Source organism: Bacillus cereus group sp. MYBK30-2, assembly GCF_051915945.1.
GTDB lineage: Bacteria > Bacillota > Bacilli > Bacillales > Bacillaceae_G > Bacillus_A > Bacillus_A paramycoides.
Genome location: NZ_JBQAFR010000001.1, coordinates 1 through 230,686 on the forward strand (window position 1 = coordinate 1; position 230,686 = coordinate 230,686).

Below are 230,686 nucleotides of genomic sequence, written 5' to 3' on the forward strand. Positions count from 1 at the left end.
AAACTAACCGATGAATAGTAACTGTTTCTTATTCAACTAACCTGTTTTACATTAAGGGTGAAAATTGTAAAAATAGGATTCCTCATTAATCTTTATTTTAAATAATTGAACTTTGTTTTAATTTATCAATTGACCTTTAAGGGGGAGCACGCCATGACCATCAAGCTAAGATTATGTAAAATCAATTTCAGGTGAGAAGGTTTCTATTTTCTAAAGACTAATTGTACATTATTTAAAGAATTGCATACGAAATAAACCCTAACGGGTTTTGTTTTTTTAAAATTAAGCTGCATGATTATGAGACATGGAATAATTGTATACGATGCCTAAAATATCAAAGACTGTTTTCTTCTCATACCTATGGGATTTTCGCCCGTTTTGCTGTAGAAGGTTGAACAAGCGAAGTAGCACCTTTGATAAATTTTGGGTGTCTTTTTGTATTGTTTGGAAAAGAAGAAGAAAATAGATGCAGGAGTAGATGAATAAATAAAAGTTGCACTAATACTACTTGAACTAAAGGTTGCAATAGTTTAAGATCTAGCTGTCATTATGGCAGCTTTTCTTATTGTACAACGTGAAGGATAGTGAAAATTGCAAAGTTATAAGGACAGATTTAAACTTCGCATAAATCTGTCCTTATAGGGGAAAATATGTAAGGTATTGTGCTGGAAAGCACTTGCCTATTCTAAATAAGGAGTGAGATGAGTGGCTGATAAAAACGAACGTAACCGTGTCGATAATGATGCTGGCGAAGCGGTAGGAACTGGTGTCGGTGCTGTCGCTGGAGCTGCTGTGGGTTCTGTTCTTGGTCCACTTGGTACCGTTGCAGGAGCTGTTGCAGGAGGAGCGATGGGTAACAAAGTCGGCGAAGGTGCCGATGAGGCTAATGACAGTGTTGCGAACCGAGAAGATTAGACTTTAACCAAAGTGACACTGAATGAATTGGATTCCCAAAAAGGGAGTCCTTTTTTTTTATTAAGTTAATTCAGCTTTTTTAGGTAAATTCCCAGTAAGATTGTGAATCAATTCACTTAAAGTAACGGGTGCATTAGTTCAACAAGCTATAAGCAGCAATCATAATCATTTTCTTGATCTTCCGCAATCGGGCGCTTTAATGGAGGAAAGATCACAAAAATGATCAAACTTTTTTATGAAAGATAAATAGTCAATCTCAAAAGTGGAGCATATCACCTTTTTCAAAATGGATTCTTTTTCTTTATCGTAAAATATGGGTTTGTGAGGTATTTTTAATCAAACTTTATTTCAAAGCTACAATTATCCTCGAGACAATCTTCATAAATTTCCGTAAGTAAGATAGACCTTAAAAAAATAGATAGTAAATAAGTCTAGATTCACTGATAAAAAGGATCAAAAGGAGAGGGGATTATTTTTATGGAACGATAGAGCATTTCAGATACTGTCACACATTCATAATCGTTTCTGTATAAATATCTCATGATACTTTCTAATGCTTCAACTGTCTGAGATGTCAGAGAAAATTCGCTGCCATTCCAATCATGGAGTAGAATGATATTGCCAGGCTTCATACCTTTTGTTATATATTTAGAAATTTTGCGAGCTGCTGGATTTCTCCAATCTTGAGGATCTTGATGCCATGACCATAGAATAACAAGTTTTCCATTCTGTATAGCTGTATTAATAATTAAATCATTGTGAAGGCCTCCAACTGGACGATAGAGAGTTGGTTTATAGCCAGTGATTTGCTTGATAATTTTATCCGTTTGATCTAATTCTGCTGTTAATTTAGCGGTAGTAATATTTCTGTCATATATATGATTATAAGTATGATTAGCAATTTCGTGTCCTTCTTTTACTTGCCTTTTTAAAATAGCAGGAAATCTTTTAACTTTATTACCTGCTACGAAAAAGGTTGCTTTCGCATTGTATTTAGCTAAAATATCAAGTATTTGAGGGGTGAAAACAGGATGAGGCCCATCATCAAATGTTATTGCAACTATTTTTTCCTTTGTATTTACTTCCCAAATTACCTTCCCTGTTTTTTCATACGCCTTACGACTATCTGTAAAAGCATATATGGATATTGGTGTGGAACAAAAAGAAATGATTAGAAAAATGAGGAATATCCAAATTTTTTTCACGAATAATACACTCCTATGAGATACAAGTAAGTTTAGTTTATGGAGTTATTATCAAATTATTTAATAAGAAATAAAAAAGTAGAAAGAAGAGCAACTCAGAGGGAAATTAAAAGTAGCTTACGCAGATGTTTACAAAAAGTTATGAGGGAGAACAACGTTCTCAATTTCTTCTTGAACTAACAAAGTAGAGTATTAAAAGAGTCTTTAAATGATGAAGCAAGAATTGATTATGAACAGCTCAAACCTAATTTAGCAAAGTCGAATAAAAATAAATACGTAGAAGAGAAAACTGCTTTCGTTAAATCAATTTTAGAAAAGATTTAATATTTTTTTATTAAGTTAACAAGGAGATAAGCTGAAAAAGAAAGGACATAACATATTTTATACGACCAATATGTTATGTCTTTTATCAATCTTTTTTAATTTAGGATTGTTGATTTTCTTTTTTTGATATGGTGAGGCATAAAAGATTTATTTTAATCGTTTGGGGGGCAACCTGTTCTGTTAGGTTGATAGGGATGTGGCGGTACCCCATCACAATCAAGCTGTGTAATGATAATAAAGTTATTTAATTTTGATATAAAAATATAAGAGCCTTTCTACAATAAAATGTAGAAAGGCTCTTTAAAGTTGTTTAATTCTTACTAAAGATACTACTTATGGTAAGGTTCTCCGTTATTAGTGTAAGTGATTTTTAATTTTCCTGTACAACTTACATTAATAAATTGTTCATTATTTAACTTGAACTCAATACCTTCTATCTATTGTTAATAAGAAGTTAGTAATGATTTATTATGTGATATGAACCATAAGTTTTCCGAAACGGCAAGCTTATGGTTCTTTTTGTTTGCGGCAAACTTATGAGTAAAGTGATATATTAGTCCTCATGTTTTTCATACATCTCTATTTTTTTATTTAGTAAATCTTTACCCCAAACTTGCATTGCTTCTAACACAGGTATAAACTTTTGCCCCTGCTCTGTTAATGAATATTCTACTTTTGGTGGAACAACTTTATAAACTTCTCTGTGTACTAGCTCGTCCTCTTCAAGCTCTCTTAATTGTCTAGTTAAGATTCCTTTTGAGATACCAGGTAACATCCTCAATAATTCATTAAACCTAATAATTTCATTTTTGCTTAAATGCCACAAAATCACGATTTTCCATCTGCCTGCAATTGCATTTTGGGTAACTGTTAATGGACAAATTTCTTGCTGTATTTCTTCAGAAATTGATTCATTTTGATAACTAAAACGTGCCATAATAAAACCTCCTTTTTCTCTAGGTACTATTTTTATGACTATGTTATTAAATTGTGCCTACTTACATAAATCCTTCTTAAGAAATAGTATATGTATTGTATACAAAAATCAAAAATAACGCTGTAATGGAGGAGATTGTATGAAAGTTTTAGTAACAGGTGCAAACGGAAATTTAGGTTCTAAAATTGTTGAGTATTTACTTACCAAATTATCAGTAGAAGAAATAATTGTTGGTGTACGTGATGACAAGTCTAAAAAAGCACTTAGCTATAAGGAACAAGACTTAGAAGTACGTGTAACAGATTTTGAAAATCAAGAAACCTTGTTTTCAGCATTCAAAGATGTTGATCGCTTATTCATCATGTCAACATATGGCGACTTTGATACAGTTATACGTCAGCATACAAATGCAGTAGAAGCTGCCAAAGCAACAGGGGTAAAACAAATTATTTATCCAAGTGTTACGAGAGCAGAAGGAAATGGCTTCTTCCTAGCAGGCATGCATAGAGCACGTGAAGTAGCAATTATTGAGTCAGGTATTCCTTATGTGATTCTGCGTAACAACTGGTATGTAGAAAATGAGCTTGGGACAATTCAAGGCTGTATGGCTGGTGCCCCTTGGGTAACTTCTGCAGGGGAAGGAAAAATTGGTTGGGTATATCGCCCAGATTTAGCTGAAGCAGCAGCGAATGTTTTGGTAGCTGATGGTCACAAAAATAAAATTTATGAACTTTCTGGTGAAAATTTAACACAACAGCAATTTGTTGATACATTAAGTGAAGTATTAGGAAAAGAATTTCCTTTATTAGAAGTAGACGATTCTTCTTATGAAGAAATGTTAAAAGGTGCTGGAGTACCTGAAGCTTACCTTCCAATGTTAGTAATGACTCAAAAAGGGATTCGTGAAGGAGGATTAGAATCAACACATACCGATTTAAATTTCTTATTAGAACGTCAGGCTACACCATTAAAACAAGCATTAACACATTTATTAGTAAATACAAAATAGATTAATCAAATTCCTCAGCCGAAATCAAATAATGAATTTTGTATCTTACAAAGTGCCAGTCCACATTAGGAATGGCACTTCTTTATTACTGCCTTTTCTTCGATCTTCTATCACTTTGGTTAAATCATAAAACAAACATCGTATTAAAACTAACCTGCCATTTAGTTAAAGAAGGATTTTCAAACAACTTTATTATTTTTTAAAGGACTTTATTGTAAATTAAATAACTTTATTGTTACTTAACACAAGCTAAGAAAAGCAAATACCCTAAAACGAGAAAATGTACATTTTTTGTTTTAGGGGTGTGAAAAAATTCTTAAGTTGATGGATGTGTGGCGGTACCCCATCGCTATCAAGCTAAGAAAACAAAATACCCCCTAAAATGAAAAAACACGCTATTCTTTCTGTAAAATCATAGGAAAGGATAGTATTTTTTATAGTTATTTCAGATTTGTATCAAATACACAAATGAATGTAAAGACTGTTTTTTTCTTTTTGTTAGGAATATAATCAAGGGAATTTATGGGAAAGGAATGTTATCACGTATGAATAAACAAAAAGAATACTGGAATGGAGTAGCAAATGAAAAAGAATTCACGACACCTTTTCAACTTGACTTATTCTCAAAGTATGTAAATAAGGATTCAATCTTATTGGACTATGGATGCGGGTACGGAAGAACATTACTTGAACTAAAAGAACAACAATTTACGAATTTATATGGTGTAGATTTTTCAGAAGAAATGATTAAACGGGCTAAATCAAATGATATGGCTATTGATTTTAATATTGTTAAAAGCGGTAAACTTCCCTTCTCGGATAATTTTTTTGATTCAGTTTTATTATTTGCAGTTCTAACCTGTGTATACCAAAATCAAGAACAGGATTCTATTTTAAATGAAATTAAACGGGTATTAAAACCAGAAGGTATTATTTATATTAATGATTTTTTACTAAATGAGGATGAAAGAAATAAAACACGCTATGAACAGTATGTTGATAAGTATGGCACTTATGGCGTGTTTGAATTATCTGATGGAGCTATTTTGCGCCATCATAGTGAAAAGCGTGTAAAGGAATGGACAAATACTTTTGAGAAATTAGAGTATGAAACAGTAGAGTACGTAACAATGAATGGTAACCGTTCTAATGGATTAGTATATATAGGTAGGGTGAAAAGGTAAAATAACTTGTAATATACTAATAGCGAAACAAAATTACAATAAAGTCTATTTACATGTAATCTAAAATGTCCAAGAAATAAAAAATACATTATTCTTTCTGTAGAATCATAGGAAAGGATGGCGTTTTTTATGTCTGTTTCTGTGTCTGACGAATTACAACTATTTGCTCAAGAATTTTAAAGATTCTTATCTCCAAATACCTTACAAGATTTTGCTAGAAATGTTGGTTTGGTACAATGAACCGGTAGGTACCAAGCAAAAGATTTAGTTGCCTTATGTGTTTGAATGAGTCAAAATTTCGCTAAAACCTCTTTCACATGTATGGAATATACAGGGATTTATAACTTGATATAGAACATAAAAAGGAGGAGTTTATACTGTAAATAAGGGGACATACATATGGAATTAGAATCCGAGGTTAAAGCAATCGTTTTAGATTTGGATGGTACTTTATTAAATTCACAAAAGAAAGTGTCAGAAAGAAATAGAAAGGCTATATTGGAGTGTCTGAGGAAAGGAATAAAGGTTATTTTTGCTACAGCAAGGGCGCCACGATCAGTTAAAGTTTTTCTTCCTCACGAACTTCAAGACATTGCAACTATGATTTACTACAATGGAGCTTTGGTAGTAGATAACGCATTAGGTTACAAACGACATTACCCGATTGAATCAGCTATCACAAATGAAATTATAGAATTTGTTATTACTCACCAGGCTGATGCATGCCTTTCAGTTGAATCGGAAGATACATGGTACAGTAATAAAACATTGGATTACAACAAAACCATGAATGCAGTTGTAAACCCAATTGTAGTTCCATTAAATGAATTAAAAAAAGTTAGTGCTTCGAAATTATTAATCTCACAATATCCTCACTATGAAAAACTACAAAAACAGTTTGCGCATAAAGTAAGTACGCTATGTACCGATGCAGGAACTTTAACTCAAATCATGGCAAAAGGTGTTTCTAAAGAACGAGCTGTAAGGGATATCTGCACTCAAAATAATATATCTATGGGTAACATAATGGTCTTTGGAGACGATTGGAATGATTTAGAGCTATTCTATACGTGTGGTTTTCCAATTGCTATGGGAAATGCAATACCTAAATTGAAGGATGCTGCATATTTTATTACCGATACCAATGATAAAGATGGTGTAGCTCAAGTATTAGAAAAGTTAATTTGTACTGTTAACAACAGTTAAAAGGATAAAATGGTTACTTCCTATATCGAAAATTATGTAAATTTGTAATGTTATCAAACGACTGTATGATTGTACCGTTACATTGCCATAAAGCTAAGGTTTCACACTATTCATTAAACAAAAAAGACGTTATTCTTTCTGTAGAATCATAGGAAAGGATAGCGTTTTTGTATGTCTATTTCTGTATCTGATGAATTACAACTCTTCGCTCAGGAAATTCAAAGCTTCTTATCTCCAAATATCTTACGAGATTTTGCTTCGTCTGTTTAACCTCCTACAGCGCAACGGACGAAAATCCCACAGATATGAGAAAAAATCAGTCTTTGATATATTAGGTGTCGTTTACAATTGTACCGTGTCTGATAATCAAGCGGCTTAATTCAAAAAACTGAAACCCGATAGGATTTATTTCGTATGCAAATCTTTAAATTCCCTACATGTATCCTCTAGAAAAAAAGAAACAACCTCCACTATAATTGACGTTCTATGAGCTTAACTTGATAGCGATGTGGTGGTACCCCATCAACTACAAATACACAAATAATAATAGAATTTCAATGTTAAGGCTATCTCTGCATTTTATCTTTATCAGCATGCATTAACATCTTCATCAGAAACTGACTTAAAAGCTGATAAGAAGATTGTTAAAATGAAAAAAAGAGCGATATTGCTTTTGTTTATTATATTAATAATGGGCACAGGCGTTAGTTTAATACATGCTAAGGGACATAAAAATATATCAAAAGATGATTTACGCTTAAGAGGAAAAACAATTGTAATTGATCCAGGTCATGGTGGAGGAGATAGAGGGACGAAAGGAAAGAACTTTGGAACGATTGAAAAAGATCTTAATTTAAAAGTAGCACAAAATATAAAGAAAGAATTAGAAGAAAGAACTGATGCAAAAGTTATATTGACACGTGAAAAAGATACTAGCTTACTTCCAGAAACAAAGCAAAAGGAAGAATTACAAGCGCGTGTCAAAGTAGCTAAAGACCATTTAGCGGATCTTTATATCAGCATTCATCATGATGCTTTTGAGGATACAAATGTAAAAGGAATAACGACTCATTATGGAGCTAATAAAAGAAAAGATAAAAAGTTAGCTAAGATCGTACAAGAAGCTATTTTTGATCAAAATATAGAGAATCGAGATAGGGGCATTCATGGAAGTGATTTTCTTGTCTTAAGAGAAAATCCTTTTCCGGCTATATTAATTGAATTAGGGTTTACATCTAATGCGAGTGATGAAAAAAGAATGAATTCAGAAGAATTCCAAGCAAAATCGAAAAAAGGTATTGTGGATGGCATTATTAATTATTTTACTATGTAATAAAATAGGCAAATAGAAAAATACTATTCTTTCTAAATCTTAATTAGGAAGAGTAGTATTTTTTATTTTGAGTGTATAACCAATTTTCTAATTGAAGAACTAACTTAACTGTATTAGAGTGACAAATATTTTTCTAAAGAGTGAATACAATACATTATTCTTTAACCGATTTCGACATTATCTGCATTTTATATTTATCTGTCTCTATTAATCTATTTATTATAAATACCGATTGAAACTAATGCTTCAGTCGAGTAAAGGCTCAGCTTTATAAATAATGAATATGAAAATCAATAGGGAAAGGATCGGAAAATAATGAAAGAATCAAAAAATAAGAATAAAACAAGTGTATTAACTAAGGCAATACTATCTCTAGGAGTTGTTTTAGCAACGAGCTTTTTCATGTTCTTTTTAATTGGGAATTGGAACTCTACCCCAGCGAAGGGAGTAGCTAATGAAAGTATTAAACAAGTTAATACGCAACAACAAGAAAAGAAAAATGAAACATCACCGACGAAACAAAAAAGACCTGATGGAAAGCCGGTAGGAAAAGTTGTTTATTTAACATTTGATGACGGTCCTAGCGAATTAACTGGGAAATTTTTAGATGTACTAAAAGAGCAAAATGTCGTTTCGACATTTTTTATGCAAGGTAGCAATTTACAAAATACAGGTTTTCAGGAAAATGTAAAACGAGCAGTAAAAGAAGGACATTATATTGGTGCACATAGTATGACACATAATAGTGATAAGCTATACAAAAAAGGACAATTTGTACCAGAGATGAAAGAAACGTTAGATCTTATCCATAATATTACGGGTACAACTCCTAAACTAGTGCGTCCGCCATATGGATCTGCACCAGGATTAAAGAGCGAGGAAATTCGTAATCAAATTGTAGAAGCAGGAATAAAAGTTTGGGATTGGACAATAGATTCAAATGATTGGAGATTAAAAGATAACCCACAGCAAATTATAGAGGATGTAAAGCGTACAACAACAGAAGATGTGGAAGTAGTTCTAATGCATGAAAAACCGCAGACATTACAAGCGCTTCCGGAAATTATTAAATTTTATAAGAAAAAAGGATATGAATTCGGGGTATATAATGAAGCGGATCATTTTCAACTAAACTTCCAGAAAGATCAACGTCTATAGTATCAACATGGTTATTTTTAAAAATTGTTCTTTATTAGTAAAATGGTATCTAATTTTACTAATAAAGAAGCCGATGGTGCTCAGAGCAACTTCTTTTAGAATTGATTCATGCAATTTAGCTTATGGGAAAAGTAACATTTAAAACAAACTAAAAGAGCCAGCTCATACGAGTAGGCTCTTTTAGTTATCTACTATTTCCAATTGTCCTCTTATTTTCTCTGGTATGTCCTTTTCAGAAATGACATCGTAAGAATAGACATACTTGCCTTTTACATGAATTTTTAAGTGAGTTTTTCTTATAAAATCATTAGGAGTGCTAGTTCCTACTGTATATTCTTTCTCGTTCCCAGATTCATCAACACCTTTTAGTGAGTACATAGCTCGTCCTTTATGATTATAATCCGGAACACCATATCCTTTCGCAACGGCATATACATTTTTTTCTTCAGCAATCGGATTAAATCTATCCAAGTCTCCGCGTAACATGAAAGGTAGTAAGTATATAGGGAGGCCTATTCCTATTATGCAAATTACAAATTTCTTCATGATCGTTTCTCCTTTTTTTCATTTACATGATTCAGTATAGAAAAAAATTCTTATGAATAAAGGGAGATTTTCTTAAGTTTTTCTTAGGAAATTTTTCAACAAATACTTTTATGGGAATCCCTTCAAAAAGAAAGATAGTTCTGTTTGAAGGGATTGATTACTTTGTATAATTATTCTCTTTTATCAAATCGTATGATATTATCATTTTTCAACAGAAAACAATAGAAATCCCTATATTTGTATGCTTTTCCTTTAAGGTGTCGAATAGTCCTTGCACGTAGAGGTATCGCTCAATATAACAAAAATGTAATGTTAATGAAATGTAATTCAACCGAAACTATGAATGAAATTATATAAAATAAAATAAATTACATAAATGATTGGGAGTTAAAGCATTCTTATAATGAAAAAGGGGAAGTATAAATGAGAAATATATTAAGTGTGGAAAAAATCGAGAAATATTACGGTAATAAAGATAATGTAACAAAGGCTATAGATAATATTAGCTTTAAGATAGATGAGGCAGAGTTTGTTGGGATAATGGGTCCTTCAGGAAGTGGAAAAACTACATTGCTTAACTGTATATCAACAATTGATAATGTTACTACTGGAAAAATAATAATAAATAATAGTGATATTACTCGGTTAAAATCAAAGTCACTAGATAAATTTAGACGAAATGAATTAGGGTTTATATTTCAGGACTTTAATTTATTAGATACTCTTACCGCTTATGAAAATATTGCTTTAGCGCTAACGATAAAAGGTGAGGAAAGTTCAACAATTGATGGGAAAGTAAAGTCAGTAGCAAAATATTTAGACATTGAACAAGTATTAAGCAAATACCCGTATCAAATGTCAGGAGGACAAAAACAAAGGGTTGCTTCGGCAAGAGCTATCGTAACAGAGCCATCTTTAGTACTTGCAGATGAACCGACAGGAGCATTAGATTCTAAATCAGCTAGGTTATTACTTGAAAGATTTGAAAGTCTAAATAAGGATTTGAAAGCTACAATACTTATGGTTACGCATGATGCATTTACAGCAAGCTATGCTCGTAGAATTCTTTTTATTAAAGATGGGAAAATATTTAGCGAATTAGTAAGAGGGAATGATTCTAGAAAAGAATTCTTTACTAAAATTATCGAAGTTATAACCCTTCTCGGAGGTGACGATAATAATGTATTCTAAGGTTGCTGCCCGTAATGTAAAGAAAAGTTTTAAGGATTATGCGATATATTTCTTAACATTAACACTGGCTGTTTGTATATTCTATAGCTTTAATTCATTAGAATCACAAAAGGCACTTATGGAAGTTGAGACTTCAGGTAGATCGTTTGTGGCTACTTTAATGAGTATTATCTCAAGTGTTTCCGTATTTGTATCTGTAATATTAGGCAGTTTAATCTTGTATGCAAATAATTTCTTAATCAAAAAACGTAAAAAAGAATTAGGACTATACATGACTTTGGGTATGGGGAGAAATACCATATCTAGAATATTGGTAACAGAGACATTTCTAGTTGGCATTATATCTTTAGTGAGTGGGATTATACTAGGTATTGGAGTGTCACAGGGGTTATCTACATTTGCATTAAAGCTATTTGATTTGCCTATGAATAAATATAAATTTGCAATTTCAACAGGTGCTATAGGTAAAACAGTATTATACTTTGGAATTACGTTTGTACTTGTTATGTTATTTAATGTATATGTTGTTTCTAAATACAAAATAATTGATTTGTTGACAGCAGGTAGAAAAAACGAAGAGATAAAATTTAAAAATCCTGTTATATATTTAATAACATGTATTTTATGTGTAGTATCACTTGGACTTGCATATGGTACTGTACTAAAGATTGGATTAGATTTTGAAAATCGTATGCTCATTATAGCAATCATTCTTGGAATACTAGGTACATTGTTGTTTTTCTTCAGCTTATCTGGATTTATTTTATTTGTTGTAAAGAAAAATAAAAAAGTTTATTTTAAAGGGTTAAATATCTTTATATTAAAGCAAATGAGTAGTAAAGTGAATACAAACTTTATATCAATGGCTGTAATCTGTTTGATGTTATTTATTACAATGGTGGTTTTATCTACAGGAATAAGCTTTAAAAGAAATATGGAGGCAAGAATTATAGAAGCAGCACCATTTGATGCTAGTGTAATGTTGGTAAATAAAGGTGAAAATTACAACATAGAAGACATATTAAAGACATTAAATTTTAAAATAAGTAATAACGAAAAATATGTATCTTATAATCAATATCAAACAGGGATGAAAGTGGCTGACTTTATACCAGAAGTACCTAAAGATTATAAGAATAGCGATGTAGATTTTATTAAAGTATCTGATTATAATAAAATTTTAGTATTTAAAGGTGAAAAAGAAATACATTTAAAAGATAATGAAGTTTTACTTTTATCTAACAGGTTGAATAATCCCATAAATGAAAAGTTGAAAAATAGTAATAAAATAACTATAAAAGGAAAAGAGTATGTAGTAAAAAATTCTAAAGCTATACAAGAAAACCTTCAAACTATGAGTAGGTTAACTACTATATTTACAATCGTTACCAATGGTGAGGTTTTATCAGGACATAAAATTTCCACGTCCGTACTTAATGTGAATTATTTAGATGGAAATAGAGAAAATTATAATAAAAAATATGATCAAATTGAAGCGGGATTTAATTATTATAAGAAAAATCAACATATGAATATTGGATTTGTATATGGCGTATCAAAGGATAGTGTTTTTGAAAAAAATAAGGGAATATCAACCATCATACTGTTTATTGGCTTATATTTAGGTATTGTATTTTTAATAACGAGTATGGCTGTGTTAGCTCTTCAACAATTATCAGAAGCCAGTGATAGTATAGAGAGATATAAATCTTTAAAGAGAATTGGGGCAACTAAAAAAATGATTGACAAAACAATTTTCATTCAGACTTTAGTTTACTTTAGTCTTCCAGTTATTCTTGCCTTAATTCATTCAGTAACTGGAATTTATGTAGTCAATAATTTTATAAATTTGTATGAAAATGCAGATATTAGTTTTTCAGCGTTCATGACTGCGTTAATCTTTATCGTAATTTATGCAGGATATTTCTACACAACATATATCGGGTATAAAAATATTGTAAAAAGCAATATTTGATTTTATAATGCTCAATAAGGCTATTACATCTTGTTTCTCAAGATGTAATAGCCTTATATTCTATATAGGGAGGAAACAGTCATGAAAAAAATCATTCTTATTGAAGATGATGAAATTATAAGAGAAGAATTACAAATTTTTTTAAATAAGTATGGATATGAAGTAAAGGCTCCCGTAGATTTTAATCATATTATTGAATATGTAGAAAATGAAAATGCGAGCCTTATATTGCTAGACATAAATCTTCCTGTGTTCGATGGTTATTATATATGCAGAGAAATACGTAAAACTTCAGATGTTCCAATTATAATGGTTACAAGCAGAGATAGTGATGTTGATGAACTAATGAGTATGAATTTAGGAGCAGACGATTTTATAACAAAGCCTTATAATACAGAAATATTATTAGCAAGAGTAACAAGTATTTTAAGAAGAGCACATGGAGGCGTAAAGACGAATAACCTCTTGCATTATAAAGATTTTAATTTGAACCTTTCGAATGCAACGGTTACTTATCAAGACAAGTCCGTAGAGTTAACGAAAAATGAAGTGAAGATACTCTCATGTTTAATAAATAATCGCGGTAATATTGTAAAAAGAGATTCACTTATGGAATCCTTATGGAAATCTGATTATTTTGTGGATGATAGCACCTTAACTGTTAATATAAATAGACTAAGAAAGAAGCTTGAAGAGATAGGTATAGAAAATCCAATTGAAACAAGAAGAAGGTTAGGGTATATAATGCCATGAATATAGGTGAATTTATTAAAGATAAAATGGTAGTAATAGTATCTAATGTACTGATATTTATTATACTGGCTAGTATATTGCTGATGGCGGATGTTCAGTTCATTATAATATTTTTTGCTTTTTGTATTTGGTTTTTTCCATTGATTTCATATATGGCTATAGAATTTATAAAATGTAAAAATTATTATAATGAGATTAACGGTATATTAGAAAACTTAGATAAAAAATACCTACTTCCAGAGGTAGTAAAGGAAACAAATTTTATACATGGGGAAAAAATTAATTCTATACTTAGAGAAATTAGTAGGGATATGCATGAAAATGTAAAAAAATACAGAGATATGCAAATGGATTACAGAGAATATATAGAGACATGGGTGCATGAAATTAAGACACCAATTGCTTCTACAAAGCTAATAATTGAAAATAATCAAAATGAAGTAACTAATAAAATTGACTCTCAAATGGATCGAATCGAGGGATTTGTAGAACAGGTTCTGTATTATTCTCGAAGCAATAACGTTAATAAAGACTATATTATAAAGCCAATCAACCTTGATAATGTAGTAAGGAATGTAATTAAAAGAAACTATAGGGATTTTATTCATAAGAGAATAAAATTAGATATACAGGATATTGATGAAATCGTATATAGTGATGGAAAATGGGTTGAATTTATTATTAATCAAATAATAGGAAATTCTATAAAGTACTCAAATAACAAAGAAGCAATGATACGTATATATTCAATTAAGAAAGCTAACTCAGTAATACTAACTATAGAGGATAATGGAGTCGGGATACTACCTAAAGATATAAATAGAGTTTTCGAAAAAGGATTTACTGGAGAGAATGGAAGGAGATTTAGCAAAAGTACAGGAATGGGCTTGTATCTATGCGAAAAACTGTGTTCAAAATTAGGATTGAAAATTGGCATTGAATCTGAAGTGAATAAAGGAACTAGAGTTACATTAATATTTCCTTTATCAGGTATGGTAACTTTTGAGCCTTATTTATAAAAGAGATTCTGCCATCTTTACACGTATTTCGTATGAAACTTATAAACAAATTTAAAAAAGTATGAAAAGAATAGAAATTCTATTCATACCGTTTGTATTACTTAGCTATTTAACATATTGGCATATTTAATTGTGAATCGGATGGATGTTAATCTGGATTAGTCATTACTATTTTTGATGTCCAATAATACTTAACGTAAGATTTGGTTCGGTTGCTACACAGACCTCGTAAGCGAGAAATTGTACGCTATATAAAACAGTCAAATGAATATCCGATCCCTGAGCGTACAAGGAATCGGATGTTTTGTGTCCAAATTGTGTCTAAACGTACAATTTTCTTTTTTTGATATGGTGATGGGGGTATCGCCATCATTTTGGAAATAAACCACGTTAAGATTATATAAGTTTAATTTCACATGAGCTTTTTTCTTTTTTTGATTACGTTACAGCTCCATCATAAAATATACGAGGTAATTTATTAAAATCATACTGAATTACTTTATCAAAGCTATCCAAATATGCATGTAAAGATTGTGTAATCATAAGATTAACAACTTTTTCTGTAGTATTAAAAATAATAATAGGTTTTTTAAGTGACCAAGTATACCCAACTTCCCACATTGTTCCGGAATCTTGATCATTATATATTGCAAAGGTAATATCACTATGTTGAATTGCATTTACATCAGTAACAAAGTTTTGAAATTGCCATTCATAAGATCCAAAGGGAAATTTACTCATATATTTTCGTGGAGAAAATACATTTAATCCTTTCTTAGATAAAATTATCTCTAATTTCTCTAATAGTGCAATTTGTTCAGGATTGAAAAATGGCCCAGCTAAATATATATTCATTTATCTGCCCCCTAATGGTTATAAAAATAATTACTTTTTATTCACTTATATATGATTTGTATGTATTTAAAAAAGTTTTAATAAGAGTTTTTTGTTTTGAGAGAATAAAAGGTATAATTACAAAGTAATTATGCTGTGAAAGTTAAAAATTTTATAATGCTTCCAAAACAAAATTATTGTGTCTTTTATAGCAACGAAGTCCATTTTTATCGTTCTGGGGATAGTATTAAATTTTAACTTGATAGCGATGGGGTAGCACCAGCATTTCGGAAAAAAACCACGCTAAGAGCATGCAAGATTTCATACAGTTTTTCGGCTAATCCCTTATGAGAGTAAGGGGACGCATTTTTCTTTGCTACCGATAATGATACGTTATGTTAACTCTCTATAAATATAATATACATAGATCCCATTCCTAAAAGATTCCCTATGCCTTGCTACATTTTTTATATATAGTGTTTTTGAATTTGACATGCTATTACCTTCTGAAATCCACTTATCAATGGTGAAGCGTAGCGGAAAAGGTGAAAATTTTTGAGAGATTTTTTCTTAAAAAATACTACCTAACTTTTTACCGCTTTTTCTTCATGAAACTAACATCACCTAAACTTGTTATATAGCCTTCAAACACTCCAAACTCATTTCTAACCCCTTTGTGTTTTTCTATCCATATAAAATCTAAAAACAAAAAAATCCCCCAGATAATCTGGGAGATCCCTTAAAATATATTTAATTATTTGTTACTGCTAATTTTCAAATTAATAATTAGCCATACAGCCTGATAGAGATAGAACATTATTTTGCTGATGTTATACTCTAATACATTTTACATAAGGGTTAATGCTGGACTAGTTTTAGTAAAATATTTAATCCTTTTTTTAATTCTTCCAATGATGCATAAGAATAAGAAAGACGAATATGACGTAAATCGCTTGGTTCATATATATAACCTGGATTGATCAGAACATTTTGTTTAAGTAACTTTAGAAATAACGCCTTATTTACAATGGGCTCATGAAACCTGAGCCATATATAGAAACCACCCTCAGACTTTTTCCATGTAGCGATTTTTTGAAATTGCTGTTCTAATATTTCTTCTACAAATGTAGCTCTTCTTTTCAGTTGTTCACGAAGTTTAATCAGGTTCTTTTCATATAATCCCGATGATATCCAGTGTGAGACGATTTCTTGAGAAAAGGCGCTGGAACCATAATCCGTTTGCATTTTAATGTCAGCTAATTGCTTAATTACAGGTGAAGGTGCAACAATCCAACCAATCCGTAACCCTGGACTTAACGTTTTGGATACACTACCGATATAGAGCACTTGCCCTGATGTATCAAATGATTTCATGGCAGGGGAAGATGATTCAAATAATAGTTCGTGATACACATCATCCTCAATAATCGGGATTTGTAGATCATTGCACGCATTGTATAGTTTTTTCTTCTCTTCCATCGACCAATTATATCCTGTCGGATTGTTTAATGTTGGTACACAATAAAATAAAGATTGTTTTTTTCTTTTAAGTGCGCGAAGATTAGCTGTTAAATGTCCATTCCTTGAAACTGTGATCATACGCATTCCGGCTGATTGAAAAGGGTGCACAGAATTCAAATAAGAAGATTGTTCTTGAAAAACAATGGATCCTTCTTCTAATAATCCAAATGCAATTAATTGAAGTGCTTGAAGTGCCCCTGAAACAATTAAAATGTTTTCTGGTCTGGTTTGAATACCACGTTTTTTTAAATAGCTACATAAAATTCCTCGAAGCTTTTCACTTCCTTGTGGTGATGAGTAGCCAATTGCCTTTGATTCAAGTGAAATCTGTTTTAGAGACTGTTCAATTTGTTTCGTTGGGAGTAAATCAGGGGATAATTCGCCTGTTCCAAGACGGATAATATGATCCTTTTGCTCGTATTCATTGATGAGTTGAATCGTATGATAGTTTGGTTTATGAATACTTGATTCAATGTGTTGCTGCCAATTCGGTTGAGCTTTATTCAAAAGTACACTCCACGAATTATTGGCTACAAATATCCCTGATCCCATTTTTGATTCAAGCAAACCATCTGCCTTTAATTCATCAAGTGCAAGCTGCACAGTACTTCTGTTCACATTAAATTGCGTTGCTAGCTGGCGTTGTGTTGGAATCTTTGTTCCAACAGTCCAATCTCCTCGTTCAATATGAGATTTTATCCAATCTACAATTTGCTCTTGAACGGTCAAATGAGAATGACGATTTGGTTTCCAGTTCATATAATCCTCCCTTGAATTGGGTGGATAAAAAACCATCCAATTGGTTGTTTTCTTTTAGTTGTATCATAGTACGATAGTAATTGAAAGGGAGTTGATTATATGGAAGCCATTATTCATGGAATCATTTTAGCATTCGGACTTATTTTACCTTTAGGAGTACAGAATGTATTTGTATTTTCACAAGGAGCTACACAACCAAGACTCATTCGGGCACTTCCAGCAACTATTACAGCTGCACTATGTGACACATTTTTAATTCTTATAGCTGTCTTCGGACTATCTGTTATTGTTTTACAATTTGAATGGCTACGACTTAGTCTAATGACTGCTGGAATTTTATTTTTACTTTACATGGGCTATGTTATTTGGAAGTCTAAACCCAACAATAGTGAGACAAATAAAGCATTACAAATCCGTCAACAAGTCATCTTTGCTTTATCAGTTTCTTTGTTAAATCCTCATGCTCTCTTAGATACAGTGGGTGTTATTGGGACAAGTGCATTAAAATATGTTGGAACGGAACAAGTCTTGTTTACAATCACATGTATTACAGTATCTTGGATTTGGTTCTTTGGATTAACGATTGCTGGTACAATTATGAAAAAGCTAGATAGTACAGGAAATGTAATGAATATATTTAATAAATGCTCCGCCATATTTATCTGGGGAACTGCTATTTATCTTTTAGTTGGATTAATATAAATTTTTTATATTCAAAGGCAATTATTTAATGGGCTTTCTTCATTTCTAATCAAATAAAAAAGAAACTGCTCAAATCCAATTTCAAGATTTATCATCTAAAATAAGAGTCCCTAACATATTAAGGGTCACCATATCAAAAAAAAGAAAATTGTTCGTTTGGACACAATTTAGACATGAAATATCCTGTTCCTTGTAGGCTAAGGGACAGGATATTTTTTATATCGTCTTTTGAGATGCATTAACATAACAAAAATGTAAGGTTAATGTTATGTTAATCCGTGGCAGATTCCGTCGAAAAGGCGCAGAATAAGAAAAGTAAAAACAAGCTTAGGAGGACAACGATGAACAAACCAGTTGTAGACGTAAAAAACGTCCAAAAAGTGTACGGTAAAAAAGGTGAGAACCAATCACATGCGTTAAAAGGTGTTTCATTCTCAATTCAAGAGGGTGAGTTTGTTGGAATTATGGGGCCATCTGGTTCTGGTAAAACGACATTGTTAAATGTAATTTCAACGCTTGATAAAGTAACGGGCGGCGTTGTTGAAATTGCGGGTACGGACATTACGAAAATGAAACAAGGTGAGCTTTCAGATTTCCGCTCTCAAAAATTAGGATTCATCTTCCAAGATTTTAACTTGTTAGAAAACCTATCTATTTATGAAAATATCGCACTTCCACTATCTCTTCAAGGTGTTCCATCACGTAATATTGGACCAAAAGTCGAGAAAGTAGCGGGTATGTTAGGAATTACAGAAATTCTTCAAAAGTATCCATCTGAAGTATCTGGTGGACAAAAGCAACGTTCGGCAGCAGCGCGTGCACTTGTGCATGAGCCAGCGATCATTTTAGGAGATGAGCCGACAGGAGCACTTGATTCTAAAAACGCAGCAAGTTTACTCGATGCGATGACAAACTTAAATGAAGAACAAGGCGTATCAATCATGATGGTTACACATGATCCATATAGTGCAAGTTACTGCCGACGTATTCTATTTATTCAAGACGGAGAGTTATATAAAGAAATTCACCGCACTGGTACGCGTGAAGCGTTCTATAAAGAGATTTTAGATGTACTTGCAGACTTAGGTACACAAAAAGCATAAGAAAGAAGGTTCAGGCATGTTATTTAAGCTTTCTATGTCAGGACTAAAAAGTAAGCTAAAGGACTATATCGTCTTACTTGTTGGTCTTGTCATGTCCATTTCAATTTTTTATATGTTCCAAACATTAGCCACAAACAAAGCCTTTCTTAAGGCAAACTCTAGTATGGCCGACCTTGGAATAGTATTCCAAGCTGGTTCAATTTTATTAGCGATTATTACATTCTTCTATATTCTATATGCAAACTCATTCTTATTATCGCTTCGTCAAAAAGAATTCGGTATGTATATGATGCTAGGAGCAAAAAAACAGAAGATTACGCTGCTTATGTTCATGGAAACAATCATTATTGGAGTAGCATCTCTAGTAATCGGTATTGCAGTAGGTGTAGGGCTTGCACAAGGAATTGGTCAATTACTTATGAAGCAGCTTGAGTTTACTGCAGGCGGTTATCAAGCGTTTTATGTTCCATCAATGAATACTACTTGCATCTTCTTCTTTGCACTATTTGTGTTATCTGCAATTATGAATAGTATCAAATTATCACGTATTACAGTTCTACAACTTGTACATGCAGATTCAAACACAGATCGTGTTTCTGTAAAAGGTGCGAAGCCTGTTATCTTTGCGGTATTGGGAATTATCTTATTAGCAATTGGCTATGTTTCTATGATTTACATGAATAAGTTAAGAACAAATGGGATTTATATTGCGTTATTTACTGTAACGCCCGGAACTTACCTGTTATTTGGAACGTTCCTACCTCTTATTATTAAAAAGCTGAAAAGTAATAAAAAACGTACTGAAAAAGGACTGAATGCTTTTACATTTGCGCAGTTAAACTTCCGTATTAACAGCTTGACAAAGGTACTAGCGACAGTAGCGATGTTAGTTGCGCTTGGAGCCGGAGCAATTTCAGGTGGTATGGCTTTTAAAAATAATGTTGTGAAAACTGTTGATTTTTTGGAAATATATGATTCAGTGGTTCATAACCCAACAGCAGAAGAAAAGAAAATCTTAGATGGTATTACATTTAAAGAGAAAAGCGAATACCGCTATAAGACAGATGATAAATACGTTTATTATGTAAAAGAAGATTTAGAGAAAAATCGTCCTTTCGTAAAAGATATGGAAAAGCTGAAAGCAGGAATAAAAGATCCTGCTAAGGTGAAAAAAAGAGCTTCTGAAGAACTATCACTGGGGGATATTTCCAAAAAAACACCAGAGTGGGAGGATGCTTTCAGAACGCTGGAACCACCTTATGTTCATCCTAATCGAACAATTAAAATTGTCGATCAAAAAATGTATGATGGCTTGAAAGGTACAGAGGGCACAGTATTCATTGGAAAAACAGATGATTTCTTAACATACAAAAAAGAATGGAAAAAAATTGACGAGTTGCAGTTAGTCAAATATAAAAATGTAAAAAAAGAATTCTTGAACTTGGACAGTAAAAATCAAGCATATACTGAGTTTTACGGCATTTCGAGCGGGACAGTATTTATGGGCTTCTTCTTAGGAATTGCTTTCTTAGCCATGATGGCAAGCTGTTTAATGTTTAAAATTCTATCTGGTGCATCAAGCGATATTACGCGTTATCAAATGCTTCGTAAAATTGGTGTGCGCCGTGAATTATTAACAAAATCAATTTATAAAGAATTATTCTTAGTATTCTTATTCCCAGCGATTGTCGGGATTGTACACGTACTAGTTGGTATGAACATCTTCTCGACCTTCCTAGTCGATCCGTACTTCCGTATTTGGCTTCCAATTCTAATTTTCGTATTCATTTACGCAATTTACTATTTCATTACAGTTCAATTGTATAAAGGCATTGTTCTTCCGAAAGAGGACTAAGAATTAGAAAACAACAAAAACATATGTGAAAGAATTAGAATTCGATGCTCCAAAAACCCTTCGTAAAGAAGCATTCCTACGCGTCTACTACTCTGATAAAAAAGGTGTATCATCTTGGGAAGAAGTGAAGAAGGACGAGCTTCCTGCGAAAGTAAAAGGAAAATTAGCAGTAAAATAATGAAAATAAAAAAGACTTCTAATATAGAAGTCTTACAATACCATTATACGTTTAGATATTACAAAAATGTAATATTAATGTAAGAAAAATGTATCCCTCAATTGAAGGATACATGATAAATCCATTATGTAATCAAGTGAAAGCGGAGGAATGTTACTATGAAAAAATATTTAGGCATTTTTGTATTATTTTTAATTCTTTTGGCAGTATGGCAAAAAGACAAACTAGTCAGTTTATATAAAAATGAGACAGTAAAAGAATATTATGTACAGATTCAAGGTAATGAAGATAAACAACAGCATCCAACAACAAATGAGTATAAATTAAATGCATATAATAAAGATGGCGAAAAAGAAAAGGTTACTTTTTCTGTATTTGATAAGAAGTCTGAAACGCCCGTACTTCTTCGTGTAAATGTATTAGAATCAACAGATTCTGAAGGAAATCACTTCGTTAAGAATTACGAAGAAGTAAAGGAAACAGAACTACCTGCGAAAGTGAAAGACAAACTAGCTGCGAAATAATAGATATAAAAAGGATTTGGCCCTAAAGGTCAAATCCTTTTCTATTTTCAAAATCTTCTTCTGAAAATACCAGTTAGTGTAACGGTAAGAGGTGTATCTACACCATTATTAGATGCAGATCCAAGTGAATGGTGGAAAAGTTACACGTCTTTCATATCGTCTTTTGAGATACGTTAAAATAACAAAAATGTAAGGTTAATGTAATGTTAATCCATGGCAGATTCCGTCGAAAAGGCGCAGAATAGGGAAAGAAAAAAGTGTAGGAGGATATATATGAACAAACCAGTTGTAGACGTAAAAAACGTTCAAAAAGTGTACGGTAAAAAAGGTGAAAGTCAGTCACATGCGTTAAAAGGAGTGTCATTCTCGATTGAAGAGGGAGAATTCGTTGGAATTATGGGGCCATCTGGTTCAGGAAAAACAACGTTACTAAATGTAATTTCAACATTAGATAAAGCAACAAGTGGTGTTGTTGAAATTGCCGGTACGGATATTACAAAGATGAAACAAGGTGAGCTTTCAGATTTCCGCTCTCAAAAATTAGGATTCATCTTCCAAGACTTCAACTTAATGGAAAACCTATCCGTTTACGAAAATATTGCACTGCCACTTTCGCTTCAAGGTGTTCCATCTCGTAAAATTGGTCCGAAAGTAGAAAAAGTAGCAGAAATGTTAGGAATCTCAGAGATACTTCAAAAGTATCCATCTGAAGTATCTGGTGGACAAAAACAGCGTTCAGCAGCAGCGCGTGCACTTGTGCATGAGCCAGCGATCATTTTAGGAGATGAGCCGACAGGAGCACTTGATTCTAAAAACGCAGCAAGTTTACTCGATGCGATGACAAACTTAAATGAAGAACAAGGCGTATCAATCATGATGGTTACACATGATTCATATAGTGCAAGTTACTGCCGACGCATTCTATTTATTCAAGACGGAGAGTTATATAAAGAAATTCACCGCACTGGTACGCGTGAAGCGTTCTATAAAGAGATTTTAGATGTACTTGCAGACTTAGGTACACAAAAAGCATAAGAAAGGAGGTTCAGGCATGTTATTTAAGCTTTCTATGTCAGGACTAAAAAGTAAGCTGAAGGACTATATCGTCTTACTTGTTGGTCTTGTTATATCTATTTCAATTTTTTATATGTTTCAAACGCTGGGACTTAATGAAGCGTTTCTTAAATCGAATGCTACTATTAGTCATATTGTATTCGTCTTCCATGCTGGTACAGTACTACTAGCCATCATCACATTCTTCTACGTTTTGTATGCGAATTCTTTCTTGCTATCACTTCGTCAAAAAGAATTTGGTATGTATATGATGTTAGGAGCAAAAAAACATAAGATTACACTGCTTATGTTCATGGAAACAATCATTATTGGGATAGCATCTCTTGTTATTGGAATCGTAGTTGGTGTAGGACTTGCCAGTGGAATTGGGCAGTTACTTATGAAGCAACTTGAGTTTACTGGAGGCGGTTATCAAGCATTTTATGTTCCATCAATGGCTGTTACTTGTATTTTCTTCTTTGTACTATTTGTGTTATCTGCAATTATGAATAGCATTAAATTATCACGTATTTCAGTATTACAACTTGTACATGCGGATGCGCAAACAGAACGTGTTGTGTTTAAAGGAAAAACGAAGGTAATAGTTGCAGTTCTTGGAATTATTTTATTAGCAATTGGTTATGCTTCGATGATTTATATGAATGAATTAGAATTTAACGGAATTAAAATTGCGTTAATTACCGTTACATCAGGAACTTACCTGTTATTTGGAACGTTTCTACCACTTATCATTAACAAACTAAAAAGTAATAAAAAGCGTAGTGAAAAAGGACTGAATGCTTTTACATTTGCGCAGTTAAATTTCCGCATTAATAGCTTAACAAAGGTACTAGCGACAGCAACGATGTTAATTGCACTTGGAGCAGGTGCAATTTCAGGTGGTATGGCTTTTAAAAATGATGCTATGAAAACTGCTGATCTTATGGAAATATATGATTCAGTGGTTCATAACCCAACAGCAGAAGAAAAGAAAATCTTAGATGGTATTACATTTAAAGAGAAAAGCGAATACCGCTATAAGACAGATGATAAATACGTTTATTATGTAAAAGAAGATTTAGAGAAAAATCGTCCTTTCGTAAAAGATATGGAAAAGATTAAAGCAGGAATAAAAGATCCTGCTAAGGTGAAAAAAAGAGTTTCTGGAGAACTACCAGTAGGCGCGATTTCAAATTTCAGACAAAAAAAGTCTGACAATGTAATTCCGGCAGAGTGGCAGGACGCTTTCAGAACACTGGAGCCACGTTATGTTCATCCTGATCGAACAATTAAAATTGTCGATCAAAAAATGTATGGTGGCTTGAAAGGTACAGAGGGTACTGTATTCATTGGAAAAACAGATGATTTCTTAACATACACAAAAGAATGGAAAAAAATTGACGAGTTGCAACTAGCTAAATATAAAAATATAAAAGATGACATGCTTGATAGTAAATATGCATATTATAGTATGGGTTACGCATTTGCCAGCGGAACTGTATTCATGGGCTTCTTCCTAGGAATTGCTTTTTTAGCGATGATGGCAAGTTGTTTAATGTTTAAAATTCTCTCTGGTGCATCAAAAGATATTACACGTTACCAAATGCTTCGAAAAATAGGTGTTCGCCGTGAATTATTAACGAAGTCTATTTATAAAGAGTTATTTTTAGTGTTCTTATTCCCAGCAATTGTGGGTATCGTTCACGTATTAGTAGGTATGAACATCTTTGAACGTTTTGTCATTGATCCGTACTTCCGTATTTGGCTTCCAATTGTTATTTTTGTAGTCATTTACGCAATTTACTATTTCATTACAGTTCAATTGTATAAAGGTATTGTTCTTCCGAAAGAGGACTAAGAATTAGAAAACAACAAAAACATATGTGAAGGCATTGATAAGATATATCGCACTTTTTAGTATTTTAGTCGTATTTGCAAGCCTATTAGTGGGTTGTGATTTAAATCGTTTGGGTAAAGACGAATATTATGTGCAAATTACAACGGATGGAATTGAAAAAACTTATGACGGCGACACATCAAAATACATTGGATATAAGCTAACTGGAGTTGATAAAAAAGTGTATCAGCTTTGGAAGAAGTGAAGAAGGACGAGCTTCCTGCGAAAGTGAAAGATAAATTAGCAGTAAAATAATGAAAATAAAAAAGGATTCGGCCTTATAGGTCAAATCCTTTTCTATTTTCAAAATCTTCTTCTGAAATGACTGTGAATCTGTGTCTTTTAAATAGCGCTGTTGTTACGCTATAACCAGTTTCTTTCCACTCTTAAGTTGATGGGCATGTGGTGCTACCCCATCGCTATCAAGCTAAGAGTTCAGAATATCCCCCAAATGCAAATTCTATCTCTTCATAATTGTTCATGAAAATTCCACCTCCACAGGTTCATTTTTCAAGGGTGATGAAGCATTATAGATTCTTTATCTTAATGTCTCATAAAAAAATGTTTTAGACTACAGAAAAAAATTGTAGATTGAAAAGATATTTTCTGTGTAGTGTAAAATCTTAAAAAATCCTTCCAGGAAACCTGAAAGGATTTTTTATTTATATAAGTGGGATTATTGGATTATTAATTGTTACTTATTTTTTTGAAATGGATTGGTGTTCCTTTTTCTGATGAAATGACCCCTTGCTCAGTCTGTGACTTTTCTAAGATTTCTTGCTGTTCTCTTGTTATAACAACATAGGGGTCTCCATTAATACCTTCAGGAGGCCTTGATTTTATCTCAAACTGATACTGTCCATTGGCAGCTAATACCTCTCCATTATTATAATTGATAATAATATCATCAATTGGATATTTATTAATTTTATACGTTGCAGATTTTCCATTTCTTTGTTCTTTTGTAATTTGTTTTGGTTCTTCTGCATGTGCATTTAGTAAAGTTAGTACTGAAATAGCAGCTATGGTAACAAATCCAATTGCAGACCAACGATAAGATTTCTTTTGGAATTTTTTAATCATAAGAATTCTCCGTTTCAACGTTTTTTTATTTCTACTTAAGTTCGCTAAGCTGGGCACTTGATAATAACCTGAATAGTGTTCTAAAAGGCTAATAATAGTATGACCATATGCAAGTTGTTCCTTTGAATCTATATATATAAGAGCAAATGCATCACACGCCAGTTCCTGATCTTCCCGCATGCATGAGTAGGCATACCAAAGAATTGGGTTAAACCAATTTAGAATCAATAAGCCATGCATAAGCCAATTCACACCAACATCTCTTCGCTTGATGTGAGCCAACTCATGATGAAAAATATATCGTAACTGTTGCTCATCTAGTACTTTCATATGTACACTTGACAATAACACTTTTGGTTGAATGAATCCGAACACAGTTGGACTTGAAATCTTCCCAGCTAACAGTAGTGGGATATCTTGTTGAACGGACATAGACTTTTTACAGTCCTCAAAGATTTCGACAACCCTTTGATCTATAATAACGGGTTGTTTTTTTATATAGAGTAATAAACGTCTATTCATAATGAGAGTAGCAAAGCTCAGTATGATAACTCCAGCAAGCCAAATATATAAAATGATGGTATAAATTGAAAATTCCTTATCATTTTGCTTTTCATTATTCTGTGTTTGTTTCTTACTTTCCTCAGCTATTTGTGATGAACCAGATGCATAGGTATTCTCCTTTGCGGCAACCTTTGTATCGCCTATATCTGTCTTTGCTTGTATATGTTCTTTTGAAGGAGAAACAGTTATAGGATCTTGATGAAAGCTAACTGAAGTTCCCGTACTGTAAGAAAGGATAGAATAGATACTATAGGAACTATTCGGTGACCATGGCAATAAAAGCCTTACAATTAATATCAACCATAGCATGTACTGCCAGCGTGGGGTCAGCTTGTTTTTTAGCAGGATTTTGACACATAAGATTAAACCAACTACTATACTTGCCATGATGGATGTTTCTATTACCCAATCAAAAAATTGAGGTAGATAGACATTTACAAACATATCTATCATTACTATTTATCCTTCCCTTGATTTTCCTCAGTCTTCTCATCCAGAATGCGCTTGAGTTCATTAATATCTTCTGAAGAAAGTTTTTCTTCTTTTAAGAAATTCACAAGTAAAGGCTTAAATGCTGCACCATAGAACCGTTTGAGCAGAGATTTTGTTTCTACTTGTAGATAACTATCTTGTGATACTAAAGGATAATACGCATACATACATCCTTTTTCTTGATGATAAGAAACAGCTTCTTTTTGAACTAATCGAGTAATAAGCGTTCGAATCGTTTTGGGTTTCCAATCCATTGTTACCTCCAACGCTTCGATTACTTCATTCGCCGTTTGAGGAGATTTTGACCAAAGAACTTTCATAATTTCCAATTCAGCTTCCGATATTTTAGGTAATTCTTTCATTTTATAACCCTCCTTGATTACATTTGTAATCTGTAAATACATATTACAAATGTAATCCTCAATTGTCAATCATATATTGTATACATATATTTTCATGAAACTTAAGAATTCAAAATTACTTTTTATAAAAAGTGGGGGATAGGTTTGTTAGATCAATTGCTCATTGTAGGTATATATCTTGTGATTATTCTTATGTGTACATATGTTACGCTCGAATATCAGAAAAATAAAATTAGTAAGCAGCATTTTCTGATATGGTTAATATTTATCTTTTTAACAGGACCTATAGGATTTATCATTTATATCTTTTGGGATAAGAAAAAGAGTACAAATATTAAATAAGGAAATTCAATGTAAAGATTCTGTAAAGGTGAGAGTTTTTAGTTGAACATATAAGTAAATAGTTATACACTTATTTCGAAAGTGAGAATAAAGTAATTTGAAGGAATAATACATTTTATTTTTACACAACATATAAGCATATGCTTATGTAATTATAATGAGGTAGGTGTAGATATGGAAAAAACAGTTGTAGAGATAACAAGAGCATCCCAATTACTGAAACTATTAGGAGATAAAACAAGATTAACAATTGTATCAATCCTTAAACAACGTGAATGCTGTGTCTGTGAACTTCTCGAAGTATTTGATATGAGCCAACCTTCTATCAGTCAGCATCTTCGAAAGTTAAAGGATTTAGGCTTAGTGCAAGAAGAGCGTAGAGGTCAGTGGATTTATTATTCTTTAAATCAAGCAAGTGATTTATACACGCTTTTAGAAGATATTTTAGCACATGTACCAGACCAAACAGAGAAAATTAAACAAATTGTGAAGATCAATCCTACACTCCGGTGTGGTTGTTAATAAATAGTTAGAAAGGGAAGTGAGAAGGATGAGCAACATGGGGAAAAAACGTCTATCTTTCCTAGATCGATATCTAACCCTTTGGATTTTTCTCGCAATGGCAGTAGGGATTGGAGTTGGATATCTATCACCTGGATTCGTTGATGGAATGAATAGTCTACAGGTAGGAACAACTTCTATACCACTTGCGATTGGGTTAATTTTAATGATGTATCCTCCATTAGCAAAAGTTCGTTATGAAGAGATGGGGCGCGTTTTTAAAGATGTAAAAGTATTGGTATTATCACTTGTACAAAACTGGATTATTGGTCCTATTCTTATGTTTGCCTTAGCAATTATATTTTTACAGGATAAGCCAGAATATATGGTGGGCTTAATCATGATAGGTTTAGCGCGTTGCATTGCGATGGTTATCGTTTGGAATGACTTAGCAAAAGGTGATACAGAATATGCAGCAGGGTTAGTTGCTTTTAACTCTGTATTCCAAATGTTATTTTTCTCAGTATACGCGTATGTGTTTGTAACAGTCATTCCAGAATGGTTAGGAATTGAAGGAGCTGTTGTAGATATAACAATGGCAGAGGTTGCAAAATCAGTGTTTATATATTTAGGGATCCCATTCATCGCAGGAATGCTAACACGCTTGATTTTTGTAAAAACGAAAGGACGAGAATGGTATGAAAAAGTATTCATTCCAAAGATTAGTCCAATTACTTTAATCGCATTACTATTTACAATCATTGTGATGTTCTCTCTAAAAGGAGAAGTGATTGTTAGCGTACCATTTGATGTTGTACGTATTGCAATTCCATTGCTCATTTATTTTGTAATCATGTTCTTTGTCTCTTTCTTTATGGGCAAAAAAATCGGTGCAAGTTATGGGGTATCAACAACATTAGCATTTACAGCTGGAAGTAACAACTTTGAATTAGCGATTGCTGTAGCTGTAGGTGTATTTGGAATCCAGTCTGGTGCAGCGTTTGCAGCAGTTATCGGACCTTTAGTTGAAGTTCCCGTTATGATTGCACTTGTAAATGTTGCGCTTTGGTTCCAGCGTAAATACTTTCAAACACAACCAAAATAACTATTCGTAAAAAGGTGGAATTATCATGGAAAACAAAAAAACAATTTATTTCTTATGCACAGGAAACTCTTGTCGTAGCCAAATGGCAGAAGCTTGGGGTAAAAAATATTTAGGTGACAAATGGAATGTACTTTCTGCTGGTATTGAGGCACACGGAGTAAATCCGAATGCAATTAAAGCAATGAAAGAAGTAGACGTTGATATTACGGATCAAACATCTGATATTATTGATCGTGACATTTTAGACAAAGCTGATCTTGTTGTAACACTTTGTGGTCACGCAAATGATGTATGTCCGACAACACCACCGCATGTAAAACGAGTTCACTGGGGATTTGATGATCCAGCTGGTCAAGAGTGGTCTGTATTCCAAAGAGTTCGTGATGAAATTGGCGTACGCATTAAAAAGTATGCTGAAACAGGAGAATAATTGAAAACAAAATAGGCCGAGAATTCTTTCTCGGCTTTTTTATAAAGAAGGGGAGAAATCAGAGATGAAAAAAATTGAAATTTTTGATCCTGCAATGTGTTGTTCTACAGGAGTTTGTGGACCGAGTGTTGACCCGGAGTTAATTCGTGTTTCAGTAGCAATTAACAATTTGAAGAATAAAGGTATGAATGTTACTCGTTATAATCTTGCGAGTGAACCAGACGCTTTTGCTAATAACAGTGTCATTAGTCAGTTATTAATGGATAAAGGACCAGATGTGTTACCAGTAACTTTAGTAGATGGAATAGTAGTAAAAGAAAGAGTTCATTTAACAAATGAAGAATTAGCACAATTAACGAATATGACGGAAGAAGAGTTAAGTCAGAAGCCAAAGATACGTTTAAATTTAAACGTTAAAAAATAGAGAAAGAAGTGAAAGGCAATGACAAACCTATTTAATCCAAGCACAATGACATTTACACCATTTTTATTCTTTACTGGAAAAGGTGGCGTAGGTAAAACATCCACCGCATGTGCAACAGCTATTACATTAGCTGATATGGGGAAACAAGTTTTATTAATAAGTACTGACCCAGCTTCTAATTTACAAGATGTGTTCGAAATAGAACTTACGAATAAACCGAAAGAAATTCCAAGTGTTCCGAATCTACAAGTAGCTAACTTAGATCCTGAAACAGCAGCACATGAATATAAAGAACGTGTTGTTGGTCCATACCGTGGAAAGCTCCCTGATACAGTTATTGCAACGATGGAAGAGCAATTATCTGGAGCTTGCACAGTAGAAATGGCCGCATTTGATGAATTCTCCACGTTACTTACAAATAAAGAATTAACATCGAAATTCGATCACATTATATTTGATACAGCGCCAACAGGGCATACGTTACGTCTTCTTCAACTTCCTACGGCTTGGAGTGGTTTCCTAGAAGAAAGTACTCATGGAGCTTCTTGTTTAGGCCCATTAGCAGGGCTTGGTGATAAAAAAGAGTTATATAGTCAAACGGTTCAGGCGCTATCTAATCCGAACCAAACAATGTTATTGCTTGTTACACGACCAGATAGTTCTCCATTGCAAGAAGCGGAACGAGCAGCTCATGAATTAAAAGAAATTGGTGTTAGTAATCAATTTCTACTAGTAAATGGGATCTTGAAAGACTATATGCAAAATGATGATGTCTCAAATGCATTGTTTAAGAGACAATCACGTGCGTTAGAAAACATGGCAGAAGAATTAAAAAGCCTTCCTACTTATGAAATTCCATTAGTGCCGTTTAATGTTACTGGAATAGAGAATATGAGAAAGCTGGTTCAACCAATGGAAAATCTTTCGATTTCACATGAAGAAGCACATGCTGTCTCTATTCCTTCACTTCAGACATTGATTACGAATCTTTCAGAGACAGGAAAACGAGTGATTTTTACAATGGGAAAAGGTGGTGTCGGAAAGACTACGGTAGCTTCTGCAATTGCAGTTGGTCTGGCTGAAAAAGGACACCATGTACACTTAACTACAACTGATCCCGCAGCACATATTGATTATGTTATGCATGGGGAACAAGGGAATATTACGATAAGTCGAATTGATCCAAAAGTAGAAGTTGAAAACTATCGTAAGGAAGTTATAGAGCAAGCAAAAGATACGGTTGACGAAGAAGGTTTAGCGTATTTAGAAGAAGATTTACGTTCTCCTTGTACAGAAGAAATCGCAGTTTTCCGAGCTTTAGCGGATATTGTTGAAAGAGCAAATGATGAAATTGTAGTTATTGATACAGCGCCAACGGGTCATACGTTATTGTTGTTGGATGCGGCACAAACGTATCATAAGGAGATTGCACGATCTTCTGGTGAAGTACCACAGTCTGTGAAGAACTTATTACCGCGTCTTCGTAATCCAGAGGAAACAAGTGTTGTCATCGTAACATTAGCGGAGGCTACGCCAGTACATGAAACAAGCCGTCTACAAGAAGACTTAAAACGTGCAGATATTAATCCGAAATGGTGGGTTATCAACCAAAGTTTTTATGCAACACATACAAGTGACTCCGTGTTAAGAGGAAGAGCGCAGTCTGAAGTACAATGGATTCGAGCGGTTCAAAAGGAATCACAAAATAACTGTGTTATCATCCCTTGGCAATCGGATGATATTGTGGGATATGAGAAGCTTAAAGCTTTAGTGAAATAAAACATTTTTAATCAGTTACTATGAAGGGGAGAAATGAAAATGAATATTACAGATAAAGCAAAAGAGTTTATTGAAACTGCTATGAAAGAAAACGGTGTTTCAACACTACGTTTTACATTTGAGGGTGCTGGATGCTGTGGACCAAGTTACGGTATTAATTTAGGAGAAGCACAAGAAAATGATGTGACAGAGACAGTAAATGGTATTGAAGTTGCTATGGATCCAAAGGTTGTTGAATTAGTAAATACATTGACACTAGACTATGTAGAAGATCAACAAGGTGCAGGCCTTGTTATCAGTGGCGGATCTAACTGCTGCTAAATAATAATTAAGGAGATTAACAAACATGACTAACCATCACGAACTCGTAAAAGGAAAAGTATATATCGGTGGAGTGGACGAGATACAAGAAGCAGTAAAAAAGCACGGGATTACAGAGGTATTTGACTTACGTGCTGGAGAAGAAGAGCCAGAAGGTTTTCCAGCTAAGACTACACGTCATGCATATCCAATTGTAGAAGGCGCAGAAGGACAAGATGAATCAGTGAGAAATGCAATTGGAGCAGTTAAAGAAGCTGTAGAGCAAGGGAAAAAAGTATTCTTCCATTGTTCAGGTGGACGTAACCGCACTGGTACAGTTGCGACAGGGCTATTATTGGAACTAGGTCATGCTTCTACAGTAGAAGAGGCTGAACAAAAAGCAAAAGAAATTCGTTCCTGTATTAATATTAAACCAGAAATGAAACAAGTATTGAAACGTCTATACTAAACAATTATCCAAGCCTCAAAAAACAAAGTTTTTTGAGGCTTTTTATATAGTTAGGATGGATATATATAAAGGGGATTTTTTAGTAGACGTTCTTATTAAAGAAATGAGGAAAAATATGTGCCAATTTTTCGGAAAGACTGATTATATAAAAGTTACATAACAGTAGCTGATATAAATCCATTAAATGAGACGATTACTTGTACGGATGCTTTTCGTAATAAAAGAATTTTTAAGTTTGTTGATGTAATTGAAGTGAATTAGAGGGAGGGGAAATAAAAATAATTATCTCTTCCTAACTTAATTATATCATGTAATTAACGGTCAAAATAGACTGTTTATTCTCATTTACTCTTGCTACAATCAATAGCACATGAATAGTAAGGAGAGGTGCCAAATGAGTTCTTTCGTTCTCGATTTTCAGGAAATAGAAAAAACGCAGCTTTCGCTCGTTGGCGGAAAAGGATTGAATTTAGGGGAATTATCAAACATTCAAGGTATACAAGTGCCAGAAGGATTTTGTGTTACAACGGTAGGATATGAAAAAGCCATCGAACAAAATGAAGCCTTTCAAGCTTTGTTGAATCAATTAACAAGGCTAAAAATTGAGGACCGAGATCAAATTGGTGAAATCAGTAAGAAGATTAGAGAAACCATTATGGAAGTAGAAATTCCTTCTAATGTAGCGGAAGTGGTAGCTCGTCATCTCTCTCGTTTTGGAAATGAACATGCTTATGCAGTGCGTTCTAGTGCTACTGCTGAAGATTTACCATATGCCTCGTTTGCAGGTCAACAAGATACGTATTTAAATATCATCGGAAAAGAAGCAATTTTGCAGCATGTAAGAAAGTGTTGGGCTTCTTTATTTACAGATCGAGCGGTCATTTACCGAATGCAAAATGGTTTTGAACAGAGTCAAGTTTCTATATGTGTTGTCGTTCAAAGGATGGTTTTCCCGCAGGCTTCAGGAATTTTATTTACTGCTGATCCGATTACTTCTAACCGAAAGGTGCTATCAATTGATGCCAGTTTTGGACTTGGTGAGGCATTAGTATCAGGACTGGTCTCTGCTGATAATTATAAAGTAAAAGAAGGCGAAATCGTCGATAAGATGATCGCAACTAAAAAATTGGCTATCTATGCATTAAATGAGGGCGGAACAGAGACAAAACAGATTAATCCCACTCAGCAAAAGATTCAAACATTGTCTGAACAACAAATATTACAACTAGCACAGATCGGCAGACAGATTGAAGCTTATTTTGGTTGTCCGCAAGATATTGAATGGTGTTTAGTTGATGATATATTTTATATTGTCCAAAGTCGACCAATCACGACTTTATATCCAATTCCAGAAGCAAATGATCAAGAAAATCATGTATATATATCGGTTGGTCACCAACAAATGATGACCGATGCAATGAAACCACTAGGTTTGTCTTTTTTCCTGTTAACGACTCGTGCGCCTATGCGTAAAGCGGGGGGAAGGCTGTTTGTTGATGCTACACAAAGATTAGCTTCACCTGCTAGCAGAGATTTCTTAATAAACACTTTAGGAAAATCGGATCCGCTTATAAAAGATGCATTAACGACTGTAATAGAGCGAGATGATTTTATCAAATTGTTACGGGATGATGAAAAAGAAAAGAGTCTTGGTAAAAATATGCCACCTACAAGTTCGCAACCACAAATCGAAAACGATCCGGCAATCGTTACGGATTTAATAAAGAATAGTCAAGCATCGATCGAAGAGTTAAAACAAAATATTCAAATGAAATCAGGGTTGGATGTACTTGATTTTATTATGGAAGACATCCAACAATTAAGGGAAGTATTATTTAACCCGCAAAGTATAGCTGTAATTATGGCAGGTATGGATGCTTCATCATGGATCAATGAAAAGATGGAGCAATGGCTAGGTGAAAAAAATGTAGCAGACATACTTTCACAATCTGTACAAAACAATATTACGTCAGAAATGGGGCTAGCATTATTGGATGTTGCAGATGTGATTCGACCGTATCCAGAAGTCATTGCGTATTTACAGCGTATAGAAGATGACAGCTTTTTAGATGAACTAGTTAAGTTTAGAGGTGGGGGAAAAGCTCGGGATGCAATCTATGCTTTTCTGAATAAATACGGAATGAGATGTAGCGGAGAAATCGACATTACGAAAACACGCTGGAGTGAAAAGCCAACTACAATTATCCAAATGATTTTAAATAATATGAGAGACTTTGAGGTTGGTGCTAGTAAGCGGAAATTTGAAGAAGGGCTGCAAGAGGCTTTGAAAAAAGAAGAAGAGTTATTAAATCGATTGCAGCATGTTCCAGATGGCGTACAGAAAGTAGAAGAGACGAAGCGAATGATCAGTCTAATCCGGAATTTCACTGGTTATCGTGAATATCCAAAATACGGAATGATTAATCGTTATTTCATATATAAGCAGGCATTACTGAAAGAAGCCGAGCAACTCATGCAAAATAGCGCTATTCATGAAATAGAAGATATATACTATCTGACTTTTGAAGAACTTCACGAAGTCGTCCGCACGAATAAACTGGATTACGAGGTCATCAATAAACGAAAAAATGAGTACAAATTATATGAAAAACTAACGCCCCCGCGTGTTATCACGTCTGATGGTGAAATTATTATAGGTAAATATAAACGAGAAAATCTACCAGCCGAAGCAATAGTAGGTTTGCCTGTTTCTTCTGGAGTGATTGAGGGGAGAGCGCGCGTTATTTTAAACATGGAAGATGCGAATTTAGAAGATGGAGATATATTAGTTACTTCCTTTACTGACCCTGGCTGGACACCATTGTTTGTGTCTATAAAAGGGTTAATCACCGAAGTTGGCGGACTCATGACACATGGAGCAGTTATCGCACGTGAATATGGATTACCAGCAGTAGTCGGGGTAGAGCATGCTACGAAACTAATAAAAGATGGGCAACGAATTCGGGTACATGGAACAGAAGGGTATATTGAGATACTGTAGTTGTGCCTTAGATAAATAAAGAGATCATCCACTAAATATAGTGGATGATCTCTTTATTTTTTTAAGCCAGCTGCTATCACCTGAAACTGAAAATAAAAAGGAGCATGTGAATTGGATTTCTTTGAATGTCTCTGTCGTAGAAGGAAACATACATGCCGCGATTCTAATTCACATGCAAGAAGCAACCATTGAATTAGATGTGCCTTTTACTCCGCAAGTGCTCTTACAAGTCATGCAGACGGTGAAACAACAATGATATCAGAAATCGCAATTGAAAAAGTATATCTTGCAATTATATACAGAAATTTTAATAGTTTTATCAACTTTCATCAATATATTCCCAAGACATCGATTAATCATAATGTATAGAAATCTGAAATAAAGGATATTTTCAAAAATATTACAAATTAAGACAATATCTTGTAAATTTATAGAATTTTCTTTATTATCAAAATATTGTTACGTATTTAAGATTGGGGAGGAATAGGGATGAAGAAAAAGCCTTTTAAAGTGCTGTCTACGCTTGCGGCGGCAGCTGTGCTTAGTTGCACATTTGGGTTTGGTAGTCAATCTGTTTATGCGGCAACGCCGTCTAATGTAGGATCTTTAAGTCCAATTGATGAAAATTTAATTCCGGAGGATCGTCTAGCAGACGCGTTGAAGCAGCGTGGTGTAATTAGTGAATCTGCGTCGAAAGAAGACACATTAAAAGCTGTTGAAAAATACGTAGAGAAGAAAAAAGGCAAGAATGCTGGAAAAGAACCAGCAGCGGGGGACAGTGTCTCGAGAGAAGCTTCTGACTTTTTGAAAAAAGTGAAAGATGCAAAAGCAGATATGAAAGAAAAAGCTGAACAACCTGCTGGTGGTCCGGTAGCTGGGCAAGAGCAGGTTAAAGGTGGATTAAACGGAAAAGTACCAACTAGTTCAGCGAAGCAAAAAGAATATAATGGGCCTGTTCGTAAAGATAAAGTACTTGTATTGCTAGTAGAGTTTGCTGACTTTAAGCATAACAATATTGATCAAGTACCAGGTTATATGTATTCAAATGATTTTAATCCAGAACATTATCAAAAAATGTTATTTGGTGATGAGCCATTTACACTCTTTGATGGTTCAAAAATCCCAACATTTAAACAATATTATGAACAGCAATCAGGCGGCAGTTATACCGTCGATGGAACAGTAACAAAGTGGTTAACAGTTCCTGGTAAAGCAGCGGATTATGGTGCAGATGCTGGCGATGGCGGTCATGATAATAAAGGACCAAAAGGACCTCGTGATCTTGTAAAAGAGGCATTAGATGCAGCTGTAGCAAGCGGTATGGATTTATCAGAATTTGACCAATACGATCAATATGACAGTAATGGAGACGGAAATAAAAACGAACCAGATGGTCTTATTGATCACTTAATGGTCATTCACGCTGGAGTTGGTCAAGATGGAGGCGGTGGTAGATTAGGTGACGACGCAATTTGGTCACATCGCTGGAACCTTGGAAACCCATATCCAATTGATGGAACAAAATCAAAAGTTGATAACTATGGCGGTAAAATGGCTGCATACGATTATACAATTGAGCCAGAAGACGGAGCAGTTGGTGTATTCGCACATGAGTTTGGTCATGATTTAGGTCTTCCAGATGAGTATGATACGCAATACTCTGGATCAGGTGAGCCGATTAACTCTTGGTCTGTTATGAGCGGCGGCAGCTGGGCGGGTAAAATTGCAGGTTCAACGCCACCAAGTTTCTCTCCGCAAAACAAAGAGTTCTTTCAAAAGAACATTGGCGGAAACTGGGCGAATATTGTAGAGGCGGACTATGATAAATTAAATCGCGGTATCGGTTTTGCGACATACTTAGATCAAAGTGTAACGAAATCAGCTCGTCCTGGTCTGGTTCGTGTTAACTTACCAGATAAAGATGTAAAAGGTATTGAGCCTGCATTTGGTAAGAAATATTACTTTAGTACAAAAGGCGATGATCTTCATACGACACTAGAAACGCCAGTGTTTGATTTAACAAATGCAACAAATGCGAAGTTTGATTACAAATCATTGTATGAAATTGAAACTGGTTGGGACTTCCTTGAAGTACATGCAGTGACAGAAGATGGTACGAAAACGTTAGTGGATCGAATTGGTGAAAAGAATGTTAAAAATGGTCTAGACACAACAGAAGGAAAATGGATAGATAAATCATATGACTTAAGCAAATTTAAAGGTCAAAAAGTAAAATTAGTATTTGAATACATTACAGATGGTGCTACGGCACCAAGTGGTTTTACTCTTGATAATGCAACATTAACTGTCGATGGAAAAGTTGTGTTCTCTGATGATGCAGAAGGTGAACCACAATTTAAATTAAACGGTTTCGTTGTATCAGACGGCTTTTCTAAGAAGAAACATAACTACTATTTAGAGTGGAGAAACTATGCTGGTGCTGATGAAGCGTTAAAATATAGCAGCGGTGTACCGTACAATACAGGTCTTGTTGTATGGTATGCAGACTCTAGCTTTACAGATAACTGGGTTGGTATTCATCCAGGCGAAGGTTTCTTAGGAGTTGTTGACTCTCACCCAGAGGCAATTGTTGGAACGTTAAACGGTAAACCAACTGTTAAAAATAGTACACGATATCAAATTGCAGATGCTGCGTTCTCCTTTAACCAAACACCAGCGTGGAAAGTTGTATCTCCATCACGCGGAACATTTGAGTCTAAAGGATTACCAGGTGTAACGAAGTTTGATGATTCGAAATCTTATATGAACAACGTAATCCCAGATGCAGGGCGTAATGTACCGAAACTTGGATTGAAATTTGAAGTCGTTGGACAAGCAGATGATAATTCTGCGGGTGCAGTTCGTTTATATCGTTAATAATGGAGAAGCTGTTGAAGGGGATTCCTTTCAACAGCTTTTTTCATAGGAACATACATTTCAAGTTATTAATAAAATAATAGTAACTACTCAGCCTAGAAGTTTGGTAAAGGGTATTATTCCAATGAAAATACGCTTACATTTATATGAAAATTACATAACAGTAGTTGATATAAATCCATTAAATGAGACGATTACTTGTACGGATGTTTTTCGTAATAAAAGAATTTTTAAGTTTATTGATGTAATTGAGATTGATTAAAACATGTTTCTATGCAGCAGGCTTATTTCTTTAAGCCTGCTGCATAGAAAGGACCATGAACTGCGATTGTTGATAAAATATGAGCAATTTCTTCGGGTGTTTCTTTTTGACCGCTATTTAACCATTGTTGAATGACACCTATATGAGCAGATGCCATATAAGAAGCTAAGTATTGGCTTGGAACAAGTAAATTCTCCTTATTAATGAGAGCACCATTCGTATCTTCAAATAGTGTTTTCCACATAAAGTCTTTCAATTTTGTTTGGAAAGATAAATCTCCTTTTGGACTTAATACAGCTTTCATAAAATCACTATTTTCATTTAGAAATTCAAGAATAGAAGCGATAAGTACAAACGGCGTCGTTGGGGAAGGATTTGATCCAAGGTCAGCAATAACTTCTGGAAATTTCCGTTTTGCAATGCTAGAAAACTCATGCATAATTTCTTCTTGGCATTTCGTCATTAAATCGAATTTATCTTGATAATGTGTATAAAAAGTACCTCGATTTATGTTCGCTTTCGTTGTAATATCTTTCACCGTAATTGCTTCAAAACCTTTTTCCTCAATTAACTCCACTAATGCATTTCGTATGGCAGTTTTTGTACGAATAACACGCAAATCTAAATTACTATCGCGCAAAGTATGTTCCTCCTTAATTTTTTTCAACACATTTATCAATTGTGTCTTATAACCGACACATTTACGATTTTTGATTATTGAATAAGATTTAGCTCAAACATATAATTCAAAATATAAATAAACAACACGTTGTTCATTTATTGTAACTAAAATTAAAGGAGGAGAACAGAAAATGTTTAAAAATAAACTTTTATATTTATCACCAGTCATTGCACTACTTGTTGTTTTTATTTTTTCATTAACGTTATTTCCAACAGTTCAACCTAAGCCGAAAAACTTGCCAATAGCAATTGTGAATGAGGATCAAGGAGTGGAAATTCCGAATCAAGCGAAAATGAATATGGGGCAAACGATTGTTGATATGATCAAAAAATCATCAAAAACGGATGAAGAACCTGCGGTGAAATGGGTGGAAGTGAAAAATAAGGAATTAGTTCAAAAAGGTTTAAATAATCAAGAGTATTACGCAGCATTAGTCATTCCGAAAGACTTTAGCGCAAAACAAGCATCGTTACGAACACCACAGCCATCTTCGCCAGAGGTAGAAATATATATTAATCAAGGAATGAATATGGCTGCTTCAACTATGGCAGGGCAAATGTTAAATGGCGTAGTTGATAATATGAACAATAATGTTCGTACACAACTATTAGAAGGATTTAAAGCAAAAGGAACTACATTAACAGCAGATCAAGTTTCAAATGTAGTAACACCAATTACGAAGAAAGTGACAAATGTAAATGAAATCGGAAAAAATAGTGCGAACGGTAACTCGCCAATTTCTTTATTCCAACCGTTATGGATTGCAAGTTTAGCGAGCGCAGCAATCATCTTTATTGCCATTAGTAAAATGCCGGTAGGTACAAGAAAAGAAAACTTTGTATTAAAAGTAAAACAAATAGTAACAGGAGCAGTTGCAGCGCTTGTAATTGGATTTGGTCTTACATGGATAGCGGATGGAATGGTAGGATTAAATATCCCGAATTTCTCGGATACGGCTTTATTTTTATCCATTACTTCTTTTAGCTTCTTCTTAATGATTTCTGCGGTACTTTCATTAGTCGGACTAAAGGGAATCGGGTTATTCGCTCTATTACTATTCTTTGGAGCACCGTTATTATCGTTAGCACCTGAAATGTTGTCGTCATTTTATCAAGATTGGGTGCACTCATGGTTGCCAATGCGGTTTATGATCGAAGGACTCAGGGAAATATTCTTCTTTGGAAAAGGGTTAAGCTGGAATACACCTGTTATTGTGCTCGTTTGGATTGGTGTGGTAAGTATGGTTATCATTTTAGCAACTGCTTTCAAACGTAGTGCAATAAAGGAGCATAAAACTGAATTAAACGCTTAAAAGATAAAGAACGTTTCACTAGTAGTGAAGCGTTTTTTGTGTGAAATCATTATAGAATGTTTAATCGATAGGAAACGAAAACAGTGATAATTAGGCTTTTTCAATATTTTTAAAGGGGGATTGGAGTAAAGGATTATAAGAATGGGTCCATTCTGTCCCTGTATATATACATGCTCCTACTATTTCAAATTGCATAAAATGTTATGCGAAATAATGGAGGGGATACAATGTATAATTCGAATTATCATGATTGGTATAGACAGAATGCTAAGCTGATTAGTGATATTGAAAAAGCAATTAATGGAGAGTATAGCGCTATAAATTGTTATGCTAAATTAGCTAACATGGCTCCAAATGAGGCAGAACGAAAACAAATTCTTGAAATTCGTAATGATGAAATAAGGCATTTCCAAAATTTTGTACAAATCTATACAAATTTAACTGGTCAGCAGCCTAAACCACAGATCACGGAAGACTGCCCTAATACGTACTTACAGGGATTAGAGTTCGCTATACAAGATGAGCAAAGAACCGTAGATTTTTACTTGGAAATTTCAGATGAAACGTCCGATGCATCTATGAAAGAGTTATTGCGCAGAATAGCTGCGGATGAACAAAATCATGCGGTGTGGTTTTTATATTTTTTTACGAAATCAAAATAAAAAACAAATCGAAAGGTTCGAGCCGGATTTTTTGATGGGAAATTTTAATATAATTTATATTAAAATGAGGAATTAAAACCGTTTCACTAGTAGTGGAGCGGTTTTTTGTGATGAAATACAAGTTATAAAGTTAAGATATAGTAGTTGATTTTGGTATATAATGTATAAAACAAAAATCAATAAAGGAAGAAGAAAAAATCTGAAAGGGGAACAGAAATATGGAGAGAAATACAGTTCAAGAATATACAATTCGAATTGCTTCTGAAGAGGAAAGTGATCGTATTATTAATTTGTTAAAAGAAGTAGCACAGTGGTTACAAGATAAAGAAGTGGATCAATGGCAGTATCTTTTAGGAGAAGAAGCTACAGCTGAAATACTAGAAGGTATAAGAGAGAAATATACGTATGTTGTTTTAAAAGAAGATGAAATTGTCGGTACGGTTACAGTCTCTCCTAAACAAAATGAATGGGATGAACGTATTTTTGGTAAGGAGGAAGTTTCTAATTCTTTATATATTCATAGATTTGCGGTGAAACGGAAGTATAAGGGGAATGGAATAGGAGAATGGATTTTGCAGTGGGTAGAAGAGAATGTACAAAGTGATAAAGAGTATTTGAAGTTAGACTGTGTTGGGCATAATCGTACATTGAATGATTTTTACAAGCGCTATGATTTTGAATATATCGGTAGTACGGATGGACTTAGTAAGTTTCAAAAGAGAAGGGGAAAGTGAATGAATCTAATTAACACAGAGTTAGTTAAAAGGTTAGTACAAGAACAGTTTCCTGAATGGGCACATTTAGAAATTAAGCCAGTGAAATTTAGCGGGCATGATAATAGAACGTTTCATTTAGGGAAACAGATGAGTGTAAGATTACCAAGTGATGCGGCATATGTACCGCAAGTAGAGAAAGAAAACAAGTGGCTTCCTATATTAAGTAAGGAAATCACTTTACCAATTTCTTCCCCAATTGCGAAAGGAAATCCGTCTGCAGAGTATCCGTGGCCCTGGTCTATTAATAAGTGGATAGAGGGAGAGACAGTTACGAAAGAAAATGTCCATAATTTAAATGAATTCGCAACGGACTTAGGGTCATTTCTAGTAGAATTGCAATCAATTGATGCGAGTAACGGCCCAAAAGCTGGAGCACATAATTTTTACCGAGGCGGGCTTATATCTGTATACGATGAAGAAGCGAGAGTAGCTATTGAAAATAATAAGGACGTTTTTGATGAAACATTATTAAAGCACCTTTGGGATTTAGCACTTCGGTCAACATGGGAACGCACACCAGTTTGGGTTCATGGAGATATAGCGCCGGGGAACTTACTCATTAAAGATGGAAAGCTTTGTGCTGTAATTGATTTTGGTATTTTAGGAGTAGGAGATCCTGCCTGTGATGCAGCGATGGCATGGACGTTTTTTGATAAAAATAGTAGAAACGTATTTAAAGAAGTATTGTGTATGGATGAAGAAACTTGGAATAGAGCGAGAGGATGGGCGCTTTGGAAGGCGTTAATTACATATGATGCGAATAGGGATAGTAATGAGAAAGTAGCTGAAGAAACGTATCGTGTAATTCAAGTAATTGTTGATGATTATGAGATATAATGTAAAAAGCCTATTTTGAATCATATGATCAAAATAGGCTTTTTACATTATTAATCGATACTTAAAGCTTTTTTACCCATTTGATTATAACTGTGCTCAAATCGGGATTTTACCATTGGTTGGTCTTTTTTACCTTCTAATGGGTCATTATAGTAAATGTTACGATCATCTACACCAGTTATGATAATAGTATGTGCATTTCTGTATCCATTTACGGTCTTTCCTTGAGGTGTTTGCCAAGTATGTTCTAGTTGCGGAGAAGTTATTTTGTTCCCTACCCACGCTACAACTGGTTTACCATTACGTACATAACTTTCTAATACAGAGAAATCCTGTCCTGTTAAATCTGTACCTCTTGCATGTTTATCAAGTAATTGTTTCAATGGTGCTGGATTAATAGAGTAACCATAGCTCTTTCCACTTACGTCACCAACGAATCCGATGTCTGGATCACCCCAAACTGTAACTTTTCCGTTTCCATCAGTCTTGCGTCGCGTTGTATCAAATGGCATTTGATTAGCAAATTCTACTTTATTTAATGAACGTCCTGTGTAGTATTCTAAAAGCATTTGTAGTGAAACAACTGTACTTCCTTTTTGTAGTTCCGGTAATTGATTAATGGCAGGAACATCTAAGAGAAGTTTTGGACGTAAGAGATAAGACATATTTACCCATTTTGGTCCTTTGTCTGTACGAATTTGTACCCATCCGTCATCTCTCTTAGCTAATTCTTCTATGCCACCTTGTGGAGCATACTTTCCAGATACTTTAGAAGAAAAATTAGGGCTATCATAAGCGAAAAATTCTTTTGGAATGTACGTTAATTCTTTTCCTTCACCCTCTTTTAAGTATGGATTCATCCATTGAAGACCTTCGCTAGTGCGAATTTTTAACCAAATGCTATTTTCTTCAACGACTGTTACAGTTTGAGGGGGATATTTACCAACCACATATCCTGTTCTTGACGGTCTATCAAAGGTAACAAAATTTATATCAATATAAACTTGTTTTTCTTGTAATGGTGTCCACTTTAAACCATGATCTGTAGCAATTTTAATCCATCCATTTTCAGATTCATCGAATACAGTAACGGTTTGTGGTGCATATTCAGCAATTATACCTGAATGAAGAGAGGATTCAGGGTATATAAAATAGCTTTGTTTCATAGTAACTTGCTTTAATTTAATTTCTTTATCTTTTGATTGATCTGTGCGAGCAACTAAACTTGCAGCTTCTGCACGGGTAATAGTGTTATCTGGATACCAATGACTACCACCATAACCAGCTGAAATACGAAGAGCAACAAGAAGATTGGCCGACTTCTCACTCCAATGTCCTTTTAAATCTTGAAATACAGTAGGTAATAGATCAGTAGATTTTTTGTCCAAGTTATATGAATGAACAAGCATAGAAGCCATAGCAGCTCTTGTTAGTTTTCCAGAAGGATTGAAATTCCCATTACCTACTCCTTTAATAATCCCAGCTTTTTCAACTGCAGCAATATAAGGAGTAGCCCAATGGTCTTGCGAGTCCTTAAATGATGGTTTAGCTGAAGTGTCTATTTGTAAGTTTAATATTTTTGCCATAATAATTGCGGCAGAAGCTCTATCAATTTCAAGGTTAGGTCCAAATGTACCGTCTGGCAGACCGGATAAAACTTTTTTCTTTACTAAATAATCAACGGACGGCTTTGCCCATCCAAGCACATCGGGAAACTGATAATAGCTATCGTCTTCATTAATCTCCAACTGCGTATCACTTTGTTGTGTTACAGTTTCACTCACAGCTAAAGAACTAGATGGAGCGATGAGAGCACCAAATAGCAGTGCACTTGCCATAGTTAATTTTAATGTTTTCAATTTTACATTCTCCTTCTATTTTATATAGGTTAATTTAATGAGTAAATTGAAAAAAGGAAATGGAATGGTTACAAATGATGCGTTATAAATATGTATATGTAACATTTCTGAAGAACATTATATGATAATTTTTGGTGACTGACAATGAAAAAGTAAGATTATTACTCGTTTAATTTTCATTTAACAAAGAAGGAATTTGATGTTATTATACATAATATTTAGATAATAGGAGGTGTCGAATTTTGAGTGAAATTGAATTAAAAAGTAATGTAATTAAGACAGGGCGAGAAAGGGGGATTATTCTTCGGTTTATACTCGTTAGTCTAGTTGGTGTGTTTATGTTTTTCGTACCTGTTACGATTAACGGTGCTTCGTCTATTATGATTGATCATATCGTATCATGGATTAGAGCTACTGTTCCTTCTGTAGTACCTTATTATGCACTGCTTGTTATGGTAATTGGTGCGATTTGTCCATTTTATACGAAGAAATGGAGTGAATCTATTGTAGACATTTGTTTTTCTATTTTAAAAGTAGTCGGCGTTGTTTTTGGTGTATTATATTGTTTGAAAGTAGGACCAGCTTGGTTCTTTGCGCCAGATGTTGGGCCATTTTTGTATGAGAAGTTAGTGATATCGGTAAGTTTACTCGTTCCAATTGGCTCGGCGTTTTTAGCGCTATTAGTCGGATATGGATTGCTTGAATTTATCGGTACATTTTGCCGTCCGATTATGAGACCGTTATGGAATACACCAGGACGATCAGCAATTGATGCGGTTGCTTCCTTCGTTGGCCTTATTAATTACCAATCGCGTGTATAAAGAAGGGAAGTATACGACAAAAGAAGCAGCGATCATCGCCACAGGTTTTTCTACAGTGTCCGCCACATTTATGATCATCATCGCAAAAACATTAGACATTATGCATTTATGGAATATGTACTTTTGGACTACGCTTGTTGTAACATTCATCGTGACTGCTATCACTGTAAGAATCCCGCCACTTAGCAAAAAGCCAGATACATATATTACGAAAGAAGGGTTCCCAGAGCCCGTTTATAAAGAGAAAATGTTAGAGAGAGCTTGGGAGGATGCATTAGAAGTATCAAAATCTGCACCGAGTATTATGAAAAATATCGCAGTGAACTTAAAAGATGGATTTATTATGACGATGGGAATTTTACCATCGATTATGTCAGTAGGGTTAATTGGTATCGTCTTAGCAAAGTTTACGCCAATATTTGATTGGGTTAGTTATATTTTTTATCCATTTACTTGGTTACTACAGCTTCCAGAAGCGGAACTAGCTGCTAAAGCAGCATCAGTTGGTATTGCCGAAATGTTTTTACCATCATTGTTAGTTGTAAGTGCACCGCTCGTGACAAAGTTTGTAATTGCGGTTGTTTCAGTATCATCTATTTTATTTTTCTCCGCATCAATTCCTTGTATTTTATCGACAGATATCCCGTTAAAAGTATCTGAACTTATTGTTTTATATGTACAAAGAACGATTTTAACGTTGCTTATTATTACGCCGATTGCGTATATGTTGCTTTAATCGGTACGATATTAACGAGTATTGATGAACCTTCACACCCTATATAGGAAGATTATATTCGACAAGGAATTCGTATGTTTGGTCCTAAGGAAGAGATGCTGAGTAAAATTGTATTAAGCTAAATGAAATTAAAATAAAAGAGGGAACTCACTTTATATAAAAGTGGGTTTAAAAATAACATTTAATTATATCTATAATTAAATGTTATTTTGTATGATATAGTTACAAGAGAGGAGGGGTATAAATGGAAATTATTCATGAAAGAGCAAAGTTACGGTTAATGGATAGCAATGATGTCGAAAAAATGTTTTCAATCGTGGAAGGAAATCGAGATATTTGGGCGTATTTAATCTCTAAAATGAATACTGTTCAAGATATGCAGCAATATGTTCAAAAGGCGATAAAAGCTTATGGGGCAGGTAAGGATTTACCATTTGTAGTTGTTGATCAAAAGACAAATGAAATTGTAGGAAGTACACGCTTATATAACATTTCAGTTAAAAATAAGACAGTTGAGTTAGGACAAACGTGGTATGACCCGAGTGTGCAACGTACGAGTATAAATACAGAGTGTAAGTATATGTTACTTGAGTACGCTTTTGAAAAGTTACATATGCTGAGGGTTCAAATTAAGACTGATGTAAGAAATGAGAAAGCACAAAGAGCAATTGAAAGGCTAGGTGCAGTAAAAGAAGGCGTACTTAGAAATGAAAGAAGATTGCCAAACGGACATGTGAGAGATGCTGTTGTGTATAGTGTTATTGCAAGTGAATGGCCAGTTGTGAAAGAACGGTTATTAGAAAAGTTAGAGTCGTATAAAGAAAAATTATAATTCATAATAGGAAAGGTGTATGGATCGTGTAGATGAAAAATATGCCTTTTTTCTTACAAAACTGTTACTTCTTTTAGTTACTTTTGTTTCATCATTCCATTATGAGAAAAAATTCGTTACAATGTAGTTGTATGGTAATAAACTTATAAATTACATAAATGTAATGAAAACCGCAAACGAAAAATGAATTGATAATCCTCAATTTTAAATGAAAACCCTTTAATACATATATAACAAGAAAAGTTCCTTCTTTTAAACAAATTCAAACAAAATGATTTGATATATACGTTTTTATATAGAAGTATGGATGATGTACGGAGGCAGTTATTAATGAAAGAAAATAAGAAGAGTAAGAAAAGTAAGAAAAGAAGAATCTTGCAAGTGTTCTTGCTTATGATTTGTTCTATTATTTTATATGTAAGTTATGCAGCTTACGATATTTGGAGTTATCGCTTTAAAACAGAAGATGATGTGAAGACGGATGCTGGAATCGTACTAGGAGCAGCTTCATGGAACGGAAAACCATCTCCTGTATTTAAAGAAAGAATCAATCATGCGATTTCTTTATATAAGAACGGAAATATTAAAAAGATTATTTTTACAGGTGGTACAAAGTTTGAAGCAGAGCTTGAGGAAGCGCGTACTGCTAGAGTGTATGCATTGAAACAAGGTGTAAAAGAGGAGGATATTTTAATTGAAACAAAATCCCTTTTCACTGAAGAGAATTTAAAGAATGCGAAGGAAGTTGGCATAGAGAACGGAATACGCACATATACGATCGTGAGTGATCCACTTCATATGAAACGCGCAATGAGAATCGCAAAACATATTAATATTGAAGCATATGCATCACCGACTCCAACGTCAGCATATAAAACGTTAGATACAGAAATCCCATTCTTTTTTAAAGAATTATTCTCGTATATTGGATATGTAACCTCTTTGCCATTAAAGGCATTGAAAGGGGATTAATATAAGAAAAGAATCTATCTTTATATAGGAACTTTTCTTATTGTTCAAAAACATTGTATTTTTATCGGAATAGTGAAACAATAGAGAGGTAGCTTCATATAATCATAATGACAAAATGAACGGTTTATGAATCGAACATAAAGGAGATTATAGTATGGCACTCTCATTTGTTGAAACAGAAGAACAATCTTTAATTATTGAACAAATAAATAAATTGATTCCGAAGTTCATGGAAAGGGAGCATCAACTAAGTGAATTAGGGTCATTTCCGTATGAAAATATTAATAATTTGAAAGATATCGGATATACAAAATTAACGTTGCCAAAAGAATTGGGAGGCAATGCGATTTCCTTGTACGATTTTGTTTTATTTCAAGAGAAAATAGCAGAAGGCTGTGGTGCTACCGCATTGTCAATTGGATGGCATCTCGGTATTGTAAAGGAATTAGCGGAAAACCGTTCTTGGAACGAGGAGATGTTCATTTGGTTTTGTAATGAAGTGCGTAATGGTGCACTTTTTAATAGAGCTTCAACAGAACCGAAGACAGGTAGTCCTACGCGCGGCGGGAAACCAGAAACAGTAGCAACTCAAAAAGGTGATAAGTGGATTATAAATGGAAGAAAAACTTTTACGACGATGGCACCAGTGCTAGATTATTTTATTATTTCAGCAAGTATTGAAGGCCGGGAAGAAATCGGGGAGTTTGTCATTCCAAGAAATACGCTTGGCGTATCAATTGAAGAAACTTGGGATAGCGTTTCAATGCGAGGAACTGCTAGCCATGATCTTGTATTACAAAATGTAGAGATACCGGATCGTTTTTTCACTGATATAAAGGGTTCAAAGGTTAAAACGAAGGGAATTGGTTGGTTACTTCATATACCAGCATGTTATTTAGGAATCGCACAATCGGCAAGAAATTATGCAGTTCAGTTTGCGGAATCATACAAGCCAAATAGTTTAAATCATGCTATTAGTTTATTACCGAATGTTAGAAGATTAGTTGGAGAATTAGAACTTGAGCTTATGCAAGCTCGTGTCTTTTTATATCAAATTGCGAAAAAATACGATGAGGCAGAAGATAAACTTTCATTGCAAGCAGAACTAGCGGCAGTGAAATATGTTGTAACGAATGCGGCTATATCTATTGTGGATAAAGCGATGCGTATCGTCGGGGCGAAAAGTTTATCAGAAAAAAATCCGCTTCATCGTTATTATTTAAACGTCAGAGCCGGTTTGCATAATCCGCCGATGGATGATGCAACACTTTCCATACTGGCGGATGCGGCATTTCGGTCGTAGTTATAAAACATAGGGGCTGTCCACATCGCTATCAAGCTAACGAAATAAAATACCCAAAAACGAGAAAATTAACATCTCTGGGTGAAAATGTACAATTTTCTCGTTTTGGGTGCCTTATAAAATTTTGAAGTTGATGAATGTGGTGGTTTCCCTTTACTAATAAAATTTATTGTTTTTCTGTTCCTTGTTCTACTAACGTACTTGTGAATCTAATAAATAAGTTTTCGAATATCTGCAAATTCTTTATAAAATCACCATTAAATGTAGTGCTTATCTATTTGTTTGTAGTTAATGGTATCTGAATGTTTTGATTTAACGGCTTAATATACCTTTTAGCATTTTAAAATTTTGTTGATAGATTTCTGGAGAATCCCAGTTCTTGTATTTGATAGGAACCATAGTATCTTCGATATTAATGTTTTTTCGTGTGAGCACAGTTAAATCAATTATATAATCTATTAATTTCGAAATATGTACTTTTGTTCCAATTGAACCGTGTCCTGGAACCGCAATCTCTATATCCATATCCGAAATTTTTTCCAAAATATGAATCCAATTCTCTGGATTCGACTCTTCAAAAAATGTCGGATGACAATCAACAAATAATAAATCCCCCATAAATATGACTTTCTCTTCTGGAATATAAAGAATGGCATCACAGAATGAATGCCCATCACCTAATGTGAAAAGCTTTGCACTACGATTAATTCCATGAAAAGTTACTTCATCAAAAAATGTTTGTTGCGGTAACATTAATTTCAAAGTTGGTAATGAAACTTCTAATTCGCTTAAAAAGTTTATTTGATGTTCTAATTTGGCATTATCGGTTTGATTTACTTGTTCTTTTAAAGATTGAATATAATTTCTTAGACCTTGTATATCATTTTTCTGCTTATCGATTCTCGATGGATGAATGTCCTTCATTTTGTCGTATGTGATTTGACTTGAAATAATAGTACTATCCTTAAACACCTGATTTCCTCGAATATGATCTCCGTGCCAATGACTATTTATAACCCATGTAACTGGTCGATTTGTTATTTTTTCGGCAATATACTTTAAATCTTCGGCAGCTTGTTGTGTGTTGAATGCATCAAAAACTATTGTTTTATCCCCTAAATCAATAAAACCTGCATTTGCTACGGCGCCACCGCCTTCTTTCGCTATTGCAGCGTATATCCCGTCACTAACTTTTTCAAGACTAAAATGTTTGCTTGAAAAATCCGTATCCATTTTCCTCTCTCCTTGAGTTCCGATTTTACCTAATTTTTCGATATTAAAGGACAGATTCCTCTAAAAACTCAATATATATAATATGTGTTATCAACTCAAAAAATCTTTCTTTTCATTCTTCTTTTTATAGTTTTATAGGAGAAAGCTAGGTTTCTTATTTCTACTGCTGTATAATGAGAAAAAAGCACGAAAAGAGGTTATCTCATGCTAGAGGTTATTGCAACTTGTTTAGAAGATGTGAAGCGAATTGAAAAAGCTGGTGGAAATCGAATTGAACTCATTTCATCGTATACAGAAGGCGGTTTAACACCGAGTTATGCCTTTATAAAAAAAGCAGTAGAAGCAGTACAAATACCGGTTCATGTCATGATTCGTCCGCATGCGAAGTCTTTTATATATACGGAAGAAGAAATTGAAATGATGAAAGAAGATATTGAAGTTGCTCAAAATCTTGGGGCTGCTGGTGTTGTATTAGGTGTATTAAATGAACAAAATGAAGTTGATGCAGAGAAATTAGCAGATTTATTATCTGTTGTAGATGGAATAAATGTAACGTATCACCGTGCGATAGATGATACAGAAAATCCGGCAGAAGCGATGAAAGCTTTGAAGAAATTCAATAAAGTAACTCACGTGTTAACTTCAGGCGGACAAGGAAATGTAGTAGATAATATTCCGGTGCTTAGAGAGATGCAAAAGGAAAGTGAAGGGAATATACAGCTTGTTGTTGGAAGCGGAGTAACGAAAGAGAATGTAAAACAATTGCTAGATGAAACTGGAATCGCGCAGGCACATGTAGGTACAGCTGTGAGAGAAGGTAAATCATGTTTTTCTGAAATTGATCCAGGGTTAGTACAAGAGTTAGCAGTTTTAATAAAATAGTTGTCATGTTAGAGAAGAGGGGAAAAGATGGAGAAAAATACGAAAAAAGAAGTAATCTCATGGATTAAAACGATAGGGATTACACTTGGGATTGCTTTTATCGTTCGAGGGATATTATTTACGCCTTCACTAGTACAAGGTGAGTCGATGATGCCAACTTTAGAAAATAATGAGCGAGTTCTCGTTAATAAGATTGGTTATAGTATTAATGGATTAGATCGCTTTGACGTTATTATCTTCCACGGAAAAGAAGGGTATGATTTAGTAAAACGAGTAATTGGTTTACCAGGTGATACAGTTGAGTATAAAAATGATGTTTTATATGTAAACGGAAAAGCGATGGAAGAACCGTATTTAAAAGAATATAAAGAAAAAGCAGCTGGTCGTGTATTAACTCCTGATTTTACGTTAGAACAAATTACAGGGAAAACGAAAGTGCCAGAAGGCCAAGTGTTTGTTTTAGGAGATAATCGTGAAGTTTCTAAAGACGGTCGTATGTTTGGGTTTATTTCAGAAGATGAAATTGTCGGAAAAGGACAAGCTGTTTTCTGGCCATTGAAACAAGTAAGAGCGTTATAAAGTGTAGAGAAAGTATGGGAGAGGTATTCTTCCATACTTTTTTATTTGTTCAAAAATATATTGATAGAATTTAAAGAATATTTTATAATTTTTAATTATATATTTGTTTCGAAAAACGGAATTCAAGTTCCGAAATTCGGAACATAAAGGAGATAGGATGAGTATAAATAAAACGGCAGTTAAGACAATGGATATTTTGGAGTTGTTTTATGAGCATGAGAAGCTAAGTTTAACAGAGATGGTTCAGCTTACGAATATGCCGAAAACATCTGTTTATCGTTTAATTGGTTCGTTAGAAGAGATGGGGTTTTTACAAAAAACAGAAAAGAGTAAGTATCGTCTCGGAGTCGTTTTTTTACGATTTGGTCAACTTGTTTCACAAAGGTTATCGGTAAGAAATATTGCGATTCCATATATGAAAGAACTTAGAGATAGTTTAGGACAGGCAGTTAATTTAATTATCCAAGATGGTAATGATGCAATTTATGTTGAAAAGATGGAAGGAGTTCAGCCGGTACGTGTTTATACGGCGGTTGGAAGAAGAGCTCCACTGTATGCCGGCGCATGTCCGAGAATTTTACTATCGTATTTTTCTGAGGAAGAGAAAAGAAAATATGTAGAGGCAATAAATTTAAAGCAATTTGCAGATGGAACGATTGTTAATAAAGAGCATTTGCTAGAAGTATTACATATGGCGAAAACGGAAGGGTATACAATTAGTTATTCTGAATTAGAAAATCATACAGCGGCCATAGCAGCGCCAATTTTCGCTAATGATGGAACTGTTGTAGCGGGTATTAGTATTTCAGGATTAGCAATTGAATATAGCGAAAGTAACATTCCGTATTTTATTGCGAAAGTGAAAGAAACAGCGCACCGCATTTCGAAAGAACTCGGTTTTTGGGAGTAGAAAGAGGGAATGGGATGAAATTTTCTACGTTAGGAGATCAAGCAATTATTGTTACATTTGGTGAAGAAATCGGGATGGACATATATGAAAAAGTACAGCGATTATTTCAAGCACTGCAGCAACATCCATTTTCAGGGATGATAGAATGTGTTCCGTCATTTACTTCATTAGCGGTGTACTACAATTTGTTCGAAGTATGGAAGAAAAATGATAGAAATATAAGACCATATGATTACGTATGCCAGTACATAAATGGGCTATATGATACTTATAAGGAAGAGATGAAAAGGGATGTGAAACATATTTCCATACCAGTTTGCTACGGGGGAGAATATGGGCCAGATTTAGAAGAGGTCGCGTATTATCATGGGTTACAAGTAGAGGATGTTATTCGAATACATAGTGAAACGACGTATTTTGTGTATATGTTAGGTTTTACACCTGGTTTCCCTTATTTAGGAGGATTACAGAAAGAATTAGAAACACCTAGAAAAGAAACACCACGGTTACAAATCGCACCTGGTTCAGTAGGTATTGGCGGAAATCAAACAGGTATTTATCCGCTTGAAACGCCGGGCGGATGGAATATTATTGGCCGAACACCAATCCTTTTATTTAATCCGAAAGACGAAACACCTACCTATATTCAAAGTGGTATGTATTTACGTTTTATCCCGATAACAAAGGAAGAGTACGTATCGTTAGAGGGGGCTAAAGAATGGATGTAGAGGTTTTGCATGCTGGGATGTTTACAACAGTCCAAGATTTAGGACGTTATCATTATCAACAATATGGTGTACCTGTTGGAGGCGCTATGGATAAGAGCGCACTCAGGATGATTAATATGTTAGTTGGCAATGAAGAGAATGAAGCTGGACTCGAAATTACGATAATGGGGCCTAAATTGTTAATAAAGAAAACGACTTTATTAGCGATTGGCGGGGCAAATATGGAACCGTTATTAAATGGAGAACGTATTCCGTTATGGCGTCCCGTGTTAGCTGAAGAAGGAAGCATGCTTTGTTTCGGAAAAGCGAAAAGCGGGTGTAGGGCGTATGTGACCTTTGCGGGCGGTATCGATATTGATCGTACGATGGGAAGCAAAAGTACTTACATACGTGCTGCTATTGGCGGTATGGAAGGGAGAATGCTGAAAAAAGGAGACTATTTTCAAATTGGTACACGAGCAGAAGTAGCGAGTCGTTTCATACAAAACTTACAAGAAGAAAAGCGTATAAAAACGAAGTGGGCAATTTGTAACAAGGCGTTACCAAAATATAAGAAGCATCCTACTCTTCGCGTTATAACAGACTTTGAATATGATCAATTTACAGAAGAAAGTACAAAGTCGTTTTTTACGAAAGAGTATAAAGTGTCCAATTATGCTGATCGTATGGGGTATAGGATTGACGGAGAAGTTTTAAATAGAGTTGAAGAAGTAGAAATTTTATCGAGTCCAGTTACATTCGGAACAATTCAAGTACCGAATGGTGGACAGCCTATTATATTAATGGCAGATAGACAAACGACAGGTGGCTATCCGAGAATTGGAAATGTCATTTCAGTAGATTTACCTCTTCTAGCGCAGTTGAAACCAGGAGACTATGTAACTTTTGAAAAAATCTCTATGGAAGAAGCTGAACAATTATATATAAAGCAGGAAGAAAATATGAGTCTAGTAAAGAAATTCATCGCTTTACGAAGCTGAGATTAGGAGGAAAACATCGTGACTACAATTGATTTAAACTGTGATTTAGGAGAAAGTTTTGGAGCTTATAAAATGGGGAATGATGATGAAATTCTTCCGTTCGTTTCCTCAATAAATATTGCTTGTGGCTTTCATGCTGGTGATCCGACCGTTATGCGGCAAACAGTTGAAAAAGCATTACAACATAATGTAGCAATCGGGGCGCATCCCGGATTTCCTGATTTAATTGGATTTGGGAGAAGGAACATGCAAGTTTCACCAAGTGAAGTATACGATTATGTTTTATATCAAATTGGCGCATTGGACGGGTTTGTTAAAGCTGCTGGAGGAAATATGCATCATGTAAAGCCACACGGTGCCCTATATAATATGGCGGCAACTGATTCGGAAATTGCGGATGCAATCGCAAAGGCAATTTCTCATATAAACCCTGAACTATTACTTTACGGATTAGCGAATAGCGATGCATTTACGCGAGCGGCGGAAAAGTATAACGTAACTTTCGTACAAGAAGCTTTTGCTGATCGTACGTATAAGCAGGATGGAACTTTAACAAGCCGTACAGAAGAGAATGCTCTTATAAAAAATGAAGACGAAGCAATAAGCCAAGTACTTCAAATGGTGAAAGAAGGGTATGTAGAAGCAGTTACTGGAGGGAAAGTAGCACTTCAGGCGCAAACGATATGTTTACACGGAGATGGAGAGAAAGCAGTACAATTTGTGGGAAGAATATACAGAACATTCGAACTTAACGGTATTTCTATAAGTGCACCAAAATAAAAAATGAGGGGAAGTGTTACAAATGGTGAAATTAATTGGAATTTTACTTGTTGCGGTTGGTTTTTTATTTAGATTAAATACACTGTTAGTAGTTATGGTTGCAGGTATTGTTACTGGTATGGTTTCAGGCTTAAGCTTTTATGATGTGATCAGCATGTTCGGTAAATTTTTCGTAGAAAACAGATATATGTCTATGCCAATATTGTTAACTTTACCTGTAATCGGGATATTAGAGCGTTATGGGCTAAAGGAAAGAGCAGAGGCACTTATAACGAAGTCAAAAGGAGCTACAACTGGAAGAGTATTAATGTCATATTTTACGATAAGAGAATCCTCAGCGGCACTTGGACTTAATATTGGAGGTCATGCGCAAACAGTGAGACCACTTGTTGCACCAATGGCAGAGGGAGCTGCGCAAGGAAGGTATGGTAAACTTCCTGAAAAATTAAGAGAGAAGATTAAAGCAAACGCAGCAGCTGCGGAAAACACAGCTTGGTTTTTCGGAGAAGATATTTTTATCGCAACTGGTGCCATTTTATTAATGAAAGGGTTCTTCGATTCAGTAGGAATGCATGTCGGTGTATGGGATATGGCGCTTTGGGGAATGCCAACTGCGATATCTGCCCTTATTGTAAGCTGGATTAGGTTTAGAAGGTTTGATAAGTATATAGCGAAAACAATGAAAGCAGAAGAGAAACAAGAGAAGGAGGCTATATAAAATGAACGTAATAACAATGGATACAATTTATTATTTATTAGGTATAATCGTTGCATTTATCGCGGTTCGGATTGCATTTGATCGTGAGCATCCAAACCGATTTGGTTCTAGTTTATTTTGGGCATTGTTTGCAGTTACATTTATATTTGGAAATGTAATCCCTTCGTTTTATGTTGGCTGTATTGTACTTGTCATGGTCGTTTTAGCTTCATTAAATAAAGTAACAAAATCTCAGGAGAAAGAAGTACCAGTACAAGAACGTGTGAAACATGCTGAGAAATTAAAAAATAAAATTTTCATGCCTGCACTTTTAATACCTATTTTTACAATTATCGGAACGCTAACGTTAGGGAAAATCAAATGGGGAAATGTCGCACTTGTTGATCCTGATAAAGTGACATTAATTGCACTAGCATTAGGAGCGTTACTCGCTTTCGTAGCGGCGATGAGCATCACAAAGGCGAAAATAACAACGCCTGTTCAAGAAGGAAGTAGATTATTACAAGCTGTTGGCTGGGCTGTTATTTTACCACAAATGTTAGCGGCGCTTGGCGGTATTTTCGCGAAGTCTGGCGTTGGACAAGTTGTTTCTGATTTAGTCGGCCAAGTGTTACCGACAGAGTATCCATTCGTTGCTGTTATGGCGTATTGTTTAGGAATGATGCTATTTACTGTTGTAATGGGGAATGCATTCGCAGCGTTTGCAGTAATTACTGGCGGAATCGGGTTACCTCTAATTGTACAAATGCATGGAGGGAATCCAGCGATTATGGCAGCACTCGGCATGTTTGCCGGATATTGCGGAACATTGATTACGCCAATGGCGGCAAACTTTAATATCGTTCCGGCGATGCTTTTAGAACTGAAAGATAAAAATGCTGTCATTAAGGCACAAGTACCAATTGCTATTTCGATTTTCATTATAAATATGTTTATAATGTACGGTCTTGTATATCGTTTCTAATTAGGAGAGTGAAACTATGAAAACAGTATTACTAACGGGATTTGATCCGTTCGGCAGAGAAAGCATCAATCCAGCTTGGGAAGTCGCAAAAAGTTTGCATGAAAAAACAATCGGAGAGTACAAGATTATTAGTAAACAAGTTCCAACCGTATTTCATACATCAATACAAGTATTAAAAGAGTATATAGAAGAGCTGACTCCTGAAATTATTATATGTATTGGACAAGCTGGGGGCAGGGCAGATATTACGATAGAGCGTGTAGCAATTAACGTTGACGATGCAAGAATTGCTGATAATGAAGGGAACAGGCCGGTGGATATACCGGTTGTAGAAGAAGGCCCTATTGCGTATTGGTCCACACTTCCGATGAAAGCAATCGTAAAAAGACTTCGCGAAGAAGGTATACCAACTTCCGTTTCACAAACTGCAGGTACATTCGTTTGTAATCACTTATTCTATGGTCTCATGTATGAACTAGAGAAACATGATAAGAAAATAAAAGGTGGTTTTGTTCATATTCCGTTCCTACCAGAACAAGCGAGTAATTATCCAGGGCAACCGAGTATGTCACTTTCTACGATTCGTAAAGGGATACAATTAGCAGTTGAGGTAACAACAGAAGTGGAAATAGATATTGTTGAATGTGGGGGCGCGACGCATTAAGTAAAAAGTATGTTAATCAAAGAGGGCTGATGAAGCCCTCTTTGTTCAGTTTTATAATTCGCTAGTATCTTATACTGCCTTAAAGATTTTTTTGGTCTTCGGATTTACAGCATACCATCCTAATGTAGCAGTGTGGTCAGGGTGATCTTCATACACATGGATGACATAATTACCATTTTCATCGTCGTGGTCATATTCTACTACTACACTTATCGGGAAATTATATTGGCTACGTACGAGATCTGCGGCTTCATGTTCAGTTATTTCACCTGTATCTGCGACAGTATCTTGCTGTTTCTTAGTTTCTTCTTTTACTTTCTGCTGAGCTTTTTCTTGTTCTGCTTTTTTCTTTTCAAGCGCAGCTTGTTCTTTTTCTGCTTTCTCTTTTCTTAACTTTACTTGTTCATCTTCATGTTGTTTTTTTGCCGTTACAGCTTCATTCATTAAAATTGTTGCTTCTTTTACAAGTCCTTGTGGCTCTTTTCTTTCAGCGACTGTCTTGAAAGTTTCATAGGCTTCATCATATTTTTGTTGAGTTAACAAATCTTTCCCTGATTGCATCTCTTTCTTTGCTGATTCCATTTGTTCTTGTGAACCCTTAACGGTTTTGATGATTTTCTCTGCTTGTTTTTTTGCAGATTTGTATATTTTATCATCTGTTTTTTCTTCCGTAACTTTTTCAGCATTTGCAATTGCTACTTCGTATTTTTCATCCTTTAGTGCAGAAGCGCTATCCTGCATATGATTTGCTAAACGAATGTATTTCTGGATTTCATCTGTTGATTTTTCTTTTGCTGCTTTCTCGAAAGAATTCACAGCATCTGCATATTCACCTTTCTCTATTGCTTTTCTACCTGAATCAACTTGCTCGTCATATACTTTCGAGCTGCACCCACTTGCTACAATTAGCAAGCCTAAAGTCATTGCCAAAACTTTTTTCACAATTATTACCCCCTTCACAATCTATATTTTATTTTATTTGGATATTTATATCAACGAGGAAAACTTCAGCTCATCGGTGTTTTAAACCATGAATGAATTGGAATTTTTGATTTTTATGTTTAAGAGGCATTTTTAAAGGGTTTTTGAACTTTCGAATGGTTTTATGCTAGTTTGAGGAATTAAAATTAAATAACTTTATTGTAATTGAATAAGTAATGCGACGCATTAAATAAAGCGAATTGTACAACACCATCTGTAAACAACTGGTATAATATAGTGTATGAATATACATAGAGGTGATTTTTGTGCAGCAATATGAGGAAGTACATTCGATATTAGAAAAAGCAAAGAAAATTACAGTGTTAACAGGTGCTGGTGCAAGCACGGAAAGTGGAATCCCTGATTTTCGTTCAGCAAATGGATTATATGCTGATGCGAATGTAGAGATGTATTTATCAAGAGGCTATTATAATAGAAATCCGAAAGAATTTTGGAAGCATTATAAAGAAATCTTTCAAATTAATACGTTTCATCAATATGAAGCGAATCGTGGGCATCACTTTTTAGCAGAGCTAGAGGAACAAGGAAAAGACATAACGATTTTAACGCAAAATATTGATGGTTTGCATCAATTAGGTGGAAGTAAACATGTAATTGATTTACATGGAACACTTCAAACTGCGCATTGTCCGAAGTGTAAAGCGGGATATGATTTACAGTATATGATTGATCATGAAGTGCCGCGCTGTGAGAAATGTAATTTCATTCTAAATCCAGATGTTGTTTTATACGGAGATACGTTACCACAATATCAAAATGCGATAAAACGTTTATATGAAACAGATGTACTTCTCGTAATGGGAACGTCATTAAAAGTACAGCCTGTCGCTTCATTCCCAGAAATGGCAAAGAGAGAAGTAGGGGCAACAACAATTTTAGTAAATGAAGAGTTAACAGGACAAGAATATAATTTTGATTATGTTTTCCAAAATAAGATTGGTGAATTTGTAGAAAGCCTATCTTCAATGAAAGAATAATGATTTGATTAAAAAACTGAGGTGAATGGTGGCCACCTCAGTTTTTTTGTATGAAATATATTCATGTTATTGCTTAGTAAGGGGAATGGTAATAAATAGGGCATGAACATAGAAAACTGAAAATTAAATCTTTTCTTTCTTTTGTAATTAATATAAAATTCTATATATATCATATAAATAAATTTGATACATAATGATGTATTTGCGTGCAATGTAGGGAACGTATTTTTTTCATGCAGAGAAATGTTAATAGAATGAAGCGAGGGAGCAAAATGAGACAGAAAAAGGAGAAGCAGAAACAGTCGAAAAAGAAAAAGACTCATATTCCATTTCGATTAAATGTATTATTTTTTGTCGTATTTCTTTTATTTTCAGCTATTATTATTCAGCTAGGTAAAGTACAAATCATTGATGGAGAAACGTATCGAAATGAAGTGAATAAAAAGGAAGATGTAACGGTGAGTACTCCTGTACCTAGAGGGAAAATGTTTGACCGAGAAGGAAAACCTATTGTTAATAATAAACCGTTACGAACAGTTACATACACGAAAATGAAAGGGGTAGACTCGAAGGAAGTTTTAAAAGTAGCAAGAGGATTGGCACAGTTAATCGAAATGCCACAAGAAGATATGGACAAGTTAACAGAGACAGATAAAAAAGACTTTTGGATGCAGTTAAATGAAGAGCGTGCAGCAAAAAAAGTAACAAAAGATGATGAGAATACATTTAGAGAGCGGAAAATAGAAGGAAAAGACTTAGATAAAAAAGTGGAAGAATTGAGAAGGGAAAGAATTACACAAGAAGAATTAAATGAGCTTTCAAAAGAAGATATAGAAGTACTAGCAATTAAAAGTAAAATGAATGCGGGATATAAAATGACACCCCAAATTGTCAAAAAAGATGTTAGTCAAAATGAATACGCAGTAGTTAGTGAAAGGTTGTCGAGCTTGCCAGGCGTAGATACGACTGTAGATTGGGAGCGTGAATACCCAAATGACAAAATACTCCGTTCTGTACTTGGTAGTGTTTCTAGTGAGAATGAAGGATTACCGAGGGAGCAATTAGACTATTATTTAGTACGAGATTATAACCGAAATGATCGTATTGGTAAGAGTTACATCGAGAAACAATACGAAGATGCACTGCATGGGACGAAAGAACAGTCTAAAAATATTACTGATAAAGCGGGAAATATTATTCGGACTGAAAAAGTGACAAAAGGAAAAAGTGGAAACAATTTAATATTAACAGTTGATATGGATCTACAGAAGAAAGTGGAGGAAAGTCTTGAAAAAAATTTAAGGGCATTTCATTCTTCAGAACCGATGATGGACCGTGCGTTCGTCGTTATGATGAATCCAAAAAATGGCCAAATCTTATCATTGGCAGGGAAGAAAATTGTAAATAAAGACGGTGGAATCCAAATAGAAGACTACGCTTTAGGAACGATGATAAGCTCTTATGAGTTAGGATCAACGGTGAAAGGAGCTACGGTATTAACGGGATATCAAACAGAAGCGATTAAGCCATATACACATTTCTTTGATGCCCCAATGTTCTTTAAAGGAAGTTCGAAGCCGAAGAAATCGTGGAAAGACTTTGGAGATATTGATGATTTAAGGGCATTGCAAGTATCATCCAATGTCTACATGTTTAATACGGCCTTAAAAATTGCAGGGGTTGATTACGTACCAAACAATCCGTTAGATATTAAACAAGAAGCATTTAATAAAATGCGTTATTATTTTAGACAATTTGGTTTAGGCGTGCCAACTGGCATAGATTTACCGAATGAATCGATGGGTCAAATAGGTAGAACAGATAATATACCAGGTTTTTTACTTGATTATGCGATTGGACAATATGATACATATACGCCGCTGCAACTAGCGCAATATATGTCAACAATTGCAAATGGTGGTTACCGGATGAAACCACAAATTGTGCAGGAAATTAGAGAGCAACCAAATAGACCAGAGGAAGTAGGAAAAGTCATTCAATCGATAGAACCAGTCGTGTTAAATCGAGTGGATATGGATCTTACATATATTAATCATGTAAAAGAAGGGTTTAGAAGAGTTTTCCAGGAAGCTGATGGGACAGGTACTGGAACTTTTAAAGGTCTACCGTATAAACCGGCTGGAAAAACAGGAACAGCAGAGACGGTATATGGTGGGGAAAGTGATATTGGAAGAGATGAGAACAATAACCGGAAAAAATGTTATAATTTAACTCTCGCCGGTTATGCACCATATGACGCTGATCCGGAAGTAGCTTTTTCTGTTGTTGTACCGTGGGTGAATAATGATAAATCAGGTATTAATTCTGCAATTGGTAAAGAAATTTTGGATGCGTATTTTGATTTGAAAGCACAGAGATCAGGTGTAAGTGCAGTCCCGGTCGCACAACAGCCGAATAATGTACAGTAAAAAACGAAATTAAAATTGTAGTATATCACTGCACAGATGAAACCATATTGTGCAGTGATATATTTTTGAGCTGAAAAGTGTTTTGATAAGGTGGGAATACATATGAAAAAGGAGATCAAGGGCGGCTGGGGAAAGTACATACTATTTATATTTGTTTTGGTAGTAGTGTATCAGTCTTTTACCTTATGTAAAGTTGAAGGGAAATCAATGCAACCGACTTTACATGAAGAAGACTACGTATTTGTAAATAAAGCCGCTGTACATGTTTCTGACATACAGCACGGAGAAATCGTCATTATTAAAGAAGAAGATGGATCGAAATATTATGTAAAACGCGTAATAGGACTTCCTGGTGATGTCATTAACATAACGAATGGAAGTGTATATGTTAATGACAAAAAGCAAGATGAACCGTATATAAATAAAGACCTATATAACAATACACAAGTGTTTTACAACTTTCAAAAGACAAAGATTCCACCAAATAAGTTATTTGTAATGGGAGATAATCGTGAGTATAGTAGGGATAGTCGAAATGGCTTAGGATATATTGAAGAAGATAACGTTATTGGCAAGGTGGAATTTATATATTATCCTTTTTCGAAAATGAAAATACTAGACTAGTTTAGTCTAGTTATTTTATTTTCTTCAAAAAACAACGAATGAATTAGATGAACCTTTTCATCCTCAAGTGCTCCTGTTAGGGTGATGATAAGTAACGCTTTTATATTAAGTTAACGGTTAGGAAATAGAAAGGATATGATAGTATGTATAAGTACACAATATGCTTCATTAGAAAAGAGGATAACATACTCCTTTTGAATAGGAACAAAAAGCCGACAATGGGAATGTGGAATGGTGTTGGCGGTAAAATTGAGAATAATGAAACCCCATATGAAGGAGTAATTAGAGAAACGTTTGAGGAAACGGGAATTCAGCTTCAAAGTGTAACGTATAAGGGGAATGTTATCTTTAAAGATAAAGACGAGCCTCGGGATAGTGAGGGAATGTATGTATTCCTTGCTGATTTACCAGATGGAGTACATATGGACACACCATTAAGCACGGCTGAAGGAATATTAGAATGGAAGTCAATCGATTGGATATTAGATGGTGATAACAGAGGTGTAGTTAGCAATTTACAAAGATACTTACCAGTATTATTAACAGAGGATAACTATTTAGAACATACTTTTATTTATGAAAACCGGAATATTATTGATTACATAACTTCTATTTTGACAGAAGATGATACGAAAAAACGACATGTAAAACATCTCGTTTCTCAATAGGAGAAGCCCCGTTAAAATACTAAAAAAAGCCAAATCCTTTATTGGATTTGGCTTTTTGCAAGGAATTTTAATTTAAGCTTTACTCTACATAATTTGCTTTAATGATAAAGCGATGTTGCTTCACATCAAAATATCCTTTTTGCAAGATGATCTCATGTATGCGATATAATTCCTTGTTATATCTTTCTACTGTAAAATCAGGAATTTGCCACGGAATTGCTTTTAAATAATAGACGACAGCACCGATATCATAAAAACGTTGAAGAGGGAACTCTTTCTTCGCTTCTATAATTGTAAATCCACTTTGTTTTAATTCACTACATGCTGTTTCGAGTGACCAACTTGCAAATTCTGAATTAAGCGGTGCACCAAACAGCTCATTAAGATGGGCACAATCAAGACCACCGACTTGCTGTGTAAGAAATGTTCCATTGGAGGAAAGAATTCTTTTCACTTCAGAAACAGAATATGATTCATGTTGATTCACAATTAAATCAAACTGATCGTCTGGAAATGGCAAAGCGGTATCATCAGTCACTTCCACAACTGTAACTCCTAAAGGCTCTAATTTCTTTCGAGCAATTGGTACGTTTGGAGCATAGCCTTCAGTAGCATAAATACTGGACGGAAACGGTTGTAACATAGATAAAAACTCTCCGCCCCCAGTACCCATATCTAACATTGATTTTGCACGTTGCATAAGCTGGAAAGCGGTACTGCCGTATGACCACGATAAAGGTTCGCTCTTCATTCGACCAGTTTCTGAAATGAAAGAAAAGTCCCAGCCACTAAAATTTGTCTTTGCACTTTTTAATAGTGCTGAAAATAATGGATCACGTTTCATGTTATTGTCCTCCTAATTCGTTAATGAGTGATATAGTAAGAAATGAGAAAGGGAGGACCTCTTATTAAAATGAAGCGGTCTTACGTTTCGTGTTCGAATAGATTCATATTACATTCGCTCCTCGCGAGAATGGTTATTTATATATTCGGGATTGCCGAGTGGAAATCCTTTGAAATTATAAGGGAAGGCAGTTGTTTAATGAAAAATTGGATTGAGTTTACAGACAAAAAAGTGAATGCCATCCGGCGATTTGATGATAAAGAACAAAGATGGATGCAAGATAAAGATCACAAAATAAGTCGTGAAATCATTGATTTTGCGATTGATAATCGTATTTCTGTCATTCGATTAGAACAACTAACGAATATAAGACAGACGGTAAGAACAAGCCGTAAAAACGAAAAAAACCTACACACTTGGTCATTCTATCGTTTGTCACAATTTATTGAATACAAAGCAGCATTAGTTGGTATTCAGGTTGAATATGTGAATCCGGCTTATACAAGTCAAAGCTGTCCGAGATGTTCTGAAAAGAACAGGGCACGAGACAGAAAATACAAGTGTCAATGTGGGTTTGAGAAACACCGTGATATCGTTGGGGCGATGAATATTCGCTACGCAACTGTGATTGATGGTAAAAGTCAATCAGCCTAAGCACCCATATGGTCTGGTTTAGGAGGGGCAATGAGATGCCCTCATCTTGAAGGCTGTTCAAAACAGAAATGGACTGCGAACGTCTAGTCATTCAAGAATTCCACCCGTAACTCCGTAAGGATTCGGGCTTGCGACTTTAGTCGTGGGAGTCTCAATATTTCTTTATTCAGAATGATTATAAGTGGGGGGATTTAGGTCATCCTTGGGAGAAGAGTATAACGATATTTGGAAAGGAACTAATAGAGGGATTTGAACAAAATAAGCCAGAAATGTTTCAAAATGTTTTAAGGAAAGGATAATATTTTAAATAGAAAAAACGTTTATACTTTCAAATGAAGTATAAACGTTTTTTCTATTAGCTGTTTTCAAATAGGGTGTTGCTTTCTATACAAATAATTAAAAACAAAATTCTTTTGGTAAATAGCCATTTTTTTTCATCGTTCTTAATCCATGTTTGATAATCCAAGGATTTACAGGATGATTTTTATAGAGTAATTCTTGCAGCCATTGAAAAACGAGTTCTTTATCTTCTTTCGTAATATCATTGATATGATTGGCTACTGATTTTTGAACATATTTAGAAGGGTCATTCATTAATGGTTCAAGAAGCTTTAAATTGTTCCTAAAGTCACCTTTAAGAGCCCCTATTTTTTTGGCCCAAGGAAGTCTTGGTCTAGTACCTTCGGAAACTAATCTCCTAATGTGGCTGTTCTCATCATGTAGCCACTGTTGTAATATGTTCAATGTTTCTTCATGGTACTTTTCAAGATAAGGCCGAATTGCATATTCAGCAGTATTTCTTTTTGTTATTTCATACATTGCGTTGAACGAGGATTCAAAATCATTAATCCCATATTTTTCAACGTATTTTGCAATAGGCATATACATATAGCCGTTTGTAAATGTACCTACTTCTGTTGTATTTTCTGGTCCCAATGTTTTAAGTAATATACGTATTGCGTCATTAAAATCTTTTTGTAATGCATTCTGTAATTCATCTGCTATTACTTCTACACGTTGTTTTAACTCTAAATTTTCAACTTTACATGTTACAGAATCTACAAAGCTCCTTTTAGAGAAATTAGGATCGTGCTTAGAAATAGAATCAGCCATTTTTTCTGCTAATTCTTCATTAAATAAAAATTTTAATGGAACATATTTACCCATTTTTTCACCTCATTGGCCAGATAAAAAACTATTTTGATTGTTTAATCGACAATCCATACACCAAAGTCTCACTCGGAGTCGTAATACTAAAACCAGTCGTCTTATAATCAAGTTTTAAAGTATCACCAGTATAGTCTTTTGTGAATGAGTCCATTTGTACAATAAGTTGTGCATCTTCATATACAACATCATCCGCATTATATGTATCCCAAATTAAATCAACATCAACAAAAATGCTACAAGAATTTGTCATTGTTCCTCTAATACGAATGATCTTTTTGTCTTCACGTTCTAGTCTATGTATAGCAGCTTTTGCTTCATCAGTTATACGAATGTTCATGTAATCCCAACCTTTATTTATATTTCTTCTATTATTACAAAAACAAGAGAAATAGGGAAGGAAGAAGCATTGCATTTAAAAACGAGCAAACAAATTTGTTTGCTCGTTTCATGTTATTCCAGTTCACATTTATCAAGTGGAATCACTTTCGTTTTCTTAGTAAATTTATATCCTAACCATAGTACTAAGAAGAGTGGTAAACCGATGTAAGAAACAAGTACACCGTTCCAGTCGATAGATGCTCCCATAAATGCTCCGTAGTTTTGACCTAAAATAACGATCACACAAAGTGTAAAGGCGAAGATTGGGCCGAATGGGAACCATTTTGCTCTATACGGTAAATCTTTTAAATCTTTTCCTTGTGCGATGTATGCTTTACGGAAACGGTAATGACTAATAGCGATTCCTACCCAAGCAATAAATCCTGACATCCCAGAAGCATTTAATAACCAAATGTATACAACACCGTCACCGTATAAAGAAGCGATGAAAGCGACGCTACCAACTACTGATGTTGCGATTAATGCGTTAACAGGTACACCACGGCTATCTAATTTACCTAAAAACTTTGGTGCTTTTCCTTGGCGAGCTAAATCCCAAAGCATACGAGTTGATGCGTACATTCCAGAGTTACCAGCAGATAAAACAGCAGTTAAAATAACAGCGTTCATAACAGAAGCAGCAAAGGCAACGCCCGCTTTTTCGAATACAAGTGTAAATGGACTTACTGTAACATCACTTGCTGCAAGGCTATCGGTCGTATAAGGAATTAATAAACCGATAACGAGGATTGCTAAAATATAGAATAATAGAATACGCCAAAAGATAGAACGAATTGCTTTCGGAATATTGCGTTCTGGATCAGACGTTTCACCAGCAGCCACTCCTAATAATTCAGTTCCTTGGAATGAGAATCCAGCGGCCATAAATACACCGATAATTGCCATGATTCCGCCGTTAAATGGTGCATCTGCAACAGTGAAGTTTTTAAATCCAATGAATTCGCCGCCCATAATTCCAAAAATCATCATAAAACCGACAATTAAAAAGATAATAATAGTAACTACTTTAATAAGTGCGAACCAATATTCAGATTCACCAAATCCTTTAACAGATAAATAATTTAAGAGAAAAATAATAGCTAAACAAAGTCCACTCCAAATAAGAGAAGGTGTATTTGGGAACCAAAATTTCATAATTAATGTTACGGCCGCTAGTTCAGCTGCGATCGTAATAGCCCAGTTATACCAATAGTTCCATCCAAGTGCAAAACCAAGTGATGGATCAACAAATTTTGTTGCATAAGTACTAAAAGATCCAGTAACAGGCATGTAAGCTGCGAGTTCTGCTAAGCTTGTCATTAAAAAATAAACCATAATCCCAATTGCAGCGTATGCAACTAGTGCACCGCCGGGACCAGCTGTATGGATAACACCACCGCTGGCAAGAAATAGTCCGGTACCGATTGTACCACCGAGAGAAATCATCGTAAGGTGACGAGATTTTAATCCACGTTTTAATTCACCTTGTCCTTGTGTAGATTGTGTTTTAGAGGTAGCTTGATTCGTTGCGCTATTCATGTTCAACACTCCTTTTCTTGTAAGATAGGAAGGAGCGGGGGAGAAAAATACAAAAAACCGCCAAAAGAATTATTAGGCGGAACGTTTCACAAATAACCACCCCATCATACCCTTCCGTTAAGATAGCACCCCACGTATACACGGTAATTTGTAAACGTGACAGTTCTGTTCCTTTCGGAGACAGCCCCAGCCTATATTTCCAGAGAAGAAATATAAACTTCGGCAACTTTTCCTTTCAAACGGAGTCGATGACATTCTCTGTGTCTCGGCCGTTATACTCTTAAAAGTTGCAACCTCTACCTCATCGGACTGATGAGGATTTATTTATTGCTATGATTTTTAATATATGGCAATTGTAATGATTTTCTGAAAATATTGCAAGGAATTTTGTAGGGAAAAGTCAAAAATTATCGGTTATTGTATAGGAAACGCTTGCAAAACTCCACCCGAACCTACTTTTATGTAACAATAAGCAAAGAAAAAATTGTTATACAAATGTTTCGCAAAAAATAATGAAAAACCCTTTAAAATTAAGAGAAAATTCAGAAAATATTATTCGACATAACCATCAAAGGGGATCAGTTCTTTATTTTGTTTCAAGAATAAACATATGTGCGCATCAAAAAAGAATGAATATTCTTTATATTCATGATAAAATTGAAGTATTGTTTAATGGAAAAGGGGACATCGTTATGAAATTAGAAACGGAAAGATTACATATTATCCCGTGTACGGAAGAGTGGGTTCAAATTGCGAATAATCAAGGATACAATAGTGGTCCGCATATTTTAGGGCATGTAGAAAATGTGAAACAAGATGCGGCTTTATTACCGTGGGGCGCTTGGTATGTTATTCGAAAAGAAGATGACATCGTTTTAGGTGATATAGGATTTAAAGGGGCACCTAATGAGAATCATACAGTTGAAATTGGTTACGGATTTATTGAGAAATATTGGAATAAAGGGTATGCAACAGAAGCGGTTCGTGAATTAATGAAGTGGGCTTTTCAAACAGGAGAGGTGAAAACGGTTATAGCAGAGACACTCCTTGATAACTATAGCTCTATTCGTGTATTAGAGAAATTACATATGAATAAAGTAAATAGTACTGAAACGATGATTAATTGGAAAATTGAAAAATAAAAAATACCGCCCGAAGCAAATCGGGCGGTATTTTGCGCAATTATGGTAGCATTTGTTTTTGATCTGTCGGATAGCCTATCGTCGTTTGTTTCGAATGATTTGAATGATTACGGACAGAAATGAAAATAGAAATAATAACGACTAGACCAACTGCAACATAAGAAAGTGTAATAATAGTTGGATCAACTTTAAATGATGTAAGTAATGTACGTATATTCGTAAAGATAATAAGGCCACCGACGAGTACGCCGAGTAAATGTGGAGGAACGATGCGTACTAACCATGCTGCAATTGGTGCTGCAACAACACCACCGAGCATTAAGGCAAATACCCAAACCCAGCTTACTTGCTCCCAGCCAAGTGAGATGAAAAAGCCGATTGTTGCAGCGAGTGAAACAGGAAATTCGCTCGTATCTACAGATCCAATAACTTTTCTAGCATCATTTCCTCTTGCAAGAAGAACAGGTGTCGTAATAGGCCCCCAGCCACCGCCGCCAGTTGAATCAACAAATCCTGCAAATAAGCCAAGCGGCACAAGTTGTTTCGTAGACATACGCTTATTTGAAGCAACAATTTGTTTTTGGATGATGAATCGTAATAAAATATAAACCCCTAAAGTAAATAAAAATAAGGAAATGTATGGTTTAATTACATCGCCAGGTAAATTACTTAAAAAACATGCCCCGACAAAAGCACCGATCGCCCCTGGCAATGTAAGTCTAGAAACTGTATATTTATCAACGTTTCCGAATCGTATATGAGATGCACCGGAAGCGGCAGTAGTGACTACTTCAGCTAAATGAACTGATGCAGAAGCAACAGCTGGTGCGATACCAAACATTAATAATAAAGAGGAAGACGTTACCCCATACGCCATTCCAAGCGCTCCATCAATCAATTGAGCGAAAAACCCAATAATAGCAAAGACAATTAATTTCTGCATAAATAATCCCCCTATAATAATAAATAAAAAAGGCACTTTTCCCGTGTGAGAAAAGTGCCTTTGGTTTTTCCAATCAGCATTATATTAATTTGTTTCATTATAATGCATATTAATCTTATAAATCAACTAGGTTTTAAAGTTTTTTGAATTGAATGAAAGAAAGAGAGAATATACAATAAAAGGATGGAGAGAAAGGGGAGAAAGAATATGTTAGCATTTGATCATCTCGTTCACGCAGTTCATTGTACGCCTGAGGAAGCAGCAAAACAAATGCAGTCATTAGGTTTTCATATAGTACAAGGTGGACAGCATACAAACTGGGGTACTTGGAATAGTTTATGTTATTTTGATTTATCATATATAGAATTTTTAGCAGTCCAGCACGAAGAAAAAGCGAAAGAAGCAGAAAATCCATTAGTGCAGGAAACGGTTGTTAAATTGCAAAATGGAGTAGGTATGCTACAAATCGCAATTCGAACAGATGAAATTGAAGAATTAGCCGCTAATTTACAAAAACATGCTTTGCAAACGATAGGACCATTTGAAGGAAAACGAGTGAGAAAAGATGGTCGTCTTTTAGAATGGAAAATGTTATTTGTAAAGCAGGAAGAGGACGGACCAAAATTACCATTCTTTATACAGTGGAATGAAACGGATGAAGAAAGAAGAATCGATCTACGTAAAACAGGGACGATTACGGAACATAAAAACAAAGTGCAAGAAATAAAAACAATTCATTATGCGGTGAAAAATGTTCGAGAAACAGTGCGGAAATGGAAAGAAGTAATGGGATTAACAGCAAGTTCAATCATAAGAGATGAAGAGTGGAATGCAGAGTGTCAAAGTGTATTATTTGGTGGTATTAGTGTGCAGTTTTGTGAGCCGGTAGGGGTAGGGCTAGTGCAAGAACGCTTGAAGGAGCATGGTGAATATCCGTTTGCGGTGGAGTTTAAAGGGGAAAGAAAACGGAAGCATCAAGTACTAGGTAGTATGTACATATATTAATAGAGGTGAGTTTTGTGGAGACAATTTTAAAAGCGATAGAAAGAAAAATAGACTGGCCCCTTATTTTAAGAGCGATTGTTATTTCAAAAGGTTTTTCGTTCGATGAGAAATATAAAATTGAATTAGAGAGTGGAGAAACGTATTTTATAAAAGTATGTGATTCTTCATATTTTGAACGGAAGCAGGAAGAATATGAATATATGCAGCGGCTAGAGTCAGTACATATTCCCATGCCAAAATTAATTCATTTTATAAGCTTTACCGAATTAAAGAAATGTGTACAAGTTTTTGAGTGGATTGATGGATTAGATGGTGAAGATATATTAAAAACTTTATCTATCGAAGAGCAGTATAGGGCTGGAAAAAAGGCTGGAGAAGTGCTAAAAAAGATTCATTTAGTCGAAAAAGAGGATACTGGTAATTCATGGGAAATGTCTATATGGAGTAAATATGAGAGATACTTAGAATCATTGAAAGAATATGAGGTAGACTTTCTAAATTTAAATACAGTGTTAGACTTTGTAGGAAATCATAAAGATTTATTAGAAAATCGTCCAATTGTATTTTTACATGACGATTATCATCCAGCCAATATAATGATTGAACATAATGAATTTAGGGCTGTCATTGATTTTGCTAGATTCGATTTTGGTGATCCAATTCATGATTTTTATAAAGTAGCGTTATTTACGACTAATATAAGCGTACCATTCGCTGTAGGACAAGTTCACGGTTATTGCGGAGGTGAACCATCGCTGCATTTTTGGAAATTGTATTCGCTATACGCAGCAATGATTTTCCCATCCGATATAGCATGGACAAATCGAACTACACCACATTTAGTAGATGATATGAAAGAGAGATTGAACCGAATTTTAGAAGATCATAACGATTTTTCTTCTTATGTTCCGAGATGGTATCAATCATTTCATATGGATATAGTAAACAATAAATAACGGAGGGATTCATTTGGACAAAATAGCGGTAATTTCAGATATTCATGGTAATATTCCGGCATTAGAATCTGTACTGAAAGATATTAAATTACGAGGTATTGAGCGTATTATTTGTCTTGGAGATTTAGTAGGAAAAGGACCTCATTCTAGCGAAGTAATTGAAATTGTTCGTAAAGAATGTGAAGGGGTTGTAATGGGGAACTGGGATGATTTTATTACAAAACTGACTGAATTTGAAGCCTTAAAATGGCATCAAAAACAATTGTCAGAAGAACAAAATGAGTATTTAAGAAGCTTACCATTTTCAATCGAATTTTTTATGAGCGGCAAACTCATCCGTATGTTCCACGCTTCACCGAGAAGTTTGTATGAAAGAATTCAACCACACGCTTCAAGAGAAGAGCGTGTTAGTATGTTCGAAAATAGTGAGTTGACAGAGAATATAGAAGGGGAAAGAAAACCAGATGTTGTTTGCTACGGTGACGTTCATCAAGCATACGTTCAAAATTTTAGGGGGAAAACGTTATGTAATGCTGGTAGCGTAGGAAATCCACTTGAAATTACACAAGCTTCCTATTTAATTTTTGAAGGAACATACAATGAAAAAGAAGCAGCGAGCTTTTCCGTTCAACTCGTACGTGTACCGTATGATATTGAATTAGCAATTCGATTAGCGGAAGAGCTCGATATGCCAGAAATTGAGGAATATAAGCAGGAGTTACGTACTGCTTTGTATCGAGGGTTTAAGGCGAATTGAGGAATATGTAAATCAATAAAAATATATCAACGATTTTTCAAATATATCGACTTACCGACAAGTAGCGACAATTTTATTTATCATAATTTTGTTATGTAAACAAAATTGAGGAGGGAATATCATGCATCGCCAAAAACGAATGAATGAAATTGCTGATCATATTTTAAGGTTAAACTTAACTCATCCAATAAGAGTTGGAGTGAGTGGCATTACAGCCTCAGGAAAGACAACATTTGCAAATGAGCTGGCAGAGGAAATGAAAAAACGGGGAGTACAAGTAACACGTGCCAGCATTGACGATTTTCATAACCCGAGAGCGATTCGATATGTGCAAGGAAAAGAATCAGCGAGAGGGTATTATGAAGATGCACATAATTATACAGCTTTTAAAGAAAGACTATTAATGCCTTTAGGATCTAATGGAGATTTACATTATGAAACGATTTCTCATAACTTAATAACGGACATCCCTGTACATAACGCGCCTCTAGTGGCTCCGCCTAATATGGTGTTAGTAGTAGATGGAACATTCCTATTAAAAAAAGATATTGAGCATTTATTTGATTATAAAATTTTTGTAGATACAGACTTTGAGATTGCGAGAAAACGTGGTGCAGAGCGAGAGACTGAAGCTTTTGGAAGTTATGAAGAAGCGGAGAAGATGTTTTTGAACAGGTATCATGCAGCTTGTAAGATGTATATAGACGAGCATAACCCGAAAGAATGTGCGGATGCTATATTTCGGAATAGTGATTTTGGAAATCCAGATGTTATATTTCATGAACGAAAGTAATGCACAGTCAGAAATATATGTATAACATTTTATTTATTGTTATAATTAAATTAATTTTATGAAAAAAATTACAGGGGATAAGGCAAAAATAAGTTAAAAAACGTAAAAAAGGGGACAGGAAATATAATGACAGAAGTACTAGAACTAAAAGAAGAATTACAACAAATTAAAAATAATAATTATGCTGTACCAGAGGATGTGGATGCATATCCGTATGCACAGTGGATGCTAGATTATATCGGATCACCTGATTCTAAATTACGTGATGATTTGATTTATAGTACGCTTCACACATGGATTACAAATGATGTGTTTAGACAAAAAGAATTACGAGGACTAATGTTACAAGCAATTAGCCCTGATTATTTATTTTATAAAATTGGTGAAAAGGGAACAGACTCTGTTTTTAAACGTGCGTTCTCCGTATTAATTCCACCGCTTATTTTATCCGTTCACGAAAGAGAACCGCTATTAACTGAAGAACAACTGTACAGTGTGGCAGAACAAGTTCTGGAATATGTATATTTAGAAGAAGATGTAAGGGGTTACGTAGAAGGAAAAGGATGGGCGCATTCTACTGCACATGCTGCAGATGCGTTAGATGCTTTAGCACGTACAATACAAAATCGCGAGTTTTCATATGCAATACTAGCTGCTGTTCGTCAGAAGGTTCGTATGAATGACTACGTATACATAAACTTTGAGGATGAGAGATTAGTAAAACCAATTATGTCGTTACGGGACCAAAATCTTTTAACTGAAGAAGAATGGAGCAACTGGCTACATAGTATAGTAATTGTTGAAGACATTCGACATCCTCAGCATGCTATTTTAATACAAAATATTAGAGCTTTCTTAAGAAGCTTATATTTTACAGCTTTGGAGAAAGAGGGAGCTACTGTTTTTACAGATGATATATTGGAGACTTTGAAGAATTTACGTAGATATTAAAAGATGTCGAATTTATATACTCGTTGAAATTGAGGACTTGGAGGATACATTTTGAAGAAATATGAGTTTAAAAATAACATTCCAACATTGGAAGAATATAAATATTTGTGCGAGTCTGTCGGATGGACTGATTATATGAATTTTGAAGTGGTGGAAACATCACTGAAGAATTCAATTCACTGCATCACAGTCAATGATAATGAAAAAATTGTAGGCATGGGGAGAATTGTTGGTGATGGGGCTATCTATTTCTATATTCAAGATATAGTGGTTCATCCAGATTATCAGAAAAATGGTATTGGGAAAGAAATAATGAATATTTTGGTTGAATATTTAAATCGAAATGCCCCGGATAAGGCATTTGTCGGTTTGTTTGCATCACAAGGAAAAGAATCGTTCTATGAAAAATATGATTTTCAAGATTACTCACCAAACATGACGGGGATGTTTACTGTAATTTCGAAAAAGTAATTATTAACAGTTTTAATTCCCTAATATTGAGAGGTACTCTATAAAATTTAAAAATGAATTTGTAATAGATTGAAAAAATTATGATTTGGGTTATCTCTTTGGGGGAGTGTATTTTTGTTAATTTGATGGGTAGAATACATAAAACTAATAGCTTCCAAACATACTAATAAAATGTTTTGGAGGTGAGTTTTATGGATAAAAAAGATTTTCAAAAAGTTTATAATGATTACTTACATCAAGGAGAAGAGCAAGCTCAATTGGAAGTAGCTCGGGAAGTCGAATCAGGAGTAGAACAAATTGTTGCAGTTCGTAAAAATGATGAAGGTGATTTGATTGCTTTTAAAACAAGTAGTGGAAGAGAATTAGATTATATTACTGCTCTTGATGAAGCAAAATCAGGGAAGTTAGCTCATGTGGACGTATTCCATAAGTATGGCAGGGATATTATACGCAGTGAACCTGATGGTATGAAAGAAAATAACTTAGATAACTTACCTGATTTTTAAATGGATAAACCTAAAGAAGAGAATGTTAATTTTAATATTCTCTTCTTTTCTTTGCTAAGCTTTCCCTGCAAATAGACGGTTCATTTCAAAGTGAAATCACTTGTTTAAACAGCTCTCTAAATTTCTCTTTATCTTCAGCTGTAAATGGTTTGGGACCCTTTGTACGCTTTCCGCTTTTTCGAACCATTGCACTTAAATAACGTGTTTGTAATAATTGGTCAATGTTTTCATTTGTATACTTATACCCTTTATGATGAAGAACAACACAACCTTTTGCTAAAGCGAGCGAAGCAAGACCATAATCTTGCGTAACGATTAAATCTCCTTTTTGTGCTAACTGCATAATCCGATAATCCGCAGCATCTGCTCCAGAATCAACATAAATTGTTTCCACACCTGCTGGCTGTTCCGCATTAGAAAAATGAGAAAAGCTAGTAACGAGGGTAACAGGAATTTCCGCATTCGTAGCTTCAAAAATAATAATATCTTTTACAGGACAAGCATCTGCATCAACGTAAATTTTCATTTTTATCACTCCTATAAATAGGTTCGAGTTGATAATAATGGTAGATTTGGCTTTTGTCAAACAAGGATGCTTTATCTAAACTCATAAAAAAACATTTTTTTATTAAAGGGCGCGAATGTTGAACAAGAATTATAAGGGTGATACATGACTAATATGTATCACCTTTCATTTTTTATGATTTTTCACGTTTCATGTATTGATAATAAAAAAGATTGATCACGCATTTATATGAGGGGCTAAATATGGAGGATAATTAGTCTGCTATAGGGTTGATTAAGAGGTATAAATAGTGTATTCTGAAAATTACAAAAAGAACACAAGTTCCCTTGCGTGTCAACAGGAGATGGTTGATAAACGGAGATAAAAGTTACAGTAGTTCCAATGGTAATTAGTTTTGTTTAATGGCAATACCATTCTTTAATTATATAGAATTATTTCATTGGGAACTTGTATAAAGTCAAGAAACTGGTTGTGATTGCTCGTATTGTGGTCAACATACTTATAAGGAGTGAGACAAAATGGTGAATACGGAAAAAGGTACAAAACCATTCTTCACACACAGGAAGGTTATTGTTAAAGAGATACCTATCCATGTAGTCGAAGCAGGTTCAAAGTCAAAGCCAACAATCTTTTTTATTCATGGGTGGCCGGCATGTTGGTTAGAGTTTGAAACAGTTATGACAGTCCTATCTGAGGACTATCATGTTGTAGCCATCGACTTGCCCGGTATAGGAGACTCGGAAATCCCGCTACAGTCATACAGCAAACGGAATATAGCAAGATATGTTCGAGGCGTTATGGATGCTATGAATTTAACCGATGTCACCTTAGTTGGATGTGATGTTGGTGGACAAATAACTTATGCATTTTTAAAGGAATCTCCAAATAGGGTTACACGCGCGGTTATTATGAATGTCGTTATCCCAGGAGTTGATCCTTGGGACATAGTGAAAAGCAATCCTTACATCTGGCATTTTGCTTTTCATTCTATACCTGAAATACCTGAACAACTGGTTGCGGGTAATGAATCTCTATATTTTTCCTACTTTTATGATGTCCTTGCAGGAAAAGGTAAGAAGATGAGTGATGCCCTTAGAAAATCATATACCAATGCTTACACCCGTCCAGAAGCCCTGAAAGCAGGATTTGATTTTTATAGATATTTTGATCAGGATCAAAAAGATAATTTCGCGTCGAAAGGTGAAATCGTTTTGATTCCGATTCTCTATCTGCGCGGAGAAGATGAACGCATAGATATTGAAACATATATGAAAGGATTTAGAGAAAATGGTTTACAAAATATCAAAGCAAGGATAATCGGAAATTGCGGGCATTTTGCTGCCGAAGAACAGCCTGAAAAAGTGGCATCCGCTATAAAGGAATTTGTAAGAGGTAACTAGACTAGGTTCCCATAGTCATTTTTATGTTGAATGTCAAACTTATTCCAGAATAAGGTACTATTGTGGAATGAAACTTAGACTTTTAAACGACTTTATTTTTATATTTTTTAGTGTAGTTGAATTTTATATATCTTAAAAAAATATGATAACATAGTATTGATAGAAAAATATTAATTTTCAGAAAGTAGGAATTGAATGATTTATGAAGCGGATAACAATGTAAGGGAAAAGTTAGTATCAATGTTTGAAAATATTGATAGCACTATAGTTCTTTCATATCTCCAAGGGCATATGGGAAATGCTTGGGTAGACAACCTTGAGAATCCAACTGTCGCTCAAATAAATGTGGGGATTTTTGTATTTTATGCTGGGGATCCGAACGCAGAGGAAGCGGAAGAATTACTGTATAATCTTCCTGATTTTACTCTTGCAATTGTTGATTCGGATGAATGGAAACATCGGATAGAGACTGTTCACAAAGGATCAATTGAGAAAATTCAGCGATTCAGATTTAGCAAGAACCCTGAGGATTTAGATAGAGTACACATACAGAAACTACTGTCTACATTACCTGAAGAGTATGAAATTAAAAAGATTGATAAAGACATAGCAAAAGCCTCGTCATTCCATGAGCTCTCAGAAGATTTTATAAGTCAGTTTGATTCTATTGATGATTTTATTGATAGAGGAGTAGGGTATGCTATTTTACATAAAGGGCAAGTTGTTTCTGCGGCAACATCATTTAGCATATATGATGTTGGAATTGAGATTGAAATTGCTAGTCACCCTAAACATAGAAGAAAAGGTTTAGCAACAATAGTAGCATCTGCACTCATATTAGATTGTCTAGATCGAGGAAAATACCCTAGTTGGGATGGAGCTAATTCTGAATCTGTTAAACTAGCAAAAAAGCTGGGATATACTTTTAAGGAATCTTACGATACGTATTTTATTGATATAAAATGAAAGAGGAGTTAGAAAGTTTTAAAAAGATATTTGGTTATAGGAGAAAAACAATCCAAATTTCAATTGATAAGGGGAGTGAATTTTATGATTCTTGGTTTACATCACGCTCAGATAACTATTCCAAAAGGTGCTGAAGCAGAGGGAAAAAATTTTTATTGCGAAATTCTCGGTTTACCCGAAAAGGAAAAGCCTGAATCACTAAAGGGGCGTGGAGGATTTTGGTTAAAAGTCGGAGATAGAGATGTACATATAGGTACAGAAGATGGTATTGACCGATTAAAAACAAAAGCCCATTTAGCTTATCAAGTAGAGGATATATCATACTGGAGAAATGTGTTAGAGCAAAATAACATTCAGATAATTGAAGGGGTACCTATACCAGGTTTTGAACGTTTTGAGTTTAGAGACCCATTCGGAAACAGAGTGGAAATGATTCAAGAAATTTAGTTACTCCATTAACTAAATTTGGTATTTAAATAAAGATAAATATAATTAAAAATAGACAAAGAGATTAGGGAAAATCCTAAGCTCTTTGTTGTGATTTACGATGAGAAAGGGTATGTTTTTTATTATTTTGCACTTCAGAAATGAACCCGTTATAGATGGAAAAACCATATACATGGCTATAAAAATAATGAAACGGAACCACTACATCTATTAATTTTTGTTGCGCCGAATAAAATCGGACTAGAATATTTACTCGATGATGATCCGAAAATTGTGCACGTACCGGAAGAAAAACGTATGATGAAGCAGTTCGAATATCAAGTGGTAAATTCTCCTTTTTCTTCCTTTGAAAAAATAGAAATAGATGGTAAATATTCAGAAGCATATAATGAGAATGGACTTGTGGCATTTATTGACTTTGAACATAAACAAGTATACATATTTGAGGATAAGTATGTGGAGATAATTACTTCAAATCCTACGGTATTTATCAAGTATACAGCTAGATTGTAAGAATGGAGCCTGAATTTTCTCTATTTATATCAAATGTATAGTTAAGTATATTAAGGAGGACTATTTGACTGTAAATAGGAAATAAGGTGTTTCTTTAAATTATTTTATAAAAAACATTGTTTTTTGGTAATAAACTTGTAAATAACGAAATGGAAACGGCCGTTTATTGAGGAGAGCGATATTTATATGCAGCTACATTTTTACAATGAAAAATTCAAAAACATGATAAATCAGTATACATTGTCAGAGGAACAACTTTGTTATACAGGATTACCTAAAGAGAGTGTAAAGCTATCGAATGAGGATTCAGATCGACATTCAATTTTAGCCATGAAAGACGATGAATTCGTAACATTTTTTGTTTTACATAAAAATGAAGGAGTTAAACCATATACAGATAATGAAAAATCTGTTTTAATTAGAGCATTTTCAACAGATTTTCACCATCAAGGGAAAGGATATGCAAAACAAGCCTTAAAGATATTACCTGAGTTTGTTCGAAATAACTTCTTAGGTATTAATGAAATTGTTTTAGCAGTAAACGTTAAAAATTTAGCTGCACAATCTTTATATAAGAAATGTGGCTTTTGTGATAATGGGGTTAGAAGGACAGGACGCAAGGGTGAATTAATCATAATGAGTTACTATTTATAATAATCATTCTTAGAACAAAGGAATAATTATTTATAAAGAAAACAAATATACTTTGATATGAAAGCCCCTGTATTAATCATCAGGAGCTTTCTTTTTAATTTATATTGTAATAAGGCTCCTTTTCATTGTTTTGTGCTAACTTATTATTTGGAGTCGATCGATAAAAAGGCTTTTAATTTATTAAAAAGTTATTTCAGTCCCCACAAATTAAAATAGCATCACGCAAACGAGAAATACCTTCCTCAATTTGATCTATATTTACTTTCCCGTAAGATAAACGAATATAACCTTCTTTTGCACCGAAAATACTACCTGGCATAAAGGCGATGTCTTGTTTTAAGCTTTGCATAATGAGTTGTTTTTCGTTCAATGGTTCGTTTAATTTTCCCCATATGTATATACCGCCGGTCGGGTTAGAGAAAGAGATTTTATCATGAAGTTGCTCGTTTAGAGCGCGAACGATAATGTCTCTTTTTTCTGCTAGTTGCTTTCGTAAGGGCGCTATATGTGACTGGAATGGAACGGTTTCGAAAAATTGTTGCATAAGCCACTGGGGGAAAATGCTCATTCCTAATTCCATTTGGTGCCGTGCATCTGATAATCGTTCTACTACAGACTGCGGAGCGACAAGCCAGCCAATACGTAGACCTGGCGCAATCATTTTTGATAAGGAATGTACATAAATGACTGTTCCGTTTTCATCAATTGATTTTAAAGTAGGGCAAGGTTGTTTGTTTTCTAAAGTAAGCAAACTTGACGGATCATCTTCAACGATCGCAATTCGTAAGTCTGCGCAAAGTGACAACAGTTTTTTTCTACGGTTTGGATGCAGCATTGTTCCCGTAGGATTTTGGAAATTTGGATTTAAGAAGATCATTTTAATACGATGTTTTCTATATAACTCTTGCACATCGTCTGGATTAATACCGTGCTCATCGACAGGTAATGGGAAAATACGAATACCTGCTGATTGGAATAACGGTAATGAATAACAGTGTGAAGGACTTTCGAAAGCGACGGCATCACCTGGATTTAATAAACATTGTACGATAAGGTGAAGTGCTTGCTGTGCGCCGGATGTAATCATAATCGATTGTTCGGTCGCTTCAACTTTTAAATATTCCTTCATATATTTTACTACCGCTTGTCTTAGCGGGAGATAGCCTTGCGGATGATCGTAACTTAATGACTGTGTTAACGGTTGTTCACGCAAAATCGTTTGTAGTTGTTCGTGAGGAAAGAGATTACAACCGAGTTCTCCGTTTGCGAAATCTATAATGTTTTCATTTTGTTGTACTTCTGCCCGAATATGGCGAAGTAGCGGTAAGTTTGGTAAAAACGTACCACCTTCTACGAAACCTCTCCAGTTCGGCGTTAATGTTGGAGAAACGCCCCACATATGTGTACTTACACGTGTACCTTTACCAGTCGTACTTTCTACAATTCCCATTGCACGAAGCTCATTATAAGCAGTCGTTACCGTACTTCGGTTTACATTTAACTGTGTAGCTAATTTCCGTTCTGAAGGGAGGAAGCTACCTGGGGGAAGCTCTCCGTACGTAATACGTCTTTCAATGAAATCAACAACTTGCTGATAAATGGGGATTTTACTGTCGTTATCTAGCTTCCATTCCATACAAACGCCTCCGCATCTCTTATATACATCAAGTATAACAAATTGGCTGGGTAAAAAAACAGCCAATTGGACGGTGTTATATCCAGCCAATTTTACTATGCTAAATATGGAAGGGGAGATTCGGATGAAACGATGGCAAATGGAGTGGCTCCTAGTAGCAGTAGCATTAGTATGGGGAGCAAATTATACAATAGGAAAGTATGGCGTGGCATATATGTCATCCATTCAATTTAATAGTTTACGATTTTTAGTAGCATCACCGGTATTATTACTTATTACATTTATGATGGAACGCTCATTACGTATTGAAAGAAAAGATTGGTTACGATTATTAGCAGTCGGCATCGTTGGAACGACGATGTATCAAACGATGTTTATGTTATCTGTAAAATATACTTCAGCAACGAACGCCTCATTATTAATTGCGATGTCACCTATTTTTACAGGGATATTAGCAGTATTACACAAACAAGAACGTTTTTCGATGAAAGTACAAATTGGTTCAATAGTAGCGTTTATTGGTGCAGCTTTTGTTTTATTAACAGGCCATACGGGAGGAGCTACTTACGAGTATGCATGGCTCGGAAATGTAATTGGATTAGTCGCAGCAATTGCGTGGGGATGGTATCCAATTTTAGCACAACCTCTCATTACAAAATACTCCGCAATGAGAGTTACATCATGGTCTACTTTAATTGGAATTGTACCACTCGTTATATACTGTTTATTCAATGTAGATACATTAACGTGGCCAGTAGATATGCCAAGCTGGGGCTCACTAGCATATTCGATCGTCTTTGCGACAATCTTTGGACTAGCAATGTGGTATGTTGGTATTAGTAAAATAGGTTCTACGAAAGTAATGGTATACATGTATTTAGTTCCACTGTTCGCAGTTATTTTTGCGGCTGTAACAATTGGAGAGCAAATCAATATGATGCAACTAGTTGGCGGTCTTATTATCTTCATCGGTTTATATGTAGTCAAAAAAGGCGGAATCAAAAAGCCTACTCTCAATTTGAAAAAAGTAAGCTAAAGGTAAAAAGGATCTCTTTCATATAGAAGGAGATCCTTTTTGTTTTTGCAATAAAAGTGCTTGTTCAACAGCCCATTTTTGATGATCGTGAATGAGAAGCTCTATAGCATGTAATGGAGACATCCACCTTAAAACATGATCCTCCTCACAAGTTTCACTTTGCTGATGTACCATGTTTGCGATGTAAAAGAAACCATCGTTTAAATAAAATGTATCTTCCTTTTCCGCATAAAAATATCGTGCTGCATTACCGATATAGTGATTAATCTCAATTGTCCAGCCTAATTCCTCTAGTAATTCGCGATGTAAACATGCTTCTTTCGTTTCCGTACCTTCCATACCACCACCAGGTAAAAAGTAACGGTCTCCTTTTTTGATAATAGCCACTTTTGAACAAGTATTGTTAAAAATAACTGCATAACAACTAGGTCGTAATACATATTGCTCAGTAGGCTTTTTATAACCAAAAGTAAGTTTAGACATCATAAAACACATCACCTCTCTATAAAATACATAAAAGGAATAATAAGGTAAAAATAGAATTGTGTAAGTATAATCTGATTAGATTGGAGTGATAACAAAATGATAAATCGAAAGTGTTCACGATGTAAAGAAATAACAGGTAGATTGCATGGTGGTAAAAAAATAAATGAAGAATTTTTATGTGAAGATTGTCTGTAAAAAGGAATTGAGAGTGGTGAAATCGAATTACCACAAGTGGAGAAAGAGCAAACTTCGTATCTTTCTATAAAAATATTAAAAATAATGAGTGTTATCTATTTAATATCATACGTCTTTATGGCTTTCTATGCTGGATCACTTATACATGATCCAGGTTTGCTGAAATATCATTTTCAGGATCAGGTGCAGTTGCAGTTGGAATTATTATGCTAGGGGCGTTATTCCAATCTGTTCTTGTATTTTGTGGTATTTGGGTATTCATTCTTTTAGTAGAGACGGTCATAAAAATGTATGAAAAAATGAAGTGAGTGAGAGGGAGAAACACATGCGAGTAAGAAACATTCAAGGGGAAGATTATGTAAAGATTCATTCCGTATTAAATGATTGGTGGGGCGGAAGAAATATGGCTCATCTGTTGCCGAAGTTGTTTTTCGTCCACTTTCAAGAAACTAGTTTTATTATTGAAGAAGATGGAGAAATGTTAGGTTTCTTATGCGGTTTCTTTTCACAAACGCATAAAGATGAAGCATACGTTCATTTTATCGGTGTAAATCCGAAGTTTAGAAGGAAAGGGATTGCATCGACATTATATTCTTATTTCTTCGATATCGCTCGTGCAAACAATCGTCAAGTTGTAAAAGCGATAACGTCACCAGTTAATAAAAAGTCGATCGAATTTCATCAAGAAATCGGCTTCCAAATTGAAGCCGGAGATGACGAAATTGACGGAGTATCCGTACATACAAATTATGATGGGGACGACGGGAGTAGAGTATTATTTTTAAAATATGTGTAAAGAAAGGCTAATGTGAAGTTAGCCTTTTTGTTGTGAGGAGGTATGAAATTGGAGAGTTCTCAAAGTAGGAACGAGTATTTACGGCGCATATACAAAGTTCAAGATTATATAGAATCTCACATAAATGATTCGCTTTCAATTGAAGAATTAGCTAATGTGGCAGGCTTTTCAAAGTTTCATTTTCATAGGATTTTTAAAGGGATGATGGATGAACCATTATCTCGGTACGTGAATCGTTTGAAATTAGAAAGAGCAACACATTTACTTACATATCGTATGGATATGACGGTTACAGACATTGCTTATCACTTTGGGTTCACGGATTCAGCAGTTTTCTCCCGGACATTTAAAAATCATTACGGAGTAAGTCCGTCTTACTATAGAAATCACAATAGCAAGAATTGCAAAGACGGGAACGAAGGTTATCAATACAATGAATGTAAGAAGGTTCGAGGCGATGTTGAAATTGTAACGAAGGATAATGTAAACGTTGCATACATAAGACATGTAGGTACATATAAAGATTTAACTATAGATTTTCCAAAGATGATAGAAAAACTATTTCATTACGCAACGGAGCAAAACTATCATGTATTCGAGGATACGAAGGTATTAACAATTTACCACGATCATCACGAATTTACAGAAGACTATCATTTAAGAACAAGTCTATGTATAACAATTCCGGATGAAGTAGTAGAAGGAAATAGCGAAATTGGAGTGATGACAATACCTTCAGGGAAATATGCAGTAGGCCACTTTGAAATATTGCAAGACGAATATAAAGGTGCATGGGATTTTTTATACGGTGAGTGGCTACCGAATAGCGGATATAAACCGAGAGATTCGTATCCTTTTGAAGTATATAAAAATGATCCGAGAAAGCACCTGGAAAATAAACATATAGTTGACATTTACGTACCTATCGAACCTTTTTAATCATAGATTAAGGGGGAAGAACAATGAAAACTACTGAACAGTTAGATTGTATGATAAAAGAAGACTATAAAAATATAAATGGTATGTTAGTTGTACAAAAAGATAATGTTGTTTTTGAAAAATATTATAACGGATACGGACCAGATGACGCATTTCATGTGGCATCAGTCACAAAAACGATTATTTCTGCGTTAATTGGGATATGTGTAGATAAAGGCTATATAAAAAGTGTGGATCAAAAAGTAATAGAATTTTTCCCAGAATATAATCCTAATTCATCTGAAATAACAGTGCGGCATCTTCTTACAATGACAGCTCCATATCCTTTTGCAGATTGGCATGAACCGCTAGCAGAATTATGTACACAAAAGGATTGGGTGCAGTATACGCTAAATGAAATTGGACAAGGCGGGGGAATTGGGTCTTTTAAATATTCTTCTGCAGGAGCACACTTATTATCAGCGATCATTACGAGTGCAACGGGGAAAAGTGCTCGTGAGTTTGCGAATGAATACTTATTTCAACCAATCGGAATGAGAGAAATTCCGAACTACAATATGAAAGCATTTGGATTCGATGACCTATTCGGAAAAGATGTGAAAGGGTGGGTTCACGATCCAAACGGTATTTCGACGGGCGGATGGGGACTTACGTTAACCGTTAGAGATATGGCTAAGTTTGGACGTTTATACTTAAATGAAGGAACTTTTAATGGGCAACAAATTCTCTCGAAGTCATGGGTAAAAGAATCAACAGCAATGAATCCGAATCAATACGGTTACTTATGGTGGTTACGAGAAGAAGATGGGGCCTTTTCATATTGTGCGATGGGCGATGGTGGGAATGTGATTTGTTGTATACCGGAGAAGGAATTGGTGGTGGTGATTGCTTCTGAAATTATACCGGAAGCGCGGGATAGATGGAGATTAATCAAAGAGTGTATATTTCCTTATTTAAAAGTTTTATGAAAATGACAATAAAAGGAATAGATATACTTGTTATTTTCTTCATGATTGAAATAAGTGTTGTGAGAACGAAGTCGTTCAATTAAGATTAGAAAACTTCAACACCTATATGATTATTGAATAATTGAAAGGTGTTGAAGTACTTTCTGAGTTAATTAAGGTACTTTGAACTGAAAGTTGAAACGCCTTTTTTCTGTAATTGTTAACTATTTTTTAACTTTTCGATGTATAAGGTACATCATGCTGAGCACAATTGCTAATAAGATAAATTTAATTAATTCCATTAGGTCGGCATCCCACTTATTTTGCAATCCATCTGTTAAATAAAATACATTAAACATACCATGTAAAATTGCGGGTGGTACTACAGAACGACCATACTCTCTCGTGTACGTCAAAATTATAGATAATATGAATAATAATGAGAGATAACTTAATATTCCTACAAACCATAACTCATAGTTTTTATAAAAGAGTACTACTGGTAAATGCCATAAAGACCAAAGTGAAGCGGTAATTATTGCTGTTTGTATTAATGAATATTTTTTTCGTAAATAGTAATGAAAATTCCCACGCCAAATGATTTCCTCTAAAAATGCAGACAAAGATCCAATTGTAAGACCAATGAGTAGGAGAAATCCTAATTCATTACAATGATTAAATAAGAACTTTATATTATAAATATAAAAATAAAAATGGAGACATAGACCTAGAAGTAGTGGGAAAAAAATGGAGAAAATTAGTGCTTTTAATGTTGGACGTGAAATGCTAAATGTATGAACTATTTTTTGTTTCTTATATGCTTTTTGATATAAAATAACTGCTAACAGCGGAACAACCATCGTAAAACCCAAATAATTACGACCATTTTCTATGTTTAGCAAAACGATATAAACAAGCGATGTGAGAAAATAAATGTATAATGTTGAATGATAAACTATGTTTTTATTAATATTTTTCACCTACCTAAGTATGTATAAGTTGTTAATCGAATATCCAATATTTTAATTATATATGAAATGGAGATCGATAGAATGAAAATTTCCATACTATTGTTTCTAAAGATAGAAAAAGTGACGAAATTACAAATATTGAACTTGTAGAAAAAATTAAACTATCTCCGTAACTTTCCACAATAAAAAATCGTTTAACAAAAGAAAGGATTTTTAATCGTGAATGGAGGAGAACCATGAAGATTCTAATACTAGGTGGTACACGCTTTTTAGGAAGAGCATTTGTAGAAGGGGCTTTAAAAAGGGGTCATGAAGTTACATTGTTTAATCGCGGAACGAATAATGAAATTTTTCCTGAAGTAGAGCGGTTAACTGGTGACAGAAACGACGATGTATCAAGTTTAGAAAATCGAAAATGGGATGTTGTCGTAGATACGTGTGGGTTTTCTCCGCACCATATTAGGAATGTTGGAGAAGTACTAAAAGATAATATAAAGCATTATATATTCATCTCAAGCCTTTCCGTATATAAAGATTGGATCCCGCATCACATAAAAGAAGACTATATATTACAATCTGAACCGCCGAGGGATCAGGTAAAGGCTGTAGAGAATGGAGAAATATCTCCTTATGAGCATTATGGGGCGCTTAAAGTAATGTGTGAACAAGAAGCGGAGAAGTATTGGCCAGGTCGTGTTTTACATGTTAGAGCAGGATTACTTTCGGGAATGTTTGATTATACAGATCGTCTTCCATACTGGATTCAGCGTGTAGCAAAGGGAGGAAAAGTATTAGTTCCAGGAAGAAATGACCGCCCAGTGCAGTTAGTTGATACAAAAGATGTTGCAAGCTTTGGACTAAATATGGTAGAAAATAATAAAATAGGTACATTCAATGTAACAGGTCCGAATTATGAATTGACGATGAAAGAGCTATTAAATACGTGTAAAAAGGTTATGAATAGTGATGCTGAATTCGTTTGGGTCGATGAATCATTTATGAATGAACATAAAGTAGAGCCATGGACAGAAATGCCATTAGGGCTTCCAGAAACTTTTGCATTAGAAGGTGAAACGAAGCCGTGGAAAGGTGGATTTTCAATTAGTATTGAAAGAGCTGTTAAAGAAGGACTTACTTTTAGAAGGTTAGAAGATACAGTTACAGACGTGTATGAGTGGATGAAAGAAATGAAAGATAGGGAACTAAAAGCAGGTATTTCAGGTGAGAGGGAGAGAGTATTATTAGAGAAGTGGTATAAAGAAGGGCAAACAAGGGTACTTTTAGAATGATTTGATTTTAAGGGATGGTATAATTTATTGTATATATCTTTATTCTAGGAGATATTCTATTAATTTCTAAACTATAGTAGTTATTATGAATAGAAAAGAGCACACTTATTCATAGCGAAAGTATGCTCTTTTCCTTACTTATATTGTGATGGCGAAATACGGTCTAGCCATAGTATGCCATCGTATTGTTCAATCGGCCTCAAAATTTCTTCGAATTTTTTATCGCCCCAGTGTCTTGCGGTAGTAGGAGTAAACATCCAAGATGTTTCAGGGCGATTGCGTTCTCCTTTTAAATTGACAAATATAGTAGAGTTTTGAGATGTTCGTAATATATTCTCGATACTTTGTTCAGCATGGTCTGTATCTATAGGGACTATTTTATTAAGGTCACTACTATCCCAACTACTTCCGCTATATGCATATAAGCCAATTGTGTACATTTGATCTTTTATCCGTTGAGGTAAATAATCAATCATATTGGGCGCTTTAAAATCGTATTGTTGGTATTTGGTCCAGTCGAGTATCATTTTTGAATTTTGTTTTCGGATATGGTAGTTATGTCCCCATACAATGATTTTTTTATTTTTATATTGAATATCACTTAACCACGCTAAAGTTTGTCCCATTTTTTGATCTCGAATATAAAGTGATAGATCTGTAAGTTTAAAGTTTGTTGGGTAAATAAAGTTTTTTTCTTTTACAGTAGCGTCTTGGAGTGTTTTAATTGTATCAATACGTATATTGATAGTCTTTTCTAATAGATTTACATCGTATGTATTTGATGGAGCTATCTTATTTAATTCGGCTTTATGTTGTTGAACAAACGTTTTAATTTTTTCATATTTGGCTATTACTTGCTGAACGTCTGCTTTATATTGTTCGTAGGAGTACTCATTATCTTTAGGTTCAATTTTCTCCTCTATATTGAGTAATTCTTTATGAGCTATGTCTATATCATTAGCAATTTCAGGATTAATTTTTTCTAACCATTCTTTTGCAAACTCAGAGAAATAAGAATACCATCTGAATTGAGCATCAAACCCCGTTAATATAAGAGGTGTTCCTTTTTCTTTTTGATCTTTTATATATTGAAATAGCTCCACTATTTCTTCAGTATGCCAAACACCGTATAAAGATTTCTTCATGGCCTGCAGGGCAGTTAATTGGTCGAGGTTTTGATTTACAGCATTTGCCTCTGCAAATCCTGTTTCAAAAGCAATCACATCATATCCCATTTCTTCATGTAAATACTTAATCATACGTACTTTTGATTGGTTTATTTCCTTAGCACCATGTGTACTTTCACCTAGCAGAACAATTCGTTTATCCTTTATTTTTTCTTTTAAAAAGGATAAATCTTCATTTGTCTGTGCGTTTGGTTCGTTTAATTTTTGTGCATTTTCCTTTATCCATTCTTCCCATTTTGGCTGATCTTTCGGTTTCTCTTCAGCAGAAATCACAGATGTAAATGCTGTGAAAGCTAGAAGAGAAGTAATCATTCCTATTTTCCACTTAGTAAACACATATTTTCCCCCTATGAAACAATTTTGTTCTTTGAAAAACAGTAGATATATCCAAATATCTACTGTTCTTCCACATATTTATATTAGTTGATAATAACATAAGAAACAATATAAAAATTAAGAAAATTCAATCTGGAATTGAATAATGAAGGTTATTATTTTTAGTAGTTACTACGAGTTAATTGACAACAAATAACGAATCAATAGTTAGAATAATGGTTTTTGTCTGAAAATATTGAAAGACATGAGTGGATTTAGTAACCTTAATTTATAAATAAAAGTGTGTAATTAGGTATAGCGCATGTGAAAAAAGGTTTTTAGTGTAATTACAATTGATTAATATCTTAATTCAAAACTATATAAAGGTGGTACAAAATAGTGGATCTTACATTTAAAATAGAGAAAACATGTTTTAATTACCGAGTCGGAGCAATTTGTAAACACGATAATAAAATACTCATTCTGCAAGGTAACGGTGAAGATTTTTGGTACGTACCAGGCGGACGAGTGAAAATGCTAGAAAATAGTGAAGACGCTTTAAAACGAGAGCTTGCAGAAGAACTAGGTGTTCCTATTAAAGTGAAGCGATTAATATGGTCAGTAGAAAATTTCTTTACACTTTCTGAGCGGAAGTTTCATGAAATTAGTTTTTATTATGAAGTAGAACTGAATGAATTACCCGCAAATGGAGCGGATCAATACATTCTTGAAGAAGAGGGCAGAACGTATGTATTTAAGTGGGTACCAGTGGAAGAGTTAGATGCACACAACTTACAGCCGGCATTTATAAAAGATAAGGTAAAGGACTTGTCTATTCACGTAGAGCATATTCTTTTACAAAATTAAAGGCATTCGGAGGGAAAAACGGTGAAAGGGACTAAAAAAGAGTTACATATAAACGATAAAGTAATTCGTTACACACATATAGAGAAGGGGTCTAAAACAATTTGCTTTATGTTTTCAGGTTCCGGTTACAATTATGATAAGCCATTATTTTATTATGCAACGATGCTAATGCTTCAAAATAAAATAGATGTAGTACATATTCACTATTCCTACGACGAACAATTAATGAAAAAAACAATGGAAGAAATAACGAAAATAATGATGGATGATATTAATCCTGTAATAAATGAAGTATTAAAAAGTGGGCAATACAACAATTCGCTATTTCTAGGCAAGTCACTCGGAACAATCCCGATGGCAAATGATTTAATGAAGAGAGAGGAATACTCACAGTCAAAAATGATATTGCTTACACCTTTACTTACATTTGATTCTATCTTTGGCTCAATCTTACATAGTCATCATGAAGGGCTTTTAGTAATTGGAGACAAAGATCACCAATACAATGCAAGACAAATAGATCAATTAGAGCAATCCAATTTAAAGATTGAGATTGTCAAAAATGCTAACCATTCTTTAAATGTTGGGGAATTTGAAACAGAAAATTCAATTGTAGCTTTATCAAGAGTGATAGAGAAGCTGGAGGAAATCGCTAGGGAAAACTAATTTATTTTTTCAATACATGTAAAAAAGAGGATGCCCCAAACTATCTTTTGGGGCATCCTTTTTTATTATATAGGTAGCTATCATTGTCATTTTTGATCGGAAAATCAATATTCATTGTAGAATCGCCGATATAATTGCATTTACTGGAAATTTAATTCCTATGAAATGAAGACCGCATTAAATAGGAATATTACTTTTCTTTTTCCTATAAAAAACGGATAACAATTTTTAATAGTAGTTATTACAATTTAAATACGGAAAATTCAGAAAAATAACCAAGAGGTTAGGAGGGACTGAAAGCGTTTACTAAAATTAGGGTATAAGAAAGAGAAAATTCCCGTATAAGGAGGCTATTAAAATGAAATCGATTAACCCAATGAATGTGATAGACGAGAGCCGTATTCATTCGATGCATATTTGGTTGATATTGTGGTTGTTCATTGTAATTGCATTTGATGGATATGATGTTGTTATTTTTGGGGCGTCTGTTCCTTCTCTTATTAAGGAATGGGGGATATCGGATGTGACAGTAGGAGCAATCGGTAGTTACTCGGCTATAGGTACTGCAATAGGTGCTGCTTTCTTTGGTTTTTTGGCTGATAAAATTGGGCGTAAAAAAATCATATTAGTAACTACAATCATATTTAGTCTTTTTACATTTTTATCAGGTTTTGCGAATGGGCCCGTTATGTTTACAATTTTTCGTGTCATCGCGGGTATTGGGCTCGGTGGAGTTATGCCAAATGTAATTGCGTTAGCAACGGAGTTCTCGCCAAAACGGATTCGAACTACTATTGTATCTTTCATATTTTGTGGATATTCAGTAGGCGCTATGGCAGCGGCACTTACAAGTCGTTCCCTTCTTGTGACAGCAGGATGGAAACCTGTTTTTTGGTTAGCGGGAATTCCATTATTATTCATACCGTTTTTAATAAAAAGTATTCCAGAGTCTGTTGGTTTTCTTTTAATGAGAGGAAAAATAGAAGAAGCTAAGAAGGTAATAGCTAAGATAAATCCACAATTAAGTAATGATACGGCAATTGAATTTATAAAACCACCAACTAAAGAAGCAGGATCTCCTGTTGTTAAGCTATTTGAGGAAAAACGGGCAGTAAGTACAATTATGTTTTGGATCTCATGTTTTAGTGCTTTCGTATTAATTTATTCGATGAGTACATGGTTACCACGACTTATGATGCAGTCTGGGTATGATCTTAAATCAAGCCTTACATTTACAGCGGTCATGCAGATTGGTGCAATTGTTGGAACGATTATTTTCGGTCCAATAGTGGATAAGCTTGGTTTTAAAAAGGTACTTGTACCATTATTTTTCTGTGGAGCAATAGCATTATCATTAATCGGGTTTGCGAATAATATGTTTGTCGGGTTTCTTTTAATTTCAGTAATTGGTGCTTCATCTGTAGGATTACAGAACATGTCGAATGCATTTGTTTCCCAATACTATCCTAGTAGTATGCGTTCAACAGCAGTAGGAAGTACAATGGCCTTTGGGCGTCTTGGTGGTGTAGTGGCCCCAACATTCGTAGGTATACTTCTTTCAATGCATTTTATGCCGCAATATAATTTCGCCGCTATTGCGAGTGCAGCTGTACTTGGCGGTATAGCAATGCTATTCATTAAAGAAGAACATGGAGTCTATTATAAAGAGAAAAAACAAATAGAATCGGAAAATAGCAATTTTACCTCAGCTAAATAACTTTTTTAAATCCCGGAGAGGTAGGATTCTTCGGGATTTAAAAATGATTAGCGAAGAATTGTCATGTTTTTCTATAATAATTTTAATAGAATAATCTTGAAATATTTTCTTTCATATTATATATCTCTTCTTTTACAATAGATAGAAAAGGTGAATGGAGGAGATGATCTATGTCTGTCAAAAAGAGGGAAAAACTAATGAAAAGAGTTGAATATCATTTACGAAATACATCACGTCAGCTTATAAAGATTGATACTGAAGAAGAAGCACTTCAATATTTAACTGATTCCTTTTGCTCTGAATTATATTGTGATTTCGTAGCTGTAATATTGAATGAAGATGGACAGTTTTTACCGAGAGCATGGAGTGGGAATTTAGTTTCCTTAGCTGCAGCATTTCCTATTCATTCTGATGAATGTTCTCCGAAACTTCAATATCAAAGCGTAACGGATCAAACGGCAGACGCTCCAGAAATGTGCCTACTGGCGGAAACTTTGGAATATGCTGGTGTGAAGACTTGGTTTACTGTCCCATTAAAAGATGACATCCAACATTTTGGTTTTTGTATTGTTGCCTTTTCAAGTCATGTGCATCTTTTAGATATGGAAATATCATTTGAAGAGTTTGGAAAAGACATAGCTGTGGCTATAGCGGTAGCAAGACAAAAGGAAGCACAATTAAAGAAAATTGAAGGATTTGGATGGTTTAGTAAAAATCTTTCGTTAGATGTTCCGTTAGAGAAACATGTATATGAAGTGACTTCTAAAGCTGGAATTGGAACAGATGCAAGCTTTTCATATATTTATCTTTATAATGAGGAGGAAAACAGTTTTGTCTTTCAGCCGCCCTCATACGGGGAAATGGAGCGTCCACAGAAAATGATGGTAGAGGATAAATATGCACTCAAGGAGCATTTTCCTTTTTTTGAGACCATTGGTGGTGAACAAATTACTGTTCCATTGCTCATTGATATGAAACCTATTGGGGTTCTACATGTTGAAAATAAACGTGAAGGGTTCTTTACGAAGGATGATTTAAAAGCGTTGGAAATGCTCACGAATCATTTGGCTACTATACTTGATAATGCAAGGCTATATAATGGTGAAAAAGAACATAAGCAACGTCTTCACCTTCTATTAGATTACCAACAAGCTTTATTAAAAGAAACGGTCGCGGATAATAATTTTGAAGGAATTACAACAATGTTAGGCAGTCTGTTCCAAGATTCAGTTATTATTTTTGATAGGTTTATGCAACCTATTTCAAATAATAGTGAGGAAGATGAGATAACAGAACAAATAGCTGAATTGGCAAGAGAAGAAAGAGGTAAACAACGAATAACTGATACCTTTTATATTACTGATCCAAAGCATATTGATTATTGCTTTTCATTTTGGATTATCAATGGAGGCGGTAATTTACTAGGATATTTAGCGGTGCGAAGACCGGTTGGAGAAATGGATATATTTGATCAATTGACGGTGGACTTGGCGCGGAATATATGTTCAATTCAGTTTATTAAACAGAAGCTCGTTCTGGATACGAAAGAGCAGATGAAAGACAGCTTTATTAGTAAATTACTTACTGAAAAAATAGAAGATCGAGATAACATTTTGCAATATGCAAACTTGTATCAATGGGATCTTTTCAAAAAACATCAACTAGCTGTATTATCGATTTCACTTGATGAGAAAGAATTAAGAAAAGGGAACCTGCTCGAACAGCAAGCGAAAAAATCACTTGTATGGGATCTAATTAAGTCACGTCTCCCGGAACTTGGACCCGGCATTTTGGCTGCTTCTCATAATGATGAGCAACTCCTTGTTGTGCCTGTCGAAAATCAAAAGAACAGCCCGAAAAAATTTTGGGAATTACTATATCATAGCATCCAAAAATGGATAGGTTCTTCACCTATTTCCTGTAGTGTATTAATAGGAATTGGTGGGGTTACGCAGCAACTAGAAGACTATTATATTAGTTATCAGCAAGCAATACAGGCTCTAAATATTTTAGACAGTCGCTTTCGTAAACAGGGATTTGCACTATTTGAAGATTTAGGATCGTATACCATTTTACATCATTTAAATTATTCTTCAGCCGTAGACCTATTTATTAATAAGCAAATTGGTCCACTTCTTAAATATTCAGAAGGGAAGAATATAGACTTATATAATACATTACATGTTTTTTTACAAAATAACGGAAATGTTAAAAGCGCTGCAGAAGAACTTTATATCCATAGAAGCTCGCTTTTATACAGGCTTGAAAAAATCGAGTCACTCATTTCAGTTGATTTAAATCATGCTGAAGAAAGATTCAATTTAATGATGGCACTAAAGCTTTATGATATGTATGGTGAGGTAATTGAATAACACCATTCTACTTCGGAACTACTGCGCTGTTAAAAGTTTGAAAAATCAAAAAATAAAACGAAAAGAAGTTTCTCCTGAAGTGAAACTTCTTTTCGTTATTGTTTTAAATTGTAGATAAGTAGTCACGCATTTTATCTATAATTGTTTTATAAAACTTGTTACACTATAAGGGTATTTGAAAAAGGGATTATAGATTTGAAGGTGATATGCATGAAGAAATATAAAATAGGAGAAGTAGGAAAGGAATTTGGTGTTTCGATAGATGCTTTAAGGTTTTATGAAAAGAAAGGTTTCCTAAAACCACACAAAGATAAAGACAATGGTTTTAGATTTTATACATATGAAGATTTTGGAGTGTTTTTAGCAATTAGAAGCTTTAGACAAATGGGATTCCATGTTAAAGAAATTGGATCGATTTTTAACGGTTTAGAATATGATGACATAATGAAAAAATGTATTGATAAAATAGCTGAAAAAAATGAAGCAATAAAACAGTTAGAGATAGAAACAAAACAAATCAATGAATTTATAAACTTATTAAAAGAATACAAGCAAGAAGATAAACAATGGGTGATAAAACCAGGCGGCACTTATTATTTTCTCAAACATGTTCATTTAAATGAAGGAACATTGTGTGTAAATCCGCTATTAAAAGAATGGTTGAATTTCTTGCCAACGGTGTCTCCAGCATTATGTATTCCACTTGAAGAATATAAAATGAAGAATATAGATAATAGTTACTGGGTAATGGCCATATCTGAATTAAAGATGAAAGAGTGCCAATTACATATTGATGATTCAGTTTTTCAAATAGATATGGGAGAGTGCCTGCATTATCTATATGAAAAAGACGTAAATGAACCGTTATCATCGTTGATATTAGATGAACCACTACATATTATGAAGGAACAGGGATACTCTCTTAATGGAGATATTTTATGTCGATACGTTTGCGAAACAAAGAGTCAAGAAAAAACAGATGAACATTATATTATTATGATTCCTATTATTAAATAAAACGGTATAAAGTGACATAGTAAATGTGAAGTAGAGAACGAAATGAAGAAATGCATGTAATTGTTAGACATAGTCTACAATTACATGCATTTTTTTTGAAACAAAAGAACGTTTACTCGGTGCTCAATTAAGTTTAAACAAAAAATGAATTAATTCAATTAAGCTATTGACCCTAGTCTTAGACCATAGTTTATATTGAAATCATGAAGTAAGCGTTTACAAATAACGAAATATAAAACGCTTAAATAAATTATTGGAGGTTTTTAATATGAGAAATATCGTACTTTTATGTAATGCAGGTATGTCTACAAGTATGTTAATGAACAAAATGAGAGGATATGCAGAATCAACAGGGTATAACTGTGAAATTAATGCTTATGCACTAACAGAAGCGAAAAATGTTGGTCCGGCAGCTGATGTAATTTTATTAGGGCCACAAGTTCGATATGCCTTAAATACTGTGAAAAGTCAATTGCCAGAAAAGACAATTGAAGTTATTGATATGGCAGCTTACGGCATGCTAGATGGGAAAAAAGTAATTGAGCGAGTGAAAACCATTTTAGGTGATTAAAAATTATACACTGGGAACGATTAACGAGCTTTATACGACTTATGTCAGTTTTGAAAAGTACATATCTTGAGGGGGGTCATCGTCTGAAAAAGATAAATAAATTTCCAATTTTATGTATGGTAGTAGTGAGCCTGGCAGGTGGTTTAGTACTTTCAGGATGTTCATCAGAAAGCAAAGATAAGGCTTTAAAAGACTCAGATATAACACTTATAACGAATGTTCTTCCGTATGGGGAAGTAGGGGCTACCGTCGTTTGTGATTTTGGAGATACAATAGATAGCTCAAAATTAACAAAAGATAGTTTTGAAGTTGAGGTGGAAGTGAATGGGAAACCTCAAAATAGAAAAATAACTAAAGTGTATACAAATAATAAGGCTGAGGTATCAGAGACTTCAAAAGACGGGCAATACGTTGTGATCGAATTAGATGAAAACGATAAATATGCATCTACCTCAACATTTAATGAAGAAAAATTTTTAAGTACAAGAGATAATTTAGATTATAAGTTATCTCTTACGAAAGAAATTAAAACAAAAGAAGGTGCAACTTTTAAAGCATCTGAAAAGAAAAATAAAATTTCAAATGTAGTTACTCCTGTTGTAGATGATTTTAAAAAAGGGGTATATCAAGATGCTTCTGGAAGCAAAATGCAATACAGACTTTTTGAGCCTAAAAAAGAGCCTAACAAAAAATATCCGCTAGTCTTATTTTTACATGGATCAGGTGAACGAGGAAATGACAACTATATGCAAGTCGTAGGAAATGAGGGCGCTGTAACGTGGGCTAATCCAGAGCAGCAAAAGAAAAACCCTGCATATGTGTTAGCTCCTCAGGTTGAAGCAGCTGAAACCCTTACAGCATATTGGACTGAGGAACCTAACTATACTACGATGTTTAATTTACTAAAAGAAACCATCGATAAATATGATATTGATAAAAATCGCATATATGTTGTTGGTATGTCTAATGGTGGAATTGGGACTTGGAATGTTATTAAAAAGAACCCGGATCTTTTCGCGGCTGCTGTTCCGATTTGTGGAATAGGAGATTTGCCGGGAAATAAGCTTGTTGGTGAATATGAACCATTACAAGATACTTCAGTATTCAAGGATATTAAAGATATGCCAATTTGGGTCTTCCATGCAGAAGATGATCCGCTGGTTGATGTGAGATATAGCAGAGATGCTGTACAAGCTATTAAAGAACTAGGTGGTTCTTCAATCAAATATACAGAATATCCAACTGGAATCGTTAAACCAATGGGACACTTCTCTTGGGTACCAGCTTTGCAGGATAAAGAGATGATAAATTGGTTGTTTAATCAGTCAAAATAATTTTTAAATATCTTTATTATAAAAATATCATTCTACTCATGTGGGTGGTGCATGCATATTTTTATAAGCCCATAAGGAGATTTCATAATGAGTAAAAAAATATTATCACTTTGCTTGTTAGTTTCTTTAACAGTTTCATTATTTGGATGTTCAGCAAATGAAGACCAAAAAGCGAAAGAGAACAAGGAAGAAAAACCTGTGGAATTTTATTTGGTAAGGCATGGGAAAACAATGCTAAACACGACTGATAGAGTCCAGGGGTGGGCAGACGCGCCCCTTACTAAAGATGGAATTGAAGTAGCAGAGTACCTTGGGAAAGGTTTGAAAGGCGTTAACTTTGAAAAGGCATATAGTAGTGATAGTGGGCGTGCAATAGAAACAGAGAAAATTGTGTTAGATCAAAGTGGAAATAAAGGTATGAATATTAATCAAAGAAAAAATTTGCGAGAAGCATGTTTCGGTGAGTTTGAAGGGGAGTTAAATCATACTTTTCGGGAAAAACTCGCGCAAGCTAATAATATGACCTATGAAGAATTTATGAAAAATTTTGACGTTGATATCATGCTGAAAACTGTAGCGAAAATCGATAAGAGTAAACAGGCTGAAGATACTGAAACAGTCACGAAGAGAATGAAAAAAGAAATTGATCAAATTGCAGAAGAAGTAGCAAAAAATGGCGGTGGTAATGTTCTTGTTGTATCACATGGTATATCTTTAATGGGGCTATTGTATACAATATCTCCTGAATCGTTAAATGAAGTGGAAGAAGGATTAGGAAATGCGAGCGTTTCAAAAGTTGTGTATAAAGATGGGAAATATAAAGTTCAATCTGTAAATGATATGAGTTATGTAGAAAAAGGTAAAAAATAGACTTATTAAAATCCCAAAATATTGGAGGTAATTATGAAACTGTTAGAAGGGACAAAAAACGGACTAGAACGAATCATCACACCACTAACAAATTATCTCGGAAATAGTAAAGTTGTAAATGCGATTACATCAGGGATGATGATGACAATTCCTGTTACGATCGGTGTTACGTTATTTGCTATTTTAGGTAATCTACCATTTGAAGGGTGGAAAGAATTTTTAATTCAAATTGGTTTATATACGCATATGCAAGACATGATTAGTGCGACATTAAGCTTGTTAGCAGTTTATATGGTTGTCATTATCGCTTATTCCTATGCGAAAGAAGAAGGCATGAATGGAATGACAGCCGCAGTTATCGCGTTAGGTAGTTTCTTATGCTTAATGCCAATGTCTATTAAAGTAGGAGAAGAACAAATTCCAGCTATTTTAAATCAGTACTTAGGTAGCGATGGTATATTTGTTGCCATGTTTGTCGGTGTTATCACAAGTAAAATATATTGTGCATTAAAAAGAAAAAATATTGGAGTAAAACTACCGGAATCGGTACCGCCTATGGTAGCTGATGCGATTAACCCTGTGTTTATTTCAATCATCATTTTCACGCTTATCTTCTTTATCAGAGTAATATTTGGTTATACTCCATATGAAAATATTTTTAACTTTGTGAGTCAAGTAATCTCGTTACCTGTAAAAGTAATTGGATCGTCTGTATGGTCAGTTATTGCTATCTTTACTTTTATGAATTTATGTTGGTTCTTCGGTTTACACCCAGCACCAATCATAAATGTATGGTATAGTGCGACGGCTCCGTTATTTACAGCAGCAATTACAGCTTTCGCTTCAGGAACACCATTTTCGGAAATTCCTTACTTAGCATTTAGTTTAATGCATTTTGCAGTTGCGATTGGTGGAACAGGAAATACGTTAGGTTTAGCAATAAATCTACTATTTGCGAAATCGGAGCAATATAAATCACTTGGAAAAATCGGTATCATCCCAAATATCTTTAATATTAATGAGCCGATTGTATTTGGATTACCGCTTGTTCTGAATCCAATATACTTTATTCCATTAGTAGCATCTTCAATAATCGGAGGGTTAATTGGTATCGTATTCCTTAAAATTACGGGAATTTTATCTAACTTTAACCCACTTATTGAATTGCCATGGGTAACACCAGCACCATTTGCAGGCTATATTTCCGGTGGTTGGTTATTACTTCTAATGACAGTTTTAATCATTATCTCTCAAATTCTATTATATTATCCGTTCTTTAAAATGGGAGATAAGAAAGCTTATGAAGCAGAACAACAAGCAGCACAACAATAATAATTTATCCCACAAAAGTTTGAGTGGTTTGGGGCTAGTAATCAGTGGGGGATGAACAAAACCCCCGCTAATTATAGTTTCACTTTATTAAAATGAAAAAATGTTAGGAGAATCGTAATGGAACAAAATGAATTAGTAGTATTTCAAATTATATCAGCGGTAGGTAGTGCACGATCATCGTATATTGAAGCAATCCAAGAAGCAAAAATGGGTAACTTTGAACAAGCAAGACAATTAATGAATGAAGGTAGTGAAACTTTTATTGAAGGGCATAGAGCACATGCTGGATTGATTAGTAAAGAAGCAGCTGGTGAAAAAGTAGAAGTAAGTTTATTGTTAGCGCATGCAGAAGATCAATTGATGAGTGCAGAAGGATTTAAAATAGTAGCGGAAGAGCTTATAAGTGTTTATGAAACATTTTTAGTGAAACAAAATTAATATAAACAAACTATAACAAAACTATTTTTGAAAGGGAAAGGTAAAAAGATGCTCAATACTACATTTAAAAAAGACTTTTTATGGGGAGCTTCCACAAGTGCTTACCAAGTAGAAGGCGCCTATAATGAAGATGGGAAAGGCCTTTCTGTTCAAGATGTGAAAGTTATTCCTGAAGGTACGTCAGATTTTACAGTTTGTAGTGATCATTATCATCATTTTAAAGAAGATGTGAAGCTTTTTTCTGAATTAGGGCTAAAAGTATATCGCTTTTCAATAGCTTGGACTCGAATTCTTCCAAATGGTACTGGAGAAGTGAATGAAAAAGGTATTGCATTCTATAGCAATCTTATTGATGAATTGCTGAAGCATGATATCGTACCGTTAGTAACGATGTATCATTTTGATTTACCGTATGAATTAGAGAAAAAGGGTGGCTGGAGTAACCGTGCTACTATCGATGCTTTTGTTAAGTATTGTGAAATCCTTTTTGAACGTTTTGGAGATAGGGTAAAACATTGGTTAACAATAAATGAGCAGAATATGATGATACTACATGGACAGGCCATTGGGACATCGGTATTATCTCAAAAAGAGCTATATCAGCAAAATCATCATATGCTTTTAGCGGAGGCAAAGGTAACAAACTTATGTCACGAGATGATACTTGATGCAAAAATTGGTCCAGCACCAAATATTAGTTATGTGTATCCTAAAACATGTAAGCCGAATGATATAATTGCAGCTCAAAATTGTAACGCAATTCGTAATTGGTTATATCTAGATATGGCTGTATATGGAAGATATAACAATATAGCGTGGAATTTTATGAAAAGTAAAAATATCGAGCCAGTTATATTACAAGGAGATATGGAGATTTTATCTAGCTCAAAGCCGGATTATATCGCTTTTAACTATTATTCTTCTATTACTGTTAGTGAGTACGATGAGAACTTTGTAATTGATAATACAGGTGATCAACAAATTGAAGTAGGTGAAGAAGGATTCTTCATGGGTGACGATAATGAACATCTAGAATTAACCGATTTTGGTTGGGAAATCGACCCAATTGGCTTCCGAGTTACACTAAGAGAAGTGAATGATCGTTATAACTTGCCAATTATCGTTACAGAGAATGGGATAGGTGCTTACGACAAAGTAGATGAAGATGGATCAGTTCAAGATCATTATCGAATTGATTATTTGAAAAAGCATATTGAACAGATGGAATTGGCAATTGCAGATGGAGTGGATGTAATTGGTTATTGCCCTTGGGCGGCAATCGATTTAATTTCTACGCATCAAGGTTTCAGAAAAAGATATGGTTTTATTTATATAAATCGTGATGAAGACGATTTAAAAGATTTAAAAAGAATAAAGAAACAGAGCTTCTATTGGTATAAAGAAGTTATTTCATCAAATGGTAAAGAACGATAGCATATAGTTTCGAATTTCACATCATAGAGTGCGTACCTCAAGAAAAAATTATTTGTCTTGAGGTACGCACTTTTTATTTGGAAAATAACTATATCTCGCTTCAGATAGAATATAGAGCCATATAAAATCGGAATGAATACCCTCAAAATGCACGAAAGAAATATGTATATTTCCTACACTATGTACATACAAAAACTTTTTGGATATAGATATAATTTATTTACAGAATATTTAAAAAGTTATTCAAGGGGGTAAAAGGATGTCAATTCAAACAATTGGTATTGTCGGTGCAGGATCTATGGGTTCTGGAATTGCAAATTTAGCCGCATTAAATGGATTTACAGTTATTTTACATGATATTGAGGAACGTTTTTTAGATAATGCAATACAACGAATGAATGGTTTTATGACTAAGAGTGTTACAAGAGGAAAGATGACGGAAGCAGATAAAGAAGAGGCGCTCGGCCGAATTCGACTCACTACAACTTTAGAAGATATGAAAGATACAGATGTAATCATTGAAGCAGTGTTAGAAAATTTAGAATTGAAGAGGGAAGTATTTGCTTCACTAGATCGCATCGTCCCTGAAGGAGTTATATTAGCGACAAATACTTCATCTATGTCAATAACAGAAATTGCATCAGCAACGAACCGTCCAGAACGTGTGGCGGGCATGCATTTTTTTAACCCTGCACAACTTATGAAACTTGTAGAAGTTGTTCGTGGTTATCGAACGAGTGATGAAACAGTCGAAGAATTGAAAGCGTTATCTAAAAAACTTTCGAAAGAACCAGTTGAAGTAAAGAAGGATTCCCCAGGATTTATTGTTAATCGAATTATGATTCCACAATTTATAGAGGCAATTAAATTGCTCGAAGATGGTGTTGCCTCTGCAGAAGATATTGATAAGGCTGTTACACTCGGACTTAATTATCCAATGGGGCCGTTTGCACTTCAAGATTTTGCAGGAGTAGATATTGGTTATCATGTGATGGAGTACTTCAAAGAAGAGTTAAACAATGATCAATATGCGCCGCCGCTTTTATTAAAACAGCTAGTTAGAGCAGGTAGACATGGCAAAAAAACAGGTGCGGGTTTTTATGATTATGAATAAAGAATGGGGGATAAAGTTATGAATTATGAATTTTTAATTTGTGATATTGAAAATAAGGTTGCGATCGTTACAATTAATCGCCCACCTGTAAATCCATTGAATACACAAGTGTTTAATGAACTTTCCAGTCTATTTGGTGAACTAGAAGCGAATGAAGAAGTACGAGTAATCGTTCTTACAGGAAGCGGAAGGAAGGCATTTGTCGCAGGCGCTGATATTAATGAAATGGCAGCACTTGATCTTGTCGGTGTAAACAAAATGAATAAGACTTCACGAACGGTATTTAGCAAAATTGAAAATATGTCAAAACCAGTTATTGCTGCGATAAATGGATTAGCTCTTGGTGGTGGTTTTGAACTCGCACTCGCATGTGACTTACGTATTAGTTCTGATCAGGCAAAGTTTGCTTTTCCGGAAGTAGGATTAGGAATTATTCCAGGAGGCGGAGGTACACAACGTCTTCAAAAAATAGTTGGTCAAGGTGTAGCGAAAGAATTACTTTACTTCGGAGACATGTTTGACGCGCAACGTGCCCTAGATTTACATATTGTCAACAAAGTAGTACCTGCTGAAGATCTATTCGAGGCAGCGAAGGAATGGGCATATAAATTGGCACAGAAACCACCGGTAGCGCTTCAAATGCTAAAAACTGCGGTGAATGTAGGAAGTAATACTGACCTTGAATCTGGTCTAATAATCGAAAGTACCTGCTTTGGAAATGCCTTTGCAACAGATGATCGTAAAGAAGGACTTCAAGCATTCGTTGAAAAACGGAAGCCAGTTTATTCGGGAAAATAATGAGGTGATTGGTATATGAGAGAGGTAGTTTTATTAGAGGGAGCAAGGACTCCGTTTACTGAAATTTCTGGATCGTTCCGGCATATCAATGCAACAGATTTAGGAGCTATTGCAGCAAAGGAAGCAATACGGAAAGCTAACATTTCTGCCGAAGATATTAATCAAGTGATCTTCGGTAATGTTCAGCAGTCTAGTAAAGATGCACATTTATTAGCTAGGCATGTTGGTTTAAAAGCGGGAGCACCTATTCATGTCCCTGCTTTAACGATCAATCGTCTTTGCGGAACTGGTGTTGAATCTATTTTAACGGCAGCTCGTTATATTCTTTGCGGGGAAGCAGACGTAGCACTTGCCGGAGGAACTGAGAACATGAGCCAAGTACCACATGTAATACCTGGAATGAGATGGGGAAGTTCACTCGGCGGTCCGGCCTTAGAAGATTGGTTATGGGATGGTCTTTATGATACGTACGGTAAATGTACGATGGGAGAAACAGCTGAAAACTTGGCTGCTAAATATAACTTAACGAGAGAAGAAGTAGATCAGCATGCCCTATCAAGTCATGAACGAGCTCTTATAGCAAGGGAAAAAGGGTATTTAAAAGAAGAGATAGTGCCGGTGACAGTGAAAGGGAAAAAAGGAGAAAAGCTTATAGATGAAGATGAGCATATCCGTCATACGAGTCTAGAAAAACTAGCAAAGTTAAAGCCACGTTTTGTCGAAAATGGCGTCGTAACTCCTGGTAGTGCAAGTGGGATGGTAGATGGTGCAGCAGCCGTTATATTAGCATCGAGTGAATACGCCAATGAAAGAGGATTAAAGCCGATTGCTAGACTTATTTCTTGGGCTGTAGTTGGAGTTGAACCAAAGTATATGGGTATCGGACCGGTTCCTGCTATTCAAACTGCATTAGAAAAAGCGAATCTAACTTTGGCAGAATTAGACTTGATTGAAATTAATGAAGCATTTTCTGCACAGTACTTAGCTTGTCAAAAAGAATTAGGATTCGATCTTGAAAAAGCGAATGTAAATGGTGGGGCAGTTGCAATTGGTCATCCACTTGCTGCGAGTGGAACGAGAATTTCTCTGTCCTTAATTTATGAATTAAGAAGAAGAAATAAAAAATATGGAGTATCGGCTGTTTGTATTGGCGGAGGTCAAGGAATTGCAGCAATTTGGGAAGCGTTGTACTAGGTAGGGAATAGGGAACCAGGGAGAGATATTCCTGGTTTTCCTTCATCGTTTATGCTGATATTAGTGAACTTTCTGTAAGTAGGGGGATCGGGAAATTCCGACTAATGGAAGTTCAACTTTTGAATTGGACTGGTTGGTAAGATGATAGAAGGTGAGTGAGAGCATGAAAAAGAATGAAAATTTATTAGCGGTGTATGAGCTGTTAGAACATGTTATTTCAGCTTATGGTCAAAAAGAAGCACTATATGATTTAACTAAACGAATCACATATCAACATTTGAAAAACGATGTAGATTGTTTGGCTGCGGCATTAAAGAGACTAGGAGTAAGTAAAACAGACCGCATCGCTGTTTCTTTACCAAACTGGTCCGAAACGGTAATTGTTTACTTTGCAGCAGCAAAATTAGGAGCGGTGATTGTCCCTTTTAATCCAAAATATAAGTCACATGAAATTGAATATATATTGAAAAATTCCACACCTAAGATATTAATAGCTTCAGAAGAATTTGAACAGAATTTCGGTTTTGAAAAAGCACTGTGTACGGTTCAAAAAGCTGTTACTGTAAGATATCAACATGCAGGCCTCGGCTCATATGAGGAGTTAATTCGTTCAGCGATACCCGAAATAGAAACAGTTGATATAAATGTAAATAGTGATTTGTTTTGTATTTTGTATACATCAGGAACAACTGGTATACCGAAGGGAGTAATGGTTACACACCGCGCTGTTGTACAATCTGCACAAACAATAGGGCGAGAGTTACGTAGTACACAAGATGATGTGTTCATTATTTCCGCACCGCTGTTTCATATTTTCGGTATGGCAATTAACATGCTTTGTGCAGTAGCTAAGGGTGCGCGAATGATCTTACAGGAAAAATTTCGGCCACGAGAAACTTTAGAGTTAATTGCAAAAGAAAAGGTAACGATTCAGCAAGGCGTACCAACGATGTTTATTAAAGAACTGGAATTAGAAGATTTTGATCGTTATGATTTGTCTACATTACGTGCAGGACTTGTCGGCGCTGCACCTATTCCGGCGAAAAAAGTGACGGAAATACGAGAACGGATGGGAATTAACCTTTGTCAATCGTTTGGGATAACTGAAACAGTTTCTGTTACGATGAACTCGTATGGTGATACGGAACAGAACATAACAGAAACTCTCGGAAAGGCAATTCCAGGAGTAACATTGAAAATTGTAGATGAAAATAGAGTGGAGCTTCCTCCTGGAGAAGTGGGGGAAATCGCAGTGAAGAGCTTTGGTGTAATGAAAGGTTATTATAATATGCCTGAGCAGACAAAGCAGGTTTTGGACAATGACAACTGGTATTATTCAGGAGATTTAGGAACTCTTGATAATGAGGGATATTTAAGATTCGTAGGCCGGAAAAAGGAAATGATTATACGCGGGGGGCTAAATGTGTACCCTCAAGAAATTGAAGCGGTGCTGATGAAACATCCACAAGTAATAGAAGCGGCAGTCATTGGTCTTCCGGATAAAGTACTTGGGGAAGTAGTATGTGCGGTCATTCGTCTAAAAAGTGGAGAAGTAAGTTCGGGAGAAGAAATGAAATTTTATCTCAAAGACCGAATGGCAATATATAAAATACCAGAAAAAGTAATATTCACAAATGAATTTCCTGTAACAGCTAGTGGGAAAATCCAAAAATTAAAATTGCGAGAGCAAGTAGCTTCAAATAGTAGTCCAATGGTTTAAAAGATAGAATTGGAGGATCAGAGACGATGGAGGAATATACATTTCAAGTAAGATGGGGAGATACTGATGCAGCGGGCATTGTATATTATCCTAATTTTTATAAATGGATGGATGAAGCAACACATGAGTACTTTAAAAAAATTGGTTATCCTTCCGCCGAACTTTTCGTAGAACAACAGATTGGTTTACCGTTACTCGAAACAAAATGTAAATTTATGTCGCCTCTTCGTTTTGAAGATCAAGTAGTTGTGAAAAGTAAGATTAACGTTTTGTATAATAAAGTCTTTACAATTCAGCATGTCTTTGTAAAAGGGGAGCAAGTTGTAGCAGAAGGGTATGAAACTCGTGCGTGGACTTCTTTCAAAGAAGAAGTGAAAGCGTATCCAATACCTGAGGATGTTCGGCAGAAAATGATGCCAGAGATAAAGGCAGTGGAGAGTTAAAACTGAATACACTAAGGCTAGGTGTATGGAGTTTATAGACAAAGGGGAGTTATATATGGCAAATGATAAAAAATATGATGTGATTGTCGTTGGTGCAGGTCCAGTAGGGCTTATAGCAGGACTTGCATTACAAAAAAAGGGGATATCAACTTTAGTAATAGAAGCGGATCCAATAGGTAGACCACGCCCAGGAAGTAGAGCCATTTATTTGCATAGTGCTTCATTAAAGCTTCTGGAGGAGACTGCAGAAGAACTTGGTTTTACACTTGCTCGAAATGGAATCATTTGGCCTGTCAAACGAACGTTTTACAAAGGAAAGGAAGTGTACGTGCGCAATTACGGTAAAGATGAAAATCTTGAGTCAAACAGATTACCCCATTTTACAGCACTCCATCAAGATGAGATTGAGAAGCATATATATGAGGCTTGCATGGAAGCGGGGGTTGAATTTCTATGGAATACCCCAATTAATAAGTTAGATGTTACAGACTACGGAGTGCAATTAACTACCACATGCGGAGAAAATTTAAAGGCACAGTATGTGATAGGTTGTGATGGAGCGCGTTCCATCGTAAGAGAGCAGGCCGGATTAAAATTCGAAGGGCCGCGCACTGCAGATACTTTTATCGTTGTGGATGCGAAAGAAGATGAAGCGAATCCACTACCTTTAGAGAGAATATTCCATTACCAACATCCAGCTATGGGAGAAAGAAACGTAATGTTTGTTCCGTTTAAAGGAGGATGGCGTATTGATCTACAGCTACTTGAATCAGACAACGTAGAGGATTATACAAATATTGAAAGTGTTAAAGAATGGTTGCCAAAGGTGATGGATGCTAAGTATGTTGAGCGGATTACATGGGTGTCTTCATATCGTTTCCACCAAGTAGTGGCAAATTCATTTACTGACGTAAAGCGTCGTATTCTTCTTGCTGGGGAAGCTGCACATTTATTTGCGCCATTCGGGGCACGGGGATTAAATTCTGGTGTTCCAGATGCTGTTATTGCTGCACGAGGCATAGAGAAAGCGTTGCAATCACATTCTGAGGAAGAGCGGATAGAAGCGATCGAAGCAGCTGCAATGGAACGCCGAATCGCAGCTAAATGGAACCGCGACGCTTCGACGACTGCGCTTCATCACCTTCAGGGAAATTCTCCTGAGATGAACATGAAACGAGAAATCGCGGCCTCAATGGTATCTATCGTTCCGAGATTGGGAAGATGGCTTGATGAAGGGCCTTACGGACCAAAATTTGGACCACCTGAGCTGACTACAAAATATTAATCTTGGTGAAATTGTAAGAAAAAACAGCTATATGGGTAATGTGAACAATATGAAAGGAGAGATATGGAATGGCCTTGTCGCAATTAATAAATGAAGAGAAGTACGGTTCGGGTGCTCGTCATGCGAATGAAATAATTGAGCGATTAACGACCATGGACTGGTATGTGAATGCTGGACAACAGAACCTAGAAGCCGAGAAGAAAGTAGATCGATTCATGAATTCACTAAATATTAGTGAATATGAAATAAGATGGATTTCGAGAAAACAATTAAATGAAATAATTGGAAGGCTTTCTTTTGAAAGCAGTACTTTTTGGGAAGTACTAAAAGAAGTACCAGATCAGTTAAAGGAGAAAATTGTACGTACAGGAAACGAAAAACTCCTTGCAGATGTAGTAGATAAAGTGCCCGAGGCAATATTTCATGGAGCTTATAAGCAAGCGTTCAATATATTTGGTGATGAGAAAGAGGTCAAATTTCTCGTAGGACATGCGATGTACATCAGTGCTCTTGCATGTGCAGCTGAATTAGCTGAAGATAATAATCTGTTTCTCCCGATAGTTGAGTTACTAGAAGCGGGACATTTACCTCTTGGTCCGGAAGGCGATATCTTTTATCTATTGTAACTAAGATAGGAATATATAAAAATGTGGCCCGCAATTTATTTTGATTATATAAGAAGAAAGAGGTTTATCTATTTGAGATCTATATTTTAAGAGAGGAAGATTAATATGAAACTTGTTACTTTTACACATAGTGGAGAAACTAGAATTGGAGCTTTAGAAAATCGAAAATTAATTGATTTGCACGCAGCTTTTAAAGCGAAGTTGAAATCAGAGGGGAATCTTCGTGCCGCTCAAATTGCAGAAGCGTATATTCCAAAGGATATGAATGGGTTTTTACAAGGTGGAACAGAAAGTATGAATCTAGCAAAAGCAGCTATTGCTTATGCACTTGTGAATGCGAATGAAGTTAAAATGATTTTTGAAGAGGAGGAAGTTAAAATCGAAGCTCCAGTTCCTTCTCCAGGAAAAATTATTTGTGTAGGCCACAATTATCGTGAGCATATTTTGGAAATGAAACGAGAGTTACCTCCATATCCAGTTATTTTTGCGAAGTTTGCTAATACTGTAGTTGGACCACAAGATGATATTCCTTTTTATCCAATTTCTGAACAGCTAGATTACGAAGCGGAATTTGCTTTTGTAATTGGAAAGCGCGCCCGGAATATTTCAGAAGCAGACGCTCTTGAATATGTGGCGGGGTATACGATTGCCAATGATATTACTTACCGTGACATTCAACGTCGTACAATTCAGTGGCTTCAAGGTAAGACAGTTGAAGGAAGTGCTCCAATGGGGCCGTGGTTAATTACAGCGGATGAATTAACAGACCCATCTGGCTTAGAAATTGTTCTAACAGTTAATGGAGAGAAGCGTCAACAGTCTAATACCGCAAATCTAGTATTTTCTGTTCCATATCTTGTTTCATTCTTATCCAATTTAATAACATTAGAGCCAGGTGATGTCATCTTAACAGGTACTCCAGGTGGTGTAGGTGTAGCGCATAATCCGCAAGCATTTCTTAAAGATGGAGACATCGTTCGTATCGAAGTTGATCAAGTAGGCGTACTTGAAAATAGAGTGAAACAAACATCAGAGGTGCCGGTGCTATGATTAAAAATTTGCAGGTTAATGCTATCGAATCTATCCGTGAATCGATTAATAAAATAGAAACTGTTGTTAGGTCTTTGCCTGAGGAAATAGTTCGTTGGAAACCATCAGAAGACGAATGGTCAATTATGCAAATTATTACACATTTAGTAGAAGCAATTCCGTATTGGGCAAAAGAAATTAAAAGTATTAAATTGGAACCTGAAAAGCTATGGGGCCGTGGCCTGACAGATGAAGTTCGCCTACAGACAGTTTCTGAAGAGAATATAAATAAATTATCAGTAAATGAAGTCATTCAACAGCTCTCTTCAATACCTATCAGTATAGAAAATGTATTAAAGAAATTAACAGTCGAAGATTTAGCCATAAAGGCTCCAAGTCGCAATCCTCGTTTCGACAACAAGCCGATCGAATTCATCGTAAATCACCTCATCGTAGAGCATACAGAAAAGCATTATAACCAAATCAAGCGGAATATATCTAAATTTAATGAGCGATAAAGGAGGCAAATAAAAATGGCGGAAAAAAATGCTTTTTTTGAAAGTGCACTCGTTCAAGATTTCAACCGTGATATTGAACAATATCATCTTGGTCCATTGTGGAACGCGATCCCAGATTTAATGAAGCATACACCTGAACCGCATGCGCAAGCATACCTTTGGAAATCTGAATTGCTTCATAAAAAGTTAATGGAAGCGACGCAAATATTTACACCAGACCGCGGGGGAGAACGCCGGGCTATCTATTTACAAAATCCAGGACTTAATTATAGAAAACCTTGGGGATGGGCTTCGACAACCCAAACATTATATGCAGCGGTTCAATTGATACACCCTGGAGAAACTGCTCCATCACATCGGCATGTTCAGAACGCTTTGCGTTTTGTCATGGAAGGGGAAGGGGCTTACTCAATTGTTCAAGGAGAGCGTATTTTCATGGAACGAGGGGATTTCTTAACAACTCCAAATGGACTGTGGCATGGACACGGTCACACAGGTGATAAACCAATGATTTGGATGGATTGCCTTGATATTCCGACCATTTATTATCTCGGAGGTACGTTCTTTGAGCCGTATCCAGAAAAAATTGAACAACCAAATGTTCCAGACAATTATACTACTAAGCGATATGAAGGTGGAATGGTTCGACCTATTTCGGATCGATATGCAAAGAAAGCTCCTCTTAGTTCTTATAAGTGGTCAGGAACAGAAGCGGCGCTTATTGGATTAAGTCGTTTTGAGCCAGATGCTTACGATGGCTATGCTGTTGAATACATAAACCCATCGAACGGAGAGACAGCATGTCCAACGATCGCGGCTTGGATGCAAAAATTACCAGAAGGATTTAAAGGAAAAGCACATCGACATACGCATGCATCCATTTATCATGTTCATGAAGGAGCAGGCTATACGATTATTAATGGCGTTCGCTTTAACTGGTCCAAAGGAGATTTCTTTATTGTACCGAACTGGGCATGGCACGAACATGTAGCACTAGAAAATAGCTATTTATTTTCAACAAACGATCTTCCGATTTTAGAAAAATTTGGATTAGAACGTAAGCAAGAGTTTGAGAACAATAATGGATATCAAACGATTACAGGAGAGTTTGAACCAGCGCTACCGTGATCTTATTTAAAAAAAGTGCCCTCTAGTAAAGAGGTTTATCATACTAGAGGGCACTTTCTACTATTTGTTGATTAATAAGCCTTCAACACATGAAGTAAATAATCTTTCCGATTGAGCGGATTAAAGTCAACCCGTTTTCGAGTAGGGAAAGGAGCCTTCAGTTCAGTGAAACCAGAAGGATTAGTTGTAAAGATACCTTCACCTTCAGTAAATGAATGTAGTAGTCGCTTAAAGCTTTCCGTTTTCGCAACAGGTAATGATCCAGTTAAGTGATAAGAATCATTATGCAATATAGGCTCTGCGAAAGTAGCTGGAATGGCAGCTAGTTTATACATCGCTGTACTAATTGAATGCTCTGGAACAGTTAATTCAAATTCATTTATTGGTTCAAATACACATGTTCCAGCTCGTTTCAAAGCATTCATTAAAACGAGCGGTGTTAAATTTCTAAAGTCGCTCGCTGTTGTCACAGGGCTTGCATAACCGGTATGTGTTAATGTGACTAGAATATCAGTAACTTCCCATCCGTATAAACCTTGTTTTAATGTTTGAAATACCGTGTCTTCAATCGCTTTATGAAATGCTAAAGGTAGTGATCCAAGTTCAACACCTAAGTTATACGTTATGCCAGAGTTAAGCTCACCTCGTTCAATTTTAAAGCCGATTGTTGCGTAAAATGGATTCGTTTTTTCTCCCATCATTTCAACGGCATTTCCTATACCAACTGGTTTTTCAATACATACAACTCGCGTATTTGAAAAAGTAACTTGTAGATTGTATTTTTCATGAAGCGTTGTCTCGATAACTTCTTTTTGTACTTCACCGAAAAGGCGAATATATAGTTCATTATGAACATCGTCTTTCCACACTTTTATGAGCGGATCTTCTTCACATAGTTCCATAAGAGCTACATATAAATCATGATTTTTTTCTTTAGGCATTGCTTTAATGGCTGCTTCCATTTGTGGTTCGGCCAATTGAATGTCTTTAATATGATTCGTCCGTTCTCCGATAATATCACCAATTTTAATATCGCTAAATCCCCACACTTTACCAAACTCTCCACTTTGAACAGTAGGAGTTTGAACTGCATTGCCATTATGAAAAATACACATTTTTTTAATCTTTTCTTTATGTGATAAGGATTCAGTACGGTGTATATTCACGTACTTTCTAACATGTAAGCATCCAGAAAACACTCTTACATAAGCAATCTTTTCACCAGAAGGTTCACGTTCAATTTTAAAAACAATACCGGATAATGTATCATCTTCACAATGCGATGATGTATCCGCGGGAAGCATAGCTGAAATGTTTTCAAGTAATTCAGTTATCCCTATACCTGTCATTGCTGAACCGAAAAAGATAGGGTATACATTTGTTCGCTGTATTTGCTTTTCTAGTTCTTTTCTTAATAGTGCGTCCGGTACAATTTCGTTATTTACATACGATTCAAGTAATGATTCGTTATATGTTGCTAGTAGTTCAATACAATCTTCATATGATTCATATTCAATAATGCGAGCTTGTTTTGTTCCTTCGTTTTCAACTGCATAGAAGGGTAATACTTCATTTGAAAGAGTTCCTCTTATTTGTTTCACAACTTTTTCTGTGTTTGCACCACTACGATCAATTTTATTAACAAATAAAACAGCCGGTATGTTTAATTTCTGTAGTGTTCGCATTAAAATTTTAGTTTGTGCTTGAATACCTTCAACGGCAGAAATAACTAAAATCGCACCGTCTAAAACGCGGAATGATCGCTCCACTTCAGCGATAAAATCAGCGTGTCCAGGTGTATCAATGACATTTACTTTTAAATCATCAATAAAGAAAGAAACGACAGATGCTTTAATCGTAATTCCGCGCTGTCTTTCTAATTCCATTGAGTCAGTTTGCGTACTTCCGCTATCAACTCGGCCAACTTCTTTAATCACATTCGTTTCATAAAGAATACGCTCAGTCAAACTCGTCTTGCCAGCATCTACGTGCGCGACAATCCCTATATTTATTGTTTTCATATATAAATATCCTCATTTCATTTTCCATTTTCATTTCCTCATTTCTATTTGTGTATTGCCGCATTACAATCACTCTCCAGTCATTTAAATTATTACTATTATAATGTAATTTCCATTTTTTGTAACGCTACAAAGCGCCTTAATTTGGAAAAATAAAATGAAAACAAAATGCTTGCATTCTGAATTGATATAGATTATATTAATTGACATATCAACTATTGATACATCAAACGTTTTTGATTTGGATGTAAAGGAGGGGTAATTTGACAAGTTCATGCTCAAAAGAAGCGATTATTTTATATAAATTACACTTTCTAAATAAAGAAGTAAGTTCGAAGTTTGAAGGGTGTACGGGTATGAGTCAGTCTCGATTAGAGCTTATACTTCAGTTATTTGAAGTAGATGAAATTAGTCAAAAAGCACTTCAGCAAGAAGTGAATATTGATAATGCTGCGATTACGAGGCATTTAAAACAGCTGGAAGCAAACGGAATGATTACAAGACGTAAAAATCCAGATGATAACAGAATTACGTTAGTTTCTCTTACTGAAGAGGGGCGAAATAAAATTCAAGTGTTTCAAGAGGAAAAAGAACGTTTTGCAGCTTCAGCATTTAAAGGATTAAGTGAAGAAGAGCGCGATAATCTTTTAACGATGTTAGATCGCATTCAAGAAAACATAAAAGAATTATAAAAAAGGGAGAATACAACTATGACAAACTCAGTAAAAACAAATGATTTTAACGAAATTTTAACAGGACGCCGTTCAATCCGTAAGTACGATCCTTCAGTAAAAATTAGCAAAGAAGAAATGACTGAAATTCTTACAGAAGCAACACTTGCACCTTCTTCTGTAAACATGCAACCATGGAGATTCCTTGTTATTGAAAGTGATGAAGCAAAAGCAACACTTGCGCCACTTGCGAAATTCAATCAATCTCAAGTAGAAACATCTTCAGCAATGATCGCTGTATTTGGTGACTTAAAGAACTTTGATAACGCAGAAGAAATTTACGGTAAAGCAGTAGAGCGTGGTTTAATGCCAGCTGAAGTAAAAGAAGATCAAATGAAAAAACTTTCAGGTTACTTCTCAATGGTTACACCAGAAGTAATGAAAGATACTGTATTAATTGACGGTGGTCTTGTAGCAATGCAATTTATGCTAGCAGCTCGTGCTCACGGCTATGACACTTGCCCAATTGGCGGATTTGAAAAAGACCAAATCGCAGAAGCATTCGGATTAGATAAAGAGCGTCACGTACCAGTAATGTTAATTTCAATCGGAAAAGCAGCTGATAGTGGTTACCAATCAGTACGTCTTCCAATTGACAAAGTTGCTGAGTGGAAGTAATCTTATAAGGTCTTAGAAATATATGGAATATGAGAGGGGAAACACCATGATTATTATTCACGCAATATTTCAAGTAGATCCAGCAAAACAACAATCATTTTTAGAAGAAATTCAGCCACTAATTCATGGCTCAAGAGAAGAAAGTGGAAATGTATCTTATGATTTATATAAAAATACAGAAAAAGAAAGTGTTTATACGATGGTAGAAGTATGGAAAGATGAATCCGCAGTTGCGAGCCATAATGCGAGTGAACACTTCACATCTTTCGTTGGTAAAGCATCACAGTTTTTAACTGCTCCGCTTGATATAAAAGTTTATAGCGGTGAACTAGTAAAATAATATGGGTATAGAAGATGACTTTGGCGTATTGCCGGGGTCATCTTTTTTTATTTTGATATGAATATATTTACTTTTAACTTAATGTGTTATAATTTGGAAAATAAATATTCTTAATTTTAAAAATATTTAAAGGTGGTAGTGAAACATATGAACATATTAAAGAAAATTACTAACAATATTTCAAAAGTTATTATAGGAAAAGATGAATCAATTGAGCTGGCTGCAATTGCTCTTATAGCAAAAGGACATATTTTATTAGAAGATGTTCCCGGTACTGGAAAAACAACATTAGCAAAAAGTTTAGCCAAAAGTGTGAACGCTAAGTTTCAAAGAATACAATTTACAGCTGATACTTTACCTGGAGATGTCATAGGACTTGAATATTTTGATGTAAAGGAATCGGAATTTAAAACGAGGCTAGGTCCTATTTTTGCAAATATAGTATTAGTTGATGAAATTAATCGAGCTGTACCGAGAACACAATCTTCGTTACTTGAGGTTATGGAAGAGCGTACTGTTACGATTGCGAAACAGACACATTCATTACCAGAACCTTTTTTAGTAATTGCAACGCAAAATCCTCTTGAATCGGCTGGCACATTTCCACTACCAGATGCTCAGTTAGACCGCTTTTTACTCACTATACGCCAAGGTTATCCTACGAGAGAAGCAGAAAAGGAAATGATGAATCGCTTCCAAACGAATGATCCGTTAGAAACGTTACATTCTATTATTTCAAGTGAAGAAATTATTACGGTGCAAAAATGTGCAAGGGAAGTGTTAGTAGGGGATGATGTGCAAGATTATCTTCTTGAAATTATTGAAGCAACCCGTAAGCATGAGTTAATTGAAATTGGTGTAAGCCCGCGAGGCACATTGGCATTTATGCGGGCAATCCAAGCACGAGCAATATTAAATGAAAGAGATTACTGTACACCAGATGATATTAAGACACTTGCTGCAGCCGTTTGTGCTCATCGGTTAACGTTAACGATTGAAGGAGAGATGAAAACGACAAAAGAACATATTATTAAAGAAATTCTTCACACAATTAATGTGCCAGTGGAGAATGTACGATGAATCAACAGCTTGTGTATACATCATTAGCGGATCCTTTCGTAATAGGAGTTGTTTCAGTTGTAGCCGTTATTTTATGTGTATTTTCAAGTAATCTACTAATTTTATCTCTCGTATTTTTATATTTAATTTTAATAGGAGCTACGCATGGATACATACGTAAAGTGTCTCGCGTTCAATGGGAATACAATCAAGGCAATTCGAACGTTTTTATAGGTGAAACGAATATGTGTAAAATAAGAATTTCAAACAACTCGATATTTCCTATTTTCAATATCGTATTTCGATTTAAATGTGAAAATAAGCTAACTTGGAATCATGATGAACTAAACAAAAATCATAGCACAGGTTCAAATTATTATATGAAATTTCATATAAAAGGAGGAGAGTCAGTTTCATTTGATTTACAAAGTATTGCATTACGAAGAGGGGTTGGAAAATGGGAAGAGGTAGAAATTGTTATTACGGATCCTTTTGGATTTATAACGAATCACATAACATATAGTCACGTTAATACGCCGTCCTATTTAGTTTTACCGGCTGTTCCGAAAATACAAGTACCTGAATTACAAGAATGGTCACGTGGGTTTCGAAAAGCAATGTCGTCTCCGCTATATGATGAAACGAAAGTAATGGGAGTGAAATCTTATGAAAATGAAGATTTTCGTTCCATCCATTGGAGTGCAACAGCAAAAACAGGGACGATAACGGCGAAAAAATACGAACGAACACAATCAGATAAATATGCGGTTTATCTTAATTTACAAAATAAAAGTGGCGTTTCTTTGCGAAATGATACAGAAGAACTAATTGAATTAACGGCAGGCATATGTAAACAACTCCTCATGCAAAACTGTTCATTTGAATTATGGATTAATAGCGTAAAAGATAACGGATTGTTGCATATAAAAAACGGGGATAATCGGAAACATTTGCAAAATGTATTAAAAGTACTTGCCTCAATATCGGACCAAGATACGCCTGTATCATCTTCTTATTTTTACACAGCTGGCTTTCGTCGTAAGGAATTGGATGCGGTTCCTTTAATTTTGGGTACTTCTCCAAGGAAATATAGTAGAACGAATAAATGGATTGTAATTAAAGAATAAGAAAGGGCTTATGTCATGTTGAATAAAAAGCGGCATATGAAGGTGAAGTTTTGGAGTGTAAGAGCTTTAATCATACTTTTCTTTGCGATTAGTGCGATAACGTTATCAAAAGGTGTTGTGCATTTACAAGATGTAGTTAAAGAGCATTTTTTTAATGAGAATGAGTCGGAAAAAACTTATAACAGAATAATAAACGTCGAACAAACCCCAGAGTGGGAAGCAATTAAGGATGATGAAGAAGGAGATACAGGTATAAGAACGAAAACGAATAGAAAGTTTCCAGTTTTTGAACGGGAAAGTTCATGGGGGGACGTCTTTTCAGTGCTCTCAAATTCATGGATTACTATAGCGTTTTATGTGATTATCGCAGTCGCAATTATATATTTCCTCTACAAATCTGTTAGGAAAAGGTTAACGAAAACAGAAATAGAGCAGGAGAAACAATCGGTAACAAAAGAGAATACGGTACGAACCGTAAAGAATGAAAAAGTCATTCATCAGTCAGAGTATCCGCTGCCTACAGAGACGATAAGAAAAAGGTTAGTTGAATGGGAGAGAACTTTACCATTTCAGGAACAGCGCAGGTCCTATGAAACGATGCAACAATGGTTAAGAAGAATTTGTAGAACGAGCGATATTATTCCGATATATGAGTCTGTTCGATATGGTGAAAAGACGTATACGGAGTTAGATGTGGAAAAAACTATAAAGTGGATAGAGGGGGATGGGAAATTGGATTAAGTTAAAATATATATAAAATACTAAACTTATTAAAGCTTCACTTCATGAAGCACATGTTGTCCACGTTCATATTGAATGACTTCAAGTTGTTCCTGTGTATAGTCTTGACCATCGATTACAACATTAATATTTAATTCTGACCCCAGAATTGTTTTAATAAGTTTTAAATACAAATTGTACCTATAGTCTTATTTTGGACTTTAATTCTTAGTGATTTGAATTATAGTATGGAGAGCTAGTACAAAAATAAGAGAAATACTTGGGAACTTTGAACTGAACCCTAAAAAAGATGACTTTTGCTAAAGTCATCTTTTTTATATCTACGATTCGTGGTACAGCTCAAATAGAAAATAAAGTCGATGAATTCGATTTGTATTTTCATTCTTACATGCTTCCCTACAGTATTTATACTAATTTATGAGTATTTAACTAAAAAAGTAACAAATCTAGAATCAAAAACAAAAAATGAATCAATATCTTATAAATTAGATAAAAACTTAGCAAAAAAATATAAACGTTTATATGTACAAACGGCAGGTAACTGACTAGGTTAGCCGCCGTTTGTACATGACACGGAGGAGAAATCCCCGTTCTGAAAAGAGTGAAGCCGGTGGGAAGTCGGTTCTGAGGTAGTATGTGTAATATAAAAAAGATTATTCGTAAAGGGGAATGGGAGATGGACAAACAAAAACGCATTGAAATCGTAAATTCACTTCTTAGTTACTTAGCAGATCACGAAAAAGATATCTTTCATTATGAAGATGAAAATAGAACAGCTCATTTTAAACATGTTGGTAGAAATTTATGGTTCGTTGACCACTATTCCAATGCGTATGACAAGAAGCTCATATAAAAACAAGAAGCAATGCAGATACTTCTCAAGTGGCGGAACGGTGTGGGGGTTAATTAGAGATTTCCCGGATTTTATATTTGGTAATGATAATTCAAATGGGCGAAATGGTTATGCGGGATTGTATTGTACTCATTGGAGGCGGCCAGAAGAAGGAATGGCAAAGATGTGTAATTGTGCAAGGGAAATCAGGTATTTAAAAGCTTCATAAAATAGTTATTTGAATAGGAAAAGGGAAAAGAATTAAGTTCACTCGTTCTTAAGACTTTTCCCTTTAAAATTTACTTTTTGTTCGTTGTTCTATATACGTCTGAAATTGGTAAGTCCACGCCATGTAAATCTTGAGTAATGCCTGTCTTTTTAACATTGGTGTTGTTTGGATTATGTGCCTCTTGAGATGTTTCTTGCATTTGTTCTTGAGCCTTACTAGGAGTATTCAGAGCATCTGATGACACGTGGTCAAGTTGTTGACTTAATAGATTTTTTTTATCCATGATATGTAGCTCCTTTGTGAATTTAAATATAAAAACAATGTAATTATAAATAGTTACTTAGATATTTTGTATCTTTGAATGGAATCATATGCACAAATTATATTGAGAAATTGAGAAATTAACTAATTATAAAAATTACTTGTGATGACAAATTTAAATGGTATATTTTTTGTCATTATATCTTATTAAAAAACATCTTCAAATAAAAATAATCTATGCTATAGTAATAGAGAATAACTATAAAACGAATAACTACACTGTGTGTGGTTATTTAAAAAGCTGCTATCCACATGGATGGCAGCTTTCGTCGTTTTATAGGGATTTCGATTTTGATTCTTCTTCTCAATAAAAATGAAAAAGGAGCGAATAAGAATGAACACAGAAGGAAAAACATTATTGAAAGATAACAATATTTCTAATTCAACGTGGGGACAAATGTGGCAAAAATACCATGAACTAATCCTTGCTATTCTATCTGGTATTTTCATTTTAGCCGGTTGGATGTTAACCAAAAGCGCAGTAACAACAGCTGGGATTATCTTTTATATTCTTGCATATCTCACTGGGGGTTACGTAAAAGCCAAAGAAGGTATTACAGACACGATTGAGGAAAAAGATTTAAACGTTGAAATGTTAATGCTTTTTGCTGCTATTGGTGCTGCTAGCATTGGTTACTGGGCAGAAGGTGCCGTTTTAATATTTATTTTTGCATTAAGTGGTGCAATGGAGACTTATACACTAAGTAAAAGCCAAAAAGAAATCTCAGCATTGTTAGATTTACAACCTGAAGAAGCTTTACGTATTTCGAATGGAATGGAAGAACGTATTTCCGTAGATCAATTACAAATTGACGACATTATTTTAATCAAGCCAGGTGAACGCTTGCCTGCTGACGGTATTATTCATACTGGTGAAACAAATATTGATGAGGCAGCCATTACAGGAGAACCTATCCCAAATGGGAAAACAATAGGTGATGAAGTATTTGCTGGAACTGTGAATTTACGTGGTGCGATTGAAGTTAGAATTACGAAACGAAGCGATCAAACCTTGTTCCAAAAAATTATTCGTCTTGTACAAAGTGCTCAAAGTGAAAAATCACCATCACAGCTTTTTATTGAAAAATTTGAAGGAACCTATGTAAAAGGTGTGCTTATCGTTGTTGTTCTTATGATGTTTGTTCCACACCTTTTATTAGATTGGAGTTGGAATGAAACATTTTACAGAGCTATGATTTTACTCGTTGTTGCATCTCCTTGTGCACTCGTTGCATCGATTACGCCAGCTACATTATCTGCGATTTCTAACGGAGCACGAAATGGTATTTTGTTTAAAGGCGGAATCCACCTAGAACGCCTTGCTTCTGTAAAAGCAATCGCTTTTGATAAAACAGGCACGTTAACACAAGGAAAACCCTCTGTAACGGATGTCTATGTACGTGATGGAATATCAGAGCAAGAGGTAGTGTATATTACAGCCTCTATAGAAAGTCATTCAACACACCCGCTTGCAGAAGCGATTGTTAAATATGCAAAGCACGCATATGACATTACATTGACGAAACCAGAAAAAGTAGAGGATGTAACTGGATTTGGTTTGAAAGGAGTACTTGAAAATAAAACTTATAAAATCGGAAAGGCTGATTTTATCGGCGAAGAAGCACATTTGTTTCATAATGGTATTGCTAATACGCTCGAGCAAGAAGGGAAAACAGTCGTGCACATTAGTGACGAAGATGGAATTCTCGGTTTAATTGCTTTGAAAGATACATTGCGACAAGAAACGATTGCCGCAATTCGTGATTTACAAAGCCTTGGTGTAGAAGCAATTATGATTACTGGCGACAATGAACAAACAGCAAAAGCAATCGCAACTGAAAGTAATATAAAAGAATATTATGCATCATGCTTACCAGAAACAAAAGTAGAAACAGTCAAACGACTGAAAGAAAAATATGGTACGGTTGCTATGGTTGGTGATGGGATTAACGATGCTCCTGCACTTGCTACAGCAAGTATAGGTGTTGCTATGGGAGAAGGAACAGATGTTGCTTTAGAAACAGCAGATGTTGTTCTTATGAAAAATGAACTCTCTCGACTTGCTCAAGCAATTCGTTTATCAAAGCGAATGAATCGTATTGTAAAACAAAATGTTATCTTTTCACTGACAGTAATTGCAATGCTCATTTGCTCGAACTTTTTACAATGTTTAGCTCTTCCATTTGGCGTTATCGGTCATGAGGGAAGCACAATTCTCGTTATTTTAAATGGTTTGCGATTATTAAAAGGAAGTAATTAGATGGGTTCCCACTGGGAACCCATTATTTTGTACTTGGGGGTAACAGAATGTCTTAAGTTGATAACGCCCCAAAAACAAAAGAATGTAAATTTTCATCATTAAAAAGTAAAATTTGTGAAGCATCAGTGATCCCTAGTTCTTCAATTGCTTATTTTCAACGAATTCGTATTTTAGATGCAATGATTTTTCAGGTGCCAAAGTATTTATCTAGTGTGTATCCTGGATCAGGTGGTTGTGCTCAAACAGCGGGTATAAAAATTCAGTTTCCACTTGAACAGATTTTGCTTTTCCATACCAATCACATCTTTTTTTAGAGTGCTAGTATCAGTATGTCCAAGTTTGATAGACCATTTTCATATATTTCAAAGTTTTTGCACCAGAACTAGGTAGATTAATATATAATAACTCACTCAAAAAAGAAGTGAAAAGTAAGAATTGAAAGTCTTTTCACATTTTTTTCAAATAACACACAAAAATGCCATAAATCTATCTTATTTTTATATATAGCAGTTATTTCATAAGTAATGTTTCTTGAAATAGTTACTACATAGAAAGGAGATTTTAAAATGGATATGGATTCATATTATTGGGAAATGGTTAAGAAGAATATAGGGGTTTATTCTAAACAGGAACAAGAATGCCTTCGAGAGAAGAGGGTCATTATTTTTGGATTAGGGGGAGTAGGTGGATATGAAGCGATTCTGTTTTCTCGAATGGGAATAGGGCATATTACAGGTGTTGATCCCGATGAATTTGAAGTTTCTAATATTAACAGACAAATGTTAGCGCTTTCTAGTGTATTAGGTGAACCAAAAGCAAAGGTTGCAGAACAAGTTGTAAAAGATATACACCCCTATATATCAACAAATTTTATACAAACAAGAGTAGATGAGGATAATGTAATTGAACTTATAAAAGGACACGATGTTGTAGTAGAAGCCGTCGATGATATGCCTTCAAGAGTTATTATACATAGAACAGCTAGGGAATTGGGTATACCAAGTGTCGGGATGTCAGGTAGCCCCCCCACACGAGGATTTGTTTCTACATTTTTTCCAACCGGAATTCCTTATGAAGAAGCATTAAACATCTCAAGTGTCGGATGCAAATTAACAAATCAAGAATTAAGACAACAGATTGCTGATATAAAGAAAAGTCGAGCTTGGTATTCTGTGGAGAAAGGCGCACCGAAAGAGTGGGCACAAGATTTTTGTGATGGAAAAGCAGGGTGGATTATCACACCGATGCGTGCTCATCTATTGTCGCTATTTAGTTTTCATGAAGCAATACAAATTTTAACTGGTCGTGAACCTCTAGCTAGAGCGCCTAAAGGCATTGTAATGGATTTAGATAGTCATATTCCGGTTCAAGTAAAAGAAGTCCCAAAGGGTGGATGGGATTATAAAACACTGTAAGGAGGAATATAATTTGTTAACAAAAAATAATGATATGCAAAATATATATGAAGAAAGTTTTACGCGAAATATTGGTGTCATCTCTGTTGAGGAGCAGGAGAAATTAAAAAATTCTCGAGTTACTGTAGTTGGGGCAGGGGGCGTAGGAGGAATTACACTCATCCAATTGGCACGAATGGGTGTGGGTTCTTTGCATGTTATTGATCAAGATATATTTGAAACAAGTAATATCAATCGACAAATGCTAAGTTCCATCAGTAAATTAGGACAGCAAAAAGCAGCGGTGGCTTTAGAAGTTTTGCAAGACATTAACCCGTCATTACAAATAGAAATAACAAAAGAGTTTGTTACAGAGGACAATGCATTGGGACTTCTAACAAAAACAGATGTCATTATAGATGCGACTGATAATTTAGTAGCAAGAGTAATTATCCATCGTACAGCTCAGACCTTAGGAATTCCTTCAATTTGGATTGCGGTGACGCCTCCATTTAGAGGTGGCGTCATGTCTTTTACTCCTGACTCTACACCCTATGAAATTGCGTTAGGATATCCGTCTTATCAACAAGAGCTAACAACAGAAATCCAAGATAAAATTCATAAATTAAAAGATGGGCGTGCTCTTCATTCTGTCACGTACGGCGCGGACGAGAACTGGGCAAATAGTTATGTACAAAAAAATCGGCCATGGGCGGTACTCTCTCCTGTTGCGAATATAGTAGGCATTCTAGCAAGCTTTGAAGCATTTAAATTTATGATAAATCGAGAAGAACTAAAACCTATAATAAGTCCAAATTTAATTCAAATTAACCTTGCAAATCAGAATATGGTACAAGTTTCTGTACCAGAAAATGGTAGTTGGGATTATACAACACTATAGATGAGGTAAAAGAATATGTTTCCTTTTTTGTTACTCGGAACTATTGTGGCACTTGCCCTGCTAATAAAGGATTATGCCCTAGCTGGTGCGGCTTGTTTATTAGGAGTTGTACTTGCTATTGGACAAAAAACTTTATTACATCTTATTCAACAATATTCTTTTCCAATTGGTATTTTCTTTCTGATGTTATTCCTTTTAGTACCAATTACATCTGGGAAAATTACAAGTGAAAATGTAATAAAATTAATTACCTCTCCTATTGGATTAGGATCCATTCTAGCAGGTTTTACTGTGTCATACATAGGAGGAAAAGGTGTAGGAGTTCTACCTATGAATCCTACGATATTGCTAGGTGTCTTAATAGGTACTCTTATTGCCGTATTATTTACAAAAGGGTTACCAGCCGGATTAATTATTGCGGCAGGGATAATAGCTATTATTTCTATGAAATGAAAGGAATATTCTAAATGAAGATAAAATGGGCACATATTAGTTTAGTAGGGATTTTTTTGATAATACTTATGTCTAGTTGTTCTAATATCAAAGAAACTTCTCAAAATAATCAAACTTCTAAAGTGGTAAAACAAGAATTAGAAATTCAGCAAGGAGAAGAAAAATTATTTTTACTTCATAAAAACTTAAATAATAAAAAACAGTATACATCTGATGAAATTATCTTATTTTTAGAACCATTTAGTGTACCTACAGCTCAAGCATTTGATGTACCGAAACTTTCGTGGATGGATGAGTATGCCAGAAAAGGGTATGATACTTGGGCTATGGATTTCAGAGGGTTTGGTCGTTCTTCTCGCCCTAAAGAAATGTCAGATTCTCCTTCCCAAAACCGTCCGGTTATTCATTTGAATGATGCAACTAAGGATCTAGAAACAATTGTAAATTGGATTAAAAAGAAGAGAAACGTAAAAAAAATTCATATTGTTGGATGGTCGTATGGAGGCGTTGTGGCTGGAAATTATGCGATCTCCCATCCACAAGATATTAATAAAATGGTGTTATACGGATATATGCATGGATTCACGCTTCCTATGATGACAAAGCCTCTTGAAAATCCATTACAACCTAATCAATTTAATCCTGAAGCATCAGCCTATCAAATGGTGGATTTTGATAAAGGAATGCATCATTGGCATATGATGATGGGAAATAAAAAAATTGTTACAAATGAAGCAATGGATGCCGTAAAACAAGTTTTTATTGATTCAGATCCTATGAGTATGAAAAATAATCAAATGATTCGTCGACCAGTTGGTCCACTTGAAGATTTATTTTATATTTGGAAAAATCAACCTCTATATGATGTATCTAAAATTACTGTCCCAGTACTTGCTATTTATGGTGAAGATGACATATTTGCAGACCGAAATATGATGTCAAAATTAACAAGTACAAAACAAAAAAAAGAGGTAGTAATCCCTGATGCAACACACTGGGCTCTTTATGAAAAGAATCGTAATACCCTATTTGAACAGACATTAAACTTTATAGAAGCGAAAGAAGGCAAACAGGAATGAAAAAGGGTTTAACAATATTAGATGCTACCTTACGTGAAGGAGAACAACAATGTGGTATTCGTTTCTCCAAGGAAGACAAAATTAAACTACTTCACATGTTAGAAGATTTTGGAGTAAGTCTTATTGAAGTTGGACACCCTGGCATCTCTGAAGAAGAAGAAGAGATTTGCCGAGAAGTTGCAGCATCTGCAAAGCATGCCGAAATACTTATGCATGCTCGAGCTACAAATGAAGAAGTTCATGCGGCTTATCGGGCTGGTGCCAATTGGATAGGAATATGGGCGTCTATTAATTCAATTTCTTTACAAACAAAGTATAGTAATCGCTCAAAAGATTACGTCATCGATCAAGTGAAACAAGCAATAGAAGAAGCAAAATCTTTAGGGATGAAAATCCGTTTTACTATTGAGGATGCTTCACGAACTGAATGGGAAGATATCGCCTACATTGGAAAGGTTGCAAATCTAGCTGGAGCAGACCGAATTAGTTTAGCGGACACTGTAGGAATTTGGGAACCAAGTCAGTGTGCTGCAATCGTGAAGAAATCTGTTGAGACATTCCATTGTGAGATTGAAGTTCATCTTCATAATGATTTAGGATTAGCACTAGCAAATGCTCTTGCTGCAATCGATTCAGGGGCATCTGTCATTGATACCACATTGTGCGGAATAGGTGAACGTGCAGGGATTGTTGACTTGCTAAACTTATCCGTTTTATTATCTCAAAAGCGTAATCATCCGTACTTTAAACTACAGATGATTCCTGAATTAACTCAATCACTTCAATTAGCTACTGGTTGTAAAGTAGATCATTGGAGACCAATTATTGGAAAAAATATATTTACACATACCGCACCCTATCATATGAAAGCTGTTCAGCAGAATTACTCAGCATACGAGGGCATTCAGCCAGAAATCATAGGAAGAATAAGGAACATACAACAAAAAAGCATAGAGAGAAAAGGGTCTAGGCTTTCAAAGTTTTTGCGAGTTAGTAAACCATTTGTAAAGGGAGCATCTGAGCTTTTATATCATCGAGATGGTCCAGGGAAACGTTGGGTACAGATGGATTATAGAACTGATGAACGAGCATCATTTTATGTGATACAGCGTGTATTTTACGATGAACAGATGGATGAGAACTTAGAAGGACATGTAGATATTCACGCACATCATTGTGATAGTGCCTTTATTTTCTGGGGGAATAGAATAGATGGTACTGGTCTCATATGTGAAGTGGAAATTGAAGGAGAATTGCAAATAATTGAAAGTCCAGCATCTGTTTTTATTCCATCGGGGTTAAAACATAGGTACAAATACCTTTCAGGGACAGGAACATATACAAACATCGTACTAGCACCTAATTATAATTCTAGTTTACTAGAGAAAAATTTATTGGAAATGGGTGTGCATTGATTGAAGATAGCAAAAGTTAGTGCATATATAAATTAAAAAAGTATAGAACGCCCATTTTTATACTTTTTTCTATAAGGGATCACCATACATGTCCATCTCCATAAAGCTATGGTTTTACACCATTCATTAATCAAAATAGACGTTATTCTTTCTGTAGAAGTATAGGAAAGGATGGCGTTTTTTGTATGGTCGTAAAATGGATGTTATTTTAAGAAAGACGCGATGTTTTGAACAAAGTTGAGACGTTTCTAAAAAAGTTACGATGCTTGCTTCTTTTGATATGGTTATCAAAAGGTGTTGTGCATTTACAAGATGTAGTTAAGGAGCATTTTTTAATGAGAATGAGTCGAAAAAAACTTATAACAGAACAATAAACGTCGAACAAACCCCAGAGTGGGAAACAATTAAGGATGATGAAGAAAAAGGAGATACAGGTATAAGAACGAAAACGAATAGAAAGTTTCCAGTTTTTGAACGGGAAAGTTCATGGGGGGACGTATTTTCTGCGCTCTCAAATTCATGGATTACTATAGCTTTTTATGTGATTATCGCGGTGCTAATTATATATTTCCTTTACAAATCTATTTGGAAAAGGTTGACGAAAACAGAAATAGAGCAGGAGAAACAATCGGGAACAAAAGAGAATTCGGTAAGAACCGTAAAGAATGAAAAAGTCATTCATCAGTCAGAGCAACCACTGCCTACAGATACAATAAGGAAAAGATTAATTGAATGGGAGAGAACTTTACCATATCACGAACAGCGAAGGTCCTATGAAACGATGCAACAATGGTTAAAGAAAATTTGTAGAACGGGAGACATTATTCCGATATATGAGTCTGTACGATATGGTGAAAAGGTGTATACGGAGTTAAATCTAGAAAAGACTATGCGGTGGATAGAGAGGGATGGGAAGGTGGATATTTAAATATCCAGCCTTACTTTTTATAGGGGAATTTCAGTTGGGATATCTAAGTTTATCGGTATTGCATTTGATAAACTGGCAGCGAATAAGATGGCTAAATTAGATCCAATTGAGTGTTTACGATTTGAAAATAACTCTTTCTCAGCTTATCATATCAAAATTTGAACGTAAGCATTTTGTAAGGAATGGATAAGAAAAAAGAGAGATTTATCATATAGGATTAAAGTATAACTTGATGTGAAGGGAGAAGAAATTAACTTAAATAATCAATTAGATAATGGAGTATTGCAAGAAATAGTAGTGATTTTTTGGCACAACATGTATGTCAAAAAGTGAGAGTTACAGGTTGTTAGGAACGAAATTATCGGTACTTAAAATAGAGGCATTATATTTTTAGTGAAGAAAAGAGTTGTACGAATGAATCATTAATACGATATTAATAGAGGAGAGAGAGCCTTATGAAAAAATGTAATTTAATTAAGTTAGCAAGTTTGGCAGTTCTATTAGCAGGTACTACTCTATTCACACCCGGCTTTCAGGTGAAAGCAGAGTCGGTTCAAAATATTTCTAGTCCGTCACAATCACATGATCAAAAGAACCGGAATGGTTGGAAACAAGTAATGCAGGAAACAGTACAGCTTGGAACACCAGGGATATTAGCTAAGACGTCTAACAACGGAAAAACTAGTAGTTATACAGCTGGCGTGGCGGATTTAAGTACAAAGCAACCGATGAAATCGGATTATCGCTTTCGGATTGGTAGTGTGACGAAGACTTTTACTGCCACGACTGTTCTTCAATTAGTAGGAGAAAATCGCATACAACTTGATGATCCAATTGAAAAGTGGCTACCGGGTCTCATTCAAGGAAATGGGTATGATGGCAATCAAATTACGATACGTCAACTTTTGAATCATACGAGTGGTATAGCTGAATATTTAAAGTCAAAAGACGCTGACATAATGAATTCGAAAAAAACGTATACAGCAGAAGAAATAGTGAAAATGGGGCTTTCTCTACCACCTGATTTTTCGCCAGGTAAGGGATGGTCGTATTCAAACACAGGATACGTAATATTGGGAATGCTGATTGAAAAAATAACTGGAAATAGTTATGCAGAAGAAATTGAAAAGCGAATTATTGAACCTTTGGATCTGCCAAATACGTTTTTACCAGGGAATTCAACCGTTATCCCAGGAAAGAATCATGCTCGAGGGTATATGAAAATTGAAGGAACAAGCGAGTTGAAAGACATAACGTATTATAATCCGAGTTTAGCTAAGTCAGCTGGAGATATGATTTCTAATGCGGACGATTTAAATAAGTTCTTTTCGTCTTTACTCGGTGGTAAGTTACTGAGGGAAAATCAACTAAAAGAAATGCTTACCACAGTTCCTGTAGAAGGAAAAGGTGTTGGTGATGGATATGGTCTTGGAATCTATGAGACTAAACTTCCAAACGGTGTTTCAATTTGGGGTCACGGAGGGGCAATTCCTGGATTTACAACTTTTGCTGGGGGAGTAATTGGAGGCAAACATACATTGTCTGTCAGTATTAACTCTTTAGGTGCGATTGATATTGGTACGCAGTTTAATAAAATGATGCAAATTGAATTTAATAAATAGAAAAAAGAAAGTGAATTGGATTCTGCTATAGTTGTATATAAAAGAGATGCTTTTTAAATTTTGCAAATATGGACAGTATTAGCATTTATGGTATGGAATCAAGTATATGTAGAACATAAATACGATACAAGTGTATTTCAAAGTGAAAGCCAATCTAATAGCTTAGTATAAAAATAAAAAGGATGTCAGTTGCATGACATTCTTTTTATTTTGGATTAAAGAGGTATGTGTATGATTCTGAAAATTGTTATTTTTGGAATCATTCCATATAATGAAGGGTATAGGGGTTTGTACAGGGGAGTTATGAATGAAAAATACTTTAGTTAGTTAATTATTTCTCATTTTAATCAAAATAATTATGAATTGAGTTGGAGTTGAATACATTGGCACAAAATCATTTTAAATGGAGTAATAATCAATTACGAGAGCATGTGGAAGTAATAGACGGCACAAGAAGTCCTCACATTTTATTTAAGAATGCAACATATTTAAATCCGTACATACGTGAATGGACGGTAGCGAACATTTGGATATATGATGATCGAATAGTATATGTGGGAGAAAAATTGCCGCAGCAATTAAATGATTGTGAAGTCATAGATTGCGAAGGGAAGTATTTAGTTCCCGGTTATATAGAACCGCATGCGCATCCATATCAATTATATAATCCAGAGACTTTAGCAAATCATGCGATGCAATTTGGTACAACTACATTAATAAATGATAATTTAACTTTATTTTTCACATTACAACGTGAAGTAGCGTTTCGTTTATTAGATGAATTCAAAAAGATTCCAGCAAGTATGTATTGGTGGTGTCGCTTTGATGGACAAACGGAACTGCAAGATGAGCGATTGGTGTTTAATAATGAGGAAATAATGGAATGGCTTAACCATGAAGATATTCTTCAGGGCGGCGAGTTAACAGCGTGGCCAAAACTGTTACATGGCGATGAGCAAATGCTATCGTGGGTACAGGAAACGAAACGATTACAGAAGAAAATAGAAGGGCATTTTCCGGGGGCATCTGAAACAACGTTAGCGAAATTAAAGTTACTAGGTACCGATTGTGATCATGAAGCGATGACAGGGCAGGAAGCGTTAACACGCCTTATGCAAGGTTACACCGTTTCTCTGAGAAACTCATCAATCCGCCCAGATTTAGAAGTTTTACTGAAAGAATTACTGGAATTAGATGTTAAGCAATTTGATAGATTCATTTTAACAACTGACGGTTCACATCCTTCATTTTATGAAAATGGAATGACGAATAGGGTGATAGAAATAGCGATAAAGCAAGGAATCCCAGTAATTGATGCTTATAATATGGGAAGCTATAATATTGCTCGTTATTATAATATGGAGCATTTACACGGTACGATTGCGACAGGAAGAATTGCAAACATAAATATATTGGAAAGCAAGGAAAATCCAACTCCGATTAGTGTAATTGCAAAAGGAAAATGGATGAAGCGTGATGGAATAAACAAAATTGAATCATTAAATATAGAGTGGGATAAATTCCAAGTAGCTCCTTTACAATTAGAATGGTGCTTGCAGAAAGAAGATATGATTTTTACTGATGCAACTGGCATAAAATTATTAAACGACGTTATTACAAAGCCATATGTTAGTGAAATCGAATTAAACTGTAATGAACTTTCTTATGAACATGATGAATGTTTCCTCATGATGATTGCTTGTGATGGTACTTGGCGAGTGAATACAGTTGTGAAAGGTTTTGCGAATCGATTAGGTGGCTTTGCAAGCTCTTACTCTGGTACGGGGGATATTGTTCTAATTGGAAAGAGTAAAGAAGATATGTTATGCGCTTTTAATAGAGTAAAAGAACTCGGCGGTGGAATGGTACTAACTGAAAGGAATGAAGTTTTACATGAAATTTCATTGCCTTTATTAGGTATTATGTCAGACTTAGAAATGAGCGCATTAATACATAAAGAGAAAATGATGGTGAAATTATTACAAGAACGAGGTTATTCTTATAACGATCCTGCTTTCACAATACTATTTTTTTCTGCGACTCATCTACCTTTCATTAGAGTAACACCGGTAGGTTTATTTGATGTGAAGAATAATGAGGTACTTGCTTTACCAGTTAAACGTGTAGATTAATATGAAAAATAAATCCCCTATAGAATGGACCTATCCAAAGTCTATTCTATAGGGGATTTATCTTTTTCAGCATGGGAATAGAATCTCCTCAAAAACAAATAATATAGTATCTAAATTACTTGAGGTGATACTTAAATATGAAAAAACTATTGTATGTTTTAAGTGTATTTATTTTGTGTGTATCTATTCAACAAGTTGTACATTCTCAAACAGATGCACCAAGGTTGTCTTCGGATTGTCTGAAAGAAAGGAAAATTCGTGATGAAAAGTATGTGAAAAATATAATGAAGGACATCAAATCTACTTTCGAAATAAATGTTGATGAAAATAGTTTTATGGAGGTCAGCAAAAGAGACTTAGAGGCTGCGCATTTGATGTATGGTGGAAGGGAAAATGATTCTTATTATAATTCGTTAACTAAAGTTTTTGCTAATGGCGGATATAGAGGAGAGCCTAGGTTGTTTGTGAAGGCACTTGAAGCATTTTTACTGTATAAAGAAATAGACGATACAAATGTTATGAAACGCTTAAAACTTGAAAAAGGGGAATGGGTTGTTACCGAAACGAAAAAGAAGCAAGGGAAAATAGTGGAATACAAACCGTTACAATGTGAAAAGGATTATCTGAAAAAGAGAAATGAATATCATAATATAAAATGATGTAACCAAATACTAATTAAGGTTGTTTCTATCCACTGATAGCTTGTTGTTTATATAAAATAGGGAAAGGTAAGTAAACATATTAGTCTTATGTAATATGCTTATTTACCTTTTTTTGAATGGGTTTAAAATTCGGAATGGTGTTTGGTGAAAATTATTTGCTGGCTAATGCAATTATAATATTCAACGGATCCTTTCATCGTAAAAAGAAGAGTTTGTGTAAAAAGATTTATACATTGCTGAACCGTTTGTGTATATTTTATTCTACAGTATTAATAAAGGAATGTTTGCTATTCATAAGAAATATCATTGGCACGGTTTTTGCTTGTATTAAATTTAAGGAGGGAGGATTAAACTTAAGGAATTTGTATTAGTAATAGTAAAAAACAAGCGACTATTGCATCATTAATCTTACTTGTATTTATAGCGGAACTGTAAATACATACAAATAAGAATGTTTTGGTTTAAAAATTCAGAATTTTCTTTTAAATTATTAGGGGGTAACGGTATGGTTAAATATTCAAAAATTTCTAAGCTGATTCTTGGTGTTGGACTAGTGACAATATCATGTAATAGTTTACAAATTCAAGCAGAGACAAAAGAGAAAAATGTGAAGAACGTATTACAAATGGAGCCAGTAGGAATACAGAAATCCGTTGATGAGCTGGCGCACTCTTCGAAAGTACAAGAAAATGCATCTTTTACAAAACGGTTAAAGTTAGCGGACTTATCGCAGCGTCCACCGATGCCGAATGAAAATACTAAACAGCTCACTGAAGAAAAGAAATATTCAATGGCTGAATTAAATCAATTAAGTAACAAGCAATTGGCTGATCTTCTAGTTACGATTCAATGGTATCAAATTCCAGAGTTATTTCAGTTTAATAATGATAGTCTCAAATTCTATCAAGATGATAGTCGAATACAAACACTTGTTGATAAGCTAGCAGAACAAGGACAAACCTATACGAAGGACGACTCAAAAGGAATTGAAACACTGGTAGAAGTTTTACGCTCAGGTTTTTATTTAGGTTTTTATCATCAAGAGTTAAGTAAATTAAGTGAGCGTAGCTATCATGATAAATGTTTACCAGCTTTAAAAACAATTGCGAAGAACCCGAATTTTAAACTTGGTACACCAGAACAAAATAAAGTAATTTCGTCTTATGGAATGTTAGTTGGAGGCGCGTCAGCTGATGTAGAAGTTATTCAATATGCAGGTGAAATCTTTAAGCAATATAACGATAATCTTTCTACGTATATTGAAGATCGAACCAAAGGCGACGCTGTGTACAATTTGATGAAAGAAATTGATTATGAAGTTCAGTCGTATATGTATGCTACAGGAAAAGAACCAAAAGATATGATGTGGTATGGAAAAATTGATGGCTTTATTAATGAGATAAATCGGTTTGCACTAATAGGTACAGTAACAGACAAAAACGGATGGTTAATTAATAATGGTATTTACTATGCTAGTCGTTTTGGGAAGTTTTATAGTACACCAACAAAAGGACAACAAGTTGTTACAGAGGCAATGCGGATATATTCATATTTAGGGCAACAATATTTTGTTGCGGCAGAACAAATTGCTACTAATTACGGCGGGGTAGATGCCAATGGAAAAACGGTAAATTTAGATCAAATTCGAGAAGATGGTAAGAAACATTATTTGCCAAAAACGTACACGTTTGATGATGGAGCTATTGTCTTTAAAGCAGGGGATAAAGTTAGCGAAGAGAAAATTAAACGTTTATATTGGGCGGCAAAAGAAGTTCGTTCTCAATTTTATCGTACAGTTGGTAGTGATAAACCACTTGAAAATGGACATGCCGATGATGTGTTAACGATGGTTATTTATAATAGTCCAGATGAGTATCAATTTAATCGTCAACTGTACGGATATGAAACGAATAATGGTGGGATTTATATTGAAGGAACAGGGACTTTCTTTACATATGAACGTACACCAGAGCAAAGTATTTATAGTTTGGAAGAATTGTTCCGCCATGAATTTACACACTATTTACAGGGAAGATACGAGGTTCCGGGATTATGGGGCCAAGGGGAAATGTATCAAAATGAACGTTTAACATGGTTTGAAGAAGGAAATGCGGAGTTCTTTGCAGGTTCAACGCGATTAGACAGTGTAGTACCACGAAAAAGCATAATTGGTGGATTGTCTTATGACCCTGCGAAACGTTATACAGCAGCACAAACATTAAATGCAAAATATGGAACGTGGGATTTCTATAACTATTCGTTTGCATTACAATCTTATATGTATAATAACCGTCCAGAAATGTTTGATAAAGTGCATGATTTAATTCGTGCAAATGATGTTCCAGGTTACGACACGTATCGTTCTACATTAAGCAAAGATAATAAATTAAATGAAGAATATCAATCTTATATGCAAATGCTTATTGATAATCGTGATAAGTATACAATTCCACAAGTATCAGATGAGTATTTAGCACAGCATGCTCCGAAACCGCTTTCAGATGTTGCGTCAGATATAACCAATGAAGCAAAGTTAAAAAATGTGAAGTTAACAAAGAATAAATCGCAATTCTTTAATACATTCACACTACAGGGAACATATACAGGAAGTGCAGCAAAAGGAGAAATTGAGGACTGGAAAGTGATGAATCAAGCAACGAATGATATGTTGAAACATCTATCAGAAAAAGAGTGGAGTGGATACAAAACATTGACTGCTTATTTTGTAAATTACCGTGTCAATGATGCTGGACAATTTGAATATGATGTTGTATTTAGTGGAGTAAATACGGAAGAAGGTACTGCTGTAGAAAAAGAACCGAATAATTCATTTGATACAGCAAATCCATTATCTTTGAACACGTTATTAAGAGGAAACTTAAGTGATCAAGATCAAGTTGACCGATTTGTTATCGATGTAAAGGATCCAAAAGATTTACAAATTACAGTTACGAACGAACAAAACCTTGGACTGAACTGGGTGTTATATTCTGAATCAGATCTAGATAATTATGTAACGTATGCAACAAAACGTGATGGAAACAAATTGCTTGGAAATTATAATGCGAAGCCAGGGAAATATTACTTAAGTGTATATAAATATGGTGGTGGAACAGGGAATTATACAGTAGAAGTAAAATAATTTAATAATGAAGAAAATAAAATTTCTTTGTTAGTAAAATCGATTGATATTGAAAAAAAATCTACTGAAATATTAATTTTTAATAAAAACCAGTGAAAACTTGTATATTATATGGATATTTATTGTGTAGAAATGATGTGGGTGCTTTTGAATTAAAGTTCTTGTTAAATTAAATGTAATTGAAAATGGCTATTTTCAATTACAGGTGCGGTTTTTATAATAACACTTATACTTAAACGATTTTAGTATTGTATTTTTTAGTGTAGGAAAGTATGTAATGCCAGTATAACCCCGTATTAAGAACGGGGTTATACTGGCATTAGATTTTATATTTAAATACCTGCATTGGATTTTGACAGGAAAGAAACTATTACGGATTAAAATTCTCGTCCATAAAGCAACTTCATGGTTGTGTATACTGAAATCATTTTGTATATTAACTCATCTCGCTATAGTAGTTTATCAGTAGATTCATACAAAGAATGGAGTAAATAACCTGTAGGTTAAAAAACTTATAGTATGAAAATCACGTTTCACCATTAAAATGACCATTTTAATCTTCTTAATGCTTCTTCATTTCTATCTCTATTTTTTTTGTCAAATCAGTTGATACTTTATGAAAATACCCCATAACTATCTTTCTAATATCATCGGATATGACTTTCAAATCACTAGCTAAATTTTCAGCAAGATGTTCTTTTTCAATGTGTGATAACTTCGCATAAAATTCACCAGCCTGCCCAAAGTCGTCTTGCTTAGTTAAAGAAGTTCTTTCAAGTTTTCCTTCAACGTATCTTCCGTCACCGCTTGTAATTTGATTAGCAGGTGTCCAACTTTGCTGTTGGTTAATCGTTAATTTACGAAATTCGGCTCCAATTCTTCTTCTTTGAGAATCACTATAAATGTTAGCGCGGCCTTGCAGCATTTTATCATCTGATAGTTCTGCACCGTCTAGTAAATTAGAAGGAGAGAAGGCGACTTTTTCTACTTGTTCCATATAATTTTCAGGATTTTTATTTAATACCATTTTGCCTACTGGCATAAGAGGATACTCCTTTTCATCCCATACTTTTGTATCATCTAAAGGGTCATAAGAAAGATGTGCTTCATCTTTTGGATCCATGAGCTGGACATATAAACCATATTCCACTGATTTACCAGCCTCAATTGCATCATATAAATCTTTCCCACTATAATCTGGGTTTTCGGCAGCTAGTTTATTTGCTTCCTCACTATTAATGAATTGCACACCTTCAAATGGATACCAATGATACTTTACATACTTCCGATTACCTTGAGCATTTCTCCAAACATATGTATTTACACTATGTCCTGGGATGTGGCGAAGACTTTTTGCCGTACCAGCATCAGAGTATAAACGGACAACAAAATGAATGGATTCGGGTGCTCTAGCGACAAAACTCCAAAATCTATCAGGGTCTATTAAGTTATTTTTAGGTGAAGGCAACAACGCTTTAATAGTTTCAGGGAAACGCATCGGATCACGAACGGAAAAGACAGGAATGTGATTACATAAAAGATCAAATACGCCTTCTTTTGTATAAAATTTTGTAGCAAAACCGCGTACATTTCTAGAAGTATCAGGTGTTCCCTTCGTACTAACAGCTAATGAAAACCGTACCATAATAGGAACCTTCTCATTAGAATTTTGTAAAAAGTTCAGTTTTGTATGTTCAGACATCGGATATATCGTTTGAAAATAACCAAATGCACCAAAGCCTTTTACATGAACAGGTCTTTCTAAAATTTTTTCATGAATAAATTCTTGTAACGCTTCGTGCAGAACACTATCTTGCTTTAGAACAGGTCCACGTGAACCAACTGTTTGAGAGTGGAGTTTAGCTGGTTCATTAAGCTCTCGATTTTGATTAAAGTCTTCTCCTAATAAGGATTGCCTCTGTTTATCATATTTTTCATTCATCAATATAGCCTCCAAAATTTTTTCGTTGATTGTTACTAAATATGATTCTTTAGCCTTGATTATGTATTACATACAAAGTTCAAATTAGTAACATACCGCTAGAAGAAAAAAACGTATATGTAGTGGACCTGTTGAAACAAAAAGAATTATGAAAAAATGAATATCGTGAAAGAAATGCTTTTGATGAAATTTTAAGGTTTATTTATATAAATTATGTTTTGCTTTTGAAAATAAGAAAAGGGACGAAAAACTAGGAGGAATTTATCATGACGGATTGGTTTCAATTAGATAAAGAATACATTATGCCTACGTATTGTCGTACGGAGGTTGCGATAGAAAGAGGAGAAGGATGTAAACTGTATGATGTAAACGGGAAAGAATATTTAGATCTATTTTCTGGTGTAGGTGTGAATTTATTAGGCTACAATCATCCAAACATTGTGCAGACTACATTAGAGCAAGTTACGAAATGCTTGCATCTTCCATTCCATTTTTTAAATCCAGTTGCGATTGAATATGCAAAGAAATTAGTTGATTATACTTTGCAAAATGGTAAGGTCTTCTACACAAACTCTGGTACTGAGGCTACAGAAACGACTTTGAAATTAATTGATAAATATAGAACTATAACAAACGAAGAACGTGACGGAGTAGTTGTATTGAAAGGTAGTTTTCATGGAAGAACATTAGGCGCACTTCATTTTACAAGACAAGAAAGTATACATCAAAACTTCCCGAAAACATCTATTCCTGTATATGAAGTGGAACGAGAAAATATAGAAGAACTAGAAAGAACGATTATTAATGAAAATCCCATTGCAATTATGGTAGAGCCTGTATTAGGAAGTGGCGGGATATATCCTTTATCAAGTGAATATTTAAATGGCGTTCAACATCTGTGTGAGCAATATAATGTAATTCTAATTGTTGATGAAGTACAAAGTGGTATGGGCAGAACAGGGAAATTATTTGCGTATCAAAACTTCAATATTACACCAGACATTATTCAATTTGGTAAAGGGGCAGGAGGCGGGATACCGCTAGGAGGAATCATTGTAGGCGAAAAGCTATGTGATGTATTTTCACCAGGAGATCATGGAACAACATTTGCTCATTCATCTATGGGAACGGCTTTAGGATTAACGGTTTTAAAAACATTAATTGATGATGGTTTAATGGAGGAAGCTTATGAAACATCACTATATTTAAATGATAAACTTCAAGAAATTCAGAAAGAAAATTCGTATCTCATTAAGGAAGTGCGTCACTCTGGAATGATGTTTGGAATTAGTTTGAATTATACGAATGAAAACGTAAAGAAATTACAGTTAGCGTTATTGGATAGAGGGATGTTAGTTGATGTTACGCAAGGGAATATCATTCGTTTACTTCCGCCATATATTATTACAAAAGAAGAGATTGATACATTTGTTAATGAGTTTATTTCCTGTATTCATAGAGTGTCAGCTATAGCAAGTGTTTGATTTCTATGTATAATATTTTCACTACAATAAATTAATTGTTTGTGACGATTAGAATGTCAAAAGTAACTTGTTTTCAATTCACATAAAAGGAGATTAGGGGAGAAAATCATTGATTTATATTCTCTCACGCACTATAAAATATAATAAATGTAAAGCTTGAAAAAGGCACTAATATAGTGTCTTTTCTTATTTTAAAGTACTTATTTCCTTAACCTGGAAAGCATCTCATTGGACAAATAATTAATTATGTGAAACAATAATAACAGATAAGGAGACGTTGCTTTTCCTTAAGTGCTTCGTATTGAATTTATTCTAGTAAGAGAAGGTGTGCTTAAAGAAGTTAAATTAAATAAGGGGCTGTTTTACTATATGCAACAAAATAATGATTTAAATTTTGAATCTCAAGACGTTAATATTGTCAATCCTAAACAAGCTAGGAAAGCAGTTGTTGCTACTGGCATTGGGAATGCAATGGAGTGGTTTGACTTTGGATTATACGCGTATTTAGCGGTAATTTTAAGTCAATTATTCTTCTCAGGTGTGGATAATAGTGGTTTGCAACTTGTGCTAACATTTGGTACATTTGCGGCGGCCTTTCTAGTTCGACCGATTGGAGGTATTTTCTTTGGGAGAATTGGTGATAAATATGGCCGTAAGATTGTTTTAAGTACAACTATTATTTTAATGGCACTATCTACATTATTCATCGCATTACTACCAACCTATGAACAAATTGGTGTATGGGCACCAATACTACTTTTAATTGCACGAATGATTCAAGGCTTCTCTACAGGCGGCGAATATTCAGGAGCAATGGTTTATATCGCAGAATCTTCTCCAGATAAAAAGCGTGGTATACTCGGTAGTGGTCTTGAAATTGGGACACTCTCAGGTTACATTGCTGCTTCGGTAATTGTTACCATTTTGACGTTATTGTTAACAGATGAGCAAATGCTCAGCTGGGGATGGCGTATTCCTTTCTTAATTGCTGCACCAATTGGTTTGGTCGGTTTATATTTACGACGTCATTTAGATGAATCTCCAATCTTTAAAGAGATGGAAAAAGCACAAGGGGAATCTGAAGACAATGAACAAATTCCGTTTAGTGATATATTAAAATATCACAAGAAAGACTTCTTATTAAGCACAGTAATTGTTGCCTTCTTTAACATTACAAACTATATGATCCTTTCGTATATTCCTTCTTATTTAACACAAGTATTAAAAGTCAAAGAAACAACTGGCTTATTAATCATTTCAATTACGATGGCACTTATGATTCCACTGGCACTTTATTTTGGTAAATTAAGTGATAAAGTTGGTAATAAGCGCGTAGTACAAATCGGTTTAATTGGTTTAACATTATGTTCAATTCCAGCATTTTTATTAATAGGAAACGGATATATTGCGGCTATATTTGCGGGTATTTTCGTCTTAGGTTTCTTCCTTAGTGTTTATGAAGGAACATTGCCTTCGTTATTACCAGCACTCTTTTTCACCGATGTACGTTATCGTGCACTTTCTATCTCCTTTAATATATCTGTATCCATATTCGGTGGGACAACACCACTTGTATGTTCATACTTAGTTCATGCTACTGGTAACCCGCTCGCACCAGCATTTTATTTAACAGGTGTAAGTGTAATTGGATTAATTGTATTTAGTGTACTATTTGTCACAACATCAGGACGTGCACTAAAAGGTTCTTATCCTACTGTAGAATCGAAAAAAGAAGCACATCAAATTGCTAAAGAGGATCCTGAAGAAACACTTTGGTGGCATGAAGAATCTTTAGAAATTGAAGCAGGAAAAAAAGCATAATTTGTGAAAAGCAACGTGGACTTTTACACAAAAAGACTCCTAGTTTAATAGGAGTCTTTTTGTATACATCATTTTCTGTTCTTCTTCAAACTCTTCTGATACGCATAAAGCTTATGAACCTCTTCCTTAAATTCATGCAGAAGTACAGTGTTTTCACCATTTGAGTAACGTACTGCATTATACGCATCTATAATGATATGCCTCTGAATATTTACACCTTCTTCATCATTAATTCTCTCTAGCCAAGCTTCAACTGTTTCTCCTCGTTCACGGTTTAAAGGAGGGGATAACTTACTCTCCAGTTTGAAAATTTCTTTCCGAATTTCGTTATGTGGTGGTTTATTTCGCTTCATTCGTTTTTGGCTAATTCCTTCTTTATCAGTAATGATTGTAGATTCGAAGACTGGCATGTTTGCTAAGCTCAAATATTTTCGTTTTTTTACTATTTTCCAAACGACGTAAATAGCGATGGTTGTACAAACTATTATTGTAATGCTATTTATGAGTATTGGGTCAAAGTCAGGAAGTTTTTTCCCATCTTCAATGTTAGGTTTTAATAGATGCCCTTTATTTGCCCAAACTCCTTCTGTATCTTTCATTTCAGCTGCTATTAGTAATGGATTTATAGCATAACCAAACCCTAAAGCAACTGCTTGTATGATGTAAGAAAAAATAAGCCGAATATAAGGGAATACCGGAATAAGTAAAGCACTAATTATTCCAATAGTAATGATAGAAGCGAAACGTAATAGTTGTTGTTTGCGATTGGCCCCAGTTAGCCAAAATGCAATCATAATGTGCAAAGCTAATAATAACAATTTCCATAATGGAGGAAATGGTGCATAAAATATAGCTGAAACGACAAACCATACAATGCCGCCTAACGATTTTTGAACTGGATATCCAGGTCCGACCGCGTGTACGATAAAGAAGAAAAGCGGTAACATAATTGTGCCAAAAAGAGAAAATGGTAGTGTTAAAGAACAACCGACTATTTGAGCAACTAACAGTATTACAAATCCTGTTGTTTTTTTCTTCATAAATTTATTAATAAGAAGTACTCCTGCATAACCGGTCGCTAAAAATATAGCAATACCAACTAATTCATCCCTTTCTGTTAATAACGAAAGGAGAAGGAGCAGAATAAAGTCATTAATGTGATAGAGCCAAGTTTTCAACTGGTTCCACCATCCCTTCGTTATTAATGAGAAACGTAGGCTGCGATAGAAGAGGGAGCTCATTCTTCTGCAAGCCAATGTAAATCAATGTAGATGATCGCGCTCTTTTTCTAGTGACATAATGAAGGAATCCTTGTTTCGGAAGTAACGTACTATCATCTGAAATACGTGCTAATTCCTCTAACGTCTTTGCGTAATGCGTTTGTCCGTCGTTTAAAGGTAAGTGCAATGGGCCACCTTCTGCTAAAATACTAATAAATAATTCAAATGGAATTTGATGCTTCGTTGCGAATTGACAAATGTACGTTGTAAATGAAATAAGGTCTTCTACATTCTCTTTCCAACCAAACCCACGATCAGCAGCTAAAGAAAGACAAATCGTCCAACTATAATTTTTTACAGGTTCATATTGCTTCGCCTGTAACGCCTGCATTTTAGCAGATGCTTTCCAATGAATAGAGCGAAAAGACTCACGTTCATATCGTTTAACACCGATAATAGATGTTTCATCATTGTAAAAAGAAAAATTCGTTCGATAAGAACCATTTAATAGTTGCTGAAGTTCTTGTAAACCCGCTACTTCTTTAGGAGAAGGGTATACTATAATTTCAGTTTTTAACTTATCGAAAACAGGTAAATGTACAGTTAATAAATGAAAAGGGTCTTTTAATACACATTCGAACTGTTCAATTTGAAACACACCACGTTCCGTTGCAGTTAATGTTAAATCCCATTTTTGTGCTGAATGAGCAGGTTGTGAAAATGGGAAAGAGAATAACGTTTTTGATATTTGTTCAATTCCTTGATCTTTATGCGGTATAAGGGACGAATTTAAATGAAAATAACAAACGCCGTTAACAAGTGGTATATTTGCCCCATTTTTTAAATGGATATAAAACTGTCCAGACTCATCAGGGAAAAGCCGAGTAGTTTGCTTCTCATTTATAACTTGAAATTTTTTCTCTATGTAAGCGACATATTTATAAATAAAAATCGCAAATAAATAGTAGAAGAAAAAGAGAAACATAATAATTCGTTGCGGCAGAAAAAACGTAAATAGTATAGCGCCTGGCACAGTTAATTGAATAATATGGAGTTGAAAAAATAAAGGTACAGTTACAACGCGCTGTCCATTCATGCTTGCTCAATCTCCACAGGTACGTCAACTTCTTTTAAAATCCTTTGCATGATTTCATTTTTTGTTGTACGTAAAGCACCTTCCATAGACAATACAATACGATGATTCCAAACGGAAGGTACTAAAAATTGTATATCTTCAGGTGTGCAATATTCTCTACCACGTAAAAAGGCTAATGCTTGAACTGCATGTACTAAAGCTAATGTGGCACGCGGGCTAACACCGTTTGCAATGTAATCGTGATTTCGGGTCGCATGAGCAAGTTTAATAATGTAGTGTTCTAACGGTTCTGATACAAACACTTCTTTCACCTGTTTCTGTGCTTTTAAAATATCTTCTAAAGAAATGATAGATGTAACGCTTTCTAACGGTGTGTTATTGCGAAAACGGCGCATCATTTTTAACTCATCTTCAGGAGCCGGATAACCAATAGAAATCGTCATTAAAAAGCGATCAAGCTGCGCATCTGGAAGAGGGAAAGTTCCTTGTGATTCAATCGGGTTTTGCGTCGCAATAACAAAGAACGGTTTCGGAAGAGGAGTAGACTGCTTTTCTAGAGTTACTTGTCGTTCTTCCATCGCTTCTAACAAACTAGACTGAGTTCTCGGCATCGCGCGGTTAATTTCATCCGCAAGTAATATGTTTGTCACGACTGGTCCGAGTCTTAACTCGAATTCACTCGTTTTCGGATTGAAATACTCAATACCAGTTACATCACTCGGTAGTACATCAGGTGTAAATTGAACACGAGAAAAACTACCACCAATACTTTTGGAAATTGTTTTAGCTAGTAATGTTTTCCCGGTGCCAGGTACATCTTCAAGTAGTACGTGTCCGTCAGCAAGCAGTGAAACGATGAGTAAATCAATAACATTCTCCTTACCGACAAAAACAGATCCTATATTTTCTTTTAATTTATTTATCACATGTATCATTCCTTTCAAAATAAAAGCGGATATTTCTATATTTTAACAAATTATTCAGAAAATTGGTATTATTTTTTAATTCAAAGAAATGGATATTAAAAGAAGATGATTCCGTATGTGTAGTAGACGGAATCATCTTCTTTCATTATTATCTAAATTCATTTTGTTCACTCTTTTTTATATAATAAAAAACATATAATTAAGGCGTAGAACTAAGAGCGAAGTAATAATCCTAACAAAATCATAAATGACAACGAAGCTGTTAAGTAACAAAAAAGTAGTCATTTGAAACATAATAAGGCGCCAGCCATGCTATTTAATAATCGGACCAAATTGTTGAGTAACGTTTTTGATAATGTTTTAGATTTATGTTAATAACATCATGGAAGTTGTTAAGGTTTTCACTTAAAGAAAATATAAGGTGAGTAGGATTTGTTTCTAAACCAATTTACATTTGTTTGGGAATTTAAATGAAAATAGAACCATATAAAATTATGAAGGGAGGAGAGTCATAAAATGCAGAGTATGAACAATTATTTTCGGGCGCGTGCGAGTATGGTGTACATGATGACTAATAATGAAGTGATGAATTCCATTATTGCTTTTCACATGGACACGAATGGAATGCTCACCTTTGTGGGTTCTTATCCAACATACGGAAGAGGTACTGGTATAAAGGAGGTTTCTACAGAAACGGCAAATGATGGTATAGATCCCCTAGCATCACAAGGTTCTCTGACTTTGTCCCGTGATGGTCGTTTCCTATTTGCAGTTAACGCAGGCAGTCATAGTATCAGTAGTTTTATCATAGCAGATAACGGGGTACCGGTTTTCGTGGATGTAAAACCATCAGGAGGTGCTCAACCGAATAGCATTGGTGTGTATGGTAATCTTCTCTATGTCTCCAATGTAGGTTATGCTGCAAACAATTTTGCATCAAATATTACTGGTTTTCACATAGATGATAAAGGAAATCTTACTCCTATTCCAGGATCCACCCATTCTCTCAGTACCTTCAATGCTCAGCCGGCACAGGTTCTCTTCACTCCGGATGGTAGTAAAATCGTTGTTTCCGAGCTTACATCAAACCATCTCAGTGTATTCCATGTAAATAAAAATGGTACGGTTACAGGACCAATTGTTAATAATTCTTACGGTAAAGGCCCATTGGGAGCTTATTTTCTATCGTCTGGAATTCTCTTAGTTACAGAAGCAGTTTCAAATGCACTGTCATCTTATTCATTGAGTAACGACGGTACCCTTCATGTAATCAGCGGCTCTGTACCAAACGGATATAAAACTGCTTGTTGGGTTATAACAACGAAAGATGAACGTTTTGCCTACACTACCAACACTTTAAGTGGCACCATTTCCACCTACCAAATTGCCCCGAATGGAGCACTGTCGGTAGTAAGGCATATTACTAGTACACCGCCGGGTACAGCACCAGGTCTTCCGATGGATGTTGGAGTGAGTAAAGATGGACGGCATTTTTACACCCTTAATGGAAATCAGGCTACAGTGTCAGTATTTAATATTCAAAGTGATGGTAGTCTAGTAAGGTTGCAGGTTGTTGCTTCATCCAATGTGCCTTACTTTGGGTCGCAAGGCTTAGCTGTTCTTTAATTCTATTGGGTACAATATGACGGTGTATGGATAGTAGACATGTAGATGAATTATGAACCCTTGACTAAAAATCAATTGTTTACCGTACTTACGTAAAACGGAAAAACCCCCTATAGAAAATTGGTAGGGGGTAATAAAAATGTTTAAGAGAAAGACTGATTTTGAGCCGGTTTAATAAATTGTTCAGGATTTTCAACAAGCCCGCACACAGCACATTGGACGCGGTAAGTTGGTCCTTGATAAGCCATATGAAAAGCGTTCATTGTTTCATTTGTGTATTCTTCTTCTACTTGACCAGTTTGCGGATTTAATTTTACTGGTTTTACTTGTTGCTCAAGAATATTAAAGCGAGTTCGGTTCGTTTTACAGCTTGGACATAGCATTGGTTCCATATGTATACACCTCCATTTGTAGCATTTCTTAAATGGTATGAATTTATGCACATAGTTTTATGGTCATGTAGAAAAAAACTTTCTCAACATAAATAGGTATATATTATATTTAAAATTCAGAAAAAATAAAATATAATATATGTAAGAACTGGTTATGTCCAAACCAAATCTCCTGTTTTATGCCAATAAGCTGGGGGGCCGAGAAATCGGCCTCATTTTTTTTGCGTTCGACTCTATAAAGAACAAGGTTATTTTGTAACATTTGTCGAATTTTTAGAGGTGAATGTAAAAGGGGGATTACTATGAATTTAAAGATGAAATACATAATTTTATATGTAGAAAAATTTGAGGAATGTTTAAGATTTTATAAAGATGTTTTACATTTACCAATAAGAGCAGAACACGGTACATATATTGAATTTGAGACTGGATCTACAATTTTAGCGATGAATACACGAGAGGATGTTAAGGAGCTAACAGGATTACCTCTTACAGAAGGTGTACTCCAATCTTCTCATTTTGAGATAGGATTCGTTGTAGAGGATGTAAAGGAAACGATTGAGAAGTTAAAAGAACAAGGGGTTAAAGTTTTAGTTGAGCCAATTGTAAAACCGTGGGGACAAACAATAGCTTACATAGCCGATCCAGACGGTAATTATATTGAAATTTGTAGTTCATTAGAATAGAAGGAGAAAAAGAGGATGGAGTTTCCAAAATTAGAAACAGAGCGTTTACTATTAAGAGAACTTACACTGTTAGATGCAGAAACAATGTTCCATTATTTTTCAAAAGAATCCGTTATTCGTTATTTCGGAATGGACTCTTTTGAAAATATTGAGCAAGCGAAAACGACAATTCAAACGTTTAGAAAGCGTTATGAAGAAGGAAGTGTATTTCGCTGGGGAATAGAGAAGAAAGGCACGGATCAGTTAATTGGTACGTGTGGGTTTCATTTAATTAACAATCATCATAAAAGAGCTGAAATTGGTTATGAGCTAGATGATACATATTGGGGGCAAGGATACGCAACAGAAGCACTACAAGCAATGTTAGCTTACGGGTTTGAAAAGTTGAACTTCATAAGAATTGCCGCTGTCGTATATATAGAAAATGAAGCTTCCCGTAATTTATTAAAAAAAGCAGGGTTTCAAGAAGAAGGATTACTTCGAAAATATATGATTCAAAATGATGTTGCTCATGACACGGTCGTTTATTCATTATTAAAAGAAGATTGGCAATAGTAATGAGCACAAGTGAAATAATGAAAGTTATTAAGGAACATAAAGATGAGCGATTTATTTTAGGTATAGACGGGCTAAGTCGTTCGGGTAAAACAACTTTGGTTAAAGAGTTGGAAGAAGATATGAAGCAAAGTGGAATCCCGTTTCATATATTCCATATTGATGATCACATAACCGAGCGTAACAAGCGATATAATACTGGATTTGAAGAGTGGTATGAGTACTACAACCTTCAATGGGATATAGAGTGGTTGCAGCAAAACTTTTTTTGGAAGTTACAAAGCAATATACAAATAGAGTTGCCTTTCTATCATGATGAAACAGACTCATGTGAAATGAAAGAAATACAGCTTCCTTTAGTAGGGGTAATAATTGTTGAAGGTGTTTTTCTGCAGCGAAAAGAATGGAGAGAGTTCTTTCATTATATGGTGTATTTGGATTGTTCAAGAGAGACAAGGTTTCTTCGCGAGAGTGAGGAAACGCAGCAGAACCTTTCAAAGTTTCAAAGTAGGTATTGGAAAGCTGAGGAGTATTATTTGGAAAAGGAATCGCCGAGGGAGTTGGCGGATTTCGTAATACGCAATATGTAACAATGTAAGTAAGTACAAAATAGAAGGTGTATTAAATGAATATATTATGGGATTTTGACGGGACGTTATTTGATACGTATCCTGCATATACAATGATACTTTCTGAAATATTAGGTGATGAAGTAGATAAACGAGAAATATACAAAAATTTAAAAATATCATATTCCCACGCAATTCAGTATTACAATATTTCAAATGATCAGGAAGAAAAGATTAAGGTTTTGAAGAAAAAGTTTACTCCAAAAGATATGAAACCATTTGAAGATGTCGAAGAGATTTTGAAATTTGCACATAAAAACGTGATTATGACACATAAACATAGGGCAGGAGTTATGGAAATCTTAAAATATTATGGATGGGACAAATACTTCGTCGACATGGTTACAATTGACGATGGTTTCCCTCGAAAACCAAACTCTTTAGCCTATGATCATTTACATAAAAAGCACAATATTGATCTAGCAATTGGAGATAGAGAGTTAGATCTATTACCTGCAAAGGAATTAGGTATTTCAACATGTATGTATCAAGGTAAATGTGATGTAGCGGATTATTCTTTATCTCATTACTCTGAGTTTTTTAAGGTAGTTATTGATAGAGATAGGGAGCTTTCTTTATAAATGGCTTGAATAAAACCTCTACTTTTTACTCGGAAAGTAGAGGTTATTTTCTATGTTTTTAAAAAATATAGTAGATTAATTCTTTCAAGTGTATAGAAGGAGATTATTATAACAATAGAAGTACAGTATAATAAGTTATATATCTTTACTCATCGGCATTATGTGTTTTTTATTCGTTTTTATAACTCCAACGAGGATTGCGAATGCGGGTAATATAGTGGGAGATTATATTACTATTGCTCTGACAGGTGTAGGTATCATACTTTCAATAATCACAATGACGAAAAAAACAGAGAAGAAGGCAATTGCAATTATCTCATTAATACTTTCCTCATCGTTCTTTATATTTTGGATTATCGCGATTATCTTATTGTTTACTGGCCAAATTAATTTTGCACCTTAATGTCATTTATATAAAATAAAACGAGTCCATCTCATAAGATGGACTCGTTTTATTTTATTACCTAGAGGGAATTTTTAATGTTATAATCCCAATTTACAAATCATCTGAATCAGAATTTTCAAGTCTATACTCTAATAGATCCCCAGGTTGGCATTCTAATGCTTTACAAATAGCATCTAAAGTTGAAATTCTAATTGCTTTTGCTTTTCCATTTTTTAATATAGAAAGGTTAGCCATAGTAATTCCAACTTTCTCTGAAAGCTCAGTTACACTCATTTTTCTTTTCGCCAGCATTACATCAATATTTACTATAATTGCCATGTTATTCACCTCAGACCGTTAAATCATTTTCTGATTTTATATCTATAGCATCTTTTAATAGCCTTTGGAGAACGGCAGCAAAGACTGCGATAACCATTGAAGCAAAGATTAGGAGCATTCCAAGTATAATAATACTCGGTGCGTCAGCTCTCTCAGCCACGAGATAGAAGAGTGGCATGCCTACCACATATAAAATACTGATTGTTACTGCGCAGTATTTGATCTTCTTTAAAGCTCTAACAGATAATTTCGAGAAAGCGTTATTTTTGTCAATGAAGCTTACAAGTTTAAAAGCTTGATACAGAGCTAAATAAAAAGGTATCACCGTTGCATACAGATTGATTAAAACAAGATATTTTATAGATGCAATATCGGGATACAATTCCGCTGCATAATTCCCTATTTTAGGAACTAAAAATATACATAAAGCAAGAACAGGGATTCCGATAAGAATAATAGCGGTCTTTAAAAAGAGTGTTGATCCTTGTTTCATATAAAGCACCTCATTTAAATATTATCTATTTAATCTAACATGATATTTATCGTTTAACAATAAATCTTTATTTATTTTAATCGTGTGTATATTGTTAAGCAAATTTGAATTTAAATGAAGATAATCGTTCCCTCTTTCTGTAAATGATGTTATGTTAAAAGTAATAATCAATCCTTTCTTATAATAAGAGTGTTTAGAAAATCTATATTTTGCGTAATTTGAAGAGGTGTTAATGAAATGAAATCGTATACACAATTTGAACGAAGAAAATACATACTAGATGAGTTAGAAAAGTATAACCGAGTTATGGTAAATGATTTAGCGAAAGTATTAAATGTTACAACGGAAACGATACGAAGAGATTTAGATATGATGCATAAGGAAGGGACGCTTACTAAAATACATGGTGGTGCACTTAAGAAAAAAGATCAAACACTAGAATTTCATTTTAATAAACGTCGATCTGAGAATATTGAAGAAAAACGAAAAATTGCAATGGAAGCAAGTAAACTCGTAGAAGATAATGATATTATCGCAATTGAAATTGGGACAACTACAATGCAAATTTTAGATTACATACACGATAAAAAAAATTTGACGATTTTAACAAACTCCATACCAGCTGTAAATAAAATTATTGAGCTTAAAGAACAATATGATTCCTTTGATTGTAGGTTAATAGTTATTGGTGGAATATTGAATTCAAATTCATTAGCACTGTCTGGAGAAATGACGTTAAACTATCTTGATCATTTCACTGTTAATAAATTATTTGCTTCGTGTGATGGAATTTCATTAGAAAAAGAACTGACATGTTCGTATATTGAAGATGCACAAATATATAAGCAGTTAAAGAACAATGCAAAGCAAGTTGTCATGATGGCTGACGAGTCAAAGTTTAATTTAACAAAGTTTTATAAAAGCGGGAATTTTAGTGATATAGATGCATTATATACAAATGCTAAGCTTGATGAAGCGTGGCAAAATGTGTTAACAAGTAATGGGGTTGAAGTAATAACAGTATAGCAAAACAAAAAGAAGACTATTTCTTAGTAAGTTGAGAAATAGTCTTCTTTTTGTTTATATGTTGTTTTATTTTGTTTATATGTTGTTTTTACAATTAGTTAACAAATTAACAACATTGTGTTAATAATGTACTCGTACAATATGAATTAGGAGGTGGCAAGAATGCAAATAAAACTATCAAAAGCTGTGTTCTTTTTAATACCAGTTGGAATACCTCTAATATTGTTTTGGATTATTCCGAATTTCATTAGTTTAGGTATTAGTTTTACTGATTGGGATTTTATGACGAATGATTTTAACTTTGTTGGATTAGAAAACTATTTCAATTTGTTTACACAAGATTCTTTTATGCAAGCATTGTTAAATACGTTTTATTTCGGAATTGGAACAGTCATTCCGACAATTGCATTAGGTTTAGGATTCGCATTATTCTTCCGAAAAAAATTTAAAGGTTCCGCATTGTACCAATTAATGATTTTTTCACCTTGGGTAACGCCAACGATAGCTGTATCCATTGTGTGGTCACTCTTATATGAACCTCAATTTGGAGTTATTAATAAAGTTCTAAACTTTTTCGGGATACCAGGTTTGGACTGGCTTCAAAGTAGTAAAACAGCGATGTTAGCAGTCATTATTGTGACAGTTTGGAAATTAGTTGGATGGACAATGATTTTTTATATCGGTGCATTAGAAAAAGTTCCGGATAGTTTATATGAAGCAGCTAGTATTGATGGAGCGAATTCGTGGCAGAAATTTCGATATGTAACACTACCAATGGTTTCATCAACAACTTTCTTCTTAGTTGTTGTCAATACAATTTCTGCGGTGCAAGCTTACGACCAAATTAAAATTTTAACGCAAGGTGGACCTAGTGGTTCGACGCGTACGTTACTATATTTATTCTTCCAACAAGGGTTTGAACAGTTTGATATGGGATCTGCAACAGCAATCGCATTTATCATCCTAATCATTACAATTCTACTATCTGCTATAAACAAAATAATAGGTGACAAGTGGGTGAACTATTAAGGTGAATAATATGAAAAAAGGTCCATTAATCGTAAAGCATCTCTTTCTAGCGTTATCAAGTATCCTATTTATTTTTCCGTTCGTATGGATGGTACTTGGTTCGTTTAAAACATCCAGTGAAGTATTACAAGGAGGCTTTTGGCCTAAGGAATTTCATTGGGAAAATTATCGTCAAGTATTAGATATACTTCCATTTAACACGTATTTATTTAATAGTTTCTATACTTCTTTCCTTATTACTATATATGTACTTGTTTCGTCAGCACTTTTTGCTTATATGTTGGCATTTTACAAGTTTAAAGGTAAAAATATTACGTTTAGTGTTGTGATGGCAACTTATATGATCCCTGGAGCTGTATCATATGTTCCTGTATATGTAATGTTAGGGAAGTTTGGTCTACTTGATTCACATTTTGGATACATGATTTCTATGGCTGTTAGCGTATTCGGTATTTTCTATTTAAAACAATCATTCCATAAAGTTGGTTTTGAAATAGTAGAAGCAGCCAAAATTGATGGAGCAAGTGATTGGCGTATTCTTTGGAAGATTATTTTTCCAATGACACGATCATCATTTGTAACACTAGGGCTGGTCACATTTATTGGTAATTATAATAATTACATTTGGCCAGCTCTTATTTTGAAAGATAATACGCAAAAGTTAATCACGAATGGAATTGCTGATTATTTCATTAATAGTTCTTTAGGACGAGATTGGTCACACATTATGGTTGCAAGTACAATCGCAACGGTGCCGCTCTTACTCGTATTTTTAATTCTACAAAAATGGTTCTTATCTGGTGTTACCGATTCAGGAATAAAGGGGTAATTAAATAGTAAAGGAGATATGTGGGATGAAAAAAATATTCATGCTTCTAACAGTTTTAACATTGTTTGTTAGTGCACTTGCGGGTTGTTCAGGCGGAAAAGGAAGTACCGTTAAAGCGAGTAAAGAAGGCGAGAAGGTTGTTGTTCCATTTATTAATGGAGTAGGTGGTTCTCTTGCAGATCGTGTAGACAAAATCGTGGAAGAATACAATAAAAGTCAGGACAAATATGTAGTGAAAACGACGAAAGCGGGCAACTACGATGAGTCTTATCAAAAGCTACAAAGTGGATTTGCAGCGAATAACCAAGAAGCAATCGCATTACTAGGTTCAGACGTCTTTCAAGAGTATGTTAAAAAACAGTTAATTGTGCCTATAGATGAATATGTTAAAAATGATAATAATTTCAAAAAAGAAGATTACGGAAAAGGTTTTATGGAGCAAGCAACAATTGACGGGAAATTATATGGGATTCCGTTTTACGGTACAACACAAATCTTTTATTACAATAAAAAAGCGTTAGCGGAGAATGGCTTTACAAAAGAGGATTTAAAGACGTGGGAAGGTGTTGAAAAGGTAGCAAAAACAGTCGCGAAACGTGGTGAAAATGGAAATGTTACGTATGCTGGCTGGATGCCTATGTGGGGGACGTCAAACTTAATTGATGCGGTCCGCAGCGCTGGCGGCAATGTATTAAGTGAAGATGGTAAAAAAGTATTAATTAACGATGATACTTGGGTTACGGTATGGGAGAAATTCCGTACATGGCTTCATGAAGATAAAATTATGAAAATACATTCAGGCGGTACTGGATGGGAATATTGGGATAAAACAGTAATTGATTTAGTAGAAGGTAGAACGCTAGGGTTTACAGGTTCATCTGGTGACCAAGGATTTGTTTTTAAATCATTAGGTAAAGGAATGACTGAAGAAGAACGCCTAAACACATTTGAAGCATTACCACAACCAGCTTGGGGTAATCATAAACCGGCACCGAAATTAGAAACATATTTATTCACATTAACGAGAAATATTGACCCAGAAGTAGCAAAAGGTGCATATGACTTTATGAAATTTGCGACAAGTACTGAGAAAACGGCTGAATGGTCAATGGCAACTGGCTATATCCCTGTTCGTAACAATGTAACAGAGTATGGTCCATATGCTGAATTTGTTAAAAAACAACCACAAGCATTAGTTCCGTTAGAACAAGCTAACAATTACGGAGTGGGACCATTTGTAGATCCAACGGGCGGGAAAATTAATGATGCCTTAAATGTAGCTAAAGATAAAGTAGAGATTGAAGGAGTTCCAGCAAAAAAAGCATTAGATGAAGCAGCTAAAGTTGCACAAGAAGAGTTAGATAAAGTTCTGAAAAAGAAGAAATAAACCTGTTTTGTATGACTAACGCGAGGTGCTTTTGAACGAAAGAAATGCCTCTAGCATTCTTTTATAAAAATATAAAAAGGTGTGAGAACTATGACTGAAATGAAAAGTACGATAACACTTTCTCCATTCGTAAAAAATAAACATTGTTTCCAAATGAATGAAACGGATATTACAAACTTTACATTAACAATTGATCAAGGAGATAGCCGGAAAATTCCTCTTTTACTAATCTTGAGAGATCCTAACGGTTATGTACGTATACAATATCAAACTCCAATTGTAAATGAAAAACTAGTCGTTTCGAAAGATTCAAAGTTTTGCTCAGCTGGTTGTATTGGAGGGGAAATACAACCAGGTAATTGGGAATTAGAAGTCGTGTATATACCACATTGTGCAAAGAAAGTAGTAAAGTTTACCGGGGAAAAAGTTGACTATACAGTAAATATAGTAGTGAATGATCAGTTGGAACGAAAATATAATAGAGAGCATTTTTGCAAGGGAAATGTTTTTATCGATGAAGATCGTTTTAATAAGGTAGTAAATGAAGAACATCGCTGGTACAAAGGGGATTTTCATGAACATACGGATTTAACAGATGGCGAGATAGATGATGAACTCGGAATGAAAGTATGTGAAAAACAAGAATTAGATTTTTTATATGCGACGGAGCACAATATTGTTATGCCATCTTATGAAAAAGGAAACACATTAATTATACCGTCTATGGAACTTACAACTCCTTACGGCCATTACAACATATTCGGTATGAAGGAATACGTGGATTTTACAGAGTATGTAGACGAATCGTATAGCGCTGAAAAAATGAATGCACTATTTTCATTCATGAAAGAAAAAGGCTACTTAATGAGTGTGAACCATCCATTTATGAAGCCTTGGGCGAACCAAGTGAATATTAATTTAGATAATGTTCATACGATGGAAATTATGTGTGATCCAACGTATAAAAAGAGTAAGTCGTCTACTTTAGAAGCTTTACGTTGTTTCGATCAAATGTGGTCAAATGGTCTTAAAATCTGGGGGATAGGAGGAAGTGATTCTCATTTACATCCGTCTAAAACATTCCCAGGATCAAAAGATCCATCGATTTACGGTGATCCAGGAACATTTGTATTATGTAACGGTTTATCTATTAAAAACTTAAAAGAGGCGATCAAAAACGGGAAAATTTATTTCTCTCGATTTAGAAAACTAGCGATAGATATTCAAAACGAAGGTGAAACGATTTATGTCGGTGATGAGGCTAAAGGAAATATTATGTACAACATTCGTACAGATAAACCGTGTGAATGGAGACTACTTATAAATGGACAAATGATTGAAAAAGAATATGGTAGCGACGTAACCTTTGCATTCTCTTTAAATGAAGGGGCATACGCTAGAGTTGAGGGATGGGAAGAGGATGAATTAGTAGCGTTTATTAATCCTATTCATAATAAAGTTCAGTATAAAAATATGAAAACATGGAATGAAGTTTTAGGGGGAATAAAAGGTGAATAAAGCAATTATTTTTGATAAAGATGGAACATTAATACAATTAGATTCAGTTTGGTACAAAATTGTCCATCGTGTGTTAGATGATATATTTCAAATGTATCCAAATGAAATAAGTAAACGAGATGACTACTTAACGATTATTGGTATGAATGATAATGATTTTGAGAGTACGAGTTTACTAGCTTGTCGCACAAATTACTTTATTGCAGCTGCATGGTTTTCGTTGTTAGAAAATCAACATGTGAATGAAGAGAAGTTTATTCATGATGTATGTCTTTTATTCAAAAAACACTCTACTGCAGATGACTTAGTATTTACAGAAGTGGAAGGTGCAAAGGAAACGTTACGATATTTAAAAGACAATGAATATATTATTGGAGTTGTTACGGCGGATGATGTTGATGCAGCTATACATTCTTTGAAAATGACAGAGTTATATGATTATGTAGATTTTTTAGGTGCAGATGATGGTGTGAATAGAACAAAACCTGAAAGTGACTTTTATCATATGTTTAAAGAAAAATTTTCACTAACTGAAGAAGACGTATTTATGGTAGGTGACACATTAACAGACGTAACATTTGCGAGAAATAGTAATATTAAAGCAGTGGGCGTCTTATCGGGTGCGAGCCGAAAGGAAGATTTAGAAGGGAAAGCGGATTACATTTTAGACAGTATGAAGGATATATCGAAAATTTTATAAAACGTACCTTGAGTATTTCAAAAAGCAGTATCTATAATAACAGCTCAAATTCTAGGAGGATATTATGGCTCAACTATCATTCAAAAACATTTACAAAAAATATGATCATGATGTGACAATCGTAAAAGATTTTAATCTAGAAGTAAATGATGGAGAATTTATTGTTTTGGTTGGCCCTTCAGGTTGTGGGAAATCTACAACATTACGTATGATTGCAGGACTTGAGGAGATTTCAGAGGGGGATTTTTATATTGATGGAAAGCGTGTAAATGATATTACACCGAAAGATAGAGATATTGCAATGGTATTTCAAAACTATGCGCTTTATCCGCATATGAGTGTTTATGAAAACATGGCATTTGGATTAAAACTACGAAAATATAGTAAAGAAGAAATTGACCAACGTGTGCAACATGCAGCAAAAATTCTTGGGCTTGAGGAATATTTAAATCGGAAGCCAAAAGCACTTTCAGGTGGACAGCGTCAGCGTGTTGCCTTAGGCCGAGCGATTGTTCGAAATGCAAAAGTATTCTTAATGGACGAGCCTTTATCTAACTTAGATGCGAAGCTACGCGTTCAAATGCGTGCTGAGATTACAAAATTACACCAAAAGCTGCAAACAACTACTGTGTATGTTACACATGATCAAATAGAAGCTATGACGATGGCAACTCGCCTTGTTGTGCTAAAGGATGGCATTGTACAACAAGTCGGTACACCAAAAGAAGTGTACGAGAATCCAGAGAATATATTTGTCGGCGGATTTATTGGCTCTCCTGGAATGAATTTTTTCAAAGGAGTATTAACAGAAAATGCAGTTATGATTGATAAGTGGAAAATTGAAGTGCCAGAAGAGAAGATGAAGAGCTTGCAAAACAAGAGTTATACGAATAAAGAAATCATAATAGGGATACGCCCAGAAGACTTTTATTATGGAAAAGCAATCGCATCTTTACCATATAACGCAAAAGTAACGGTATCCATTGATGTAGCAGAATTAATGGGGGCAGAAACATATCTTTATTCTAATATGAATGGCCAATCTTTCGTTGTACGTGTGGACACTTCTATAGATGTACAAAGTCAATCAAATATAGAACTCGGTTTAAACATGGACAAAGTTCATTATTTCGATTCAGAAACTGAGAAGCGGATTGTTTTATAGAGTAATTAATAAAAACTCCCTGTATAATATAACAGTAAAAAGCCGATTATCCTTCAGAAAAAGGAAATAGGCTTTTTTTGTATGGAAAATGTTTTAGCTTGATGTGTAATTATACTACTAGATCGTTACTATTAAAAAGAATTTAATAAATATACTCAATAGTTTTATTACATTAAAAGAATTTGTAATTGTATGTTCATCTTTCGTTCATAATTATTAGTTATTGTAAAAATAGTGTAAGGAGAAATTCATTGTTTATACAATGAATTTTTTTGGTTCCATTATACCTTCTATATAGCTACAATTCCCTATAATACTTTTCATCATAATCGTTAGAGAGTAAAAATTATTCTAATTTACTACTCACAATAGGAAAGATGTTTTCCATATGTAGTAAGAATAAATCAGAAGTATTTACTGAATAAAAAATGCACCAAAGAGGAGTTGAAATAAAATGAAATCATTGTATGGGAGATTTGTCATTATATCAGCCGTTATTATGGTGGTTAGTAGTTTAGTGGCATTTCTACTTACAAATATATTTTACCATGTGTATTTAAAACCATATAACAGTGAAAAAATTCTAAAGTATGCCCTATATATAGAACATTTATATGAGGAAGACAGTGAACTAAATAAAGAGACATATCTACAATCTATTTCCAATCTTGGTTTTGCAATCTATATGGTAGATGAAAAGAAACAAGGAAAACGATATGGAGAGGGCTTTAAAAAAATTAATATTAGTGACGAGGCCATTGATAATGTACTAAATGGTAATGTATATAACGGGATTGAGAACTATCCTAATCGATTGTTTTCCACTGGCTTTTTTGATAATACAGTAGCAAACAGTATTGGAATCCCTATTCATACCAATGGACAGCAATTTGCTCTATTTATTCGCCCGGATATTCAACAGCAATTTGGAGAGTTGCGAATTTTTTACGCGATATTGTTAGGGCTAATTGTATTAATTAGCCTATCCTGTATAGCGATAGCTACTCGTTTCGTTGTTCGTCCGATTCAAAAATTTACACAAGCGACACAAGAAATCGCGAGCGGTAAGTATGATTTAGTATTACCAGAATACCGAAAAGATGAAATTGGAGTACTTGCAAAGAACTTTCGTAAGATGGCAAAAAGGTTGCAAAACTCAGAACAAATGCGTCAAGACTTCGTTTCGAATGTCTCACATGAATTTCAATCCCCATTGTCATCCATCCAAGGGTTTTCTAAAACAGTAAAAACAGAGGATTTAACTGAATTAGAAAAACATCGTTACTTGAGTATCATTGAATCAGAAAGTCAACGTATGTCTAATATGTGTAAACAATTATTAACACTTGCATCACTTGATCAAGAAGAACTTACTTTACGTAAAGAATTTTTCAATCTAGGAAAACAAATAAGAAGTATTATATTTATGTCTGAGTGGGAATGGCAAGAAAAAGATCTTGCAATTGAAACGGATATACCTTATATAGAGATTTACGGAGATAAAAATCTACTTCATCAAGTGTGGACGAATGTATTTACTAACAGTATAAAATTTACAGAAAGCGGGAAAAGTATTTCGTTTGAAGCTGAAGAAAATGAATTAGAGTGGCGTATTGCTATTACTGATAGAGGATGTGGCATTCCAAAGGAAGAGATAAAAAGAATCTTTGATCGATTTTATAAAGTCGATTCAGCTAGAAATAGAAACATTAAGGGTAGCGGGTTAGGATTATCCATTGTAAAAGAAATCATTGAACTTCATGAGGGTGCAATAACAGTGGAAAGCGAGTTAGGGAGAGGCACAACCTTTACTATTTATCTTCCAAAAAATAGAGAAGGAATGCAGTTAAATGATTAATAACTAAAATATTTCTTTAGAACAAGTCTCTTTTCGTATATATAATTAAGGCTTTGTACTTATAAAAGTTGAAGTTTTATTTTAAAATTGTCTTTTGTAATATTCCATTCATAATCTGTTCATATTCCTTATTTATGATAAGTGTATAGTCAAAGCACAAAATAAGGAGGAAATAAGGAATGTTTTTAGCTCTTAAAGAATTAAAACAGTCGAAATTAAGGTACGGATTAATTGGTACAATCATGATTTTATTATCATTTCTTGTACTTATCATATCGGGGTTAGCGAATGGATTATCCAATGCTAATGCTTCTTCCATTCTTGAAATGAAAGCAGAGAAATTTGTAGTATCAGAAGATGCTGAAGGAAAATTACTACGGTCTCAAATCAAGAAAGAAGATGTAGATAATGTATTAGCACAAGTTAGTGAAAAAGAAGCGGTTCCAATGCATATTGCAATGTCTACATTTGAGAAAGAGGGAAGTTCTAAGAAGGTTGACATTGCCATCTTTGCAAATAAACAAGATTCATTTATTACTCCAAAGGTTATTGAAGGAAAAGCGATTGATTTAGAAGATAATGAAATTATTATTGATGAATCAGCGAAAAATAAAGGGCTAGCATTAAATGATAAAATTGTAGATCCTATATCTAAAAAGGCATTTAAAGTAGTTGGATTTACCGAAAATGAAATGTTTAGTCATGCCCCAGTTGCCTATATGAATGAGAAAGTATGGGAAAGCATTGCACTTCCACATCAAAAAGAGTACAACGTTATTGCTTTAAATACTGATAAAGAAATTAACAATGCAAAAGTGATTGATAAAAAAGAAGTATTACAAAGTATACCTGGATATAAAGAAGAGCAAGGAACTTTAACAATGATTATTGCATTTTTACTTGTGATTACAGCGTTGTTAATTGGTGTATTCTTCTATGTTATTACTTTACAAAAAACGCAACAATTAGGTGTATTAAAAGCGATCGGGACGAAAAACTCTTATTTAGCTAATAGCTTAGTAGTACAAGCTGTATTCTTAACTGTTGTTGCATTAATAGTAGGTATTGGTTTAACACTCGCGGTACAAACTGTGTTCCCTGAAAGTATGCCGTTCTTACTAACAACGACAATGATGGTGCAGTATTCTATTATCTTTATCGTAATTAGCGTGTTAGGGACATTGATTTCTCTATATCAAGTGTTGAAAGTAGATGCATTAGAAGCTATTGGAGGTGGGATGTAATGGTGACAGATTTAAAGTGGGAGACACCAGCATCATTATTAAAACTAGATAAAGTCAGTAAAGTGTATGGGGAAGGCGATACGGAAGTGACAGCTTTACATCCCATCACACTAGATGTGAAGGAAGGGGAATTCATTGGTATTGTTGGGCCATCTGGATCAGGTAAAAGTACATTACTTTCCATTGCGGGAGCACTTTTATCTCCTTCTAAAGGTAATATTTATGTATCTGGTCAAGATATAACTAGTTTATCGGAAAAAGAAATGACGGATGTTCGTTTGAAACGAATCGGATTTATATTTCAGTTTGCCAACCTTGTGCCATTCTTAACAGTTAAAGAACAGCTTCTATATATTGCAAAATTAAAAGGAGAAAATAAAACTGAAGCAAACGAATATGCAACTGAATTACTAAAAACATTTGGATTAACACATCGAATCAACCATTATCCTAGACAACTTTCTGGTGGTGAAAAACAACGTGTAGCCATTGCTCGTGCTTTTATGAATGATCCAGATTTAATTTTAGCCGATGAGCCTACTGCTAGTTTGGACTCAAAACGTGCTAGAGAAGTTGTTGAAATGATGAAGAATGAAGTAAAGAAAAATAAAAAAGCAGCAATTATGATTACGCATGATGAAAAAATGCTTGATGTATGTGACCGTATATTGACGCTAAGAGATGGGAAATTACTACGAAAAAATGAGATTTGAAAATAAGTAAGTATAAAGACGCTCTTACAGAATTAGATGTAAGAGCGTTTTTTTATCAAAATAAATTTGGAATTATCATATCTAAAAACCAAACAACATAATGTAATGTGTTTTTTAACTCATAAGTTGACTGCAATTGGAATCATAAATTGACTGTGGATTTTAAATGAATATGCTTATTATCAGTGTAGGATATTCGGAATGATTAGCTTATTCACTAGAATAGTTATGTTTGTCTGTATATTTTTGTTAAAGGGGTAACGCTACATGCCCATCAACTTAAGAAAACAGAGCAATCCCAAAAAGAAAAAGTAAGATGAATCCTTATAACTAACTGTAGAAAGACAAAATTTTTGTGTAGGCCTTCTTTTTAAAGATAGTAACTTGATGGGAATGTGGCGGCATCTATTTAAGGGAAAATCTGGATAAATTCTAATAAATACTATATAATAATAAATGGGAGGGGATAAAAATGCTAGATCAAATTACTTGGGGAACGCCAGCCAGCTTATTATGCTTAGGATTCTTTTTTGCAGGGTTAGGAATCTTCTTAAGAAGCATTACGTCATATACGGAAAATAAATAAAAGTTTTAAAAACACAAAAATTCCGTTTAGGGGATATTTTAAAATCTTAACTTGATAGCAAAACTAAATTTCTTTAAAATGAAAAAAACGCCATTCTTTCTGTAGAATCATAGGAAAGAATGGCGTTTTTTATGTCTATTGCGGTGTCTGACGAATTACAACTATTAGCTCAAGAGATTCAAAGTTTTTTTATCTCCAAATACCTGACAGGATCTTGCTAAAGATGTTGGCTTACCCCCTAAATTAAGAATGAGAATCCGATATATATTTGGAAGGATAATGCTCCATTCATACTCTGTTCATAATCCTTAGGTAATATAAAACTTGTAATAGGAAGAGAAATTTTGTAAAGGGGTGATCGATGTGCTAGCATCAGCTATTACATTTATTACGGCAGCACTTATTTTTTATTCGATTGGGGTTTGGAGTGAAAAAATTCAAAAAACATTAAAACCTTGGCATGTGAGTATATTTTGGGTTGGATTAGCATGCGATACGATTGGTACTACATTGATGGAGAAAATGGCTTCAGAAGGTTCTCTATTCAGCTTTCATGGGATAACGGGTTTATCAGCAATTTTACTTATGTTATTTCATGCTGTGTGGGCCACTGTAGTTTTGAAGAAGAAGGATATAAAAATGATTGCAAAGTTTCACACATTAAGTGTAATTGTGTGGTTCATTTGGTTAATTCCATATATTTCAGGGCTTGTATATGGAATGACAAACAATTCATAAATTGAATTTTCTGGACGAAAATAAAGTTATTCATACATTAGGAGATATAAGAAGAAACTAAAGGAAACAGAAAAAAGCATATTACATTATTAGTAAAATCCCCTCAACATGAGTCGAGGGGATTTTTATTAATAATGTAAAGCAACTAAATAAATCTATTGGTCGAACGAGGGAAGACTGCTCTTGGTAGTATGATAAACATTAAAAACATCCATTTTTAAATTGTTTAGGTGAAACACCAGTATGTTTTTTAAAGACCTTTGTAAAATGGCTCTGATCATGGAAATTTAAAAGTGTAGAAATTTCGGATATAGAATGTCTCGTATAGGTCATTAAACTTTTTGACTCATCGATCTTAGCACGCTGAATATATTCGCCTAGTGAAATTCCAAGTTCTTTTTTGAACAGGGAAGATAGATAACTAGGATTTAATGCGACTATTTCTGCTAGATGGGATAGTGTGATTTCTTCGTAAAGATGAGTAAATATATAATTTTGACATACATTTATAGGTTTTGAATGTTTTTGCATCGTCCCATTTTTAACTCTTTCTGAGAATTCAAGTAAAGCATTCTCCAAAAATGGGGAAATGGCTTCAGTTTTTTTTATTTCTTCGAGTTTTTGAATAAATAAATCACTAAGGGTATATGCGATTTCAGGAAATAGTCCACCATCAATAGCAGCTCTCGTCGCAAGTGTAATTGCGGCGATGGCAGAATTCTTCTGGCTTCGCAAGTGACTTGTTTTTGACAACACCCCAAGATCTCCTGATTCAGGTAATCTCCTTAGATTTTTAATTAAATCATCCTTTTTCCCCTGTTTAATACACTCAAATATTTTCTTTTCAACCAGTGGATCGATATGAGTTAATGTACTTTGACGTTGCTCCGATATATGTATATCGGGCTGTTCAATTTCAAATTCCGCCTTTTTGACCAGTATATTTTTTTGCAGAATATCAGCAATGTCTAATTTTTGTTGATACAGCATGTAATAAAGAATCATGCTTACATTTAAAAATTTCAAATTGCTTAAAACGGGGAGAGATTGATAATATTGAACCATTTCCTCCTTGTTTATTTTTAGATGAAGATCATTTATGAGACCTTTAATTGAGGCTTCTGATAGTCTGGAATAAAGGACTGGTCCAACGATGATGTTCCCACTAAGTTGATCGTTCAAACGTAAGTTAATTGAGAAGAAATTTTCAAGAAAAGAAGTCTCTTCTAGTACCGGAAAAGTATAGGGCGGATTTTCCTTAAATAATTGATTAAGTAACTCCTCTTTTGAAAAATACAAAGGGTTATACTGAAAATTGGACGAGATTTCAAATGCCAAATCTCCGTTGTTATCAATAAAAAAGATAGGTGTTTTATGTATGTCAAAGACTAGCTTACAAATATAATATAAATCTTCTAGTTTGGAGCAATTCATTATTTTAGCCTCTATTCTTTAAAAATCAACCAATATGTGTACAAGTTAAAAGCAACATAAAATCCTATCTTAAGCAAGGATTTTAAAATAAGGGCGAAAGCGAGTGCAGGTCATTTTTCCTCTGCATAGTAACCATATATATAATCAACTAAAATTTTTACAAGTATTCTAAAGAATATACCATAATATCTAAAAAATAATAACTATAATAGCGATAAGAAAGCGTTTACTTAATTGTTTTTTAGGAGGGGTATTATGAAAAGAGATATTAAGAAAATCATTTCACAAATGACATTAGAAGAAAAGGCAAGTCTATGTTCTGGATTAGACTTTTGGAATACAAAGGGGATTGAGCGATTAGGAATTCCTTCAATTATGGTAACTGATGGGCCACACGGGCTTAGAAAACAGGCAGAGGGAGCAGACCATTTAGGGATTTATAACAGTATTCCATCAACTTGTTTCCCATCAGCAGTAGGATTAGCAAGTACATGGAATAAAGAATTAATAAATCAAGTAGGAGTTGCATTAGGAGAAGAATGTCAGGCTGAAAATGTAGGTGTTCTCCTTGGACCAGGTGCAAACATAAAACGTTCGCCACTTTGCGGAAGAAACTTTGAGTATTTTTCAGAGGATCCGTATTTATCATCACAAATAGCTGCAAACCATGTTAAAGGCGTACAAAGCCAAGGAATTGGAACGTCATTAAAACATTTCGCTGCTAATAATCAGGAGCACCGCAGAATGTCTGTAGATGCAATTGTTGATGAAAGAACATTGCGTGAAATCTATCTTGCTAGCTTTGAAGATGTCATTAAGGAAGCACAACCTTGGACAGTAATGAGTGCTTACAACAAGATAAATGGTGAATACGCTTCGGAAAATAACTATTTGTTAAATGATATTTTAAAAGATGAATGGGGTTTTGAAGGCTTTGTCGTTTCTGATTGGGGTGCAGTAAATGAGCGTGTAGTAAGTTTAGCTAACGGTTTGGAGTTAGAAATGCCTTCAAGCTTTGGAATTGGTGAGAAGAAGATTGTTGCTGCAGTTAACGGTGGAGAGTTATCTGTAGAAAAGCTTGATCAAGCAGTAGAGCGTCTTCTTAACATTATTTTTAAAGCATATGATAACCAATTAGAAAACGCTGTGTATAGTAAGGACGCGCATCATCAGCTTGCAAGAGAAGTTGCAAGTGAAAGTATGGTTATGTTACAAAATGAAGATTCCATCCTTCCGCTAAAAAAAGAGGGAACGGTAGCGGTAATTGGAGGATTTGCAAAGCAACCACGTTATCAAGGCGGCGGAAGCTCTCATATTAATCCAACAAAGCTTGAAAGTATTCTTGAAGAAATTGAAACTGTATCAGGTGAAAAAACGAATATATTATTTGCACAAGGTTATGATCTTGCTAGCGATGATATAGATGGAAACATGATTAATGAGGCAAAAAAAGTAGCAGAACGAGCAGATACAGCTGTCCTTTTCGTTGGCCTACCAGATCGTTATGAATCAGAAGGCTTTGATCGAAAGCATTTACAAATGCCAGAAAATCACGTGCAATTAATTGAGGCTATCGCTGAAGTGCAAAGTAATATCGTTGTAGTTTTAAGTAACGGTGCGCCAATTGAAATGCCATGGATAGGTAAAGTAAAAGGAATACTTGAAGGTTATTTAGGTGGGCAAGCATTAGGCGGAGCGATTGCTGATATAGTATTTGGTGATGCGAATCCAAGCGGGAAATTAGCGGAAACATTCCCGAAAGTTTTAAACGATAATCCTTCTTACTTAAACTTCCCTGGTGAAGGTGACAAAGTGGAATACAAAGAAGGTGTGTTCGTCGGATACCGTTATTACGATACGAAAAATATTGAACCATTATTCCCATTTGGTTTCGGGTTAAGCTATACAAAATTTGAGTATAGTAATCTTTCAATAGATAAGAAAGAAATAAAGGATACGGAGACAGTTTCCGTTAGTGTAAACGTGAAAAATACTGGTAGTACGGCAGGGAAAGAAATTGTTCAGCTTTATATAAAAGATGTTGAAAGCACTATGATTCGTCCTGAAAAAGAATTAAAAGGATTCGAAAAAGTAGAATTGCAGCCGGGAGAAGAAAAAACGGTTAGCTTTATTTTAAATAAAAGATCATTTGCTTATTATAATGTTGAATTGAAGGACTGGCATGTTGAAACAGGTGAATTCGAAATTTTAGTAGGAAAGTCTTCAAAAGAGATTGTTTTACATGATAGCCTATATGTTCAATCAACGACAATAATTCGAAAACCAGTACATCGAAATACTTTACTAGGGGACATATTCGCGGACCAAATTTTAGCACCAATTGCAAAAGAGCTTATGGAAAAGGCATTAAAAGACAGCCCATTTGGTAGTATGGCTGAAGGGGATAGTGATACCTCTGAAATGATGGAGGCTATGCTGAACTATATGCCGTTACGAGCGTTAGTGAACTTTAGCGCAGGTGCTTTTACAGAGGAAATGTTGAGTGAAATAATTGGGCTATTAAACAACGCGCAGATGAATCGATAAGTGGTGAATTAATTTTAATTACGTTCAAAAATTTATAATCAATATAAAAAACGCAGTTTGCAACTAAACTGCGTTTTTTAACGTTCAATGAATGATCAAAGCTCTAAATTTAAAAGATTTTAAATTCTAAAAAAATAGAAGGTATAATTCGATAAATATAGAATTTAATACATAGCAAATAAGGAGGGGATGAAATGGAAGTCTTTCACGTAACGAGTAGAAAAAGGGAAACGTACAACGTTCAAATGAAGTATTCGATACTTTTCGAATGTGCACTTGGCATTGCGGCAATTACTCATAAGAGGTTAATCGACACGCTCGAAAAGACTCAAAGTGAATGGGAAGAAATAAGACAGTCTTTACCTCAGGAAATGATAGAGCATTTACAATTTGTCGAGGAGCATAATACGTGGAAAGCGTTGCTACAGTTACTGTATGATGGGGATTTTACGGATTTATCTCAATTTATTCATAATATCAATTCGCTATCCGAAGTAGATTTTAAGTATGTATGCTTACCGTTTTTAGGAGAAATGCATCAAGAAAAAAGACGTTTAGCAGCAAGCGGAGAAGTTTCAGCGGTACAAGAATTAATGGAACTAACGCAGGAGCATCAATTTTTCTCTACGTATATTGAGTTTATATGTAATACAGATATGCAATTATTAAAAGGGCATTTAATCGCTGTTATGACAGGATGGTATGAGAGTGTTATTAAAAAAGAAGAAGAGCAACTACTCTCTATACTAGAGCGAGATTATGAAGCAAAAAATGAAATGAATAAAAAGATGAAACCGGAAGAGTTTGTAGAGTGGGCAACAGGTGGAGTTATATACATGCCAGAGCCAAGTGTGCATCACGTACTTCTTATCCCGCAAATCACATACAGACCGTGGAACATAGAAGCAGATATTGAAGATACGAAAGTGTTTCATTATCCGGTCGCAAATGAAAGTATACATCCGGAAGATCCATATGAGCCGAGCTATTTTTTAGTACATAAACATAAGGCGCTTGGGGATGAGGCAAGGCTCCGTATTGTAAAACTACTATTTGAACAAGAGCGTACGCTGCAAGATATAACGGAAAGATTAAAACTCGGAAAATCGACAGTACATCATCATTTGAAACTTTTACGTTCTGCAAAGTTAGTTGATATTCATGACGGCAAATATGTGTTGAGAAAGAAAACAGTGCAGTCTTTAGCGAAAGAATTGGAAATGTTTTTGAATCGGTAGTACACAACGAGAGAATGTACATAAAGGAGGAATAATTAATATAGAAAAGTTGGTGCACTATAGTGGAAAATGTATTGAAAAATCGTTCATTCTTTTTTATGTGGATTGGCAGTGCAATTTCAGAATTAGGTGGGGCTTTCGGGACGTTATGTAATTCGATTCTTGTTTATGATCTAACAGGGTCGAAAACAGCATTAAGTAGCATGTGGTTACTATATTTTATCCCGTCTCTCATACTGCAACTTATAAGTGGACCATTTATTGATAAATGGAGCCGAAAGTGGATTATGATTTTTTCGCAATGGACGCGGGCCTCTGTTTTCTTACTGCCTTTAGTAATGCTTTTTACTAATAATATAGAAGTATGGCACGTTTACGTTGTTCAAATTATAGTAGGGTTCATTACGCCGCTATATACACCTGCAAGTCAAGCGATTACACCGAGCATAGTAAGTAAAGAGCAGCTTCAAAATGCAAATGCGTATATAGATGGAATGACTCGTCTTATGATGTTTTTGGCGCCGGTATTAGGTGGCATCGTTATTAAATTCATTGGAATCAAATTAACAATATTGTTCGTTTGTGTTTGTCTATTCATTAGTGGAGGATTGTTACTTTTCATAAAAGAAAAAATGGTAAAGCAAGAACTTCGAAAAACGTGGCTAGAGCAATTTCTTCACGGCTTTACATACTTCTTCACAAAACCAGTTATCGTTTGGCTTGGGGTATTTCTAGCATTCGTTCAATTTGGAGTAGGAGTAACGATGGTTACGAATCTTCCTTATATAAAAGACGAACTGTCGGCAGGATATGCGGAGTACGGCTACTTCATGGCAGGTTTCCCGCTTGGCTATGTAGTTGGTTCCATGTTAGTTGGGAAAGTGAAGTATAGAAGTCGTCGACTACTTATGCTTGGAGGATTATTCGTAGGGGGTCTCACTTACATTTCACTAGGTTTAAACAATAGTATTCTAATAGCGATTGTAATCGAAGGTATTGCCGGTATATGTATTTCATTTTTTAATGTTCATAACACGACGATATGCCAACAAACTGTCCCGAATAATATGATAGGAAAAGTATTTTCAGTGCGGCTATTTTTAATACGATCGGCTATGCCATTAGGTGTGTTTCTAGGGGGAATATGGAGTGAAATGTGGGGAATAAGAACACTATACTTTATCATCGGTGCGATGATATGTGTCACTTCTTTAATCGGGATGTTACTTCCGTATTTTAAATTTTTGGATGAGTCGACCGAAGAGAAGTCTGCATAATTCTAAAAACTTTATAATTGAAAATAATTATCATAATCAATTATAATAAAAGAATACTAGTATTCGTATTACAAAAAGGGAGTGGGATTATATGTTTATCGAAACTAAGACATTTACAGTAAAAGAAGGTACATCTAATATAGTTGTAGAACGTTTCACTGGAGAAGGAATTATTGAAAAATTTGAAGGCTTCATCGACTTAAGCGTTCTCGTTAAAAAAGTAAGACGAGGAGACGAAGAAGTAGTCGTTATGATTCGCTGGGAATCGGAAGAAGCATGGAAAAACTGGGAAACGAGTGACGAACATTTAGCTGGACATAGAGCGAGCCGTGGTAAACCAAAACCAGATCATATCATCAACGTTGAACACGGGGTTTATTATGTGAAATCATCGAAATCGGCTTATCAACAGTCGTAAAAATAAATATTATTAAAATAAGAGGGTATATGTTTAAGAGCTAAACATATACCCTCTTATTACGTACTCAATATATTGGGGGGGGGATAAAAATGATAAAAAGTCTACCATTCATTACATATGATAACCATAAAAAGTTAGTACAAAAAATAATAAATAAATGCATGACTAGGGATGAAGAAAGTGGATTAATGCTCATCGGATCTGTCGCAAGAGGCGATGCATACCCTGAATCCGATTTAGATTTATATATTCTTTTAGAGAATGGACAAAAGAAAGATTTTCATTCTGAAATGAGAGAAGGTATATTAATTGAATATAAATATGGAGATTTTAATCAAATTCAATTAAATTTTAAAAACAATCCAATGGAACTATATTCTTTTTTAGAAGGGAAAATTTTATTTGATAGTAACGATGAGTTGGAAAGGTTGAAGAAAATAGCTCAACATAAATATGAAAATTTTTGTGTTTCTAGTGATAAAGTACAAGGCATTTCTCATTGGCTAAAGAGTTCGCTAATTAAAATTCAATCTGCATTGAAAGTAAACGATGAGCTAAAAGCTTCCTACATAGTTCACACATCAACTTGGACCATTGTAGAAGGAATATGGGCTATTAATAATAAGCCTACACCACCAGCAGGATCTGTTTTGAAGTATATGCAAACATTATCTAAAGTACCAATTAATTTTGATGACTTAATAAATATACTGTTTTTAGGGGATACGACAGAGCGCATCTCTTCAGCAGTTTTCTTGATTGAGTGGGTTTTACTCGACTTGGAGAATAGATAATATGACTATTACAATTGTCAACTTTTATAGGTAAATCAATATTCCGTGTCGAATTGTTCATATAATCACATTAACTGTATTCTAAATGTTGCATTTTAAAAATCGTTCTAGACGATAGAAAAAAGTATTAGACTATTAAAAAGTGAACACTTGAATACAACCCATTTAACATTCAGGTGTTATGAATATGGGGCAATATACTTTCGTATAACCCTGTTTAAAAGGAGATGAATGAATGAGGTTAAATCATTTGAATCTATGTGTTGATGATTTATCAGAAGCTAGACATTTCTTTGAAACTTTTTTTGATTTTCAATTTTTGGAGCAAAAGGGAAAGGCACTTGTAGTGATGAGTGATGAGAGTGGATTTATACTTGTATTAAGTGATCCAAAAGCATTCAAGGGGAAACAGGACGTTATGTATCCTGAAGCTTTTCATATTGGTTTTTTGGTGGAAACTTCAAGTGAAGTTGATCAAGCGTATAATCGTTTAGTAGCTGGGGGCATTGAAATAGAAAAGGAACCTTATGCAATGAGAGGTAGTAGTTATGGTTTTTATTTTACAATATTTAATGGCTTATTAATTGAAGTTTCTTGCCTTGACTATAGAGATGGTAAGAAAGTTTCAAAACTCAATGTCACTCATCAAGAATAATTGTTTGAAGATGTATATATAGCCCCTTATCAAGTTTAGAAAGGGGCTTTTTACCATTTAATTGACTATTTTAATGGAACATTAAAATAAAAAAAGAATCGTCATTTGGTCAGAAATTCGACTTATGAGACAGTGTCTTTATTTATTAATCTATCTGAATTTCAAATTCAAACACAGTTTGATTTTTCGTAAACGGCATACTTTGCTCTTTAAATTGTAAGCTTAATCCAGATAGATCATTAGAGAAAGCGGGAGAGACAATGAATTGGTAACTAATATGTCCATCTGATCCAGTCCAACCTTCTGACCGGCAATCGTATGTATCGTTTATAGATAATTGAACAAGAGTATGTGTATTTTTTTCATTAAGCTTTTTGTTTTTCGGATCCCATTCTTTATATAAATAAATTACACTGGCATTTGAATATTGACGAATAAAGGTTACAGTATACACTATTCCTTTTTGTTCAAAAGTTTTTAAAACGGGTATATGTTTTTTAAACCTAGTCGGTTCAACGCGAGGTTTAAATTCTTCTTCGTCCATCATAGAGGAGAATAATGAATATAAAAAATCGGGATATAACCCGTTTTGCTCAGCCCAATTAGAAATAGCCTCATCAGGTGGAAATCCTGGATTCCTATTCGAAAGTTCTTTTCGTTCTTTTAATAAAGAGCAAATTTTTTCATCAATAGAAGAAAAGCGTTCATCGTAATAATCAGTAGGGCGTTCAAAAGACGTTCGTTGCATAATCATTCCTCCTTTTCTAATAGTTTAACAAAAAATGACAGACTACTGTAATACATAGTCTGTCATTTTTATTTTAATTTTTTACATCATCATATAATTCCAGCGCTTCTTTCACATTCAATCCATTTTTCACAATGCCATGAATCGCTTGTATCATCGCAGTTGGATGTTCAGATTGCCATATGTTTCGGCCCATGTCTACGCCGATTGCGCCTTCTTGCAGCGCATTGTACGTAATGTTTAATGCGTCTTCGATTGAATCGAGTTTCGGTCCGCCGGCTATTACGACTGGGGCAGGGCATGTGCTCGTTATTTTTTCGAATCCTTCGCAGTAGTACGTTTTAATAATGTCAGCACCCATTTCAACACATACGCGGGAAGCGAGTGCTAGAAAGCGAGCTTCGCGTTTTTGTAGTTCTTTTGCGACGGCGGTAATACCGAGTACTGGCAGGCCGTAATCGTGTGCTTCAGAGACTACGTTTGCGAGATTTAAAACAGTTTGTGTTTCATAGTCTGATCCAACAAAGACAGAAACACCGACACCAATTGCGTTCTGCTTTACTGCCTCTTTCACAGGTGTAACAATTGTTTCATTCGCTAAATCTTTACCGACGACAGTAGCTCCGCCTGATACACGCATAACCATCGGTGTGCTGCAGTTTTCAGGAATACAAGAGCTAAGTACACCTCGCGTTAAAAAGAGGGAATCTGTATAAGGAAGCAAGTTTTTAACTGTTTCTAACGGCTGTTCTAGTCCGTGAATTGGTCCTAAAAAGTAGCCGTGATCTATTGCTAGCATAACCGCTCTACCGTCAGGTAAAATTGTATTTAATCGATTTTTAAATCCCCAAGTCATTAGGAATCACTCCTTCGTTAATGTTGGATTTTCAGTTTGTACTGTATCTTTATTTGGTAAATGTGGTGACTTTATAAAAACAGCTTTAAAAGGCTTATCGGAATGGTTAATAAGATAGTGAGATTCATGAGGGCGAACTTGCAAGACATCACCTTGTTTTATCGGAACTCTTTCGTTATTTACATAGAAATCTATTTCACCTTCTAACGCATAAAAGACTTCTTCGCACGTTGTATGATAATGATTTTGAAACTCTTGCCCAGGCTGAATAATGACTAGGCCGAGATCAATATTTGGCCCTTGTAATAAATATTTCGGCCCGTTATCACCGAAGCGATAGGTGAAATTATCTTCATTTACTTTAAGCATAGAAATCACTCCTTTATGTAATGAGTTACAGTGCACCTGGGGCAATCCACATATGGGATGTGAGCCCTTTATCGGCTAAAGAAAGTTGACTCTCATACACTGTTTTCCATGTTTCAAAGAACTCTTTGTAACGCTCATGATTTTCAGCGTTTGGCTCAAACGTTTTTTCCCACTGTACAAATTGCTCGGCAGTTTCTTCCATCGATTTATAAATGCCTGCGCCAACTCCAGCAGCAATTGCCGTACCTAAAGCAGCTGCTTCTTTTACAACGGGTACTTTGACTGGGATTCCAAGAACGTCTGAAAGAATTTGCGGCCAAAGCTTTCCTTTAGCGGCACCACCAGCAAAGATTACTTCAGAAGGGGATTTACCAGTGAGAGCTTCTATTAATTTCAAGTTGCCGAGTGTAACGAAGGCCGCATTTTCCTCGATTGCGCGAAACATTTCTTTCTTTCCACACTTATCAGCATCTAAGCTTAAATTTAAAAAGGATGGTGAAGCGTGACGCCAAGAAATATAATTCATTACATTTGAGAAAGTAGGGATTATGCCGTGTGAGCCGACAGGAACTTCTTTTGCTTGTTCTTCTAGTAATTCATAAGCATCTATACCGAGTTTTTCAGCGAGTTTTTTTTCTTCTTGGCAAAAAGCATCTCGAAACCATCTCATAACAAGGCCAGGGAAGAAAGCGATTGTTTCGTATTGCCATAGGTTAGGAATAGCGTGGCAATTTACACGAACAAGTGCATTTGGATCAGTTTCTGATTTTGTTATATTTACTTCTTGTTGCCAAAAACTGCCCCCGCATATAAATGTTTGTTCTGGCTTTACGATTCCAGTTCCGAGCGATGCCATTTGTGCATCTCCGCCACCAGCAACGACAGGTGTTCCTTCATATAATCCTGTTAATTCAGCGCTTTGTTTTGTGACATGCCCAAAAACTGTACCAGCCTCATTTACTTTTGGTGAAAAGGTTAGAGTAAGACCACATTGCTCAGCAACCGAGTTATCCCAAGCTCTATTTTGTAAATCGAATATACCGGACGTACATCCGTTTGAAGGATCGATTTGCAGTACGCCGCACAATTTATATAAAATCCAATCGTTTAACATCGTAAAAGAATGAATATGATCGTATACGTCAGGCTGATGTTTTTTTATCCAAAGCAAGCGAGGTAAAGCGCCTAACGAAAAAGTTTGACCTGATTTTTTATATAAATCTTCTTCAATTTCGGAACGAATTTGTTTTAATTCACTAACTTCTGCTGATGCGCGGCCATCAACATTTGCACAAGCCCATATTTCTTGCCCATTATTATCGTATAAAACAAATCCTTCGCGCATGCTCGTTGCACTTATACCTTTAATAGAAGAGGGAGACATATTACTTTTTTGAAGAACATCTTTCGTACATTCTTGAACGAGCTTCCAGTTTTCTTTCACATCAAAATTCATAGAACCAGGATAACGAAGATCTGATTTATGGACCCATTCTTTTTGACTAACTGCAAGCTGATTTCCTTGTAAATCAAACAGGACTGCTCGAATACTTCCTGTACCAGCATCGTAAGCTAATAAAGAGGACATTAAGAGTCACCTTCCTTTCTTAATAAGGAGAGGGCAGTTTCTTCATCGGTAATTAATGTATGAATGAATTTTCCTTTTAAGGCGCCGTATATTGCATCTAACTTTTCAGTGCCACCAGCTACACCAACGACATGTTTCATATTTTGAAGAACAGAGAGTGGTGTGCCGATAAGACGGTTATGATGGGGAAGTTCTAATTGTTTTCCGTCAGTGTTATAAAATTGACCTAAAATATCTCCGGCCCCGTACTGACTACGTATATATGTCATTTCATGAAGCGTTAATTTTTCTTCTTTCACAATTGTGGCGTCTTGAGATAAACCTCCAATGCCAACTACTGCTGTATGTGCAAGTGAAGCGACGTGAAGCATATCTTTCACGCTTGGCTCTGATAGAATACTTTGTGCCATTTCGTTTGTGGATGCTAGAAAAGGGGTAGGAATGATGTGAATTTCCCCTTGCATGTAGTTCAAATAGTTTTGCCTCCTCGGAATATAGTGGTTAACACCGCCTGTAAGAGTAACGATTGAAAGACTCATAGAAGTTTCAAAATGAATGTTTTCTAGCATTTTACTTATCGTTTCTCCCCAGCCAATGCCGAGTAAATCTCCTTGTTGCAGATGAGTTTCTAAATATTGTGCAGCAGCTTTTCCGAGTGAATATGCATAGTCTTCTGTTGGCGTTGGAATTACGAAAGCATCTTTTAAATGAAATTTTTTCATAAGGTCACGTTCAATGCTTAAACAGTGTAAGCCAGTACCTTTTACGTGAAATGTGACGACACCTTCCGTACGTGCTTTATCTAACAACCGAACGACTTTATTTCTTGAAATGTGAAGAAGTGAAGCAATTTCCTGTTGCGTTAGTTGATCTTTATAGTAATACCATGCTACTTTTGTTAACAAATTTTCTTCAAAGTTCAGCTGTGACATTCTCTTCATCCCTTTCAACAATTGACCACTGCTTAAACATATGTGTTCGTTATTTTGTTTATTCCAGTTGAAACGATAATTAGCCCAGTGAAAAAAGTGTTCTAGATATGAAAAAAGGAATATACAATGCTACAAAACAAGTAGAACAAAAAATCATTTTCTCAAAAAATGTTCTGCATAAAGGCAGGTGACATCATGTGGAGAATGTGCCCTTATTACAAGTTACAAAGATGAGTAAATCTTTTTCAGATCAACTCGTATTAAAAGAAGTCAATTTACAATTAGAGCGCGGAGATGTATACGCTTTAGTTGGAGGAAATGGTGCCGGGAAATCAACGTTAATGAAAATATTAACAGGTTTGTATTCATACGATTCAGGCAAGATGTATGTGAAAGGGGAAGTACAACAGTTTTCAAACACAGCAGAAGCGCATCATCGTGGTATTTATTTAATACCACAAGAGCCACTTATCTTTCCGCATATGACAATTGAAGAGAATATTTGTATCGGAATGAAAGCGAAAAAGAAAGAGCTTCGAAATAAGATTAATAAGTTACTAGAAAACTTAGGGTGGAACATTCAACTTCATGAGCTAGGATTATCGTTATCAATTGCTCAGCAACAATTAGTAGAAATATTGAGGGGATTAATAAGGGAAGCTGAGATTCTTATTTTAGATGAGCCAACATCGACATTAACAACTCACGAAATTAAGAGTCTTTTTGTGTTGATGAAAAGTTTAAGAGAAAAAGGAATTGGCATGATTTACATTACGCATCGTTTTCCAGAAATCTTTGAAATTGCGAATAAAGTAGCGATTTTGCGTGACGGAATGATTGTAAGTCAAGGAGATGTATCAAGTTATACATATGACATGCTAATGGAGGGGTTATTACCGAAAGGATATAAACTTGAGGAGAAGAAAGAGATCATCCAAGAGGAAACAGAGTATTCGGAAAAAATATTAGATGTCACGAATGTGTCCGGTTATGCATTTCAAAATATATCATTTACTGTACACGCTGGAGAAGTTGTTGGGATTGCAGGTATCGTCGGATCCGGTAGGACTGAACTAGCGGAATCAATATTTGGATTAATGCCTTTGAAATTAGGTTCCGTCTTATTAGAGGGGAAATCTATTACAAAGTATTCGATACAGAAGCGAATAGAGGAAGGTATGGTGTATGTACCAGAGGATCGAGCGGGTAATGGAATTTTTTCAATTGCGTCTGTGAAAGAAAATATAACGACTGCATCTTTAAACAGTACGAGTAGCTTCTTTTTAAATAACAAAAAAGAAAGCGCTTTAACAAATTCGTTTATAAACCAGTTTCGAATTGCTGTCCCTCATATGAATGAAGAGATGACGTCTTTATCAGGTGGGAACCAACAGAAGGTAGTGCTAGCGAAATATCTTGCATGTAATCCGAAAGTGATAATTCTTGATGAACCGACCCGGGGTATTGATGCGAAAGCAAGACTAGAAGTATACGAAACTATACAAAGTTTGAAGAGAGAGGGTCTTGCGATCATATTAATTTCTTCAGATCTGGAAGAAATCGTTCAATTAGCGAATCGTGTATATGTGATGAGAAACGGAGAATTTGTCTCTCATATAGAGAAGAAGGAAGTAAGTATAGATGAAGTTACACGCCTTGCGTATGGAGGAAAGGGAGGTGTAACGGAGTGAAACGTGTATTTAAAATGCATGAGACGTCTATTATTATTTTATTACTTCTATACATAGCTTTCGTTGGAGTAATGAACCCTAGTTTTGTTCAGTTTAGTTCCTTATCTTTAATAATGAAATCTAGCGTTATTTTAGTGATTTTGGCAATCGGTCAATCTTTCGTATTGTTTACGAAAAATATAGATGTATCAGTAGGATCTAGTATGGGATTAAGTGCAGCGGTTTGTGGGATGTTGTTAACAGATGGATACAGTACCTTTATTTCAATATTTGCGGCAATTATACTTGGCGCACTAATTGGTCTGGTAAACGGGATTGGCGTTACGAAGTTTCGAGTACCAGCTATTATTATGACATTAGGAATGCTCGGGATTATTAGAGGAGCAATGTTAATATTCACGGGCGGAAAGTGGATTGAAGATATACCTAATGAGTATAAACAAATTTCTTCTATTATGATACTCGGTATTCCGATAACGGTATGGACCGTTCTTATCATATTACTACTACTATATTTCTTTTTAATGAAAGTCCAAATTGGAAGATATTTTTATGCGGTAGGTGATAATGAAGATGGCGCAAGACTAATTGGAATACCTGTAGATCAGGTGAAAATATTTGCTTTCATCATATCGGGCATAAGCGCCGGGCTCGCTGGGTGTATATTTGTCATGAATATTGGATTCGTTCCAAATCAAACAGGTACAGGGATAGAACTACAAGTTATCGCAGCAGCTGTTTTGGGCGGTATTCATTTAAAAGGAGGAACAGGTTCTATATTTGGAGCTGCGCTAGGTGCGTTATTTTTAGAAGTGATAAGCAGTTCACTCGTCTTTTTAAAAATACCTGCATTTTGGAATAGTGCTATATCAGGATTTTTACTTTTACTCATCATCATATTAGATAGTGTATTAAAAAAATGGAAGAAACTCCGGCAACTAGAAGAAAGGAGGGTGAACCTATGAAAGGAATACGTAGCTTGTATAGATGGGAAGGCGTTCTTCTCTTATTGCTCCTCGTAGAATTCATTCTCTTTAGTTTCATAAATAGTGATTTTTTAAACATTAGTAATCTCCTTTTTAGTATGAATGATTTCCTCATTATTTCAATCGCGGCTATTCCGATGACATTCGTCATTGTAACAGGCGGAATTGACGTATCAGTAGGGTCAATTATGGGGCTTACTTCGATTCTTATCGGAGCCCTTTGGATGAATGGTATGCCTATACTGTTAGCCGTTATCGTTGCTCTTGTAATAAGTTGTATAGCGGGCGGTTTAAATGGCCTCATTATTAAAATGACAGATGTAGAACCTCTTGTCGTAACACTTGGAACGATGTTTTTATATGCAGGAATCGCCCTTGTTATTTCAGGAGGATCAGGAGCCGCTGGTTATGAAGGGATAAGTGGTTTGCCGGATACGTATGTGCAACTGGCAAATGGTAGTTTTATAGGGATTCCTAATTTATTATGGCTACTTGTCATATTAACGATTGTATTTACGATATTGTTTCACCGTACAACATACGGTCGCCACGCAAAATTAACTGGCGCAAATGAAAGTACGGCGAAATATTCCGGGATTCGAACGAAGAAAGTAGTTATTATTGCTTACGTACTTTCAGGGTTAGGAGGTGGATTAGGAGGAGCTTTCTTAACTGCATATTTTGGTTCCGCTCGTGCTGATATTGGAAGTGAAACGATTTTGCCAGTAATTACGGCAGTTGTGTTAGGCGGGACACTTATTACAGGCGGAAAAGGGAGTATTATTGGGACAGTACTAGCGAGTATTTTTATAGGACTCATGCAGTACGGTTTGCAAATGACCGGCTTAACGAATGAACAATCAAATGTAGTAATTGGTATTATCCTTATTGTTTCTGTTATTATGAGACATTTTAAATTACAACGATTCACTACGGGGAAAAGAAGGAATTTGCATAAGGGGGAAATGTCATGAAGAAAAAACTGGGGATTGTTATTATTATGTGTATTTGTTTAATCGGCTTAATCGCTTGTTCTAGTCAAACAGCGGATAAGAAAAAAGCAGATGATGTAAAATTTGCATTCATTCCGAAATTAACAGGGGTTGGGTTCTTCACATCGGGCGGTGAAGGTGCAAAAGAAATGGGAGATAAGTTAGGCGTACAAGTGAAGTATGATGGACCGTCTGAGGCAAGTGTATCAGGGCAAGTAAAATATATAAACAATTTCATTAATCAAAACTACGATGCGATTATGGTTTCATCTACGTCAGTTGATGGTCTCTCACAATCATTACAACGCGCAAAGAAAAAAGGGGTGACCGTATTAACGTGGGATTCTGATGTGAATCCGAAAGACCGTTCGTTTTATATTAGCCAAGGTACACCAGAACAACTTGCAAACTTATTAATTGAAATGACTTCTAAGCAAATTGGAGATAAAGGAAAAGTAGCATTTTTTTATTCAAGCCCGACTGTAACAGATCAAAATCAATGGGTAACGAAGGCGAAAGAGATTATTAAAGAGAAATATCCGAACTGGGAAATTGTAACGACGCAATATGGTGAAAATAATGCACAAAAATCTTTATCAGTCGGGGAGAGTATTTTAAAAACGTATCCGGATATTAACGCAGTCATTTGTCCAGATGCAACGGCACTTCCAGCAATGGCACAAGCAGCAGAGAATTTAAAAATGGATAAAAAAGTAGTCGTAACTGGATTTTCGACACCAAACGTTATGCGTGATTATGTAAAACGTGGAACGGTACAACAATTCGGATTATGGGATGTAAAACAACAAGGTGCACTCGCAACGTATATTGCAAATGAAATTGTTGTAAAAGGGAAAAAATTAAAAGTAGGGGATAGCTTCGAAGTAAAAGGAATCGGGAAAGTGAAAGTAGAACCAAACTCTATTCAAGGGTATGATTATGAGGCAGAAGGAAACGGTATAATCGTATTGCCAGAACGAGTTGTATTTACGAAGGATAATATTGATAAATATAATTTTTAATAGTGTTTGATAGTTGAATATATGTCGTTTTTTGTCGGTAAGTCGATATGATTTGAAAATCGCCGATATAATTTCATTCACTATATTTCTTCGTTATACAAAGTAAAAAAACGTCCGAATATATCGGACGTTTTTATTATGTCGTTTTTAAAATCTATTCATTAATTATGCACAGCTTCTTTTTCATTTAACCCAAGTGTGCGTCCTGTTGAAGCGTGAAGTTCCTGGAACAGTCTTGGATTTTCCGTTAGTGACATGCCATAAGAAGGGATCATTTCTTTTATCTTTGGCTCCCATGCTACTATACGTTCTGGGAAGCATTTTTCTAATACTTCAAGCATAACGTGAACAGCAGTAGAAGCACCTGGAGAAGCACCAAGTAACGCAGCGATTGATCCGTCAGATGCACTAACAACTTCTGTACCAAATTGAAGTGTTCCTTTACCACCAGCATCAGTATCTTTAATTACTTGCACACGTTGTCCAGCAACTACAATATCCCAATCTTCACTTTTCGCGTTCGGAATAAACTCACGTAATTCTTCCATACGTTTTTCGTGTGATAACATAACTTGTTGAATTAAGTATTTTGTTAATCCCATCTCTTTTACACCTGCTGCTAACATCGTTAAGACGTTATTCGGTTTTACAGAGCCGATTAAATCAAGATTTGAACCAGTTTTTAAGAATTTAGGTGAGAAGCCTGCAAATGGTCCAAACAGTAGAGCTTTTTTGTTGTCTATATATCTTGTATCAAGGTGAGGTACAGACATTGGTGGAGCACCAACTTTAGCTTTTCCGTATACTTTTGCATGATGCTGCTCTACAACTTTTTGGTTTTTACATACCATAAATAGTCCACTTACTGGGAATCCTCCAATATGTTTTGACTCAGGAATACCAGTCTTTTGAAGTAGAGGTAGACTACCGCCACCGCCGCCGATAAAGACGAATTTCGCAGTATGATGTTCGATTTTGCCACTATTCATATCGTGAACTTTTACTTCCCACAAACCGTTCTTCGTACGTTTAATATTTTCAACACTATGTTTGTAGTTTAGCTCGACATTTTTAGTTTTTAAGTAATCAAACAACATGCGCGTTAACGCACCGAAATTAACATCTGTTCCAGAATCAATCTTCGTTGCAGCCATTGGTTCATTAGAGTTACGGCCGTCCATAATGAGTGGAAGCCATTTTTTTAATGTATCAGGAGCATCAGAAAATTCCATTCCTTCGAATAAAGGATTTTTTGAAAGCGCTTCAAAACGGTTTTTTAGAAACTCTACATTTTTTTTCCCTTGCACTAAACTCATATGAGGCAGTGGCATAATAAAATCTTGTGGATTACGAATTAGGTTTCTCTTTACAAGATACGCCCAAAATTGTCTTGAAAGTTGAAATTGCTCATTTACTTTGACAGCTTTACCAATATCTATAGATCCGTCAGATTTTTCGGATGTATAGTTAAGCTCACATAGCGCAGAATGTCCTGTACCGGCATTATTCCATTCGTTAGAACTTTCTTCTCCGGCATTTGCGAGTTTTTCAAATACTTTAATTTCCCATTCAGGTGCCAATTCTTTCAGTAATGATCCTAACGTTGCGCTCATAATTCCAGCGCCAATTAAGATAACGTCTGTTTTTTGCTGCATGTTGCTCATGATAATCTCTCCATCCCCTATATTGGCAAAAAAGAAAAGGTGTTTTTATTTCTAAGCCGTAAAAAGTAAACACCGCCTAGGCCCCACCTAGGAATCTATCTTTTTTGTCTCAATTATATAACCATCTCATAGTCTATTATAATAATTAATAGACTAAAATATCTAGTGTTATCTGATAATTTTAAACTATTTAACGTTTTATTTCATAGAATTCTTCTGTCATAAGGGTAAAAAGCATTGTAGTAAAGCGGAATTTGGAGAAGAATTCCAGTTTGATGTTATCTCAAAAAAATTTACTAATACTTTTATTTTTATGTTTTATCTTTGGAAATTTGTAAGAATCTGTGTTTGTGACATCTAATTTGAAGAAATAGAATAAATAACAAATCAATGGTAAGATTATTCTGAAAATAAAACAGGAGGGATACCAATGCTTACAAAAGAACAAATCGCAAACTTATTTCGAAATTTTTCTGTGAATGAATGTAAAGGATCAAGTGATTTATACGAGTATTTATCAATAAAAATTTCTGAAGATGAGGAAGTTCTTACGTTAGCTTCCTACGCACAACCTGGTCAACCAATCCCAAACTTATTATTAGGTGCAGTCCATTATTTATTGTTAAAAGGAAAAGAACACAGTTTAAAAAGGTATTATTATAGTTTAGTTGAAGATGCTGATACAAATTTTGAAAATGCCTTTCACCAATTTAAAGATTTTTGCCATGTATATCGAGAAGAAATAATTACTTTATTACAAACGAAACTCGTTCAAACGAATGAAGTAAGACGATGTGCCTATTTGTATCCAAGTTTCTGTTACATATTTAATAAAGTGAACAAACCGTTAGCGTTAATTGAAATTGGTACAAGTTCTGGATTACAACTGTTTTGGGATCAATATCGTTATTCATATGGAACGGAAGAAGTATTTGGAAACAGACAGTCTAATGTTCATTTACAATCAGAAATAAAAGGGGATAAGAAGCCATCCTTTTTAAAACAAAGTCCACCTGTCGTAGAAAGAATCGGACTAGATTTACATGTGAATGATTTAAATGATGACGAAGATTATTTATGGTTACGTGCGCTTATTTGGCCAGAACATAAAGAAAGACTTGAACTATTCGATCAAGCAGCAGCGCTTGTAAAAGAAAAATCAGTGCAATTAATTGAAGGAGACGGTGTAGCGCTTCTCCCAGCCATTGTAGATCAAATAAGGGAAGATGCGGTGATTTGTATTTTCCATACACATGTAGCGAATCAAATACCAGAAGATGTGAAACGTACGCTTGAAAAACGAATGCAAGAAATCGGTGCAAATCGTGATGTATTCCACCTATATAACAACATGTGGGACCGGGACCTTCATATTGATTATTATATTAACGGAAACGAATATTGTGAAACGGTTGGGGAAACAGAAGGGCATGGAAGATGGTTTAGTTGGAAGCTTGGGGATGAGTCGCTTTGTTAATGTAATCCTATAGGATGGGGACCTTTTGTTTTAAAATTTAAATTTTCGTATTAATATGATAATAATTTATGATAAGTTGTATATAAAGATAAAATAAAAAGGATGATAAGCATGCAAAAGAGACCAGAAGCAAATGAATATAACCCGTATTATTCAACGTACATAAACTTAATACCAGATGGAGATATCATACATATTCTAGAGCAACAAATGAAGGAAACGAATCTTTTATTGAGGGATATTTCTGATAGTGAGGGACATTTCCGATATGCTCCTAATAAATGGAGTATAAAAGAAGTAATTGGTCATATTGCGGATACTGAACGTATTATGGCATATCGATTGCTTTCCATAGCAAGAGGCGAGACAGCAGAACTTCCTGGATGTAACGATGATATGTATGTTCTTAGAGCATCTTTTGATAAGCAATCTATGCAAGATCTTCTTGAGAATTTAACAGTTGTTCGCCAATCTACTATGCATTTGCTTAAAAGTTTAGATAAAGAAGCTTGGTTACAAAGGGGAATTGCGAACAATTCTGAAGTCACAGTTCTTGCATTAGCAAACATTATTGCTGGTCATGAGCTTCATCATCGTCAAATTATAAAAGAACGTTATTTGGCTTCTAATGCATATCCAGCATGTTAAAATATCAAAATAAAAAGAGAATGATTCGTAAAAAAATTCCGAATCATTCTTTTTTTATTTTTCTGTGTATCGGTGGAATTATAAATGTTTCTTTACAAGGTCTATTCCTTCTCGTTGACGCTAATAGGGGGCACCATACATGCCCATTAAGCTAAGGTTGGGTATTAGGGTTTGTGTAGCAATGGAACCAAATCACGCAATAAGTATTAGCGGACATTAGAAATAACAAAAATGCCACTTTTTCCTGTTAAAACGAGGTGATTTTTAATTTCAAAATCGATTTTAGGAAAATATTCAAAGACAGTTCTTATTTTAAAAGTAAACGTAAAGTAACTCCCAAATATACAATGAAAGTTGATTTTGGAGTCATTTTTTGTTTAATTCACTTTTTTTCGGCACTCTGCATCTAAACGGTAAATCCGTTGACCACGGCAAGACTTTATCAAGTTTTTCTTTATTACTTAAATCGATATTGGAAAGTGTTTCAAATCAATAAACAAGAAGGAAAGGGGTTTAACTCAACTTCTTCTTTTACAACATTCGCTAGTCCATCAATTGATTTACGTAAATCTGTTGCCCTTTGTGCAAGGTATACTTTTTCAATTGTGATTTCTGACATCTTATGTATTAGTAAATTCATCAGGAGTCCAAATAGCGATTTTATTCTCAGGTGCAGCAACTACAAGCCATTCCTCACATTGGACCCCAGCTTGCCAACATTCATAAAAGTCATGAAAACCATTTACAAACATGATTTTCTCGTTTTCAAATGTAATAATTAAATGCGGAGTTTCCTTACCTAGTTGTATGTCTGTAACTTTTTGTCTTCTCATTTTAAATATTCTCTTAAATTCTTCTTCCTCAGTATAATCGTCAAATGCATCCTCATTAGATGGATATTTTTCAGGTGGAGTATTAAATAAACACCATTTCGATTCAATGTTGATATGTAATTGCCCATCATAATCAACTGCAGCTTCAAAATCTGTAAAATAAATCTTTATAGTTACTGGAGAAATACCAAATTGCAATCCATCAACTTGTGCTCCTAGGAAGAGATGTTTTAATACCTTTTCAGCATAAAGTTTGTCTTCTTTGTTCATTTTATGAGTCCTCCTTTCTGTAATATATATTATATTTTTATTGTAATAAATAAATTTTTATGTAAAATGAACCATTTGTGAGAAACGGGCGAATATAGTGTGAAAGATCATGAGAGGGGAACGAAACTTTGGAGGAAGTAGAATTAAAAGAATGGCTATATAAAATGGAGTCTGGGGACAAAGAAGCCTTTCAAGTTATTTATAAATACACCAGTAAAGATATTTATAGAACAGTAGTATTTTTAGTAGGGAGTCAAAATCAAGATGTTGACGATATAGTTAATGAAGTGTACATCAAAATGTGGAGGTCCATGACAAATTATGATATGAACCGTTCATTTCGTTTTTGGTTACATGGTATCGTTGTAAATCAAGTGCAAGATTGGCGTCGTAAATCGTGGCGGCGATTTCGAATTTTTGAAAAGAAGAAAATGTATGAGCAAGACAGGTCTTATATAATGGATGAGGGCATTTTACATAAAGAAACACGTAATGAATTAGTAGAAGTTGTACAAAAATTATCGTATAAGCATCGTGAAGTCGTTATTATGCGTTATTTCCATGAATATAGCTTAGATGAAATTGCAGTGCTTCTTCAAACCCCTGTTGGCACAGTGAAATCTCGATTACATACAGCGTTAAAACGATTAAGAACAGAAATGGAGCATATGCCAGACATAAGGGAGGGAGAAGTAAATGGATTTTGAAAAATATATAGCGAATGAATTGAAAAGAAAAGCGGGATCAATCGAACCAACTACTAATCTAGAAAATAAATTACAAACCTCTTTTCATAAATACCAACAAATGAAAAACAAAGGGAAAAATTCTATGAAGAAAAAGTTATTACTTGGCTTTGTAGCTGCGGCTGTTCTCATTCCAACCGGTACTTTTGCGGGTACAACAATAATCGATAAAATTGTAGGTACACCAGAAGAAGCAAAAAAAGATATGGGGATGTCAGAGGACGGTTATACGGGGTTAATGGAGAGGATAGAAGTTGCTAAAAAACTATTTGCAAAAGAGGACTTTGAAAAATATGTAGAGTTATTACAAGAAACATATCATTTTTATAAAAAAATTAGTGTCGTAGAGAACGGAGAAAGAAAACATACAGCTATAGGTCGTTTAAATGCTGAGGAAGAAAAAAGAGATAGTGAGGTAATGGAAGAGCTAAACAAATATGAAGAAAGGTTAGATCAACATTTTACATATACATTTGAACAAGCTGAACAAATAACTGGTTTTCCAATAAAGCACCCTACATATATTCCTCCTGGGTATGAAGTAGTGTATGAAGAAGCGAAAGCAAGTGCAACGGTTGGAAAACCAGTTCCCCTAATTACGATGAGATATGAAGATCGTAATGTGAAAAAAAAGCCATCTACATCGAATGCGGAATTAGGATTTACACTTCATCAATTAGAAGTACTTGAAGATGATAAAAAAGATTATTTTATTGAAGAACCATTTGATAAAGCAACTGAAAAAGGACCGAATTTTTATAAAGATATTAAAACATATAAATTAAAAGGATATGACATTATATTCGGTGAGTATAAAGAGTCAAATGTAAGGGCTATGAAAATAGTGGTACCTGCAAAAGAAGGAAGAAATGCATATCAAGTGTATATAAACGATAGTATGCTATCTAAAAAAGAGCTTGAGAAAGTTTTACTTTCGGTTGTTGAATAGATAATGAAATTTCAGAAAAATGAAAGTGAGTAGTTACTTTCATTTTTCTTTTATGATAATATGTTAGTAATCACTTACTTACATATTGGATGGAGGAATAAAGATGGGGAAATTAACAGCGCGAGAAAAAGTTATGGAAGCTGCTACTTTACTATTTGGTGAAAAGGGGTATACAGCGACAACAATTCGTGAAGTGGCAGAAAAAGCGGGGGTAAGCGAGTTAACTATATTTCGTAATTTTAAAAATAAGGAAAATTTATTTAGAGAAAGTATTATTTTACGAACAACACCAGTTGCTTTATTAGAGGAAATAGAAGAGCAATTTACTGGTGATTTACATAAGGACCTTACGAAAGTGGCAGAAACATATATTCAAATCAATTTGCCAAAGCTAAATTATATTTGGGCTGCGTTAATAGAATCAAGACAAAATAGTGAAATGAAAACATTACTACATGAGTTAAATTCACATTTAGTGAATCATTTAGAAACCTATTTAAAGCAGCTTGGAGAGAAGGGGCATATTTCTTCTTGTAACTACCGTTTAATAGCGAATATGTTTTACGGACAACTGTTTTTATACATTATGAATGTTAGTATAGCGGAAGAAGAAATTCAGTTAGAAGAGTATATAGAGACTTGTGTAAATTTATTTATGAATGGGATTTTAAATAAAGAAAACGAATAGGGGTGGGGGAATTGCGGAATACATTTGCATTAATTGCATTAATTGCAGGTTTTTTTATGGCAATTTTAGATTCAAACATTGTGAATATCGCATTACCAGAAATGACAAAGACATTTCATACGTCAATTGATACCATTTCTTGGATTGCTAATAGTTATAATGTGGCCTTTGTATCGTGTTTATTAATTGCAGCACGTCTTGCGGACCAGTTTGGTCGCAAGAAGCTGTATATTATCGGTTTATTAGGGTTTTCTATTAGTTCGCTTATGTGTGGTATTGCCAATTCTTTTCATACATTAGTAGCTTTTAGGATAATACAGGGAATCTCAGCAGCAATTATCGTACCAGTTGCTATGCCTCTTGGTCTTAAGTTAGTACCGAAAGAGAAACAAGGTATGATAGGTGGTATTATGGGAGCTTTCGGAGGATTAGCAGCGGCAATTGGGCCTTCACTTGGTGGTGTTTTAACTGATAAATTGAATTGGAGCTGGGTGTTTTTTATTAATGTCCCAGTTGGTATATTATCTTTAATCTTCGTGATTCTTTGTATTATAGAATCGTATGATCATACTGCAAGCTCTAAAATAGATTGGGCGGGTATGATTACTTCTGCATCTGCACTATGCTTACTTGTATATGCACTCATACAAGTAAATACAAATCAATTAAGCACGATAAGCTTAATTCTTCTTTTTATGCTCTCATTAATAAGTTTTATATTATTTTTCATTATCGAAAAGAAAAGTAATAATCCAATGTTACCTTTAAAGTTGTTTTCATATAAAGAGTTTTCAATTTCAAACCTTTCCTTATTTTTCGTTGGGATGGGGTTAATGAATTTTTTATTTATACTTGCTTTTTATTTTGTTCAAGTAGAAGGAATGTCTGAACTAGAGTCAGGTTTAATTATTAGCACTTTAGCCATTGTTTCAATGATTGTTACAGGAGTAGTAACACCAATTGCAGCAAAACGAGGTAGTGTATTAATAGGTAGTATAGGGATGATTGCTTTTATCATAGTTTCGTATTTATTTAGTCAGATAGATTCAAACTTTACTACATGGGATTATATATGGCGATTAGTGATCGTTGGAATTGGAACAGGTTGCACTTTAGCACCGAATACAACAACTGCGGTTTTAAGTGTGCCGGCGGAAAAAACAGGTGTTGCTTCAAGTGTATGTAATATCTCTAGAACGGTCGGAAGTATTGTGGGGGTAGCAATACTGGTCATGTTTTTGAATCATCAATTGTTAGCTGAAAAAGAAAAAGTAGATAGGGAAGTAATGACTGTGATTGAAAAAAGTAATTTAACAAATATAGAAAGAGAACAAGTGTTGCAAGCGATGAAAGGAATTGATAAAAATCAAAACAGCATGTTAAAGTCTGAAGAGGCGAATAAGCTTTACGAGAAAATGAAGCAACAGCATAAACAAGGAATTGTATATAGTTTTGATAAAACATTTTTAATGGGTTCAGTTATTTTTACTTTAGCGCTCATTTGTAATGTAGTTGGTATGTATGTAAGTAGGAGAAAAGGTACAATTTCGTTAAATGGTTAGTTTCATTTCATAATATTATTATGTAAACAAAATTAGAGAATGTACACCTAACTAAATAATTCAATATTTTTGATTTTTCTTTGGTTACAAAAGTATAGTATTCGTAGGAGGGGATCATATGAGTAAACACAAAAAAATCATAGCGATTTCAGGCAGTATTAGGGAAGGATCATCCAACACAAACATATTAAAAGCTCTAGCAGCATTTATTCCAGATGGAGTAGATTACACTATTTATAAGGGAATAGAGGAATTTCCTCATTTCAATCCGGATGTAGATCGAGTGGGAGCACCGGCTGTTGTTGAAGAGTTTCGAAAGACATTAAGTGAATCACATGCACTGATTATTTGTACACCAGAGTACGCAAAAGGCATACCAGGAGTTTTAAAAAATGCATTAGAATGGCTTGTTTCATCAGCGGAACTATATAAAAAACCAGTGGCTATCATAACAGCTTCACCGTCAATTACGGGAGGGGATAAAGCCCATGAATCTTTGTTACTTACACTGGGTATGATTGATACAGTTGTCGTTCAAAATGGTTCGTTATTAATCCCATCTGTGCGTACTAAATTTAGTGATGATGCAAAAGTTACAGATGAGGATACAAAGCAAGCTCTTATTTCTTTAATTCAAAGTATAGTAGACGAAATAAGGGAATAATGATTTGTTTTATATAAAGGCAATACTACTGGTAGTTTAAAAGTAGTATTGCCTTTTCATTTTCTTTTGATTGGAATTTTGTACTAACGATTAGGAAATCATGTCACCTATTTTAAGGTTTAGATAAAATAAATATTAATTTATGCTTGGGTTCACGTCTTTTTTCGTCTTGGTCAAATAAATAACTAAGCTCAAGATTGTTGCGAGGAAAATTACGCTTGTTCCCACGGTACCGAGACCAAGACCGCCAGCATCGTGAGGCTGTGATAGATAGTCGCCAAAAGAGGCGCCGAAAGGACGAGTTAAAATATAAGCGATCCAAAAGGCCAACACTGCATTTAATTTGAAGCGGTAGTAAGCGACGGTTACAGCCCCAATTAATGCGGCAAATATGAGCGCTGAAATCCAGTAACCTAAGTTGAGACTCTCTGCTACGAGATCACCAGCTGCAGTACCTAAGGCGAAGGTGAACAGGATAGCCAACCAGTAGAATGCTTCTCGCTTTGTTGTGTAAATAGAGTGAATGGACAGTGTCTTCTCACTCACATACCAAGCAGCGAAAGTTGCCAGTAAGACAATGGTGAAAACGATGGTGGTCGTCTCAAGAGCGACCCCGAAGTTGTCCGTAAGATTGTCGGTGACCAGCGTACCAACAACACTAATCAGCAAGACAGTGAGCCAGTAAATCCCTGGAACATACTTCTTCAATCTGAACTGGAAGACTAGTGTGATGAACAAGAGAGCACTCATAACAAAGGTCGTTTTAGTCAAGCCGAAGTTCAAGTTTGTATTTAAGAAGTCTGCGCCTGTTTCGCCCACTGTAGTTGCCATGATTTTGATAATCCAGAAGAAAATCGTAACTTCTGGAACCTTGTTCAGCATCTGCCAGCCTCGTGATGAAACGGGAGCGACTTCATTAGAAATAGATGGATTTTCTCTATTCTTATCCTGATCCTTCTCATAATATTTCATGTATGATTCCTCCTTACTAGTTATTTGTGTATAAACAGAGTGTAACTAATAAGAATGAGATTCAGATGAAATTAGGATGAAAAAAACATTAAAAAAAGATGAAAAAAAGAAATTTCTAAAGTGTCTTTTTTATTTAACAAATACAGTTAAAAAACTATATCCTTTCTTTGTTTGCGGAATAGAATAGAAAATACAGCAAAATTGACACTCTTCATTTGATATCCTAAGTTGGTCGTTTTCTGCAAAATAAAAGTGCCGAGCAATATTAGTTTGACATGGAGTCTCTACAAGCATGACTCACATGCCAAGAACGTCATAATAACAAGCATTTGGTGCTATTATACTTGTTTCCCCATGTTAAAGCATGTGTGACTTGTTGTTTGTAATACTATGTATTTTTGTTTTACAAACAACAAGTTGGTGACTAATCGTTTAAGTGTCTTTTGTATTTAGGGAGACATTAAGAATATCTTATGTATTTCTCATCATATTTTAATATTTTTTTAGTAGAGTATACCTTGTATCCTACAAGGAAAGAGGAAGAAGACTATGCATGTACTACGTTTTTTAAGTGAATATATAAAACACCCAAGAACTGTAGGAGCAGTATTGTCAAGTTCTAAGCAACTTGCAAAACAAATGGTAGCCCCTATAAATTTTGAACAAGCAAAATGCATTATTGAGTATGGACCAGGAACTGGAGTGTTTACGGAACAGCTCATTCAACATAAACATAATGAAACAGTATTGTTAATCATTGAGAATAACGCACGGTTTTACCGTATACTTCATGAGCGATATTCACACATGGAAAATGTGTACATTATTCATGACTCTGCCGAATATACGGAAAAGTACGTTCAGAAATATAAAATTAACCAAGTGGATTATATTATTTCAGGATTGCCATTTACCAGTTTATCCCTTGATACTTCTACAAAGATATTACAGGTAACAAAAGAAGTATTAAGGGAAGAAGGGAAATTTATTACTTTCCAATATACACGCTTTAAACAACAATTTTTCCGTTCTTTTTTTGCAAATATTGAGGTGAAGAAAATAAACTGGAATATTCCACCGGCTTTCGTGTTCACTTGCTTTATGTAAGGTGATGGGAATGTGCGAAACCAAATTACTATCATGTAAAAGAAATGAATTATTTCCAACATAAAAAATGAACGATTTTTCCTGTGAAAATTACAGAAAGAATCGTTCATTTTTTTGCCAGAAATATAAACTATAACTTTCATTTTGGACTACTAAAAGGGCGGAATACTTTACGGAAAGTTGAAAACATTTTTCGGGTCATATTTAGCCTTTACTTCCATTAACCGATCAAAGTTACAGCTGTAGTAAGCATCTGGCCAAACTTTAATGGAGAGGTAGGGTGTATTAACGTAAACGCCTTTTGTATATGGTAGCATCGCTAATCGAAAATCTTCGGTCCATCGAATGCTTGCGGCAGCACCTTCTTCTTGACCCAAAGTGGTGAATATTGACATGTTCGAATGTGCTTTAGGGTGATTATTCCTAGAATAAGGTTTTCGGACTTATCAATGAATCGAAATAATAAATAAAAGTCAATACTACATGAATCTCAAATGCAGTATTGACTAAATAAAGTTAAATAGTGATCTCTATTTGATTGCCTTCCGGGTCGCTTATTACACTTTCGTAATAGCCATCTCCAGTGAAACGTGGTCCATTTAATAAAGGATAACCAGCTTCTTTTAACTTTTTTGTTAGTTCATTTACACGTTCTTCACTTCCAACAGAGAAAGCCATATGTGCATAGCCAGTTATATTAAGATTAGGTTCGTTCTCTATACCTTTCTTACGCATAAGTTCAAGCCTTGCTCCAGATTCGAACGAAATAAAGTAAGATTCAAAGTGTTTCGCTTCATTATGATATAAAGAGTTTGGTTTGCCGTTGAAATACTTCGTATAAAAAGTACGCATCATTTCTAAATCATTTACCCAAATTGCAATATGTTCGATTTTCATTCGTTTCACCAATCCTTTCTTTATGTAAATTAAAAAATATGTACTCTGAAATAATTAGCGAAGGTGAACAACACTAATTAGATGTTCACTTTATTAAATTTGCAATCATATTGCAAGAAATAAGAATGGACGTTAGGAAAAATCAAATTGTAACGAAAAAGTTTTAATAATGGTATTAGATAATTTTTAAGTCATAACATGCATACAATGTCTAATTAAGTGAATTACGTACGTCAAAATTGTAAATAAGGGGGGACATTTGTGGGGCAAATTGAACAAATGGTAATTGTCGGCATTTCCATGTCTTTTATACTGTCTATTATGATATTAGGGTCTACATATTATAATCCTCGTCTTTGGTTAAATGATTATCCGAAAGATATTCAAAAAGTAGTTTTTCCAAAATCGATAAATGAAAAAAAACAAACGTTTTATTTCGGAATTATTTACAATATTATTCTCTTCGGAACACCTTTAGTTTCTACATATATATTACATCACCATGAAAAATTATTGTATATTGAGGCCTATTTACATACTTTGGGGATTGTAATGATTTTCAATTTAGTAGATTTATTAATAATCGATTGGCTTATATTTTGCTGGATTACTCCGAGGTTTGTTGTTATTCCTAGTACAGAAGGAATGAAAGGGTATAAAGACTATATGTTTCACTTAAGAGGTGCAATAGCTGGAACGCCATTTTTAGCAATTGTAAGTTTATTTTTGGCAGGAATTGCGACAACTATTTAGTATAAGGAAGAGGGGGAGGAAACGTAAATACTATGCTTAAAAGAGAAAATAATTAGCTTTTTGATTAGAGAATTAGAAATAGAGGATAGTTTTACAGTAAATGCTCGGTTAGTTCTTTCTGTTTCAAAAATAAATAACAAAATAGAATATACAGTCGAAGAAGTGCCTAGCTATGAAAAAAGTTATTAAGAAGATCAATATGAAGAAGATGAAGAACTAGCGTACAATGAATATATAAATAATCCTAATTAAATAATTTACATAGCGCTCTCACATAACTAGATCGTAGAAGTTATGATAGTGAAAAAGAAATGGGATCTCTTTTCACTATAAAACAGCCCCTTAGATAAACAGATCTAAAGGGCAAAACATAGCGTCTTTTTTATAAACACCGTGATTTTATTTAAAAGTGGCATCCACTCTTTTTATTTGAGGAGTGGATTTTTTTATATTCTGCGGCTTTCTCTCTCGGAAAATAGGTTCCATTAAATGTATAATTTATTTATTCTTTTCTTTCCAAAGAGCAAAAGGATTCTTTTCATGATGATTTTTATCGAGCTTTAATAATTTTATGTCTCGTTGGTCCTTTGGAAGAGCTATTTGCTGATAAACGTATTTTGTTCCCAATCCAATTTCTTCTTCCTCTTGTGTAGTATAAGAATAATAAACATGTTTAAGATTCGCCCAGTAAACGGCACTTAAACACATCGGGCAAGGCTCTCCACTTGCGTATAGTATGCAGTCGGAAAGATCAGATGTACCAAGAATGCGACAAGCCTGACGGATAGCTAGGAGTTCAGCATGCGCAGTGGGATCATGTGTTTTAAGAACATCATTTACTCCCTTCGCAACAATCTCACCATCTTTAACAAGTACTGCACCAAATGGTTTTCCTTTTTTGTTTTTTGTATTTTCGTAAGCTAAATCAATTGCCAATTTCATGAATTTTTCGTGATTCATTAAAACACACCCCTTTAAAAATTAAGTTTTAAATATGATTTTTTTCACTCATGTTTTTTGTTTTCCATAGTTGTTCTAGCACAATTACGACGATTGTCCCAACAATGAGACCATTGCTTAAAATGTATTGAAAAATAGTAGGCAGACCATTAAATATTGCTTTAGGCAGAAACATTAATCCAATACCGATTAGCAATGTGATTCCTAATATAGTTAGCCGGCGTTGATCTAATTCGTCTTTCAAAAGGGATTGAAACGAGATCCCAATCATTTGGACAAAGGATGCTAAACTTGCGGCACAAGCGACAGGGCCAGGAAGCGTAGCTAAGAAGTTGACGACTGAAGGAACAACGGCTATACCTGCTAAGGCTAAACTTGCTACTAGGAAAGGCATTATTCGTTTTTGTTCGGTTAACCGGATAAAGCCCGCCGATACTGGCAATGGTACAATTCCAATTGTCGAAAAAAGAGCTGATATAACATGTGTAATACCGCCTGCCCAACTGGCGCGGTTAATGATTTGTTTTTCGGACTCCCCTGATTCTGGAACCACTTGTTTAACAGCCGTAACGGCCGCTATCGTATTAGAGACTAAAATAAACGTAAATATAATTGAGGTTATAATCATTCCAGCATTTAATTGTGGAGTCCCCCATGCAAAAATGTCTGGTAATTTAATGATAGAAGCCGGTGTGGAAATCGTATTTGGGCTTTTTCCTAATAAGAAATATAGTAACCATCCAAATAAAATCCCTAACAGTACGGAGTAACTTTTCATCCATCCTTTTCCTTTAATTGATAGCACTATTACTAGAACAAATACGCCAAATGAAATCGCTGCTGTTTGATAATCTAGGTTGGATTGTCCTTGTATACCGAGCATTCCCTCTAAAAAAACACCACTAAGTTGAAGACTCAAAATCAAAAGAAAAGAACCAGTAACTAAAGGAGTAAACAAAAACAACAGCCGATTAACCAGGCCGGTTATGCCAAGAATAACTAGTAAAAACCCTGTAACTAGCAAACCACCTTCTAAAAGTTGTAATGTTTCTTTCATGCTTTCGCCCTGCTGAGTCGCCATACCCGCTAAGATGACAAATACACTGACCCATGAACCTGCAGGTCCGTCAGCGATCGGATAGCGATGTCCGAAACATCCTTGTATAAAAGAGCTAATGCCCACCACAAAAAAAGTTCGTTGCATCAAATCGGATATTTCCTCGATTGATAAATGAAATACTCCCCCGATTACGATTGGCAATGCAACAGAAGTGGCCAGCAGGAAAAAGAACCATTGAAAGATGCTTAATGCGCTGTAAAAACGTTGCTTCTCCATATTGTTTCACCTTCATATAAAATATTTATTTTTTCCAAGTACCAATAGAAATTAGTTCTAATTGACTTGAAAATTAAGATTTCCCGCGAGAAAAGCTTTTATTAACCTATCTAGATACCTTAACTAACCTCTGCAAATTTTTTTGCTTAAAAGTGCATCGTTTTTTAAGGCCACTACGGGAAATTTCTTTTCATCTAAAATTATGATATCTTAGAATTTGGTATATGAAAAATATAAAAAAAATTAATTTTACTAAAGATTTTCATATAATGAGGGGGTTTTTTCCATTTATGGATATTAGACAACTGCGATATTTCATAGCAATTGTAGAAGAAAGAAAAATTTCTGCTGCTGCTGAAAGACTTCATATCTCCCAGCCGCCGCTAAGCCAGCATCTAAAAGCAATGGAAGAGGAATTAGGAACGAAATTAATAGAGAGAACTGGGAGATTTTTAGAAGTGACGGAAGCAGGAAAAGCCTTATATAAATATGCACTACAAATGACTCATTTAATGGAAGAAGCCAAAATGGAAGTAAAGGAAGTCGGAAACGGGGTAAGCGGAAGACTAACGATAGGTATCAATACTTTTTCAGTAGACGGATTACCTGAATTACTTCACCAATTTCACAAAAAATATCCTAAGGTTACATATAAAGTTCATCAAAATGAGTCATCTCATCTTTGTCAATTAGTGAGAGACAGGATTGTAGAGCTGGCGATTATACGATTACCGCTCGAGTTAGATGATTTTTCAACTATCCATCTTTATACAGAACCTTTTTACTTTATTACTTCAAATAAAAAGCACCCTTTTAATCATCAAGTTACGCTTGCTGAAATTCAAAACCGCCCTCTAATAATACCGAGTACAGAGGGATTGGGAGTTTATTATATGATTTTAGAAGCATTTTTAAAAGCGCAACTACATCCGAATATTATTGCCGAATGCTCTGACATCTCACTTTTATTAGAGTTAGTCGCAGGTAACTTTGGAGAAGCTATTGTTCCAGAAACTGTCATTAAACAATACAAAAACTACAATATCCAGGCTTTCAAAATTACAGATACAGAGCTATCTGCATCCGCGAGCTTAATATGGCTGAAAAATCATTATCTATCAAAAAACGCTCAAAACTTTATAAAACTGTTAAGGATGAACATCTAGCAAAACACGGACTTACTGAGTTAATGTAAAGCTAACGAATATAAAAAATGAAGATATACCTACTGATGAAGACAGTTACTGAGAAGCCTTTGACTTATTCGGTTCGGAATATGTATGTAGATTGTTAGGAGTGCCTTTATACGATGATGTTCCAGAAGATTTAGGATGTCCCACTTGTTCTAAAGAGATGAAATATGTTGCTACAATTACACAAGATATTGAAGAACGGGAACTTATTTCAGTAGTTGATTCTCAGTTTGGTGAAATGAAGATATATTTTTACTTATGTAAAGAGTGTTCAGTTATGAAAACTGAAATACAAGGAACATAATAAAGTAAGACTGACATGATGAGTCAGTCTTATTTTTGTTTCGTCACATCATTAACAATCGCATGAAATATGTCTTTTTGCGTAAAATCATCTGTAAAGACAGTTTCTCTATCAACTTCAATTGTATCGTGCGGGTTATACCATTTACTTAATAAATCTTCTCCAAATTCAAGTCGTTTTTCTCTCGTATTATGCCGTCTAATCGTTTCTTCAAGCGATAAGTCAAAATAATATGTATAAGCGTTTCCTTCAAAATAATGTATTAATTCTTTTAACATATCACCGTACCTACGACTGTTTAGTATACCTTCTAAAATAACAAATTCGCATTTTCCTTTTCCGTACTTCGTAATCTCAAAAATTAAATCATGAGATAGATTGCCCATTGTGTCGTGGACTTTTAACATATCTCTACGCACAACATCTTGAGACACTATAGTGTACCTTGACCGAAATGTTCTTGCAGTTCTTTTGCGATTGTTGTCTTGCCGCTTGCGGAGTTTCCTCGAAGAATGATTAATGTTGATTTCAAAGTCTCATCTCCAGATTGTTTTAGTTTTTGTAAAAATATCTTTATATGGAAAATTTCTTATTTGGTTAAGTAATAGTTTATGATATTAAATTTGAGTTGAACAGTATAAGCTCTTATTGTGATTTGATTTGGGGATTTTTAAGATAAAACGAATATGTAAACTCATCGTAAATAACCTCCAGTGTATTTGTGGTTTGATTATATGAACTCTTTATTTTAAAGATGTAATAATTCCTTGATAAGTAAACAGAATTATTGTAAAGTAATGATAATTAAAATTTATATTGTTTGAAAGCGATGAAAGGAAATAGTAACAGGTATCTTTTCTTTTAGAGAGTCGGTGGGTGGTGTGAACCGATAGAAAGAGCTTGTGAATCCGTCCTTGAGCGAAATGTGGAACACTTCAAAATATGAAGTTAGTAATCGTTTCCGGCTAAAAGCCGTTAATAATTTAAGTGGAAGGCGTATATTTTCTGCGCTTTTAACTAGGGTGGCAACGCGGGTTAACTCTCGTCCCTTTTATAGGGACGGGAGTTTTTTGTGTTTTTTTAGTAAAATTCCCTACCTTAAAAGTTTAACGTGAACGAAGAAGATGGCATTATTCATTTATTAAAGGAGAGATAAGACATGTTAGATGTAAAAGTATTACGTGCTAATTTTGAAGAAGTAAAGAAAAAATTGATTAATCGCGGCGGAGAGTTTCTTGAATTAGATAAATTTGAAGAATTGGATCAAAGGCGTCGTGAATTGTTAGTAGGAGTTGAAGAATTAAAAAGTAAACGTAACGAGGTATCTGAGCTAATTGCGAAGTTAAAGCGTGAAAAACAAGGTGCTAATGAACTTATTAGTGAAATGCGTGAAGTAGGCGACAAGATTAAAACGTTAGATGATGAGTTACGCAATGTAGAAGAGGGATTGAATTCTATATTATTGGCATTACCAAATATCCCTAATGAAGCAGTGCCTATTGGAGTATCAGAAGATGATAATGTTGAAATACGTAAGTGGGGAGAAATAAACGAATTTTCATTTGAAGCAAAACCACATTGGGAAGTTGCTGAGAAATTAGGATTACTAGATTTTGAACGGGCAGCAAAAGTAACAGGAAGTCGCTTCGTATATTACAATGGCTTGGGAGCACGTTTAGAGCGAGCAATAGCTAACTTTATGTTAGATTTACATGTTGAAGAACATGGGTATACGGAAGTGATTCCACCATTTATCGTAAATAGCGATAGTTTATTAGGAACAGGACAATTCCCGAAATTTAAGGAGGATGTATTTACATTAAAAGACACAGATTACTCTTTAATTCCAACGGCGGAAGTGCCATTAGCAAACTATTATCGTGATGAAATTTTACATGGTGAAGATTTACCTATTAATTTTACCGCTCATACGCCATGTTTCCGTTCTGAAGCTGGTAGTGCAGGACGTGATACGAGAGGACTTATTCGTCAGCACCAATTTAGTAAAGTTGAAATGGTTAAATATACAAAGCCAGAAGAATCATACGACGAGTTAGAAAAATTAACAGCAAATGCTGAAAGAGTACTACAATTATTACAATTACCTTATCGAGTAATCGTATTATGCACAGCTGATATGGCATTTCCAGCTGCGAAAACATATGATATTGAAGTTTGGTTACCTAGCTATGGGATATATCGTGAAATTTCTTCTTGCTCAAACTGTGAAGATTTCCAAGCGCGTCGTGCAAGTATACGTTTCCGTCGTACACAAGGTGCTAAACCAGAATTTGTACATACATTAAATGGTTCTGGATTAGCTATAGGTCGTACAGTAGCAGCTATTTTAGAGAACTACCAACAAAAAGATGGCTCAGTTATTATCCCGGAAGTATTACGTCCATACATGGGTGGATTAGAAGTTATTAAATAAGTAAGATGCTAATTTGAAGTGTAAATCTAATTATTTACAGAAGAGTCAAATCGTTGTGTATATAAAATAGTTATTAATTTTTATTAAATTAATAACAAATTATTCACTAACAATAAACAACCCAAACACTTTGAAAAATATTTTTTCGAAATGTTTGGGTTTCTTTGGCTGAAAAATCAATTTAGTAGCTGAATTTTGCTCAAACTTTATTTGAAAGTTACATAATTTAAGAGTTTATGGAAGGTAAATACAATTAATTGTATAATCAATATGATGAATAACAAAGGGGGATTATTTGAAAGAATTGCAAACTCAAAGTTCTTTACAGAAACATTTGCTCCGTATAAAACCTCACAATTCAACTTGTATACAGCATTTTTCACCATTACATTACTACCATACGCATCAATAGGTGCAATTAAAGATTTAACATCAAGAAAAAATATAAATGAACAATAGAGGTGTCACATGCTATTTCAAGAAGGAAATTTATTTGTTAGATATGTTAACGACAAAGATGCATCTATCATCTCTAAATGGTTAACAGATCCAGAAGTTTTACAGTATTACGAAGGAAGAGATAATCCGCAATCTGTAGAAAAGGTACTCGATCATTTTATACATAACCTAAACAGTAATGAAAAAAGATGTTTAGTAGAATTTGATGAAATGCCGATTGGTTACATACAAATGTACCCTGTTGATTCCGAATGGAAAGCTTTATATGGATATGAAGAATCACAAAATGTATGGGGCATGGACCAATTCATCGGTGAACCAGCGTATTGGGGAAAAGGAATTGGAACTGATCTCGTTCAAGCAGCAATTACATACATTATGGAGAAAATAGGTGCGGAAGCGATAGCGATGGACCCTAGAGTAAATAATGTACGTGCGATAAGCTGTTATGAAAAATGCGGGTTTAGAAAGGTGAAAGTACTAAAAGAACATGAATTACATGAGGGGAAATTAGAAGATTGTTGGATGGTGGAATATAATAAAAATAAAGGGAGCTGTGTGAAATGAAAAAAGCATTAATAGTTATTGATGTACAAGCGGGTATGTATACAGCGGGAATGCCAGTACATAATGGGGAAAAGTTATTAGAAACGTTGCAAGAACTTATTCAAGAATGTCGTTCGAATAGTATTCCGGTTATTTATGTGCAACATAACGGGCCAAAAGATCATCCGTTAGAAAAGGGGACAGATGGTTGGAAAGTACATGCGGCGATAGTTCCGCAAGAGGGTGATAGTATTGTTGAAAAGACAACACCCGATTCATTTAATAAGACGAACTTGAACGAAGTTTTACAAGAAAAAGGAATTGAACATGTTATTATTTCAGGAATGCAAACACAGTATTGTGTTGATACAACAACGCGTAGAGCGTTTAGTGAAGGGTATAAAGTAACATTAGTAAGTGATGCCCATAGCACGTTTGATACAGATGTATTACGTGCTGAAGATATTGTGAAACATCATAACGTAGTGCTTGGATCATTTGCGGATGTTATTACGTTAATAGATTTAAAAGTAGAAGCGTAATTACAGAAGTTGCTGTCTCTGAATGGGAGGCAGCTCTTTTTATTGAAAGACAAGTTGTTGAATAATGTCAGAGAACCGATCTATCTAAAAAATCGCTGATATATTTGGATTTGTGGTCGATATAATTAGAAAATCGCCGATGTAATTTCATGTACCGAAATGATTGTACAAAAAAAGGAGCACCACTTTATCAAAAAGGGAGCTCCTTCACCAAAATGTTATTTCTTCTTATCTTTATCTAATATATTTTGCTCTTCAGCGAACTCTGTACCATATGCAAATCTGCGATTAATACGAATATTATCGTTGTTATGACGCGTGCGTGAATGTGAAAAACGATGGACGATTACTTCTGATAATGTAAAGACGATAGCAGAAAGGATACTACCCCATGCAATTTGCATGTAGTTGTCTAATAATATATTACCGAAAATCCAAACGCTTAAATACGTTAGTAAAAAGTTTGTCATAATGGCAGCAGAATCGCCAATTCGATTTAAAATAATTTTATTAACAAACATATAAGAAACGATTGTGACAAATAGACTAAAAGAAATAATTTGGACGAGCGTTGCTGGGAAAAATAAAGCTAATCCGATACTAAAAGCGATGATACACGATATAAATTTGATTACTATTACAGTAAAATCATTCAATATTTACACCTCCGATTTATACATAGTTTTACAATAAATTCAGGAGTTCATACATTGTAACGGTTTAATTTATATAAAACTTTTTCATGTTTGATTTTTTGTCTAAATATTAAAAAAACAACGAAAAAATGTTATAGTAAAATGAGAGCGTATGACATTTTTAGGTAAGGGGGAATCCAAATGTGGATTACTTCAGAAGTAGAAATTCCAGATGAGTTAATCGATCACCTTGAACAAGGGAAGTTAGTATTATTCGTTGGAGCAGGAGTTTCTATGAAGGGGAAATCAAACTTACCGAATTTCGATGATTTAGTTGATGAAATTTCGAAAGCTTTATATGTCGAAAAGCGTGAGATGACAGAACCCCACGATTATTATCTTGGTAAAATTGCGAAAACGAAAGATGTGCATCAAGTTGCAAGAGATCTCGTTAATATAGAAAAATCAAAACCGAACCCATTACATTATGCCATTCCAAGGTTGTTTCCATTAGATACGGATGTTCGAATTGTAACGACAAACTTTGATCAACATTTTACGTCTGTAATTGCTGAAATGAATAGAGAGCTGAATATTTATTATGCACCTGCTTTACCGACAGGGAGAGCGTTTAAAGGATTGGCTTACATACATGGAAATATAGAACAGGAGAAAGAAGCTTTAATTTTAACAGATGGTGATTTTGGAAGGGCTTACTTAACGGAAGGTTGGGCGAGACGATTTTTAGTGGATCTATTCTCAAATTACACCGTTTTATTCGTTGGGTATAGTCATAATGACCCAGTAATGAAATATTTAGCAACAGGTTTACCACCGAGTACAAGGCGTTATGCTTTCGTCGCACAAGGTGATAATACATACCATTGGGAGCATTTAGGGATAAGACCAATTGTGTATCCAAATAAAGCAAATAATCACCAATCACTTGTGAAAGCGGTAAAGCGATGGGCGGAATTAATGGGTGATAATTATATTACAAAAAGAATGCGTATTCGTGATATTGTAACAGTTCCTCCATCAGTAGAGCAGGAGCAATTATCGTATGTAAAACAGTCAATAAAAAAAATAGAAACAGTTCGGTACTTTGTTGAATTTGCACGTGAGTATGAATGGGTGGAATGGCTTGAAGCAGAGGGGAAACTAAGAAATTTATTTTTGCTTACGCCAAATTATGATGAAGTAGATGAGTTACTTGCGGAATGGTTAGTGGAGCAATTTCTTTTTAGCCATCAAAAAGAACTATTTCAATTGATTTTTAAAAATCATTCTAAAATATCCCCGTTATTATGGCGAACAATTTGTACTTACTTGAACGAAACGAAAGAAACGATGGACCCTTTGTTGTTTGCAAAATGGACATTGCTTGTATTAGAAACGGCAGAAAAAGATAGTAGCTCTATTGAAATGATTTCATACTTATTGCAAAAATGTTCTTTCCCTGAACATAAAGAAATTGGCTTGTTGTTGTTAACGTTTATTTTGGACGGAAAACTGAAATTGAAGCGTGTAAGAAAATGGGAAAATGATACGCAAGAATCGATAGAACTTGAGGAATCGAGTCGTTTGTCGGTGTCTATTTTTTCTCATGTAGAGCGAATTTGGAAGGAGAAAATGAGACCAAATATCTCTTACTATGCCGCTCCGATTATGGTTATGGGATTAGAAAAGATACAATTATTGTCATTAAGACAAAATGCACTGAAAAAAAGAGATAGAGAAATTTCAGAGCAAGAGTTACAGCAAAATGATTTTACATTTTTAATTCAAATTGTAAAAGAATGTCTTACATATTTATGTGAAAACAATGAGAAAAAAGCGAATTATTATATTACAGAAATGATAGAAACAGATAGTGTACTTCAAAAGCGAATTGCGATTGAAGCAATGAGTAAAAATGTATTCGTTACTGCGGATGTCAAATTAAAGTGGTTACTATATGAAGGCCTTCTTTTAGATTTCACATATAAACATGAAGTGTTTCAACTTTTAAAGATTTATTATGCTGATGCTTTAGAAGAAACAAAAGAAGAAATTATTCAAACTGTATTAGAACATCTTGCAGAAGAGAGGGCGTTTGATGCTTGTCTCGTTTTAGATTCATTATTTGCATGCGATTCGAATAGTCGATGCACGATAGAAGGATATGAATTAATGAAACAGAAGCACCCTCATTTTTCTTCTGATCGATACAGTGTTCCAAAGAAAGAATCTATTGAACAAAGCATTACGTGTAATGTAACAGCAGATGGATTACTACAGCTGAAAGACGATGAAATAATGAAGCAAGTTCGGCAGTTTTCTCAAGATGGTGTTTTTGAGCAACGCCATTTTTTAGAGATGTTATCAAAAGCATGTAAATTGAATGTAGAGTGGAGTATTTCGTTTGCTTATCAACTAGTAGGCGTGCACGAAATTAGTAATGAGGTTTGGTTTGTTTGTATTAGAGAGTGGCGAAATAATAGGAATTTGACGAATGAGCAAATTCAAAGGATCATTCCGTTATTGCAGAAGTTTGTTAGAAATACTACTTTTCATTGGCTAATTAGTAGTTTTCTATATGAAATTAGCAATCGATTAGAAGAGCTAGAAGAGAATAGTATACGGGTTGTAAAGCGCTTTGCTTTTTCAGTATTTCCACAAGTTATGAGAGGGGAAACGGATTTTAAAATTGGAAAGCAAGAGTTTTACAATGAGTCTATACAGCATCCTGTGGGGAAGATGACTGCTGTATTACTAAAACTGTTAGCATACGATCACTTATATGATCGCAATGTGTATGAATATTTATTTTTATTTGAGGAACAGGTAAGGGTTACTTCGGAAAGAACGAACTTTATGTTAGCTCGTTTAACAGCAGATATTACGTTTTTATACCATATTGAGAAGCAATGGTGTCGAAAATATGTATTACCTTACTTAGATTTAAAGAAAGAAAATGAGCTGACCAAATATGCGTGGGCGGGATTATGTTATACGCAAATCAATTTACCTTTATTTACAGAAATGAAGAGATATATTAAATATGCGGTAGAGCATTTAGAGGCGCTACATCCGTATACGAGAGAAGCGTTTTTAAAATGGCTTAGTTTTGTATTTATTAAATGTGTGCTGTATTGGGAGCAAAAAACAGATTGGTTATATCCACTTTTAATGCAAGTAAACGAAAATAATAAAATTAAATTTATGCAGTATGTATGCTACTACGTAAAAACGTTAAGCGGAAAGGAACAACAAAAATTTTGGACAGCGTGGCTAAGTGTATTTTTAAGAGAACGTCCGAAAATGGGCGTAATAACAACGAGAGAGTATATGATGCTTTTACGTATTGTTTTATGCATGGATGAAATTTTAGAAAAAGGACTTTGTATTATTTCGAGTAAATTTCTAGGTGTAGAAGGGCAATATAATCAAGAAGAAATGAAACAGTTATTTATTGAGATGCTTGAAAAGAAGGATAGTATGAAAGAATATAAAGAGCTGTATGCAAATGTGTTTTTTATTTTACTTCAAACACGTCAAGAAGCTGATTTACTTGAAAATGAAATCATACAAATAAAAGAACTATTAATCCAGTATGAAGTAGAAAAACATGTATTAAATTTAATCGAAAATGAGATGATTCGTATCGGAATTGTAATGGGGAATTTACAAGAGGGACTATAGGGCGGTAGCGGAATTTTTAAAAAATAAATAAAAAGTTGTTGACAGTATTTTAAAAAGCGTTCTATAATACGAATCATACTTATTCAATTTCAAAAACATTTGAATAAACAAAGTGCAATGAAGAGATCACAGTAGTGGTTAGTCTTACTGTAACAGAGAGCTGGTGGTTGGTGTGAACCAGTACAGGGATAATCATGAATTACAGTCTTGGAGCATCTTTTTCGTAGTAAAGATACGATTGTCTTTATGAAGAAAGAGCGGTCAATTGATCGTTAACAGTGAAGAGAGGTAGACAGAAATATAGTCTACAACTAGGGTGGTACCGCGATAAATATCGTCCCTACTGATTTATTCAGTAGGGACTTTTTGTATTTTGGTGGCCCAACTTGAAAATAAAATAAACATGCGTTGAAAGGAAAAGGAGTAGTTGTTGTTTCCCTGTAACAGAGAGCTGGTGGTTGGTGCGAACCAGTACAAAAACAAGAGCGAATTACAGTCCTGGAGCATCTTTTTCAAAGTAAAGATACTTATTGTCTTTATGAAGGGGAAGACGGTCAAATGATCGTTAACAATGAAGAGAGGTAGACGAAATAAGTCTACAACTAGGGTGGTACCGCGATAAATATCGTCCCTACTGATTGGATCAGTAGGGATTTTTTGTACAAAAAAAGTGGGATTTTAACTAGTAGATAGTGTCTTTGTACTAATTATTAGTTTAAAATAAGAAGAGGTATCGATTCCACAATGAATTTGTATAATTCATCAGTTCAGAAAATAGAGAATTTTCCATTCTCTTACTATACTTTTAAAACATTAGAGGAGGATTTCCAAATGGCAAATCATGAATTAGATCAATTACGTAAACAGGTAGATGAAATCAATTTACAATTACTACACCTTTTAAACAAACGAGGTGAAATCGTTCAAAAAATTGGGGAGCAAAAACAAGTGCAAGGTACGAAACGCTTTGATCCAGTACGTGAGCGTGAAGTACTTGATATGATTGCAGAGCATAACGAAGGACCATTCGAAACGTCAACGGTTCAACATATTTTCAAAACGATTTTCAAAGCAAGCTTAGAACTACAAGAAGATGATAACCGTAAAGCATTACTAGTATCACGTAAAAAGAAAAAAGAAAATACAATTGTTAATGTTAAAGGTGAATTAATTGGAAACGGAACACAAACGTTCATTATGGGACCTTGTGCAGTAGAAAGCTTAGAGCAAGTTCGCCAAGTAGGGCAAGCGATGAAAGATCAAGGACTTAAATTAATGCGTGGTGGTGCTTTCAAACCGAGAACATCTCCATACGATTTCCAAGGTTTAGGAGTAGAAGGTTTACAAATTTTACGCCAAGTAGCAGATGAGTTCGACTTAGCGATTATTAGTGAAATTTTAAATCCGAATGACGTAGAAATGGCGCTAAAATACGTTGATGTAATTCAAGTTGGGGCACGTAACATGCAAAACTTTGATTTACTACGAGCTGTAGGTAAAGTTAACAAGCCAGTATTATTAAAACGTGGTTTAGCAGCAACAATTGATGAGTTCATTAATGCAGCGGAATACATTATTGCGCAAGGTAACGACCAAATTATTCTTTGTGAGCGCGGTATTCGCACATACGAAAGAGCGACACGTAACACATTAGATATTTCAGCAGTACCGATTTTAAAGAAAGAAACACATTTACCAGTTATCGTTGACGTAACGCATTCAACTGGACGTAGAGATTTATTATTACCAACAGCGAAAGCGGCACTTGCAATTGGAGCAGATGCAGTAATGGCGGAAGTACATCCAGACCCAGCAGTTGCGTTATCAGATTCTGCACAGCAAATGGATATTCCAGAATTCCATAGATTCATGGATGAGTTAAAAGGTTTCAAAAATAAATTATCTTAATTCCATATCATATATGCGCTGAAGAGGAAACAGTAGTGCTTATCTCACTGTTAAAGAGAGCTGATGGTCGGTGTGAATCAGTACAAAGGTAAGCATGAATTACAGCCTTGGAGCATCTTTCCCGCCACTTATGGAGGGAAAGACGGTCAAATGATCGTTAAAGAAGAAGAGAGGTAGACGAAATAAGTCTACAACTAGGGTGGTACCGCGATAAACATCGTCCCTACTGAGCGCTCAGTAGGGACTTTTTTGTACAAAAAAATAATAAAGGGGCAAGAGAAATGAGATATATTACAGCTGGAGAATCACATGGTCCGCAGTTAACAGTTATTTTAGAAGGTGTACCAGCAGGTTTAACACTCACGGCGGAACATATTAATAAAGAGTTATTAAGAAGACAAAAAGGGCATGGACGCGGAAGACGCATGCAAATTGAAACAGATACAGTTGAAATTGTAAGTGGTGTACGTCACGGAATGACACTTGGTTCACCAATTACGTTAATCGTAAAAAATGATGATTTCAAACATTGGACGAAAGTAATGGGTGCAGAGCCAATTTCAGAACAAGAAAGTAAAGAAATGAAACGCACTATAACGAAACCACGTCCAGGACATGCGGATTTAAACGGTGCAATTAAATACGGCCATCGTGATATAAGAAACGTGTTAGAGCGCTCTTCTGCAAGAGAAACGACAGTTAGAGTTGCAGCTGGTGCAGTTGCGAAACAAATTTTGAAAGAATTAGGTGTTGAAATTGCAGGGCATGTCCTTGAAATTGGTGGAGTAAAAGCGAAGCATATTACTCACTTACCGATAGAAGAAATTCAAACGATTACTGAAAACTCACCAGTTCGATGTTTAGATAAGGAAGTAGAACAAGAAATGATGGATGCGATTGATGATGCGAAAAGTAGCGGAGATTCAATCGGTGGTATTGTTGAGGTAATTGCAGAAGGTATGCCAATTGGAGTTGGTAGCTACGTTCATTACGATCGTAAATTAGATGCAAAACTTGCCGGTGCTATTATGAGCGTGAATGCGTTTAAAGGTGCTGAAATCGGAATTGGTTTTGAGGCGGCAAGACAGCCGGGAAGTAAAGTGCACGATGAAATTATGTGGGATGAAGAAAAAGGCTACACAAGAAAAACAAATAATGCAGGTGGCTTAGAAGGCGGTATGACAACAGGTATGCCAATTGTGGTAAGAGGTGTGATGAAGCCAATTCCTACATTATATAAACCGTTAGCAAGCGTAGATATTGATACGAAGGAAGCGTTCCAAGCGAGTATTGAGAGATCTGATAGCTGTGCAGTACCCGCAGCAGGTGTAGTAGCTGAAGCTGTTGTGGCATGGGAACTTGCAGATGCACTAGTCGAACAATTCGGAAAAGATCGTATGGCATTATTAAAGCAAAACATTACGCAACATAACAAATACGCAAAAGAATTTTAATAAAAAGGCGGGTTTAACATGCGAGTAAAAGATCAACTATCATCATTACAACCGTATAAACCAGGTAAATCACCAGAGCAAATGAAAGAAGTATACGGGAATCATTCATTTGTTAAGTTAGCATCAAATGAAAATCCATTTGGCTGTTCACCTCGTGTTTTAGGAGAATTACAAAAATCGTGGCAAGAACATGCTTTATATCCTGACGGAGGTGCTGCAAAGCTCCGTCAAACGATTGCAGAGAAATTACAAGTACAAATGGAACAAGTGCTTTGTGGTAGTGGACTTGATGAAGTTATTCAAATTATAAGCCGTGCAGTGCTATGTAAAGGAGATAATATCGTAACAGCTGGCGAAACATTTCCTCAGTACCGTCATCATGCGGTTATTGAAGGATGTGAAGTGAAAGAAGTTCCTTTAAATAACGGTGTATATGACTTAGATGGAATTTCTTCAGTGATTGATAAACATACAAAAATTGTTTGGATTTGTAACCCGAATAATCCGACAGGCACACATGTTAATGAGCGAAAATTAAATCAATTTATTGAGGGAGTTAGTGAAAAGACGTTAATTGTCATTGACGAAGCATACTATGAATATGTAACCGCGAAAGATTTCCCAGAGACGTTACCACTATTAGAAAAACATAAAAACCTTCTTATATTAAGAACGTTTTCTAAAGCGTACGGTTTAGCATCATTTCGCGTTGGGTATGCGATTGGACAAGAAGAATTAATTGAGAAATTAAATGTCGTTCGTTTGCCGTTTAACGTGTCTTCATTAGCACAAAAAGCTGCAACGATTGCCTTTAGTGATGAAGCGTTTATTGAAGAAATAGTACGTGTTAACGAAGAGGGATTACAACAGTACGAGAGTTTTTGTAAAGAAAATGAAATCCCGTTTTATCCATCACAAACGAACTTTATCTTTTTGCCAGTAGAGAATGCTGGAGAAATTTATGAAGTTTGTGCGCACGCTGGGTTTATTATTCGTCCGTTTCCAAATGGCGTACGCATTACAATTGGTACAAGGGAACAAAATGAGGGAGTGATTTCAGTGTTAAAACAACACTTTGAAAATAAAAAAAGTAAGTCTCGAGATGAGGCACATGTGTAAAAAGGTAGTATTAATTGGAACAGGATTAATAGGAGGCTCTCTTGCGTTAGCGATAAAAAAAGAGCACGATGTAACGATTATCGGCTATGATATATTTAAAGAACAAGTAGAGCGCGCAAAAGAATTACATGTAGTTGACGAAGTAGCAGTAGATTTACAGCGTGCATGTGAGGAGGCAAATTTAATTGTTTTTGCCTCTCCAGTTGAAGAAACAAAAAAGTTATTACACAAACTTGCATCATTTCATTTACGAGAAGATGTTATCGTTACCGATGTAGGAAGTACAAAAGGGACAATTATGAATGAAGCGGAAGCTTTATTATCAAAGAAAGTTTCTTTTATCGGCGGACATCCGATGGCAGGTTCTCATAAAACTGGCGTTGAAAGTGCAAAGGCACACTTATTCGAAAACGCATTTTACATTTTAACCCCAATGAATCACGTGCCAACTAATCAAGTGGATGAGCTAAAAGAATGGTTAAAAGGAACAGGCTCGCATTTTCTTGTTTTAAATACAAAAGAACACGATTATGTAACAGGAATTGTTAGTCATTTTCCGCATCTGATAGCAGCAGGATTAGTGAAACAAGTTGAGAAGCACGCTGGTGATAATCCGCTTATTCATCAACTAGCTGCAGGCGGATTTAAAGATATTACACGTATTGCATCAAGTAGTCCGAAAATGTGGAGTGATATTGTAAAACAAAACCGCGAGCATTTATTGGAACTATTAGAAGAATGGATTTCTGAAATGGAAGAGTTATATAAGACGGTTTCTAAAGGAGACGCAGGCGAAATACAAAACTATTTTGCTCACGCAAAAGAATACCGTGATTCTTTACCAGTACGAAAGAGGGGCGCAATTCCTGCCTATCACGATTTATATGTCGATGTTTTAGATAAAGTAGGGGCTTTAGCTCATATTACGAGTATTCTAGCAGAAGAAGAAATTAGTATTACAAACTTGCAAATATTAGAAGCGCGCGAAGGACTACTTGGAGTGTTACGAATTAGTTTCCAAAGAGAAGAAGATCGCATGAAGGCAAAGCTAGCACTAGGAATAGAAGAATACCAAACGTATGAAACAATTTAAAAAAGAAGGTGAGAACGTGAAAGAAACAACAATACAACCTGTAACTAATGGATTGAATGGCACAATTAAAATCCCTGGTGATAAATCCATTTCGCATCGCGCTGTCATGTTTGGCGCAATCGCAGAAGGAAAAACAACAATTCAAGGGTTTCTACCTGGTGCAGATTGTTTAAGTACCATTTCTTGTTTTAAAGAAATGGGAGTAGAAATTACGCAAAATGGAGACGAAGTTACGGTAGTTGGAAAAGGATTAGAAGGTTTACAAGAACCGAAACAAGTTTTAGATGTAGGTAATTCTGGTACAACAATACGATTAATGTCAGGTATATTGGCAAACACACCGTTCTTTTCTTGTGTACAAGGTGACGCTTCAATTGCGAAGAGACCGATGCAACGTGTAACCAATCCATTAAAGCAAATGGGCGTAAACATTGATGGCCGAGAAGAAGGAACGTTTACGCCGCTTACAATACGTGGTGGAGATTTAAAAGCGATCGAATATACTTCACCTGTCGCAAGTGCACAAGTAAAGTCAGCTATTTTACTTGCAGGTCTTCGTGCAGAAGGTGTAACAGCTGTTACAGAACCGCATATTTCTCGTGATCATACAGAAAGAATGCTTGAGGCGTTTGGTGTTACAGTAACTCGTGAAGGAAAAACTGTAAAACTAGCTGGTGGACAAAAGCTAAAAGGAACAGATGTTCAAGTTCCAGGTGACGTATCATCAGCCGCATTTTTCTTAGTAGCAGGAGCGATTATTTCAAATAGTAAACTACTATTACAAAATGTAGGAATGAATCCGACTCGTACAGGTATTATAGATGTTCTTGAGAAAATGGGGGCTACGTTTACAGTAGAGCCAATTAATGAAGGAGTATCAGAACCAGCTGCAAACATTACAATTGAAACATCTTCACTAAAAGGAATTGAAATTGGCGGAGACATTATTCCAAGATTGATCGACGAAATTCCAATTATCGCTTTAGCAGCAACACAAGCAGAAGGAATTACAGTCATTAAAGATGCACACGAGTTAAAAGTGAAAGAAACGAATCGTATCGATACAGTCGTTGCTGAATTAACGAAACTCGGAGCCCGCATTGAAGCAACTGATGATGGAATGATTATTTACGGAAAATCAACTTTAAAGGGCGATACAGTACATAGTCACGGAGATCACCGCATTGGAATGATGCTTGCGATTGCCGGCTGCATAGCTGAAGGGGAAACAACGATTGAAGATGCAGAAGCAGTAGGTGTATCATACCCTACATTTTTTGAAGAGCTACAAACGTTAGCTAAATAATATGATGAGAAGCAGATACATAAGTATCTGCTTTTTATATGCGAACGGACGTGTCATTATTTGTCGAAACGTTGATATAATTCCATTCACTGAATCGGAACATTAAGAATTATGGTACAATTTAGGTGAGGAATGGAGGAGAAATATATGAACGTCATACAATTAAAAGAAGATAAATTCAGAGAAGCGCTAACATTATCAGAATATGCTTTTCAATATAAAGCAAATGAAGAACGAGTGCAGCAGCAGATTACACGAATGAAGGAAAGTCATCAAATATACGGTATTATGGAGGGCGAAGAATTAGCAACAAAACTCCACCTTATTCCGTTTCATATTTACATAGGCAAAGAAAAATTTAAAATGGGCGGCGTTGCAGGGGTAGCGACGTATCCTGAGTATAGAAGAAACGGATATGTGAAAGAATTGCTTCAACACTCACTTCAAACGATGAAAAAAGATGGATATACAGTATCGATGTTACATCCATTTGCAGTGTCATTTTACCGTAAATACGGATGGGAACTTTGTGCGAATCGCCTTGCATGTCATATGGAGAAGAGCGATTTAGTAATGAAAAAACAAGTGAAAGGTACTGTGAAACGTTTCAATAAAGAAAATCACTCAGAAGAAGTAGAGAAGATCTATGAAACATTTGCTGAACGCTTTTCAGGTATGCTAGTTCGCAGTGAAAAATGGTGGTTACAAGCGGTTTACCATGACTTAACATTAGCGATTTACTATGATGAAAATAAAACTGCAGCTGGTTACATGTTATATAAAATAGAAAATTATAAAATGACAGTAGAAGAATTTGTTCCACTGCATAATGAAGCGAGAAATGGCCTTTGGAACTTCATCTGCCAACATGATTCTATGATTAAAGAACTTGAAATGATACTAAGTGAAAAAGAACCGTTGTTATATACATTGCAAGAGCCACGAGTGAAGGCAGAAATGAAACCATATTTTATGGGTAGAATTGTAGATGTGCAGCCGTTCTTAAATCAATATGAGTTGAACTGGAACAATGTACAGCAAGAAGTGATTTTACATATTACTGATTCATTTGCTCCGTGGAATAACGTAACAGTGAGGCTTGCAAATCATGAAATAACAATTATAAAAGAAGAGACATTAAATAAAGGAATTAGACTAGATATCAATGCGTTATCTACAATAATGTTTGGCTACAAACGTCCGTTAGAACTATATGAATTAGAATTAATTAGCGGAAATGAAGAGGAAATACGAGCATTTGAGAATGTAGTACCGGTGCGTGAAGCATTTATTTATGATTTCTTTTAATTCATACTATATGCTATATATGATCAAGAAAAAGTACTATAATGAAAATATTTTTATTATGGTACTTTTCTATTAATAGTGTGAAACCATTGTTTTAAGAGAGGTAAGAGAGTAATACAAACATGCAAAAATATACATAACGGAATTTATATTCTATTTTACAAATTAGCATGGAGTGTAAATGGTAGAAAGAGTTCAAAACCTCAAAAATGTTTAGTGAAGTTTTAGGAGGAAAAGTATAATGATTAGGCAAGCAGTAGGTGCAATCGTATTCCAACATAATGAATTGTTATTAATACATAAGGTGAAAATTAGTGATATAAAAGGAGAATATACTTTGTCAAAAGGGGAATGGGATTTTCCTAAAGGCGGTGTAAAACATACAGATAATGACTTAGAAAGTGCTATGTTGAGAGAGTTGGAAGAAGAAACAGGCTCTAAAAAATTTAAAGTTATTAGCCAATTTGAAGATAAGATTTGCTTTGATTTTCCTGAAGAACTCAAAGTCAAAATTGGATATGAAAAGCAAAAAACTACTATGTTTTATGTAGAATATATAGGTGATAGAACAGATTTAGATCCAAAAGATAATGAAATAAGCCAGGTTCAATTCTTTAAGATACAAGATGTATTGAGAGTTTTAAGTCATGATGATACAAAGAATTTTTTTGAAGGGATAATTCAAAAAATGTATTGATAACCTAGTTGAGTGTGTTATTCGATAAATGCGATATGGGCTTAGTCACACACTTGACTTTTAATCCATGTAATTTATAATAAAAAACGGAATGAATTTTCATTCCTGAAAATTGAGGTGGGAAAAATGGCTAAAAACAAACAAGATGATATTTTTAATGCTGCTATGCAACTTTTTGCAGAGCGAGGGTACGATGGTACAACAATTCCGATGATTGCCGAAAAAGCAAATGTAGGTGCAGGTACCATTTATCGTTATTTTGAAAATAAAGAGTCGCTCGTTAATTCTTTATTTACAAAGTGCGTTTTACAACTATCTGAGTTAATAAAAACTGATTTTCCTGTTGATGCAAATATTCGTGAACAGTTTAGTCATACATACAACCGTTTATTTGAATTTGCGCGACACAATGTGGATGCTTTTCTTTTTACAAATTCTCACTGTGATAGTTATTTTCTTGATGAACATAGTAAGGAAATATTTGATGATTTTATGGGCTTCTTTATGGATCTCATAGAGGATGGAATCGAAAAAGGTTTTCTTCGTCCATTACCTCCAGTTGCTTTAATTATTATTGTATATCAGCCAGTTGAAAAATTAATCAAAGTAATGGCGACAGGGGATTTAAAATACACAAAAGAATTGGTAAAAGAATTGGAAGAGAGTTCTTGGAATGCTATTAGAATCGATTGATTCTATAGCTTTAAAAGAAAAGGAATGAATATTCATTCCTAAATAGATATGAAAATGAGAACAGGAGCTGGTATATCTGTACAACTAAGGGAATGAATATTCATTCCGATAGAGTGAGTTTTAATAGAGTTCGAAAAAATAATTAATAGAATAATAGGAATGAACGTTCATTCCGAAAAGGTATATTTAAAAGAAAAGGAATGAATATTCATTCCGTGTAAAATGTAAAATTTTATTAGTGGGAGAGGATCGATATGAATCAGCTGAGAAATTGGAGAAGTTTATCTTTTCTATTATGGATAGTTATTACTATCACAATGATAGTAACAATGCCTAATATGGATAAATTAGTGAAAGAAAAAGGGCAAATTACTATTCCAAAAACAGAACAAAGCAGTATAGCTGACAAGATGATAAAAAAAATGGATAAAGACGGAGTTGAAAAGTACGAAATTATAGCTGTCTTTAATAGTGGAAGTAAGAAGGCTTTAACAAATGAGCAAAAAGAGGAAATAACGAAAACTATCACTGCTTTACAAAATGAAAAAGAGCAATTAGGAATTAAGGATATTGTCACACATTTAGATAATAAAGACTTGGAGAAACAATTAGTTTCTAAAGATAATACGACTATTTTAACGCAAATATCGGTAGATAAAAAACATGGTGAAATATCAAAAGTTGCAAGCGGGCTTCAAAATAAAATTAAACCAGAAGGTGTAAAAACGTATTTAACAGGAAGTGATTTAATAGCGGATGACTTTCTTAAATCCACACAAGAGGGAGTGAAAAAAACAGAAATTATCTCAATCATTTTCATTCTTGTTGTTTTAATTATTGTTTTTCGTTCGCCAATAGTTCCAATTATTTCTCTTCTTACAGTTGGGGTATCTTATTTAGTTTCAATGGGGGTAATTGCCCATCTTGTAGATCAATTTAATTTTCCGTTTTCAAACTTTACGCAAGTCTTTTTAGTTGTCGTCCTGTTTGGAGTTGGAACAGATTATAACATTTTATTATATACGAGATTTAAAGAGGAATTAAGTAAACAAGAAAATGCATATTTAGCTACGAAAGAGACATTTAAATCGGCAGGTAAAACCGTTTTATATAGTGGGGTAGCAGTGCTAATTGGGTTTGCATCACTTGTTTTAGCAAGTTTTAAATTATATCAATCTACTTCAGCAGTAGCAATAGGTATCGCAATATTACTATTGGTATTAACCACTTTAAATCCATTTTTTATGGTGCTTTTAGGTAAAGGAATGTTTTATCCAATTAAAACATTTAAAGGTCATGAGGATAGTCGTTTATGGGGATTCTTCGCGAAAAACTCAGTAGCAAGACCCTTTGTTGCTTTAATCATTGTATTCGTGATATCGATTCCTTTCGTATTAAAATATTCCAACACGCTTAATTACAATGATTTATTTGAAGTAGATAATAAGTATGAATCAAAAATGGGGATTAATGTAATAGAAGAGCATTTCCCGCCTGGTTTCTCTTCACCGGGTACGTTAGTTATTCAATCTGACAAAAAGCTAGATGAAGCGACTTCCCTACAAACTTTAGATGAACTAACTGAAAAAATTTCGAAAGTTAAAGGGGTTTCAGAAGTATATTCATCGACGCGTCCAACTGGAGATAAGATTAAAGAATTATATATAAATAAACAAGCCGGAGAACTGAATACAGGCTTAGGAGATGCAAATGGTGGCATAAAAGAAATTAATGACGGATTAACAGATGCTAAAGACAAAATGGGTAGTAATGACTCAAATAGTCTTGCAAATGTTCAAAAGTTAATTGATGGAACAAATGAGGCGAAAAATGGTGTATCAGCATTAGGAACAGCTTTAAATCAATTATCGAATGGAATAAACAATGGGGCACAAGGGGCGAAGCAAATAGAGGATGGGCTAGCATCATTAAACGGAAATATCAATGTCCTTTCAAATGCTACTTCGCAGCTTCATGCTGGTTATGCTCAGTTAGAAAAAGGTTTAAGTTCTTACGATCAATATTTCGGAAGTATTTCTCAAGCGATTGATGGTGCGAAAAAAGGATATGAACAAATTGAAACGTTAATGAACAATTTCATTCAAACAAAACCAGAATTAGCAAAGGATCCTAACATACAGCAAACATTAGGAATTGCAAAAGAAGCTCAGAAGCAATTGAGTGTCCTTTCAAATGAATTAAATCAATTAGCGACGCAGCACAAAGAAGCGATGAGTTCATTTAAAGAAGCAAATCAATCATTATTGAAAGTAGATAATGGTCTAAAGGAAATGAACAATGGAGTAACGCAACTACAAAAAGGAGCTGCTGAACTGAAAAATGGCTTGAACGAAGGAGCTACAGGTTCAAAGCAAATTGCGAACAAATCAGCTGAGTTACAATCTGGATTAACGAAAATAAACGATGGGCAAGGGCAACTATTAACTGGACTTAAAGATTTGCAAGAAAAGATGGGACAATTGCAATCAGGTTTATCTAAAAGTACAGAGGGTTTAGGAAAAGTAAGTAACGGTCTAGGGGACGCTCAAAAATATTTAGGCGAGCTAAATGAGTCGAAAAGCTCTGAGAAATTTTATATTCCGAAAGAAGTTTTAGAGGGAGAAGATTTCCAGAAAGTATTAAATACGTTTATGTCACATGATAGAAAAATTGCTAAAATGACTATCATTTTAGATGTAAATCCGTATTCAAAAGAGGCAATGCCAATTATTCAAGAAATAAATAAAACAATAGATGGTACTTTAAATGGAACAGAACTAAAAAGTGCGAAAAAAGCAATCGGCGGGACAACAGCTAGAAACGTTGATTTAAAAGAAGTAACCGGGCAAGATTTCTTACGTACAGCTACGATTATGTTAATTGGTATTACGCTGGTTTTAATCGTGATTACACGTTCATTTTTAAACTCAACCTTTATCATTGGATCATTAATTTTAGCGTACTTTGCATCGCTTGGTATTAGTGAACAAATTAGTGCACATGTATTAAACGTAGAGTCATTAAGCTGGAATGTTCCATTCTTTAGCTTCATTATGATTGTTGCTTTAGGAGTGGATTATAGTATTTTCTTAATGATGCGTTATAACGAGCTAGAAGGGGATTCAGTAACGAAGATTGTAAATGCATCTCGTCACATAGGAGGAGTTGTATTATCAGCGGCACTTATTTTAGGAGGGACATTTGCAGCGTTAATTCCTTCAGGTGTATTAACACTTATACAAGTGGCATTAGTTGTTGGCATTGCCCTTATACTATTAGCTTTAATAGTGATGCCGATATTGTTACCTGCTTTAATAGGGTTAACGAGTAAAATACAAAGTTATAAAAAGAAAATGATTGATACGAAGTAATAAAAAAACTGTAGAGAGGTTTTTCTCTACAGTTTTTTTATGCAATTATGGGCTTGATTTCACACCATAAAAGTAATCAATCGTTGCTATTCATCTAGCTTCTACTATATAATAGCTATAGTCTACAATAAGTGAATCGTAAGGTACGGTTTTTTTAAGACAATCGGTGAGAAAACGCTGATATCAGCGGTATTACTAGGAGGAAACACATGATTACAGTAAGTAACGTTAGTTTGCGTTTTGCAGATCGCAAATTGTTTGAAGATGTTAACATAAAATTCACGCCAGGTAATTGCTACGGTTTAATCGGAGCAAACGGTGCTGGTAAATCAACATTTCTAAAGATTTTATCTGGAGAAATTGAACCATCAACAGGTGACATACATATTACGCCAGGTGAGCGTCTAGCAGTATTAAAACAGAACCACTTCGAATATGAAGAGTTCCCTGTACTAGAAACAGTAATGATGGGTCACACACGTCTTTATAAAGTAATGCAAGAGAAAAATGCAATTTACATGAAAGAAGACTTTAGTGATGAAGATGGCATGCGTGCTGCAGAACTTGAAGGTGAATTCGCTGAGTTAAACGGTTGGGAAGCAGAGTCTGAAGCAGCAATCCTTCTAAAAGGATTAGGTATTGGTGAAGATATTCATGATAAAAAGATGTCTGAATTAACTGGGGCAGAGAAAGTAAAAGTATTACTTGCTCAAGCTTTATTCGGTCAACCTGACATTCTATTACTAGATGAGCCTACCAATCACTTGGACTTAAAAGCGATTCAATGGTTAGAAAACTTCTTAATGAACTTTGAAAATACAGTTATCGTTGTATCCCATGACCGTCACTTCTTAAATAAAGTATGTACGCACATGGCTGACCTTGATTTCGGTAAAATTCAATTATACGTTGGTAACTATGACTTCTGGTATGAGTCAAGCCAATTAGCTTTAAAATTAACGCAAGATGCTAATAAGAAAAAAGAAGAGAAAGTAAAAGAATTACAAAACTTTATTGCGCGCTTTAGCTCAAACGCATCTAAAGCAAAGCAAGCAACTTCTCGTAAAAAATTATTAGATAAAATTACATTAGATGATATTAGACCGTCATCACGTCGTTACCCATTCGTTGGCTTCACACCAGAGCGCGAAGTAGGAAATGACTTATTAACTGTTGAAGGTATTTCTAAAACAATCGACGGAGAAAAAGTATTAGATAATGTGTACTTCACTTTAAATAAAGGTGATAAAGTTGCATTTATCGGCCGTAACGATATTGCAATGACAACATTATTTAAAATTCTTATGGGTGAAATGGAGCCAGATAGCGGTTCATTCAAATGGGGTGTAACAACATCTCAAGCTCATTTCCCAAGAGATAACTCTGAGTACTTCGAGAACAGTGATTATAACCTAATTGATTGGTTACGTCAGTTCTCTCCACAAGATGAATCAGAAAGTTTCTTACGTGGTTTCTTAGGCCGTATGTTATTCTCAGGTGAAGAAGTTAAGAAGAACGTTTCTGTATTATCTGGAGGAGAAAAAGTACGTTGTATGCTATCTAAAATGATGTTAAGTGGTGCAAACGTATTAACATTGGATGATCCAACGAACCATTTAGACCTTGAGTCTATTACGGCATTAAATAATGGTTTAATCGCATTTAAAGGTACGTTACTATTCACATCTCATGACCATCAGTTCATACAAACAATTGCAAACCGTATTATTGAAGTAACACCAAACGGTGTAGTCGATAAGGAAGCAACGTATGATGAGTTCTTAGAAAATGAAGAACTTCAAAAACAAGTTGATGCAATGTACAAAGGTCAATAATAAACGATGAAAAGGAGCTGTCTCACAAGTCGAGTTTTCGACTGTGTGCCAGCTCTTTTTTTGTCATTTACTGAAAGGGAAATATAAATTTTATTTTCAAATAAAGCGAATAATTATTCAACAATAATATTAATGATAGCAAGAAATTTTTGAAGTAGGGATAAACCTTGAAATGATAATAAACTGTTTTTTATAGTGAATTTTAGTATATTGCATTAATGTTCCAAAATTGGAGATAGATATGTTTGCGGATTTATGAATAAAGGTTTATAGTGGGTAATGTTCTAATTAGCGGATGAATTTAGGGAAGAACTTAATGTAAGAAAACAGGAAATGTTACAAAATTATTTTATTAAATAGAAACCAAGGTCAAAATGTTTAAAAAGAAATAGTTGAATAAATAATAGCTTCAAATTATAATTACTAATATTCTTCATATAGTTAAACAAATAAAACCTATTTGAAGAAGAAAAATTGAATAGAGAGACAGACTTATATCAAAATAAGCCTTGGATGATCAAAAGAGGTGGAGAAATGAAACAATTACTATTAAAGAGTAAGCGAGTGTTAAGCAATCATTTTGGATTTTTCGTGTTTGCCGTTATTTTATTCTGGTTAAAAACATACGCAGCTTATGTGACAGAATTTAATTTAGGGATATCAAACACAATCCAAAAGTTCTTACTGTTTTTCAACCCGTTAAGCTCAGCAGTTCTATTTTTAGGTCTTGCATTATTCGCAAAGGGGAAACGAGCTTACATTTGGTTAATTGTTATTAATTTGCTAATGTCTATACTTTTATACGCAAACGTAGTATATTACCGCTTTTTCAGCGATTTTATTACGTTCCCGACATTAACACAAACGAATAACTTTGGAGATTTAGGTGGTAGTATTTTTGCATTGCTACACTTATATGATCCGCTATATTTCTTAGATACAATCATTTTAATTGTTTTAGTCGCAATGAAATTTGTAAATCCTAAACCAATCCGTGTTGCGAAGCATAAATTATCTCTAGTATTTTTAGTAGGTATTTTATTCTTTAGTATTAACTTAGGACTTGCAGAATCTGACCGTCCTGAATTATTAACTAGAACATTTGACCGCAATTATATCGTGAAATATTTAGGGGCGTACAACTATACGATTTATGATGGCATTCAAAGTGCGAAAGCATCAACAGAACGTGCATTAGCAGATGGAGATAGTATGACAGAAGTAAGAAACTATCTTGCATCAAGTTATGCAAGTCCAAATCCTGAGTATTTTGGTAAAGGAAAAGGAATGAACGTAATTTATATTCATCTAGAGTCATTCCAAAACTTTTTACTAAACTACAAACTAAATGGCCAAGAAGTTACACCGTTCTTAAACTCATTTACAAAAGATGCGAATACGTTATACTTTGATAACTTCTTCCATCAAACAGGACAAGGTAAAACATCTGATGCGGAGTTTATGTTAGAGAATTCAATGTTTGGATTACCACAAGGATCTGTTTTTACAAACAAAGCTCATAACACGTATCAATCAGCACCAGCTATTTTAGGTCAACAAGGATACACATCAGCAGTGTTCCACGGTAACTACAAAACGTTCTGGAACCGTGATGATATTTATAAATCATTTGGTTTTAATAAATTCTTTGATGCGTCATACTATGATATGAATGAAAAAGATGTAGTAAACTATGGCTTAAAAGATAAACCGTTCTTTAATGAATCAATTCCGTTATTACAAACGTTAAAACAACCGTTCTATACGAAGTTCATTACGTTATCGAACCATTTCCCTTATCCTATTGATAAAGCGGAAGCAACGATTGAACCAGCGAAAACAGGTGACTCTTCTGTAGATACGTATTTCCAAACAGCACGCTATTTAGATGAGTCTGTAAAAGGCTTCATGGATTACTTGAAACAATCTGGTTTATACGATAATTCAATTATCGTTATGTACGGTGACCATTACGGTATTTCAGATAATCATGGCGCAGCAATGTCTCAAATAATGGGTAAAGAAATGAACTCATTTGAAAATGCGCAGTTACAACGTGTACCTTTAATCATTCGCGTACCAGGAATGAAAGGTGGCGTACAACATCAATACGGCGGAGAAATTGACGTTCTTCCAACGTTATTACACTTACTAGGTACAGATACAAAGAATTATGTCCAATTCGGATCAGATTTATTATCGCCGGATCATAAACAAGTTGTTGCATTCCGTAACGGTAACTATGTAAGCCCAACAGTTACTGCGCTGAATGGCAAATACTATGATACAGCGACTGGAAATCCTGTAGAATTTACAGACGAAATAAAACAAAATGAACAAATGGTTCAAAAATCACTAAAATACTCTGACCAAGTTGTTAACGGCGACTTATTACGATTCTACACACCAGAAGGCTTCACTCCAGTAGATCGTTCTAAGTACAACTATAACCATCGTGATAAAAATAAAACGAAGGTGAAGACGACTGAAGACGGGGAAACAAAATAAATAATATAAAATCCTACTCGTATGGAATACTATCTATACGAGTAGGATTTTTTGTTTTAAGAGTTACTTTCGTATTTTTGAATTGTTGCTTTTTTAGGCATAAAACATGCAATAATCAAAGCTAAAAAAGATAAGACTAACATAAATACGTAGGCATCACTTGAGCTGAAGATAGAAGATAACTTTGTTACTTGCATAGCTGATATGCTTCCATTCTCACTAGATAACTGTGAAATATGTGAAGTCGATTGAATTGTATATACAGTGATGATGACTGCTGTTCCAATAGCACCTGCTAATTGGCGAATCGTATTATTTACTGCTGAACCATGTGAACCAAGTTCTCTTGGTAAGGCGTTTAAGCCTGCTGTGTTTAAAGGCATCGAAATGAAACTTAATCCAATTCGTAGAATAATGGTACGAACCATTAGATACATATAAGTTGTAGATTCGGTCAAATCAATTACACCCCACATCGAAATAATGATACATATTAAACCTGTAATAAAGAGTGGTTTTGCCCCGTATTTATCAAACATTTTTCCTGTGATAGGTGATAAGAAGGCATTAATTACAGCTCCAGGTAATAGAAGTAAACCTGATTCAAATGCAGTAAAACCTCGTCCGTTTTGCAAGTAAATCGGTAAAAGAATTAAATCAGCATACATAATCATCGTAATGAGTACGTTAATGACTGATGTAAGAGTGAAAACTTTATACTTAAATACTGATAAATTCAATAATGGATCGTTAGACTTTATTTGACGTATACAGAATAAAGCTGTAACGATTATACCGATGATAATTGTTGTAATAACAACTGGGTGATCCCATCCTTTGCTTCCTGCACTACTAAATCCGAATATAACACAACCAAAGCCAATCGTTGATAAAATGACACTTACGATATCTAATTTTGCTTTTGTTGTATCTGCAACATTCATCAAGTATTTAAGTGCGAGAATAATAACAATGAATACAAATGGAGCTAATCCAATAAATAGCCATCTCCATGATACATATTCTATGATAAAGCCAGATAATGTTGGAGCGATGGCTGGCGCAAAAATTATGGCAAAGCCGATGGTCCCCATAATACTTCCACGCTTTTCACTAGGGTATAAATATAAAATAACAGTCATCATTAGTGGCATAATAATTCCTGCCCCAACTGCTTGAATCATTCTTCCTATTAACAGAATGCCAAAATTCATGGCGCATGCACAGAGAACAGTCCCAATAAACAAAGAGAGCATCGAGCTAATAAATAGCTGCCTTGTTGTAAATCGTTTCATTAAAAATGCAGTAATTGGTACCAGAACACCATTTATGAGCATAAAGCCTGTCGATAGCCATTGAACTGTTGCAGCCGTAACATCAAATACTTCCATTAAATTACTCATCGCCACATTTAATAGCGTCTGATTTAATGTTGATAAAAAACAACCGGTAATGAGGACAACTAATATAATTTTTTTATTTCTTTCTGATATTTCCTTTTGCATTGGTAAACTCCTTCATTGTTTTCTTGATTTATCGACATCATGTCGATAAAATTAATGGTAACAAAATATATTTTCTTTGACCATGAACAGTTTTTTTGAAAATGTTCACTACTCGACATAGAAGGTATGCACTGTCGAGTAAGTAAAGAGAAAATCTATAAAGGAGTTTCAAAATGTCTACATCTAAAAAAGAAGATCCTCGTACAGTTCGTTCAAGAGAAATGTTTAAAAATGCTGTTTTTTCTCTTTTATGTGAGAATCCTAGTATTTCAAGCTTAACGGTTCAGAAAGTAGCAACAACGGCAGGATTAAATCGAACAACCTTTTACTTACATTATCAAGATATTCAAGATTTACTAGACCAAATCACTAACGAGATTTTAAATGAGCTTTCTAATAAAATTGTTGATTTAATACATGCAAAAGATTTATCAGAAAAACAAAAGCTAACACAATTGCTTGATTATTTATATATCCACCGAAATTATTTATTTATATTATTTAAAATGAATCAATTTGAGGAGCAATTATTTTTATTTTTAAAGCAATTAATAGAAACGAGAAGAGAGAATACGAAAAAGGATTTACCAGATGATTATGTTGCAGTTGATATTAAAACAGCCTCTTTGGTAGGTATCATCATGTGGTGGATAAGGAATGGACTTCACTTTAGTTCAGACTATATTGCAAATCAAATTTATTTTATGTATAAAGGGTAATAAGTTAAAAATATTTTATGTATTGACGCATTGTATTATTAAGTGCGACACCTAAAGAAAAAAACAAAAAACCGATCTCGCTTCATGTAAAGTAGAAGTTACCACACCACTTACTTACGTGGAAAACTACCTACGAAGCGTTTCAGGAGGAACTGTCGCACTTAGATTGACAAATTGTCTTTAAAATAAAAATATATATTGTATAATTTCATATACCGTACATATATAATAAAACTTTTAAATAAAAGCACAATCGTTGCACTGTGCATAAACGAGAATTTGGACTTAATTTTAGGAGAAATACAAGATAAGATATTAATAGAAAGCGATTTCAAATTCTAATTTTGCAAAGTTAGTATCTATACTTGCAAATCTACTTAAGAACAAGTATAGAAAGGGTGTATATCATATATGATATTAGATAATCGAAGTATAAGTATATTACAGCAAATTATTCAAGCAGATAGCTATGTTTCTGTATCTCAATTAATGGAAGTCATACAAGTTTCTAAGCGAACAATTTATTATGATATGAAGAAAATAGAAGATTGGTTACTTGCAGAGGATTTAAATTCATATGAATATATTCGTCCTTTAGGCTACTGTTTTGATAATGAAACGAAGCAAAGAGTGATAAAAAAGTTAAATGGATTTACAACAAGCCAATATGAGTATTCTCCACAAGAACGAAAAATATTGTTGGTTCTTTATTTACTAACAATAGAGAAAAGAATTCTATTAGAAGACTTAATAGAGCTTGTGCAAGTAAGTCGTAATACTGCTCTTGCTGACTTAAAAAAAATAAAAACTGAGTTAGTGAAGTTTCAGCTCTCATTAAATTTTGATCGTAAAAACGGTTACAATATTAAAGGGAATGAACATGGAAAACGGAATATATTAATCTTAAATCTTTCGCAAATAATTTCAAAGCATGGATGGGAATATTTAATATCGCATGTGAAATACATTACGAATGATAATAAAAGTGTAAAAGGTAATCAAGATCATGAGGAACTTCTTGTAATAAAAAATATTTTATCGAATTGTGAAGAGCTTTTAGGTGTTCAGTATACAGATGAGGTACTTGAAAGTTTAAGCGTTTACATGTATTTATTCCGTAATCGTATTGTAAATGGAAAATGTGTTGAAATGGAAGATGCTGAAAAGGAAGTTCTACGAGAAACAAAACAATTTGAAGCAGCTAAATATATTGCAAAACAGTTTGAAAGAGTATTTTTCGTAGAGTTTCCAATAGACGAAATTTATTATATTACGACTCATTTGTTGGGAGCAAAAGTAAATGCTCAACAAATAGACTTTGAACAAAATGATATTGATGGGATACATTCTATCGTCGGATATATGATAAAGGATTTTCAACATTATGCTTGTGTTATTTTCCAAAATTATAAAGGGCTTGCCTCAGACCTATATCTGCATATGAAACCGGCATTTTATCGTGTAAAGTATGGGATTGAAATAGAAAATCCATTACTTTATACAATTCAGCAAAATTATGAAGAAGTATATACACTTACAAAAAAAGTGATTCATCATTTTGAAGAATATGTTGGAAAACCAGTTTCAGATGATGAAATGGCATATATTACTATGCACTTCGGTGCTTGGATGAGGAAAGAGGGAATCGTTCCCAGTCCAAGAAAAACAGCGCTGCTTGTTTGTCCGAATGGTATTGGTACATCACGTATGTTGCAGTACCAATTAGAGCAATTGTTTTCGAGTGTTGATATTTTAAAAGCCATTTCAAAGCGGGAATATGAATCAAATATATTTGATGTAGATTGTATCATTACAACTACTGAACTTGAGAAGGGGAAAATCCCTATCTTTATGGTGAATCCAATTTTGACCGATTCCGAAAAAGCATCGTTACTAAGAAAAGTAAATGTAGCTTTATTTGGTGAGAATCAAAGTGATTCTGTTGATATGATGATGGGGATTATCCAAAAATACACAGACATTTTAGATGAAAAGTCTTTGAAAAATGAATTGAGAGAGTTTATGAGTGGCCCAGTACATATTGATAAGGAGGAGAAATATAAGCCTATGTTAAACGAGCTATTGACTAGAGAGTTTATCCAACTTGAGAATCACGTTGATACGTGGGAAGAAGCAATTCGTATTGCGTCTGAACCTTTATTACAAAATGGACATATTTTTGATGAATATATTTCTGAGATGATTGCGAATGTGAAGAAGTTAGGTCCGTATATTGTTATTGCACCTAAAATTGCAATACCTCACGCTCGCCCTGAAGCAGGGGTCAAAAAGTTAGGGATGAGTTTATTACAACTAAAAGAAAGTGTTTTATTTTCAGAAAAACAAGAGCATGCTGCAAATTTAATTATTGTATTAGCAGCTATTGATAATGAGACACATTTGAAAGCATTATCACAATTAAGTGAGATGTTATCTGATCCCAAAAACATAGAAATGTTAATTCATTCAAATTCAAAAGATAAAATGCTAGAAATGATAGCTAAATATTCTAATTAAAGGGGAGATTGAAATGAAAAAAGTATTAGTAGTATGTGGAAATGGATTAGGAAGTAGTTTTATTATAGAAATGAATGTAAAGAAAATATTAACTGAACTTGGTTTGCAAGCTGAAGTTTCTCATACGGATTTAGCATCAAGTAAATCAGAACAAGCAGATCTATATTTAGGTGCGAAGGATATCATTTGTAACCTTGAAGATGGTACTCGAACAGTTGCTGGACTAACAAACATTTTAGATTTAAATGAAATTAAAGAAGCATTACAAAAACACCTGATGTAGAAACAGTGAAAGGGGAGTAGTGCTATGTTTGATATAATAATGAAGGATATTTTGGGACAACCGGCAATATTAGTTGGATTGTTTGCTATGTGTGGTTTACTACTGCAAAAGAAAAATTTTGCAGACACAGTTTCAGGAACATTAAAAACAATTATGGGCTTCGTCGTTTTAGGAGGCGGAGCCACTATATTAATAGGAGCTTTAGATGTTTTTGGTAAAATATTTGATAAAGCATTCCATATTAAAGGGATTATTCCAAATAACGAAGCTGTAGTTGCGATAGCTCAGCAAACTTTAGGAAAAGAAACGGCCTTAATTATGGTATTTGGGATGATTGCTAATTTACTAATTGCACGATTTACAAGATTTAAATATGTGTTTTTAACTGGTCATCATACACTTTTCATGGCATGTTTAATTTCAGCTGTATTTTCAACTACAGGTATGCAAGGTGCTTCATTAGTGATTATTGGATCAGTTATTTTAGGGGCACTTATGGTTATTTTTCCAGCGCTACTACAACCGTATGTTAGAAAAATTACAGGGATGGATGATATCGCAATTGGCCATTTCGGTTCAGTTGGATATTTAGCAGCAGGGTTTGTTGGTAGTAAATTTGGAAATAAGGAAAAATCTACAGAACAAATTAAAGTACCGAAGTCATTAGGGTTTTTACGTGATACATCAGTTTCTATGTCATTAACAATGGCTGTGTTATTCTTTATTGTTGCACCATTTGCAGGGAAAAACTTTATCGAAACAGAATTAAGTAACGGACAAAATTATCTCGTGTATTCATTCATGCAAGCAATTACGTTTGCCGCAGGTGTGTATATTATTCTAGCAGGTGTCCGTATGTTGATTGCAGAAATAGTCCCTGCATTTAAAGGGATTGCAGATAAGCTAGTACCAAATGCCAAGCCAGCATTAGATTGCCCAACAATCTTTCCATTCGCACCAAATGCAGTTATTATTGGTTTTTTAACAAGTTTTATTGCCGGATTAATATCTATGTTTATTCTTCCATTTATCGGATTAAGTGTTATAGTACCAGGATTAATCCCTCATTTCTTCACTGGGGCAACAGCTGCTGTATTTGGAAATGCAACAGGGGGTAGAAGAGGAGCAATACTTGGAGCTTTTGTAAATGGATTATTAATCTCATTCCTGCCTGCTATATTATTACCTATATTAGGTGGACTAGGCTTTGAAAATACAACATTCGGTGATTCTGACTTTGCTGTTGTTGGTATATTAATTAGTGAAATTGCGAAATTGCTGGGTAATATTTTCTAAATAATAGAGTATAAAAAAACTTGAATTCATAATTAGAATTCAAGTTTTTTTATTAAATGTAAATATAATAGTGTAAGATAGTAAGGGGATTTGAATATAGAAAATAGGGGTTAGTTTGAAAAAACATTTGTTATTATTCGTTTTATTGAAGAGCAACAACGGAAATTCCCAAAACGATAAAAAAAGACTTGATAACCTACAAGAGGGAATCAAGTCTTTTTATTACATACGATTATCAT

General features: G+C 34.6%; 205 protein-coding genes, 19 pseudogenes, 1 riboswitch and 4 other annotated features (1 of these 229 cut by a window edge). Of the genes and pseudogenes, 174 read left to right on the plus strand and 50 right to left on the minus strand.

Annotation, left to right across the window (positions count from 1 at the left end; translation table 11 throughout):
- Positions 1–282: 282 nt before the first annotated feature.
- A pseudogene (locus ACTFQM_RS00005) lies at positions 283–465 on the minus strand (IS4 family transposase); the annotation flags it as partial.
- A gap of 240 nt (positions 466–705) precedes the next feature.
- Here ACTFQM_RS00005 and ACTFQM_RS00010 point away from each other — a divergent pair.
- Entirely contained in the window at positions 706–915 is a 210-nt protein-coding gene (locus ACTFQM_RS00010) for a glycine zipper domain-containing protein (RefSeq protein WP_128283627.1), read from the plus strand.
- 437 nt (positions 916–1,352) lie between these two features.
- Here ACTFQM_RS00010 and ACTFQM_RS00015 read toward each other — a convergent pair whose 3' ends face one another.
- Both ACTFQM_RS00015 and ACTFQM_RS00020 read right to left on the minus strand, forming a co-directional pair.
- The gene (locus ACTFQM_RS00015; protein ID WP_440032991.1) at positions 1,353–2,120 is read right to left on the minus strand and encodes a polysaccharide deacetylase family protein; all 768 of its coding nucleotides are present in this window, start codon (positions 2,118–2,120) and stop codon (positions 1,353–1,355) included.
- An 877-nt stretch (positions 2,121–2,997) separates the two neighbouring features.
- Complete coding sequence (locus ACTFQM_RS00020; RefSeq protein ID WP_440032992.1) at positions 2,998–3,381, minus strand: winged helix-turn-helix transcriptional regulator; 384 nt, start codon at positions 3,379–3,381, stop codon at positions 2,998–3,000.
- A gap of 139 nt (positions 3,382–3,520) precedes the next feature.
- Between ACTFQM_RS00020 and ACTFQM_RS00025 the strand changes: the two genes are divergently transcribed.
- From ACTFQM_RS00025 to ACTFQM_RS00050, 6 genes and pseudogenes are all read left to right on the plus strand, one after another.
- On the plus strand, positions 3,521–4,390 hold the full coding sequence (locus tag ACTFQM_RS00025; protein ID WP_440032993.1) for an SDR family oxidoreductase: 870 nt from the start codon (positions 3,521–3,523) through the stop codon (positions 4,388–4,390).
- A gap of 545 nt (positions 4,391–4,935) precedes the next feature.
- Complete coding sequence (locus ACTFQM_RS00030) at positions 4,936–5,574, plus strand: class I SAM-dependent methyltransferase (protein ID WP_440032994.1); 639 nt, start codon at positions 4,936–4,938, stop codon at positions 5,572–5,574.
- A gap of 129 nt (positions 5,575–5,703) precedes the next feature.
- Positions 5,704–5,856: pseudogene (locus ACTFQM_RS00035) on the plus strand (IS4 family transposase); the annotation flags it as partial.
- Positions 5,857–5,973: 117 nt separating this feature from the next.
- Positions 5,974–6,780 (plus strand): HAD family hydrolase, encoded by an 807-nt coding sequence (locus ACTFQM_RS00040; protein ID WP_440032995.1) that lies wholly within the window; start codon positions 5,974–5,976, stop codon positions 6,778–6,780.
- A 649-nt stretch (positions 6,781–7,429) separates the two neighbouring features.
- Positions 7,430–8,113 carry an N-acetylmuramoyl-L-alanine amidase family protein gene (locus ACTFQM_RS00045; protein WP_440032996.1) on the plus strand — a complete coding sequence of 228 codons (684 nt, stop codon included), beginning with the start codon at positions 7,430–7,432 and terminating at the stop codon, positions 8,111–8,113.
- 315 nt (positions 8,114–8,428) lie between these two features.
- Positions 8,429–9,271, plus strand: a complete 843-nt coding sequence (locus ACTFQM_RS00050; protein ID WP_440032997.1) for a polysaccharide deacetylase family protein — start codon at positions 8,429–8,431, stop codon at positions 9,269–9,271.
- 180 nt (positions 9,272–9,451) lie between these two features.
- Here ACTFQM_RS00050 and ACTFQM_RS00055 read toward each other — a convergent pair whose 3' ends face one another.
- A complete protein-coding gene (locus tag ACTFQM_RS00055) occupies positions 9,452–9,817 on the minus strand; it encodes a YxeA family protein (RefSeq protein ID WP_440032998.1) in 366 nt (121 codons plus the stop codon).
- A 423-nt stretch (positions 9,818–10,240) separates the two neighbouring features.
- Here ACTFQM_RS00055 and ACTFQM_RS00060 point away from each other — a divergent pair, with 423 nt between their 5' ends.
- The 4 genes from ACTFQM_RS00060 (at position 10,241) to ACTFQM_RS00075 (ending at position 14,755) form a co-directional block, all read left to right on the plus strand.
- On the plus strand, positions 10,241–11,008 hold the full coding sequence (locus tag ACTFQM_RS00060; RefSeq protein ID WP_440032999.1) for an ABC transporter ATP-binding protein: 768 nt from the start codon (positions 10,241–10,243) through the stop codon (positions 11,006–11,008).
- A complete protein-coding gene (locus ACTFQM_RS00065) occupies positions 10,998–12,983 on the plus strand; it encodes an FtsX-like permease family protein (RefSeq protein WP_440033000.1) in 1,986 nt (661 codons plus the stop codon). The genes ACTFQM_RS00060 and ACTFQM_RS00065 overlap by 11 nt, the downstream gene beginning before the upstream one ends.
- 81 nt (positions 12,984–13,064) lie before the next feature.
- The gene (locus ACTFQM_RS00070) at positions 13,065–13,736 is read left to right on the plus strand and encodes a response regulator transcription factor (RefSeq protein WP_440033001.1); all 672 of its coding nucleotides are present in this window, start codon (positions 13,065–13,067) and stop codon (positions 13,734–13,736) included.
- Entirely contained in the window at positions 13,733–14,755 is a 1,023-nt protein-coding gene (locus ACTFQM_RS00075; RefSeq protein ID WP_440033002.1) for a sensor histidine kinase, read from the plus strand. The genes ACTFQM_RS00070 and ACTFQM_RS00075 overlap by 4 nt, the downstream gene beginning before the upstream one ends.
- A 438-nt stretch (positions 14,756–15,193) precedes the next feature.
- Here the strand turns inward: ACTFQM_RS00075 and ACTFQM_RS00080 are convergent, their stop codons facing one another.
- A complete protein-coding gene (locus tag ACTFQM_RS00080) occupies positions 15,194–15,610 on the minus strand; it encodes a nucleoside 2-deoxyribosyltransferase (RefSeq protein ID WP_440033003.1) in 417 nt (138 codons plus the stop codon).
- An 837-nt stretch (positions 15,611–16,447) separates the two neighbouring features.
- Complete coding sequence (locus ACTFQM_RS00085) at positions 16,448–17,869, minus strand: PLP-dependent aminotransferase family protein (protein ID WP_440033004.1); 1,422 nt, start codon at positions 17,867–17,869, stop codon at positions 16,448–16,450.
- Between the two features lie 99 nt (positions 17,870–17,968).
- Here ACTFQM_RS00085 and ACTFQM_RS00090 point away from each other — a divergent pair, with 99 nt between their 5' ends.
- The 8 genes and pseudogenes from ACTFQM_RS00090 to ACTFQM_RS00125 all read left to right on the plus strand — a co-directional run bounded on the left by ACTFQM_RS00090 (position 17,969) and on the right by ACTFQM_RS00125 (position 25,436).
- A complete protein-coding gene (locus ACTFQM_RS00090; protein ID WP_440033005.1) occupies positions 17,969–18,571 on the plus strand; it encodes a LysE/ArgO family amino acid transporter in 603 nt (200 codons plus the stop codon).
- Positions 18,572–18,912: 341 nt separating this feature from the next.
- On the plus strand, positions 18,913–19,674 hold the full coding sequence (locus tag ACTFQM_RS00095; RefSeq protein WP_440033006.1) for an ABC transporter ATP-binding protein: 762 nt from the start codon (positions 18,913–18,915) through the stop codon (positions 19,672–19,674).
- Between the two features lie 16 nt (positions 19,675–19,690).
- A complete protein-coding gene (locus tag ACTFQM_RS00100; RefSeq protein WP_440033007.1) occupies positions 19,691–21,529 on the plus strand; it encodes an FtsX-like permease family protein in 1,839 nt (612 codons plus the stop codon).
- A gap of 28 nt (positions 21,530–21,557) precedes the next feature.
- Positions 21,558–21,707 (plus strand): annotated as a pseudogene (locus tag ACTFQM_RS00105) (YxeA family protein); the annotation flags it as partial.
- Positions 21,708–21,865: 158 nt separating this feature from the next.
- The gene (locus ACTFQM_RS00110) at positions 21,866–22,231 is read left to right on the plus strand and encodes a YxeA family protein (RefSeq protein ID WP_440033008.1); all 366 of its coding nucleotides are present in this window, start codon (positions 21,866–21,868) and stop codon (positions 22,229–22,231) included.
- A 273-nt stretch (positions 22,232–22,504) separates the two neighbouring features.
- The gene (locus ACTFQM_RS00115) at positions 22,505–23,266 is read left to right on the plus strand and encodes an ABC transporter ATP-binding protein (RefSeq protein ID WP_440033009.1); all 762 of its coding nucleotides are present in this window, start codon (positions 22,505–22,507) and stop codon (positions 23,264–23,266) included.
- A gap of 16 nt (positions 23,267–23,282) precedes the next feature.
- The gene (locus tag ACTFQM_RS00120; RefSeq protein WP_440033010.1) at positions 23,283–25,142 is read left to right on the plus strand and encodes an FtsX-like permease family protein; all 1,860 of its coding nucleotides are present in this window, start codon (positions 23,283–23,285) and stop codon (positions 25,140–25,142) included.
- A 34-nt stretch (positions 25,143–25,176) separates the two neighbouring features.
- Positions 25,177–25,436: pseudogene (locus ACTFQM_RS00125) on the plus strand (YxeA family protein).
- A gap of 699 nt (positions 25,437–26,135) precedes the next feature.
- Here ACTFQM_RS00125 and ACTFQM_RS00130 read toward each other — a convergent pair.
- Both ACTFQM_RS00130 and ACTFQM_RS00135 read right to left on the minus strand, forming a co-directional pair.
- Positions 26,136–27,281: pseudogene (locus ACTFQM_RS00130) on the minus strand (M56 family metallopeptidase); the annotation flags it as partial.
- A gap of 2 nt (positions 27,282–27,283) precedes the next feature.
- Complete coding sequence (locus ACTFQM_RS00135; protein ID WP_440033011.1) at positions 27,284–27,682, minus strand: BlaI/MecI/CopY family transcriptional regulator; 399 nt, start codon at positions 27,680–27,682, stop codon at positions 27,284–27,286.
- Positions 27,683–28,198: 516 nt separating this feature from the next.
- Here ACTFQM_RS00135 and ACTFQM_RS00140 point away from each other — a divergent pair.
- The 12 genes and pseudogenes from ACTFQM_RS00140 to ACTFQM_RS00195 form a co-directional block, all read left to right on the plus strand.
- A complete protein-coding gene (locus ACTFQM_RS00140) occupies positions 28,199–28,546 on the plus strand; it encodes an ArsR/SmtB family transcription factor (protein WP_440033012.1) in 348 nt (115 codons plus the stop codon).
- A gap of 28 nt (positions 28,547–28,574) precedes the next feature.
- On the plus strand, positions 28,575–29,630 hold the full coding sequence (arsB, locus tag ACTFQM_RS00145) for an ACR3 family arsenite efflux transporter (protein ID WP_440033013.1): 1,056 nt from the start codon (positions 28,575–28,577) through the stop codon (positions 29,628–29,630).
- Between the two features lie 25 nt (positions 29,631–29,655).
- Positions 29,656–30,060: an arsenate reductase (thioredoxin) gene (gene arsC, locus ACTFQM_RS00150; RefSeq protein WP_440033014.1), complete on the plus strand. Its 405-nt coding sequence runs from the start codon at positions 29,656–29,658 to the stop codon at positions 30,058–30,060.
- A gap of 64 nt (positions 30,061–30,124) precedes the next feature.
- Positions 30,125–30,484, plus strand: coding sequence for an arsenite efflux transporter metallochaperone ArsD (gene arsD / locus ACTFQM_RS00155; RefSeq protein WP_088232985.1), 360 nt, complete (start codon positions 30,125–30,127; stop codon positions 30,482–30,484).
- Positions 30,485–30,502: 18 nt separating this feature from the next.
- Positions 30,503–32,263 (plus strand): arsenical pump-driving ATPase, encoded by a 1,761-nt coding sequence (gene arsA, locus ACTFQM_RS00160; RefSeq protein WP_440033015.1) that lies wholly within the window; start codon positions 30,503–30,505, stop codon positions 32,261–32,263.
- Between the two features lie 39 nt (positions 32,264–32,302).
- Positions 32,303–32,584 (plus strand): HesB/IscA family protein, encoded by a 282-nt coding sequence (locus tag ACTFQM_RS00165; RefSeq protein ID WP_440033016.1) that lies wholly within the window; start codon positions 32,303–32,305, stop codon positions 32,582–32,584.
- A 25-nt stretch (positions 32,585–32,609) separates the two neighbouring features.
- A complete protein-coding gene (locus ACTFQM_RS00170; protein ID WP_440033017.1) occupies positions 32,610–33,032 on the plus strand; it encodes a protein-tyrosine phosphatase family protein in 423 nt (140 codons plus the stop codon).
- A gap of 141 nt (positions 33,033–33,173) precedes the next feature.
- Positions 33,174–33,293, plus strand: a pseudogene (locus ACTFQM_RS00175) (YolD-like family protein); the annotation flags it as partial.
- Positions 33,294–33,426: 133 nt separating this feature from the next.
- Positions 33,427–36,033 carry a phosphoenolpyruvate synthase gene (gene ppsA, locus ACTFQM_RS00180; RefSeq protein ID WP_440033018.1) on the plus strand — a complete coding sequence of 869 codons (2,607 nt, stop codon included), beginning with the start codon at positions 33,427–33,429 and terminating at the stop codon, positions 36,031–36,033.
- Between the two features lie 106 nt (positions 36,034–36,139).
- Positions 36,140–36,289 (plus strand): hypothetical protein, encoded by a 150-nt coding sequence (locus tag ACTFQM_RS00185; protein WP_440033019.1) that lies wholly within the window; start codon positions 36,140–36,142, stop codon positions 36,287–36,289.
- 233 nt (positions 36,290–36,522) lie between these two features.
- Positions 36,523–38,910 carry an immune inhibitor A domain-containing protein gene (locus tag ACTFQM_RS00190; protein WP_440033020.1) on the plus strand — a complete coding sequence of 796 codons (2,388 nt, stop codon included), beginning with the start codon at positions 36,523–36,525 and terminating at the stop codon, positions 38,908–38,910.
- A 139-nt stretch (positions 38,911–39,049) separates the two neighbouring features.
- A pseudogene (locus ACTFQM_RS00195) lies at positions 39,050–39,172 on the plus strand (YolD-like family protein); the annotation flags it as partial.
- A 22-nt stretch (positions 39,173–39,194) separates the two neighbouring features.
- On the opposite strand, the gene ACTFQM_RS00200 reads toward ACTFQM_RS00195, so the two are convergent.
- On the minus strand, positions 39,195–39,812 hold the full coding sequence (locus ACTFQM_RS00200; protein ID WP_440033021.1) for a TetR/AcrR family transcriptional regulator: 618 nt from the start codon (positions 39,810–39,812) through the stop codon (positions 39,195–39,197).
- A 172-nt stretch (positions 39,813–39,984) separates the two neighbouring features.
- On the opposite strand from ACTFQM_RS00200, the gene ACTFQM_RS00205 reads away from it, so the two are divergent.
- The 4 genes from ACTFQM_RS00205 (at position 39,985) to ACTFQM_RS00220 (ending at position 43,441) form a co-directional block, all read left to right on the plus strand.
- Positions 39,985–41,166, plus strand: coding sequence for a YhgE/Pip domain-containing protein (locus tag ACTFQM_RS00205; protein WP_440033022.1), 1,182 nt, complete (start codon positions 39,985–39,987; stop codon positions 41,164–41,166).
- Between the two features lie 227 nt (positions 41,167–41,393).
- Positions 41,394–41,828 carry a ferritin-like domain-containing protein gene (locus tag ACTFQM_RS00210; protein ID WP_440033023.1) on the plus strand — a complete coding sequence of 145 codons (435 nt, stop codon included), beginning with the start codon at positions 41,394–41,396 and terminating at the stop codon, positions 41,826–41,828.
- A gap of 218 nt (positions 41,829–42,046) precedes the next feature.
- Positions 42,047–42,562, plus strand: a complete 516-nt coding sequence (locus ACTFQM_RS00215; RefSeq protein ID WP_440033024.1) for a GNAT family N-acetyltransferase — start codon at positions 42,047–42,049, stop codon at positions 42,560–42,562.
- Entirely contained in the window at positions 42,563–43,441 is an 879-nt protein-coding gene (locus ACTFQM_RS00220; RefSeq protein ID WP_440033025.1) for an aminoglycoside phosphotransferase family protein, read from the plus strand. It abuts the gene before it with no gap.
- 50 nt (positions 43,442–43,491) lie between these two features.
- Here the strand turns inward: ACTFQM_RS00220 and ACTFQM_RS00225 are convergent, their stop codons facing one another.
- Positions 43,492–45,300 carry an S-layer homology domain-containing protein gene (locus ACTFQM_RS00225; RefSeq protein ID WP_440033026.1) on the minus strand — a complete coding sequence of 603 codons (1,809 nt, stop codon included), beginning with the start codon at positions 45,298–45,300 and terminating at the stop codon, positions 43,492–43,494.
- A gap of 242 nt (positions 45,301–45,542) precedes the next feature.
- Between ACTFQM_RS00225 and ACTFQM_RS00230 the strand changes: the two are divergent.
- The 4 genes and pseudogenes from ACTFQM_RS00230 to ACTFQM_RS00245 all read left to right on the plus strand — a co-directional run bounded on the left by ACTFQM_RS00230 (position 45,543) and on the right by ACTFQM_RS00245 (position 49,964).
- Positions 45,543–46,857: pseudogene (locus ACTFQM_RS00230) on the plus strand (YjiH family protein).
- A 244-nt stretch (positions 46,858–47,101) separates the two neighbouring features.
- Complete coding sequence (locus tag ACTFQM_RS00235; protein ID WP_440033027.1) at positions 47,102–47,689, plus strand: GNAT family N-acetyltransferase; 588 nt, start codon at positions 47,102–47,104, stop codon at positions 47,687–47,689.
- Positions 47,690–47,992: 303 nt separating this feature from the next.
- Positions 47,993–48,661, plus strand: coding sequence for a YdcF family protein (locus ACTFQM_RS00240; RefSeq protein WP_440033028.1), 669 nt, complete (start codon positions 47,993–47,995; stop codon positions 48,659–48,661).
- Positions 48,662–48,815: 154 nt separating this feature from the next.
- Complete coding sequence (locus ACTFQM_RS00245) at positions 48,816–49,964, plus strand: acyl-CoA dehydrogenase family protein (protein ID WP_440033029.1); 1,149 nt, start codon at positions 48,816–48,818, stop codon at positions 49,962–49,964.
- Positions 49,965–50,276: 312 nt separating this feature from the next.
- On the opposite strand, the gene ACTFQM_RS00250 is transcribed toward ACTFQM_RS00245, so the two are convergent.
- Positions 50,277–51,197, minus strand: coding sequence for an MBL fold metallo-hydrolase (locus ACTFQM_RS00250; protein ID WP_440033030.1), 921 nt, complete (start codon positions 51,195–51,197; stop codon positions 50,277–50,279).
- Positions 51,198–51,401: 204 nt separating this feature from the next.
- Between ACTFQM_RS00250 and ACTFQM_RS00255 the strand changes: the two genes are divergently transcribed.
- The 9 genes from ACTFQM_RS00255 to pcp all read left to right on the plus strand — a co-directional run bounded on the left by ACTFQM_RS00255 (position 51,402) and on the right by pcp (position 58,402).
- Complete coding sequence (locus tag ACTFQM_RS00255) at positions 51,402–52,079, plus strand: copper homeostasis protein CutC (RefSeq protein WP_440033031.1); 678 nt, start codon at positions 51,402–51,404, stop codon at positions 52,077–52,079.
- A gap of 27 nt (positions 52,080–52,106) precedes the next feature.
- A complete protein-coding gene (lepB, locus tag ACTFQM_RS00260) occupies positions 52,107–52,658 on the plus strand; it encodes a signal peptidase I (RefSeq protein ID WP_002172560.1) in 552 nt (183 codons plus the stop codon).
- 157 nt (positions 52,659–52,815) lie between these two features.
- A complete protein-coding gene (locus tag ACTFQM_RS00265) occupies positions 52,816–53,568 on the plus strand; it encodes an IclR family transcriptional regulator (protein ID WP_440033032.1) in 753 nt (250 codons plus the stop codon).
- A 14-nt stretch (positions 53,569–53,582) separates the two neighbouring features.
- Positions 53,583–54,296 carry a 5-oxoprolinase subunit PxpB gene (gene pxpB / locus ACTFQM_RS00270; protein ID WP_440033033.1) on the plus strand — a complete coding sequence of 238 codons (714 nt, stop codon included), beginning with the start codon at positions 53,583–53,585 and terminating at the stop codon, positions 54,294–54,296.
- Positions 54,287–55,276, plus strand: coding sequence for a biotin-dependent carboxyltransferase family protein (locus ACTFQM_RS00275; RefSeq protein ID WP_440033034.1), 990 nt, complete (start codon positions 54,287–54,289; stop codon positions 55,274–55,276). The genes pxpB and ACTFQM_RS00275 overlap by 10 nt, the downstream gene beginning before the upstream one ends.
- An 18-nt stretch (positions 55,277–55,294) precedes the next feature.
- Positions 55,295–56,056: a 5-oxoprolinase subunit PxpA gene (gene pxpA / locus ACTFQM_RS00280; RefSeq protein ID WP_440033035.1), complete on the plus strand. Its 762-nt coding sequence runs from the start codon at positions 55,295–55,297 to the stop codon at positions 56,054–56,056.
- Between the two features lie 22 nt (positions 56,057–56,078).
- A complete protein-coding gene (locus ACTFQM_RS00285) occupies positions 56,079–56,774 on the plus strand; it encodes a DUF969 domain-containing protein (protein WP_440033036.1) in 696 nt (231 codons plus the stop codon).
- Position 56,775: 1 nt separating this feature from the next.
- Positions 56,776–57,738, plus strand: coding sequence for a DUF979 domain-containing protein (locus ACTFQM_RS00290; protein ID WP_002172554.1), 963 nt, complete (start codon positions 56,776–56,778; stop codon positions 57,736–57,738).
- Between the two features lie 16 nt (positions 57,739–57,754).
- Positions 57,755–58,402 carry a pyroglutamyl-peptidase I gene (pcp, locus tag ACTFQM_RS00295; RefSeq protein ID WP_440033037.1) on the plus strand — a complete coding sequence of 216 codons (648 nt, stop codon included), beginning with the start codon at positions 57,755–57,757 and terminating at the stop codon, positions 58,400–58,402.
- A gap of 69 nt (positions 58,403–58,471) precedes the next feature.
- Here the strand turns inward: pcp and ACTFQM_RS00300 are convergent, their stop codons facing one another.
- Complete coding sequence (locus ACTFQM_RS00300; RefSeq protein ID WP_440033038.1) at positions 58,472–59,344, minus strand: hypothetical protein; 873 nt, start codon at positions 59,342–59,344, stop codon at positions 58,472–58,474.
- Positions 59,345–59,640: 296 nt separating this feature from the next.
- On the opposite strand from ACTFQM_RS00300, the gene ACTFQM_RS00305 reads away from it, so the two are divergent.
- The 4 genes from ACTFQM_RS00305 to ACTFQM_RS00320 all read left to right on the plus strand — a co-directional run bounded on the left by ACTFQM_RS00305 (position 59,641) and on the right by ACTFQM_RS00320 (position 64,102).
- Positions 59,641–60,381 (plus strand): NAD-dependent protein deacylase, encoded by a 741-nt coding sequence (locus ACTFQM_RS00305; protein WP_440033039.1) that lies wholly within the window; start codon positions 59,641–59,643, stop codon positions 60,379–60,381.
- A 254-nt stretch (positions 60,382–60,635) separates the two neighbouring features.
- Positions 60,636–62,810, plus strand: coding sequence for a peptidoglycan D,D-transpeptidase FtsI family protein (locus ACTFQM_RS00310; RefSeq protein WP_440034358.1), 2,175 nt, complete (start codon positions 60,636–60,638; stop codon positions 62,808–62,810).
- Between the two features lie 102 nt (positions 62,811–62,912).
- A complete protein-coding gene (lepB, locus tag ACTFQM_RS00315; protein ID WP_025147835.1) occupies positions 62,913–63,434 on the plus strand; it encodes a signal peptidase I in 522 nt (173 codons plus the stop codon).
- A 143-nt stretch (positions 63,435–63,577) separates the two neighbouring features.
- Complete coding sequence (locus tag ACTFQM_RS00320; RefSeq protein WP_440033040.1) at positions 63,578–64,102, plus strand: NUDIX hydrolase; 525 nt, start codon at positions 63,578–63,580, stop codon at positions 64,100–64,102.
- A gap of 79 nt (positions 64,103–64,181) precedes the next feature.
- Here the strand turns inward: ACTFQM_RS00320 and ACTFQM_RS00325 are convergent, their stop codons facing one another.
- On the minus strand, positions 64,182–64,946 hold the full coding sequence (locus tag ACTFQM_RS00325) for a class I SAM-dependent methyltransferase (protein ID WP_440033041.1): 765 nt from the start codon (positions 64,944–64,946) through the stop codon (positions 64,182–64,184).
- 225 nt (positions 64,947–65,171) lie between these two features.
- Here ACTFQM_RS00325 and ACTFQM_RS00330 point away from each other — a divergent pair.
- Positions 65,172–65,600, plus strand: a pseudogene (locus ACTFQM_RS00330) (RNA-guided endonuclease TnpB family protein); the annotation flags it as partial.
- Between the two features lie 155 nt (positions 65,601–65,755).
- Positions 65,756–65,899 (plus strand): annotated as a pseudogene (locus ACTFQM_RS00335) (DUF2716 domain-containing protein); the annotation flags it as partial.
- Between the two features lie 97 nt (positions 65,900–65,996).
- Here the strand turns inward: ACTFQM_RS00335 and ACTFQM_RS00340 are convergent.
- From ACTFQM_RS00340 to ACTFQM_RS00350, 3 genes are all read right to left on the minus strand, one after another.
- Complete coding sequence (locus tag ACTFQM_RS00340) at positions 65,997–66,767, minus strand: DNA alkylation repair protein (RefSeq protein WP_440033042.1); 771 nt, start codon at positions 66,765–66,767, stop codon at positions 65,997–65,999.
- 28 nt (positions 66,768–66,795) lie between these two features.
- Positions 66,796–67,107 carry an iron-sulfur cluster biosynthesis family protein gene (locus ACTFQM_RS00345; protein ID WP_440033043.1) on the minus strand — a complete coding sequence of 104 codons (312 nt, stop codon included), beginning with the start codon at positions 67,105–67,107 and terminating at the stop codon, positions 66,796–66,798.
- A gap of 113 nt (positions 67,108–67,220) precedes the next feature.
- Positions 67,221–68,687, minus strand: a complete 1,467-nt coding sequence (locus ACTFQM_RS00350) for an amino acid permease (RefSeq protein ID WP_440033044.1) — start codon at positions 68,685–68,687, stop codon at positions 67,221–67,223.
- A 115-nt stretch (positions 68,688–68,802) separates the two neighbouring features.
- Positions 68,803–68,994, minus strand: a riboswitch (Lysine riboswitch).
- Between the two features lie 385 nt (positions 68,995–69,379).
- Between ACTFQM_RS00350 and ACTFQM_RS00355 the strand changes: the two genes are divergently transcribed.
- Positions 69,380–69,829: a GNAT family N-acetyltransferase gene (locus tag ACTFQM_RS00355; protein WP_440033045.1), complete on the plus strand. Its 450-nt coding sequence runs from the start codon at positions 69,380–69,382 to the stop codon at positions 69,827–69,829.
- A 40-nt stretch (positions 69,830–69,869) separates the two neighbouring features.
- Here the strand turns inward: ACTFQM_RS00355 and ACTFQM_RS00360 are convergent, their stop codons facing one another.
- Positions 69,870–70,772 (minus strand): sulfite exporter TauE/SafE family protein, encoded by a 903-nt coding sequence (locus tag ACTFQM_RS00360; RefSeq protein ID WP_440033046.1) that lies wholly within the window; start codon positions 70,770–70,772, stop codon positions 69,870–69,872.
- A gap of 207 nt (positions 70,773–70,979) precedes the next feature.
- Here ACTFQM_RS00360 and ACTFQM_RS00365 point away from each other — a divergent pair, with 207 nt between their 5' ends.
- The 7 genes from ACTFQM_RS00365 (at position 70,980) to ACTFQM_RS00395 (ending at position 76,211) form a co-directional block, all read left to right on the plus strand.
- A complete protein-coding gene (locus ACTFQM_RS00365; protein WP_440033047.1) occupies positions 70,980–71,777 on the plus strand; it encodes a VOC family protein in 798 nt (265 codons plus the stop codon).
- Between the two features lie 14 nt (positions 71,778–71,791).
- Entirely contained in the window at positions 71,792–72,733 is a 942-nt protein-coding gene (locus tag ACTFQM_RS00370) for an aminoglycoside phosphotransferase family protein (protein WP_440033048.1), read from the plus strand.
- A gap of 13 nt (positions 72,734–72,746) precedes the next feature.
- Positions 72,747–73,490 (plus strand): metallophosphoesterase family protein, encoded by a 744-nt coding sequence (locus ACTFQM_RS00375; protein WP_440033049.1) that lies wholly within the window; start codon positions 72,747–72,749, stop codon positions 73,488–73,490.
- 121 nt (positions 73,491–73,611) lie between these two features.
- Positions 73,612–74,283, plus strand: a complete 672-nt coding sequence (locus ACTFQM_RS00380; RefSeq protein ID WP_440033050.1) for a hypothetical protein — start codon at positions 73,612–73,614, stop codon at positions 74,281–74,283.
- A gap of 126 nt (positions 74,284–74,409) precedes the next feature.
- Positions 74,410–75,234 (plus strand): DUF2785 domain-containing protein, encoded by an 825-nt coding sequence (locus ACTFQM_RS00385; RefSeq protein ID WP_440033051.1) that lies wholly within the window; start codon positions 74,410–74,412, stop codon positions 75,232–75,234.
- 51 nt (positions 75,235–75,285) lie between these two features.
- Positions 75,286–75,705 carry a GNAT family N-acetyltransferase gene (locus ACTFQM_RS00390; protein ID WP_440033052.1) on the plus strand — a complete coding sequence of 140 codons (420 nt, stop codon included), beginning with the start codon at positions 75,286–75,288 and terminating at the stop codon, positions 75,703–75,705.
- Positions 75,706–75,896: 191 nt separating this feature from the next.
- On the plus strand, positions 75,897–76,211 hold the full coding sequence (locus ACTFQM_RS00395; RefSeq protein ID WP_400529085.1) for a DUF3892 domain-containing protein: 315 nt from the start codon (positions 75,897–75,899) through the stop codon (positions 76,209–76,211).
- An 85-nt stretch (positions 76,212–76,296) separates the two neighbouring features.
- On the opposite strand, the gene ACTFQM_RS00400 is transcribed toward ACTFQM_RS00395, so the two are convergent.
- Positions 76,297–76,737, minus strand: coding sequence for a YaiI/YqxD family protein (locus ACTFQM_RS00400; protein ID WP_440033053.1), 441 nt, complete (start codon positions 76,735–76,737; stop codon positions 76,297–76,299).
- Between the two features lie 518 nt (positions 76,738–77,255).
- Here ACTFQM_RS00400 and ACTFQM_RS00405 point away from each other — a divergent pair.
- The 5 genes and pseudogenes from ACTFQM_RS00405 (at position 77,256) to ACTFQM_RS00425 (ending at position 80,717) form a co-directional block, all read left to right on the plus strand.
- Positions 77,256–78,137: an alpha/beta fold hydrolase gene (locus tag ACTFQM_RS00405; RefSeq protein ID WP_440033054.1), complete on the plus strand. Its 882-nt coding sequence runs from the start codon at positions 77,256–77,258 to the stop codon at positions 78,135–78,137.
- Between the two features lie 195 nt (positions 78,138–78,332).
- Positions 78,333–79,103, plus strand: coding sequence for a GNAT family N-acetyltransferase (locus tag ACTFQM_RS00410; RefSeq protein WP_440033055.1), 771 nt, complete (start codon positions 78,333–78,335; stop codon positions 79,101–79,103).
- Between the two features lie 84 nt (positions 79,104–79,187).
- Positions 79,188–79,550, plus strand: coding sequence for a VOC family protein (locus ACTFQM_RS00415; protein WP_440033056.1), 363 nt, complete (start codon positions 79,188–79,190; stop codon positions 79,548–79,550).
- 150 nt (positions 79,551–79,700) lie between these two features.
- A pseudogene (locus ACTFQM_RS00420) lies at positions 79,701–80,063 on the plus strand (cupin domain-containing protein); the annotation flags it as partial.
- A 186-nt stretch (positions 80,064–80,249) separates the two neighbouring features.
- The gene (locus ACTFQM_RS00425; protein WP_440033057.1) at positions 80,250–80,717 is read left to right on the plus strand and encodes a GNAT family N-acetyltransferase; all 468 of its coding nucleotides are present in this window, start codon (positions 80,250–80,252) and stop codon (positions 80,715–80,717) included.
- A 193-nt stretch (positions 80,718–80,910) separates the two neighbouring features.
- Here the strand turns inward: ACTFQM_RS00425 and pdxR are convergent, their stop codons facing one another.
- Positions 80,911–82,353, minus strand: coding sequence for a MocR-like pyridoxine biosynthesis transcription factor PdxR (gene pdxR / locus ACTFQM_RS00430; protein ID WP_440033058.1), 1,443 nt, complete (start codon positions 82,351–82,353; stop codon positions 80,911–80,913).
- A 124-nt stretch (positions 82,354–82,477) separates the two neighbouring features.
- On the opposite strand from pdxR, the gene ACTFQM_RS00435 reads away from it, so the two are divergent.
- Positions 82,478–83,389, plus strand: a complete 912-nt coding sequence (locus ACTFQM_RS00435; RefSeq protein WP_440033059.1) for a DMT family transporter — start codon at positions 82,478–82,480, stop codon at positions 83,387–83,389.
- 18 nt (positions 83,390–83,407) lie between these two features.
- On the opposite strand, the gene ACTFQM_RS00440 is transcribed toward ACTFQM_RS00435, so the two are convergent.
- On the minus strand, positions 83,408–83,875 hold the full coding sequence (locus ACTFQM_RS00440; RefSeq protein ID WP_440033060.1) for an NUDIX hydrolase: 468 nt from the start codon (positions 83,873–83,875) through the stop codon (positions 83,408–83,410).
- 201 nt (positions 83,876–84,076) lie between these two features.
- On the opposite strand from ACTFQM_RS00440, the pseudogene ACTFQM_RS00445 reads away from it, so the two are divergent.
- The 4 genes and pseudogenes from ACTFQM_RS00445 to ACTFQM_RS00460 all read left to right on the plus strand — a co-directional run bounded on the left by ACTFQM_RS00445 (position 84,077) and on the right by ACTFQM_RS00460 (position 86,773).
- A pseudogene (locus ACTFQM_RS00445) lies at positions 84,077–84,378 on the plus strand (DUF3980 domain-containing protein).
- 17 nt (positions 84,379–84,395) lie between these two features.
- A complete protein-coding gene (locus ACTFQM_RS00450) occupies positions 84,396–84,866 on the plus strand; it encodes a GNAT family N-acetyltransferase (protein ID WP_440033061.1) in 471 nt (156 codons plus the stop codon).
- A gap of 48 nt (positions 84,867–84,914) precedes the next feature.
- On the plus strand, positions 84,915–85,805 hold the full coding sequence (locus ACTFQM_RS00455; RefSeq protein ID WP_440033062.1) for an AraC family transcriptional regulator: 891 nt from the start codon (positions 84,915–84,917) through the stop codon (positions 85,803–85,805).
- Between the two features lie 23 nt (positions 85,806–85,828).
- A complete protein-coding gene (locus ACTFQM_RS00460; protein WP_440033063.1) occupies positions 85,829–86,773 on the plus strand; it encodes a serine hydrolase domain-containing protein in 945 nt (314 codons plus the stop codon).
- A gap of 203 nt (positions 86,774–86,976) precedes the next feature.
- Here the strand turns inward: ACTFQM_RS00460 and ACTFQM_RS00465 are convergent, their stop codons facing one another.
- A complete protein-coding gene (locus tag ACTFQM_RS00465; RefSeq protein WP_440033064.1) occupies positions 86,977–87,732 on the minus strand; it encodes a CPBP family intramembrane glutamic endopeptidase in 756 nt (251 codons plus the stop codon).
- Positions 87,733–87,959: 227 nt separating this feature from the next.
- Here ACTFQM_RS00465 and ACTFQM_RS00470 point away from each other — a divergent pair, with 227 nt between their 5' ends.
- Positions 87,960–89,012, plus strand: a complete 1,053-nt coding sequence (locus ACTFQM_RS00470) for an SDR family oxidoreductase (protein WP_440033065.1) — start codon at positions 87,960–87,962, stop codon at positions 89,010–89,012.
- A 134-nt stretch (positions 89,013–89,146) separates the two neighbouring features.
- On the opposite strand, the gene ACTFQM_RS00475 is transcribed toward ACTFQM_RS00470, so the two are convergent.
- Positions 89,147–90,535: an erythromycin esterase family protein gene (locus tag ACTFQM_RS00475; RefSeq protein ID WP_440033066.1), complete on the minus strand. Its 1,389-nt coding sequence runs from the start codon at positions 90,533–90,535 to the stop codon at positions 89,147–89,149.
- A gap of 378 nt (positions 90,536–90,913) precedes the next feature.
- Here ACTFQM_RS00475 and ACTFQM_RS00480 point away from each other — a divergent pair, with 378 nt between their 5' ends.
- The 21 genes from ACTFQM_RS00480 to ACTFQM_RS00580 all read left to right on the plus strand — a co-directional run bounded on the left by ACTFQM_RS00480 (position 90,914) and on the right by ACTFQM_RS00580 (position 112,987).
- Positions 90,914–91,381 carry an NUDIX hydrolase gene (locus tag ACTFQM_RS00480; protein WP_440033067.1) on the plus strand — a complete coding sequence of 156 codons (468 nt, stop codon included), beginning with the start codon at positions 90,914–90,916 and terminating at the stop codon, positions 91,379–91,381.
- A gap of 21 nt (positions 91,382–91,402) precedes the next feature.
- The gene (locus tag ACTFQM_RS00485; protein ID WP_440033068.1) at positions 91,403–92,047 is read left to right on the plus strand and encodes an alpha/beta family hydrolase; all 645 of its coding nucleotides are present in this window, start codon (positions 91,403–91,405) and stop codon (positions 92,045–92,047) included.
- Between the two features lie 358 nt (positions 92,048–92,405).
- Complete coding sequence (locus ACTFQM_RS00490) at positions 92,406–93,764, plus strand: MFS transporter (protein ID WP_440033069.1); 1,359 nt, start codon at positions 92,406–92,408, stop codon at positions 93,762–93,764.
- A gap of 170 nt (positions 93,765–93,934) precedes the next feature.
- Positions 93,935–96,136, plus strand: a complete 2,202-nt coding sequence (locus ACTFQM_RS00495) for a helix-turn-helix domain-containing protein (RefSeq protein WP_440033070.1) — start codon at positions 93,935–93,937, stop codon at positions 96,134–96,136.
- Between the two features lie 210 nt (positions 96,137–96,346).
- The gene (locus ACTFQM_RS00500; protein ID WP_440033071.1) at positions 96,347–97,153 is read left to right on the plus strand and encodes a MerR family transcriptional regulator; all 807 of its coding nucleotides are present in this window, start codon (positions 96,347–96,349) and stop codon (positions 97,151–97,153) included.
- A 268-nt stretch (positions 97,154–97,421) separates the two neighbouring features.
- The gene (locus tag ACTFQM_RS00505; protein WP_128854210.1) at positions 97,422–97,724 is read left to right on the plus strand and encodes a PTS sugar transporter subunit IIB; all 303 of its coding nucleotides are present in this window, start codon (positions 97,422–97,424) and stop codon (positions 97,722–97,724) included.
- Positions 97,725–97,765: 41 nt separating this feature from the next.
- Positions 97,766–99,058, plus strand: a complete 1,293-nt coding sequence (locus tag ACTFQM_RS00510) for a prolyl oligopeptidase family serine peptidase (protein WP_440033072.1) — start codon at positions 97,766–97,768, stop codon at positions 99,056–99,058.
- A gap of 87 nt (positions 99,059–99,145) precedes the next feature.
- Positions 99,146–99,928, plus strand: a complete 783-nt coding sequence (locus ACTFQM_RS00515; RefSeq protein WP_440033073.1) for a histidine phosphatase family protein — start codon at positions 99,146–99,148, stop codon at positions 99,926–99,928.
- Positions 99,929–99,961: 33 nt separating this feature from the next.
- Entirely contained in the window at positions 99,962–101,260 is a 1,299-nt protein-coding gene (locus ACTFQM_RS00520; protein ID WP_440033074.1) for a PTS sugar transporter subunit IIC, read from the plus strand.
- Between the two features lie 117 nt (positions 101,261–101,377).
- Positions 101,378–101,698, plus strand: coding sequence for a PTS lactose/cellobiose transporter subunit IIA (locus tag ACTFQM_RS00525; protein ID WP_440033075.1), 321 nt, complete (start codon positions 101,378–101,380; stop codon positions 101,696–101,698).
- A gap of 48 nt (positions 101,699–101,746) precedes the next feature.
- Entirely contained in the window at positions 101,747–103,132 is a 1,386-nt protein-coding gene (locus ACTFQM_RS00530; RefSeq protein ID WP_440033076.1) for a glycoside hydrolase family 1 protein, read from the plus strand.
- A gap of 259 nt (positions 103,133–103,391) precedes the next feature.
- The gene (locus tag ACTFQM_RS00535; RefSeq protein ID WP_440033077.1) at positions 103,392–104,246 is read left to right on the plus strand and encodes a 3-hydroxyacyl-CoA dehydrogenase family protein; all 855 of its coding nucleotides are present in this window, start codon (positions 103,392–103,394) and stop codon (positions 104,244–104,246) included.
- A gap of 18 nt (positions 104,247–104,264) precedes the next feature.
- Positions 104,265–105,044: an enoyl-CoA hydratase/isomerase family protein gene (locus ACTFQM_RS00540; RefSeq protein WP_440033078.1), complete on the plus strand. Its 780-nt coding sequence runs from the start codon at positions 104,265–104,267 to the stop codon at positions 105,042–105,044.
- A 15-nt stretch (positions 105,045–105,059) separates the two neighbouring features.
- The gene (locus tag ACTFQM_RS00545) at positions 105,060–106,238 is read left to right on the plus strand and encodes an acetyl-CoA C-acetyltransferase (protein ID WP_440033079.1); all 1,179 of its coding nucleotides are present in this window, start codon (positions 105,060–105,062) and stop codon (positions 106,236–106,238) included.
- Positions 106,239–106,401: 163 nt separating this feature from the next.
- A complete protein-coding gene (locus tag ACTFQM_RS00550) occupies positions 106,402–107,958 on the plus strand; it encodes a class I adenylate-forming enzyme family protein (RefSeq protein ID WP_440033080.1) in 1,557 nt (518 codons plus the stop codon).
- Between the two features lie 26 nt (positions 107,959–107,984).
- On the plus strand, positions 107,985–108,401 hold the full coding sequence (locus ACTFQM_RS00555; RefSeq protein WP_440033081.1) for an acyl-CoA thioesterase: 417 nt from the start codon (positions 107,985–107,987) through the stop codon (positions 108,399–108,401).
- 55 nt (positions 108,402–108,456) lie between these two features.
- Entirely contained in the window at positions 108,457–109,686 is a 1,230-nt protein-coding gene (locus tag ACTFQM_RS00560; protein ID WP_440033082.1) for an FAD-dependent oxidoreductase, read from the plus strand.
- A gap of 68 nt (positions 109,687–109,754) precedes the next feature.
- On the plus strand, positions 109,755–110,312 hold the full coding sequence (locus ACTFQM_RS00565; RefSeq protein ID WP_440033083.1) for a hypothetical protein: 558 nt from the start codon (positions 109,755–109,757) through the stop codon (positions 110,310–110,312).
- Positions 110,313–110,417: 105 nt separating this feature from the next.
- Entirely contained in the window at positions 110,418–111,362 is a 945-nt protein-coding gene (locus ACTFQM_RS00570; protein WP_440033084.1) for a fumarylacetoacetate hydrolase family protein, read from the plus strand.
- Positions 111,359–111,859 (plus strand): DinB family protein, encoded by a 501-nt coding sequence (locus ACTFQM_RS00575; protein WP_440033085.1) that lies wholly within the window; start codon positions 111,359–111,361, stop codon positions 111,857–111,859. Before ACTFQM_RS00570 ends, ACTFQM_RS00575 begins: the two co-directional genes overlap by 4 nt.
- Positions 111,860–111,874: 15 nt before the next feature.
- Positions 111,875–112,987, plus strand: a complete 1,113-nt coding sequence (locus ACTFQM_RS00580) for a cupin domain-containing protein (protein WP_440033086.1) — start codon at positions 111,875–111,877, stop codon at positions 112,985–112,987.
- Positions 112,988–113,058: 71 nt separating this feature from the next.
- Here ACTFQM_RS00580 and ACTFQM_RS00585 read toward each other — a convergent pair whose 3' ends face one another.
- Entirely contained in the window at positions 113,059–115,008 is a 1,950-nt protein-coding gene (locus ACTFQM_RS00585) for a GTP-binding protein (protein WP_440033087.1), read from the minus strand.
- 263 nt (positions 115,009–115,271) lie between these two features.
- Between ACTFQM_RS00585 and ACTFQM_RS00590 the strand changes: the two genes are divergently transcribed.
- From ACTFQM_RS00590 to ACTFQM_RS00615, 6 genes are all read left to right on the plus strand, one after another.
- Positions 115,272–115,700, plus strand: coding sequence for a MarR family winged helix-turn-helix transcriptional regulator (locus ACTFQM_RS00590; protein WP_440033088.1), 429 nt, complete (start codon positions 115,272–115,274; stop codon positions 115,698–115,700).
- Positions 115,701–115,718: 18 nt separating this feature from the next.
- Positions 115,719–116,357, plus strand: a complete 639-nt coding sequence (locus ACTFQM_RS00595) for a nitroreductase family protein (protein ID WP_440033089.1) — start codon at positions 115,719–115,721, stop codon at positions 116,355–116,357.
- A gap of 46 nt (positions 116,358–116,403) precedes the next feature.
- Entirely contained in the window at positions 116,404–116,697 is a 294-nt protein-coding gene (locus tag ACTFQM_RS00600; protein ID WP_071719174.1) for a putative quinol monooxygenase, read from the plus strand.
- A gap of 147 nt (positions 116,698–116,844) precedes the next feature.
- Positions 116,845–117,777, plus strand: a complete 933-nt coding sequence (locus tag ACTFQM_RS00605) for an AAA family ATPase (protein ID WP_440033090.1) — start codon at positions 116,845–116,847, stop codon at positions 117,775–117,777.
- The gene (locus tag ACTFQM_RS00610; RefSeq protein ID WP_440033091.1) at positions 117,774–118,883 is read left to right on the plus strand and encodes a DUF58 domain-containing protein; all 1,110 of its coding nucleotides are present in this window, start codon (positions 117,774–117,776) and stop codon (positions 118,881–118,883) included. The genes ACTFQM_RS00605 and ACTFQM_RS00610 overlap by 4 nt, the downstream gene beginning before the upstream one ends.
- 15 nt (positions 118,884–118,898) lie before the next feature.
- On the plus strand, positions 118,899–119,624 hold the full coding sequence (locus ACTFQM_RS00615; RefSeq protein WP_440033092.1) for a signal peptidase II: 726 nt from the start codon (positions 118,899–118,901) through the stop codon (positions 119,622–119,624).
- A gap of 29 nt (positions 119,625–119,653) precedes the next feature.
- Here the strand turns inward: ACTFQM_RS00615 and ACTFQM_RS00620 are convergent, their stop codons facing one another.
- On the minus strand, positions 119,654–119,797 hold the full coding sequence (locus ACTFQM_RS00620) for a hypothetical protein (protein ID WP_165615170.1): 144 nt from the start codon (positions 119,795–119,797) through the stop codon (positions 119,654–119,656).
- A 503-nt stretch (positions 119,798–120,300) separates the two neighbouring features.
- On the opposite strand from ACTFQM_RS00620, the pseudogene ACTFQM_RS00625 reads away from it, so the two are divergent.
- Positions 120,301–120,685 (plus strand): annotated as a pseudogene (locus ACTFQM_RS00625) (hypothetical protein).
- Between the two features lie 70 nt (positions 120,686–120,755).
- Here ACTFQM_RS00625 and ACTFQM_RS00630 read toward each other — a convergent pair.
- Positions 120,756–120,968 carry a hypothetical protein gene (locus ACTFQM_RS00630; RefSeq protein ID WP_071719178.1) on the minus strand — a complete coding sequence of 71 codons (213 nt, stop codon included), beginning with the start codon at positions 120,966–120,968 and terminating at the stop codon, positions 120,756–120,758.
- Between the two features lie 372 nt (positions 120,969–121,340).
- On the opposite strand from ACTFQM_RS00630, the gene ACTFQM_RS00635 reads away from it, so the two are divergent.
- From ACTFQM_RS00635 to colA, 12 genes and pseudogenes are all read left to right on the plus strand, one after another.
- On the plus strand, positions 121,341–123,266 hold the full coding sequence (locus ACTFQM_RS00635; protein ID WP_440033093.1) for a heavy metal translocating P-type ATPase: 1,926 nt from the start codon (positions 121,341–121,343) through the stop codon (positions 123,264–123,266).
- Positions 123,267–123,364: 98 nt separating this feature from the next.
- Positions 123,365–123,529, plus strand: a pseudogene (locus ACTFQM_RS00640) (IS4 family transposase); the annotation flags it as partial.
- A 303-nt stretch (positions 123,530–123,832) separates the two neighbouring features.
- Positions 123,833–124,681 carry a HesA/MoeB/ThiF family protein gene (locus tag ACTFQM_RS00645; protein ID WP_440033094.1) on the plus strand — a complete coding sequence of 283 codons (849 nt, stop codon included), beginning with the start codon at positions 123,833–123,835 and terminating at the stop codon, positions 124,679–124,681.
- 13 nt (positions 124,682–124,694) lie between these two features.
- Positions 124,695–125,561: a HesA/MoeB/ThiF family protein gene (locus ACTFQM_RS00650; protein ID WP_440033095.1), complete on the plus strand. Its 867-nt coding sequence runs from the start codon at positions 124,695–124,697 to the stop codon at positions 125,559–125,561.
- Positions 125,562–125,576: 15 nt separating this feature from the next.
- Positions 125,577–126,014: a DUF441 family protein gene (locus tag ACTFQM_RS00655; RefSeq protein WP_440033096.1), complete on the plus strand. Its 438-nt coding sequence runs from the start codon at positions 125,577–125,579 to the stop codon at positions 126,012–126,014.
- Between the two features lie 14 nt (positions 126,015–126,028).
- Positions 126,029–127,093, plus strand: a complete 1,065-nt coding sequence (locus tag ACTFQM_RS00660) for an alpha/beta hydrolase (RefSeq protein WP_440033097.1) — start codon at positions 126,029–126,031, stop codon at positions 127,091–127,093.
- Positions 127,090–128,508: a homocitrate synthase/isopropylmalate synthase family protein gene (locus ACTFQM_RS00665; protein ID WP_440033098.1), complete on the plus strand. Its 1,419-nt coding sequence runs from the start codon at positions 127,090–127,092 to the stop codon at positions 128,506–128,508. The genes ACTFQM_RS00660 and ACTFQM_RS00665 overlap by 4 nt, the downstream gene beginning before the upstream one ends.
- A gap of 227 nt (positions 128,509–128,735) precedes the next feature.
- Positions 128,736–129,436 (plus strand): annotated as a pseudogene (locus ACTFQM_RS00670) (signal peptidase II).
- A 455-nt stretch (positions 129,437–129,891) separates the two neighbouring features.
- On the plus strand, positions 129,892–131,058 hold the full coding sequence (locus ACTFQM_RS00675; protein WP_440033099.1) for a serine hydrolase domain-containing protein: 1,167 nt from the start codon (positions 129,892–129,894) through the stop codon (positions 131,056–131,058).
- 383 nt (positions 131,059–131,441) lie between these two features.
- A complete protein-coding gene (locus ACTFQM_RS00680) occupies positions 131,442–133,190 on the plus strand; it encodes an adenine deaminase C-terminal domain-containing protein (RefSeq protein ID WP_440033100.1) in 1,749 nt (582 codons plus the stop codon).
- A 137-nt stretch (positions 133,191–133,327) separates the two neighbouring features.
- Positions 133,328–133,849 carry a hypothetical protein gene (locus ACTFQM_RS00685; RefSeq protein ID WP_440033101.1) on the plus strand — a complete coding sequence of 174 codons (522 nt, stop codon included), beginning with the start codon at positions 133,328–133,330 and terminating at the stop codon, positions 133,847–133,849.
- A gap of 508 nt (positions 133,850–134,357) precedes the next feature.
- Positions 134,358–136,994 (plus strand): collagenase ColA, encoded by a 2,637-nt coding sequence (gene colA, locus ACTFQM_RS00690; RefSeq protein ID WP_440033102.1) that lies wholly within the window; start codon positions 134,358–134,360, stop codon positions 136,992–136,994.
- Between the two features lie 562 nt (positions 136,995–137,556).
- On the opposite strand, the gene ACTFQM_RS00695 is transcribed toward colA, so the two are convergent.
- Positions 137,557–138,936 (minus strand): catalase, encoded by a 1,380-nt coding sequence (locus ACTFQM_RS00695; protein ID WP_440033103.1) that lies wholly within the window; start codon positions 138,934–138,936, stop codon positions 137,557–137,559.
- A 266-nt stretch (positions 138,937–139,202) separates the two neighbouring features.
- On the opposite strand from ACTFQM_RS00695, the gene ACTFQM_RS00700 reads away from it, so the two are divergent.
- Together ACTFQM_RS00700 and ACTFQM_RS00705 are read left to right on the plus strand one after the other, a co-directional pair.
- Positions 139,203–140,420, plus strand: coding sequence for an aspartate aminotransferase family protein (locus tag ACTFQM_RS00700; protein ID WP_440033104.1), 1,218 nt, complete (start codon positions 139,203–139,205; stop codon positions 140,418–140,420).
- 369 nt (positions 140,421–140,789) lie between these two features.
- Positions 140,790–142,241 (plus strand): MFS transporter, encoded by a 1,452-nt coding sequence (locus ACTFQM_RS00705; RefSeq protein ID WP_440033105.1) that lies wholly within the window; start codon positions 140,790–140,792, stop codon positions 142,239–142,241.
- Between the two features lie 68 nt (positions 142,242–142,309).
- Here ACTFQM_RS00705 and ACTFQM_RS00710 read toward each other — a convergent pair whose 3' ends face one another.
- The 3 genes from ACTFQM_RS00710 to ACTFQM_RS00720 are packed head-to-tail and all read right to left on the minus strand — an operon-like array spanning position 142,310 to position 145,483.
- A complete protein-coding gene (locus ACTFQM_RS00710) occupies positions 142,310–143,419 on the minus strand; it encodes a DUF4018 domain-containing protein (RefSeq protein ID WP_440033106.1) in 1,110 nt (369 codons plus the stop codon).
- Positions 143,394–144,557, minus strand: coding sequence for a DUF58 domain-containing protein (locus ACTFQM_RS00715; protein ID WP_440033107.1), 1,164 nt, complete (start codon positions 144,555–144,557; stop codon positions 143,394–143,396). The genes ACTFQM_RS00710 and ACTFQM_RS00715 overlap by 26 nt, the downstream gene beginning before the upstream one ends.
- A complete protein-coding gene (locus ACTFQM_RS00720) occupies positions 144,554–145,483 on the minus strand; it encodes an AAA family ATPase (RefSeq protein WP_440033108.1) in 930 nt (309 codons plus the stop codon). Before ACTFQM_RS00720 ends, ACTFQM_RS00715 begins: the two co-directional genes overlap by 4 nt.
- 516 nt (positions 145,484–145,999) lie before the next feature.
- Between ACTFQM_RS00720 and ACTFQM_RS00725 the strand changes: the two genes are divergently transcribed.
- The gene (locus tag ACTFQM_RS00725) at positions 146,000–147,109 is read left to right on the plus strand and encodes a lactonase family protein (RefSeq protein ID WP_440033109.1); all 1,110 of its coding nucleotides are present in this window, start codon (positions 146,000–146,002) and stop codon (positions 147,107–147,109) included.
- A 143-nt stretch (positions 147,110–147,252) separates the two neighbouring features.
- Here ACTFQM_RS00725 and ACTFQM_RS00730 read toward each other — a convergent pair whose 3' ends face one another.
- Complete coding sequence (locus tag ACTFQM_RS00730; protein WP_000433610.1) at positions 147,253–147,501, minus strand: hypothetical protein; 249 nt, start codon at positions 147,499–147,501, stop codon at positions 147,253–147,255.
- A gap of 302 nt (positions 147,502–147,803) precedes the next feature.
- Between ACTFQM_RS00730 and ACTFQM_RS00735 the strand changes: the two genes are divergently transcribed.
- The 5 genes from ACTFQM_RS00735 (at position 147,804) to ACTFQM_RS00755 (ending at position 150,355) form a co-directional block, all read left to right on the plus strand.
- Complete coding sequence (locus ACTFQM_RS00735) at positions 147,804–148,187, plus strand: VOC family protein (RefSeq protein WP_328065080.1); 384 nt, start codon at positions 147,804–147,806, stop codon at positions 148,185–148,187.
- A 15-nt stretch (positions 148,188–148,202) separates the two neighbouring features.
- On the plus strand, positions 148,203–148,742 hold the full coding sequence (locus ACTFQM_RS00740) for a GNAT family N-acetyltransferase (RefSeq protein ID WP_440033110.1): 540 nt from the start codon (positions 148,203–148,205) through the stop codon (positions 148,740–148,742).
- 2 nt (positions 148,743–148,744) lie between these two features.
- A complete protein-coding gene (locus ACTFQM_RS00745) occupies positions 148,745–149,332 on the plus strand; it encodes a kinase (RefSeq protein ID WP_440033111.1) in 588 nt (195 codons plus the stop codon).
- A 35-nt stretch (positions 149,333–149,367) separates the two neighbouring features.
- Positions 149,368–149,952, plus strand: a complete 585-nt coding sequence (locus tag ACTFQM_RS00750) for an HAD-IA family hydrolase (protein ID WP_440033112.1) — start codon at positions 149,368–149,370, stop codon at positions 149,950–149,952.
- A 127-nt stretch (positions 149,953–150,079) separates the two neighbouring features.
- On the plus strand, positions 150,080–150,355 hold the full coding sequence (locus ACTFQM_RS00755) for a hypothetical protein (RefSeq protein WP_440034359.1): 276 nt from the start codon (positions 150,080–150,082) through the stop codon (positions 150,353–150,355).
- Positions 150,356–150,448: 93 nt separating this feature from the next.
- Here the strand turns inward: ACTFQM_RS00755 and ACTFQM_RS00760 are convergent, their stop codons facing one another.
- Together ACTFQM_RS00760 and ACTFQM_RS00765 are read right to left on the minus strand one after the other, a co-directional pair.
- Positions 150,449–150,676: a helix-turn-helix domain-containing protein gene (locus ACTFQM_RS00760; protein WP_098475593.1), complete on the minus strand. Its 228-nt coding sequence runs from the start codon at positions 150,674–150,676 to the stop codon at positions 150,449–150,451.
- A 10-nt stretch (positions 150,677–150,686) separates the two neighbouring features.
- A complete protein-coding gene (locus ACTFQM_RS00765; RefSeq protein WP_071719200.1) occupies positions 150,687–151,169 on the minus strand; it encodes a DUF2975 domain-containing protein in 483 nt (160 codons plus the stop codon).
- Positions 151,170–151,406: 237 nt separating this feature from the next.
- On the opposite strand from ACTFQM_RS00765, the gene ACTFQM_RS00770 reads away from it, so the two are divergent.
- The 11 genes from ACTFQM_RS00770 (at position 151,407) to ACTFQM_RS00820 (ending at position 163,962) form a co-directional block, all read left to right on the plus strand.
- A complete protein-coding gene (locus ACTFQM_RS00770) occupies positions 151,407–152,195 on the plus strand; it encodes a DeoR/GlpR family DNA-binding transcription regulator (protein ID WP_025147906.1) in 789 nt (262 codons plus the stop codon).
- A 162-nt stretch (positions 152,196–152,357) separates the two neighbouring features.
- Positions 152,358–153,224 (plus strand): carbohydrate ABC transporter permease, encoded by an 867-nt coding sequence (locus ACTFQM_RS00775; protein ID WP_440033113.1) that lies wholly within the window; start codon positions 152,358–152,360, stop codon positions 153,222–153,224.
- Between the two features lie 10 nt (positions 153,225–153,234).
- A complete protein-coding gene (locus tag ACTFQM_RS00780; protein ID WP_440033114.1) occupies positions 153,235–154,053 on the plus strand; it encodes a carbohydrate ABC transporter permease in 819 nt (272 codons plus the stop codon).
- Between the two features lie 25 nt (positions 154,054–154,078).
- On the plus strand, positions 154,079–155,440 hold the full coding sequence (locus ACTFQM_RS00785) for an extracellular solute-binding protein (RefSeq protein WP_427287265.1): 1,362 nt from the start codon (positions 154,079–154,081) through the stop codon (positions 155,438–155,440).
- A gap of 90 nt (positions 155,441–155,530) precedes the next feature.
- A complete protein-coding gene (locus ACTFQM_RS00790; RefSeq protein WP_440033115.1) occupies positions 155,531–156,958 on the plus strand; it encodes a CehA/McbA family metallohydrolase in 1,428 nt (475 codons plus the stop codon).
- The gene (locus ACTFQM_RS00795; RefSeq protein WP_440033116.1) at positions 156,951–157,658 is read left to right on the plus strand and encodes an HAD family hydrolase; all 708 of its coding nucleotides are present in this window, start codon (positions 156,951–156,953) and stop codon (positions 157,656–157,658) included. Before ACTFQM_RS00790 ends, ACTFQM_RS00795 begins: the two co-directional genes overlap by 8 nt.
- A 64-nt stretch (positions 157,659–157,722) precedes the next feature.
- A complete protein-coding gene (locus ACTFQM_RS00800) occupies positions 157,723–158,823 on the plus strand; it encodes an ABC transporter ATP-binding protein (RefSeq protein ID WP_440033117.1) in 1,101 nt (366 codons plus the stop codon).
- Between the two features lie 454 nt (positions 158,824–159,277).
- Positions 159,278–160,681: a sensor histidine kinase gene (locus ACTFQM_RS00805; RefSeq protein WP_440033118.1), complete on the plus strand. Its 1,404-nt coding sequence runs from the start codon at positions 159,278–159,280 to the stop codon at positions 160,679–160,681.
- Positions 160,682–160,860: 179 nt separating this feature from the next.
- Entirely contained in the window at positions 160,861–161,925 is a 1,065-nt protein-coding gene (locus tag ACTFQM_RS00810; RefSeq protein ID WP_440033119.1) for an ABC transporter permease, read from the plus strand.
- Positions 161,925–162,638 carry an ABC transporter ATP-binding protein gene (locus ACTFQM_RS00815; RefSeq protein ID WP_440033120.1) on the plus strand — a complete coding sequence of 238 codons (714 nt, stop codon included), beginning with the start codon at positions 161,925–161,927 and terminating at the stop codon, positions 162,636–162,638. The genes ACTFQM_RS00810 and ACTFQM_RS00815 overlap by 1 nt, the downstream gene beginning before the upstream one ends.
- A 949-nt stretch (positions 162,639–163,587) precedes the next feature.
- A complete protein-coding gene (locus tag ACTFQM_RS00820) occupies positions 163,588–163,962 on the plus strand; it encodes an HsmA family protein (protein WP_328065474.1) in 375 nt (124 codons plus the stop codon).
- 201 nt (positions 163,963–164,163) lie between these two features.
- On the opposite strand, the gene ACTFQM_RS00825 is transcribed toward ACTFQM_RS00820, so the two are convergent.
- A complete protein-coding gene (locus ACTFQM_RS00825; protein WP_440033121.1) occupies positions 164,164–165,396 on the minus strand; it encodes a helix-turn-helix domain-containing protein in 1,233 nt (410 codons plus the stop codon).
- A gap of 255 nt (positions 165,397–165,651) precedes the next feature.
- On the opposite strand from ACTFQM_RS00825, the gene ACTFQM_RS00830 reads away from it, so the two are divergent.
- The 6 genes from ACTFQM_RS00830 to ACTFQM_RS00855 all read left to right on the plus strand — a co-directional run bounded on the left by ACTFQM_RS00830 (position 165,652) and on the right by ACTFQM_RS00855 (position 172,328).
- Entirely contained in the window at positions 165,652–167,943 is a 2,292-nt protein-coding gene (locus ACTFQM_RS00830) for a glycoside hydrolase family 3 C-terminal domain-containing protein (RefSeq protein WP_440033122.1), read from the plus strand.
- A 194-nt stretch (positions 167,944–168,137) separates the two neighbouring features.
- Complete coding sequence (locus ACTFQM_RS00835; protein ID WP_440033123.1) at positions 168,138–169,181, plus strand: ArsR/SmtB family transcription factor; 1,044 nt, start codon at positions 168,138–168,140, stop codon at positions 169,179–169,181.
- Between the two features lie 62 nt (positions 169,182–169,243).
- Entirely contained in the window at positions 169,244–170,458 is a 1,215-nt protein-coding gene (locus tag ACTFQM_RS00840; RefSeq protein WP_440033124.1) for an MFS transporter, read from the plus strand.
- Positions 170,459–170,549: 91 nt separating this feature from the next.
- Positions 170,550–170,876, plus strand: coding sequence for a heme-degrading monooxygenase HmoA (gene hmoA / locus ACTFQM_RS00845; protein WP_440033125.1), 327 nt, complete (start codon positions 170,550–170,552; stop codon positions 170,874–170,876).
- Positions 170,877–170,968: 92 nt separating this feature from the next.
- Complete coding sequence (locus ACTFQM_RS00850) at positions 170,969–171,673, plus strand: nucleotidyltransferase domain-containing protein (RefSeq protein ID WP_440033126.1); 705 nt, start codon at positions 170,969–170,971, stop codon at positions 171,671–171,673.
- Between the two features lie 235 nt (positions 171,674–171,908).
- A complete protein-coding gene (locus ACTFQM_RS00855; protein WP_440033127.1) occupies positions 171,909–172,328 on the plus strand; it encodes a VOC family protein in 420 nt (139 codons plus the stop codon).
- 145 nt (positions 172,329–172,473) lie between these two features.
- On the opposite strand, the gene ACTFQM_RS00860 is transcribed toward ACTFQM_RS00855, so the two are convergent.
- The 5 genes from ACTFQM_RS00860 to ACTFQM_RS00880 form a co-directional block, all read right to left on the minus strand.
- The gene (locus tag ACTFQM_RS00860) at positions 172,474–173,076 is read right to left on the minus strand and encodes a hypothetical protein (protein WP_440033128.1); all 603 of its coding nucleotides are present in this window, start codon (positions 173,074–173,076) and stop codon (positions 172,474–172,476) included.
- Positions 173,077–173,149: 73 nt separating this feature from the next.
- A complete protein-coding gene (gene lsrF / locus ACTFQM_RS00865) occupies positions 173,150–173,932 on the minus strand; it encodes a 3-hydroxy-5-phosphonooxypentane-2,4-dione thiolase (protein WP_440033129.1) in 783 nt (260 codons plus the stop codon).
- Between the two features lie 6 nt (positions 173,933–173,938).
- Complete coding sequence (locus ACTFQM_RS00870; protein WP_440033130.1) at positions 173,939–174,301, minus strand: cupin domain-containing protein; 363 nt, start codon at positions 174,299–174,301, stop codon at positions 173,939–173,941.
- A 25-nt stretch (positions 174,302–174,326) separates the two neighbouring features.
- Positions 174,327–175,889 carry an autoinducer-2 kinase gene (lsrK, locus tag ACTFQM_RS00875; protein ID WP_440033131.1) on the minus strand — a complete coding sequence of 521 codons (1,563 nt, stop codon included), beginning with the start codon at positions 175,887–175,889 and terminating at the stop codon, positions 174,327–174,329.
- Complete coding sequence (locus ACTFQM_RS00880) at positions 175,889–176,821, minus strand: sugar-binding transcriptional regulator (RefSeq protein WP_440033132.1); 933 nt, start codon at positions 176,819–176,821, stop codon at positions 175,889–175,891. Before ACTFQM_RS00880 ends, lsrK begins: the two co-directional genes overlap by 1 nt.
- A 197-nt stretch (positions 176,822–177,018) precedes the next feature.
- Here ACTFQM_RS00880 and ACTFQM_RS00885 point away from each other — a divergent pair, with 197 nt between their 5' ends.
- From ACTFQM_RS00885 to lsrB, 4 genes are read left to right on the plus strand one after another with little or no spacing between them, the layout of a single operon-like run.
- The gene (locus tag ACTFQM_RS00885; RefSeq protein ID WP_440033133.1) at positions 177,019–178,512 is read left to right on the plus strand and encodes a sugar ABC transporter ATP-binding protein; all 1,494 of its coding nucleotides are present in this window, start codon (positions 177,019–177,021) and stop codon (positions 178,510–178,512) included.
- Entirely contained in the window at positions 178,509–179,477 is a 969-nt protein-coding gene (locus ACTFQM_RS00890; protein WP_440033134.1) for an ABC transporter permease subunit, read from the plus strand. The genes ACTFQM_RS00885 and ACTFQM_RS00890 overlap by 4 nt, the downstream gene beginning before the upstream one ends.
- Positions 179,474–180,472, plus strand: coding sequence for an ABC transporter permease (locus tag ACTFQM_RS00895; RefSeq protein WP_440033135.1), 999 nt, complete (start codon positions 179,474–179,476; stop codon positions 180,470–180,472). Before ACTFQM_RS00890 ends, ACTFQM_RS00895 begins: the two co-directional genes overlap by 4 nt.
- The gene (lsrB, locus tag ACTFQM_RS00900; protein WP_440033136.1) at positions 180,469–181,512 is read left to right on the plus strand and encodes an autoinducer 2 ABC transporter substrate-binding protein LsrB; all 1,044 of its coding nucleotides are present in this window, start codon (positions 180,469–180,471) and stop codon (positions 181,510–181,512) included. The genes ACTFQM_RS00895 and lsrB overlap by 4 nt, the downstream gene beginning before the upstream one ends.
- 161 nt (positions 181,513–181,673) lie before the next feature.
- On the opposite strand, the gene ACTFQM_RS00905 is transcribed toward lsrB, so the two are convergent.
- Positions 181,674–183,176, minus strand: coding sequence for a malate:quinone oxidoreductase (locus tag ACTFQM_RS00905; protein ID WP_427291965.1), 1,503 nt, complete (start codon positions 183,174–183,176; stop codon positions 181,674–181,676).
- Positions 183,177–183,606: 430 nt separating this feature from the next.
- Between ACTFQM_RS00905 and ACTFQM_RS00910 the strand changes: the two genes are divergently transcribed.
- On the plus strand, positions 183,607–184,653 hold the full coding sequence (locus tag ACTFQM_RS00910; RefSeq protein ID WP_440033137.1) for a DUF2332 domain-containing protein: 1,047 nt from the start codon (positions 183,607–183,609) through the stop codon (positions 184,651–184,653).
- Positions 184,654–184,764: 111 nt separating this feature from the next.
- Entirely contained in the window at positions 184,765–185,301 is a 537-nt protein-coding gene (locus ACTFQM_RS00915; protein WP_440033138.1) for a DinB family protein, read from the plus strand.
- A 484-nt stretch (positions 185,302–185,785) separates the two neighbouring features.
- On the opposite strand, the gene tnpB is transcribed toward ACTFQM_RS00915, so the two are convergent.
- Both tnpB and ACTFQM_RS00925 read right to left on the minus strand, forming a co-directional pair.
- Complete coding sequence (gene tnpB / locus ACTFQM_RS00920; protein WP_328054966.1) at positions 185,786–185,941, minus strand: IS66 family insertion sequence element accessory protein TnpB; 156 nt, start codon at positions 185,939–185,941, stop codon at positions 185,786–185,788.
- The gene (locus tag ACTFQM_RS00925; protein WP_427291972.1) at positions 185,922–186,404 is read right to left on the minus strand and encodes a hypothetical protein; all 483 of its coding nucleotides are present in this window, start codon (positions 186,402–186,404) and stop codon (positions 185,922–185,924) included. Before ACTFQM_RS00925 ends, tnpB begins: the two co-directional genes overlap by 20 nt.
- Before the next feature lie 128 nt (positions 186,405–186,532).
- On the opposite strand from ACTFQM_RS00925, the gene ACTFQM_RS00930 reads away from it, so the two are divergent.
- From ACTFQM_RS00930 to ACTFQM_RS00950, 5 genes are all read left to right on the plus strand, one after another.
- The gene (locus ACTFQM_RS00930) at positions 186,533–187,111 is read left to right on the plus strand and encodes a sigma-70 family RNA polymerase sigma factor (protein ID WP_400529243.1); all 579 of its coding nucleotides are present in this window, start codon (positions 186,533–186,535) and stop codon (positions 187,109–187,111) included.
- Positions 187,101–188,099 carry a hypothetical protein gene (locus tag ACTFQM_RS00935; RefSeq protein WP_440033139.1) on the plus strand — a complete coding sequence of 333 codons (999 nt, stop codon included), beginning with the start codon at positions 187,101–187,103 and terminating at the stop codon, positions 188,097–188,099. Before ACTFQM_RS00930 ends, ACTFQM_RS00935 begins: the two co-directional genes overlap by 11 nt.
- A 103-nt stretch (positions 188,100–188,202) precedes the next feature.
- On the plus strand, positions 188,203–188,787 hold the full coding sequence (locus ACTFQM_RS00940) for a TetR/AcrR family transcriptional regulator (protein ID WP_071719230.1): 585 nt from the start codon (positions 188,203–188,205) through the stop codon (positions 188,785–188,787).
- 11 nt (positions 188,788–188,798) lie between these two features.
- Positions 188,799–190,349 (plus strand): MFS transporter, encoded by a 1,551-nt coding sequence (locus tag ACTFQM_RS00945; protein WP_440033140.1) that lies wholly within the window; start codon positions 188,799–188,801, stop codon positions 190,347–190,349.
- Between the two features lie 118 nt (positions 190,350–190,467).
- A complete protein-coding gene (locus ACTFQM_RS00950) occupies positions 190,468–191,013 on the plus strand; it encodes an NADPH-dependent FMN reductase (protein WP_427291978.1) in 546 nt (181 codons plus the stop codon).
- Positions 191,014–191,148: 135 nt separating this feature from the next.
- On the opposite strand, the gene ACTFQM_RS00955 is transcribed toward ACTFQM_RS00950, so the two are convergent.
- A complete protein-coding gene (locus ACTFQM_RS00955; protein WP_002172442.1) occupies positions 191,149–191,985 on the minus strand; it encodes a COG4705 family protein in 837 nt (278 codons plus the stop codon).
- Between the two features lie 549 nt (positions 191,986–192,534).
- On the opposite strand from ACTFQM_RS00955, the gene ACTFQM_RS00960 reads away from it, so the two are divergent.
- Positions 192,535–193,092, plus strand: coding sequence for a class I SAM-dependent methyltransferase (locus tag ACTFQM_RS00960; protein WP_002172441.1), 558 nt, complete (start codon positions 192,535–192,537; stop codon positions 193,090–193,092).
- 170 nt (positions 193,093–193,262) lie between these two features.
- Here the strand turns inward: ACTFQM_RS00960 and ACTFQM_RS00965 are convergent, their stop codons facing one another.
- Positions 193,263–193,487 (minus strand): BBE domain-containing protein, encoded by a 225-nt coding sequence (locus ACTFQM_RS00965; RefSeq protein WP_440033141.1) that lies wholly within the window; start codon positions 193,485–193,487, stop codon positions 193,263–193,265.
- Between the two features lie 121 nt (positions 193,488–193,608).
- The gene (locus tag ACTFQM_RS00970; RefSeq protein ID WP_440033142.1) at positions 193,609–193,989 is read right to left on the minus strand and encodes a VOC family protein; all 381 of its coding nucleotides are present in this window, start codon (positions 193,987–193,989) and stop codon (positions 193,609–193,611) included.
- Positions 193,990–194,250: 261 nt separating this feature from the next.
- Between ACTFQM_RS00970 and ACTFQM_RS00975 the strand changes: the two genes are divergently transcribed.
- Positions 194,251–194,742: a nitroreductase gene (locus ACTFQM_RS00975; protein ID WP_400559537.1), complete on the plus strand. Its 492-nt coding sequence runs from the start codon at positions 194,251–194,253 to the stop codon at positions 194,740–194,742.
- 51 nt (positions 194,743–194,793) lie between these two features.
- Positions 194,794–195,021, plus strand: a pseudogene (locus ACTFQM_RS00980) (GNAT family N-acetyltransferase); the annotation flags it as partial.
- A 219-nt stretch (positions 195,022–195,240) separates the two neighbouring features.
- Here ACTFQM_RS00980 and ACTFQM_RS00985 read toward each other — a convergent pair.
- Together ACTFQM_RS00985 and ACTFQM_RS00990 are read right to left on the minus strand one after the other, a co-directional pair.
- Positions 195,241–195,702, minus strand: coding sequence for a nucleoside deaminase (locus ACTFQM_RS00985; protein WP_440033143.1), 462 nt, complete (start codon positions 195,700–195,702; stop codon positions 195,241–195,243).
- 28 nt (positions 195,703–195,730) lie between these two features.
- Positions 195,731–197,038 carry a purine/pyrimidine permease gene (locus ACTFQM_RS00990; protein ID WP_440033144.1) on the minus strand — a complete coding sequence of 436 codons (1,308 nt, stop codon included), beginning with the start codon at positions 197,036–197,038 and terminating at the stop codon, positions 195,731–195,733.
- Positions 197,039–197,328: 290 nt separating this feature from the next.
- On the opposite strand from ACTFQM_RS00990, the gene ACTFQM_RS00995 reads away from it, so the two are divergent.
- Entirely contained in the window at positions 197,329–198,204 is an 876-nt protein-coding gene (locus ACTFQM_RS00995; RefSeq protein WP_440033145.1) for a LysR family transcriptional regulator, read from the plus strand.
- 22 nt (positions 198,205–198,226) lie between these two features.
- A pseudogene (locus ACTFQM_RS01000) lies at positions 198,227–198,535 on the plus strand (hypothetical protein); the annotation flags it as partial.
- A gap of 29 nt (positions 198,536–198,564) precedes the next feature.
- Here ACTFQM_RS01000 and ACTFQM_RS01005 read toward each other — a convergent pair.
- Positions 198,565–199,067 (minus strand): annotated as a pseudogene (locus ACTFQM_RS01005) (kinase).
- Positions 199,068–199,355: 288 nt separating this feature from the next.
- Positions 199,356–199,588: a binding site (T-box leader), on the plus strand.
- Between the two features lie 106 nt (positions 199,589–199,694).
- Between ACTFQM_RS01005 and serS the strand changes: the two are divergent.
- From serS to ACTFQM_RS01025, 4 genes and pseudogenes are all read left to right on the plus strand, one after another.
- A complete protein-coding gene (gene serS, locus ACTFQM_RS01010) occupies positions 199,695–200,969 on the plus strand; it encodes a serine--tRNA ligase (protein WP_440033146.1) in 1,275 nt (424 codons plus the stop codon).
- A gap of 285 nt (positions 200,970–201,254) precedes the next feature.
- Positions 201,255–201,428: pseudogene (locus tag ACTFQM_RS01015) on the plus strand (YfzA family protein); the annotation flags it as partial.
- Positions 201,429–201,437: 9 nt separating this feature from the next.
- Complete coding sequence (locus ACTFQM_RS01020; protein ID WP_440033147.1) at positions 201,438–201,995, plus strand: GNAT family N-acetyltransferase; 558 nt, start codon at positions 201,438–201,440, stop codon at positions 201,993–201,995.
- Entirely contained in the window at positions 201,992–202,516 is a 525-nt protein-coding gene (locus ACTFQM_RS01025; protein WP_440033148.1) for a cysteine hydrolase family protein, read from the plus strand. The genes ACTFQM_RS01020 and ACTFQM_RS01025 overlap by 4 nt, the downstream gene beginning before the upstream one ends.
- A 218-nt stretch (positions 202,517–202,734) precedes the next feature.
- On the opposite strand, the gene ACTFQM_RS01030 is transcribed toward ACTFQM_RS01025, so the two are convergent.
- Positions 202,735–203,172 (minus strand): YndM family protein, encoded by a 438-nt coding sequence (locus ACTFQM_RS01030; protein WP_025150834.1) that lies wholly within the window; start codon positions 203,170–203,172, stop codon positions 202,735–202,737.
- A gap of 180 nt (positions 203,173–203,352) precedes the next feature.
- Here ACTFQM_RS01030 and ACTFQM_RS01035 point away from each other — a divergent pair, with 180 nt between their 5' ends.
- The 12 genes from ACTFQM_RS01035 to ACTFQM_RS01090 all read left to right on the plus strand — a co-directional run bounded on the left by ACTFQM_RS01035 (position 203,353) and on the right by ACTFQM_RS01090 (position 224,127).
- Positions 203,353–206,835, plus strand: coding sequence for a DUF4020 domain-containing protein (locus tag ACTFQM_RS01035; protein WP_440033149.1), 3,483 nt, complete (start codon positions 203,353–203,355; stop codon positions 206,833–206,835).
- A gap of 108 nt (positions 206,836–206,943) precedes the next feature.
- Positions 206,944–207,180 (plus strand) — a binding site (T-box leader).
- A gap of 54 nt (positions 207,181–207,234) precedes the next feature.
- Positions 207,235–207,471, plus strand: a binding site (T-box leader).
- A 195-nt stretch (positions 207,472–207,666) separates the two neighbouring features.
- Entirely contained in the window at positions 207,667–208,743 is a 1,077-nt protein-coding gene (locus tag ACTFQM_RS01040) for a bifunctional 3-deoxy-7-phosphoheptulonate synthase/chorismate mutase (RefSeq protein ID WP_025150835.1), read from the plus strand.
- A gap of 9 nt (positions 208,744–208,752) precedes the next feature.
- Positions 208,753–208,971 (plus strand) — a binding site (T-box leader).
- 53 nt (positions 208,972–209,024) lie between these two features.
- Positions 209,025–210,197, plus strand: coding sequence for a chorismate synthase (gene aroC, locus ACTFQM_RS01045; RefSeq protein ID WP_440033150.1), 1,173 nt, complete (start codon positions 209,025–209,027; stop codon positions 210,195–210,197).
- 18 nt (positions 210,198–210,215) lie between these two features.
- Positions 210,216–211,316, plus strand: coding sequence for a histidinol-phosphate transaminase (gene hisC, locus ACTFQM_RS01050; RefSeq protein ID WP_440033151.1), 1,101 nt, complete (start codon positions 210,216–210,218; stop codon positions 211,314–211,316).
- Positions 211,309–212,409 carry a prephenate dehydrogenase gene (gene tyrA / locus ACTFQM_RS01055; protein ID WP_440033152.1) on the plus strand — a complete coding sequence of 367 codons (1,101 nt, stop codon included), beginning with the start codon at positions 211,309–211,311 and terminating at the stop codon, positions 212,407–212,409. The genes hisC and tyrA overlap by 8 nt, the downstream gene beginning before the upstream one ends.
- Before the next feature lie 16 nt (positions 212,410–212,425).
- Complete coding sequence (gene aroA / locus ACTFQM_RS01060; protein WP_440034360.1) at positions 212,426–213,715, plus strand: 3-phosphoshikimate 1-carboxyvinyltransferase; 1,290 nt, start codon at positions 212,426–212,428, stop codon at positions 213,713–213,715.
- Between the two features lie 147 nt (positions 213,716–213,862).
- A complete protein-coding gene (locus ACTFQM_RS01065; protein WP_440033153.1) occupies positions 213,863–215,023 on the plus strand; it encodes a GNAT family N-acetyltransferase in 1,161 nt (386 codons plus the stop codon).
- Between the two features lie 241 nt (positions 215,024–215,264).
- Entirely contained in the window at positions 215,265–215,720 is a 456-nt protein-coding gene (locus ACTFQM_RS01070) for an NUDIX domain-containing protein (RefSeq protein ID WP_440033154.1), read from the plus strand.
- Positions 215,721–215,846: 126 nt separating this feature from the next.
- Positions 215,847–216,413, plus strand: a complete 567-nt coding sequence (locus ACTFQM_RS01075; protein WP_002172423.1) for a TetR/AcrR family transcriptional regulator — start codon at positions 215,847–215,849, stop codon at positions 216,411–216,413.
- Positions 216,414–216,667: 254 nt separating this feature from the next.
- On the plus strand, positions 216,668–219,784 hold the full coding sequence (locus tag ACTFQM_RS01080; protein ID WP_440033155.1) for an MMPL family transporter: 3,117 nt from the start codon (positions 216,668–216,670) through the stop codon (positions 219,782–219,784).
- 209 nt (positions 219,785–219,993) lie between these two features.
- On the plus strand, positions 219,994–221,619 hold the full coding sequence (locus ACTFQM_RS01085) for an ABC-F family ATP-binding cassette domain-containing protein (RefSeq protein WP_440033156.1): 1,626 nt from the start codon (positions 219,994–219,996) through the stop codon (positions 221,617–221,619).
- A gap of 534 nt (positions 221,620–222,153) precedes the next feature.
- Entirely contained in the window at positions 222,154–224,127 is a 1,974-nt protein-coding gene (locus ACTFQM_RS01090) for an LTA synthase family protein (protein WP_048371182.1), read from the plus strand.
- A 56-nt stretch (positions 224,128–224,183) separates the two neighbouring features.
- Here the strand turns inward: ACTFQM_RS01090 and ACTFQM_RS01095 are convergent, their stop codons facing one another.
- Entirely contained in the window at positions 224,184–225,632 is a 1,449-nt protein-coding gene (locus ACTFQM_RS01095; protein WP_400486707.1) for a DHA2 family efflux MFS transporter permease subunit, read from the minus strand.
- Positions 225,633–225,805: 173 nt separating this feature from the next.
- Between ACTFQM_RS01095 and ACTFQM_RS01100 the strand changes: the two genes are divergently transcribed.
- From ACTFQM_RS01100 to ACTFQM_RS01115, 4 genes are all read left to right on the plus strand, one after another.
- Complete coding sequence (locus ACTFQM_RS01100; RefSeq protein ID WP_071719253.1) at positions 225,806–226,351, plus strand: TetR/AcrR family transcriptional regulator; 546 nt, start codon at positions 225,806–225,808, stop codon at positions 226,349–226,351.
- Between the two features lie 411 nt (positions 226,352–226,762).
- Positions 226,763–228,868 carry a BglG family transcription antiterminator gene (locus ACTFQM_RS01105; RefSeq protein ID WP_440033157.1) on the plus strand — a complete coding sequence of 702 codons (2,106 nt, stop codon included), beginning with the start codon at positions 226,763–226,765 and terminating at the stop codon, positions 228,866–228,868.
- Positions 228,869–228,881: 13 nt separating this feature from the next.
- On the plus strand, positions 228,882–229,151 hold the full coding sequence (locus ACTFQM_RS01110; protein WP_002161414.1) for a PTS sugar transporter subunit IIB: 270 nt from the start codon (positions 228,882–228,884) through the stop codon (positions 229,149–229,151).
- A 24-nt stretch (positions 229,152–229,175) separates the two neighbouring features.
- Entirely contained in the window at positions 229,176–230,447 is a 1,272-nt protein-coding gene (locus ACTFQM_RS01115; protein WP_427349560.1) for a PTS ascorbate transporter subunit IIC, read from the plus strand.
- A 222-nt stretch (positions 230,448–230,669) separates the two neighbouring features.
- On the opposite strand, the gene ACTFQM_RS01120 is transcribed toward ACTFQM_RS01115, so the two are convergent.
- Positions 230,670–230,686: the final stretch of a peptidoglycan-N-acetylglucosamine deacetylase gene (locus ACTFQM_RS01120; RefSeq protein WP_440033158.1), read on the minus strand. The gene runs 811 nt beyond the window's last position; 17 of the gene's 828 nt are visible here — the last part of the coding sequence; its start codon lies off the right edge, out of view — the gene reads right to left on this strand; it ends in the stop codon at positions 230,670–230,672.

What these genes read in the sequence shown, in the direction of transcription:
- ACTFQM_RS00700 (WP_440033104.1), top strand. Translation starts at nt 139,203, where the DNA reads ATGACGGATTGGTTTCAATTAGATAAAGAATACATTATGCCTACGTAT.
- ACTFQM_RS00600 (WP_071719174.1), top strand. Translation starts at nt 116,404, where the DNA reads ATGATTATTATTCACGCAATATTTCAAGTAGATCCAGCAAAACAACAA.
- ACTFQM_RS00095 (WP_440033006.1), top strand. Translation starts at nt 18,913, where the DNA reads ATGAACAAACCAGTTGTAGACGTAAAAAACGTCCAAAAAGTGTACGGT.
- ACTFQM_RS01035 (WP_440033149.1), top strand. Translation starts at nt 203,353, where the DNA reads ATGTGGATTACTTCAGAAGTAGAAATTCCAGATGAGTTAATCGATCAC.
- ACTFQM_RS00790 (WP_440033115.1), top strand. Translation starts at nt 155,531, where the DNA reads ATGACTGAAATGAAAAGTACGATAACACTTTCTCCATTCGTAAAAAAT.
- ACTFQM_RS01020 (WP_440033147.1), top strand. Translation starts at nt 201,438, where the DNA reads ATGCTATTTCAAGAAGGAAATTTATTTGTTAGATATGTTAACGACAAA.
- ACTFQM_RS00550 (WP_440033080.1), top strand. Translation starts at nt 106,402, where the DNA reads ATGAAAAAGAATGAAAATTTATTAGCGGTGTATGAGCTGTTAGAACAT.
- lsrK (WP_440033131.1), bottom strand. Translation starts at nt 175,889, where the DNA reads ATGTCCTCTTTATTAGCTTACGATGCTGGTACAGGAAGTATTCGAGCA.
- ACTFQM_RS00825 (WP_440033121.1), bottom strand. Translation starts at nt 165,396, where the DNA reads ATGAATTGCTCCAAACTAGAAGATTTATATTATATTTGTAAGCTAGTC.
- ACTFQM_RS00645 (WP_440033094.1), top strand. Translation starts at nt 123,833, where the DNA reads ATGGATATGGATTCATATTATTGGGAAATGGTTAAGAAGAATATAGGG.
- ACTFQM_RS00580 (WP_440033086.1), top strand. Translation starts at nt 111,875, where the DNA reads ATGGCGGAAAAAAATGCTTTTTTTGAAAGTGCACTCGTTCAAGATTTC.
- pdxR (WP_440033058.1), bottom strand. Translation starts at nt 82,353, where the DNA reads ATGGAATGGAAGCTAGATAACGACAGTAAAATCCCCATTTATCAGCAA.
- ACTFQM_RS00405 (WP_440033054.1), top strand. Translation starts at nt 77,256, where the DNA reads ATGGTGAATACGGAAAAAGGTACAAAACCATTCTTCACACACAGGAAG.
- ACTFQM_RS00250 (WP_440033030.1), bottom strand. Translation starts at nt 51,197, where the DNA reads ATGGATACGGATTTTTCAAGCAAACATTTTAGTCTTGAAAAAGTTAGT.
- ACTFQM_RS00215 (WP_440033024.1), top strand. Translation starts at nt 42,047, where the DNA reads ATGGAGAGAAATACAGTTCAAGAATATACAATTCGAATTGCTTCTGAA.
- ACTFQM_RS00265 (WP_440033032.1), top strand. Translation starts at nt 52,816, where the DNA reads ATGAGTATAAATAAAACGGCAGTTAAGACAATGGATATTTTGGAGTTG.
- ACTFQM_RS00605 (WP_440033090.1), top strand. Translation starts at nt 116,845, where the DNA reads ATGAACATATTAAAGAAAATTACTAACAATATTTCAAAAGTTATTATA.
- ACTFQM_RS01090 (WP_048371182.1), top strand. Translation starts at nt 222,154, where the DNA reads ATGAAACAATTACTATTAAAGAGTAAGCGAGTGTTAAGCAATCATTTT.
- ACTFQM_RS00515 (WP_440033073.1), top strand. Translation starts at nt 99,146, where the DNA reads ATGAGTAAAAAAATATTATCACTTTGCTTGTTAGTTTCTTTAACAGTT.
- ACTFQM_RS01065 (WP_440033153.1), top strand. Translation starts at nt 213,863, where the DNA reads ATGAACGTCATACAATTAAAAGAAGATAAATTCAGAGAAGCGCTAACA.
- ACTFQM_RS00910 (WP_440033137.1), top strand. Translation starts at nt 183,607, where the DNA reads ATGCTTACAAAAGAACAAATCGCAAACTTATTTCGAAATTTTTCTGTG.
- ACTFQM_RS00610 (WP_440033091.1), top strand. Translation starts at nt 117,774, where the DNA reads ATGAATCAACAGCTTGTGTATACATCATTAGCGGATCCTTTCGTAATA.
- ACTFQM_RS00800 (WP_440033117.1), top strand. Translation starts at nt 157,723, where the DNA reads ATGGCTCAACTATCATTCAAAAACATTTACAAAAAATATGATCATGAT.
- ACTFQM_RS01105 (WP_440033157.1), top strand. Translation starts at nt 226,763, where the DNA reads ATGATATTAGATAATCGAAGTATAAGTATATTACAGCAAATTATTCAA.
- lsrB (WP_440033136.1), top strand. Translation starts at nt 180,469, where the DNA reads ATGAAGAAAAAACTGGGGATTGTTATTATTATGTGTATTTGTTTAATC.
- ACTFQM_RS01040 (WP_025150835.1), top strand. Translation starts at nt 207,667, where the DNA reads ATGGCAAATCATGAATTAGATCAATTACGTAAACAGGTAGATGAAATC.
- ACTFQM_RS00060 (WP_440032999.1), top strand. Translation starts at nt 10,241, where the DNA reads ATGAGAAATATATTAAGTGTGGAAAAAATCGAGAAATATTACGGTAAT.
- ACTFQM_RS00850 (WP_440033126.1), top strand. Translation starts at nt 170,969, where the DNA reads ATGATAAAAAGTCTACCATTCATTACATATGATAACCATAAAAAGTTA.
- ACTFQM_RS00545 (WP_440033079.1), top strand. Translation starts at nt 105,060, where the DNA reads ATGAGAGAGGTAGTTTTATTAGAGGGAGCAAGGACTCCGTTTACTGAA.
- pcp (WP_440033037.1), top strand. Translation starts at nt 57,755, where the DNA reads ATGAAAACAGTATTACTAACGGGATTTGATCCGTTCGGCAGAGAAAGC.
- ACTFQM_RS00665 (WP_440033098.1), top strand. Translation starts at nt 127,090, where the DNA reads ATGAAAAAGGGTTTAACAATATTAGATGCTACCTTACGTGAAGGAGAA.
- ACTFQM_RS00275 (WP_440033034.1), top strand. Translation starts at nt 54,287, where the DNA reads ATGGATGTAGAGGTTTTGCATGCTGGGATGTTTACAACAGTCCAAGAT.
- ACTFQM_RS00100 (WP_440033007.1), top strand. Translation starts at nt 19,691, where the DNA reads ATGTTATTTAAGCTTTCTATGTCAGGACTAAAAAGTAAGCTAAAGGAC.
- arsA (WP_440033015.1), top strand. Translation starts at nt 30,503, where the DNA reads ATGACAAACCTATTTAATCCAAGCACAATGACATTTACACCATTTTTA.
- ACTFQM_RS00415 (WP_440033056.1), top strand. Translation starts at nt 79,188, where the DNA reads ATGATTCTTGGTTTACATCACGCTCAGATAACTATTCCAAAAGGTGCT.
- aroC (WP_440033150.1), top strand. Translation starts at nt 209,025, where the DNA reads ATGAGATATATTACAGCTGGAGAATCACATGGTCCGCAGTTAACAGTT.
- ACTFQM_RS00235 (WP_440033027.1), top strand. Translation starts at nt 47,102, where the DNA reads ATGGAAATTATTCATGAAAGAGCAAAGTTACGGTTAATGGATAGCAAT.
- ACTFQM_RS00055 (WP_440032998.1), bottom strand. Translation starts at nt 9,817, where the DNA reads ATGAAGAAATTTGTAATTTGCATAATAGGAATAGGCCTCCCTATATAC.
- ACTFQM_RS00075 (WP_440033002.1), top strand. Translation starts at nt 13,733, where the DNA reads ATGAATATAGGTGAATTTATTAAAGATAAAATGGTAGTAATAGTATCT.
- ACTFQM_RS00535 (WP_440033077.1), top strand. Translation starts at nt 103,392, where the DNA reads ATGTCAATTCAAACAATTGGTATTGTCGGTGCAGGATCTATGGGTTCT.
- ACTFQM_RS00935 (WP_440033139.1), top strand. Translation starts at nt 187,101, where the DNA reads ATGGATTTTGAAAAATATATAGCGAATGAATTGAAAAGAAAAGCGGGA.
- ACTFQM_RS00905 (WP_427291965.1), bottom strand. Translation starts at nt 183,176, where the DNA reads ATGAGCAACATGCAGCAAAAAACAGACGTTATCTTAATTGGCGCTGGA.
- ACTFQM_RS00425 (WP_440033057.1), top strand. Translation starts at nt 80,250, where the DNA reads ATGCAGCTACATTTTTACAATGAAAAATTCAAAAACATGATAAATCAG.
- ACTFQM_RS00065 (WP_440033000.1), top strand. Translation starts at nt 10,998, where the DNA reads ATGTATTCTAAGGTTGCTGCCCGTAATGTAAAGAAAAGTTTTAAGGAT.
- ACTFQM_RS00395 (WP_400529085.1), top strand. Translation starts at nt 75,897, where the DNA reads ATGGATAAAAAAGATTTTCAAAAAGTTTATAATGATTACTTACATCAA.
- ACTFQM_RS00135 (WP_440033011.1), bottom strand. Translation starts at nt 27,682, where the DNA reads ATGAAAGAATTACCTAAAATATCGGAAGCTGAATTGGAAATTATGAAA.
- ACTFQM_RS00435 (WP_440033059.1), top strand. Translation starts at nt 82,478, where the DNA reads ATGAAACGATGGCAAATGGAGTGGCTCCTAGTAGCAGTAGCATTAGTA.
- ACTFQM_RS00120 (WP_440033010.1), top strand. Translation starts at nt 23,283, where the DNA reads ATGTTATTTAAGCTTTCTATGTCAGGACTAAAAAGTAAGCTGAAGGAC.
- ACTFQM_RS00555 (WP_440033081.1), top strand. Translation starts at nt 107,985, where the DNA reads ATGGAGGAATATACATTTCAAGTAAGATGGGGAGATACTGATGCAGCG.
- ACTFQM_RS01085 (WP_440033156.1), top strand. Translation starts at nt 219,994, where the DNA reads ATGATTACAGTAAGTAACGTTAGTTTGCGTTTTGCAGATCGCAAATTG.
- ACTFQM_RS00020 (WP_440032992.1), bottom strand. Translation starts at nt 3,381, where the DNA reads ATGGCACGTTTTAGTTATCAAAATGAATCAATTTCTGAAGAAATACAG.
- ACTFQM_RS00560 (WP_440033082.1), top strand. Translation starts at nt 108,457, where the DNA reads ATGGCAAATGATAAAAAATATGATGTGATTGTCGTTGGTGCAGGTCCA.
- ACTFQM_RS00585 (WP_440033087.1), bottom strand. Translation starts at nt 115,008, where the DNA reads ATGAAAACAATAAATATAGGGATTGTCGCGCACGTAGATGCTGGCAAG.
- ACTFQM_RS00860 (WP_440033128.1), bottom strand. Translation starts at nt 173,076, where the DNA reads ATGCAACGAACGTCTTTTGAACGCCCTACTGATTATTACGATGAACGC.
- ACTFQM_RS00410 (WP_440033055.1), top strand. Translation starts at nt 78,333, where the DNA reads ATGATTTATGAAGCGGATAACAATGTAAGGGAAAAGTTAGTATCAATG.
- ACTFQM_RS01100 (WP_071719253.1), top strand. Translation starts at nt 225,806, where the DNA reads ATGTCTACATCTAAAAAAGAAGATCCTCGTACAGTTCGTTCAAGAGAA.
- ACTFQM_RS01070 (WP_440033154.1), top strand. Translation starts at nt 215,265, where the DNA reads ATGATTAGGCAAGCAGTAGGTGCAATCGTATTCCAACATAATGAATTG.
- ACTFQM_RS00365 (WP_440033047.1), top strand. Translation starts at nt 70,980, where the DNA reads ATGTTAGCATTTGATCATCTCGTTCACGCAGTTCATTGTACGCCTGAG.
- ACTFQM_RS00040 (WP_440032995.1), top strand. Translation starts at nt 5,974, where the DNA reads ATGGAATTAGAATCCGAGGTTAAAGCAATCGTTTTAGATTTGGATGGT.
- ACTFQM_RS00595 (WP_440033089.1), top strand. Translation starts at nt 115,719, where the DNA reads ATGACAAACTCAGTAAAAACAAATGATTTTAACGAAATTTTAACAGGA.
- ACTFQM_RS00730 (WP_000433610.1), bottom strand. Translation starts at nt 147,501, where the DNA reads ATGGAACCAATGCTATGTCCAAGCTGTAAAACGAACCGAACTCGCTTT.
- ACTFQM_RS00785 (WP_427287265.1), top strand. Translation starts at nt 154,079, where the DNA reads ATGAAAAAAATATTCATGCTTCTAACAGTTTTAACATTGTTTGTTAGT.
- ACTFQM_RS00285 (WP_440033036.1), top strand. Translation starts at nt 56,079, where the DNA reads ATGGTGAAATTAATTGGAATTTTACTTGTTGCGGTTGGTTTTTTATTT.
- pxpB (WP_440033033.1), top strand. Translation starts at nt 53,583, where the DNA reads ATGAAATTTTCTACGTTAGGAGATCAAGCAATTATTGTTACATTTGGT.
- ACTFQM_RS00805 (WP_440033118.1), top strand. Translation starts at nt 159,278, where the DNA reads ATGAAATCATTGTATGGGAGATTTGTCATTATATCAGCCGTTATTATG.
- ACTFQM_RS00490 (WP_440033069.1), top strand. Translation starts at nt 92,406, where the DNA reads ATGAAATCGATTAACCCAATGAATGTGATAGACGAGAGCCGTATTCAT.
- lsrF (WP_440033129.1), bottom strand. Translation starts at nt 173,932, where the DNA reads ATGACTTGGGGATTTAAAAATCGATTAAATACAATTTTACCTGACGGT.
- ACTFQM_RS01075 (WP_002172423.1), top strand. Translation starts at nt 215,847, where the DNA reads ATGGCTAAAAACAAACAAGATGATATTTTTAATGCTGCTATGCAACTT.
- hisC (WP_440033151.1), top strand. Translation starts at nt 210,216, where the DNA reads ATGCGAGTAAAAGATCAACTATCATCATTACAACCGTATAAACCAGGT.
- ACTFQM_RS00615 (WP_440033092.1), top strand. Translation starts at nt 118,899, where the DNA reads ATGTTGAATAAAAAGCGGCATATGAAGGTGAAGTTTTGGAGTGTAAGA.
- ACTFQM_RS00835 (WP_440033123.1), top strand. Translation starts at nt 168,138, where the DNA reads ATGGAAGTCTTTCACGTAACGAGTAGAAAAAGGGAAACGTACAACGTT.
- ACTFQM_RS00325 (WP_440033041.1), bottom strand. Translation starts at nt 64,946, where the DNA reads ATGAAACGTGATCCATTATTTTCAGCACTATTAAAAAGTGCAAAGACA.
- ACTFQM_RS00350 (WP_440033044.1), bottom strand. Translation starts at nt 68,687, where the DNA reads ATGAATAGCGCAACGAATCAAGCTACCTCTAAAACACAATCTACACAA.
- ACTFQM_RS00575 (WP_440033085.1), top strand. Translation starts at nt 111,359, where the DNA reads ATGATTAAAAATTTGCAGGTTAATGCTATCGAATCTATCCGTGAATCG.
- ACTFQM_RS00695 (WP_440033103.1), bottom strand. Translation starts at nt 138,936, where the DNA reads ATGAATGAAAAATATGATAAACAGAGGCAATCCTTATTAGGAGAAGAC.
- ACTFQM_RS00705 (WP_440033105.1), top strand. Translation starts at nt 140,790, where the DNA reads ATGCAACAAAATAATGATTTAAATTTTGAATCTCAAGACGTTAATATT.
- ACTFQM_RS00470 (WP_440033065.1), top strand. Translation starts at nt 87,960, where the DNA reads ATGAAGATTCTAATACTAGGTGGTACACGCTTTTTAGGAAGAGCATTT.
- ACTFQM_RS00540 (WP_440033078.1), top strand. Translation starts at nt 104,265, where the DNA reads ATGAATTATGAATTTTTAATTTGTGATATTGAAAATAAGGTTGCGATC.
- ACTFQM_RS00970 (WP_440033142.1), bottom strand. Translation starts at nt 193,989, where the DNA reads ATGAAAATCGAACATATTGCAATTTGGGTAAATGATTTAGAAATGATG.
- ACTFQM_RS00965 (WP_440033141.1), bottom strand. Translation starts at nt 193,487, where the DNA reads ATGTCAATATTCACCACTTTGGGTCAAGAAGAAGGTGCTGCCGCAAGC.
- ACTFQM_RS00400 (WP_440033053.1), bottom strand. Translation starts at nt 76,737, where the DNA reads ATGAAAATTTACGTTGATGCAGATGCTTGTCCTGTAAAAGATATTATT.
- lepB (WP_025147835.1), top strand. Translation starts at nt 62,913, where the DNA reads ATGAAAAAGGAGATCAAGGGCGGCTGGGGAAAGTACATACTATTTATA.
- arsB (WP_440033013.1), top strand. Translation starts at nt 28,575, where the DNA reads ATGAGCAACATGGGGAAAAAACGTCTATCTTTCCTAGATCGATATCTA.
- ACTFQM_RS00025 (WP_440032993.1), top strand. Translation starts at nt 3,521, where the DNA reads ATGAAAGTTTTAGTAACAGGTGCAAACGGAAATTTAGGTTCTAAAATT.
- ACTFQM_RS01095 (WP_400486707.1), bottom strand. Translation starts at nt 225,632, where the DNA reads ATGCAAAAGGAAATATCAGAAAGAAATAAAAAAATTATATTAGTTGTC.
- ACTFQM_RS00675 (WP_440033099.1), top strand. Translation starts at nt 129,892, where the DNA reads ATGAAAAAATGTAATTTAATTAAGTTAGCAAGTTTGGCAGTTCTATTA.
- ACTFQM_RS00090 (WP_440033005.1), top strand. Translation starts at nt 17,969, where the DNA reads ATGGAAGCCATTATTCATGGAATCATTTTAGCATTCGGACTTATTTTA.
- ACTFQM_RS00170 (WP_440033017.1), top strand. Translation starts at nt 32,610, where the DNA reads ATGACTAACCATCACGAACTCGTAAAAGGAAAAGTATATATCGGTGGA.
- ACTFQM_RS00570 (WP_440033084.1), top strand. Translation starts at nt 110,418, where the DNA reads ATGAAACTTGTTACTTTTACACATAGTGGAGAAACTAGAATTGGAGCT.
- ACTFQM_RS00110 (WP_440033008.1), top strand. Translation starts at nt 21,866, where the DNA reads ATGAAAAAATATTTAGGCATTTTTGTATTATTTTTAATTCTTTTGGCA.
- ACTFQM_RS00320 (WP_440033040.1), top strand. Translation starts at nt 63,578, where the DNA reads ATGTATAAGTACACAATATGCTTCATTAGAAAAGAGGATAACATACTC.
- ACTFQM_RS00505 (WP_128854210.1), top strand. Translation starts at nt 97,422, where the DNA reads ATGAGAAATATCGTACTTTTATGTAATGCAGGTATGTCTACAAGTATG.
- ACTFQM_RS00355 (WP_440033045.1), top strand. Translation starts at nt 69,380, where the DNA reads ATGAAATTAGAAACGGAAAGATTACATATTATCCCGTGTACGGAAGAG.
- ACTFQM_RS00115 (WP_440033009.1), top strand. Translation starts at nt 22,505, where the DNA reads ATGAACAAACCAGTTGTAGACGTAAAAAACGTTCAAAAAGTGTACGGT.
- ACTFQM_RS00290 (WP_002172554.1), top strand. Translation starts at nt 56,776, where the DNA reads ATGAACGTAATAACAATGGATACAATTTATTATTTATTAGGTATAATC.
- ppsA (WP_440033018.1), top strand. Translation starts at nt 33,427, where the DNA reads ATGAGTTCTTTCGTTCTCGATTTTCAGGAAATAGAAAAAACGCAGCTT.
- arsD (WP_088232985.1), top strand. Translation starts at nt 30,125, where the DNA reads ATGAAAAAAATTGAAATTTTTGATCCTGCAATGTGTTGTTCTACAGGA.
- ACTFQM_RS00530 (WP_440033076.1), top strand. Translation starts at nt 101,747, where the DNA reads ATGCTCAATACTACATTTAAAAAAGACTTTTTATGGGGAGCTTCCACA.
- ACTFQM_RS00210 (WP_440033023.1), top strand. Translation starts at nt 41,394, where the DNA reads ATGTATAATTCGAATTATCATGATTGGTATAGACAGAATGCTAAGCTG.
- colA (WP_440033102.1), top strand. Translation starts at nt 134,358, where the DNA reads ATGGTTAAATATTCAAAAATTTCTAAGCTGATTCTTGGTGTTGGACTA.
- ACTFQM_RS00995 (WP_440033145.1), top strand. Translation starts at nt 197,329, where the DNA reads ATGGATATTAGACAACTGCGATATTTCATAGCAATTGTAGAAGAAAGA.
- ACTFQM_RS00955 (WP_002172442.1), bottom strand. Translation starts at nt 191,985, where the DNA reads ATGAAATATTATGAGAAGGATCAGGATAAGAATAGAGAAAATCCATCT.
- ACTFQM_RS00240 (WP_440033028.1), top strand. Translation starts at nt 47,993, where the DNA reads ATGGATGATGTACGGAGGCAGTTATTAATGAAAGAAAATAAGAAGAGT.
- ACTFQM_RS00655 (WP_440033096.1), top strand. Translation starts at nt 125,577, where the DNA reads ATGTTTCCTTTTTTGTTACTCGGAACTATTGTGGCACTTGCCCTGCTA.
- ACTFQM_RS00635 (WP_440033093.1), top strand. Translation starts at nt 121,341, where the DNA reads ATGAACACAGAAGGAAAAACATTATTGAAAGATAACAATATTTCTAAT.
- ACTFQM_RS00205 (WP_440033022.1), top strand. Translation starts at nt 39,985, where the DNA reads ATGTTTAAAAATAAACTTTTATATTTATCACCAGTCATTGCACTACTT.
- ACTFQM_RS00340 (WP_440033042.1), bottom strand. Translation starts at nt 66,767, where the DNA reads ATGGGTAAATATGTTCCATTAAAATTTTTATTTAATGAAGAATTAGCA.
- lepB (WP_002172560.1), top strand. Translation starts at nt 52,107, where the DNA reads ATGGAGAAAAATACGAAAAAAGAAGTAATCTCATGGATTAAAACGATA.
- ACTFQM_RS00345 (WP_440033043.1), bottom strand. Translation starts at nt 67,107, where the DNA reads ATGAACATTCGTATAACTGATGAAGCAAAAGCTGCTATACATAGACTA.
- ACTFQM_RS00030 (WP_440032994.1), top strand. Translation starts at nt 4,936, where the DNA reads ATGAATAAACAAAAAGAATACTGGAATGGAGTAGCAAATGAAAAAGAA.
- hmoA (WP_440033125.1), top strand. Translation starts at nt 170,550, where the DNA reads ATGTTTATCGAAACTAAGACATTTACAGTAAAAGAAGGTACATCTAAT.
- tnpB (WP_328054966.1), bottom strand. Translation starts at nt 185,941, where the DNA reads ATGAATTTACTAATACATAAGATGTCAGAAATCACAATTGAAAAAGTA.
- ACTFQM_RS00915 (WP_440033138.1), top strand. Translation starts at nt 184,765, where the DNA reads ATGCAAAAGAGACCAGAAGCAAATGAATATAACCCGTATTATTCAACG.
- ACTFQM_RS00450 (WP_440033061.1), top strand. Translation starts at nt 84,396, where the DNA reads ATGCGAGTAAGAAACATTCAAGGGGAAGATTATGTAAAGATTCATTCC.
- ACTFQM_RS00810 (WP_440033119.1), top strand. Translation starts at nt 160,861, where the DNA reads ATGTTTTTAGCTCTTAAAGAATTAAAACAGTCGAAATTAAGGTACGGA.
- ACTFQM_RS00500 (WP_440033071.1), top strand. Translation starts at nt 96,347, where the DNA reads ATGAAGAAATATAAAATAGGAGAAGTAGGAAAGGAATTTGGTGTTTCG.
- ACTFQM_RS00745 (WP_440033111.1), top strand. Translation starts at nt 148,745, where the DNA reads ATGAGCACAAGTGAAATAATGAAAGTTATTAAGGAACATAAAGATGAG.
- ACTFQM_RS00565 (WP_440033083.1), top strand. Translation starts at nt 109,755, where the DNA reads ATGGCCTTGTCGCAATTAATAAATGAAGAGAAGTACGGTTCGGGTGCT.
- ACTFQM_RS00245 (WP_440033029.1), top strand. Translation starts at nt 48,816, where the DNA reads ATGGCACTCTCATTTGTTGAAACAGAAGAACAATCTTTAATTATTGAA.
- serS (WP_440033146.1), top strand. Translation starts at nt 199,695, where the DNA reads ATGTTAGATGTAAAAGTATTACGTGCTAATTTTGAAGAAGTAAAGAAA.
- ACTFQM_RS00050 (WP_440032997.1), top strand. Translation starts at nt 8,429, where the DNA reads ATGAAAGAATCAAAAAATAAGAATAAAACAAGTGTATTAACTAAGGCA.
- ACTFQM_RS00940 (WP_071719230.1), top strand. Translation starts at nt 188,203, where the DNA reads ATGGGGAAATTAACAGCGCGAGAAAAAGTTATGGAAGCTGCTACTTTA.
- ACTFQM_RS00950 (WP_427291978.1), top strand. Translation starts at nt 190,468, where the DNA reads ATGAGTAAACACAAAAAAATCATAGCGATTTCAGGCAGTATTAGGGAA.
- ACTFQM_RS00770 (WP_025147906.1), top strand. Translation starts at nt 151,407, where the DNA reads ATGAAATCGTATACACAATTTGAACGAAGAAAATACATACTAGATGAG.
- ACTFQM_RS00385 (WP_440033051.1), top strand. Translation starts at nt 74,410, where the DNA reads ATGACAGAAGTACTAGAACTAAAAGAAGAATTACAACAAATTAAAAAT.
- ACTFQM_RS00310 (WP_440034358.1), top strand. Translation starts at nt 60,636, where the DNA reads ATGAAGCGAGGGAGCAAAATGAGACAGAAAAAGGAGAAGCAGAAACAG.
- ACTFQM_RS00380 (WP_440033050.1), top strand. Translation starts at nt 73,612, where the DNA reads ATGCATCGCCAAAAACGAATGAATGAAATTGCTGATCATATTTTAAGG.
- ACTFQM_RS00045 (WP_440032996.1), top strand. Translation starts at nt 7,430, where the DNA reads ATGAAAAAAAGAGCGATATTGCTTTTGTTTATTATATTAATAATGGGC.
- ACTFQM_RS00220 (WP_440033025.1), top strand. Translation starts at nt 42,563, where the DNA reads ATGAATCTAATTAACACAGAGTTAGTTAAAAGGTTAGTACAAGAACAG.
- tyrA (WP_440033152.1), top strand. Translation starts at nt 211,309, where the DNA reads ATGTGTAAAAAGGTAGTATTAATTGGAACAGGATTAATAGGAGGCTCT.
- ACTFQM_RS00660 (WP_440033097.1), top strand. Translation starts at nt 126,029, where the DNA reads ATGAAGATAAAATGGGCACATATTAGTTTAGTAGGGATTTTTTTGATA.
- ACTFQM_RS00510 (WP_440033072.1), top strand. Translation starts at nt 97,766, where the DNA reads ATGTCAGTTTTGAAAAGTACATATCTTGAGGGGGGTCATCGTCTGAAA.
- ACTFQM_RS00870 (WP_440033130.1), bottom strand. Translation starts at nt 174,301, where the DNA reads ATGCTTAAAGTAAATGAAGATAATTTCACCTATCGCTTCGGTGATAAC.
- ACTFQM_RS00760 (WP_098475593.1), bottom strand. Translation starts at nt 150,676, where the DNA reads ATGGCAATTATAGTAAATATTGATGTAATGCTGGCGAAAAGAAAAATG.
- ACTFQM_RS00780 (WP_440033114.1), top strand. Translation starts at nt 153,235, where the DNA reads ATGAAAAAAGGTCCATTAATCGTAAAGCATCTCTTTCTAGCGTTATCA.
- ACTFQM_RS00990 (WP_440033144.1), bottom strand. Translation starts at nt 197,038, where the DNA reads ATGGAGAAGCAACGTTTTTACAGCGCATTAAGCATCTTTCAATGGTTC.
- ACTFQM_RS00775 (WP_440033113.1), top strand. Translation starts at nt 152,358, where the DNA reads ATGCAAATAAAACTATCAAAAGCTGTGTTCTTTTTAATACCAGTTGGA.
- arsC (WP_440033014.1), top strand. Translation starts at nt 29,656, where the DNA reads ATGGAAAACAAAAAAACAATTTATTTCTTATGCACAGGAAACTCTTGT.
- ACTFQM_RS01080 (WP_440033155.1), top strand. Translation starts at nt 216,668, where the DNA reads ATGAATCAGCTGAGAAATTGGAGAAGTTTATCTTTTCTATTATGGATA.
- ACTFQM_RS00685 (WP_440033101.1), top strand. Translation starts at nt 133,328, where the DNA reads ATGAAAAAACTATTGTATGTTTTAAGTGTATTTATTTTGTGTGTATCT.
- ACTFQM_RS00255 (WP_440033031.1), top strand. Translation starts at nt 51,402, where the DNA reads ATGCTAGAGGTTATTGCAACTTGTTTAGAAGATGTGAAGCGAATTGAA.
- ACTFQM_RS00360 (WP_440033046.1), bottom strand. Translation starts at nt 70,772, where the DNA reads ATGCAGAAATTAATTGTCTTTGCTATTATTGGGTTTTTCGCTCAATTG.
- ACTFQM_RS00190 (WP_440033020.1), top strand. Translation starts at nt 36,523, where the DNA reads ATGAAGAAAAAGCCTTTTAAAGTGCTGTCTACGCTTGCGGCGGCAGCT.
- ACTFQM_RS00855 (WP_440033127.1), top strand. Translation starts at nt 171,909, where the DNA reads ATGAGGTTAAATCATTTGAATCTATGTGTTGATGATTTATCAGAAGCT.
- ACTFQM_RS00740 (WP_440033110.1), top strand. Translation starts at nt 148,203, where the DNA reads ATGGAGTTTCCAAAATTAGAAACAGAGCGTTTACTATTAAGAGAACTT.
- ACTFQM_RS00765 (WP_071719200.1), bottom strand. Translation starts at nt 151,169, where the DNA reads ATGAAACAAGGATCAACACTCTTTTTAAAGACCGCTATTATTCTTATC.
- ACTFQM_RS00895 (WP_440033135.1), top strand. Translation starts at nt 179,474, where the DNA reads ATGAAAGGAATACGTAGCTTGTATAGATGGGAAGGCGTTCTTCTCTTA.
- ACTFQM_RS00750 (WP_440033112.1), top strand. Translation starts at nt 149,368, where the DNA reads ATGAATATATTATGGGATTTTGACGGGACGTTATTTGATACGTATCCT.
- ACTFQM_RS00525 (WP_440033075.1), top strand. Translation starts at nt 101,378, where the DNA reads ATGGAACAAAATGAATTAGTAGTATTTCAAATTATATCAGCGGTAGGT.
- ACTFQM_RS00880 (WP_440033132.1), bottom strand. Translation starts at nt 176,821, where the DNA reads ATGTCACAGCTGAACTTTGAAGAAAATTTGTTAACAAAAGTAGCATGG.
- ACTFQM_RS00440 (WP_440033060.1), bottom strand. Translation starts at nt 83,875, where the DNA reads ATGATGTCTAAACTTACTTTTGGTTATAAAAAGCCTACTGAGCAATAT.
- ACTFQM_RS00140 (WP_440033012.1), top strand. Translation starts at nt 28,199, where the DNA reads ATGGAAAAAACAGTTGTAGAGATAACAAGAGCATCCCAATTACTGAAA.
- ACTFQM_RS00070 (WP_440033001.1), top strand. Translation starts at nt 13,065, where the DNA reads ATGAAAAAAATCATTCTTATTGAAGATGATGAAATTATAAGAGAAGAA.
- ACTFQM_RS00520 (WP_440033074.1), top strand. Translation starts at nt 99,962, where the DNA reads ATGAAACTGTTAGAAGGGACAAAAAACGGACTAGAACGAATCATCACA.
- ACTFQM_RS00080 (WP_440033003.1), bottom strand. Translation starts at nt 15,610, where the DNA reads ATGAATATATATTTAGCTGGGCCATTTTTCAATCCTGAACAAATTGCA.
- ACTFQM_RS00925 (WP_427291972.1), bottom strand. Translation starts at nt 186,404, where the DNA reads ATGAACAAAGAAGACAAACTTTATGCTGAAAAGGTATTAAAACATCTC.
- ACTFQM_RS00630 (WP_071719178.1), bottom strand. Translation starts at nt 120,968, where the DNA reads ATGGATAAAAAAAATCTATTAAGTCAACAACTTGACCACGTGTCATCA.
- ACTFQM_RS00725 (WP_440033109.1), top strand. Translation starts at nt 146,000, where the DNA reads ATGCAGAGTATGAACAATTATTTTCGGGCGCGTGCGAGTATGGTGTAC.
- ACTFQM_RS00495 (WP_440033070.1), top strand. Translation starts at nt 93,935, where the DNA reads ATGTCTGTCAAAAAGAGGGAAAAACTAATGAAAAGAGTTGAATATCAT.
- ACTFQM_RS00985 (WP_440033143.1), bottom strand. Translation starts at nt 195,702, where the DNA reads ATGAATCACGAAAAATTCATGAAATTGGCAATTGATTTAGCTTACGAA.
- ACTFQM_RS00460 (WP_440033063.1), top strand. Translation starts at nt 85,829, where the DNA reads ATGAAAACTACTGAACAGTTAGATTGTATGATAAAAGAAGACTATAAA.
- ACTFQM_RS01110 (WP_002161414.1), top strand. Translation starts at nt 228,882, where the DNA reads ATGAAAAAAGTATTAGTAGTATGTGGAAATGGATTAGGAAGTAGTTTT.
- ACTFQM_RS00085 (WP_440033004.1), bottom strand. Translation starts at nt 17,869, where the DNA reads ATGAACTGGAAACCAAATCGTCATTCTCATTTGACCGTTCAAGAGCAA.
- ACTFQM_RS00715 (WP_440033107.1), bottom strand. Translation starts at nt 144,557, where the DNA reads ATGAATGGACAGCGCGTTGTAACTGTACCTTTATTTTTTCAACTCCAT.
- ACTFQM_RS00165 (WP_440033016.1), top strand. Translation starts at nt 32,303, where the DNA reads ATGAATATTACAGATAAAGCAAAAGAGTTTATTGAAACTGCTATGAAA.
- ACTFQM_RS00815 (WP_440033120.1), top strand. Translation starts at nt 161,925, where the DNA reads ATGGTGACAGATTTAAAGTGGGAGACACCAGCATCATTATTAAAACTA.
- ACTFQM_RS00735 (WP_328065080.1), top strand. Translation starts at nt 147,804, where the DNA reads ATGAATTTAAAGATGAAATACATAATTTTATATGTAGAAAAATTTGAG.
- ACTFQM_RS00960 (WP_002172441.1), top strand. Translation starts at nt 192,535, where the DNA reads ATGCATGTACTACGTTTTTTAAGTGAATATATAAAACACCCAAGAACT.
- ACTFQM_RS00830 (WP_440033122.1), top strand. Translation starts at nt 165,652, where the DNA reads ATGAAAAGAGATATTAAGAAAATCATTTCACAAATGACATTAGAAGAA.
- ACTFQM_RS01025 (WP_440033148.1), top strand. Translation starts at nt 201,992, where the DNA reads ATGAAAAAAGCATTAATAGTTATTGATGTACAAGCGGGTATGTATACA.
- ACTFQM_RS01115 (WP_427349560.1), top strand. Translation starts at nt 229,176, where the DNA reads ATGTTTGATATAATAATGAAGGATATTTTGGGACAACCGGCAATATTA.